We start from the raw sequence: 230,686 nt of genomic DNA, 5'->3' as shown, positions 1-230,686 counted from the left end.
TCGGAAGGCTCCCCGAATTCCAGCTGCTGCTGCGCCCGACCGCCAACCCGGAGTGTGGGAGAGCGCCGCCCGCGTCGCGGTGGGCGAGGGCCCGGACCCGGGCCCGGTCGCCGCCGCGTTCCTGGCCGTCCTCGACCCCGCCGAGAGCGAGCGCGCGGTCCTGACCCGGCGCGACCTCCTCTGACGCCGAGCCGGCTCATCGGGGTCTGGGTGCGCCGGCAGGCCGGCGCCTGAGCCGGGGCGCCGGGCGTTCGTGCGTTTGGGGGGCACAGCGCGTGGCGTGTCCTGGAAGCGCCTTGACCGTGCGTCTTACTGGGGAGCGGCTGCTGGGACCGGCGGCCTCTGGACCGCCGCCCCCTGTAGAGGAGAGCACAGTGGCGCAGAGCAAGGCAGCCCTCGATCTCATTCCTTCGTGGAGCCGCGTTCCGAGGGTTGACGTCGTCCCGGACCGGGATCCGGAGGCGGTGCGGGATCCGGAGGCGGTGGGGCTGCCGGTGGTCCAAGGGGCGGTGGCGGTGCCGGCGTGGATCGGGCTGGGCCCGGGGGCCGTGGAGGCCGCCGGTATGACGGGGGCGGCGGGCCGGGTGCTGCTGGTGCCCCGGGAGGACGGGCCGGACGTCGTGCTCTATGGGACGGGGCCGGAGGGTGCGGCAGGTCCGGATGTGCTGAGGGACGCCGGGGCGGCCGTGGCGCTCGCGGTGCCGGGCCGTTCGCGGCTGGCCGTCGTGGTGCCGTCCGGGGCGGGTGCGACGCCGGCGGAGGCGGCGCAGGCGTTGGTGGAGGGGGTGCTGCTGGCCCGTTACGGCTTCGATCCGCTCAAGCGCGAGCCGTCCGGCACGGCGCTGGAGGCCGTCACGGTCGTGGCGGGTTCGGGTTCGGACTCGGGTTCGGGCTCGCGCGAGGCCGTCGAGCGGGGCGTCGAACGCGGGGTGTGGCTGGCCCGCGCGACGATGCTGGCCCGGGACCTGGCCAGCGCGCCGCCCAGCCTGCTGACCGCGCCGGACCTGGCCGAGGTCGCGGTGCGGCTCGGTGCGCAGTGCGGTCTGAAGGTGGAGGTGTTCGGGCAGCGGGAGCTGGAGGAGTTGGGCTGCGGCGGCCTGCTGGGCGTGAACCGGGGCGGCGTGGACGAAGCCCGCATGATCAAGATCACCTACCTGCCCTCCGGCGCCGGTGACGGGACGCCCCGGCTGGCCCTGGTGGGCAAGGGCATCACGTACGACTCCGGCGGCATCAGCCTCAAGCCCGCCGACGCCGTGCACGCGACGATGAAGAACGACATGTCCGGTGCCGGCGCGATCCTGGCGGCCCTGTGCGTCCTGGCCGGGCTCGGCTGCCGGACGGCCGTGACGGGCTACCTGATGTGCACGGACAACATGCCCTCGGGTTCGGCGCTCAAGCTGGGCGACGTGCTGTGGATGCGCGGCGGTACGAGCGTGGAGGTGGTCAACGCCGACGCGGAGGGCCGCCTGGTCATGGCGGACGCGCTGGTCCTGGCCGGCGAGGAGCCGGGGGACGCGATCGTGGACATCGCCACCCTGACCGGCGCGTGTCTGCGGGCGCTCGGCGCCGAGACCGCGGGCGTGTTCGGCAACGCCCAGCCGCTGGTCGACCAGGTCCTGGACGCCGCCGCCCGCACCGGCGAGCCGGCCTGGCAGCTGCCGCTGTCGCGGCGTTACCGGCCGGAGCTGGACTCGGACGTGGCGGACCTGAAGAACATGGGCGGCCCCAACGGCGGGGCGATCCATGCCGCGCTGTTCCTGGAGGAGTTCGTCGCCGGCCGCCCCTGGGCGCACATCGACATCGCCGGGCCGGCCCAGAACGACAAGCCGAGCGGCTGGCGCACCAAGGGCTGCACCGGTTTCGGCGCACGCCTGCTCGCCGAGCTCGCGCTGGCCTTCACCCCTCCGTCGACGGCCGCGCGCACCGACTCCACCCGCTCGATCAGTGAGGAGGCCGGCCGGTGAACGCCCTCGCCCACGCCCAGGCCGACGGCCCGCAGGACAAGAGCGCCACCGCCTCCGGGAACGGAAAGTCCGGCGGCGGGTCGGGGCGCGTCCTGGACGCCATCGAGAAGATCGGGAACAAGGTCCCGCACCCGGCCATCATCTTCCTGCTGCTGTGCGTCCTGGTGATCGTGCTCTCGGCGATCCTGTCCGCGTTCGACGTCCACGTCACCAGCGAGACGGTCAAGTCCGTTCCCTACCCGGCCACGCAGGTCCACGAGGGCGGCACCGAGTACCCGGGCACCCACCTGCCGCCGGAGTCGGCGTACACCCACCGCTACGAGACCGTCATCGAGACGACGAAGGTCGAGAGCCTGCTGTCCGGCGACGGCGTCCGGTTCCTGTTCACCTCCGCGGCGCACAACTTCAACGACTTCGGCGTCGTCGCGGTCATCCTCGTCATCATGGTCGGCGTCGGGCTCGCGGAGGAGGCCGGACTGATCGCGGCCCTGATCCGACGCCTGGTCAGGATCTCGCCACCGGAGACCCTCACCGCGATCATCGTCTTCGCCGGCATCCTGTCCAGCATCGCCTCCGACGCCGGATACCTCGTCCTCATCCCGCTGGGAGCGGTCGCCTTCATCAGCGCCGGGCGCCACCCGCTCGCCGGGATCGCCGCGGCCTTCGGCGGGGTCAGCGCGGCCTTCAGCGTCAACCTGCTCATCGCCCCGATCGACGGCATCATGACGGAGATCACCAACCAGGCGATCAGGCTCGTCAACCCCGGCCAGTCCCTCAACCTGACCGCGAACTACTACTTCGCGATCGGCTCCACCCTGTTCCTCACCATCGTCATCACCTTCATCACCGAACGCATCATCGAACCCCGCCTGGGCCCTTGGCAGCCGCAGGACACCGACGCCGTCGCGGACGGCGAGGAGCCCTCCGTCGACGCGGCGGCGGAGGCCCGGGGGCTGCGCTACGCCGGCCTCTCGCTGATCGCGCTCGTGGTGGCCGTCACGCTGCTCGCGTTCATCCCCGGCGCGCCGCTGCGCAACCCGGAGACGGGGAGCCTGTTCGAGGACTCGCCGTTCATGGACGGCCTGATCGTCATCATCATGATCGCGTTCCTGGTGATGGGCCTGGCCTTCGGCGCGGGCGCGAAGACCCTGCGCGGCAGCGCCGCCGCGATGGACGCGATCACCAAGACCTTCGCCGGGCTCGGCGGCCTGATCTTCCTGCTGCTGATCATCGCCCAGTTCATCTCGTACTTCAATTACAGCAACATCGCCACGGTGGTCGCCGTGCAGCTCGCCGACCAGCTGGAGAGCGCGAACATCGGCGCGATCTGGCTCCTGATCGCCTTCATCCTGCTGACCTACGTCATCAATCTGATCATCCCCGGGATCATCCCCAAGTGGGCGATCTTCGCGCCGATCTTCGTTCCCCTGTTCATCCGCCTCGGCGTCGCGCCGCAGACCGTGCTGGCCGCCTACCGGGTCGGCGACTCCCCGACGAACGTCGTCACCCCGCTGATGGTCTACCTGCCGTTCATCGTCCTGCAGTGCCAGAGGTACCGGAAGCAGGCGGGTGTCGGCACCGTCATCTCGCTGATGACCCCCTACACGGTCATCGTGGCGGTGGCCTGGCTGCTGTTCTTCGTCGCGTGGTACGCCATCGGCATCCCGATGGGGCCGGGCGCACCCGTCAGCCAGTGAACCGGCGCCCGCCCCTCCCACCAGCGGGGTGAGACGGTGAGCGACGCCGTCCTCTGCCTGCTCGTGCTGGCCGTGGTCATCGCCCTGTTCGTGTGGAACCGGTTGCCCGTCGAGCTCGTCGCGCTCGGCTCCGCCCTGCTGCTGCCGGCCGTCGGGCTGCTGCCCGCCGACCGGGTCTTCGCCGGGTTCGGCGATCCGGTGGTCGCCCTCATCGCCGCCCTCTTCGTGGTCAGCACCGCCCTGCAGGCCACGGGCGTCACGACCTGGGCAGGCCGGGCACTGGCGGCGCTCGCCGGCACCGGCGAGCGCCGCCTGCTCGTCCTCACCATGCTCGCGTCCGCCCTGCTCACGGCCCTGATCACGGTCAACGGAGCCGTCGCGGCCCTGCTGCCGATGACCGTGCTGCTCGCCGTCCGCCACCGTCTGCCCGTCTCCAGGCTCGCGATGCCGCTGGCCTTCGCCGCACACGCCGGCTCGCTGCTGCTCCTCATCGGGTCACCCATCAACGTGATCGTCTCCGAGAGCGCGGCAGCGGCCGGCGCCCGGCCCTTCGGGTTCTTCGAGTTCGCGGTGGTGGGACTCCCGGTGCTGGCCGGCACCGTCGCCATCTGCGCGCTCCTCGGACGGGCCCTGCTGCCCGCCCGCACACCCGACGCCCTCCCGGCCGACCTGAGCCGGCACGCCCGCACCTTGATCGACCACTACGCGCTGACCCGCGACTCGGCCGCCCGGCAGGTCCCGCAGGGCTCGGACGCGATCGGCGCGTCGGTCGAGCAGCTCGCCGCCACGGCCCAGGACGGGGTGCTGGTGCTCGGAGCCATGACCGCCGACGGCCATGACCCACGGGGCACCGGGCCCCTCTCCGCCGGGGACATCGTCATCCTCCGGGGCACCCCGGCCGCCATCGACGGTTTCAGCGACCGCCACCGGCTGGAACCCCTGCCCCCGCCGCTGGACGACCACCTCGCGAGCGTCCTCCTGGACCAGCACACGGGCCTGCTCGAACTCGTCGTCAGCCCGCGTTCCTCCTTCGCGGGCATGACCGCCTTCGCCGGTATGACCGACAGCACCGGCGACCTGGCCGTCCTCGCCGTGCACCGCCAGGACCGACCCGTAGGACCCCAGCCCCTGACGCTCGCTCCGGGCGACCACCTGCTGCTCCGCGGCCGGTGGGACGAACTCGAGCGTGCCGGCGCCCGCCCCGGTGTGCTGGCCGTCGACCAGCCCTCCGGCATCCGCGGCCAGGCCGCCCCGCCAGGGGGCGCCGCCGTGCGCGCCCTCGCCGTGCTCGGCGGCATGATCGCTCTGCTCGCCTCCGGCGCCACACCGCCGGCCGTCGCCGCGACCCTCTCGGCGCTGCTCCTGGTCGCCCTGGGCGTGGTGCGCGTCGACCAGGCCTACGGCGGCATCTCCTGGACCGCCCTGGTCATCGTCGGAGGCATGTTCCCGCTCTCCGAGGCCATGAAATCCTCCGGAGCGGCGGAGAAGGTCGCCCACCTCGTCGTCACCGCGGCCTCCGGCAACGGCCGGCTGCTGCTGCTCGCGGTGTTCGTCCTCACCGCCGTACTGGGCCAGTTCATCAGCAACATGGCGACCGCGCTGATCGTCGCCCCGATCGCCGTCAACGCCGCCCGCGACGCCGGGGTCTCCGTCCTGCCCGTCCTGATGTGCGTCGCGGTCCCCGCCGCGGCGGCCCTGCTCACGCCGGTGGCCACCGCCGCGAACCTCATGGTCATGAGCCCCGGCGGCTACCGGTTCGGTGACTACTGGCGGCTCGGCCTGCCGGTCCTGGTCTGGTACCTCGTCGTCGCCACGACCGTCGTTCCCCTGGTCTGGCCGCTGTGAACGGAGCCGGCCGCCGTGATCGGGCTTGTGGACGGTTACTCGGCCGAGGTGTCGCTCCGGTCTGTGGACGGCCTGCGGACCAGGCCCGCGGGGTCGACGAAGCGCACCGTCGTCCGGGCCTGGAGGCCGGCGGCGCAGTCGGCCAGCAGCCTGCGGGCGATCGGGCGCACGGCGGTGACGTGGGAGAGGTCGACCGTGACCAGCGGCCGGGGCTGGTCGCGGGCCAGGCGGCGGACGCAGTGGACGATCTCCTCGGCGGCCGCGAAACCGAGGTCGCCCAGCAGCTCCAGGTGGTGCGCGCCGTGGTCGGTGCGCACCGCCTGGAGCGGTGAGCGGGCACGCTCGGTGTGCCGCAGGACGTGCAGGCCCAGCTCGGCGGACAGCTCGCGCAGGACGGCGCTCGCGCGGACGCTGTTGCCCTGAGGGTCCAGCGGGGGGCTGAACACGCCGACGCCGAACTGGCCGGGGCTCACGGCGCAGACCCCTCCGCCGACACCGCTCTTGGCCGGCAGGCCGACCCTCAGCATCCATTCGCCGCTGTGGTCGTACATGCCGCAGGTGGCCATGACCGACAGCGTGGCGCCCGCCGCGTCGGCGTCCACGACGCGGCGCCCGGTCACCGGGTTGCGCCCGCCGTTGGCCAGGGTGGCGCCCATGACGGCCAGGTCGACGGCGGTGACCTCGATCGCGCACTGGCGGAAGTACACGTCGCAGGCCTGCTGGGCCGGGCGCTCCAGCACGCCCTGGGAGAGCGTGAGGTAGGCCAGCGCCCGGTTGCGGTCCCCGGTGGCGGCCTCGGACCGGTAGACGTCCTCGTCGACCGTCAGCCGGCGGCCGGCGAAGCCCGACAGGGTGTCGCGGATCCGTTCGAACGCGGCCTCGCCGTCGCCGCCGATCAGCGCGGTCGTCACGATCGCCCCGGCGTTGATCAGCGGGTTCGCCGGGCGCCCGGTGCCCGCCTCCAGGCTGATCGCGTTGAACGGCTCCCCGCTCGGCTCGAACCCGACCCTCCTGGCCACCTCCGTCAGGCCCAGCTCCGACAGTGCCAGCGAGTACACGAACGGCTTCGAGACCGACTGGATGGTGAAGGCGGCCGACGCGTCACCGGCCTGGTAGGCGTGGCCCTGGACGCTGACCATGGCGAGGCCGAAGGCGTGCGGGTCGGCGCGGGCGAGTTCGGGGATGTAGCGGGCGACGTCACCGGCGGTATCGGCGCGGTGCCGTTCGACGAGTTCGGCGAGCACCGCCGTCACGGGCTCCATCAGTGGACCACGGCGGCGCGGCGCGCGGGCCCGGTCGGGCCCTGCCCCCGTGCGGGGGCCGCCCGGCGGAGGGGATTCACGGGGTGAGGAAGCGTTGCTTGGCCGCCGTGAACTCGTCGTCGGTCAGCATCCCGCTCTGCCGCAGTTCGACGAGGCGTTCGAGCTGGGCGAGCGTCTGGTCGTTCGGCGCGGCGGCCGGTGCGGCCTGAGGTGCGGGTGCGGGTGCGGGTGCGGGTGCGGGCGCTGGCGGAGGCTCCGGCGGTGGCGCGGTGGCCTGCTGGTGCCGGGCGGCGACCCTGCTCGACACGGACGTGGCGGTCCCGGCGATGACGGCGGTGCGGGCGGCGGTGCCGATGAGCCCCGGGCGCCCGCCGCGCGACAGACGGCGGCCGATCATGACAGCCTCCTTCTCGGAGTCCGGCTCCCCTTTGGGAGTCCGATCTTTCAGAGTCCGATCGCGGCGAGGTCGGCCGCCACCACGGTGTGCGGCACGTGCTCGCGCGTGACGAGGATCCCGTCCGCGTCGTCGAGTGCCCGTAGCAGCGGCGCGGCCCAGCGGTGCTCCCAGACGATGATCGCCGCGGAGCACCCCGCCGGGATCTCGTCACAGATGCTGGCCAGGTCCTCGTCGCTCAGCAGGCCCATGATCTCGCCGTCCAGCTCGGCGAACACGGCCGCCTCGTCGCTGTCCAGGGCATCGAGTTCGAGGACGCGGACCGCGCCCTGCTCGTCCCTCTTGATGAAGGTGAGGTCGAGGATGCGGATGATCCCCTCGGAGGTCAGGCGCTTGAGCTCCGGCAGGATCGCCCCCCGGAACCGGTTGCCCGGGAAGGCCATGACGGCGTACTCGACCGGCCCGACGTCCATGGCGTCACGCCCCTTCCGCATCGCGTCCCGCCCCTGCCTTCATCCTCCGCCGAGCCCGGCGCCGCCGCGACCGCATGGACGGCTCACCCGTACTGATGACGTACTGAGGGCGTGCTGTTGACGAGTGGAACCGGATCGCCGGGGGCCGCGCCACCGCCCCCGGCGATCCGCCGCACCGCCGGGACCTGCGGAAAGCCGCTGCGGACGGGTGAGCGCAGGCGGCCCGCCGAGGCGTGTGCGAGGAGCGGAAACGGGCGCCCGGCCGCGACGGGGAGCGGTACCGTCGGGCGGGTGACCCGACCGGCCGAAGAACCCTGCGACCGGACCTGCCGCGCACCCGCCGCGGCCGTGTGAGGAGGAGTCCTGTGTCATCGCCTTGTGACCCCCGATACGCCGCCGTCGGCGATGTGAGCACCGCGCTCATGATGATCGACTCCCGGCTCAAGGCCGTCTACGACGGTAAGACCGGGACGGACCCCGAACAGCAGCGGCTGGTCGACGAGTTCGCCGCATCCGTGGGCCCCGACGAGTTCAACGCGCTGCTGGACGGCGCGTGCACGCTCATCTACCTGTTCATGAACTGGCTGCGGTCGGCCTGCGAGGAGCACGACAAGGACGTCATCGAGCACGTGGTGCCCACCCTCGTGGCCACGATGCGCATGATGCCCAGGACCTTCCGCCCCGAGGTCATCCCCACCATGGCCGGCCTGGTGATCGCCGCGGGCAGCGGTCTGAGCCCCAACCTGTGGCGCGCGCAGTACGGACCCTGGACCGGCGCCGAGATGAACCCCCTGGAAGCCACGGCCACCCTGCTCGCGGAGCACGTCAACCGGGTCTCCGGCGACGACCACGACTTCGCCACCCGCCTGATCACCGACGCCCTGTCCAAGCTGGACCAGGGCTGAGGCGCGGCGCGCTGCGCCACCGCGTGCCCTCGACCGCGGGGTCGAGGGCCGGTCATCCGGTGATCGCGGAGAGCCTCCGTCGCGGTGTCACGACTGTTCCCCCGCCCGCAGTTCGGTGGCGATCTGGCGCCGGCCGGTGACCAGCGTCTCCAGCACCACCCCGAGGCCGACCAGCAGGGCCAGGCCCGCGGTGGGCAGCAGCACCGGCATCAGCGCGGGGGCGACGAGCTCCCCGACCCTGGCGCCGACCAGGGTCGAGATATCGAACGCGCCGCCCAGCAGGGCGACCGCCGCCACCGCGACCAGCCCGCCGCCGACGGCGGCCGCCAGGGTCTGCGGCAGCGCCTCGGCGACGATCAGCGCCAGCCCCTGGCGGGGCCGCAGGCCCATGGTGCGCAGCCGGGCGAGCACGGCCGTGCGGTCGGGCGCGGCCCGGAAGAGCGTCAGCAGCACGGCGAGCAGGGCGAACCCGGCGCCGGCGGCACCCGAGTACCAGAACAGCCGCCCGGCGGCGTGCTGCAGCGGGTCGCCGCCGAGCGCGGCGGCGGTCTCCCGGCTGCTGTGCACCGTGTACCCCGCGGGCAGGCCGCCGACGGCCTTGCCGACGGCCGCGGCGTCGTCCGCGATCATCTTGGCCAGGCCGGTCGGCTGGACCCCGCCGTTGTCCCGCAGCGCCGCCCTGACCGCTTCGGGGTCGACCTCGCCGACGGCGAACCACTCGTTCACCCGCTTGGCGTCCGGCAGCCGCTCCCAGGCGGGGCCGGCGGGAACGACGGCGAACGGCTTGCCCGGGTCCGGCAGGGCGGGGGTGGCGCCGACGGTCCCGGCGACGGCGAGGCGCAGGTCGTTGCCGTTGGGCGTGCGCACCTGGGACGACCCTGCGGCCAGGCGCTCGGCCAGGTCGCGGCTGACCAGCGCGGGCACCGGGGTGTCCCGGCCGCCCGCCGCCCCGGCCAGCTTCGCCGGGTCGAACCCGCCGACCCCGAGGGTCCGGGCGATCTCGGCGTACGCCGCCGGATCGACCACCATCACCAGGTAGGCCTCGGTGTAGCGCTGGTCGGCGCCGACGATGCGGGCGTTGGGCTCGACCCAGGCCGCGGTCGAGGCCCGGACGCCGGGCAGGGCGTCGGCGGCCTTGGTGAACGACTCGGACAGGGTGGCGTAGCCCGGGAGGGAGACGCCGATGTCCCCGCCCGTGGCGATGCGCGCGGCGCGGGTCCGCGAGTGATCGACGGTGTCGAGCACGGTGGCGCCGAAGCCGGTCGTGGTGACGGCGATCACCAGGGCGAGCAGTGGCAGCGCGGAGGGCCGGCGGCGGCCCGAGCTGTCGCGGGCGGCGCGGGCCAGGCCGAGGAAGCCGATCAGGCCGCGGCCCCGGCCGGCGAGGGCGGCGAGCCAGCCGACCAGCACCGGCTCGACCCTGGCCAGCAGCAGCCCGCCGGTGACGGCGAGCAGGAGCGGGGCGGCGACCAGCAGCGGATCCAGTCCGGCGCCGGTGCCGACGCCCCGGCGTCGGACCTCCGCCACGGCCACGGCGGTGACCGCCAGGACGGCGAGTTCGCCGACCAGTCGGCGTCGGCCGCCGACCGCCCGCCGGCGTGCCCGCCGCAGGGCCGCACGGGCCGGGAAGGCCAGCAGCGCGATCAGGGTCGCGGCCAGGGCTGCCAGCACCGAGCGGTCCCACCGGGGGGTGGGCAGCAGCACCAGGGCGAGGGCCGTTGCGAGCACGGCGGCCGGCAGGACGGTGACCGCACCCTCGCCGACCAGCCGTCGCAGCACCCCGGCACGGGAGCCGCCGCGGGCCTGGAGCAGCCCGATCTCGGCGGTGCGCCGGTCGGTGGTGAGGGCGGCGGCCAGGAACAGCACCACGGTGGCGACGCCCGCCACGCCGGCCGGGCCGATCGCGCTGAGCGGCAGCGAGGCCTGGTAGCGGTCGTCCGCCCGGCTGAGGATGCCGGGAAGGCCCGAGGTGGTGTGCAGGTCGGGACGCCGGGTCGCGTCGGCCAGGGCGGTGGCGTCGTGCCCGGTCAGGAGGGAGCTGAGGATGCCGCGGGTGCGGTCGAACCGGTCGGCGTGCAGTGAGGCGGTGTCGACGGGCAGCCGCCAGAAGTTCTCGGCGTTCGAACCCCAGCGGGCCATCGCGGGCAGGCTGTCGCCGTCGACGAATCCGCTGGTCATCCAGTGCTCGTGCTCGGGGTCGGTCCTCAGACAGGCGCGGGCCGGGCAGCCGAGGTCCTCCCAGAACGGGTCCTGGGGGTCGTTGACCTGGTAGAGGCCGACCACCACGGTGGTCCGCTTGGCGCCCGAACCGTCGGCGCCGTTGTCGATGACGTCACCGAGCTTGATGTGGATGCTCTCGGCGGCCTTCTTGCTGACCACGATCGGCAGCGGACCGCCGGCGGCGGCGGGGGTCGGCCAGGTGCCGTCGGTGAGGGTGGCCCGGGCGGCCAGGTCGTGCAGGTAGAGCAGGCCGAGGACCGGGTCGGTCCTCTTCTCCGCGAACCGGACGTACTCCGGATTGCCCATGCCGCGGTCGCCCAGGGCGCGGGCGCCGTAGGCCTGGCCCGACTGGGTCAGCGTCAGCTGCCGACCGACCATCTCGGTGAGCTGCTGCTGCACCCGGTCGAGTGTGGCGGCCTTGTCGTCGTCCCGCGTCTTGGACGTGGTCTGCAGGCTGGTCTGGTTGAGGCCCTTCTGACTGACGAAGTCCTGGAGCGCGGTGTCCGCGCCCCGGTCCGCGATGCGGGGGAAGGCCGCCGCCAGGAAGACGGCGACGAACGCCAGGGCCGCCATGAGCAGCGCGGCCAGCGGGTTCGCCCGCAGCCTGGTGCGGACCCATCGCGCGGGGCGGTGGGCGGTGCCGGGCGCGGGCGAAGGGGTGGGCACGGTGGTGCCGGTCTGGGCGGTCACATCTCCTCCACGTGGCGCAGCCGGGTGGCCACGTCCCGACGGCGGCGTCCGGTGGGGAAGGCCGACAGCAGCGGGGCGGCAGCCGCCAGCGGCCGTCGCCCGCGCGGTCGGCGTACGACGAAGCCGAGCATCACGTTCTCCCCCCGGTCGCGTTCCGGCCCCACCCATTGCTCCGATCCAGGCACATCTCGGCCATGGACGGACACCTCGCGGGCGTGCCGGCGCAGTGATCACCGACATGCGGTCGCCGGATAGCGGACGATGCTGTCAGATTCGCTCCGGGAACGGAAGGGATTTGCGCGAATCAAGTAAGCAAGGAACAAATGCCATGCACACTTCACAATTCCGGTATCGCCGCACCCCTTTGACCAGGGGAAATCCCTTTCCCGAATTTTCCGCTCGGGATTGTGAACCGGCGAGCCGCTGCATCCGTTGGCCTAGGCCGTCGCCGGCCCGGTGGTGGCCGTGGCCGAACTCGTTCCGGAGGAGATTCGATAACGATGTTCTGCCGCATTGTCCGAGAAATCCGGGGTTTCGGTCGGAAAGCGCGGACATTCGAGATCACCGGCCACCACCGGCGGACAGGGGCCTATAAGACGAGGGGGTCCGGATCCTTGGCCGCCGGATGCTCCTCCGGGGCCGTGGTGCTCAGCGCGCGGGCCTCGCGGTCGAGGGCCAGGTGGAGGCCGACGGCCAGCATGGGGATCGCGGCCAGCACGAACGCCCACTGTATGTCCCAGCCGACCAGCAGGCCCATGGCCGCGATGGAGAGCGGTTCCAGCGTGGCCCGGGGCAGTTCCATCACGCTGCTGACCCGGCCCAGCACGTCCGTCGGGGTCCTGGTCTGGATGAACGTCGGCAGCGCGACGTCGCTGGAGTACGCGACGCCGATCCCCAGCAGGGTGAGCACCACCGCCGCGCTCCACACGCTGGGAAGGAAGCCCAGCAGCACGAAGGCGGTCCCCTCGCAGAGCGTCATCCCGATGATGAGCAGTCCCCAGCGGCGCGGCAGCCCGGTGAAGACCGCGCCGATGGTGCCGATCAGCTGCCCCAGCCCCCAGGCGGACAGCAGGACGCCCAGCGCGAGTGAGCCCTGGGGGAAGGTCTTGGCCAGCGCGGGCAGCCCCACGCTGAAGAGGCCGCTGTAGCTGAGGGCCGCCGCGCCGATCAGCAGGAGGACGGTGCGGATCTCCCGGCTGCGTCCGGCGTAGCGGAGCCCTTCGACGATCTCCCGGCGGATCGCCGTGAACGACTTGGCGCCCTCGTCGGCCTCGCCCGCCTGGTCGGAGGACTGGTCGGAAGTCTGGTCGCCCGCCTGGTCGGCCGGTTGTCTGCGGGGCGCGCCGAAGACCGTCAGGGCGGCGAAGAAGAAGGTGAAGGCGTTGAGCAGGATGGTGGTCGACGTCCCCACCGCGGCCACGAGGGCGCCGCCCAGGATCGGCCCCAGCAGCCGGGCCCCCTGCTCTCCGAAGCCGACGAGCGCGTTGCCCCGGGCGAGGTGCTCGGGCGGCAGGAGGGAGGGGATGATGCTGCCGGCCGCCGGCCAGAAGAACGCTTCGGCGACGCCGGTGAGCGCGCCGAGGGCATAGAGGTGCCACGTGCTCACGTGGTCGGTCAGGGCGATCAGCCCCAGCGTGGCGACGGCGAGCCCCCGGAGCGTGTGGGAGCAGAACATGACGGCGCGCGGGGAGAGCCGGTCGGTCACCGCGCCGCCCACCAGCATCAGCACGCCCCGGGGGACGGCCTGGACGAGCAGGATCGTGGCCAGCGTGGTCGTCGATCCGGTCTCGTTCAGGATCAGCCAGATGAAGGCGACCTCGAAGCTGTAGTCCCCCACCAGGGAGACGGTCTCGCCCAGCCACACCCGCCGGAAGGGCCGGTGTTTCAGTGGCTGTCGCACCTTGTCGAGCATCGACTACCTCTCTGCTGTTCCACTTTTCCACGATGAAGGACTGCGGGACACTGCGGGGCACGCGCTCTTCGACGCTCTCGGCGGGGCGCGCGCGGTCGGCCTGTGGTGGGGAACGTTCTCTTCACTGGGGTGCGAACTCCAGGTGGAATCTGTCATGGACGGATGTGATGAGCCGGAGCAGCTCGTCATGGGTGGCGACGGTGCCCCGGACGAACGCCAGGCGCTGTGCGGGGTGGCGCCAGTCGACGGGCTGCCCCGGGGCCGTCGCCACGTCGACCTCGCCGACGCCGGGGAGGGCCCGTACGGCGTCGGCGCCGTCGATCGCCCGGACGGTGCCGACCGTGCGCGGTGGCACGATGAAGTACTCGAAGGTCACCGCCGCCGGCCGGGGGGCCGTGACGGGCTCGACGGTGCGTTCCAGGGCCAACTCGAAGGCGAGGGCGAGCAGATCGATGCCCAGCGCCCGGTCCAGCAGGCCCACGGCGCGCCCGCCGACGCGTCCGTTGACCTCGATGACGCGGGGGCCGTCCGGGGTGAGCTTCACCTCCGTGTGGGTCACCCCGGTCGTCACGCCGAGGGCCCGGACCGCGGCCGCGGCGAGTTCGGCGGCGTCCTTCTCCACGGCGGGCGTGAGGGTGGCGGGCAGGAACAGCCCGGTCTCCCGGAGCGGGTCCGCCAGGGCGAACTTGCCGGTGACGCAGAGGGTCGTGACCTCCGCGTGCTGCACGATGGCCTCGACGGAGACGTAGTCCCCCCAGTCCGGTCCGGCCACCGCAGGGTCCCCGGGCAGGTACTTCTCCACGACGAAGTCACGCGGGGCGCTGTCCGGGCCCGCCCGCCCGTCACCGGGGCCGAGGCCGGGGGCGAGGCCGAGGTCGGACAGGGCGCGCCGCTGCTGCTCGCGGTCCGCCAGCCGTACGGTGTCCTGGCTGCCCGCCCCGGTACGGGGTTTGAGCACCACGGGGTAGCCCAGGCGGGCCACGGCGGCGTCGACCTCGGCGGCGGAGCGCACCACGACGCTCGGGGTGTGGTCGACCCCCGCCGCAGCGAACGCCGCGCGCTGGTCGGCCTTGTCGGTGAGCAGCCGGACGGTGCCGGGCCGGTGGTAGGGCAGGCCGAGGGCCTCGGCGAGCCGCGCGGTGCCGGCGAGGCAGTACTCGCTGAAGGTGACGATGCCCACCGGGCCGTGCCCGCGCAGCAGTTCGGCGGCGGCGGGGGTGTCGTGCCCGCTGATCTCGCAGACCCGGGCCCGCCGGCGCATCCCCGCGAGCAGCGGCGCCACGCCCGGTACCGCCGGGTCGCAGACGAAGACCACGTCGCACAGGCCGCGGGCGGCGCCGAGGATCTCGGCGGGCCCCGCCGACCCCCTGCCGTAGACGACGGCGACCGTGGGAAGCGTGTCGGTCACGGGGACCCCGGGGAGCCGGCCGGGCCCGCGGGGACCGGTGCGGCGGGGGCCGCCTGGCTCCGGGCGGACTTCGGGGTCATGTCGTCCCACTCCTCCTCGATCCTGTGCAGGCAGTCCTCGCGGGACGCCGGCTCGCCCACCGTCCGCCACCCCTGGGGGACGTCGTGGTAGGTGGGCCAGATCGAGTACTGCTCCTCGTGGTTGACGACGACGTGGTACTGGTCCTCGGTCACGGCGCGTCGTTCTCCTTTGCCTTCGGGGCGAGCTCGGGCAGGCCGTGACGTTCCACAGCGGTCACGTACAACTCGCGCAGGAGCGGGTCGCGTACGCGGCCCCGTTCGTAGTGGGCGCGGAAGTTCTGATCGTAAATCTTGAACCAGGCGCGGTGCTTGTACAAGAAGAGCACATCGTGGGGCGCCATCCGGCGGATCGCGAACAGGCCGACGGGGGCCACGGAGACGGGGAAGAGCGGGTTGCGCACGGCCCGTTCGTCGCAGTGCGGATGGAACTGACCGACCATCAGCCCGTGGGCGACCGCGCTGTTCTTCAGGCCCTCGTACGCCTCGTCGAGGACCCGCCAGCCCTCCGGCCCGGTGGCCGGCAGCACCACGATGCGGCAGTCGAGGGAGGCTCCGGTGTGGGTGCGGCTGCGCTCGGTGCCGAGGGCGAACGTGGACATCTCCGCCTCCAGGGCCTCGCGCAGCTGCCGCTCGTCCTCCCCGGTGATGTCGTAGCGGAAGCTGAACTGGGCGTCCTTGCCGCTGAGGGCGGGCGGGATGAAGGGGCAGACCGGCCCGGTGCGGCCGATCTCGTCGTGGGGCCGGCTGATGTACTGGCGCAGCCAGGTGTGGACCTGGGCGAAGTCCCGGGCGTGCCGGGCGGGTGACTGGGGTTCGATCACCCGGATCCACAGGCCGTCCATTCTGGCCAGATCATTGTCCTGATCCTGCATCACCTGCGTCATGCGGCGGCCTCCTGTGCTCGGTCGCCGGGGAGTGTCGGGGTGGCGCTCGGGGCGGTCAGCCGGCACAGATCGGCGTACGTGGGAGCGGCGTAGAGCTGGGCGAAGTCGAGGGTCGGTCCGAGCTGGGTGCGCACCTGCTCGACCAGGCGCATCAGCCCCAGGGAGGTGCCGCCGTCGGCGAAGAAGTCGGAGTCGGGCAGCGGGCGGTGCCCCGTCTGGGACTCCCAGGCCGCGGCGAGTGCGGGGTGGCCCGGGGCGGCGGTGCCGGGCGCGTCGTGCGTCCGGGCGTCCGCGTCGTCCGCGTCGTCCGCGAGACGGGCGAGGGCGGCGCGGTCCACCTTTCCGGTGGGCCCCAGCGGAAGGGCGTCGACCGCGATGATCCGCTCGGCCACCAGATGGCGCGGGGCCCGCTGCCACGCGCCCCGGCGCACCGCGTCGGTGTCGACGGACGCCGGGGTGAGGAAGGCGGTCAGGACGGCGCCGTCGGGCCCGGTGCCGGCGATGACCACGGCGTCGTCGACGGCGGGGTCGGCGGCGAGGACCGCCGCCGCCTCCGCCGGATCGGTGCGGAAGCCCCTGACCTTCACCTCGTCGTCGGCGCGCCCGAGGAAGTCCAGGGCGCCGTCGGGGAGGTGGCGTACGCGGTCACCGGTGCGGTACATGCGAGCACCGGGCCGGGCGGAGAAGGGGTCGGGCACGAACCGCGCGGCGGTCGCGGCGGGGTCGTGCAGGTAGCCGCGGGCGAGCCGGGGGCCGCCGAGGTAGAGCTCGCCCTCCGCGCCCGGGGCGACGGGCCGCAGCCGTTCGTCGAGGACGTGGCACGTCGTTCCCGCGATGGCGGCGCCGATGGGGAACGCGGCGGACTGCTCGCGGTCCCACGCGGCGGCGTCCCCCAGGGTGCTGAAGGTGGTGTTCTCGGTCGGGCCGTAGCCGTTGACCAGCCGGGTGGCGGGGTGGACGGCGGTGAAGGAGCGCGCGGCGCCGGCCGGGACGGTGTCACCGCCGGTGACGAGGGTGCGCAGGGTGCCCAGCGCCGGGCCGTGGTGGGTGGCCATGAGGCGGAAGAGCGGGGCCGTCAGCCAGGCCGTGGTGATCTGCGGCCGGGCCAGCAGGGCGGCCAGTTCGTGGAGCGCGAGGGGGTGGTGGTCCGCGGCCGTGATCCGGGCCCCGGCCAGCAGCGGGGACCAGATCTCGAACGTGGACGCGTCGAAGGCGAGGGTGGAGTGCAGGAGCACGCCGTCGCCGGGGCCCAGCCGCAGGGACTCCGCCCCGAGCGCCAGCCCGGTGATCCCCCGGTGGGTGACGCCCACGGCCTTGGGGGCTCCCGTGGTGCCGGAGGTGAACATGATGCAGGCCAGGTCGTCGGGGCCGGCCGGTGCGGACGGCACCGCTGTGGTGGTCCGCTCCGTGAGGAGGGAGGGGATGTCGTGCACGGGGATGCCCAGGTCCGCCACCGGTGGGCGGTCGGCGTGCAGGGCCAGGGCCGCCCGGGCCGTGCCGGCCATGAGCCGGACGCGGTCCGCCGGGTACCGGGGGTCCACCGGGACGTAGCAGCCGCCCGCCATCAGGACGGCCAGCATGGCGAGGACGGTCCGCTGGTCGCCGTGCCCGACGATCAGCACGGCGGCACCGGAGTCGACGCCCTTCGCCCGGAGCGACGCCGCCGCGGCGCGCGCCCGCGTCAGGAGTTCCCCGTAGCGGATCTCGCCGTACCGGTCGGCCAGCGCCACGCGCTCGGGGAACGCCTCGGCGACGGCGGTGAAGCACTGCTCGATCCGGGCGTGCGGCGCGGTCGTCATCGTGCCCCCGAGGGGTGCTTGCGGGCGTTGCCGAGGCCGGTGGTTGCGGTGCCGGTTCCGGGGCCGGGGTACGGGCCGGGGTCGGGGTGCGGGGTGAACACGGCGCGCGGGCTGGGGTCCGGGGTCAGGGCGATGGCCGGTCGCAGCCCGGTCGCGGCCCGGTCGCCCAGCAGGGTGAACCGGCCGTGCGCGAGGATCGTCGCCGTGGCGAGCTGCGCCTCCAGCAGTGAGAACTGCCGCCCCAGGCACTGGTGGGGGCCCGCCCCGAAGGGGAAGTACTGCTGGACGGGCGGGCGCCGGCCCAGGAAGCGCTCCGGACGGAACTCCTCGGGCGCCTCCCACAGGGCCGGGGCGCGGTGGATGGCGTAGGTGCTGGCCAGGACGAGGTCGCCGGGCTCCAGCCGAACGCCGGCCGCCTCGACGGGGGTGTCGATGCGGCGGAACAGCGCCCACGCGGGCGGGTGCAGCCGCAGCGATTCCTCGACCACCGCCAGGGTGTACGGCAAGGTTCCCTGGGGGATCGACGGCGCGGCGCGCAGGGAGCGGAGGTCGGTGGAGCGGACCTCGTCGAGGGTGCGGGCCAGGGCCGGGGGAGAGCCGGCCAGGTTGTGGAAGGTCCAGGTGAGCAGGGTGCCCATGGTCTCCACGCCAGCCACGAAGATCGACATCAGTTCCTCGCGCAGCACGTCCTCGGGGCGGTCGCCGAGCGCGTCCCCCCGCTGGTGCAGGGCGGCGACGAGCGACGGCAGGACCCCGTCGGCCGTGGCCGCCGCGGGCGCCCGGGCGGCCCGGTGCGCGATGAACTCCTCCAGCACCGCCCTGTCCCGGGCGAACGCCTCGCCGTCCGCGTCGGTGACGGTCTCCGGGGCGAACAGCCGCCGGTCCAGGTAGTGGACGGCCGTGTCCACCGTCGAGGCCAGGGAGGTCAGTTCGGCGCCGGTCAGCTCCGGGTCCACGAGCCGGAGGATGATCTCGATGCTCAGCTGCTGGAGGGTGTGTCCGAGGTCGAACTCGCGGCCCGCCCCGGGCAGCAGCCGACGGCGGACGAAGTCCTCCGCGCTCTCCAGCACCAGGGTGTGCAACTCGGCCACGGCCCGGGCCGAGAACATCGGGCGCAGCAGGGCGCGGCGGTGGCGCCACTGCTCCCCGGAGGCGACCACGAACAGTCCGCTGCCCACCAGTTCGCGCAGCAGCCCGCGGTGGTTGCGGGTGCCGTGGGCGAGGGCCGCGGCGGCGACGGCGGGCTCCGCCGCGACGATCAGCCGCGTGCCGTCGTCCAGCGGGACGGCGCTGACCGTCCCCTCGTCGCGCAGCCGTGTCATCAGCCCCAGGGGGTCGCTGCCGAGCTCCTGGTCGAACTCCTCGTAGCCGACCGAACTCACGGTGATGCTCGCCATGGCTAACCCCGCCCCTCGGCGGACTCTTCCGCGTCTTCCGCGAGCGTGATGATCTGCTGGGAGTGGTCGTTCATCGTCCAGCCCTCGGCGGTGCGCACGGAGGTGCGCTGCTGCTCCGTGTAGCCCCTGCCCCGGTCGTGGAAGTGCCAGGCGAACGGCGGGCGGAGCAGCCGGCGTTCGACCGGGGTCCACTCCTCGCCCGGGAGGTCCTCGGGCACGGGCGCGGGAGCGGTGTGCTGCACCATGCCCGCGGTGTAGCGGCAGAAGACGACCCGGCGTTCGAAGTCGGCGGCCCAGGGCCAGCTGCCGTGGGTGGCGGTGTCCGCGAAGAGGACCACCGAGCCGGCCCTGACCGGGACGCGGGAGACCCAGTCGCCGACCTTCTGCCAGGTCTGGAAGTCCTCCGGGATCTCGAAGGCCGACTTGTGGCTGCCGGGGACCACCGCGAAGCCGCCTTGGTCGGCGAGGGCGTCGGTGAGGCAGAACGCGACGATCAGGTGTCCGCCGTAGATCCGGCCGTCGCGGACCTGGTAGGTCAGCGGCGGGTACTCCCACGGGGTGTTGCCGTTGTGCAGGATCAGCGCTCCGGCGCCCTTGCGGGCGTAGAGCACCTGGCCCTCGTCGTAGCGCAGGTCGGCGCCGAGTACCTCCTCCAGGTGCGGCAGCACCTTCTCGTGGCTGATCAGGTCGCGCACCGGGCGCGGGGTGGTGTGGAGCGGGCCGGCGTTGGCGATGAACGGGTTGTACCGCTTGAGCAGCGGGTATCCGAGCTTGTTCTCGCCCTCCCACAGGCCGTGGCCGTCGAGGGCGGCGTTGACGGCGGCGAGTTCCCGCGCGGAGAGGACGTCCTCCAGGACCAGGTAGCCGCGCAGGTCGAACAGGTACTTCTGCTCTTCGTCCATGACTTTTCCCCTTGTGTCGGATGTGTCGGATGTGCCGGAGAGCGGGCGGTCGGGGCACGGGCGCGACGGGCGCACCGCGCGGGAGGTGCGGCTGGGGCGTAGCTCAGCTCTGGTCGGGTTCGAGCTCCGCCAGGGCCCGGGCGAGGTGCCCGCGCAGTTCGGCCTGCGGGAAGAGGTCGACGGCTCCGGTCAGGAGCACCGAACACCCTCCCGAGCGGGCCGGTTGCACGTGGAGGACGAGGTCGAGGTCCGCCCAGTGCTCGGGCACGGTGTCGTGGGGCAGGTCGTCCGGCACCACGGCCGGGTTCTCCTCCGGCCCGTGGACGACCAGCCCGGCCGCGCAGACCGGCGGCCGGACCGCGGGGTCGACCGGATCGGCGAGCTCGGCGATGTGCAGCAGCGGCAGGTCGGCGTGGTCCAGGGCCGACAGCAGCGCCCGGTGGGCGTGGCCGGCCCCGGTGGCGCCGAGCACCACCGGCAGCAGGTCGACGGCGCGGCCGACGAGCGATTCCTCGGTGGCCGCCGAGCGGTGGGAGACCGGCATGCCGATCACCGTGGACGTGCCGCCCGACATCCGGGAGACGATCCGGCCGAGCAGGTCGAGGAAGGCGGCCGTGGTGGTCGTCCCCGCCGTCCGGCCCGCCTGCTGGAGGCGTGCGTACGCGTCGGCGGGGAGGACCTTCCGCACCCCGTGGTTGCGGAAGGTCCTCGGGCCGGTGCGGCGCTCGGCGAACGGGTCCGGGGGGACCGGGCCCAGGCTGGTGCGCCAGTACCGTTCCAGCTCGGCGCGCCGGGCCGTGCGGCGGACGGCCCTGGCGCGGGCGTAGTCGCTGTAGCGCGGGGCCGGTCGGGGCAGGTCGCGGCCGGCGAGCAGGGCGAGGAGCTCGTCGGCGAGGATGCCCACGGAGGCGCCGTCGCCCCGGTGGCGGGCCAGCCTCAGCAGCAGGTGCCGGACGGTGCCGTCCTCCCCGGCCAGCAGGACGACCTCCAGCCCCGGTGATCCTGCGGGCAGCGGCCGCTCGACCAGTGCGGTGTCCCAGTGGACCTGGGCGGGCCGGTCCGGCAGCGGGGCCACGGGGCAGGGCCGCCACGCGTCGTGCTGTCCCGTTCCGGCGGCCTCCGGTGTCGCCTCCGGGGCTGTCGGCCGCAGGGCCTCGTGCCGGGCGACCAGTGCGCGGACCGCCCGCTCCACGTCCTGCGGATCCACGGGGGCATCGAGCCTGAGCAGCAGTGGAATCGGGGGAGCGGGGTGTCCGAGGGCCCGTTCCTGCTGGGCCACCAGGAGCTGTTCGGGCGTCTGGGACGCGTCGGCTCCGGCGCCGTCGGCGGGAAGCGGCCGCGCGGCGGCGAGCAACGTCCTGACCTCGGTGGCGAGTTCGGCGGCCAGCGGATGCGTCAGGACGGCGCGCACGGGGACCTCCACCCCGAGGCGCCGGCTCAGCACGGAGGCGATCCGGGCCGCCCCCAGCGACGCCCCGCCGAGGTCGTAGAGATGGTCGTCCAGGGTGGCCGACGGCCGGTCGAGCGCCGCCGCGAACGCCTCCACCACGGCGGCGGCCACCCGGTCGTGGGCGGCGGCGGGGCCGGCCGCCGTGCGCGCGGAGCGCACCATGGCCAGCAGCGCGCGGCGGTCCGCCTTGCCGTTGGCGGTCACCGGCAGCCGCGGGAGCACCCGGATCTCGCCGGGCACCATGTACGGCGGGAGGGTACGGGCCAGATGGGCGCGCACCGCCGCCGGGTCCGGGGCGGGCTCGCCGGTGACGAAGCCCACCAGGCGGCTGACGCGTTCCCCGACGACGACGGTCGCCGCCTCCCGCACCCCCGGCGCGTCCACGACGTGCCGGTCCACCTCCTCCAGCTCCACCCGGTGGCCGCGCACCTTGACCTGGTTGTCGCTGCGGCCGACGAACTGCACGCTCCCGTCGGCGTTCCACCGCACCCGGTCCCCGGTGCGGTACATCCGCGAGCCCGGGGGACCGGCCGGGTCGGGCAGGAATCGGGCCGCCGTTTCGGCCGGACGGTCCCGGTAGCCGCGCGCCACCCCGGTGCCGCCGATGTACAGCTCGCCGGTGACCCCGATCGGCACCGGACGCAGCGCGCCGTCGAGGATGTGCAGGCGCACGCCGGAGACGGGGTGGCCCACGGGGGCGGTGCCGCCCTCGGCCCCCGCCGTGCACCGGTACGAGGTGGCGTCGATGCAGGTCTCGGACGGCCCGTACTGGTTGCGCAGTTCACCGTGGCCGACGCGCAGGTAACGGTCGGCCTGCGCCGAGGGCAGCGCTTCCCCGCCGCAGAAGACGACCCGGGCCGGCAGCCGGCGCAGATCCTCGTCGTCCAGGGCCGCGAGCAGCGATGGGACGACGTCGACCACGGTCGCGGAGTGCTCAAGGGCGGCCTCCACGAGGGCGGCCGGATGTGCCCCGAGGTCGACGCCGGGGAAGACCACGCCGGCCCCGGCGACCAGCGGTCCGAAGCACTGCCACAGCGACGGGTCGAAGACCAGGGGAATGGTCTGGAGCACCCGGTCGGGGGCGGCGAGGCCGATCGCCTCGCGGCGCCAGGCGAGTTCGTTGGCCAGCGCCCCCAGCGGCACCGGGACGCACTTGGGCGTACCGGTCGTGCCGGAGGTGAACACCGCGTAGGCCAGGTCCTGCGGGCCCGTGCGGGCCATGGGCGGCACCGCCGTGCCGGTGGCCGGGAGCTCCCGCGCGCCCCCTCGGGGGAGCCGGATCGTCCGCAGGGCCCTCCCCGGCGGGCCGCCGTCGGCGTCGTGCCCGGTGGCACGGTCCTCGGTGGCGTGGTCCCCATCGGTACGGCCCTCGTTGGCATCGGGGCCGTCGGCGTCGTGCCCGGGGGCGTCGGCCGTGCGGACGAGGAAGTCCGCCCGGGCGCTGCGCAGCAGGGCGCGGCGGCGTTCCGCGGGGTCGTCGGGGCGTAGCGCGATGATCCAGCCGCCGAGCCGCCAGACCGCCAGGGCCAGCGTCGGATAGTCGGCGCCCGCCGGCACGTCCAGGGCCACCGCCGAGCCGGGGCCGACCCCGGCCAGGGCGAGGTGGGCCGCCGCGCGCTCGGTGCGCTCGTGCAGCGCCCGGTAGGTGAGGTGGCCGTCGGCGGCATCCCGGACGGCGAACGCCTCGGGGGTGCGCCGCGCCCAGTCCGCGAAGGCCTCGTAGGGCAGGCGGGCCCCGGCCGCGGGCGGCGCCGTCGAGGCGGCCGCGATGGTCGCGCGCTCGGCCGGGTCGCGTGCGTCCAGCGCGGCCAGCGGCGCGTCGGGGGCGGCGAGTACGGAGGCGAGGCAGCGTCGGTAGGCCCGCCCGAGCCGGGCGAGGGCCGCGTCGGTGTAGTGCTGCGGGGAGCCGGTCAGCCGGACGACGGCGGTGTCGGCGTGTTCCGTGAGCTGCACGGTCAGCGCGCCCTGGTCGCCCTGGACGCGCACCGGCAGGGGGGTGACCGTGAGGGGGCCGGCCGGGCGCGGCCGGTTGTCCTCGTGGGTCAGGACGAAGGCGGCGGCGGGTACGGGCACGGCGGTGTCGTCGGAGGTCAGGGGGAGGGTCGGGTGCTGCGAGCCGGTCAGGAGCTGCTCGCCGGTCCGCCGGGCCAGCGCGGCGAAGCCCAGCGCGGGCGGCAGGGACAGGGCGAGGGGCATCGCGGAGACGAAGGCGCCCACGGTGAGGTCGTAGCGCTCCGCCGCCCGGTTGGCGGTGGGAACGCTCACGGAGGCCGTCCGGGTGCCGGTGACCGCGCTCCAGGTGGCCGCGAACGCGGCGAGCCACACCGCGTGCGCCGTGCAGGCGTGCCGCCGGGCGAACGCGTGGACCTGCCGGGTGAGGTCCGGGGGCAGCGCCAGCTCGGCGTGCGGCATCCGGGCGGCCTGCTGCGCGGTGGCGTGCTGCGCGGTGGCCTGCTGCGTGGCGGCCTGCTCCGTGCTGGCCGGGTCGACGGCGAAGGGGAGTTCGGCCCCGTCGTCGGCGCGGCCGCTGGAGCGGGCCCAGTGGGCGGCGTGGGCGGCCAGCGCGGCCCGCCCGTCCGGTGACTGCTCCCAGCGGACGTAGTCGAGGTGCTGGGCGGCCGGCGCGGGACGGGTGGAACCGGGGCCGTCCCCGGCGGCGTACGCGTCCAGCAGGTCGTCGATCAGCACCCCCAACGACCATCCGTCGCAGACGGCGTGGTGGAAGGTCAGGAGGAGGGTGTGCTGCTGCGGCCCCTGGGTCAGCAGGACGGCGCGGACGTACGGGGGCCGGTCCAGGCGGAACGGGCGCGCCGCCTCGGCGTCGAGTGCCTGGTCCCGCTCCGGCGCTCCCGCGGGCAGTTCCCGTATCTCCAGCGGGATGCGGGCGGGCAGGTCGAAGCGCTGCCGGGGCACCCCGTTCTCCTGGCCGAAACGGGTTCGCAGGGCCAGATGGCGGGCGGCGAGGGCGTCCAGGCACGTGCGGAGCCGGTCGATGTCCGGCGGGCCCGCGAGCTGGAGGGCCAGGGGCACGGTGTAGGCCGCCGACGCGGTGGGGGACGCCTGTTCGGCGAGCCACATCCGGTACTGGGTGACGGAGAGGGGGTGGCTGCCGGCCACGGCCTCCGGGCGGTACGGGAACGCCGGTTCCGAAGGCGCCAGTGCCGGTACGGAAGCCGCCGGTGGCGCGGCCGCGGGGCTGCGCCCCTGGAGCCGGGCGGCCAGTTCGGCGCGCTGCCCGGGGGTGAGCCGGTCGAGGGGCGAGGCGGTCATCCGAGCTCCTCCCCGGCCTCGGAAAGGATCTGCTGGGCGATCAACCGCTCGACCAGCGCGTACTGGAGCCCGATGGACCGGGCCCGCAACAGCTCGCCGACGGGGACGTCGACGCCGAACCGGCGGCTCATCCCGCGCGCCAGCCGGGCCACGGTGAGCGAGTCACCGCCCAGCTGGAAGAAGTCGGCCGTGTCGGGCACGTCGGTCACCCCCAGCTGTTCGGCCCACAGGGCGCGGAGGATCGCGACGGGGGTGTCCGCGACGGGCTCGACCGCGTCGGCGACGGCCGCCCGGGCGGGTGGTCCTGGCGGTGCTCCGGGTGCCGGGGCGGCCGGCACCGGGTGGCGCGGGCCGTGGAACGGATAGGTCGGCAGGGGGACGGAGCGCCCGGGCGCCTGGAGCGGGGAGAGGTCCAGGGGGAGGCCGGAGCACCACAGCCGGCCGATCGCCGTTAGTACCGGGCGGGCGGTGGAAGCCGCCGGGGCGTGTGCCGGTGGCGAGGAGCCCAGCAGCGGGATCGCGGGCAGCCCGGCGGCTTCCGCGAAGCCGCTCAGCACCCGGCCGGGCCCCACCTCGACCGCGACGGCGTCGGGGAACTTCGCCCGGGCCGTCGCCAGCGCGTCCGCGAAGCGCACCGGCCGGCGGGCGGCCCGGGCGAAGTGGCCGGGGTCGGTGAGCGAGCCTTCGGGCAGCAGCTGCCCCTCCGTGTTCTCGATCCACGGCAGGACGGCGGGGCGCACCTCGGCGGCCGTCGGTGTGCCCTGCAGTGCGTCGGCCGCCGGTTCGATCAGCGGGGAGTGGAAGGCGCGGGACGACCGCAGCACCTTGGCCGCGTACCGGTCGCCGATCCGCTCCCGGAAGGCCGCCACCGCCTCGGGGGGCCCGGCGAGTACGGTGCTCGTGGCGGCGTTGACCGCCGCGACGCCCAGCTCGGTGCCGGTCTCGGCCAGCAGGGCCCGGGCCTCGGCCTCGCCGCAGGCCAGGGAGACCATCGCGCCCGGGGCGCAGTCCTGCATCAGCTGGGCCCGGCGTGCCACCAGGCGGGCCGCGGTGTCGAGGGCGAGGGCGCCGGCCAGGGTCGCCGCCGTGATCTCCCCCAGGCTGTGCCCGAGCAGCGCGCAGGGCACCAGGCCCAGGGCGAGCAGCGCCGTCCCGGCGGCGTACTCGACGGCGAAGAGCGCGGGCTGGGCGAGCGCCGTCCGGGCGAGCCGTTCGGCGGGGAAGGCGGCGTCGTGCAGCGCCTCGTCGACCTCGCGGGCGAGCCCGGGGGAGAAGGCGGCCAGGCAGGCGTCCAGCGCGGCGGCGAACGGGGGCAGGGCGGCGGCGAAGGGCGCCGCCATGCCGGGGAACTGCGTCCCCTGCCCCGGGAAGAGCAGCAGCGCCGGGGCGGGGTGCGCCGCGGGCTCCGGTGTCGCCTCGGCCGGGGCCCGCAGCGCCGCCGCGACCTCGGCCACGTTCGCGCCCACCGCCGAGGAGCGGTACGGGAGTTCCGCCCGCCGGGTGAGGGTCCGGCCGACGTCCGCCAGCGAGGGGGCGGCTTCGGCGTCCGCCAGGTGCGCGGCGAGCCGCTCCCGCATGCGGGCGAGGGCCCGCGGGTCCTTCGCGGAGAGCACCACCAGCCGTTCCCGCCCGGGCGGCGGGGCGGGCGGTGCGGCGGCCGGCTCCGGCGGCTGCTCCACCAGCATGTGCACGTTGGTCCCGCCCACGCCGAACGAGCTCACCGCGGCCCGGCGCGGCTGCGGGCCCCGCCACGGCCCGGCCTCGGTGGGCAGGGACAGCGGCGAGTCCTCCCGTTCCAGCAGCGGATTGGCCCGGCTCAGCCCGGGAAGCGCGGGCACGTACCCGTGCCGGAGCACCAGCAGCGCCTTCACCAGCCCGGCGAGTCCGGCGGCGGCGTCGAGGTGGCCGATGGTCGCCTTGAGCGCGCCGACCGGGATGCTGCCGGGAGCGGCACCCAGCGATCGGTACACCGCCGAGGCGGCGGACCACTCGATGGGGTCGCCGACGCGGGTGCCGGTGCCGTGGCTCTCCAGGTAGCCGACGGACGCGGCGTCGACGTCGGCGGCGGCGAGCGCGGCGCGGATCGCCTGCTCCTGGCCCGCCGCCGACGGCGCGAGGAAGCCCGCTTTGGCGGTGCCGTCGTTGTTGACGGCGGAGCCCAGCAGCACTCCGTGCAGGGGGAGCGGACCGTCCGCCACGTCCTCGTGGCGGCGCAGGACGACGCCCAGCGCGCCCGAGCCGCCGAGGGTGCCGTCCGCCGAGGCGTCGAAGGGGCGGCAGTGCCCGCTGAGCGACATCACTCCGCCGGCCATGGGCAGGTGCCCCGCCTGGGGGGCGTTGGCCGACGCGGCGAGCACCAGGGCCTGGTCGCACTCCCCGTTGTTCAGCGCCTGGACGGCCAGGTGGGCCGCGACGAGCGAGGAGGAGCAGGCCGTGAGGACAGTGAGCGCGGGCCCGGTCAGCCCCAGTTTGTAGGCGATGCGCGTCGCGAGGAAGTCGCGTTCGTTGACCAGGAGCGCCTCCTCGAACTCCGGGGGCGCCAGCGAGCCGGAGGCCAGGAGGGCCCGCAGATGACCGCTGCCGCTGGCGGCCGCGTACACCGCCGTCCGCAGCCCGTCGCCGGCCGTGACGCTGTGGCCGGCGTCCTCCAGGGCGGCCCAGGCGCACTCCAGCAGCAGCCGGTGCTGCGGGTCCGTCAGCCCGGCCTCGCGGGGGCTGACGCCGAAGAACTCGTGGTCGAAGCGGTCGGCATCGTCGAGCGGCCCGTGGACGGGGACGTAGGCCGGATCGTCGGCGAGGGACGCGGGGACGCCACGGGCCGACAGCTCCTCCCGGCTCAGGCGCCGGGTCAGCACCCGCCCGTCGCGCAGGGCCTGCCACAGCTGTGCCAGATCGGCCGCTCCGGGGAAGCGCCCCGTCATGCCGGTGACGGCGATGTCGAGGGAACGGTCGCGGTTCATCGGTCGGCCTCCTGGGCGCGGCGGTCGCGGAGCGTACGGGCCGCGTCGCCGCGTCGGCGACGGGACGATCCGGCTGAGGGCGGTGGTTCCGCCCCGGGGGCGGGCGGCGCGGCCGTCGTGCTGCGCGCCAGCCGGGCCGCGAGGTCGGCGACGGTGCTGTGGCGGAAGAGGTCGAGGATCGGCAGCCGGACGCCGGTGTGCCGGTGCAAGGCCTCCTGGAGCGCCGGCACCAGCAGCGAATGCCCCCCGAGGTCGAAGAAGTTGACGTCGCCGGGAACGTCGACGACGCCCAGGACCTCCCGCCACGCCGCGGTGACCGCCGCGTGCCCGGGCGACACGTCCCCGGCGGGCCGGGCGAGCGCCGAGGCCCGGCGCCGGTCCGCCTCCTGCTCCAGGGCCCGCCGGTCGACCTTGCCGTTGGGGGTGACGGGCAGCCGCTCCAGCCCGTGGACGACGGCGGGGACCATGAACTCCGGCAGCAGCTCGGCGACTTCGCGCCGTACGGCTTCCGGCCGCCCGCCGCCGGTGACGAAGCCGACGAGGCGCGCGCCGCCGTCGGCGACCACGGCCGCCTCCCGGACGCCCTCGGCGCCGCGCAGCGCCGCCTCCACCTCGGCGGGCTGCACCCGGTGGCCCCGGACCTTGATCTGGTGGTCCAGCCGGCCGACGAAGGCGAGCGCCTCCGGCGCCCGCCACCGCACCCGGTCGCCGGTGCGGTACATCCGGGCCCCCGGCTCGCCGCTGAACGGGTCGGGCAGGAAGGCGTCGGCCGTCTCGGCGGGCCGGCCGACGTACCCCCGGCCCACGCCCGCGCCGCCGACGTACAGTTCGCCGTCGACCCCCGGGGGGACGGGGCGCAGGGCGTGGTCCAGGACGTAGAGGCGGTAGCCCGGTACCGGGCCGCCGATGTCGACGGCCTCCGGCCCGTGGTAGCGGCGGTAGCTCGCCCAGACGGTGGCCTCGGTGGGCCCGTACTCGTTGATCAGCGCCACCCGGGGCAGGACGGCGAAGTGGCGCCGCAGCAGCTCGTCCGGGAGCGGCTCCCCGGCCGTGACGACCTCGCGCAGGCTGCGCACCGCGTCGGGGCCGGCCCGGTCGGCGGCGGTGAGCAGCAGGGCGTGGAGCGAGGGCACGCACAGCAGCCGGGTGACCTGGTGCCGGGCGATCAGGGCGACCAGGGCCTCGGGGTCGCGGACCTCGTCGTCGCTCGCGACGACCAGGCGGCCACCGGCCGACAGCGTCCCCCAGATGCCGGCCGCGGCCGAGTCGAACGCCGCGGGCGAGAGCAGCAGGAAGACCGGCCGCCCCGGATAGACGGTGCGGCGGGCGGCCGTGGAGGAGGCCAGCGTGCCGTGCTCGATCACCACGCCCTTCGGCCGCCCGGTCGTGCCGGAGGTGTAGATGACGTACGCGGGATCGTGCGGTCCGGGCGGGAGGGGGACGGCGGGCGCGGGACTTCGGTCGGCGCCCGGATCGGCCGTCGAGGGCAGTGGGACCAGTGGGACCAGGGGGACCAGCGGCAGCCCGAACGTGGCCGCCCGCCCGGCCATGGCCGCGTCGGTGACGACGGCGGAGGCCCCGCAGTCGGCCAGGCACGCCGCCATGCGGGAGTCGGGGTGCCGGGGATCGAGCGGGACGTACGCGGCACCGGCGAAGTGCACGCCGAGCAGCGCGGTCATCAGGCCCGCGGACCGCTCGGTCAGCACCGCCACCTGGGCGCCCCGGCCCGCGCCCCGGCCCGCGCCCTGGGCGGCCAGCCGGGCCGTCAGCCGGGCGGCGAGGTCCAGGGCGTCGGCCCGCAGCCGCCCGTACGTGAGCTGCTCGCCCCCGGCGACCACGGCGGTCCGCTCCGGTGCCTCCCGGGCGATCCGGGCGACGAGCTCGCTCACCGGGACCACCGGCGCGAACGGTTCCGGGCCCCGCCCCCACTCCAGGGGGAGGCGCCCCGGGTCCAGTGCCACGGGGAGCGCGGCCGGCGCGGAGGGCTCGGCGGCCAGCGCGAGCAGCGCCCCGCGGATCCGCTCGGCCAGCTGCCAGGCCTGGTCCGTCGTCCACCGGTCGGTGCGGTGGAGCACGTCCAGCCGGGCGCCGTCAGGGGTCTCCCGGAGCAGGATCTCGACGTCGTACTTCGCGATGGCCGCCGGGATCTCCACCGGGCGGGCGCGGACGCCGGGCGGCGTGGCCGTCGCCGTGGCCGGCTGCTCATGGTCGACCAGCACCTGGAACAGGGGGGCCTGCCCCGGACCGGCCCGCAGACCGAGCTCCCGGACGAGTTCGTCGAAGGGGTGCGCGCGGTGCGCGTGCGCCCGTAGGAGGGCCGCGTGCGCCTGGGCGACCGCCTCGCCGGCGGTGCCGCCGGGGCGGGGGCGCAGCCGTACCGGGACGGGGTTGACGAAGAGGCCGACGGCCTCGCTGAAGCCGGGCGGTCGGACGTCCATGGTGGTACCGACCAGGACGTCGCCCGCCGCGCCGTACCGGTCGGCCGTGACCGCGAACGCCGACAGGACGAGGACGAGGGCCGTGGTGCGGTGCGTCCGCGCCGCCTCCGTCACGCGCCGCCACTGCGCCGCGTCCAGCGGGACGCCGACCGTCGCCGCGGTGCGCCGGTGCGGGCCCGGCCGGGGCCCGCCGAGGGCGACCGGCGAGTGGGCGCAGACGCCGGCGAGCTCCTCGGCCCAGAACCGGCGCAGCCGTTCGGCCTCGGCGGGCGACGGCCCGGGGACGGCGCCCGCCGGGGCGGGCGGGAGCGCCGGGCCGCCGGCCAGCCGGCTCAGCAACTGCTCGGTGATCAGCTCCGTGGAGCGGCGGTCGAGCACGAGGTGATGGCCGACGAAGACCAGTACGTGGTCCTCGGGGCCGGTCCTGAGCACCCGCAGCTCGACCAAGGGCTCCTCGAACAGGTCGAAGGGCCGGTGGGCCACGCGCCGCAGGTGCTCCGCCAGGGCGTGCCCGGGCACGTCCCGCACGCTCACGGTGAACGCCGTGAGGGGCCACTGCCCGCGCCCGGGGGCCACGTCGTCGTCGATGACCCGCAGCCGCGTCTCGGGGTGGGCGGTCAGCACGTCGCGCCAGGCCGACTGCAGGCGCGCGGGATCCAGCGGACCGCTCAGCCGCAGCGCCCAGTACACGGTGAACTCGTGGCTGTCCGGCTCCGCCCGGTGCAGCAGCCACAGCCGCCGCTGGGCGGCCGACAGACCGGCGGGCGCAGCCGTGGACGGGCCCTCGCCGCCGGCGGGCGCGGCCCGCGCGATCAGGTGCCGCAGCCCTTCCGGTGTGGGGTCGCCGAAGAACGAGGCGAGGTCGACGCGCACCCCGCACTCCTGGTTGACCTCGGCGACGAGCCGGGCCGCGTCGAGTGAACTCCCGCCGCAGGAGAAGAAGTTGTCCCCGTTCGAGGCGGGCGGGCGGCCGAGCGTCAGCGCCCAGAGCCGGACGACGGGGTCCGCGCCGCCGTCCGGCGGCCGCACGGGCGCGGGCACGGGCAGGGCGCGTTCGTCGACCTTGCCGCTGAGCGTGAGCGGGAACGCGTCGACGACCTCGATGTGCGCGGGCACCGCGGCGGGCGCCAGCCGCCGGGCCGCGAGGCCGCGCAGCTCCCCCGGCACCGGAACCGGCCCCGGGCGGCGGGGGGTGACCCAGGCGAGGAGCCCCGCCGTCCCGGTCGGGCCCCGGCGGGCCACGTAGGCGTCCTGGACGCCCGGCGCGGCGCGCAGCACCTCCTCCACCTCGTACGGGTCGACCCGCTGGCCGCGCACCTTCAGCTGGTGGTCGGTCCGGCCGTGGTAGATCAGGTGTCCGTCGGCGCCGAGGGTGACGCGGTCCCCCGTGCGGTACATCCGGGCGCCGGGTGCCGGGGCGAAGGGGTCCGGGAGGTAGCGCTCGGCCGTGAGCGCGGGGGCGTTGAGGTAGCCGCGGGTGACCAGCGGCCCCGCGAGGTACAGCTCGCCGCGGGAACCGACCGGCACGGGGCGGAGGTCGGCGCCCAGGACGTAGGCCGAGGTGCCGTCGAGGGGCCGGCCGATGCTGGGGCTCCCGTACTCGTCGAAACCGCACCACGTGGTCTGGATCGTGACCTCGGTCGGACCGTAGCCGTTGGACCCCCTGACACCCAGCTCGCGCAGCCTGCGCCAGGTCGTGGCGTCGACCGCCTCGCCCCCGAAGTCCAGCTCCAGGCCCGTGCGTTGGAACATCTCCTCGACTCCGAAGGGGCGCATGGCGGCGAACATCGACGGCGAGGTGCTGAGCAGGCGCACGTCGTTGCGTTCGACCCACTCCACCAGCGCCTGCGGATCGCGGTACGTGGCCTGGTCGGCCACCACCAGGCAGCTGCCCCGGAAGAGGTAGAGGAGCTGCTGGAAGAAGACGTCGAAGGAGACGGCGGCGGTGACGCCGACCCGGGCGGCCCCGGCTCCGGCCGGCTGCGCGTCGACGAGGACGGCGAGGCCCCGGTGCTCGACCATGACGCCCTTGGGGCGGCCGGTGGTGCCCGAGGTGTGCAGGACGTACGCCAGATCGTGGGGGCGGGCGTCGCGGGCGTCTTCGGGGTGTGCGTTCTCGGCGTCGGGGGCCTCGGCGTGCGCGTCCTTGGTGCCCGGGGCCTCGTCGACGATCGTGAGCGACGCGTCGAGCCGGTGGCGCGACGCGGGGTCGCACAGCACGACGCGGGTGCCGGTGTCCGCCACGACGTAGGCGAGACGGGAGTCGGGCTGGGAGGGGTCGAGGGCGACGACATGGGCCCGCACCCGCCACGCCGCCAGCACGGACGCGACCAGGGCGACGCCCCGCTCGCGCAGGACGCCCACCGCGGTGCCCGGGCCCGCGCCGTGGCGGCGCAGGGCGGCGGCGAGCCGGGTGACCTCGCGGTCCAGGCCGGCGAAGGTGAGGAGGTCGTCGCCGCACCGCACCGCGGGTCGCTGAGGTTGTGTGCGCACCCAGGCGTCGAACCGCTCCATGAGGGGCTGTGCGTGCTCCGACGGATCGGTCGGCGCGACGATCAGGGACGGCGTCGCCGCGCTCGTCGAGCGGGGCAGCGGTGCCCCGGGGTCGCGGGCGAGGGCGAGCAGGACCCGGCGGTAGACGGCGAGCAGTTCGGCGGCGGCCGCGTTGGTCGTGCCGCCGCGCATCCGGCGCGTCACCGTCACCGAGGCGTCGTCCGCCCGTAAGCAGAGGTCGAATTCGAGGTCGAAACGCGTGAGGCCGATCGTCGCGCCGGGGTGCTCGGCGGGGGGAGCGGCTCCGGGAGCTTCGAGGGCATCGGGGACTTCAGGGGTCCCTGGGGGTTCAGTCGCTTCAGTCGCTCCGGGCGCCTCCGGTGTGTCTGCGACGGGTGCCGCCGCCGGCTCACGCACCGCTTCCATCGCGCGGACGGCGAGCCCGCCGAGTGCCGGCCCCGGGAGGGGGTCGCGCAGCTGGAAACTGACGGTGAGTCCGGGCGCTGCGGCGTCGAAGAGGTCCGCGCTCTCGTGGATCGGCTCGTGCGCGTGGGACAGCGCCTCGGCGACGGTCCGCCGCACACCGTCGCAGAGCTCGGCGCCGGAGGCTCCCGAGGGCCACCGCTGGCGCAGCGGGACCATCCGCGCGAAGCAGCCGACCAGCGGCACGGTGGCCGGTGTCCGGGAGGCGAAGGGTGTGGCGACCATGACGTCGGGGGCGTTGCCCTGCGTGGCGAACGCCGCGTAGAGGGCGGCGAGTCCCATGAGGTACGGGGTGACGCGCAGGCGGCGGGCCGCCGCGCGTACCGCGTCGGCCTCGTCCGGGGGCAGCGGGAGCACCAGGACGTCGGCGTCGGCCGTCCGGGGGCCCGGGGTGCGCGGCAGGGCCTCCGGCCACTGGGCGTCCGCCAGTTCGAGGGGCCAGAAGCGGGAGGGCTCCGCCGGCGCGGGCGGGTCAGGTGCCGTGGGCGGGGCCGCTGCCGCGGGCGGTGCCGGTGCCGGTTCCGGTGTGAAGGGGGGCCCGCCGGTGGTGCGGGCGTTGTACGCGGCGCCGATGTCCGCCAGCAGGTTCTCCAGCGACGCCCCGTCGCACGCGATGTGGTGCACCAGGAGGGAGAGCACATGGTGGTCCGGTCGGTGCCGGAACAGGTCGACGCGGACGGGGCAGTCGCGTCTCAGGTCGAACCGGTGGCGCCCGACGGGAGCCCAGGGTGCGGCGTCGGCCGTCGCGGCCGTGTCCACCGAGGCCGTGTCCACGGCGGCCGTGTCCACCGCGGTCCATCGCGGCTGCGGCGCGCCGGGAACCCAGGAGGGCACGCCGTCCTCGTCGACGAGCCGGCGGGCGAACACGGGGTGCCGGGCGACGGTCTCCTCGACGGCGCCCTTCAGGGCCTGCTCGTCGAGCTGCCCGCGCAGTTCCCAGACGCGGTGGATGTTGAAGGACTCCGGCTGGTCCCGACAGGTGAGCCAGATGCCGAACTCCGGGGCCGAGAGCGGGAATGCGAATTCGGCATCCGATGCCGGACCCGAATCCGAAACCAGGTCGCTCCTGTTCACTTCGGTTGCCCCTTCCGTACGTGCTGGCGACACTCGGCCGGTGGTCCGAGCGCGGGGTGTGCGAGAGGAGGAATGTCGCTGTGCGGCCATCCGGGCATGGGGCTCTGAAAACTCGAAGAGTTCGCCCGTGAGCGGGCCGATGCCGGTGACGGCGAATTGAGCGGGGAACCGGGGGCGCGTACGTGAAGGTGCGGTCGGCGCCATCGGGGATCGGTGCCCCGGGTCGGACCTCCGGCCTGCCGGGGTCCGTTCACGAAACGAGTCTGTATGTGCCCTGGGAATTTTTCAAGAACGACCAAACGGAATGTCTTATTCTCGCAGGTGCGGGGAGGGCGACTTTCTGGACATAGGGCTGCGTCCGCCTCTCCCGACACCGGATCCGGCGCTTCCGCCGGCGCTGCTGCCGCCTCGGGGCCGGTGCCAGGGTGCACTTTGGGGCGAATCGCACCGTTGATTTGGGTGAAACCTGTGGACCTTGCGAAGGTTGGTTAAAGGATGTTATATGGCTCGGTAAACCAGCCCCGGGCCAGGATTGGCGTACTTCTCGAAGGCTTGACCCCTGTGGTACGTTCCAGGCGAAGGTGCACCGGATCCGCGTCATCGAGTGCGTGCGACGAGCGGACACCCCTTATTTCGACACGGTTCGAAAGGGTCCGACAGGAGCGGGAAATCCTGTGGATCACGGACCTGAAGTCGGTATTCAGCTGGCTCTCGCCAATTCATCGACCACCTGCCCGGCGGGCGGCCGTGCCTTGCAGGCAATATCTCGACAGGGAGGCCTCATGGGTCTGCAATTCGGCTTCTGTTTCGGTACCTCGTTACGCCATGACGTGAAGCGGGACCACTTGTGGAAATTGCTCGACGCGGTGGAGCAGTACGGATTCGATTCGTTCTGGTTCTACAACAACAACGGGGACGACATGCCCCCGCCGCTTGAGCTGGCACGGGAAGTGGCCCACCGGACATCCGCGCTGGTCTTCGGTCCGCACGTCCTGGTCGCCGCTGGCCTGGAACCCTCCGCCGTGGTCCGCGAACTGACCGACCTGTACCGGCGGTCCAACGGCCGGTTCGTCGCCCAGCTCGGCATCGGCGGCCCCCGCGAGGCCCTCATCCGGGACCCCGCCGAAGCGGCCGCCGCCCTGGAGGACATCCTGCGCCGCCTGCGCCGCCTCGTCGGGGAGTCCGCCGGGGAAGCCAGCGGCAGCGGCCCGACCGGGGTGCCGCCCGTCTGGCTGGGTGGAGGCCGGGAGCGGACCGTACGGCGCGTCGCCGCCCTCGCGGACGGCTGGGTCCCCGCGTTCATCACCCCCGCCGAGTACCGCCGGCGCCTGAAGGTCCTGGACGAGGAGCAGCAGCACCTCGGCCGCACCGAGCACATCACCCGCGCGGTGCAGCTCGTCTACGTGCCGCCCGCCATCGACACCCCCGAGCTCCGGCGCGAGCTGGACGCCGAGGTCTCGGCCCACAAGCAGGGCTGCACCAGCCGCGATGTCTATGCCGTCGGCGGCGACCGGGCGTTGCGCGAGCGCCTGGCCGAGTTCGCGGACGTCGGCGTCGAACACGTCATCCTGGTCCCCGCCCGCGCGGTCCCCGACTGGGAAGCCGAGATCGCCCGGCTCCACCACACCGTCACCACGTCGTTCGGCTAGCACGTCCGCGGCTGCGCGGCTCCCGGTTCTCCCTCGCCGAAGCGGCGCTTCACCGGTGGCGGGCCCTGTCGCGGGTCCGCCATCACGTCCGCAGTCGGAGTCGTCGGCCGGTTCGACGTCCTTCTTGGTTTGTCGGGAAGTGCCCCCGCAATGAACGATAGTTGAGCAACCGGGCGGCGCCGTCCGGCGGAGAAGGTGCCCACCCTGACCCGCTGCTCCACTGAAAGCTGGCCGACTCCCCATGGACCTGGCACACGAGGCGATCGACGGCCTCCTCACGGACTACCTGTATGGGGACGACCGCGCCCTCGACGGCCTGCTGGCAACGGGGCCGGCGAGTCTTCGTCGGCTCCTCGCCATTCGGGCGGGCCGGGCCGAGCCGGGCTGGGACATGGCGGAGATCGTGCGCCGCGACCGGGACGACTACTGGCGCCCCTTGGAAGCGCAGATACACCTTGCCCGTGCCTTCCCGGACACCTTCTTCGACGAGGTTGCGGAGGACCCTGCGCAGGAATCGGCACTCATGGAGACGCTGGAGTACATCAAGGATCCGCGAGCCCTGCCGTTCCTGGAACGCCAACTGCGCACCCGTAGCCCGGAGTACCGCCGTCGAGCGCTGCGGGGTCTGGCCGAGAACGGTTCGGCCGATCACACCGAGGCCGTCGCCGCGTGCCTGGCGGATCCCGAGACGCGGTCCGAAGCGGTGGACACGCTGGCGCGGCTGGGCGACGTCCGTGCGGTCGGGCCGTTGCTGCGCGAGCACCTGGCGGACGACTCCTCGTTCGCCAGGTGCGCCGGAGCAGCCCTCGACCAGGTCGAGCAGCGCATCGGCGGGCCGCTGGTACCGCCGGCCTGGCGCGAACTGGGGCCGGCGGTGTTCACCGCGCAGGCCGTGATGGGCGTGCCGTGGTGCGTGGCCGAGGTTCTGGTGGAGCCCGGTCAGACGGTCCGGGGCGGCGAACTCATGGCCGTCCTGGAGAACGACGCGATCTGCCAGGAGCTGATCGCGGACTGGCCCGGCACGGTCACGGAGGTCCGGATCGCGGTGGACGACGAAGTTCCTGAGGGGGCCGTCCTGCTCGTTGTCCAGTCCCGTCGCCGGATCGGCTAGCCCCGCACTTCGCACTTGGGCTTTTAGGTCTGCAGCCAGCGGGGGCGGGTTTCGTCGATGCCGAGGAGTTCGAGCAGGTGTGCTTGGACTCCTCGGCTGATCAGGATGGTGGGCGGGTCGGTGGCGGTGCCGGGCCGGATCTTGAGGCTGGCGAGGTGGTAGAAGATCAGGCGGCCGGTGGGGCGGACGGCCCGGCTGTCGGGGTAGAGGCCGCGCATGGTCTGCTCGGGGCCCAGGGCTTGGCGGACCTGGCGTTCGATCAGGCAGAAGACCAGTAGAGCCAGGCAGATCACGGTGATCAGGGCCGCGATGCGTCGGTTGTGCTGCAGGAAGATCGGGGCGACCGCGAGTGGGGTTCGATCCCGAAGACCTCGTCCACCGCCCACTCGGCGGCCCAGTTGCCCACCCGCACCAGCGGCGCGGGCGCGGACAGCCGGTTGGCTACCAGTACCTTGATGACCTGGCCGTGCGTCAGGTGCGCGACATCGCGCACCGGGCACAGCCCGTCGATGATCCCGGCCACGTCCAGCCGGCGCAGAAACTCGGCAGAGGCGGGCAGAGCACCCAGACGCCTCTCCATCACGGGCGCGATCTCCACAGCGAAGCGTGGACGGTGCACCCGGGACCGCGGCGAACGAGATATCGACGACACACCTCATCCAACGACCCGCACACCACCGAGGTACCGGCCACATCATCAGTTCATCCAAACCACGCACGTGCGAAGGACGGGACTAGCACTCCCGCGGCCTGGGGCCGAGGCCACCAACGATGTAACCCACGGCTGAATGCCGAGAAGGTCAGCGGCTGGGTGATCGCGGCCGCTGTCGCTTGAATCTGGTTGCGGGGCACCTCATCGGCTTCGGGAGTGCGCTCCTGCCCTTTGTCGCTGCTGGCGAAAGCCTGTGGGCTCCCGAACGCCTCACCGCCGCCTGCGTCCCCTTCCCGCCCACCGCTTGGTCCCGGCCGGTCCTGCGGCGGTGGGGTCGCTCCGTTTCCTCACCGCCGCAGGGCCACCGATCTCACGGCTGGACGGCGCGGTAGGTGAAGAGGCCACCGGGCTGGAGGCTGGCGAAGAGGTCAAGGAGGGGAGCCGCGGAGTCGGCGACCGCGACGATGCGGGCCATGGTTCCGCCGGGGGTTCCCTGCTGCCAACGGGGGCGGTCGCCGACGGCGTACGGGAGCTCCGCCTCTGCGACACCAGGAAGTACGAGGAGGGCCTCGACGGTCGGGGCGGCGGTGAGGACGGTGTCGTGGTGCGGGGCCTGGGGCAGGAGGAAGGCCGTGCTGCGCGTGGGCGGAGAGAAGTCGGGAAGCTCTCCGCCGGTGGCGATGGCGGCGCAGGCCAGCACCGAGTCGAAGGAGCAGCAGTGGTGGAGCATCTCGGTGACCCCGCCGCCGATGCGGCTGTTGACCTCGATGACCCGGGGACCCTCCCGGGTGAACATGATCTCGGTGTGGACGCCGGAGTCGGTGATGCCCAGGGCACGGATCGCCTGGGACGCGCAGTCCAGCAGCGGGGCGAGGACGGTGTCCGGCAGCACCGAGGGCATGATGCCGCCGTTCTCCCGGAAGCCGGGGGAGAGCGGGAACTTGTCGGTGACCGCCAGGTGCCGGACCGTGCCGCGCCGGACGAGTGACTCGACGCTCGCGTAGGTGCCGTAGCAGGGGTCGTTGTGCGGGCCGATGCCGACCAGGAACTCCTCCAGGACGAAGTCCGGTACGGGGCCACCGCGGGGGTCGGCGGCGTAGTCGGCGCAGGCGGCGGACCAGAGTTCGGCCAGGTCGGTCGTGCTGTCCACCTGGAAGGTCGCCAGGCTTCCGACGCCGGCCTTGGGCTTGAGAACCGCGGGTAGGCCCACGGTCCGGGCGGCGGCGCGGAGTTCGTCGAGGTCGCGGACGGACGCGAAGCGCGGGGTGGGAATGCCCGCCTCGGCCAGCAGCCGGCGCTGCTCGTGCTTGTTGCGGATGGCCGCGAGCGACCTCGGCGCGTTGGCCGGCAGCCCGAGGCGGGCGGCCGCGGTGTGCACCGGTTCGAGGGCCATTTCACCGAAGCCGAGGATGCCGACGGGCTGCCAGGCCTTCGCGACGTCGGTCAGTTCGTCGGCCGCCGTGTCCTGGCCCAGCACGGTCGCATGGGTGCACCACTCGTCGAACAGGGCGGCGCGGGCGCGGTTCAGGTCGGGGTCGGGACCCGGGATCCAGAGGATGTGCAGCGCGTAGGCCGAGCACAGCCGGGGGAGGTACCAAGCGGGCCGGGGGCCCGTCGGCACGTCGAGCAGGAGGAGCCGGGGCAGGGGAACGGTCGACACGGGCGCCGCCTTCGGTCGCGGTCAACGGGGGGAGTCGGACGCCGGTCCTGGCGCCGGTGGAACGGGTTCCGTCAGCAGGGCGCCGAGGTCGGCCGGGTGCACGTCGCCGGGATGCCGAGCCACCGGGCCGACGCCGACCGGAGCGACGGCGGGTGGTCCCGGCGGCTCGACTCTCGCAGACCAGCTCCGTCCCTGGCAGCACGGTCTGGTCGTCGTGATCACGAATGTCGCAAACAGGAGACCCGTGCCCTCCGGGGGCAGCGCCACGGGCGTGCGCCGTCGTCTTTACGCCTGGCGCAAGTCCGCCGGTGCCCGGCCCGCCGATCCCCTTCCCCCGCCTGCACAATGAGCTGCGTCGTCACGGTCCGTGTCGGCCCGTCGCACTGTGCGGACGGGGTGGGAAGCATGACGGAGGGGGTGGACCCATGCTGTCCGGGAAGAGCCCGGCCGTTGAGCCGGGGCAGCCGTCGGCGTCGCAGTTCGCGGTCTTCTTCGGCGGCCAGGTGTTCTCGCTCCTGGGTGACGGCCTGGCGTTCCTCGCCGTGCCCCTCGTCGTCCTCGAGCTGAGCGGGGACCCGTTCGCCGCGGCTCTGGCCGCCGCGCCGCGGACCGTCGGCTACCTGCTGGTGGGCCTGTTCGCGGGCGCGTTGGTCGACCGGCTCAACCCCCGGGCGACCATGTTGGCGACGGACGCCGTCCGCTTCTCGGCGTTCCTGACGCTGGCACTGCTCGCGAGCACGGGGAACCTGCGGGTCTGGATGGCCCTGGTGCTGGCGTTTCTGGCCTCGGGGGCCGGCGTCTTCTTCGAGACGGCCCTGACGGTGGCGGTCCGCGACCTGGTCCAGGGCCGACGGCTGGTGCGCGCCAACTCCTGGCTGGAGGCGACGAACCAGGCCTCGCTCGTGGTGGGCCCCGGCCTGTTCGGCGCGCTCAGCGCCCTCTTCGGGCTGAACACGGCTCTGTTCGGCAACGCGGCCACCTACCTGCTGTCGCTGGCGACGATCTTCACGATCGGACGGTTCGGCGGGACGCCCGCCCGGGCCGGGACGACGACCCGGGGCGCGCTCCGCAGGCTCCGCGCGGACGTGGCCGACGGCCTGCGCTTCCTGCGGGACACCCGGCTGATCCTGCTGCTGACCGGCCTCCAGGCCACCGCCAACCTGTTCATCGCCGTGGAGACACTGACCCCGTTCTACCTACGGAACCAGCTCGGTTTCGGAGATTCGGCCCTGGGCGTGGTGGTCGGCCTGGGCGGCCTGGGCGGCGTGCTGGGTGCGGCGGGCGCATCCCGGCTGGCCACGCCCGGGCGGCGGCTCGCCGTGGTGGCCCTGAGCGCGGGCTGCCTGGGGGTGGCTCTCGCCCTGATGGGGCTGGTCGACAGCCTCGCCCCGTTGGCCGCGCTCAACCTGTTGGTCAGCGGTTCCGCGGTGCTGGCCGTCGTGGTGATCCGCAGCGTTCGGCAGGAGTTGGTGCCGCGGGAGGTCCTCGGCCGGGTGACTGCCACCGCCCGGATGGCCGCGCTCGCCGCGAGCCCGCTCGGAGCGATGGCCGCCGGGTTCCTGACCGGGCTGAACCACTCCGATCCGCGGCCGGTGTTCGTCGGGTTCGGCCTGCTCGCCACGGTCACGGCGGCGTTCGTCTGGTTCGCCGGGCTGCGTGATCACGCCCCGGGCGGCGCGCGGGCTCAGGCACCGGACACCGTGTGACCGGTGCGGTCGGCCCGCTCCGGTTACGGGCACGTCGACGCGTCCACGTGCCGATGTGCCGACCTGTCCCGCATCGCCCCGGCGGGTCACCAAGTCGTCAAGTCAACGAGTCAACGGAGGGAAGAGAACGTCATGACGCATCTGTTGGTGATCAGCGTGGGCACTGAGGTGTACCGCCGGTACATCCTGGAGGACCTGCGTGCGGCGGGAATCCGGGTGACCGCGGTGCAGGCCGCGCCCCAGCGGCCGTGGGCCGCCCCGCTCGTCGACGTCACGTACGAGGTGGACCTGCGGGATCGGACCCAGGTGGTGGGACTGACGGAGAAGCTGCACGCCGCGGAGCCCTTCGACGGGGTCCTGACCTACGACGAGGCGCACGTCGAGCTCGCGGCGGAGGTGGCGCATGCGCTGGGCCTGCCCGGGCTGTCGCGGGAGGCGGCGGCCAGGAGCCGGGACAAGCGGCTGATGCGGGAGGCGTTCCGGGTGGCCGGCGTCCCTTCGGCCCAGAGCGTTCTCGCCATGACGGCGGACCGGGCGGCCGAGGCCGCCGAGCTCATCGGCTACCCGGTCGTCCTCAAGCCCCGCAACCTCGGGGGCAGTTACGGGGTCGTCCGGGTCGACGACGAGGAGCGGCTCCGCGAGCTGTTCCAGGTGGCGGTCGGTGCTCGGATCGACCGGATCGACACCGTCCCCGGAGTCCTGGTGGAGGAGTACCTGGAGGGCCCGGAACTCAGTGTGGAGTCCGTCGTCCAGGACGGGCAGGTCCACATCTGCGGGTTGACCGAGAAGGAGGTGGGGTTCGCCCCCTACTTCGAGGAGCTCGGCCACGTCTGCCGGAAGCCGTCGACGTACCCGGGGTACGCGGAGATCGAGCGGGTCGTGGTGGCGGCCCACCACGCGCTGGGGATCACCTACGGGGCGACGCACTCGGAGTTGCGGATCACGGCGCGGGGGCCCCGCATGATCGAGACGGCGGCCCGGCTGGGCGGGGAGAAGATCCCGTACGCGACCCGGCTGGCCACCGGGGTGGACCAGGTGGCGCTCACGGTGGCCGCGCTGACCGGGGGGCGGGTCGAAGTGCGCCCTGAGCGCGAACTGTTCGCCGGCGTCCGCATGGTCTACCCGTCGCACGACGGGCGGGTCCGCACCCTGGGGCACCGGGCAGGCGCGGAGGAGCTGTGGCACGAGCTGGTCTGGCACGCGACGCCCGGGCAGGACATGGCGCTGCCGCCCCGGGGGTTCATGACGAGGCTCGGCCACATCGTCGTCGTCGAGTCCTCCAACGAGGCCCTGACCGCGCGCCTGCGGGACTCCGTCGCGGCCCTGACGATTGAGCTGGATCCTCTGCCGGCGCAGTCCGCCTGATCCGGCGGTCGGCCGAAGTCCCCGGCGCCGAACGCGGGTGCCCCGTTTCCGGATTGCGTCAGTCGTGATTGTGACGCCCGATCATCCTGTCCGGGGCCGACGGGGCGTGGGAAGCTGAAACCGGTCGCACTCGGTCGCGGATGCGACCGGGCTCCGGCCGCGCGCCACCGGTCTTCCCCTATCCGGTTCGAGCTGCGAGGTCCGCCGGTGCCGTAAGCGCCGGAAGGCGCCGATCGTGCCGAGCCCGGTGAAAGCGCCGAACGTGCCGAGCCCGGCGAAAGCGCCGAACGTGCCGAGCCCGGCGAAAGCGCCGAACGTGCCGAACATCCCGATGGGCCGAGGCGGCCGGATGTCACCGCCCACCATTCTTCTCCGACCATTCCCGACCCGAGAGGGAGAACCATGCCAACTTCGGTTCTACGACTTGAGCTGACCGATTCCGAGGCGCTGCAGGTCCGGAAGCTGCTCGACGATGTCCTGCTCGATCCCCGGATCCTCGATCAGCACTACTTCCTCGAACAGGCACACGTCATCGCGCACGAACTGCCCCGCCGCATCCGGGAGACGTTCTACTCCTTCAAGCGCAACGAGCGGGAGGTCGCACTCCACATGGTGGGCTCCCCGGCCACGCGGGGCGCCCTCAGTCCCACGCCGACCCGCTACGTGGAGACCGAGCCCGGCTACGAGATCAACGAGAGCCAGGTTCTGCACGGGCTCTACGGAAGCCTGCTCGGGGAGCCGATCGGGTACGTCTCGCAGCGCGCGGGCAGCCTCTTCAACTCGATCATCCCGATCCCGGGCCTGGCCGGCGTCGCGAATTCCAGCTCCGGTTCCAACCACGACTTCGGCTTCCACATCGAGGACGCCTTCCACCCGACCCGGCCCGACTTCCTCGGTCTGGTCTGCCTGCGGAACGACGAGGGCGCGGGTACGACCCTGTCGAGCATCGAGGGCATCGACACGCTGACCCCGCAGGAGTGGGAGGTCCTCTGGGAGCCGCGGTTCCGGATCGGCCACAACCCCATCCACGAGACCTCGGGCGTGATCGACGAGGAGCAGCAGTCCATCTTCTTCGGGAACCGCGAGAACCCGTACTTCCGGGTGAACTTCGCCGCCCTGCGGATCGACGAGTTGACCGGGATCGAGCGGACCGCGTTGGAGAAGCTCCACGAGTTCCTGCAGCGGAACAAGGTGACCCTGGTCCTGCGGGGCGGCGAGTTCGTCTACGTGGACAACTACCGCTGCGCGCACGCCCGTGACGCCTACACGCCGCTGCCCGAGGGCCGTTCGCGGTGGCTGTCGCGGCTCTGCGTGACCAACGACCTGCGCAAGTCCAGCATGCTGCGCGCGGACACGATGAGCCGCGCCATCGCGGCCTGAGAACCATGCCGCGGGTCCTGTCGGCCCGACCGGGCCGACAGGACCCGCAGGGCGGGACGGGACGGCCGCGCGGCGGCTGGTAGGACGTCGGACCTCGGGAGGAGGAACAGGGGTGATCGAGTTCGAGCGGGTGTCGACCGGTCCGTACGGCGGGGCGTCCGGCCCCGGGGCCCGGCCGGGGCCGGACGCCCAGATCGGCATCTTCGACTCCGGGTTCGGCGGACTGACGGTGGCCCGGGCCGTCCTCGACCGGCTGCCGTGGGAGTCGATCGTCTACCTGGCGGACAGCGCCCGCTCCCCCTACGGACCGCGGAGCATCGCCGAGGTGCGCTCGTATGCCCTGGAGTGCCTCGACCAACTGGTGGCCCTGGGCGTCAAGATGCTGGTCATCGCCTGCAACTCGGCGAGTTCGGCGATGCTGCGCGACGCCCGCGAGCGCTACGACGTGCCGGTTATCGAGGTGATCTGCCCGAGCGTGCGGGAGGCAGCGGCCGTGACGCGGAGCGGGCGGGTCGGTGTGATCTGCACCGCGGCCACGAAGACGTCCATGTCGTACGAGGACGCCTTCGCGGCCGCGCCGCACGTCCGGCTGACGGTGCAGTCCTGCCCCCGGTTCGTCGACTTCGTGGAACGCGGAGTCGTCGCGGGCCCGGGCCTGGCCGCCGCCGCCCGCGAGTACCTGGCGGTGCCGAAGGCGGCCGGGGTCGACACCCTTGTCCTCGGGTGCACCCACTACCCACTGCTGGCGGAGGTGATCGCGGACGAGATGGGCGAGGGGGTGTCGCTCATCTCCAGCGCGGAGGAGTCCGCCAAGGACGTCGCCTGGCAGCTCGGGAAGCTGGGCCTGGCCCGTGCGCGGTCCGCGCCGCGGCACGTCTTCATGACGACCGGAGACCCCCGCCAGTTCCAGCGGATCGGACGTCGCTTCCTGGGCCCGGTACTGACGGACGTGGCCGCAGCAGTGCGCTGACGAGGCGCTGCCGGTCCTCCGGGTGGTCGGCCAGCCAGGCCCCGAGCCGGTGGTCGGCCCCCGCGAGGCGCAGCTCGGAGAAGTCGGCCTTCGCGGCCAGCGACGTGCGGACCAGGTCGGTGACGCCGGGCGGGATGACGGCGTCCTGCTCCGGGACCACCAGCAGGGCCCGGCCGTTGAACCGCGCGAAGGTGCCGGGCGCGGAGCTGGTCCGCCAGCTGCCGGGCCTGCGGATCAGTTCGGTGAACCCGGAGCCGAAGGGCACGTCCCAGGCCTCCGCGCCGTAGATTCCGGGGGCGCAGGCGGCGAGCGCCGCCACCCGGCCGCCGTACAGCGCTACCAGGTCGGCGAGGGTCTGACCGCTCATGCTGAAGCCGACCAGGGCGAGCGGCAGGTCGGCGCCGAAGACCTCCTCGATCACGGCCGCGGCCTGGTGCCGGCGCCGGCGGAGGCTGAGGTCGCGCAGTTCGCCGGTGCTCTCCCCGTGGCCGGAGAAGTCCAGGGCGACGGCCGGGTACCCGAGTGCGGCGAAGTCCTCGGCGAGCGGCAGGTTGCGCTCCTTGCTGCCGTTGCCCGCGCCGTGCATGACGACAACGCCGATGCGGTCTGCGACGGTGCCGGGCCCCGGGTCCACCGTGTACACGCTCAGCTGCTCGCCGTCGATCGGGTGAACGGTCTTGCGTACGACGCCCATGACGCCCCTTCGGACAGGGAGTTGACTTTTGGTCAGCAGAAAAATGTCACACTGCAATCGTGCGCCACCAGTATACTGACCGGACGTACGGGGGTTCGTGGCACGGCTGTTGACGAAAGGGCCGGAGCAAACCGGGCACGGGGAGGAAGGCAGCCGGCCGGTGGCGGGGGTTTGTTGCACGTGACCCGTGTTCCCGCTCCGGGCCCGCCGGAGCCGTCCGGCCCGTTCCGCTCCGCTCCCCTTCGATCCGTCGTGTCCTCCCACCCCCGGCCTCGACTCGACGGAAGGTGAGGGGATGGATTCCTTACTCAGGGAACGCACCCGGCCCGGTCTCCGACCGGTGCAGTTGACGCTGACGGAGCTGGCTTCGTACCGGCGCATCGTGAACGACGGGCCCATGCGCCCGGAGGAGCTGTCCTCCGGGGAGGGCCGGGCGGCATCTGCCTCCACGGTGGAGCGACTCGTCAAGGCGGGCCTGGTCCGTCGGCTGGCGGCCGGCCGACTGGCCGCCGTCGACCCGGCGCACGTCTCCGACCGGCTCCTCGAGGGCTGGGAGGAGCGTCTGCAGGGCGCCCAATCGGACCTGATGGTCGCCCGGGAGCAGCTCGCCGAACTGGGCCTCATCTACGCGGCCCGGCAGAGCGGCTTCCAGGGGCCTCAGTTCGAGCGGATCGAATCGGCGGACAAGGCGCTCCGCACGGTGGAGCGGTACGCGGGCGAGAGCCGCCACGAGGTCCTGGCCGCGCTGCCCGGAGGGCCCCGCCCGGCCGCCGAACTGCCCGGATCCCGCAACTGGGAGGGCGAGTTACTCCACCGCGGCGTGCGGCTGCGGACCCTCTACCAGCACGCGGCCCGATTCCACCCCCCGACGGTGGCCTACGCCGAGGAGGTCGCCGGAATGGGCGCGGAGGTCAGGACGGTGACCGGGAGCCTGGCCTGGTTCCTGGTCTTCGACCGGAAGGCGTTCCTGGTGCCGCTGCGCGAGGTGCCCGGCGGTGCCCTGATCGTGCGCAACGAGGACCTCGTGGCCTTGGCGGTGGAGATGTTCAACCGCTTCTGGACGGCGGGCGAGCCCATCGGGAAGCCCCGGGAGAAGGCCTTCATCCAGGGCCTGACCAACCAGACGCAGCGCTCCATCCTGCAACACCTCGTCGACGGCGCCGACGACCGTGCCACGGCCCGGGCCCTGGGTATCTCGGTGCGGACGTGCCAGCGGCACGTCTCGGAGATCATGCGGGAGCTCGGGGCCACCAGCCGCCTCCAGCTGGGCTACCTGCTGCGGAAGAACAGCCTGCTGGAGAGCGGGGACGAGGGTTGAGGGGCTCCTCCGGCGGCGCGCCCGGACCAGGCCGGGTGCCACCGGAGGTCCGCTGCGCCGTCGCCGGATCGGCTGGCCGAGGTTCCGGCCTCCCGTCAGCATGCTTATTCCTGACGGGAGATGAGCAAGAGACCCCCTGTTATGGTGCGCTTATGTCATTGATCAAGAAGTTTCAAGTCACCTTCGACTGCGCGGAACCCCGGCGCGTCGCCCGCTTCTGGTGCGAGGTGCTGGGGTACGAATCGCCGTCGCCGAAGGGGTTCGCCACCTGGGACGAGTACGACCGCTCCCAGCCTGCTGAGGACCGGGGTTCGTGGTCAGCCTGCATCGACCCCTCAGGGGTGGGCCCGCGACTGTTCTTCCAGCGCGTTCCCGAGGGCAAGGTCGTCAAGAACCGGGTGCACCTCGACGTGCGGGTCGGCACCGGGCTCGTGGGCGAAGAGCGCCTCGCCACGCTCGAAGCCGAGTGCACCCGGCTGCTCGCGCTCGGCGCGGTACGCGTGCGACTGCTCTATGACGGCCACGATTCGTGCATCGTGATGCAGGACATCGAGGGCAACGAGTTCTGCGTCGACTGAGCCAGCCTCCTCCGACCCGGCGGGCCGGGCCGATGCGCGGCGGCGGTGGCACGGGGCTGGCGGAGTGGAATTCCGGGACGCGTGGTGGGAATGCGTACGACCCTCCCGGGCGGGGCGGCACGCTTCCTGGTGACCCACAGCAGGGCTGTGGCCGAGCACTCAGGAGGAACCCGCCCATGAGCAGTCACGGACACCCGGACGGGGTGCGAGGCACCTCTCCCGCGGCGAAGGCGTCGGCGAGCCGTCACGTCGTCGCGTTCTACCAGACCGGCACGACCACGGGCGACCCCGGCAGCCAGTACGTCTCCCCGGTGCCCCTGATCGGTCACGCGGACGTGGTGGAGGTGGCCGCGTTCCACCTCAACGATCCCGCCCAGTACCCGATCCTCACCCTGAACGACGACCCGCCCTCCGCGGCCAAGTACGTCCCGATGTGGCGTGACATCGCCTCGGTGCAGGCGAAGGGCGTCAAGGTCACCGCGCTCCTCGGCGGCGCCGCGCAGGGGACGTACGGGCTGCTCGACAAGGACTTCGGCACGTACTACCCGCCCGTCCGCGACGCCCTCAGGACGTACCGGCTGGACGGCATCGACCTCGACGTCGAGGAGGCGTTCCACGAGGCGACCGCCGAGAGGCTCATCCGTCAGCTGCGCTCCGACTTCGGGCCGGACTTCCTGATCACCCTTGCCCCGGGGCCCGGCGAGCTCACCATGCCCGAGGGCGGCAACCTCCCCTTCCTCGACTACCGCACGCTCGAGAAGCAGGTCGGCCCCCTGATCCGCTGGTACAACACCCAGTTCTACTGCGGCAACGGCAGCCTCGCCGACACCGCCGACTACGACGCGGTCATCCGGAACCAGTTCCCCGCGTCCAAGGTCGTCGCCGCCGGCATCACCAACGACAACCTGGACTGCGAGGGCTACGTCGACATGCCGGTCCTCCAGCGGACGCTGCGCGCTCTCGCCGACAAGTACCCGGACTTCGCCGGTGCCGCGGGCTGGGAATACGCGCTCTCCCGCAACGTCGACGGCCCCAACTGCCCCACCGGCCCTGCCAGCTGGTACTGCGCCGTCCGTCAGGCGCTCGCCGCTCCGGCGGCCAAGGCCTGACGGTGTAGCTCCGCGGAGGTCTCCGGCTTGGTGGCATCCGACCGCGGAGCCTCCACGCCGGCCAGCAGGGCCGTCGTGCATTCCTCGGTGAGGTCTTCCGCGTGCGGTGGCAGCGGTTGCCCGGCGCGCAGATGGCGGCGGACCACGGACAGCGGCAGGTCGATCAGGGCCAGGGTGATGCGCTCGTGGTCCTGGGGGCCCGCCGCGCCGAGGGTTTCGGCGAGGGAGCCGATGGAGTCGAGCACGCGTTGGTTGCCGAGGTCCGCGCGCTCCTTGTGTTCCTCGGACCAGCCGGCGCGGCCGAACTCCTCGGCGCCGTAGAGGAGGAGCGAGGCTTCCTGCGGGTGGGCGCGGCTCCAGGAGATGACGTGCCGGGCGACCGCGCGGGCGGCCGGGTGGGGGTCGGGGGCGCTGCCGAGTGCGGCGAAGTGCCCCTCCTGGAAGCGCTCCACGGTCCGCAGCCACACCTCGGCGAGCAGGGCCGTACGGCCGGGGAAGCGGTGGTACATGGACCCGCTCGGCGCGCCGATCGCCTGGGCGACGGCGGACATGGTCACGCCGGCCGGCCCGGCGGAGGCGGCCAGCCGGACGGCGGCGTCGAGGATCTGGTCGGTGTCGAATCGGGGTGGTCTCGCCATGAATCAGAGGGTACCCTCCAGATTATTAGAGGCTGGTCTCTAATAATCTGAAGGGGAGGACGCATGGGCGTCTACAACGTGCACGAGCGCCTGCTGGCCGCCAAGGCGAGCGAGGTGGGCGCGCTCGTCGACAGCCTGTCGGGCGGCTCGGCGGACCGACTCTGGGCGCACGCGAACTGGCCCGCGATGGAGTTCGACCGCCCACTGGCGGTCGGCGCGACCGGCGGCCACGGCCCGGTCCGCTACACGGTCACCGCGTACGTGCCCGGGGTCTGGATCCGCTTCACCTTCAGCGGGCCGCGCGGATTCCACGGCTTCCACGAGTTCACGGTGCTGCCCGTCGACGAAGAGCGCACCGTGCTGCGGCACACCCTCGCGATGAAGGCCGGCGGCCTGGAGCGCCTGACCTGGCCGGCGGCCTGGCGCCCGATGCACGACGCCTGCCTGGAGGACGGCCTGGACCGCGCCGAGCTCGCCTGCACGGGCACGGTGGCCCGCCCGGCCCGCTGGACCCCGTACGTACGCCTGCTCCGCGCGTTCGCACACAGGTGAACAACGACACGGGGCCGCCTGCCGGCGGTTTCGAGCGCGGCCCTCCGGCCGATGATCTCGCCTGATCTCGCCGTCCTCGTCCGGCAGGCGTACGTGCCCCGGAACAGCTGGTCAGCGGCTGCTGTCCGGGCGGTGGACGCTGAGGTTGCCGTAGGCCGGCAGAACGCCGGCCAGGTCGCCGGGCTTGTCCCGCAACGTGCCGTCCAGGAAGGCGAGGGTGGCCGCGGCGACGACGCGCGGGCTCTCGGCGCGGCCCAGGGAGCCGACGATCGAGGGCACGGGCGGCAGATACAGGGGGCCGTCCATGAACGTGAGATGTGCGGCGCCGGGGATGGTGAGCCGATAGCTCGTCGCGGTGCTGGACTTGAGCGCCTCGGTGAGGCGGGGCAGGTAGCGCGGGTCGGTTGCCGGGGTGACGACCTGGGTGAGCGCGAGCGTCGGCTGGTCGAGGGCGGGGGAGGTGGGGCCGTGGGGGAAGCCGTCCAGATCGATGACGGCGTGGAAGCGGCGGTCCTGCCGGGCTGCCTGGAGGGCGGCGGCACCACCCATGGAGTGTCCGGCCACCGCGACCCGGCCGGTGTCCAGGTGTCCGCTCAGCGGGTCGGCGGTCTCACCCCGGTCCAGACCGTCCAGCTGGGTGAGGACGAAGCCGAGGTCGGCGGCCCGAATCGCTGTCCAGTCGGCCGCCAGTTTCTCGTCCTGGTCCGGGTCGCCGGTGGAGGTGGTCTCGGTGGTGATCGTCCGGCCGTCGGAGAGGACGACGGCGGCGGAGTCGTACGGGTGGTCGAGGGCGGCGACCACGTAGCCGTGGCTGGCCAGTTCCTCCGCCCAGGCGGTGTTCTGGGTGCGGACTCCGCCCGACCCGGGGGAGAACAGGACGACGGGGAACCGCCCCCGCCCGCCGTCCACCGGGGCGTCGAAGACCGCGTGGGTGTGGGCACGCGGAACACCGTCGACCAGGAAACCCGGCAGGCCGACCTGGCGGGCGAGGGCGTCGGAGACGGTGCGGGCCTCGTGCTCCGTGCGTCCGAGGTACTGGGCCCGCTGCGCGCCGGCGGGGCTCTTCTGCGCGGGGTACCAGAGCTGGACCACGACCGTGCGCCGGTCGTCCGGATCGGCGGTGAAGGTCTCGGGGCGGCGCGGGTCGGTCCACTGGACCACGCGGGTGCCGACCGCGAACTCGCCTGTCGGGGTGGGGAATTCGGGTACAGGAAGGGCCCACGCGGCCGCCGGGCCCGCGGCGATCAGGCCGACGCAGGCCATCGATCCCGGCAGCGCCAGCCACCAGCGGGCCCGCCACGCGGGTCGGCCGGGACGGCGCCGGAGCGGCCGCAGCAGGGGGGAGAAGGCGAACGGCAACGCGAAGGCAGCGCCCGCCAGGACCGGCAGCATCTGCCAGCGGATCCCCGCCACACTCAGCAGGATCGCGGACAGCACGAGAATCGCCCCCGCCGCGATCGTGACGCGTGGGCGGACGGAGGGGGGAAGCCAGCGCGCCACCACCAGTGCGACGGCGCCCAGCAGGACAAGGATTTCCAGGGGGGACATGTACAGCCCCGTGATGATCTCGGTCACCAGGCCATATTCGGCGCCGGGTATGCGCTGCCACATCGATCCCGGGTCGCCGTCGTGTGCCACCGGGGTCGCAATCCGTGGCACGTCCCGGTGCGACCGGAGTGGCAATCGAGCACGCCGGATCGGCGGCCGCCCTACGACCACGGGAGGTAGCGGGACTCCTCCTGCGGTCGTACCTCGGCACGGTGCCATCAGACGGTGGACGCATGTGCTCCCTGGGGCCCGCGCCCTACCGTGACAGGGCCGCCTGCACGCGGTGGCGGCCCCGGTCGGGGCCACCATGACGCCGAATCGACAGGGACGTGTGATGACCGAGGCGGCCGCGGAACCCGGCGATGCCTACCGGGATCGGGTGCGGGCGTTGACGCGGGTGCGGTGGGCGAGGACGGCCTCACGGCTGACGAGGTACGCCGACCTGGCTTCCGCACGAGCGGCGCGACTGGTGACAGCCGCCGGGCGCCGGTGCTCCCGGCTGCCGCCCATGGTGTGGGACGCGCTGCTGCCGACGCTTCTCCTGCTCAACATCATCACCACCCACGCGCCGCACGAGCTGCCGGTGGCCGTCGCCCTCACCGCCGCCCTCGCGCTGCCCCTGCTGTGGCGGCGCCGGGCCCCGCTCACGGTGTTCGGCGCCGTGGCAGCCGCGGCCTTCGTCCAGTGGCTGACGGACGTCCAACTGCCGGCGGACATCTGCCTGTTGGTGGCCCTCTACACGGCAGCCGCGCACTCGGGCCGGCGCGGCACGCTCGTCGCCGGTGCCGTCGTGGAGGCAGGGGCCCTGCTGGCCTGCCTGCGCTGGGCGACGGAAGGCGCATTCCTGACCCCCTTCGTCGCGGTCACCGCGATGGTCGTCGCCGCCGCCGTCCTGGGTGTGAACGTGCGGACCACGCGCGCCTACCTCGCGGCCGTGGAGGAACGGGCCGCACGCCTGGAGCAACAACAGGACCAGCAGGCGCGACTGGCCGTCGCCGAGGAGAGGACACGTATCACCCGGGAGATGCACGACATCGTCACCCACAACCTGTCCGTCATGGTCGCGCTCACCGACGCCGCCGTCTACGCGCAGCACCGGTCGCCCGACAAGGCCACCGCCGCGATGCTCCAGATCTCCGAGACGGGCCGGCAGGCCCTGACCGACATGCGGCGCTCGCTGGGCATCCTGCGGACCGACGAACCGGACGCGGAACGCCACCCGCTACCCGGCATCGCCCAACTGGGGGCCCTCGCCGACCAGATGTGCGCCGCCGGGCTGCCGACCCGCATCGAGGTCCAGGGCGGCCACACCCACATACCCGCCACCGCGCAACTGACCGTCTACCGCCTGGTACAGGAAGCCTTGACCAACACCCTCAAGCACACACCCACCGGCACACGTGCGAAGGTCCGGATACGGTGCTCGACCGGGACCGTCACCGTGGACGTCACCGACAGCGGCCCCCGCCCGCCGCTTCCCGGCGCCACACCGTCCGGCCACGGCATCCCCGGCATGCGCGAGCGCTCGGCCGCCTACGGGGGGACATTGCGGGCCGGACCGCTTCCGGGCGGCGGCTGGGGAGTTCACACCCGCCTCCTCCTCGACAGCAGCGGAGCGGCGTCCGCATGACGATCCGCATCCTGATCGCCGACGACGAAGCGCTGCTCCGGATGGCCTTCAGCACGGTCCTGGAGGCCCAGCCCGACATGGCACCGGTCGGCGAAGCCGCGGACGGCGCCCAGGCCATACGCCTCGCCCGGGAGCTGCGCCCAGATGTCGTCCTCATGGACGTCCGGATGCCCGGGATCGACGGGATCGAGGCGACCCGGCAGGTCATCCGGATCTCCCCGCAGAGCAGAGTGCTGATCCTCACCACCTTCGACCTGGACGAATACGCCTTCGCCGGACTCAGCGCCGGAGCCTCGGGCTTCCTGCTGAAGAACACCAGGCCCGAGGAACTGCTCACCGCGATACGCAGCGTCGCCGCGGGCGACGCGGTGGTGTCCCCGCGGGTCACCCGCCGCCTGCTGGAGCACCTGCGCCCGCACATCCCCGACGGCAGCAGCGCCGACCCCGACGACCGGCTGGGCCGACTCAGCGCCCGTGAACGCGAGGTGCTCGTCCAGGTGGGCTGCGGCCTGTCCAACACCGAGATCGCGGCCGCCCTGTACCTCGCGGAGGCGACCGTGAAGTCCCACCTGGGGCGAATCCTGCACAAGCTCGAACTCCGCGACCGGATACAGGCGGTGGTCTTCGCCTACGAGAGCCGCCTCATCCACCCCGCATGACGCCGCCGAGCGCCTCGCCGCCGCCCGCCCCGGGTCCGGTGTCGGGACGGGAACCGTGACGTCGTCATCGGCGTCCCCGTTCAAACCAAGTCGTCTACGACCAGGGCCCGCGGCTCCCCGAGTTGCGAGCAGGTCCCGGGCCGGCCGGCGCGCGGCCGAAGCTCCACCCATGCGGAAGAAAGACAGTGATGACGCAGCAAGATCACCAGGCCCTGTCCGCACCCGGGCCGGACGCTCCCGGTCAGGCCCCGGGACCCCCGGCCGGAGAGGGCCCGTCGCGGTCGATACGGCCGTGGCTGCCGGCCTTGCTGTGCGCCTTGGGGTTCGCGGCGGTCTACCTGCTCGCCGTCTGGACCCCGTTCGGGCAGCGGGGGGAGAACTCCCTGATGAACGGGAACGGCGGCGAACCGGCGTGGATCTACGACTGGTCGGGGTCGACCTTCGACTCGGCGGCCATGCCCCCACTGGAGTTCACCGCCCTGCCCACCCTGGTCGTGGGGATGGCCGTGATCGTGGTCGTCGCCCTGGCGCGGCGGTGCTGGTGGCAGGGCTGCGCGGCGATCGGGGTCGTCCTGGGCACGTTCGGGGGCACCGAGGTGTGCAGCAAGATGGTCCTGCCCCGCCCCGACCTGGTGAACGCGCCCGACATGCTCACCGAGGTGAGCTTCCCCAGCGGGCACGCGGCCGTCCCCATCGGGCTGGTCCTCGGCGCCGCCCTCGTCGCCTCCCCGCGCCTGCGCCCCTACGTCACCGCGGTCGGCATGCTGTGGCTCACCGTCACCGCCGGCGCCGTGCAGGCGCTCTACCACCACCGGCCCAGCGACGTGCTGGGGGCCGCGCTGCTGGGCTGCGCCTGTTACGGTCTCGCGCTCTGGCTGCTGCCGGCCTCCGCCGCACCGGGCGTCGCGCGCAGCCCCCGGGCTCTGCCGGCCGTCGCCCTCGTCCTGTCGGCGGCCGCCGCGCTCGCCGCCGGCGCGCGGGATGACTCCGTCACGGGACCGCTGATCTTCGCGGCGGCGGCCTTCCTGTGCGCGGTCCTGGTCTGGTGCACCGTGGTGGCGGGACCTGCCCGCGTCGCGCGTCGAACACGGCCGGCGGTGGGCTGACCGCCCGGCGCGTTGTCCGGCCGAAGGCCGAGGCCGTTGGCCTCGGCCTTCGGCATTTGATCGGTGTGATCCGCCGTACGTGACCGAACCCAACAGGGCGGAGTGAATCCGGTCAGGTGCGCCCCGGACGTGCATCGCGCCATGACGACACGCCCCCCATGCACTGTATCTCTGCAGGCCATTGGGGGGACATTCCTCTTGCGGCGAGGAAATCCGGATTCCGTGAGGACTTCGACCCGTCCATGAGTGAGAAATGCTTCTTTTCCGTCCTTCCAGGAGGAGAAAGATGACTACGCACGTCAGTGGTCAGGACAGCAGCGCGGTGTCCGCCACCAACACCGTGGACCTGTACTGCAGTGTGAAGATGGGGGCGTTCAACTCCTCCGGCAACGGCTCGATGACGGTGACCTGCGGGAACTTCGGGCCCGACGACGCCACCGGGGACGTGTCGTTCAAGTTCATCACGCCGTTCTTCGTCAATGTCCCCGCTCTGCCCACCGTGGCCGGGGGAACCGCGAGTTGGCTGTACGAGAACACCGACGTGAACGTGCCCTCGATCATCAAGGTCGAGTTCCCCGGGTTCATGGCCGGCGCGAGCATCGACATCACGGTGCCGCTGACCCTGGACCCCAACGCCCCCAACGCGCCCTCGGCCGGGCGGGCGATCTTCACGACCGACGCGGACAACACGGCCGACATGGACTCCGACCTCACCCGCAACATGTGGCCCGTCTACACCGTCCGGCAGAGCGCGAACAGCCCGACGGCGGGTTCCGTGAACCTGTACTACACCCACCACGAGCTCCCGCTCACCATCGGCGGGGACGCCCGGGAGATTCCGTTCCAGTTCTACAACGGGGCGGGAAGCCTGCTCCACGGGACGGTCAGCAGCTCGCTGTTCACGTTCTCCACCCCGTTCTACACGAGGGTGCCGTCCTTCGGCCGCCCGTCGAACCTCACGGCCCTGTACGAGAACGACGACCCGGCCGTCCCCTCGATCTACCAGCTCCTGGTGCCCCCCGGGGTCGGGGCCCTCGGCGCCGGCGTCGCCACGGTCTACGACATCCCGTTCCAGGCCCAGTCGGGGGCGCCCTTCGGACACCTCGGCGGCGCGGGGTGCTACTTCCCAACCGGCGCGGACTCCCAGGGCGACTACTCCGACACCCACCACCGGATCGCGTTCATGATGGTCGTCAACGGCGCACTCTGACCGGGCACTTCCCCGGCACTTCCCCGGCGCGGAACAGGCGTGGGACAGGCGTGGGACAGTCACGGAACAGGTACGGAACAGGCCGACCCGCCGGTGGCGCCGGCGGGTCGGCCTGTTGCAGGGGTGTGCGTCGGGTTACCGCCGGCTGGTCCGTGCCCGTCGGCGGCGGGCCACGAGGGTGGCCGTGGCGCGCAGGGCCAGGCCGATCACCGGTGCGAGGAGCAGGGTGCACCAGGTGCGGGTGGTGGCATCGGCGGTGAGGCGGTCGGCGAGCAGGTAGGCGGCGAGGAAGGACGGGGCGAGCCAGGCCCCGTTGGTCGCGGCGAGGCGCAGCGGGCTCGCCCGGCGCGCTGCCGGTTCCTCCGCCGACTCCGCCGAATTCTCCGACTCCGTGGATGTCACACGAACCTCCTGACCACGCCGATCACCTTGTCGACGATCCGCTGGGAGACGCCGCGGTCGAAGACGAACCCCGCGAGGCAGCCGGCGACGGCCCAGACGATGCGCTGCTTCCAGCCGCCGCTCCCGAACAGTACACCGGCGCAGGCGCCGCCGGCGCAGTTGCCGATGTGGAGCGCCCAGGGTGCCAGGAAGGGGATCCAGGCGGCCACGGCCGCGGTGACGGACAGTTGGACGGCGCGGGAGACGGCGGCCTTGAGCGCGGCCTTCAGCCAGCCGGGCATCCGGCCGTTGAGGTCGGTGCAGTTGACCGGGTCGGCGTTGCAGTAGTCGTAGGCGTTGGCGCTGGCTCCCTGGACCGGGTCGGGGGAGAGGAAGCGGCCGGTGGCCGGGTTGTAGAGGCGCGCTCCCATGAGGGTGAGGGCGCTCGGGGTCTCGTCGGAACGCTGCTTGTCGCCGAGCCAGGCGTAGCGGGTGCCGGGCTGGCCGGTGCGCGGCTGGCCGTACTCGTCGTAGTCGAGGACGGTGGGTGCGACGGCGGTGTCCAGGGGCAGCCGCAGGGTGATGTCGCCGTGCAGGTTGGCGAGTTGCAGGATGGTGCCGCCGGTCTTCGCGGTGGTGGCGGCGAGGGTGCCGGCGGGGCCGGTGACGTTGCGGGTCAGGGTGCCCGCGGTGTCCTCGGTGATCCAGCGGGGGCTGTCGGTGTCGGAGCCGTAGTGGTTGGTCCGCAGTCCGGTCTGGGCCCAGGTGCCGGTGGTGTTGGTCTCGGTGGTCCAGGCGCGGAAGCGCTGGGCCGAGTCGAGGGTCCAGCTCTGCCGGTTGGTGCCGCTGGTCTGCTGCTGCACCAGGTCGGTGGTGTAGTACGCGAGGGTGCTGCCGGGCAGTGCGGTGGTGCGGCCGAACGCGTCGTAGGTGTAGCCGGGGTTCACCAGGCGGTCGGCGGTGTCGTAGGTGCTGGTCTGGGTGGTGCCCGCGGTGGTGGTGCAGGTCTGGCCGCGGGCGGCGTCGGCGGTGGCCAGCGCGGTGCGGTTGGTGTTGCGGTCGAAGGTGTAGGTGCGGGTGGTGCAGACGGCGTCGGTCGAGGTGTCCTGGACCTGGAGGAGCCGGCCGGCCCGGTCGTAGGCGTAGGTCTGGGCCGCGGTGACGCCGGGGGTGCCGGTGTGGGTGGCCCGCTGGCCGTGGATGGTCTCGGTGATGCCGTCGGAGACCAGCACGAGGCCGTCGCTGTCACGGGTGTAGGTGCGGCTGGTGGTGGTGCCGGCCGGGTCCTTGTCGTCGGTCCGGGTGTAGCCGCCGGGCAGGCCCTGGGTGAGCGGCGTGCCGTCGGCGTCGTAGCGGGCGGTGAGGGTGCCGGCGACGGAGTCCGTCACCGAGGTCGCCAGGCCGCGCGGGTCGACGGCGGTGTCGTAGGTGTAGGTGGTGGTGGAGGGGGAGGTGTCGGTGACCTTGGTGGGGCGGTTGAGGGCGTCGTACTCCGTGGTGGTGACGGCGCCGTCGGCGTCGGTGTAGGAGGTCAGGCGGCCGAGTTCGTCGTAGCCCTTGGTGATGGTGCCGCCGGTGGCGGAGGTCTGGCGGGTGACGGCGCCGGTGCCCGGGTGGTAGGTGGTGGTGGCGGCGGGGGCCGGGGTGCCGAGGCCGTCGGTGACGGTGACGGTGGTGGGGCGCCCCGCCGTGTCGGTGTCGGTCACGGTGGTGCGGGTGACGCCGTTGGCCGTTTCGGTGGTGCGGGTGGCCTGGCCGAACTGCCCGTACTGGGTTGTCCTGGTGGGCAGTTGTGCGGGGTTGGCGCCGCCGCCGGTGATGGCCGCGGCGGGCCCGGTCTGGCAGACGAGGTCGGCCCACTCGGGGCGGTTGCCGCAGGTGCCGGTGCCGCCGGCGGTGTAGTAGGTGGTCCAGCCGGCTGCGGCGTCGGTGCCGGTGGAGGCCGGCTGCTGGGTCGAGACGACCCGGCCCTGGCCGTCGTAGCCGGTGGTGGTGGTCAGGGCGAGGCCGCCGCTGTCCTTGATCTGCGCGGTGGGCACGCCGAGCGCCCAGTTGTACGTGGTCCGGTCCTGGCGGGCGTCGACCAGCAGGTCGGGCCAGGCGCGGAGCCGGGCGCCGGTGGTGGTGAGGGTGATCTGGTTCTTGATCTTGGCGGTGCCGTCGGTCGGCCGGCCCTCGTCGTAGGTCTTCACGGTGTGCTGGCGGGCGGGCAGTTGGGTGCCGGCCTTCGCCAGGACCGTCGCACCGGAGGTGGCGTCGGCCGCGAGGGTGATGCGGTGGAGCGGGTCGTAGACGTCGGTCTCCTGCTGGCCGTCCGCGCTGTAGGCGCTGCTGCTCGACAGGAGCCGGGCGCGTTCGGCGGAGGGCAGGGTGTCGATGCCGAGGTCGGCCAGCTGGGCCTTGGCCGCGGGGGTGGCCCCGAGGGCGAGCTCGCGGTTGCCCGCGGTCAGGCTGCGGACCTGGTGGCCCTGGTTGTCGTACTCGGTGGTGGTGACGTGGTGGCCCGGGGTGGCCTGGTTGACCTGGCGGCCGGAGGCGTTCAGGTAGGTGACGTTCGCCCTGGTGTAGTCGCCGGCGCCGAGGTCGGTGCCGTTGTTGGAGGCGGGGGCCTGGTCCGGCGGGAACACCGCGGTGGCGTCGGTCGGCAGGTCGCTCTGGCCCCACGCGGAGGCGGCGGACGCGGAGAGGTCCTCCGGTGCCTTCGCGCCGGAGAGCGGGACGCCGTAGACGACGGTGGTGGTGGCGGTGCCGTTCACGGTGCCCGTGGTGCCGGGGGCGAGGGTGTCGTGCCAGGTCTTCGTCAGCATGCCCGGGCCCGCGGCCGGGTTGGCGGTGACGGTGCCGTACGCCAGCGAGGTGGCGCGGGTGCCGCTGAGCTGGACGGAGGAGAGCAGGCCGTCGTCGGCGCCCTGGGTGTAGTAGGCGTACTGGTTCTGGCTGCTCTGGCCGAGCCGCGGGTCCCAGGTCTGGCGCAGCCGCCCGGCCGAGTCGTAGCGGTAGACGGCGACGTCGGTGGCGGTGGCCGCGGCGGCCCCGGGCGCGGTGCTCCAGAGCCTGATCGCGCTGACCTGCCCGGCGACGTCACCGAACTCGGTGTCGGTGGTGGTGCCGGTGGCGGTGGTCGCGGTGGCGTAGACGAACTGCAGGACGCGGCAGCCCTTGGCGGCGACGTTGGCCGCGCACACGGCCGGGGTGGCCGCGGAGGTCGGCGCGATGACGAGCTTCGGCCGGGCCAGCGTCTTGCCGCCGACCACGGTCGTCTCCGACACCACGCTGGTGGTGGTGTTGGCCAGCCCGCCCTGGAGCGTGGAGGTCACCGTCCAGGTGGCGGCGGCCGGATCGGCCTTGGCGAAGGTGGTGACGGTGCCTTCGGTGCCGGAGAGCGTGAAGTCGGCGCCGAAGGAGCCGCTCAGGGTGAGGTCCTCGCTGCCCGGTTCGGGCGTCCAGCCGTTGCCGGCCGCGTTCGAGGTGAAGGAGACGGCGGAGCCGTCGGCGGACATCACGCTGAGCGAGGTGCTGGAGGTCCTGCGGATCTCCGTGTACTCCGAGGCGGACAGGCTCGACGACACGCTGGACACCCAGTTGGGGCCGAAGACCGCCGCCTGGCCGTCCTGGCCGGCGGCGGCCCGCGGGTCACGCGAGGAGTGCGTGCGGCCGACCGTCATGCCGAACAGCGACACGTCGGTGGCCGGGACCCTGAGGTCGCCGGTGAGCAGGTTCAGTGCACCCGGGCCGACGTTCTCCGTCGCCGCGCCGTCGGCCTTGCGGTCGACGACGACCCGCACCGGCTCGGAGGAGACGGCGGCGGCGCCCGGCCCGGTGAAGTCCGCGCGGAGCTGGACGGTGCCGTCCGGGGTCACCGTGGAGGTGGCGTTCCAGGTGAGCGCCGGGCTCTTGCCCGCGGCGAGGGGCACGGGCCAGGCCGCCAGTGCGGCACCGCCGTTGGTGATGTCGCCGGCGGGGATCCGCGTCCAGGCGTCGGCGTCGGAGCGCCGCCAGGAGAAGGCCACCTGGTCGTAGCGGGCGGCGTCGGCCTCGGCGGTGAGCGGCAGGCGCGCCGCGGTGCGGGTGCCGTCGTTCGGCGAGGTGACACCGCCCGCGCCGACCTGGAAGGTGTGGGTACGGGCCTCGGACTTGTTCTCCGCCCGGTCCACCGCCCGCACCTGAAGGGTGTTGGTGCCGGCCTTGGCCGGGGTCACGGTGAAGGTCACCGGCGCGGCGGAGCCGTTCGTCGCGACCTTGGTCCAGGTCGCGCCGTCGAGCGTCCACTCCAGGGCGTTCTGGTCACCGGCCGGCGGGGTCGCGGTGAAGGAACCGGCCTGGCCGGGGCCCTTGACCCACTGGCCCGACGGGTAGTCGGCGGAGGAGAGCGCGGCGGGCGCCGAGGGGGCGGAGGTGTCGACCGTGAAGGTGGCCCACGCCGACCAGTTGTTGTTGTAGTGCAGCCCGTCGTACGGGGAGGTGCGGAACTTGTACGTCCTGCCGTTGGCCAGCACACCGGCCGGGACCTTGACGGAGGCCGGGGCCCCGCTCGGCACGTACGGGGAGACCAGGACGTTGCCCACCTGGGTGTCGGTGGCGGTGTCGAAGATCTGGAAGGTGCCGTCGACCTTGTCGTTGTTCGGGTCGACGAAGGTGTCGCGCAGCGTCGGGGTGGTGGAGTTGACCCACCAGGTGCCGGCGGTGTCCTTGTAGAACGGCGAGCCGGCCTGCTGGTCCGTCCCGGTCCGGGGGCGGTAGTTGTACGTCGCCGTCAGCTTCGGGACGTTGGTCGCGGCGTTGGCGGAGTTCACCTCCTTCCAGTACTTGGTGTTGGCCTCGTCCGGGGCGCGCAGCCCCATGCCCGAGGTGGTGTTCTTCGCCGACGTCCAGGTCTGCACCAGGTTGGTGACGTCCGCGGTGATCCAGCCGTCGCCTCCGCAGGCGTCCCGGCCCTTGGTCTCGGTGCCGGTGGCCTTCTTGGCGTTCCAGGAGGGCTGCGCCGTCCAGCGCGAGGCGGTCGAGGCGAGGCCGGTGTCCCAGATGTCCCACGCGTAGGGCTGGCAGTCGCTGTTGCCGGAGTGGAAGTTGTACAGCGACAGGCTGGCGTTGGTGATCAGCGCGTCCGCGATCGGCGCGGTGTTCCAGTTGATGAACGACCGGGCCTGGCGGGAGGAGCCGTCCGCGTTCTTGGTGCCGGAGTTGCCCCAGTAGATCTCGGTGTCGGCCGACCAGTCGACCGTCTCGCCCTGCTGCACCCGGGTGTCGAAGACGTTGCCGAGGGCCGTGGTGGAGGGGTCGACCGTCACCGGGTACTGCGTCTTCGGGTCCGCGAGGAACGCGGCGTCCGGCGTGAACACCAGGTCGATGCCGTCGCCGCGCTGAACGACCTTCAGACCGACCTTCGCCTGCCGGGCGTGCTCACCGGAGCCCTCGGCGGCGGCCGTCGCGTCCCACATCACCGGCGCCGGGAGCACGGCCCGCCGCTCGCCGGTGCGCCTGTCGGTGAACAGCACGCCGCCGTCCGGCTGGACCTCGGCCTTCAGACCGTCGGCCTTCAGCGGCATCGTGTACGAGAACCCGGCGGCGCTCGGGCGCTGCTTGAGCACCGTGTACTGCTCGAAGCCGGTCCGGGTGGCCTCCACGACCAGGTCGGCCGCGCCGTCCGCGATCGCGTCCCGGTAGGTGGCCTTCGTGCCGTCCAGGGCGGGCTTGGGCAGGCCGCCCCGCCACTGGAGCTCGACCTGCTGGTCGCCCTGCCCGAGGGTCACCAGGGTGCGGGCGTCGTCCGGGGCCGCGGCCTGCGCGTGGAGCAGCGACTTCGCCCGGGTGCCGCCGGCACCGGCGAGCCGCAGCGCGTTCGGGTGGGCCTTCGGCGCCACCGACCCGTCCGCGCCGGCCTGGAGGCCGAGGTCGACGTCCACCCACTGGCCGTCACGCTGGAAGCGGATCGGGCCCGCGAACAGCTCGGTGGTGAGCGAACCGTCCTTGTTCACCCACGTCGTCGACGTCTCCGTACGCTCGGAGAGCGCCTCCACCCGCTGCCCGGACAGCCGGGCCGCGACCCTCGCCGACGGCACGTCGGCGGCGGACGTGGCCCACTGCCCGGCGCCCTTGCCCGCCTTCGCCGCCGCCGCGCTCGGGGACGCGCTCGGCGATGCGGCGAGGGCCGTCTCGGACCCGGCCAGCAGCGACACCGCCACGGCGAGGGCCAGCGACCCGCTCACCGCCCGCATGCCAACAGGCCTGCCGAGTCTGCGTCGTGTGGTTATCCGTCTGTTCATATCGACTCCTTGAAACACCGTCGCTCGACGGCGCTCTCGGAGCATAGGAGTGGGCGGCAAGATCAAAGATGGGGTCAAATGACGCCAAAGGATCATCAAATAATGATCTTGTTTCGACAAGGTTCACATGATCGTGATCATGACGTAGGCAACCGCACCCGCCCCCTGCGCGTTACGTCAGCGGCGCCGACCGCACCGGCCACTTACCGGCCGCCAGCGCAGGTAGGGCCGCTTCGGGTGGTGGACTCGATGCTTCCCGTCCTCAGGGGCGGGGTGTCCAGCCGGGTGGGGTGAGACGGGTGTCGGTGAGGATCTGCTCGACGGTCTCGTCGAGGGTGCTGTGCTGCGGAACGACGTGTTCGAGGCCGCCGGGCAGGAGGTCGTGGGGCTGGTACCAGCCGGCCATGTCCTCGGGGGAGAACTCGCCGGCCTGGGGGCGGGTGGCGTGGCGGCGCACGGTCTCGTCGAAGTCGGCGTCGAGGTAGTACAGGTGGCTGCGGCCGCGGTGGTCGGCGGCGAGCCGGGCGAGCATCGGACCGTAGCGCTCGGCGGCGAGGATGCCCTCGACGACGGTGTGGAAGCCGTGGTCCAGGGCGTGCCGGGCGACCAGGTCGATGAGGCCGATGTTCGCCCCGCCCGGGAGGTCGCGCTCGCGCAGGACGGCGCGTCGGAGCACGTCCTGCGCGACGACGGCCACACCCCGCCCGTACGCGGCGCGCAGCCGCGCGGCGACGCTCGACTTGCCCGCCCCGCTCGGCCCGCGGACCACCACCAGCACCGTGTCCTGAGTTCCCGTCACGCCGGTACCGTACCGGCCGCGTACGGGGCCCTCCCGCGTACGCTGTGAGGCGCGGCTACGCTTCCGGCGGCACGCTGTAGCGGCTCAGGACGTGGTCCGCCGTGGACTTGTCCAGCAGACGCAGTTCCCAAGGCCCGGAGTTGACGTCGAAGTCCTTGCCGAAGCCGACCCACTTGCCGGCCATGCGGCGGCCGGTCGGGTCGACCAGCAACTGAATAGCGCCGTGATACCTGGCCTCCTGGTAGTAGCCATCCTGCGCGGTCTGCTCCACCCAGGAACCCGTAACGATGTTCCGATCAACAGTGAGATCGAATGACAGCGGCGAGTCGGGATTGGACGACGCACCGGGGAGGGATCGCCCCGTGATCCGGTTGCCGTTCTGGGACAGCACGACGTGATGCAGACCGGTGAACGTGTTCTCCCGACTGCTGCTGTAGAACTCGTAGTGGCTGACCCATACCCCCGAGTAGTCCTCACCCGTAGGAGCGGGCGCAGTCTGCACGGGCACGCCCGGTTCATCACTGGTCACGTCGTGCCCTCCCGTACTGTCCACGCTGACCCTTGGCGGCAACTGTGGCGAGTCGAAGCCGAGGCGGTCAACGGGAATCTTGGTGACAGTCTCAAGGGCTCGAACGTACACCGGGCGGGGAGACCTCACCTCCCCTGACTCCCAACGTTGCACCAGGCGCTTGCTGGCGTCGTTCGGCTCCCCTTGGTCCTCCCCGGCCGCCCGCAGCCGCTTCGCGAACTCGTCCTGGCTGAGACGGAGTCCGAGGCGTACGGCCCGAAGGGTCTCGTTCGGCGTAGTCATGGCTAGAAGATAGGCCCAAACATCCTCTGAAGACGTCGAAATGACGTCTTGCCAGGATGCCGAAGTGACGCCTCCACGCCGTCGCAATGGTTCGCCGGGTTGGGGCACGATCGGTCTCCAACCCGCCACCAGAAGCAGGTAGGAGGTACCGCCCATGCACGTCGAGATCATCGTGTCCAAGCACAAGGGGGAGCCGAAGGACCCGCCGAAGCACCGGGGCAACCCGGCGCCGGAGCAGCCGCAGCCCGCCCCGCAGCCCAAGTAGTCACCTGACACACCGGGACCCCTGCCGACTGTGCACACGGCGGGGGCCCCGTTCACTCGGAGGAGTGCCCGTGGTTGACCCGAACCGGTTCCATATCGCCTACGCCATGCGGCAGTTCGCCGACGAGACGTGGACCAGTCGCGCCGAACGGTGGACGGCTTCGTTCTATGTTCCGGCCGAGAACATCGGCACAGCCGAGATCACCCGCGTGGTCCCCGGCTTGACGCCGAACCCCCGTGCCGCTCTGGACGCCGACCCGGGCCTGCTCGACCGCATCCCCCGCGTGGTCTTCACCGAGGACGGCGCCCTGACCCCCGCCGTGGCCAAGACGAATCCGACGCTGCTGCTCCTGCTGGAGTCCGTGCACGTCACCGACGCGTGGCGAGGCAAGGGGGTGGGCATGCGACTGGCCGTCGCCGCGCTCCGCCGGCTCGCCGTCCCCGGGGCGCTGGCCGTCTGCTATCCGGCCCCGATCCACGACCACGGGCCGGACGAACCGTGTTCCTACGCCTCCGACGACCCGGAGATCCGACGGCCGGACGAGGAGGCGATGACGAAGCTGCGCCGAGCCTGGGAACGGCACGGCTTCACGCACCTCGATCAGGGCGTGTACGCGATGGCGCTGAGCAGCCCATGAACGCCCCTGGGAACACCGAGGCCCCCGGACCCCTCGACGGAGCGTAACCCGGGGCCCGGTAGCCGGAATGGGCCGAGCAGCTCGGGCCGTTGCTCGCCGGGTGGGCCGGGCCCGGCACCTCCCGCCGCCCCGGGATGCCGGGGCGGCGGGAGGACCGGTGGCGGGGTCGGTCCCGTAGCGGTGTCAGGCGCCGAAGGAGACCTGGTCGACCGTCCAGAAGGCGCTGTTGGTGCCCGTGTAGCGGAACTGCAGGCGCGCGGTGGTGGCGCCGGCCGGTACGGTGACGGGCAGGTGCTCGACGGTGTTCAGGTCGGCGCGGTAGGACTTCACCAGCTGCGGGGCGCCGTCGTCGAAGACCACGTACACGTCGCCGGTCTGCGGGCCGTCGACCTTGTAGTTCGTCGCGAAGGACAGCGTGGCCCGGCCGAGACCGGCGACCGGGTAGGCCGGGCTGACCAGGGTGGAGTCGAACTGGCCGGCGCCGTGCGCCTTGTCGTCCCACTCGTCGGAGTCGGCGACCGCGAAGACGTTGCGGGCCCGCACGTTGGTCTCCCGGCCCTGTCCGAGCTGGGTGGCGCTCCAGAACTCGTCGGTGGCGAAGGCCCAGCCGCGCCACTCCGTCACCCCGCCGCTGGGCATCCGGGAGTTGTCGATGCTCCAGCCGCTGGGCGGCGTGTGCGTCCAGCCCCGGACCGTGGCCGGGATGCCCGTCTCGTCCACCCGGCCCTGGAGGGCGGGGCGCAGCGCGTCGAAGGCGTCCGGGGCGATCTCGTCGATCGGCTGCCCGTCCAGGCGCCAGGCGGGGTCGATCGGCGCGCCCTCGTGCTTGAGGACGGTCGGCGCGATGTCCACGGGCTTGACGTCGTAGCGCCGGGAGCCGGCCGGGAAGCCGGCGCCGTCGGCGATCACGAAGGTCTGCCGCTCGTTGGCGCTGTTGCCGCCGTGCCCGCCGGCGTCGGTGTGTCCGTGGTCGGTGGTGACGACGATCAGCCAGTCCTCCGAGCCGTACGCGGGGCGGGACTTGACGGCCTGCACGACCTGGCCGACGAGCGCGTCGACGGTGTGGATGGCGGCCGCGTACTGGGCGCTGGCGCCGCCGGAGGCGTGCCCGGCCTCGTCGATCCCGTCGAAGTGCAGGAAGGCGGTGTCCGGGTTGCCGTGGGCGAGGTAGTCGGCGGCGTCGGAGGCGGTCTTGGCGTCGTCCTCGTTCTCGGCGATCCGCAGGTCCGCCTTGCCGTTGAAGACGTTGCCGGTGATCGGGTTCCACGAGCCGATCACCAGCGTGGAGGCGGCCGGGGCGGCGGCCTCCAGGCGGCTGGCGAAGTCCGGGTATTGGTCGAACCGGGCGCCGGTGAACGCGTTGTCCTTGACCTGGTGCTTGTCGGGCCACACGCCGGTGGCGATGGTCGACCAGCCCGGTCCGGACAGGGTCGGCGCCAGCGGGTTGGCGTACAGGTTGCTGGTGGCGGTCATGCCGCCGGCCATCAGCGCTTTGAGGTTGGGCGCGTCGGCGGCCGCCAGCTTGTCGTAGCGGGTGCCGTCGACGCCGATGACCAGGGTCTTGGCCTGCTTGGTGCCGTCCGGCAGGCCCTTGTAGGCGGGGGCGGCGGGGGCGGCTGTGATGGAGGAGGCGGCTGCGGCGGAAGAGGCGGGGGAGGCGCCGGCGGGCGCCGACGGCAGCAGCACGGTGGCCGCGGCGGCTACGGCGGTGGCCACGGTGACGGTCCGGGTGGAGCGGGGAATGCGCACGGGGGCTCCCAACTGGGGGGCGACGCGGTGCGGTTGCACCGGCACCGAGGATGGGGCGCCCGTGCGAGGACGAGCCCTCCCCGGATCCACGGTTGTATGAACAACCGCCGAAATTCAGTCCAGACCGGTTACCATTCCGTGATCTAGGGGGCGCTGAACCGCCGCTCGATGGTGCTGAACCGCCACTCGATGGCGCCGGACCGCCGCTCGATAAGGTGGCGCGGTGAACCACGGCACCCCCCGGCCCCCCGTCGCCCCCGCCCGCTCCGGCGTCCCCGACCACGGCCGGGTGCCCAAGTACTACCTGGTCAAAGCCCAACTCGAAGACCTCATCGCCGAATTGGGCCCCGGCGGGCGCCTGCCCACCGAAGCCGACCTCGCCGAACGCCACCACGTCGCCCGCGCCACCGTCCGTCAGGCCCTGCGCGACCTCCTCCTCGAAGGCCGTCTGCGCCGCCAGGGCCGCGGCACCGTCGTCGCCGGCCCCAAGATCGAACAGCCGCTCTCGCTCGCCAGCTACACCGAAGGCGTCACCCGCCAGGGCCTGCGCCCCGGCCGCACCCTCATCACCCTCGACCGCCTCCCCGCCGACCCGCCCATGGCCCAGCGCCTCGCCGTCCCCGAAGGCGAACCCCTCTGGCACCTGGAACGCGTCCTGCGCGCCGACGAGGAACGCGTCGGCCTGGAGTCCACCTACGTCCCCGTCGCCCGAGTCCCGCACCTGGAGCGGGAGTTCGACCCCGAAGGCTCCTTCTACGGCTACCTGCGCGAGTGCGGCGTGCGGCTCGGCGGCGCCGACGAACGCATCGAGACGGTCCTCGCCACCCCCCGCGAAGCCCTGCTCATCGGCACCCCGCCCGCCCTGCCCATGCTGCTGCTCCACCGCCGCAGCCGCGACGCCGAGGGCCACCCCCTCGAACAGGTCCGCACCCTCTACCGCGGCGACCGCTTCAGCTTCACCCTCGCCCTGCACGCCCCCGACCGGGACTGAAGCCGGTACTGCGCTCCTCGCGGCAGGTGCGCGTACCGGCGCCGGTTCTCGTCCCATGCTGCGCGCGTCCGGTTCTCGTCCCATGCTGGAAGGGAGAGGGGGTACGGCGGCAGAGGAAGTGGTGGGGATGCGGACCGTTGTCGACCTCACGCGTTGCCAGGGCTACGCACAGTGCGTGTTCCTCGCGCCGAGGGTGTTCCAGCTGCACGGCGAGGAGGGACTGCTGTACGCCCCGGCCGTCCCCGACGACCAGGTCGAGCGCGTGCGCCAGGCCGCGGCGGCCTGCCCGGTCCAGGCCATCCTCCTCGGCGAGGAGGTGAGCGCTGATGGCCGGTGACCAGGGAGCCGGTGACCAGAGGGCCGGTTACCAGACAGAGGGCCGGATCGTCATCGTCGGCGCGTCGCTGGCCGGGTTGCGAGCTGCGGAGGCGCTGCGGGAGGAGGGCTTCACCGGCTCACTGACCGTGGTCGGCGACGAGCCTCATCCGCCCTACGACCGGCCGCCGCTGTCCAAGCAGGTGCTGCTGGGCCACGCTGCGGCGGACTCCACCGGGCTGCCGATGCGCCGGGATCCGGACGCCGAGTGGCGGCTGGGCGTACGTGCCACCGGCCTGGACCCCCTGGGGAAGCGGGTAATGCTGGCCGATGGCGAGTCGCTGCCGTACGACCGGTTGCTGATCGCCACCGGGACCCGGGCGCGTCCCTGGCCCCATCCGCAGGAGGCTGCCCTGGACGGGGTGTTCACGCTGCGTACCCGCGAGGACGCCGGCGGTTTGGCCGAGCGGTTGGCCGCCGGGCCACGGCGGGTGCTGGTGATCGGCGGCGGCTTCACCGGCTCGGAGATCGCCTCGGCCTGCCGGGAGCGCGGACTGGACGTCACCGTCGCCGAACGCGGCCCCGCACCTCTGGTGGGCGCGCTGGGCGGCACCCTGGCGAAACTCGCGGCCGCCATGCAGCGCAACCACGGTGTGGACCTGCGCACCGGCGTGACGGTCACCGCCCTGCGCGGGGACGACGGCGGCCGCTTCACCGGCGCGGAGCTGTCCGACGGCAGCCGCGTCGAGGCGGACGTGTGCGTCGTGGCGCTGGGGGCGGTCCGCAACGTCGAGTGGTTGGCGGACTCCGGCCTGGCGGCGGGCCCGCGCGGAATCGCCTGCGACGCCGGGTGCCGCGCCTTCAACATGTACGGAATCGTCACTGACGACGTCTTCGTCGCCGGCGACGTCTCCCGCTTCCCCCACCCGCTGTTCGGTTACCAGATGCTCTCCCTCGAACACTGGGGGAACGCGGTCGAACAGGCCGGGGTGGCGGCCCACAACATGGTCAGCCCAGGGCCCCTGCGGCGCCCGCACCTCGCCCTCCCGACGTTCTGGTCGACCCAGTTCGGGCTCAACATCAAGTCGGTGGGCGTGCCCACCTTCTCCGACCACGTGGTCATCGCCCAGGGTTCTCTGGAGGCGCGCCGACTGGCGATGGTCTACGGCTACCAGGGGCGGATCACCGCGGCGGTCACCGTCGACATGGCCAAGTCGATCGACTACTACCGGCACCTGATCGAGACGGCTGCGCCGTTCCCGCCCCCGCCCGGCGCGGCGGACCGCGCGCTCGCGGCGGACATCCCGATTCCGTCCGACGTGCCGGATCCGAAGGGGCTGTCCCACGGCCCCACCGTGGCGCTCACCGGATACCTGCCCGACCGTCGACTGACCGTGGTGCAGCCCCGCGGCTGACCCACGTCCCGCCCAACGACGAGGAGCCACCATGGACTCCGACACCCTGCTGGCACGGATCACCGACTACGCGAACCGCCCCGACCCCTACCCGCTGTACGCGGAACTGCGCGAGGCCGGTCCCGTCGTCCGGCAGGCAGACGGCAGCTACCTGATCGGCACCTACCACGAGGTCGCCGCCCTGCTCCACGATCCACGGATGAGTGTCGATCCCCGCACCTGCGGCGAGACGACGCACAAGCCGCCGTTCCTGCGGCTCGACGACCCGGAGCACCACCGACTGCGCACCTTGGCCATGCGGCCGTTCGGCCCCCCGCACAGCCCGGGCCGGGTCGATGCCATGCGCGGCGAGATCGTCCAGCTCACCGGGGAACTGATGGAGCCGTTCCAGGCGGGCGGCCGGATCGACATCGTCGACGACCTCGCCTACCCGCTGCCCGTCACGGTGATCTGCCGCCTGCTCGGCGTGCCGCGTGAGGACGAGCCGCTCTTCAGGGCGTGGTCCGACGCGCTCGTCGCGTCCGCCGACGTCCGGCCCGAGGCGGACTCCTCCGGGCGGGACGAGGCGGGCGCTGAGGCGGGCGAGCAGGCGCGGGGCGAGATGGGCCGGTACCTGGCGGGCCTCGCCGAGAAGCGCCGTGGCAATCCGAGCGACGACCTGCTCTCCGCCTTCGTCAACGAACCGGACCCGGCCCTGCGGCTCACCCAGGAAGAACTCGCGGAAACCGCCGTGCTGCTGCTCATCGCCGGACACGAGACCACGGTGAACCTGATCGCCAACGGGGTGCTCACCCTGCTGCGCCAGCCCGAGCAGCTGGACCAGCTGCGTCGCGAACCGGACCTGCTGCCGCGAGCGGTGGAGGAACTGCTGCGCTACGAACCCCCGGTCCACATGCGCCAGCGCATCCCCCTCGCCGACATCGACGTCGGCGGCACCACCCTCCCCGCAGGCGCCTCCGTCGTGCTCGCGCTGGCCTCGGGCAACCGCGACCCCAAGCGGTTCCACGCGCCGGACCGGTTCGACCCCACCCGCCCGGACAACCAGCACCTCGGCTTCGGCAGCGGTATCCACCTGTGCTACGGCGCACCACTCGCCCGCATCGAGGCCGAGGCCGCGCTCGGTGCGCTGATCCCCCGCCTCGGCGCGGCGCGCCTGGTCCAGGATCCGCCCCCCTACCGGCAGAACGCCATGCTCCGCGGACCCCGCCACCTGCCCGTCCACCTCTGAGGCCGCTCAGTTCAGTGCAACGCAGGTCAGCCGCGGGGCAGCACGCCCAGGAGTGTTGCGGTCAGGGCCAGCTTCAAGTAGTCCGCCAGCTCCAGGTGGAAGCGGGCCAGGTCGGGCTCGGCCTGGTAGGCCGCCCGCAGGCTGGGCGGGGGTGTGCTGTACGCCGACAGCGCGCCGGCCATGACCATGGTCTGCAGGCTGAACAGTGTTGCGTTTTCGCCCAGCTCCGGCAGGTACTTCAGGATCAGGGCGGTCATGGTTGTCAGGCGGTCCAGGGAGGCGCGCTTGTAGCGGGCTACGACCTCGACGGAGACGTTGTGTTCCAGGACGCTGCCCTGTGCGCCGAAGAGGTCGCACAGCACGGCCCGGCTGGAGAGCGAGCGGCTGAGGATGTCGGCCACCCCCGCCGCTCGCTCGGCCATGGGTAGGTCTTCGTCGATGCCGGCCGCCAACTCGCCTGCCAGTTCCGTCAGCCACTCCTGCAGGAAGCGGTCCAGCAGTTCCAGCAGCACCGCCTCGCGGGACTCGAAGTAGCGCAGCACGTTCGGCTTCGCCAGGCCCACCCGGCGGCTGAGCTCGTTCAGGGTGACTGCGGCCACGGGCATCTCGTCGAGCATCGCCGACGCTGTGTCGAGGATCGCCCGTCGACGCATCTCCCGCTGCTCTTCGGTTCGCGCCCGCTGGAAAGTCATGATCACCAGACTAACTTAGGTACCTGCGGTACGTTGACAACGTACCGAAAGTACTTTAACGTCGTGCACAAGATACCTTCGGTACGTTAGTTAGTCGGGAGCCTGGCATGAGCGAGAAGTGGACGACGGCGAACATTCCGGACCAGCGCGGGCGGGTGGCCGTGGTGACCGGGGCCAACACCGGACTGGGGTACGAGACCGCCAAGGCGCTCGCCGAGCGCGGGGCGTCCGTGGTGCTCGCCGTGCGCAACGTGGAGAAGGGCCAGCAGGCCGCGGCCCGCATGACCGGCGACGTGACCGTGCAGGCGCTGGACCTGACCTCGCTCGACTCCGTCCGGACCGCGGCAGCGGCGCTGCGGTCCCGGCTCGACCGGATCGACCTGCTGATCAACAACGCCGGCGTGATGTACACCCCGAAGCAGACCACCCGGGACGGCTTCGAGATGCAGTTCGGCACCAACCACCTCGGCCACTTCGCGCTCACCGGGCTGCTGCTGGACCTGATGCTGCCGGTGCCCGGCTCGCGCGTGGTGACGGTCAGCAGCACCGGCCACCGCATCCGGGCCGCGATCCACTTCGACGACCTGCAGTGGGAGCGGTCGTACAGCCGGGCCGCCGCCTATGGCCAGTCCAAGCTGGCCAACCTGATGTTCACGTACGAGCTGCAGCGTCGGCTCGCCACGCACGGCACCACCGTCGCGGTGGCCGCGCACCCCGACGTGTCCAGCACCGAGCTCGCCCGCAACCTCCCCGCGGCCTTCCGGCTTCCGCTCACCTGGCTCGCGCCGCTGATCACCCAGAAGCCGGCGATGGGCGCGCTGCCGACCCTTCGGGCCGCCGCCGACCCCGCCGCGCTCGGCGGCCAGTACTACGGTCCCGGCGGACGCGGCGAGTTCATGGGCCACCCCCGGCTGGTCACCTCCAGCCCGGAGTCGTACGAGGTGGTCGTCCAGCAGCGGCTGTGGGCCGTCTCCGAAGACCTCACCGGGGTGAAGTTCCCCGTCGTTCAGTCCGGGCGGAACTCGTTTCCCTCCGGATCGACCAGCACGGTGTAGCGCGTCGTCCGGGAACGCCTGACACGGATCCGGGCCGGGCGTCGGTGACCGACTCCGGCGAGTAGACACCCGGCTGCGGAGCGGGACACCTCGGCTTGCCGTCCGGTCCGCGGCCTTGTTGCCCACGGGCATGCGTCCGCGCGGGCCGGGGCGGCGTCCTATGGCCAGTCGCGTCCTATGCGGGGCCGGTGTCGTCCTGTGCGAGCCCGATCGCGTCCGCCGCGGTGGGCCCCGCAGCCGCCGCCGGCGTGCGGAGCACGGCCTTGAGGACCATCGGTACAGCCGTTAGCGCTAAGCACTTGATCTTGACCGGCTAGCACACGTGATCGGCTTCGCGTGGACCGGCCAGCCCATGGGTGAGGACAACATCTGGCTCGCCGGACGCCGGCAGGAACAGGACGCCCTGGGCCGCATCATCCTCAAACTCGAAGCCACCCGGCTCGCCGACGAACCCCAGGCCATCCGCGGGGCCGGCGTCGGCGCCCGCACCGACCCCATCACCCGCAGCCAGGAACGGAGCTGACCCTATGCGCGGCAACCCCGATAACCTCCGCCAGGCCGCCGCCCGCAAGAGCGCCGCCGCCCAGGCCCGAGCCGAACAGGGCCTGCGCGAGATGATCCGTGACCGGCAGCCCATCACCTTCCGGGGCCTGGCCCAGACGGCCGACGTCTCACTCGACTTCCTCTACCGGTGCACCGAGATCCGCCAGCGCGTCGAACAGCTCCGTGCCCAGCAGCAGAACAACCCGCCCCGCCCGGCCGCGCAGCCACCCGACGACTCTCCCAGCAGCGTCGTCCGCACCCTCACCGCCCAGTTGGCCGACCTCAAGCAGCGGCACCGCGACGAAGTCCACGCCCTGCGGCAAGCCCTCGAAACCGCGCAGAGCGAGAACCTTGAACTGCGACGCCGTCTCGGCGCCCGGCCGACTGCAGGTCCCGAGACCGCCTGATGTCCGATCTCATAGGGGGTCTGGCCTCAGCGGGGCGTCGGAGCCGCGGTGCTTAGGGCCCGCTCGATCTCGGAGGCCGGAAACGGCGTCCGCTTGCTCTCCGCGAGAAGACGGCTGTGAAACGCGTCCAGGACGACGGCAGTCCGAGCGTGTCGTTCGATGATCGCGGCGACCTCCGGCGTGACGCCATCGGGCTTTCGGCCCGCGATCCATTCATGGAGGAACGCCTCGTGGTCCGTGTCGACGCGTATACCGTCGGGCAAGTGGTGGCGGAGCAGGTGGCTCGGGGCGTAGCAGCGGTCGTAGGCGAGATGCTGGGAGAGGAACTCGACCTCAGTTGCTGCAAGTTGGAAGCTGGAGCTCAGGGCGAGCCCGAAGTCCGCGAAGTAGAGCAGTCGTCCGTCGGTCAGGATGTTGCGGAAGTGGGCGTCGAAGTGGACGAGCCCGTGAGAGCTCATGAAGGCGGTCCCGCGTGCCAGAGCTTTCTCCACCCATGGGTAGGGCGAGCCGTCCCCGCTCTGCGGGCCGGCTTCTCGCTGGTCGGCCAGCCACGTGGCGAGCGTCTGTGGCACGTGTTCCAGGAAGAGAACCAGGCTGCAGGAGGACCGGCCGATGGCCTCCAGCCGCTCGCGCACGGCCGGTGAGTCCTCCCAGTGCGCGACCGCTCCGTCGATGCCCCCGAACTCGTCGGCGAACCCCTCGGGAGGGGAGTCGGGCAGGACCCGCCAGTGGTACATCAGCGGAAAGCCCTCGTACTCGTTTTCGAGGACCCAATTGGTGGTCATGGTGTGCACGGCTAGCTCGCGCCAGGCTCCGAACCCGGCCGACCCCACTCCGTACTGGTAGAACATCGGCAGCCCGAAGAGATTCGCCGTCGACCGCACGTTCTCCGGCCGCAACTCGATGTCCGTCAAGGGGACCCGCTTGACGAAGACCCGCGTCCCGTCGATGTCCAGCTCCGCCGACCTGCCTCCGATGCCGGACCCGAGCGGTGCGACGGCGGCCACGACCTCGCCGAGCCGGTGGTCGCTCAGAAGGGACAGGTGTGTGGCGATGGTCCCGTAAGTGGCGAGGCGCGCGGCATAGCACGGGTCTGGGTGGTGCATCGACGGCTCCTCAGTACCCCGAACCAGGGCGTCGGTGATCTCACGAACGTGATCGACCCTATCGGCCGAGACGGCCCCTGCATGCCCTCAAAGCCGTCCGGAGGGAGAACTCCGATGCCGCATCGACCCCTGGCGCACCGGCTGCCACGAGACGTCCTGGGGTCGATCTCTTACGGACGCGACCGCAAGCGTTCTACCTGCACGAACACCAGCCGCTCACCCGTTTGCCCCGGATACGCTCTGGACGACCAGGTACATCGACGCCGCGGTCGCCCAGCTCCGTGCCGAGGGCCACGACATCAAGGACGAGGACGTGGCCCGGCTCTCCCCGCTCAAGCACAAGAATCTGAACGTCCTGGGCCGTTACAACTTCACCGCCTCCACCCCGGCCGCCGGCGCCCTGCGCCCGCTGCGCGACCCGGACGCACCCGGGCTGGACGAGGACGACGACGGCGTGCAGGACTGACGCGGCGGTGCGCCGGCCTTCCTTTCAGCGACTGGTGGCAGGTGAACGCGGCCGTCTGGACGGCTGCCGGATGTGTCGATGCGGATCATCGGCTCCGGTCGCGGTGGGCGGCGACGCGGACGCGGGTTCCGCAGCGGGTCGAGCAGTAGCGCTGCGGGGTGCGGCGGCCCGTGTCGATGAAGTAGCGGCCGCATCCAGGGGCGGCGCAGCGGCCCCATGCGCAGTAGCCGCGTTCGCTGAGCCAGAGGGCCAGGGCGAGGGCGGCGGTGGACAGCAGCCAGCGGGCTGGCTGTGCGTCGTGGGGGGCCGTGGCGCGGAGGGACCACCGGCGTTCGGGAACGCGCTCCAGGCGGGGTCGGGCGGGGTACTGGTCGAGCAGGGCGTTGATCGCTTCGGCGGCGCCGTCCTCGTCGTCGAGGTCCAGGATTCCGGCGATGGCCGCCGCGGCCTCCCGCATCTCCCCTGCGGTGGTCTCCGTCAGCTGCAGCGGCGGGCCCCCGTGCGCCTCCACGACGGCCTCCAGCCCCGCCGGCGTGGCGCCGGTCCCGTCCTGCACGGCGTTGACCAGGTCGGCCAGGAGGTACAGGCCGCGCGGATTGTCATCGGTGAACCGCTGGTCCATGGCTCGCCCCCCGTGTCACTTGACAGCACCACTCCATCATCACCCCTCCATGGTAACGTCTACATTTAGATTAGTCGTTACTGAGGTGGTCATACCCACTCGAAGGAGCCCCCATGACCGAATCGCACACGCCCGTACTGGTCGTCGGGGGCGGACCCGTCGGGCTGGCCCTGTCCTGCTTGCTCTCGGATCAGGGCGTGGACCACGTGCTGATCGAGTCCCACCCCGGCACCTCCCGCCACCCCAAGGCCCGGGGCGTCTCGGCCCGGTCCATGGAGATCTTCCGGCGGCTCGGGCTGGAGACGGAGGTCCGCGCGGCGGGGCTGCCGGCCGAGCAGGTCCACTTCTACCGAGGCTGCGACCTCGTCGACCCCGACTACACCCGCAACGGTCTCGCCCAGGAGCCCGGCGAGGGCCCTGAGCACACGCCGTCGCCCGGCCTCATCTGCTCCCAGGACGCCCTGGAGCCGCTCCTGCTGCGCCGCGCCATGGAACTGGCCGGCTCCCGTATCCGGTTCGCCGCCCGTCTGGTCTCCTTCGAGGACGACGGCCTCGGCGTACGGGCCGTCGTCGAAGACCGGGCCACGGGCCGTCTGGACCACCTGCGGGCGGATTGGCTCGTCGGCTGCGACGGCGCCGCGAGCACCGTCCGCACCGGAGCCGGGATCGCGATGGAGGGCCCCGTAGGCCTGGGGCGCTATCTCAGTGTCCGTTTCGAGGCTCCCCTGGGAGAGGTCGTCGCCGACCGCGCCAGCGCCTCGTACTTTCTCACCGTCCCCGGCCGGGGCGGGTTCATGGCCGTCGACAACGACCGCCACTGGATCTACCAGTACCCCCTGGGACCCGACGCCGAGACGGACCCGACGGACAACGAGCTCCTGGCCGACCTCGTCCGCACGGCCGCGGGCATCCCTGACCTGGACGTGACCGTCCACGACACGATGACCTGGCGCATGGACGCACAGCTCGCCTCCGCCTACCGCCACTCCCGCGTCCTGCTGGCAGGCGACGCCGCCCACGTCGTCCCGCCGACCGGCGGCCACGGCATGAACACCGGCATCGGCGACGCCGACAACCTCGCCTGGAAACTCGCCGCCGTCACCGCCGGATACGCCGGCGAAGCCCTCCTGGACACCTACGAGGCCGAGCGGCGCCCCCTCGCCCGCCAGGTCATCGACATCTCCACGGCCAACGCCACCAACCGCGCCGGCTACCGCATCGACGACGAACTCCTCCTGACCGCCACCTACCGCTCCGCCGCCGTCATCCCCGACCCGGAGCACACCGGCGAGCACGGGGTTCTGGACCCGTCCGGGTGCACGCCCGGCTGCCGGCCGGGAGAACGCGTACCCCACGCACGCCTCACCCCGGGGCCCGCAGGCGTCACCTCCACCCTCGACCTCGTCGGCCCGGGCCTCACCCTGCTCACAGCCGACGAAGACCCCCGGTGGCAGGCGCAGGCCGAAGCCGTACGGCAAGCCGGGGTCCCCCTCGCCCTCCAGGCCGTACGCACCGCCGGCCAGCAGGAAGCCGACCCCGGTCAGTGGGCACACCTCCTCGGCGCCGACCACGCGGACACCGCGCTCCTGGTACGCCCCGACGGACACATCGCCTGGCGCGGCACCATCCCAGCAAACCCGACAACCCTTCCGGCCCTCGTACGGCGCGTACTCGCGGACCGGTGACTCCCGCCGAAACGGCTCAGTCGACTGATCTGTCGGCAAACGATCGGATGACGACAGGCCCGGCAGGCGTCCAATGAACCCGTGCAATCCGGGGGTTCACTGTGGCTCGAATCCAATCGGATCCGATGGTGATTGCTGACAGGGTTTGACGACAGATAGGGTCCATTCCTCCGCATGGAAGGGGCCTCTCGATGGCGAACCTGGTCTACAAGCGGGTCTCGACCGACCAGCAGTCGACCGCCCGGCAGGACCTCGTCCTGGACGAGGCCGGCATCGAGGACCCGGTCGTCTTCGAGGAGGCCCCGGGCACCTCCAGCCGCCTCCATCCGCTCCAGCGCCCGAAGTTCCGCGAACTGCTCACCTACGCGCGGCCGGGCGACACCGTGCACATCTCCGAGATGTTCCGCCTGGTGCGTGGCACCGGGCACATCCTCGACGTGCTCGACATCCTGCACCGCGATCGTCTCGCTCTGCGCATCCACGACAGCGCGTTCTCCGCGATGGACCTCACAGCCCGCCACCCACGCACCGGAGAGCTGCTGTCCACGGTGAAGTTCATGGTCCAGACCCTCGCGGCCGCCGGCGAACTCCAGCGCGACCTGCAACGGGAGCTGACGTACGACGGACTACGGGCCGCCGAAGCGAAGGGCAACAAGGGCGGCCGGCGGCCAGCCGTCACGGCCGGGAAGACCGACGAGGTGCGTGCCGCGTACCTGGAGGGCCGGTCCATCGCTGCTCTCGCCCGCGAGCACCACGTCAGCCGCGGCGCCATCCGCACCGCCGTCGCGGACCTCCTACCCGAGTATGCGGCCTACGCCCCGGGAGCCCCAGCCCCAGAACTGCCGGTCGTTCTCGACATGCCGGGCAAGGTCGCCGACTTCCTCCGCACCGCCGAGCTGGCGCCCGCCGAGCGCGCCGCACTAGGGCGTGTTTCATAATTCCCGCCGGGCGCGCGACGCCGGGCATCCCGCCTGACCGCACCGGCGAAACGTCCAAGTACGGCCCAGTACGAGGACGCTTCGCCGGCACGCCCAGCCGGGCGCGTAATGGGGGTACCTCCCGGCCGAAGGCTGGGGGAGCCGCGCGCTGATCCGACGCGAATTATGAAACACGCCCTAGACCTGGGCGTGACCGTACGGCGAGGCCAGGGTTATACCTTGCGCGTCACTGCCGTCGCCGCGATCCACCGGCGGCTCCTGGACCTCTGCCAGCCCCTCGACGCCACTGCGGCTGTCCCCGCCCAGCGCAAGGCCCGCCGTGAGTACGCGAACCGCGTCAGCACCCACGAAGCCCCGGCCTGACCAGGATCAGCGGCTTAGCGCTAATGGCTGTACCGATGGTCCCCAAGGCCGGAGCACCCGCCGGACGGCGTCGCGGAGCCAGCGGTGGGCCCCGTCGGCCGTGTGCCGGGGGTGCCAGGCCATGCCGATGGTCAGTGGCGGCAGTGTCAGGGGGATGTCGAGGAGGTGCAGTCCGAGGGCGCCGGCGTCGTGGGTGAGGGGCGAGGGGGCGGCGCCGGGGAGTGCGGCGGGTACCAGGCAGACGAGGTCGCTGCGGGTGGCGAGGGTCATCGCGGCCAGGTGGCTGGGCAGGACGACGCTGACCCGACGGTGGAGGTCCTGCTCGGCCAGCGCGGTGTCGAGGGGGCCGGTGAACCGGCCGCGGCGGCTGACCGCGATGTGGTGGGCGGCAGCGAGCCGGGCCGGGGTCAGCGGCCCTTCGGTGAGCGGATGGCCGGCCCGGACGGCCGCGACCATGCGGAGGCTGACCAGTTCCTCGACCCGGGTTTCGGGGTCCACGTGGTCGATGGATCCGACCTCCAGGTCGATCCGGCCGTCGCGCAGGGCGGGCCCGGCCTCCAGCTCTTCGGCCCCGATCCGGAACGAGACCCCCGGCGCCTCCCGCCGGGCCAGTTGCAGCAGCCCGTGGGCCAGTGCCGCGCCGACCAGGTCGGCGGCCTGGAGGGTGAAGGTGTTGCGGAGGCCGGCGGGGTCGACGCTCGTACCGGGGCTGAGCAGGGCTCCGAGGCTGCGCACCACGGTGGCGGCCTCCTCGCGCAGGGCCTCGGCGCGCGGGGTGGGAACCATGGCCTGCCCGGCCCGGACCAGGAGGGGGTCCTGGAGGACGCGGCGCAGCCGGGCCAGGGTGCGGCTCATGGCGGCGGGCGAGGTGTGCAGTCGCGCGGCGGCGCGGGTCACGCTGTGCTCGGTCAGCAGAGCATCCAGCGCGATGGCGAGATTGGCGTCGATGACCGGATCAGGGCTGCTCACCAGCATTATTCCATTTCAGTCAATGATTCCGTGCTGAAGTTCCCATTGTGGCAGCACGGCGGATCTCAGCAGGATGAGGGCATACCGAAACCAGCACGAGCCACGAGGTTTTCATGATCGTCATCACTGGTCCCACCGGGAACATCGGCCGCCACCTGCTCTCCCAGCTCCTGGAGTCCGCCCCCGCCGCGGGCGAGGAACTGCGCGTCATCGTGCGCGATCCCGCCCGGCTCCCGGACGCGGCGCACGGACGCGTCGACGTGGTCACCGGCTCCCACGCGGACGCCGAGGTCCTCGACCGGGCCTTCGAGGGCGCGGACGCGGTCTTCTGGCTCGTCCCCCCGGACTCCTCCCTGACCCCATACGACGCCTACAGCGGCTTCACCCGCGCCGCCGTCGAGGCGCTCGTCGCCCACGGCGTCGGCCACGTCGTCGGCGTCTCCGCGCTCGGCCGTGGCACCCCGCTCGCCGACCGGGCCGGCCTCGTCACCGCCTCCCTCGCGATGGACGACCTCATCGCCGGCACCGGCGTCGCCTACCGGGCCCTGGCCAACCCGTCCTTCTTCGAGAACCTCCTGGAGGAGGCCGACTCGATCCGCGAGAAGGGCGTCTTCACCGACTCCGTCGACGCCGACCGCAAGGCCCCCTTCGTCGCCGTCGCCGACATCGCGGCCGCCGCCGCCGACCTGCTGCTGGACCGCTCGTGGACCGGCACCGGCAGCGTCCCGGTCCTCGGGCCGCAGGACCTGTCCCCGAACGACCTGGCCCGCCTCATGACCGAGCAGTTCGGCCGCCCCGTCCGCTACGAACGCCAGTCGCTCGACGAGCTGTACACCACCCTCGTCGACTACGGCCTCAACGAGGCGTTCGCCCAGGGCGTGGTCGACATGAAGCGGGCCAAGGACGAGGGCCTCGACGCCGGCGTCGCCCGCACCCCGGACACCGCCTCCCCCACCGGCTTCGAGCAGTGGTGCGCCCGGACCCTCAAGCCCGCGGTCCTCTCCTGAAGTCCAGCACCCCGTGCCGGGCGCACCACAGAGCCTGGAGACCCCTACCACCTGCCGCTTGGGAGGCACCCCGATGTCCGCTGAAATGTCCGAACCGCCGGTCACGGCGTTCATGCTGGTCAAGACCACGCCCGAATGGCTCGCCCTGACCGTCCAGGAACGCGTGGACGCCTTCACCACCCAGGTCCTGCCAGCCATCAAGGCCAAGACCACCGGCGTCCGGTCACGCTTCTACGACACGGAGTTCTACTCCGCTCGCGTCACCGACGTCTGGGTGTGGGAGGCCGACGACCACCACGCCTACCAGCTCCTCGTCGACGCACTGCGCGAAACCCCCTTCTGGGACCGCTACTTCGAGGTCGTCGACCTCCTCGTCGGCACCGAGAACGGCTACGCCCGGACCTACGGCCTCGAACCCGTCGCGACCATCGCCACCTGACACACCGCCCGCCCGCGCAAGAGCGCAGGAACGCAAGAGCACCGATGCCCTCTGGCCGCACCCGGTCGGAGGGCATCGGCCCGGAAGGACCAGAGGTACCGGCTGTTCGGAGAGCTGAGACGGCCCTACGGCTTGAGAAGTGTTGGGTCATTGATCAGCTGCGTGGCGTGATGTACGGGTGGTGACCTTCGCGGTCGAGGTGTCCGCGAGGATCGCCGCCATGCGTGCCTGTTCGTGCACGCCTTCTGATGATTCGTCTTTGACGGATGCTCAGTGGGCGAAATGAACCCCTCTATCCTGCTTCGTGCGAACCCGGCTCGACGATGCCGTGCCGGCGGTGTTTCCGTACGGACCCGGTCGTTCGCCGGGACGATGGCCCTTCACCCGGCCGAGGACCCCGGGGCTGCCTTCCCCGCCTGGCCGGCCTCGTGGTCCGTGCGCCTGACGGCCTCGGCGTCCGGTGTGGGGGTCAGGGGCACCTTGGTGTCCACGAAGACGACCTCGCTGTCGATGCGGTCGCTCGGCTTCAGTTTCTTGGCCAGCTGTTCCTGGAGTCCGACGGGCAGGCCGTGGTGCAGGCCCTGCGGGAAGGGCGGTGCACCTGCCGGGCCTGGCCGGCGCGGCCCGGGCTCCCCGGCTGTCGCGCACCCGGTCGCTCGCGTCCGGCGGATTGCCGCTCGCCGGCGTCCGCTGGTACCCGAGGGCCCGGGGCGCGCCTCGGCCTCACCGCAAGGCGCGGAAGAACGTCCTGATGTCGCCGGTCAGGGCGGCGGGTTCCTCCATGGCGGCGAAATGGCCGCCGCGTTCGAACTCGGTCCATTGCGTGATGGTGGCCGTGGGTTCGGCTTTGGACTTGCAGGCTGCTTCCGTGACGATCGTGGAGCGCTTGGTGCCGGACGAGTTGTGGGAGCTGTTCCAGTTGGTGGTGCCGGCGGCGCCGAACCGCCCACAGGGCGATGGCCGGGCGCCGCTACGGCGACCGGGAGGTGCTGGTGGCGATCGTGTTCGTCGCGACGTCCGGGTGCACCTGGGCCCAGCTTCCGCCCTGCTTCGGCCCGTCCGGGCAGACCGCCCGCCGGCGATTCACCGAATGGAGCAGGGCCCGGGTGTGGGCCAAGCTCCACCGGGTCGTCCTGGACGAGCTAGGGGCTCTCTTTCGGATCACGCCGGGCGCGCGACGCCGGAGCACGTACCTCGCCGCGTTGTCGTCGGTCGCCGATACTCCGCATGGACTCCCTCCTCCGCCTTGCGATGCACGCACTCCGACGCCGCGCGCTGATCCGACGTGATCCGAAAGAGAGCCCCTAGGCGCGCGGCAAGCTGGACTGGTCGAGGTGCGCGGTCGACTCGGTGAACGGGACGGTCACCCGGGTCGAGCGGCTCACCGAACTGCCTGAGCACCCCTGATCCGGCGTGCGGCGGCTGGTGCGCGCCGCCTTGAGCTGCGGGTCGCACCGGTTGTCGCGAAGTCTTGACACTGCGTCACAGGCCGCTAACCCTGGTGCTGTATTCCAGGGACGTGAGGGACACGGCATGCCATGGGTTGACGAGAGCGGGCGCCACCAGGGTTTCCTGGTGGCGGTGTTGGCGGACGGCAGCGAGCCGGCGCCGTTGCCGGATGGGCGCACCACCTGGTGGCTCTACAACGGAGCGGATGGTCCTCGGGCCGTTGCGGTGCGCGGTGGTTGCAGCTGCGGCTGGCGGGGTGAGCGGGTGCATCTGTTGGACTTCGGCGACGACCAGGCGACCGAGGCGGTGGGCGAGGCCACCGGGCCGTTCGCGGACTGGGAGTGGCACGTCGACCTGGCCGAGGGTGTGGTGCCACGAGAGGTCGAGGAGCTGGTCGCGGCGCTGGTGGACCGGATCTGCGATCTGACGGAGAGCAGGCCGTACGCCGCTGCCCGTGCGGCCGCCCGGTTCGAGCGCGCCGCCGGGTCGACCGCCCTGCTGGCCGGCCGCAAGGCCCGCAGCAATCTGATGACCTGGGAGTACATCGGCCGCGCCTTCGGTTGCGGGCCGGAGGAGGCGCTGGAGCGGTTCGGTGAGACGCTGCACGACGTCGACCAGGGTGATGAGGGCGAGCTCTGAGGTTGTCAGTGCCCCTGGTGGGGTTGGGCCCGCGGGTAACTCGTCGGTGCGGCCGGCGGGTGGCAGGGTGGATCAGGCGCGAACCCTCAGGGTTTCCGCGAGGACGGCGAACGGCCTGGGGCGGCGGGCCGGTAGGTCCCTTGAGGCGGTCCGAGTGGTCCGTACGGTCGGCGCTTCGGGTCAGGCTGGCCGAGATCGGCTTTCTGGGTGAGAAGGTGGTGAACTCGGCCATATCGGTGGCCGGATATCGCTTTAAGGAGCGACTTGATCACGGGGCGTGACAAGATCGTGCCCCTGTCAGGTGGGCAGGTGTATGACGATGGTCGATGTCTGCTGCTCGTTGCCTGGCGTGGTGAGTCCTGGCCTGTTCCGTCGAGGGTCGGGTGCTTCGAAGTGGCGTCACTCGTGTCGGGACGAGGGGATTTCTCATGTCGATGTTCGTTGCGGATCTCTCACCGGCTTCCGGCATCGGGGGAGGACCTTGTTCCGCGCCTGCATCCGATCGAACTCCCTGAGCTGTATGAGCTGTTGAGGCCCTGCGCGGGGCCGGTGTACGGCGAGCCGTCTCTTCGGCTCGGCTGACCACGGCCGTCGGAGGCCGTCGGAGGCCGACGTCGGCTGCCGGATCGCCGGGCTGGCGACAGCGCGTCGCTGGACCCGCGAGGAGGCCGGTGAGCCGATCCTTCCCAGGTCACACAAGACCGGAGTAGCCGCACAAGCCGAGGAGGCTGGACAGTGGCCGAGCGTATGAAGCTGTTACTCAAAGGACGCGGTGGCTATCCCTTCGCGGATGAGCTGGTCAACCGCAAACCGGGCGACCTCGACCAGGTGCAGCCGGTCGGGGGGATCAAGCTGGCACGCCATCACGTGATCCCTTTCGAAACGCTCATCAAATCATGGAACGCGGCCATCGAAAACGCGTACAACGTCAAGGGGTCCAGTCTCAGGGCGGGGCTGGAGGAGTTCGCCGACACGGTGGTCCGGAAATTTGAGACCCTGGACTATACGGACCAGGAGAAGCTCAATTTCCCTCGCATAAAGGAGTTCGTGGAGACGTTCAAAGACCCCGACTCCAGCTATGACCCTGACGGCATCACCCTGGATGGTCTGGATGACATCCACAACATCCTCACCTGGCTTCCGGGAAACCTGTTCGTCGGTCCGGACAATCAGAACCGAACCGACGATCCGGGCCCGAAAGTCGAAAGCGGCAGCGCACGGATCATCGGCCAGGAGGCGCTCACCAAGCGGACTGCGGCCTTCGCCAGCCTGGACCGGTTCAGCAAGAAGCCAAAGGGCGGGGGGATGGAAAAAGATGGCGTGCAGGGTTTCAAGGGCCTCATCGAGGCATTCACCCCGAACCGGGTATGGCCGCTGAAAGGCGCCGACTGGGAGCCGGACGGCGCCAAGTACCGTATCCGGCCCGTCGGATCCCTGTCCGGCACGGCGGCGGAGCCGCTGACCTGCGCACCGGCACTGGGCATGCCACAGGGGGTTGATTTCGTCATCATCGGCGGCACCCGGCTGGATCTGGACACCTGGTCCGATGAGAGCGGCTACCTGTTTCGCGGGGCGACTGCGGAAAACGTTCGGATGGCCGACCTCTTCGATTGGCTCGGTGAGAACTGGGGAGTGGCCGGTGAAATCCCGGAGGGCCTGCGGAGTTTCGACCTGCAGTACCTGACGATCGAGGTGCTGACGAGCCCTGGAGGCCCGGAGGAATGGGAGTTCACCGCAGCCACCGAGGCCCGCCTCGGTGACACGGTGATGGACCTGCTCGTCTGCTTCCGGCATTCGACCCCGGCCGCCGGCGGGGCCTCGACGTTCTCGCTGTCCGCGGACGCAGGCTTCACTGCCGCCGTCGAAGGCGCGGAGACCCGGCTGTGGTTCAGCGGCGCAATCGCCAAGACGGGTTCAGGGGCCTGGGAACTGAGCGCCTCCCTGGAGAGCGACGGCCAAGCGCTGACGCTGGCTCACCTGGCCGCGGCCGTCGGAATCGATGTCCCGGCGGACCTGGATCCTTTCGTTCCATCGCTCGGCTCGGCGTCGTTCGCCTACCGTCTTCCCGTGGGGACCGCCGCGGCGGGGTCGCTGGTGGTGTCGGCGGTCGTCGGCCGGGTGGGGGTGGTGGTGGCGTCGGTGCCCGAGGGCACCGGGCCGGCGGTCGCTCGGCTGGTGGCGGTCCGAGGGGTGGTGGGGGCCCGGGCATCCGATCTGCCGCTGGTGGGGGAGAGCATCCCGGCGGATCGCGATGTGGTCGTGACAGGAGTGCAGTTCTGCTACGCGGATCGCGCCTGGCCCCTCGCCCAGGTCCGGGCGCTGAACGCCGCGGTCGCGGGCCTGCCCGGGGCCGCACAGGGGCTGCTGCCCGTGCTGTTGGACGAAGCGCTGCAACGCGGCCTGCTCATCTGGGGGCTGCTGACGATGGGTGGCCGGGCGCTGGCGCCACTGGTCTGGCGGCCGAACAGCACTGGCGCCGCTGCCCTGTCGCAGGGTGGGAGCGGTGACTTGGTGCCGCTGGACACGTCCGAGGGCGCGGTCGTGCTGGGGCGTGAACGTGCCGCCGTTGCGGGGCAGCAGCGCAGCGATTCAGCCCAGGAGCTGGATCAGGTCTTCGGGCCGGTGCGGATCCGCCGGGTGAGCCTGGGCTACGCGAAGGGCCGGCTGTTCGTCGCCTTCGACGCCACCCTGACGCTCGGGCCGGTGGCGCTGGACATGATCGGCCTGGGCCTGGCGGTCGACCAGGACTTCACCGTCACTCCGGTGCTGGCCGGGTCGGGGGTGCGGATCGCAATTCCGCCGTTGAAGGTCACCGGCGTGCTGGAGGTGCGCCAGGATCCGGCGTACGAGGTGTACATCGCGGGCCTGGTGGCGGTGGAGGCCGGGTTCTTCGCGATGCAGGCGGCCGGCAGCTACGCCCGCAGCAGGGGCGGTTGGGCGTCGGTGTTCCTGTTCGGCGAGGTGGCGGCGAAGGGCGGGGTGGCGTTGTTCGGGCCACCGGCCTTCACCGTGACCGGGCTGTCGGGTGGCTTCGGCGTCAACAGCTCGGTGCGGGTGCCGAGGATCGAGGAACTGCCGGAGTTCCCGCTGATCGCCCGTCTCGACGGGCGCCCGGAGGCTACCCCGCAGGAGATCCTCAACGCGCTGACGGACTGGGTGCGTCCGGCGGACGGCCAGTACTGGGGTGCGATCGGCGTCCAGTTCACCACGTTCAAGTTCATCGACACCAAGGCGCTGGCCCTGGTGGAGTTCGGCCGCGAGCTGAACGTCATGCTGCTGGGCCGTACCTCCATCACCTTCCCGCGCAACGCGGCCCCGGGCAAGAAGGTCCACGCCCGCCTGGATCTGGACCTCAAGCTCGCCTACCAGCAGTCCCAGGGGCTGCTGTCGCTGGACGTGGCGGTCGGCGCGGGCTCGTTCATCTTCGACCCGGCCTGTCGGCTGACCGGCGGGATCGCGGTGTACGTGTGGACCGCCGGGTCCAGGGCCGGGGACTTCGTGCTCAGCGTGGGCGGCTACCACCCGCGGTTCAAGGTGCCCGCGCACTACCCCAGGCCCGCCCGGCTGGGCTTCACCTGGTCGCCGGACAGCAAGATCATGGTCAAGGCGGAGGGCTACACCGCGCTCACCCCCGGCGCGTTCATGATCGGCGGCCGGCTCGCCGCGACCTACACCTCCGGTCTGCTGTCCGCGTGGTTCACCGCGTACCTGGACGTGCTGATCCAGTGGAAGCCGTTCTACCTGGACATGGCGCTGGGGATCAGCATCGGCGTCGCGTTCACCATCAAGGTGTGGTTCGTCAAGGTCCGGGTCTCGATCTCGGTCGGCATCAACCTGGCGCTGTGGACGCCTCCGTTCGGCGGCCGGGTCACCGTCAAGGTCTGGTTCATCTCCTTCAGCTTCGACATCGGCTCCAAGCGCGAGCCGCTGCCCGCCGCCGAATGGTCCGAAGTGCGCGCGCAGTTGCCCGCGCCGCTGGCCATCACACCGGAGAAGGGCCTGCTGGCGGACGTGGACGCGGGCGAACTCGCCGCCCGCCGCGCCGTCGAGGCACCCCTGCTGGTCTCCCGCGACGGGTTCGTCTTCACCACCGAGTCCGCCCTGCCGGCCACCCACGTCTACCTCAACGACGATCTCGTGGGATCGGCGGACCCAGCCATCGCGATCCGGCCGATGCGCAAGACCGCGGTGACCTCCGAACACCGCGTCACCCTCTGGCGCAACAACGGGGACAAGCCGTTCGACCCGGTGAACTGGACCATCACCGTGCTGCGCAAGGACGCCGCCCGCGCCCTGTGGGGCGCGCCGCTGAACAAGCCCGGCGACGCGCTGGACGAGGACACGCTGCTGCCCAGGCGGCTCAGCGGGCTGCGCTTCGAGATCCCGGGCCCGAAGCTCGACCCCAAGGCCGCGACCGGTCCGATCACCTCCCGGGCCCTGGGCACCGAGAAGGTCAACCCGGACAGCAAGCTGACCGGCCGGCCCGGCCAGAGCGCCGGACCCGCGCCGGTCTCCGGGTCCGGCAGCATCGACACCATCGCCCGCACGATCGCCGGCAAGCAGCCCAGGCGCGACGCCGCCTACGCCGCGATGGCCCGACTGGGCGTGGCGCCCGGCGCCAACGGCCCCCGTGCGAAGTACGCCGCGATCGCCGCCGACACCCTGGTCTCGTCGCCACTGCTCACCGCGGCCAACTGACCACCCATCACCGTTGGCCACCGTCTGAGGGGACCCTCGTGCCGACCCTGCCCGAGCTGGACATCACCTTCTACGACCACCTGCTGCTCGCCATCACCGCCGGCACCTACCGCGCGGATGTCCGCCACGTCCTCAAGGACGCCCACGGCGACATCGACGCGCCCGACAAACTCCCGGCCACCAGTGAGGAGTTCGAGGTCCGGGCGGTCCAGTTCGTGCTGGACCCCTCCTCCGTGCACGCCGTCTTCCCCGCCCCCGGCGCCTCCGGTGACTACGCCCTGGTGCTGCCGCACATCACCCTCAACCGCTCGATCCTGCCGTGGGAGCGCGAACCGAAGTGGTCCCGGGTGGAGGCCCGGGCGCCGTGGCTGGCCCTGATGGTCTTCCGGGAGGGCGAACTGCCCGAGGACCCCGACGCCATGGGGCTCGCTGCCTCGCGCACGGTCGCCCAGCTCTGCCGCCCGGCCGAATCCGGCGTCTTGGGACCGGCGATCAGCGGCCTGCCCGCGGAAACGGAGGCGAGCACCTGCCGCACCATCGACGTGCCCGTCCCCCTGTTCCGACGGCTGATCCCCACCGAGGGCGAGCTGTCCTACCTCGCGCACGTCCGCCGGGTCGAACAGGCCAAGCGCCGCTTCGAGGGCGAAGTCCTCACCGAGGGTGACTACGCGGTGCTGACCGCCAACCGCTTCCCGCGCACCGGCGGCGCCTACACCGTCCACCTGGTTTCGCTGGAGGGCCACGACAAGCCGCTGGCCGGCACCATCCCCGGCGACAAGACCCACCTGCGCCTGTGCACCCTGTGGACCTGGTCGTTCACCAGCGACGAGAACGCGCGCTTCGACGCCGTCGGCCTGCTCAGGAACCTGGTCGCCCCCGGCAACAGCACCGACCCCGAGCGACTCACCCTGCGCCTGGAACCCCAGACCGCCGCCGGCTCCGACCCCGAAGACACTTACGTCACCGAGCGGTTGAAGCTCGGCTACGCGCCCGTCCCGCACCGCGTCCTGTCCGGCGAACTCGGCTACGCCTGGTACCGCGGCCCCTGCACCCCCGTCACGGCCCGGGAACTGCCGCCCACCCCCGGCGACCACACCACCGCCGACCACCTGCTCATCTACGAGGAAGAACACGGCCTCTTCGACGTCAGCTACGCCTCCGCGTGGACCCTGGGCCGCGCGATCGGCCTGGCCGACCCCGACTACGCCGCCGACGTCACCCGCGCCCGGCGCGAACTCGCCAACCAGGCCGCCGCCATGATGAAGCTGGCCGCCGACCCGGCCCGCTCCGCCCGCGCCGCCCAGGCCGGCGACCCGGTGCCGCAGCGCGGTCTGGACTGGCTGCGCACCCTCGCCGAAACCCCGCTCGCCGAGGCACTCGCCGCGCCCAACGTCGACCCACTCGACGTCCCGCGCCGCGCACCACGCATCGCACTCACCCGCGCCGAAGCCCGCGCCGCCCTGTCCACCACAGCCGTCCAGAGCGCGCTGCGCGCCACCGCCGACGCACGCACCGCCTCCATGCCCAGCTGGCTGGACCGCCTGAGGCTGCTGCGCGGCGTGCCCTTCCACTACCTCGTCCCGCACCCCGACATGCTCCCCGACGAGTCCCTGCGCGTCTTCGCCATCGACCAGCAGTGGATCGACGCGCTCATCGACGGCGCCGCCGGCGTCGGCATCCACACCTCCATGGACCAGCGCCTCGACGACACCCTGCGCGCGGCCACCACCGCCCAGAGCCTCGGCGCCAGGCCCAAGGCCGGACTCCTGCTGCGCTCCCAACTCGTCCCCGCCTGGCCCGACATCATCCTCATCGCCCGCCGCGCCGGGGCCGAGCTGGCCGAACTGCGCCGCGCCCACCTCGCCCCCGACACCCTGCTCGTCCTCTTCGACGACATCCCGGACGCCCTGACGATCCGCGAACCCGGCCAGGGCATCCACTTCGGCATCGACGACGGCGGCCTGCTCGGCCTGCGCCAGCTCACCCCGAACACCACCCCGCCGCTCGGCGCCTCGCTGGGCCGCGACTTCCCCAGCGAGGGGACGGTCTTCGGCCGCTTCCTGCGCCCGGGGAGCGAGGACGTGCTGAACCTGCTCGGCAGCGGAGCCCTGGTGCCCGAGCTCGCCCGGGCCCTGGGCAAGCAGACGCTGCGCCCGAGCGAGTTCGCGGTCCAACTGGTCAACGCCCCGCTCGAACAACTGCTGCTGCCCCGGCCGTAAGGAGCCCCAGATGAGTGACCTGATCGTGCCGGTACGCGTGCGGACCCTCCAAGTCAACGACAAGGTCAGGGCCGGCGACCTGTTCACCCGCTGGTACCCGAACCTCGGCGGGATGGTCGAGGACAACGCCCCGGCCGAACCCGGCCCCGGGCAGAGCGACCAGGGGATCAGCGAAGGCGACGACGGACTGCACGTCCAGTGGGAACTGCCCGAGGCGCTCACCCGCGGCCACTACGACCCCGCCACCGGTGAGACCACCTTCCCGCTGGTGCCCAACCGCTGGCTCGTCGTGCGCTACCACCGCTCCCCGCTCGGCGTGCGCAAGGCCACCGGCTGGGTCGTGCACTCCGACTACCTGGAGGACAGCGACTACCAGGCCAGGCTCGGCTACGGCACCAGCCGCTTCGCCACCACCCGCAGCCCCGGTGGGGGCGAGAGCGACCCGCACACCGACTGGATCGGCCGCCACCACAAGCTCGCCGACGGGCCGTGGACCGAACCCGAGGACGCACCCCGCGAGCTGTTCCTGACCGCGGTCGGCCCCGGCCTTCCGGCCTTCGCCGCCTTCGCGATCTACCACAAGGACGTCTTCCTCCTCCACGACACCCTCCAGGACATCAAGCACGAGGACGACCCCGACGAGGTCAACCTCTACCCGCCGGACACCGAACTCAGCTACCAGGTGATCGGCTGGTACTCCGACCCCGCCTCGGACATCCTCACCAAGGCCGCCGAGATCCCCGGACTGCTACCCGAGGGCGTCAGCGGCGTGCGCGAGATCCTCGCCGCCCTGGGCTGGTCCGCCCCCGCCGACGCGCCCGACCCGCAGCGCACCCTGTACGCCGGGCACAGCCTCGGCATCCCCTGGCGGCAGCTCAACTTCTACCCCCAGCCGGACGCCCGCCCGCGGCCCCTGCACCAGACCGTCGCCATCGGCCACAGCACCGCCGACGCCGCAGCCGCGCTCGTGACCCGGCAGACCCGCTCGCCGCGCACCGGCGACCTCGTACGTGCACTGTTCGAGGGCACCATCGACACCTACGGCACCGTCGAGGGCGAAACCGACCTGGACGAGGCCACCCGCCGCGCCTGGTACTCCGGCAGCGACGGCGGCAACGCCTGGCAGATCGTCCCCCGCCCCAGCGACGAACCCGTCGACCTGCCGCCGGTGCCCGCCTGGCTGGACGAACTCAACGAAGCCCAGGCCCGGTACGACGCCCTCGCGCCCCTGCTGCGCGACGCCCGGCAACGCCTGTGGACGCTGTGGTGGCTGCGCAACCAGCCCGGCGAGCACCCGGACGGTTTCGATGCCGCTGCGGACACCCAGCTCAGCCCCGCCGTCGGCGGCAGTCTCGCCACGCAGGCCCAGACCCTCCTCACACAGACCGCCACTCTGCTGGCCGCCCTGCCGCACGGCCTCACCCCCGAGGCGCAGCAGGCCGCCATCGACGCCGAGGCCCACCGACGAGGCCTCCCCGAGACGCTGGAACTCAAGCGCATCGCCCGCGAGCCGTTCTACCGCCCCGCCGACCCCGTCGTCGTCATCGAAGGCACCGGCGCCGGCGAACCGCTCAGCCGCGACGAGGACGACCCGCTGCCCTGCCGCATCCCCAGCGGACTGCTGAGCTCGATCGTCATCAACGACGCCACCGTCCCCGTGCCCACCACCCCGCTGGTGCCCGACCTGACGAACCTGCCGACCGCCTGCCGTGCGCTGCTCGCCGAATGCGACCTCCTCGACCAGGCCTACCGCACGACCTCGGGCACCAGCAACGCCCTGGAGGTCGCCCTCAAGGACCCCGCGGGCAAGCTGCGCGGCACCCTCGCCGAGTACACCGCGCTCTGGCAGCAGCCCTGGGCCCCGATGTACCTCCAGTGGGAACTGCACTACTGCCCCATCCCGTACCACAGCGACAACCGCGACAACTGGACCTTCAAGACCACCGGCAAAGGCACCGACTACCACTGGGACGGCACCGGCGCCCAGCGCAGCGGCGAGGACTCCACCGGCGACGACCAGATGCGCTGGCTGACCTTCGCCGACCGTTGCTACCTCGCCCCCACCGTCTCCTACGTGCTGCGCCGCCAGATCGAGCGCTACCTCGACAGCTACCCCGCGTCGGAGACCGTCGGCCTGCGGGCCCTGCGCGAGGACTACGAGCAGCTCGACCTGCTCTCCCAGACCCTGGACGGCTTCAACGACTGGCTGCTGCAACAGGACGGCGCCGCGCGGATGTTGCCGTCGCCGGAGAACGGGTGGCGGTTCGGCGACCCGCAGTCCGTCCCCGCCGCAGGCGCCTTCGGCACGACCCCACCGGACCGCTTCCAGCCCGTGCGCGCCGGCCAGTTCTACTTCCGCGACCTGCGGATCATCGACCGCTTCGGCCGCTCCTGCGACGCCACCAACCTCCAGCAGCAGAACTACCTGAAGCTCCCCACCGCCCACGCCGACAGCGTGAAACCCGACAAGCCGCTCTTCGAGGGCGTCGCCGCACCCGACCGGTTCTTCCAACTGCCTCCCCGTCTGCTCCAGGACACCCGGATGCGCTTCGACGCACTCCGCTCGCGTGACAACGCCCGCTACACCGCTCTTTCCCCTGACCCGGCCGCCGTCGGCGAGACCCCGGTGGCGGGCTGGCTGCTCCTCAACTACCTCGACGAGACCTTGCTGGTCTACGCACCCGACGGCGCACCGCTGGGCGAGCTGCGCGTGGTCGGCGACGACACCCGCACCGCCTTCAACCCGCTGCCGCACGCTCCCTACGCCGGGCCGGCCGACTTCGCCGACGTCTTCCCGGATCTGGCCGGCCTGATCCTCGAACTGACCGATCGCCGGCCACCCGCCGCCTTCCGGCACCTGATGGCCACCATCGACGCCACCCTGGACACCATCACCGACCCCAGCGCCCAGGAGGACCGCACCCCGGCCCGCCTCGCCGGACGTCCCGTCGCCCTCATCCGGGCCGCACTCGGCATCGAACTCCAGGGCCCGCCGCTGACCAGCTCCGGCTGGGACGCCCTCCAACCGCCGCCCGAGGACTACTACCCCAGCTACCAGTGGCCGATCAAGCTCGGCGACCCCGAGCGCCTCACCGACGGCCTGATCGGCTACTACGCCAGCACCACCGGCCCCGGCGGTGCCACCGACTACACCCGGCTCAACGCGGTCGCCCCCGCGCCCGGCAACAGCGATTACGTCCAGCCCATCGGGCACGGCCACGACCTCGCGCTGCCCGCCCGCCCCGGCAGTGAACTGATCACCCATCGCCTCACGCTGCTCGCCGACCCGCACACGCCGGTGCACGCCACCACCGGCATCCTGCCCGTCGCCGCCCTCGGCCTGGACGCCGACCTCGTCCACCAGGCGCTCGCCCGCATCCGCGCCTCCTTCCGCCTCGACCCGCTGCTCGCCCCCACCCGGCTTGGTGAGCAGGAGGCCGGCTCCCCGCTCGGCGCCGCCGACGGCTTCCCACTGGCCAACCTGCTGGACGGCGACCTCAGCACGTACTGGCTCAGCACCGAGCAGGCCGGCTCGGGTAGTTGGGTTCTTGTGGACCTCGGCGAACAGCGCAACGTCGACCGCGTCGACCTCTATCCGGGCGACCTCACCGGCGGGCACACCACGCCGGCCGGCGTCCTGGAACACTCCGCCGACGCCGAAGCCTGGACCGTGCTTGCCGACTGCCCCGCCGCTGCCGAGATCCACCTCGACACCGCGCTCTCCACCCGCTACCTGCGGCTGCGGTTCACCGGCGCCCTGGCCGCCCCGGTGGCAGTCCGCTCCTTCGTGGTCAGCACCGATGCGCCCGGCAGCGGCCTGCTCATGCCCCGTCCCGCCGCCTGGCACGGCGACTGGACCTGGGCCGAGCCCTACGCGACCGCAGGCCCGGTACCCGAGTGGGGTGAGCTGCCGATCCTCCAGGCTGACAGCGCCGCTCACCCCGACGACCCGATCCCCACCGCGCGGGCCGGCTACCTCCAGCTCCGTCCCGCCCCAGGTGCCTGACCCCCGGACAGATGAGGACCGCGTGACCATCTACACCAGCTCCACCGACGGACTGCTCAGCTACGCCCTCGCGACAAGTCCGACGGATCCGCTGAACGCGAGTACCGACAAGGACCCCGTCATCGGGCGGCTGAACATCACGGTCGGCCGGGACATGACGACGGCCGCGTACTGCCGGAAGATCGTTGTGAAGATCCCGGTCGGCGCGGGCGCCGCGGAGTTGACTGCCGTCAATACCGACGACATCAAGCAGTCGGTCACCGGAGGCACCACGCCGGAGCAGGGCGGCGGCTGGACCGCGACCGCCGTCGCCGAGGGCAACCACCGGGTCTTCACCTTCACCCCGGGCCGGCCGCCGCAGTTCACCGGGCAGTGGGCGGTCACCCTGGTCATCTCGCAGATCCCGATCAACAAGGTGGTCGGCAAGCCGGTCATCGAAGTCATCGAGGAAAGCTCGCCCACCAACGGTGACTTCACTCAGAAGACCACCACAATCATTGTGGACAAGGCCCCGCCCGGCTTCCTGTTCCGCAACCTGCGCCCGAGCAAGATCATGGTGGACAACGGTTGCCCCGTCACCCTCACCTGGGAAGTCCAGAACGCCCGCTGCACCATGTACTGGGACGACCAGCCCGGCGCGGACGTCAGCAAGGAACCCAAGTGGACCTCGCCCGCGCTGCACAACACCACCGCCTTCATGCTGCAGGCCGTCTCGGCCGAAGACGCCAGCTTCATCCACACCCTCACCACGGCCGTCACTGTGGACAAGCCGGATATCGAAATCGGAGACCTCACCGTCTACGGGAAGGCCAGGATCCTGCGTCGCCACCCTCCGGTCGCGATGGAGGACAGCAGTGACTGGCGGGCGACCACCGACGGCATCGTGACCGTGACCTTCAAGCGAACCGGCTCCAGCGCCAGGAACATTGAGCTATGGATCCGAGCAGACGGCAGCGACTATCACGACCGGATCGCCACGTTCAGCGCAGATGTCGGCGCCGGGGATGAGGAGAAGACCCTCTCCGTGCCTTTGCACCAAGGAGAGTGCATGTACACCCGCCACTATTGGCGTGATATCGAGGCCACTCTGCACTGGTGCTCCTTCGGCGACGGTGAGCTGGAGTTCCTGGGAACCATCCCGCACTGAGTCCTGCGGGCGATTCCGCCGCCCCACCGCGCCAACTCCCTCCGCCGTAGGCGCCCGACTCCAGGACAAGGACGACAGCATGGCCATTCACGCCACCTCCGCCGACGCGCTGCTCAGCTACTCCCTCGCCACGAGTCCGACGGATCCGTTGAACGCGAGCACCGACAAGGACCCCGTCATCGGCCGGCTCGACATCACGGTCGGCCGGAACATGACGACGGCCGCGTACTGCCGGAAGATCATCGTCAAGATCCCGATCGGCGCGGGCGCTGCGCATCTGACCACGGTGAACACCAACGACATCAAGCAGTCGGTCACCGGTGGCTCCGATCCGGGGCACGGCAACGGCTGGACTGCCACGGCCGCCGCGGAAGGGGACAAGCGGGTGTTCACCTTCACCCCGGGCCGGGCGCCGGAGTTCACCGGGCAGTGGGCGGTCACCCTGGTCATCTCGCAGATCCCGATCAACAAGGTGGTCGGCAAGCCCGTGATCGAGGTCATCGAGGAGACGTCGCCGACCAACGGCAACTTCACCCCGAAGGAGCCGGTCCGGATCACGGTGGACAAGGCCCCGCCCGGCTTCCTGTTCCGCAACCTGCGTCCCAGCAAGATCATGGTCGAGAACGGCGAGAAGGTCACCCTCACCTGGGAGATCCAGAACGGCACCTGCGTCATGTACTGGGACGACAAGTCCGACCCGAACGTCAACTCCGAACCCAAGTGGACCTCGCCCGCGCTGCACAACACCACCGGCTTCATGCTCCAAGCCACCTCGGCCGAGGACGCCAGCTTCGTCCACACCCTCACCACCGCCGTCACCGTCGCCAAACCCGACCTCGACACCGGCCACCTCAACGTCTACGGCAATGCCACCGCCCATAACGGCCTGGTCGTACGCGGAGACCTAGTCGCCCGCGACATCCTCGTGGTCGAGGGGAAGACCTACACTCTCGACGAGCTGCAGGCGAAAGGGATCACTATTGGCACCGACCTAGGCAAGGGCCACCTCGACATCCACGGGAACACCACCGCCCACGACGGACTCAGCATCAAGGGTGCCGCAAATATCATGGACGGAGACCTGATCCATCGACTCACTGTCACGATGAAAGAGGCGAAGACCTTCAGGTTCAGTACGGATGGAATGATCTTCGGGAACGCCGATGGAGGCCACGCGCTGGAGTTCACTATTCAGCGTTCAAGTGGGAGCTGCACGCTGAATATCGCAAGGAGCAGCAATTTCTGCTTTCCGGCCCCTCGGGATGCTGCCGTCGTTGCGAAAACCGTACCTATGGGTGGAAGTGGGCCCTACCCCAGCACCACGTTCTTCTTCGTCCCCTTCGGATCCGGTGGCCCGATCTAGTCGGAGTGGACGGAGAAGGGAAGGCTTCTGGCGCGTTCTGTCGCCGCCCATAATGCCTGGGTGCTGGGAGCTGCTGCCTGTCGCTACCTCGGCTCGGAACTCGCCTCGTATCCTGACGCCGGATTATGATCGGCCATCGATTCACCACTCCAGCGGACGCGGCTGAGTGCCGACTGGGAATTGCTGTCGGCTCCACACCTGGCCAGTCCTGGTGGATCTCGGAAGCACTGAGTTCACGCGTTCTTCGGCTGTCGAACTCGGGGAAGCCAGCCGACTCTGCGAATGGTGTGACTGATTTCCGGAAAGCCTCACTTGGCCCAGCCTCGCTGGGTAATCTGAGGGTGGTTCGGGCCGATCCCGGAGTACCGTGTTCGAAGGGTCGAAAGGGAGATCATGGCATCACTTGCAGCAGTTTCCGAGATGGTGGTCATCAAAACCGACGGGACTCAGACCACCCCCATGCGCCAGCCGCAAGCCGAGTCCTACCTGGTGAACGTCCTCAATGAAGCAGGAATGGGCAACAGGTTGGCGAACCTGAAGCAGTCCCTCAATCAGGCGTTCAACGGGCAGGGAAAGCCCACGGGGTCCTACCAGTTCCGCGGGAAGCCGGTTCTGCACGCGAGCTCGGGCAACGGGCAGCAGAGTGTCACCCTCTTCTTCTATGCGGACGGCAGCAAGCTGATGCTGTTCGCTATGGGGGAGCACGTGTCGAGCACGCAGTACAGGATCAGCATCTACGGGCAGCAAGGCGATCCTAATTTCGCGAAGGGCAGGGTCATCTCCATCTGATTCCGTGACCTGCGGCCGCGGTGGATCGAGGCGGCGGGCAGCTACCAAGAGTGACTGAAGGGCAGCGGCCTCCGGCCTTGCCAGGGTGGGCTGCTGGCTGCGGAAGCTCGAATGCTGGGGTGGCTGCACGAGCCTTGCTCGGCGCTTCAGTTCGCTGGGGGCTGGGCGACGATGCATGCTTCGTCGCCCAGCCCCCGGGCTTGCGAAGCCCCCTCGGGGCACGGATTCAGCACGCATGAGGACGGGAAACGACCGCTGGCGACACGAGGCACCGAGAGTGACCTTCGCAGGTCAGGCGGCATGTCGGCTGCGTTCCTGCGGGTCGGAGGCTTGCCCGGGGAAAGCCTAAAAAGCAGTGATCGATGCGATACTGGCCGCATGACCGCTACGACGACCCCTCCGTCCGGCAACGGCAACGGCAGCCGGCCCGGTGGCCGCTCCGCGAAGGTCCGAGCGGCTGTCCACCGGGCCGTCCAGGAAGTGGTGGCCGAAGGCTCCCCCGACGTGCTGACGATCCCGGTGGTGGCCGCCCGCGCGGGCGTGCACGCCACCACCGTCTACCGCCGGTGGCGATCCGTCGGCGAACTGCTCGCCGACGTCGCGACCAGCCGCTTCACCGGGGACATCGTCGTGCCGGACACCGGGAGCCTGCGCGGGGACCTGGAGCGCTACGCGTTCGACCTCGCCAAGGACCTCGGCGACCCGGACACCCTCGCCCTGGTGCGCGCCACCATCGGCACGGGCGGAGAACAGGGTGCCGCGGCGTGCCGCGGAGAGCGCGCGCAAGGGCTCGAAGCCATCCTCGGGCGGGAACGGGCCCGGGGCGAACAGCCCCCGACCCTCGAACACACCGCGGACGCCGTACTCGCGCCCCTCTACTACCGTGCCGTCTTCACCGACCTGCCGCTGACCGCCGAATGGACCCGCACCCTCGTGTCGCGCCTGCTGTCGCCCGGTCCGGTCCAGCAGCAGGCCTCCTGAGGTTCGCAGGAGGCCCGAAGAACCTGTTCGGTCGGTGGATGCGAGTTGCGGTACTTCCGTGGTCGGGGAGTCGGCCGGGACGCGTCGGCGGGCACCGGTGCCGCTCGGCCGTGGGGCCAGGGCCTTAGGGCTCTCGCTCGGCATCACCGGATCGGCGGATGCTTGAACCACCGGAGCTCCCCGCCGAGAACAGGGAGTGATCAACCATGACCACCGAAACCGCCCTCACCACTGCGGATCTGCACCTGTTGGCCGAAGCCGGAGGCCTGGCGCCCTCGCTGCACAACAGCCAGCCCTGGCGCTTCCGTCCCACGCCCGACCTGCTCGGCCTGGAGGTCCGCGCCGAGCTGAGCCGGGCCGTTCCGGCCGCCGACCCGGCCGGCAGGGCGCTGCACATCTCGATCGGCGCCGCCCTGTTCAACCTGCGTGTGGCCGCCGCCCACCTCGGCCGCGAGGCCGCCGTCCGGCTGCTGCCGGCCGGCGAAGGCGCGCAGCCGTGTGCCGTGCTCGACCTGTCCGCGCAGGCCCGCACACCGCTGCCCTTCGGTGCCGACCTCTACCCGGCCATTGCCGGGCGTCACTCCAGCCGGCAGCCGTTCACCAACCGGGACGTCCCCGAGGCACTGGTCGCCGAGCTCATCTCGGCGGGCCGGGACGAAGGCGTCACGCTCACCGTGCTGGAGGAGGACGGGGTGTGCCGCGTGCTCGCCCTCACCTCCGAGGCCGAGGCCCGGATCGCCGCCGACGTCACCCGCGAGGCCGAGACCCGCCGCTGGCTACGGCTGGAGCCCTCCTACGACGGCATCCCGCTCGCCGCCCTCGGCTCGCACGACCGCGACGCCCGCGTCCCGATGCGAGGCTTCGCCGGACACCCGCCGCACCACAGCACCCCGGCCGAACGCTTCGAGGCGCTGCCGCAACTGGCCACCCTCACCACCCACCTCGACAGCCGGGCAGAATGGCTGCGCACCGGACAGGCCATGGAACGGGTCTGGCTGCTCGCCACCGACCACGGCCTGCGTGCCTCCGTCCTGCACCAGGCCGTCGAGATCCCCGACACCCGCTGGCGCCTGCGCGACCCGCACGAGGGACCCGGGCACGTCCAGCTCGTGCTGCGCCTCGGCTACGGTCCGTCCGGTGCGGCCAGCCCGCGTCGCCGGGTCGAGGACGTCCTCGACCCGGCGACGTCGGCGTCGTAGAGCAAGCCGGTGGGGCCCTGGGCCGCGGCTTTCTGCGGGATCGCGATCTGGCGCTCTTCTCCGGCGGCCAGGGCCGGGAGGGTGCACGGGACCTCCTCGGGCACGGCGGAAATGCGAGCCTTCCCTGGCTTACGTCAAGCATGTTGACCTACGCTGCCGGTATGAGCGAACGGGTAGTCCCCGAGCCCCGGCGGCAGCGTCGGCGGCCCACCAAGCAAGGCGTCATCCTGTCCAGGGAACTGATCGTTGATACCGCGTTGCGGCTCATCGAGCAGCACGGCGCGGACGCGCTCACCGTACGGCGGCTCGGTACCGCGCTCGGCGCCGATCCCAGCGCCGTCTACCGCTACTTCCGCAGCACCGACGACCTGCTGCTCGCCGTCGCCGACGAGCTCATCGGCCGCGCCCAGTACGGTTGGCAGGCCACTGGTGACTGGCGCGCCGACCTGCGCGCCATCGGCCTGCGAATCCACGCCGCCTACCAGGCCCACCCCCAGGCCGCGCTGCTCGCCGCCCACCGCACCACCGGCCGAACCTACGAGATCGCCGCCGTCGAGGCCATCCTCGGCGTCCTGCGCGGGGCGGGCTTCCCCGACCGCGAGGCCGTCCGGATCTACCACGCCTTCGTCGACCAGAGCCTCGGCTTCGCCGCGCTCGACGCCGCCGCCCTCGCCCTGCCCGCCGCGGCCCAGGCCGCCGACCTGGAGGTCTGGCAGGCCTCCTACGCCCGGCTCGACGCCACCACGCACCCGCACATCGCCGCCACCGCCCGCCTCCTCACCAGTGACATGCGCCGCAGCGGTTATCCCTACGCCCTCGACCTCCTCCTCGATGCCGCCGAGGCCCGTCTCCCGGCGACGGGCTGAGCGCGGGCGACGGGCCGAGCGCTGCCGGATCCGAATCGGCCCTCGGAACCGGGCCGATCGCTCCCGGCTGCGTCGGCGACCGTCACGGTGCCGACGCAGCCCTGGCGCCTACGCGTTCCTGGGTACGTTTCATCACTTCGTGCGGGGGATGCCGGTAGTGCCCTGAGACGCCGGGGCGCCGACTCACCCCCGGGTGGGTCAGTCCGCCGCGTGGACGAGCCGGCCGCCGACGTAGGTGCGCAGGACGCGGGCGTCGGCGATCTCCTCGGCGGGGGCGGTGAAGAGGTCGCGGTCCAGGACGACGAGGTCGGCGAGGTGGCCCGCCGTGAGGGTGCCGGCGTCGTCATGGCCGTTGACGTGCGCGGTTCCGGCCGTGTACGCCGCGAGGGCGGAGGCCAGGTCGAGGCGCTGCTCGGGGAGGAAGACCCGGCCGTCGGCGGCCCCCGGCTCCCTCCGGTTGACGGCCACGTGAACGCCGGCGAGCGGGTCCGGGCTGCTCACCGGCCAGTCGCTGCCCGCCGCCAGGGTGGCGCCCGCGCGCTGGAGGGCGCCGAAGGGGTACTGCCAGGCGGCGCGCTCCGGGCCGAGGAACGGGATCGTCAACTCGTCCATCTGAGGCTCGTGCGCGGCCCAGAGCGGCTGGATGTTGGCGATCGCGCCGAGCCGGGCGAAACGGTCGAGGTCATCCGGGTGAACCACCTGGAGGTGGGCGAGGTGATGGCGGGTGCCGCGTCGCCCGTTGGCGGCGAGGGCGGCCTCGACCGCGTCCAGCGCCTCGCGGACGGCCCGGTCGCCGAGGGCGTGGAAGTGCACCTGGAAGCCGAGCGCATCCAGCTCGGTGACGTACCCGCGCAGGGCGGCCGGGTCGACGAAGCTGAGGCCGGAGTTGGCGGTGGCGCAGCCGCAGCCGTCCAGGTAGGGGCTGGTCATAGCAGCGGTGAAGTTCTCGGCGATGCCGTCCTGCATGATCTTCACCGAGCCGGCCCGGAACCGCCCCTGGCTCAACCCTGCACGCCGCTCGACCAGTTCGGGGATCTGCTCGGCCCCTCGGTCGCGGTCCCACCAGAGCGCGCCGGTCACCCGGGCGGTCAGCGCGCCGGAGCGCGCGGCGGCCAGGTAGGCGTCGGACGGATCCGGCTGGCCGTTGAACTCGCCGAGCAGCGCGTCCTGCCAGCCGGTGATGCCGAGCGAGTGCAGCAGCCGTTGGGCGCGCAGCAGCCCGTCCAGCCGGTCGGCGGCGGTGGAGGGCGGGATCAGCCGGGCGACCAGGCCGGTGGCGCCCTCCTGGAGCGTGCCGCCCGGAGTGCCGTCCGGCTCGCGCTCGATCCGGCCGTCCGCCGGATCGGGGGTGTCCCGGGTGAGGCCGGCGAGCTCCAGCGCCCGGGTGTTGGCCCAGGCGCCGTGGTGGTCGCGGTTGGTCAGGTACACCGGGCGGTCCGGGACGACGGAGTCCAGCAGTTGCCGGGTCGGCAGCCCGCCCTCGAAGCTCTCCATCGACCAGCCGCTGCCGGTGATCCACGCCTGGCCGGGATTGGCGTCGGCGTACGCGCGGATCCGCTCCAGGTAGTCGGCGACGCCGACCGTGCCGGTGAGGTCGCAGACCGCCAACTCGGTGCCGCCGAAGACCGCGTGGATGTGCGCGTCCTGGAATCCGGGCAGCAGCAGCTTGCCGGTGAGGTCCACGACCTCCGTCCCGGGCCCGATCAGCTCCCGGACCTCGTCGTGGCCGACGGCGGTGATCCGCTCGCCGGTCACGGCCAGGCTGGTCGCCCGGGTGCGGGCTGCGTCACCGGTGTGGACCGGGCCGCGGGTGAAGACCAGATCGGCCTCGGGCATGGGGGGTGCTCCGTTCTCTCGTGGCTTCCGTGGATCGTCAGTCGGTGTCGGGCAGGAAGTAGGGCGAGCGCCGCCGCCAGCGGGCCCAGGCGGCCGCCGGTAGTCCGGTGACGATCATCATCACCGTCACGGTCAGCTCGAACCACCCGTTGTCGGCGGCTAGTTCGAAGTGGTCGGCGGAGTCGTAGAACGACCAGGCGAGATAGCCGCCGACGGCGAGCAGGGTCGCCGCGCCCAGCAGCGGGCCGACCACCGCGCGCAGCCCCTCCAGTAGGTTGCTGCGCAGCAGGTGCCGGAACCGGACGGCCGCCGCGACGGCCGTCAGCGCGTAGTACAGCGCGACGATGATGCCGATCGCGTTGACGGAGGCGGAGATCAGGTCGTTGACGGTGGGGATGACGATCGAGGCCAGCGCGAGGGCCATCGCGATGCCGGTGATCAGGAGCGTGCCGACGGCGGGCGTCGCGTGCTTCGGGTGCAGCCGGGTCCAGACCGGGCCGAGCACGCCGTCGCGCCCCATCGCGTACATTCCGCGCGCCGTCGGGATCACGGACGATTGCAGGGAGGCCACCGCGGAGAACATGAGCGCGATCAACGGCAGGGCGGCCAACGGCTGGTGGGCGAGCGTCGTGCCGAAGTAGGCGAGCCCGTGTGCGCCGTTGTCGGCCAACTCGTCGAGCGGCAGCACCCGTTGGAAGGCCGTACCGGCGAGCAGGAAGAGCAGCAGCATCACCACCAGGGCGAGCATGCCGCCCCGCGAGGCGTCCCGGGGGCTGCGCACCTCCTCGCCGACGCTGAACACCGACTCGAAGCCCCAGTAGCAGAACACCGCCAGCACCATGCCCTGGGCGAGCGCGTCGAAGGACGGGATGTCGAACGGGTTGAACCACTGCAGTGAGAACGGCTGGTCGCCGGCGAACAGTCCGTACCCGCAGAAGCCGAGCAGCACCGCGTACTCGAACACCAGCAGCGCCTTCTGCAGCCGGGCGGCCAGGTCCAGGCCGCGCACCGCCACCAGCGCCGCGCCGGCCAGGACCACCAGGCCGAGCAGGGTGCACTGGACGGTCGAGTCGGCGTCGAGGCGGAGGCCCGCGACGCTGCGCACGTGGGCCAGGTCGAGGAGCTGGATGATGGAGGACCCGGTGACCGTGGTGGTGTAGGCCATGAAGACCACGGTGCCGACGGTGTTCACCCAGCCGGTGAGGAAGCCCAGCCAGGGGTTGAGTATTCGGCCCACCCAGCGGTAGCTGCTGCCGGCGTCCGGCTCAACGGCGTTCAGTCGCCCGTACCCGCCCGCGATGGCGAGCACGGGCAGGAAGGCCAACAGCATGATCGCGGGCAGGTGCAGGCCGACGACTCCGGCCATCAGGCCCAGGCCGATGCCGATGCTGCTGGTGGCCGCCGTACTGGAGGCGGCGATCGTCGCCCCGTCCAGCAGGCCGATGGACTTGTGCATGGTGACGTGGGGGCTGCTCGTGTCCGGTCTCGGAGCGTCGCCCGTGGCCTTCACCGTCGGTGTCAACGGATCACCGCCTTGCTCGTGTGGGGGAGGGGTGCGAGATATGAAACCGGTGGCGTCCCTACACGTCAATGCTGTTGTCATAAGAGCTGGCGCGCAGGAGAGCGCGCGCAAGGGCTCGAAGCCGTCCTCGGGCGGGAACGGGCCCGGGGCGAACAGCCCCCGACCCTCGAACACACCGCGGACGCCGTACTCGCGCCCCTCTACTACCGTGCCGTCTTCACCGACCTGCCGCTGACCGCCGAATGGACCCGCACCCTCGTGTCGCGGCTGCTGTCGCCCGGTCCGGTCCAGCAGCAGGCCTCCTGAGGTTCGCAGGAGGCCCGAAGAACCTGTTCGGTTTTTTGGGCGAGGACCGGATGGAGCTCGATCATCGCAGGTCGGGGGGCGCGGCTTCGGCCCCGTTGCTTCAAGTGTTGAGCAGGCGGTTGAAGAACGAGCGGTAGCGCTGGAGCGCGACGCGCAGTTCTTCGGTCGGCACCTCGTCGCCGCGGTGCCACTGGCCTTCGAGGTCCTGCTTGTGCGCGGAGAAGGTGGTGGCGAGTGCCTGCATCGCCTCGGCGACCAAGTTGTCGGCCGCGGACACGGCGTTGCGCGGGTCGTCGACGAATTCGCCCTGGATCTTCTGCCACCGGGAGCGGAACTCCTCCTGCTGCCCGCCCAGCAGGGGTTCGTTCTCGGCGGATTCCGAGCCCTCGGTGCGCTCGGACGGCTCGGCTGCCTGGGTGTAGCCCGTTTCCTGGTGCTCTTCCTGCCCACTTTCCTGCTCGCGGTCGCGGCCTTCGAGCGTGAACTCCTGCTCGCCGCTCCGCTGTTCGGTGGTGGCTTCCCCGGGGAACGCCGGTGGCGAATCCGCCCCGGAGGTGTCGTTCTGTTCGTCGGTGTCCTGTCGGGCGCCGGCCAGGTCCTCCGTGGACAGGCCGCCCTCGACCGGTTCGGATGTTGCTCGGCTGTGCATCTCTTCACTTCCCTTTCGGCAGTTCCGGTCGGCGGCCGTCGCCGGTCTCGCCCCGTCGGCTCAACTCGCCGGTCCGGGGCTCACGCACGGCTGCCCTGCGGACGGTCGCCGTTGTGGAGCAGTTCCTCGAACAGGGTGCGGTAGTGCACCATGGCGCCCCGCAGTTCTTCCGTGGTCGCCTGGTGGCGGCTGCTGCGGTCGTTGACCTCGTGAGCGGACCGGAAGTGCGTCAGCACGTTCCCGTGTTCGACGGAGAGGTCCTTGAGCTGCTGCTCGTACCCCTCGGTCGGGTATCCGCGCTCGCTCATGAGCGTGGTGACGAGCCGGTCCGCCTCGTGCACCGTGTCGTCGGGCCGGTCGACGAACTGTTCCTGCACCCGTGCCCAGTCCTTGGCGTAGCGGTCACGGGCACCTGGTGACAGCGGTTTGATGTTCAGCGAGTCGTGGCGCGACTCGCGCTTGCGCAGCTCCCGGTCGGCGGCGAAACGGCCGTCCTTCGCCTCGGCGGTCCGGTCGTACTCCGGGCCGAACCGTTCCTGCAGGTGGCGGCGGCGGATGGCGAACGTCGCCACCAGCGCGGCCACGACCAGAAGGGCGAAGACGATGACGAGGACTGCGATGAGGGTCCCTGTTGACATTTGGGTCCTCCGTTTGTAGCTCCGGACCTCCCTGACCGGCGCGTGCCCTGCGGCCCGGAGCCAAAACGCGGACGAACCGAAGAAGTCGAACGACGTGCCACGGCGGACGTGCCCGATCACGTTGAGTGGCCCACGGCGACCCGGGGAGCGTCCGACGGCGTGCCCGGAGATGCTGACGGACGGTAGCCTTGGCTGCCCGTGGAGTGACCCGGGCGGACCCGAGGGGGCAAGGGTGGCGGAGGACGGGCGGGTTCCGGGGCTGGTCGGGCGGCAACGGGAGACGGAGTTGCTGACCGCGGCGCTGGTCCAGGCCGTGGACGGTGCGAGCGGTTCCACGGTGCTGCTGCGCGGTGAGGCCGGGGTCGGCAGGAGCACACTGCTGGCCTGGGTGGAACGGGCGGCGCGGGAGCGGGGGTTCACCGTCCTGCGGGCGCTCGGTGCGGAGGCGGAGACGGATCTCGCGTTCGGCGCCCTCCACCAGGCCTTCCGCTCGCTGCTCCAGCACACCGACGCCCTGTCCGCGCACCAGCGGGAGGCCCTGGAGAGCGCGCTCGGCGTCCGGGCCGGCACCCCGAGCGGGTTCGCCGTCGGCGCCGCCGCGCTGGCCCTGCTGGAGGAGGCGGTGCGGACCGCCCCGGTGCTGCTGCTCCTGGACGACCTGCACTGGATCGACTCCTCCAGCGCGAGCGTGTTCGCCTTCCTGAACCGCCGCTGCGCCGAGCTGCCGGTGGTGATCGTCGCCGCCACCCGACCGGGCGGACCGGCCGCCCGGACGTGGTCGGCCGAGACCGTCGACGTGCGGGCCCTGCCCCGGGCGGACGCGGCGCTACTGCTGGGCGCCCGCTACCCCGACCTCGCCGCGCCCGCCCGGGACCGGGTCCTCGCGGAGGCGGCCGGGAACCCGCTGGCACTGGTGGAGCTGCCGCGCCAACTGGCGGCCGCCCAGCAGCTGGGGGCCGCCCCGCTGCCCGAACGGCTGCCACTGGGACGGAAGTTGGAGCGGATGTTCGCCGACCGCCTGGGCGCCGTGACGCCCGAGGTCGGCCGCCTGCTGCTGCTGGGCGCCCTGGCCACCGGTACGGAGTCCGCCACCGGGGCGTGGCTGCGCGCCGTCGCGGACGAGAACGCGCGGGAGATCCTGGAACGGATCGAGGCGGACGGGCTGGTCCGGCTCGACCGGGCCGGACAGCTCGTGTTCCGGCACCCCCTGGTCCGTACCGCCGTCGTCTCCACCGCCTCCGACAGTGCCCGCCGGGAAGCGCACCGGGCCCTGTCCGCCGCCCTCGCGCCGGACGATCCCAGGCGGCTGGCCCACGAGGCGTCGGCCGCGCTGTTGCCCGACGAGGCACTCGCGCAGCGGCTGCAGGAGGCGGGGCGCGACCTCGCGCGTCGAGGGGGCGACGCGGAGGGCGCGCTGCTACTCGAACGCGCCGCCGCCCTCAGCCCCGGCTCCTGCGACCAGACCCGCCGGCTCACCTGGGCCGCGGTGATGGCGGCGCGCGGCGGGCAGCTGCGCCACGCCGTGGACCTGGTGGAGGAGTTGAAGTCCAGTACGGTGCCGCAGGACGTCGCCCCGCTGTTCGCGTACGCGGTGGTCTACGCGGACCAGAGCCACCACGTCGACTTCGAGTCCTCCGCCGCCCTGCTGCCCGCGGCCCTCGACGCGCTGACCGCCCCGGGCGCGGACACCTTCGGCGGGCTGGTCGACCAGGTGTACTTCAAGCTGCTGCTGGCCGCCAGCTACACCGACGACCCGTGGGTGTGGCACGCCCTGGAACGGCACCGGGAGAACGTCTCCGAGGTGGGGCGGCTGTGCCTGCGGGCCTGGACCGCCCCCGGCCCGGAGGTCGCCGAAGCGTTGCGGACGGTGGCCGGGGCCATGACCGAGGAGCAGGAGGCCGGTGCGGCCTGGCTCCTGCTGTGGACCGCCTCGGCGCTCGACTGCCCCGAGGGCGACCTGTGGCGGCGCTTCACCGGCTTCCACGGCTACGCCACCCAGGGCTCGGTGGCGAAGGCCAAGTGCCACCAGGACTTCCTGCTCGGGCACTGGGACCGGGCGGCCGCCTGCCTGCGCGAGGCCGAGGTCGCGGACGAACTCGGCTATCACACCAACGCCCTGATGTTCCGCCAGTACTACGCCCACTTCCTGGCCGGCCGAGGGGACGAGGACGGCCTGCGGGAGATCGAGCAGGCCGTCCGTCCGGTCGCCACCCGGGCCCGGATGCGGTACGTGCTGGACCGCCTGACCCACCTGCGCGGCCTGGCGGCGCTCGCCCACGGACGCGACGAGGAGGCGTACGCGCACTTCTGCGAGCTCACCCCGCCCGGGCGGCTGCCCAACGGGTCGCCGTGGCGCCACGCGCTGGTCCTCGACCTGGTGACGGCCGCCGTGCACACCGGCCGGCACGAGGAGGCCCGGGACCACCTCGCGGCCGGAGCCGCGGCGCGCTCGGCGGAGATCTCCGGTCGCCACGCCTTCCTCTTCGCGGCCGCCACCGCCCTGGCAGCCACCGCCCTGGCAGCCACCGCCCCGGCCGCCTCCGACGACGAGGCCGACGCCGCCTACCGCGCCGCGTACGCCGTACCGGGCGCCGAGCGGTGGGCGTTCGACCTCGCCCGGCTGCGGCTCGCCCACGGCTCGTGGCTGCGCCGGCGCCACCGGCCCGGGGCCCGGGAGGCGCTGCGCGCGGCCCACCATGTGTTCCGCCGCCTCGAAGCCACCCCCTGGGCCCGGCAGTGCGAGGCGGAACTCCGGGCGGCCGGCGACTCCGTGGCGCTGCCGCCGGGCGGACCGGTCGCGGAGCCGGCCGGCCTCAGCGGTCACGAGCTGCGCATCGCCCGGCTGGCCGCGACCGGGCTGACCAACAAGGAGATCGGCCGGCAGCTCCAGCTGTCGCCCCGCACCGTCGGGGCCCACCTCTACCGGATCTTCCCGAAGCTCGGCATCACCACCCGGGCCGCGCTCGCCCACGCCCTGGACGGCGGCTGACCTGCCGGAACGGCTCCTCGAACCGCCCTTCCCGGCGCGGCAGTCAGATGACCTAACGGCACGTCGTGCGCGCGGTCCACGCTGGACCGCGCAGGGCTTCGACGGAAGGGCGGTCAGATGGGCGTGCGGGTGACGACGGCGTCGGTCGCGGATGAGGAGAAGGCGGCGTTCTGGAGCGCGATGGTGTCGCGGACGCTGGTGCCGGTGGAGGTGCACCCGCTCACCGGGCGGCCGTTCGACGGACTCCTGGAGTCGCACCGGCTCGGCTACGTACGGATCTCCACCCTGGAGGCGGACGCCGCCCGCCTCTCCCGTACGGCCGACCTGATCGCCCGGGCCCCGCGCACCGAGCCGCAGGTCGGGGTCGGGGTGCAGGTGTCGGGCCGGGCCGTGCTGGAGCAGGACGGGCGCCGGGCGGAGGCGCTGCCGGGCGGGCTCATGCTGTACGACACCGAGCGGCCCTACGCCGTCGACTTCCCGGAGCGCTTCCGCACCCATCTGGTCCACCTGCCGAGCCGGCTGCTCGGTGCGGCGGAGCGCGACCTGCGGCACGCGGCGGGCACCGCCGTCGGCCCCGCGGACGGCTGCGGGCCGGTGCTGGCGCCCTTCCTCGGCGCCTTGGCCGCGTCCGCCCGGTCGCTCCCCGCACCGGTCGGTGACCTGCTGGCCGGACGCGTCGCCGACCTGGTGAGCGCGCTCGTCGCCCACCTGGTGGCCGGCCGGGCCACGGACGAGCTGGACGGCCCCGACGGGCACCTGGTCCGGCGGGTGCGGGAGTACATCGACCACCGGCTGGGCGATCCGGAGCTGACACCCGAGCGGATCGCGCGGGCCCACCACATCTCCGTGCGGTACCTGCACCGGCTCTTCGAGAACGAGGGAGTGACGGTGAGCCGCCTCGTCCAGCAGCGCCGCCTGGAAGCCTGTGCCCGCGAGCTGGGCCGCCGCGGTCGTACGGCCCCGACCGTGTCAGCTGTCGCCCAGCGCTGGGGCTTCGTCAACCCGGCGCACTTCAGCCGGGCCTTCCGCGCCGCGTACGGGGTCCCGCCGCGCGAGTGGCGCTCGCTCCGGAACGACGAGGCCGGCTGACCGGGCCGCCGAGCCGTCTGCCGAACCGTCCGCCGAAGCGCACGATCGGGCCACCGTCCAGGCGGCCGACACCGTGCGCGTCGTCCTGCACAGCCGTTCCTGGTGGGCCCCGATCGGCCGGCCCCCCGAAGAGGAGTACAGATGTCCGTCGTCCTCGACACCACAGGGATACCGTCCGGCGACCGCGCCGAGTACTGGCACGAGGCCGTCTCCCGTACCTTCATCCCGCTCGACGTCGCCCTGCGAGAGGACGCGCCCGCGCCCGCGGCGATCACCAGCCACCGGCTGGGCGCCGTGCAGGTCTCCCTGGTCCAGGCCGGACCGCAGCGGGTCGAGCGCAGCGCGGGCCTGATCGCCCGCGGCGGGGAGGACCACCTCACCCTGGCGCTCCACCACCGCGGCACCGCCCGGCTGGTCCAGGACGGCCGCCAGGTGGAGCTGCGCCCGGGCGCCTTCGCGATCTCGGACGCCGGGAGGCCGTTCGTCAAGGAGCTGCCGGAACCGTTCGTCTTCACGGCGTTCCACTGGCCGCGCTCGGCGGTGGGCGTCACCGAGGAGGACCTGCGGGTGCTGACCGCGACGGCCTTCGACACCCGCGACGACACCGCCCGCCTGGTGGCCGCCTACCTGGAGTGCCTCTCCCGGTCGGCCGGTTCGATGGAGCCACAGGTGGCCCGCTGGCTCGCCGCCACGGCGCTCGACCTGCTCGCGGTGCTCGCCCACGAACGGCGCGGCAGGGCCGCCCCGGAGGCGCCCGAGGCGGCCCTGGCCACCCTGGCCCGGGTGAAGGACCACATCCTGCGCCACCTGGGGGACCGGGATCTCTCACCGGAGCGGATCGCCGGGGCCCATCACGTGTCGGTGCGGTACCTGCACAAGCTCTTCCGCTTCGAGGGGGTGACGGTGGCCCGCTGGATCCAGCGCCAGCGGCTGGACATGTCCCGCCGGGACCTGGGGCGTCCGAACGCGGACCGGGCGACCGTGGCGGCGGTCGCCGGCCGGTGGGGCTTCGTGAGCGCCAGTCACTTCAGCCGGGCCTTCCGGGCCGCCTACGGGGTCTCGCCGCGCGAGTGGCAGGCGTGCGCACTGGCGGGCCTGGCCCAGGGGAGCGTGGTGCGGTCGGCCGGGCAGCCGGTTCCGGCCGCCCGGCCGGCGGGGTACGGCGTCGCGGTGTGATCGCCCCTGCCGCTCACCGGTCGTTGTGCAGCTCCGCGACGTAGCCGCCGGGGAACCGCACCATCGCGGTGTCCCGGCCGCCCGCCCGGACCGGGCCCGACAGCACCGAGGCGCCGGCGGCCTTCGCCCGCTCCAGGGTGGCGCCGAGGTCCGCCACGCCGTAGCCGGTGAGCTCCCGGCCGAACGGGTACGGCAGGTGGCCGTCCGTCACGGCGACCGTCGTGGTGCCGAAGCCGGAGGTGAGGCGGACGAGCCGGTAGGCGGTGCCGGGCAGTCCGATCGCGGCGCCGTCGGCCCGGCGGTCGTCGGAGACGATCCGGCCCTGGGTGAAGGCGAGGAAGCTGTGCAGGAAGGCGCCCACCGCGTCCGGTGACAGGTAGAGCCGGTTCTCCGGCACGCTGGCCAACTCGGGGTAGGACGGCGGCGTGGTGTGCACGTAGAGCTGGGCATTGACGCCGCCGGGGAACTGGACGACGGCGTCCCGGCCGATCGGGTCGGCGAACGGCGCCACGGTGACGGCGGCTCCGTCGGTGCGGGCGGCGCGGACCGCCTGGTCGAGGTCGGTGACCAGCCAGCCGGTGCGCTCGGTGCCGAACGGGTACGGGACGGGCGTGGTGTAGTCGAACACCGACAGCGTGCCGACCGGGGAGACCACCAGCTCGGAGAGCGTCCGGCTGGGCGTGGGCGTCACCTGGGTGGCGTTCGGGCCGATCGTGCTGCCGCCGAAGGTGGCCACCCAACTGGCCGCGAACGCCTGTTCGGTGCCCGGTTCGACGTACACGTGGGTGGAGTCGTACTGCGGGCCGACGGCGAAGGTGTGGCGGCTGGCCGGTGCGGGCTGGGCCGCCGAGGCGGCGGGCAGGGCCGTCAGCACGGCGATCGCCGCGGCGAGCGGGACGAGGCGTCGGGCGAAGCGTCGCATCATGGGGAAGCTCCTGATGTTCTGACGTTGTGACGGTGCGGTGGGTTGCTCAGACTGTCGGCGCGGCCCAGGGGGCGTCGGGGCCGTCGGCGGCCGAGAGCCGGTGGGCGGCCAGCGCCGTGCCGAGGAGCAGCAGGGCGGCCAGGGCGAGGGCCGCGGCGGGCCGCCCGTGCAGGACCAGCGCCGCGCCGGCGAGGCCGCCGAGCAGCATCGCCAGGGCGGAGAGGATCCGACGGCCCGGGCGCGGCGCCGTGCCGCCGGCCGCCGTCGAGTCGGCGGCGAGGCCGGTCAGGGTGAGGGTGAGGACGGTGGTGGTCAGGTCGGGTACGGCGAGCCGCCGGGCGACCGCGTTCTGCAGGCCCATGCCCAGGCCCAGCAGGACGATCAGGACGTAGTCGGCGCCGCCGGCCGCGGCGGTGGCGGCCGCCGCGGCCGTCAGGGCCGTCTGGACGCCGACGGCCAAGGCCAGCAGGCGTCCGCGGTGGGCGGCCGACCGGCTGGCGAGCCGCCCGCCTACGAGTGCGCCGGCCAGGAAGGAGGCCAGCGAGACGAGTGAAGCGGTGGCCGACAGGCCCGGGGCTCCGGCCAGGGCGAAGCCGAGGAAGACCACGTTGCCGGTCATGTTGGCGACGAAGACGTGCCCGAGGCCGAGGTAGCTCACGGCGTCGACCACCCCGGTCGCCACCGTCAGCAGCAGCATCAGCGGGGGGAGGGGCCCGTGCCGGTCGGTGCGCGGCGGGGCGAGGGTGCGCAGGGCGTCAGTCAGCAGGGCGCGCAACGGCGGCCGCCTCCTCGGGTGCGGGCGGGTGGTGCAGGATCACCCGGGTGAGCAGCCCGCTCGCCGGGCCGAGCACGGCGGCCGCGACCGACAGCCAGAGCGGCCAGGCGGTCAGGCCGACGGTGTGGTCCACGGACCACCGGCCCGGGCCGGTGAGGGCGAGGGATCCCGCGACGACGACCAGCACCAGCGGGTACTCGTAGCCGTCGTCCTGCACCCAGAGCCCGTGCGGCAGCTTGACGGTCATCGCCACCGTCATCACGCCCATGGCGACCATGGCCGCCGGCGGGGTGAGCGCGCCCAGGGCCAGGAACAGGCCCGAACCGACCTGCCCGGCGCCCGCGGCGAGAGCGGTGAGCGTCCCGCCGCGGAAGCCGTCGTGCCGGAACTCCTCCGTCCCGCCGGCGAGGCCGTTGCCCCCGAGGCGGTGGCTCACCTTCTGTACCCCGTGCCCGGCGATGAGCAGGCCCACCACCACGCGGAGGATCAGCAGTCCGGTATCCATCGTGTCCTGTCCCTGGTCCCTGTTCTGACGGAGCGTCGGTGGTGGGTGTCAGCCGGCGGCGTGCTCGCCGATGACGGCCTGGGCGTAGACGATCCCGAGGCCGTACGCGCCGCCGTGCTCCTTGACGATCTCCGTGACCACGCCGTACGTCTCCGTCCGGGCCCAGTCGCGCTGGAGCTCCAGCAGCACCTGGACCCAGGTGACCGGCACCGCGCCGGCCTGCGTCATCCGCTGGATCGCGTGCTCGTGGGCCTGCGGGGAGACGCCGCCGGAGGCATCGGTGACGACGTAGACCTCGTAGCCCTGGTCGATCATGGACAGCACCGGCAGGACCAGGCAGACCTCGGTCCACAGGCCGGCGATGACGACCTTGCCGCGCCCGGTGGCCTTGACCGCCTCGACGACCGCCGCGTCCTCCCAGGCGTTCATCGAGGTGCGGTCGAGGACCTCGGCCTTGGGGAACACCGCCGCCAGCGGCGGCAGCAGCGGGCCGGAGAAGGACTCGGCGGCGACGGTGGTCAGGACGGTCGGCACCTCGAAGGCCCGGGCGGCCTTGGCGAGGCCGACGGTGGCGTTGACGATCGCGGTGCGGTCGCCGCTGCCGGTGCCGAAGAACATCTGCGGCTGGTGGTCCACGAACAGCACCACGGCGTTGTCGGGGGTCAGCAGGTCGGGGCTCGGGGTGGGGCTGACCTGGGTGAGGTCGACCATGAGGGGGTTCCCTTCGGTGTGTCTCGGCAGGGCCCCAGCGCGGTGCTCCGCGCGGGGGCGGGGGAGGTGGATCAGGGGCCGGGGGAGGTGGATCAGGGGCCGGGGGAGGTGGATCAGAGGAGGAAGCAGGGGTCGAACGGCTGGTGGTGCTCGTCCACCAGGCCGCGCTCGACCCGCCAGCGGTGGTGCAGTTGTGACTCGGTGACGACCTCGCCGAGCAGCTCCGCCTGGCGGGCGCCCGCGCCGGAGGCGCGACCGGAGGCCTGGTAGCCGCCGAAGTGGGCGACCGGGCTCCAGCCGGGGCTGACCGGCGGGAGCTCCTCGTCCATGCCCTCGTACTCGGCCGCCGCGTGGACGATCCGGCCGCCGACGACCGTCAGCAGGGACTCGATGGACGGGATCTCCGGCTCCGGCACGGTGAAGTAGTCCTCGGACAGGACGGCCAGGTCGCCGTAGCAGCCGGTCCGCAGCACGCCCTTGACGTCCTGCTCGCCGGTGAGGGCGGAGCCCGCCGTGGTGTACATCGCGAGCGCGGTCGCCCGGTCCACCCGGTTCTGCGGCGGCCGGATCGCCGACCCGCCGACCGTGCGCCCGGAGACCAGCCAGTGCAGGGCGACCCAGGGGTTGTACGAGGACACCCGGGTGGCGTCCGTACCGGCGGCCACCGTCAGGCCGCGCTCCAGCATCGCGCGGATCGGCGGGGCCTCGGCGGCGGCGCCGAGGCCGTAGCGGCGGGTGAACACCTCGCCCTGGAAGGACAGCCGGTTCTGCACCGACAGCGAGCCGCCGAGGGCCGCGATCCGGTCCAGGCTGTCCCGGGAGACGGTCTCCGCGTGGTCGAAGAGCCACCGGTTCCCGGCCGGGAAGAGCCCCTCGGCGGCGAGCTTCTCGAACACCGCGAGGTCGCGCCGGATCGTCTCGTCGTAGGTCGCGTGCAGCCGAAAGCCCCAGCCGTGCTCTGTCAGTAGGCGGACGGCCTTCTCGAACTCGCCCTCGTAGGGGCCGAGTTCGGGGCGTGGCTCGGCGAAGTTCTCGAAGTCGGCGGCGGCCCAGGTGAGGTTCTCGCCGGCGCCGTTCAGCCGCAGCCAGGCGTCGCCGTCCCCGGGGCGGACCGTCTCGATCCAGCGGGTGAGGTCGTCGAGCTCCTGGCCGGGGGTCTGCGGGAACAGGTGGTAGGCGATGCGGAGCGTGAGCAGGCCCTCGCGGGCGAGTTCGGTCACCGTGGCGTAGTTCTCGGGGAAGCTCTGGAAGCCGCCGGCGGCGTCGATCGCGGAGGTCAGCCCGAAGCGGTTCAGCTCGCGCAGGAAGTGCCGGGTGGAGGTCGCACGGTCCTCGCCCTCCAGCACCGGGGCCTTGGCCAGCGTGGAGTAGAGGACCAGGGCGCTCGGCGCCGCCAACAGCATGCCGTTCGGCTCGCCGCCGCGGCCCCGGACGATCTGGCCGCCCTTCGGGTCCGGGGTGTCGCGGGTGTAGCCGACGGCGCGCAGGGCGGCGCGGTTGAGGATCGCCGACTGGTAGAGGTGGAGGACGAACACCGGGGTGTCCGGCGCCGCCTCGTTCAGCTCGGCGGGCGTCGGGAGCCGCCGCTCGGCGAACTGCTCGGCCGACCAGCCGCCGACGACCCGCACCCACTGGCCCCTGGGGGTGCGGGCGGCCTGCTCCCGCAGCATCGCCAGCGCCCGGCGCAGCGAGGTCACGCCGTCCCAGCGCAGCTCCAGGACGTAGTTGAGGCCGCCCCGGATCACGTGCAGGTGCGCGTCGTTGAGGCCGGGCACCACCCGCCGGCCGAGCGCGTCGACCACGACGGTGGACGGGCCGATGACCGGGGCGACGTCCGGGTCGTCCCCGACGACGGTGATCACGCCGTCGCGGATGGCGAGGGCGCCGGCCTGGGGGCGGCGGGCGTCGCCGGTGTGGATCCGCGCGTTGCGGACGACGACATCGGCGGCGTTCTCGGCGGCGTCCTCGACGGCGCGGGGGACCAGCCCGCCGACGGGTATTGCAGGCACCTCGACGGCCTCCTGTCAGGGGATCGACCCGTCGCCCGGGTGCGGGCGGCGGGTGGAGGCTTCCGAGCGGGCCGGGGCCACAGCCCCGCCCCGTCGGGCTCCTGACGTGACGTTAGGCGCAGGGGTGGTGCCGGACTTGGCCCACAGCGCACCGGCCCCGGTCCGCGAGCGCACCAGCCGCCCGCAGCGGCGATCGTGCGGGGGCGGTCGATGGCGGAAGACGGAGGGGTCCGTGGTGCCGAAAGGGGAAGGTGCCCGGCTGTCGGACACCTTCCCCTGCTGGTCGCCGAGGTGCTCCTGCCGCCCGACCCGGCCCCGCCGCGCGGTCTACAGCGCGGCCTGCTGGGGTCGGGTGGGAACGACGATGACGGTGGGGGTGTCGGCGGTCAGGGCCGCGGTGAACTCCCGCTCCAGGTCCTCGGTGGTCTCCACGTCGACGGCGTGGCACCCGAAGCCGCGGGCCACCGAGGCGACGTCCAGTCCGGGCAGGTCGAGCCCGGGCACCCCGGGGGTGTCCTCCAGCAGGGCGAACGACTTCAGGATCGAGTACTCGTGGTTGCGCATGACCACGTAGACGATCGGGAGGCGGTGCCGGGCCGCCGTGTAGAGGGCCTGCACGGAGTACTGGAAGGAGCCGTCGCCGATCAGGCCGACCACCGGGCGCCGCGTCCCCCGGTCCCGGTCGGCCAGCGCGACGCCGACCGCGGCCGGGACGGCCCAGCCGATGCCCCCGCTGGCCGTGGCGAAGAACGAGCCCGATCGGGTGGTGGGCAGCCATTCGAGCTGCTGCGCCATGGTCGACGTCGACTCGTTGACGATGACCGCGTCCGGCGGGCGGACCCTGCTCAGGGCGGCGTAGACCTCCGGCGGGGTGAGCGGCCGGTCCGGGGCGGACGGCAGCACGCGGGGCCGCGGCATCGGCTCCGGAGCGGTCCGCGCCGAACCTTCCTCGACCAGGTCGAGGAGCAGCTCGATCGCCCGCCGGGGATCGCCGAGCAGGCTGTCGCCGACCCGCGCGGCCGCGGCCGCCTCCGGGTCGCCGGTGATCTGGAGCAGCCCGGTGCCCGGGGGGAGGTAGTCGCCGGGCACGTACGGGTAGTAGCGGAACACCTCCGCGCCGATCACCACCACCAGGTCGTGCCCGGCCAGCCGGTCGCTGATGGTCTTCACCGACATGCCCAGCGGGCCGGCGAAGAGCGGGTGGTCCTCGGGGAAGGAGACGCGGTCCCCCAGCGGGGCGCCGTAGACGGCGGCGCGCAGCCTCTCCGCCAGGGCGACGGCCGCGTCCCAGCCGCCGCTGCGGTCGACCTCCGGCCCGAAGACGAGTGCGGGCCGGCGGCTGGCGGTGATGCGCTCGGCGAAGGCCCGCAGCCGCCCGGGGTCGGGGGCCACCCGCTCGCTCACCGTCCGCACCCGGGTGAAGCCGGACAGCGGCCGCTTCCAGTCGTCCATCGGGATCGACAGGTAGACCGGGCCGGCGGGCGGCTGGAGCGCCTGCGCGTAGGCGCGCATGAAGGCCTCGGGGACGTCCTCGGCGCAGGCCGGCTCGTAGGACCACTTCACCCAGGGCTTCGGCAGCTGGGTGGCCTCGCGGTTGCCGAGGTACGGCTCGCCGATCACCAGCTCCCGGTGCTGCTGGCCGGCGGTGACGATCAGGGGCGTGTTCCCGTGGTGGGCCGCCACCAGGTTGCCCAGCGCGTTGCCGGTGCCGGCCGAGGAGTGCAGGTTGACCAGCGCGGGGCGGCCGGTGACCTGCGCGAAGGCGTCGGCCATCGCGAGGGCGGACGCCTCCTGGAGCGCCAGGACGTAGCCGAAGTCCGCGGGGAAGTCCTGGAGGAACGGTTCCTCGGTGGAGCCCGGATTCCCGAAGACCGTGGTGAGTCCGAGCGTGCGCAGCAGGTCGTACGTCACGGTGCGGACGGTGGAGTGCTCAGCCATGGGTGCCAACGCTTTCACCCGGGGCGTCAGGGCCTCAGGGCTTGCAGGGACGGGTCTCGGTCCGGCCGGCCGGCAGCCTCCTGGGGCGGGACGGCGACGGGGGACGGCACATCGGTTCCGATCGTCACGCCGGCCGGCTCTTGCAGGAGAGCATCGGCACTGAGGGCCCCGCAACCGGACGAACGGCCGGACGAACGGGTGCCGGGCCCCGGGGCAGGGCGGGTCGGCGGCAGCCTCGGCCGGTGCGCGGGCTAGGTTCGGGTCCGTGACCGGCAACGACGCGGTCCTGGCGCTGATGGTCGCCACGGCGCTGGGCTTCGACTTCACCAACGGCTTCCACGACACCGGCAACGCGATGGCGACCTCGATCGTCACCGGCGCCCTGCCGCCGCGCGTCGCGGTCGCGGTGTCGGCGGTGCTGAACCTGGTGGGCGCGTTCCTGTCGACCGCCGTGGCGGCGACCATCGCCAACGGCCTGGTCGCCACGGGGGAGGTGACCTTGACGGTGGTGTGCGCCGGTCTGGTCGGCAGCATCCTGTGGAACCTGGCCACCTGGTACCTCGGGATCCCCTCCAGTTCCTCGCACGCGCTGATCGGCGGGGTGGTCGGGGCGACGGTGGCGGCTGCCGGGGCCTCGGCCGTCAAGTGGCAGGGGCTGGTCTCCAAGGTGGTCGTGCCCGCGGCGCTGTCGCCGTTCATCGCCGGTGGGGTGGCCGTGGTCGGCACCCTCCTGGTCTACCGCCTCACCCGCGACGTGCCCGAAGGACCGCGCGGGCGCGGCTTCCGGCTCGGCCAGATCGGCTCGGCCTCCATGGTCTCGCTCGCCCACGGCACCAACGACGCGCAGAAGACCATGGGCGCCATCACCCTCGCCCTGATCGCCAACGGCACCCTGCCCGCCGGGGCGAAGGCACCGGACTGGGTGATCCTCTCCTGTGCGCTGGCGATCGCCCTGGGCACCTACATCGGCGGCTGGCGGGTGATCCGAGCCCTGGGCAAGGGGCTGGTGGAGATCGAACCGCCGCAGGGGATGGCCGCCGAGTCGGCCTCGGCCGCCGTGATCCTCTGCTCCACCGACTTCGGCTACTCGCTCTCCACCACGCACGTGGCCACCGGATCGATCCTGGGCTCGGGGGTCGGCAGGAGCGGCGCAGTGGTGCGCTGGCAGCTCGCCCGCCGGATGGTGACGGCCTGGCTGCTCACCCTGCCGGCTTCCGCGCTGGCCGGCGCGGTGGCCTACTGGGCCGCGAACGGGATCGGCGGGACGGTCGGCGTGGTGGTGATCGTCGGCGCGCTGGTGGTGGTGTCGGTCGCCTTCTTCGCCGCCTCCCGCCATCCGGCCGTGACACCGGAGAACGTCAACGCCGCGTGGACCGGTTCGGTGACGCCGGAGCCGGTCAAGGCCAAGGACGAGGTGAGCCCGTGAACTCCTGGATCAACCTGGACGCGCTGTGGAAGATCGTCGTGGTGGGCCTGCTCACCGGCGCCGGCCTGCCCGCGCTGTTCGCCCTCGGCCTGCGCCTGCTCAACCCGACCGGCGCGGCCGGCGAGCCCTCCGCCGTCCGGCCCTCCGCCGGGCCGGTCGGCTCCACCCTGGCGGGACTGATCTTCGCGGTGGTGCTCGCGGCGATCGGCTGGGGCATCTCCGTCATCGTCGGCCACCGCTGACCGCCCGCCGTCCAGGCCGTCTCGGCGAATGCCGATCCCGCTCGTCACTGCGGGTGCTGTCGTGCTTCGTCCGTCCCCTGCCGTCCGTCCCCTGCCGTCCGTCCCCGCCGTCCGCCCGGAGCGCACCACCAAGCTGCCGCGGTAACGCACCTCGGAACTCGGGGAACATCCAGGGCGCATCGTGATCCGATGGGCGTCCGGACTCCGGCCGCATGCCTGACCTGCCGCCGGCGTCTTCACCATGTCGGCGGTCAATCCCGCCTGCCGATCATCCGACAGGGCGAGGAGCGCATCATGCCGGTGGACGAGGGCTTGACCAGGCGGGAGAACCAGCCGGGGGCGGGCGAACGGGTCCGTACGGGCCGACGCAATCGGGTGCGGCCGGACGGCGAGCTCGTGGCCGACCCGGGGCGGGGGCTGTTCTGGGGGAACCGGGGCTCGCTGCTCGGCGCTGGCGGCCAGCCGACGCGCAAGCCGTCGACGCGGGCCTGGGTCTGCTGCGTGCTGGAGTTCAAGGACTGGTGGCGGGTTCAGTGGCAGCCGGGCCGGCTGACGGAGCTGTACTTCCTCGACGAGGCCACGGCCCTCGCCGCCGGGCACCGGCCGTGCGGGCTGTGCCGCGTCCCGGACTACCGGCGGTTCCAGCGCAGTTGGGCCGACACCCTGGGAGACGGCCTTCCCGGCGCGCCGGAGATGGACAGCAGGCTGCAGGCGGACCGGAGAACGCCCGACGGGCGCCAGCGCACCTTCCGGGCGGCGGCCGGCGACCTGCCGGACGGCGCGTTCGTCCGCCTGGACGGCGAGGCCGGGCTGATGCGGCAGGGGTACTGGCGGCCCTGGTCGATGGCCGGGTACGGCGCGGCGCGGGCGGTCGCCCCGGACCTTCGGGTGGAGGTGCTCACCCCCGCGGTGACAGTGCAGGTGCTGGTCGGCGGGTACGCGCCCGTCCTGCACCCGTCCGCCGGATGAACGGGAGTGGCTGCGGCTGAGGCCCGCGCCGGGCACGTTCCCACCGGGTGAAACTCGGATCTCACGTTCTCGGCACCCGCACCGTCTTCCAGGTGAGACAGCAGGTGCAGAAGGCGGCCGGGCACGGTGACGACCCGAAGAAACCGGGCGGAGGCCGCCGGACTTGGAGGAGGGCAGTGCCGGCCGCGACCGGCCGGCTGTTTCGGGAGCTCGAACACATCGGTTCGGATTCAAGGTCTACGGCAGGGCGAGGATGAGGGAACCGTTCGAGAAGGCGGTCGAGCAGCACGGCGCGACCGTGCTGCGGGTGTGCCGGGCGCTGCTGGGGACACACGACGCAGACGACGCCTGGTCGGAGACGTTCCTGGCGGCGATGCGGGCTTGGCCGGGGCTGCCGGAGACGGCGAACGTGGAGGCGTGGCTGGTGACGATCGCCCGGCGCAAGGCGATCGACGCGCTGCGCGCCGCCGGACGCCGGCCGCTGCCGGCCGAGGAGTTGCCGGAGGCGCCCAGTTCGCTGGGCGTTCCGGGCGCTGACGACGGGGAGCTGTGGGAGATGGTGGGGCGTCTTCCCGGCAAGCAGCGGCAGGCGGTCACGTTCCGCTATCTGGCCGGGATGTCGTACGACGAGATCGCGGCGGTCCTGGGCGGGAACACCGCGGCGGCGCGCCGGGCGGCGGCGGACGGTCTGAAGAATCTACGAAAACACTATCCGGGCGCGACTTCGAGAGGAGCATCTACATGAGCGGCATCCGATCCCACGATGACGTCCTGAGCGTGCTGTCGGCTCCCGTCGACGCCGGGACCCTGGCCCGGCTGCACCGCCGGCTGGAGGCCGAGGCCCAGGCCGCCGCCCTGGTCGACATCGCCTACACCGTCGTCGACTCCCCGGTCGGCCCCCTGCTGCTGGCCGCCACCGACCGGGGCCTGGTCCGTGTCGCCTTCGCGGTCGAAGGCCACGACCAGGTCCTTCAGGCCCTGGCCGACAAGGTCAGCCCGCGCATCCTGCGCGCCCCCGGCCGGCTGGACACCGCCGCCCGGGAGATCGACGAGTACTTCGACCACCGCCGTCGCGCGTTCGACCTGCCGCTGGACCTGTCCCTGTCCAAGGGCTTCCGGCAACTGGTCCAGCAGCACCTGCCGGAGATCGGCTACGGCCAGACCCGCAGCTACCGCCAAGTCGCCGAACTGGTCGGCAGCCCCAAGGCGGTGCGGGCGGTCGGCACGGCCTGCGCGACCAACCCGCTGCCGGTGGTCGTCCCCTGCCACCGGGTGCTGCGCACCGACGGCACCCTCGGCGGCTACATCGGCGGCCTGGAGGCCAAGACCGCACTACTGGAACTGGAGGCCGCGGCATGACCGCCACCGCTGCGAGGGCGAACACGAGGGTGACGGCTCCCGGCGCGGACGCCGCCACCGGATCCGGGCCGTGGGCCGGCCGGGCCGAGAGCGCCGACTGGGACGCGGTGGCCGCCGAACTCGACGCGCTCGGAGGCGCGTTGCTGCCGCAACTGCTCACCCCGGACGAGGCCGGCCGACTCCGGGACCTGTACGGGCGGCCCGAGCTGTTCCGTTCCACCGTCGACATGGCCCGGTACCGGTTCGGGGCCGGCGAGTACAAGTACCTCCACGCCCCCTACCCCGAGCCGGTCGAGCAGCTCAAGCAGGCCCTGTACCCGCGGCTGCTGCCCATCGCCCGCACCTGGTGGGAACGGCTCGGCCGCACCGCGCCGTGGCCGGACACCCTGGACGAGTGGCTGCAGATGTGCCACGCGGCCGGGCAGTCCAAGTCCACCGCGATCCTGCTGCGCTACGGCGCCGGGGACTGGAACGCGCTGCACCGTGACCTGTACGGCGACCTGGTGTTCCCGTTGCAGGTCGTGATCAACCTGGACCGGCCCGGCACCGACCACACCGGTGGGGAGTTCCTGCTGGTCGAGCAGCGCCCCCGCGCCCAGTCCCGCGGCACCGCCACCCTGCTCCCGCAGGGCCACGGCTACGTGTTCACCACCCGCGACCGGCCCGTGCGCTCCGCGCGCGGCTGGTCCGCCGCCCCCGTCCGGCACGGCGTCTCGGCGCTCCGCTCCGGGCACCGGCACACCCTGGCCCTGGTCTTCCACGACGCCGCCTAGCATCCCCGGCGGCCGCCGTCGGTCTGTCCGCATTCACCGCGTCCGCCCGCCTGCCCGCTCCTGCCGGCCGGGCGCGGTGCGCCACCTGGACCTCTGCCGGTCATCGAAGAGCGCTGACGAAGAAGGCACCCCATGAATCCCCTGACCAGCCCCCTGCTGACCGACCCCCCACCGCCGGGCCCCGACCTGGCAGTCACCGACACCGAAGTCACCGTGCTGGTCGCGCTGGCCCAGGCGCGCGGCGCCCGGAGCATCGCCGTCGGCTCCGGCCGGACCCCGGCCGCGCTGGCAGGCGCCGACGCGATCACCCGGGCCTGGCAGGCCGCCGGCGGCGTCGTGGCCGCCACGACCACCTGGCCGGAGACCGCAGCCTCCTGGCTGTGCCAGGCCCGCCACTTCGCCGACGCGCCGGCCGACGTGTGGGTGATGACCGGCCCGGAGGTCGGCTGGGCCCAGGTGGCCCGGCGGCTGCTGTGGTCCACGTCCTGGCGGCCCGACCGCACCCTGGCCACCGCCGCCATCGGCCGCCCCGCCACGCTGGCCCTGGTCGGCGCCCGGCAGCTGCGCGGCCTGACCGGAGCCGACGCGAACGGCGCCACCTGGATCGTCACCGACGACGGCGACCTCACGGTCACCGGCCCCGGCCCCGGCATATCACGGTGACGGCGCTGTCCGACCTGCCGGAGGTGCCGCGCGATGCGGTCGGCCCCGCCCCCTGGGGCACTCCTGTTGCCCCAGGACCCCCGCACTCCTCGTGATCCCGCGTATCCACGCGCCTTTCGGGAATCCTGCCCGGCCGCTCCGCCGTCCTGCCCGGCCGACTGCTGCCGGAACGCGTCTCACGTTTCGGTGCGCCCGCGCGTCTTCACCACAGACAGCAGGCGCAGAGAGGAGATCGACATGGACGTCCGGCACGCCTACGTGGACAGCCCGGTGGGACGGCTCCTGGTCGTCGCCGGCGACAACGCCTTGATCGGGCTCTACTTCCCGGGCTACCGGTACACGCCCCGGCCCTCGGCGTGGGGCCGGCGAGCCGACACCTCGGCCGACCCGGTGCTCGCCCAGGCCCGCAGCGAACTCGACGAGTACTTCGCCGGAAAGCGGCAGGTGTTCGACGTCGCGGCGGCGACGAACGGCGACGAGTTCCAGGAACAGGTCTGGGCGCAGCTGCGCCAGATCCCGTACGGCGCGCGGATCACCTACGGCGACATCGCGGTCGAGCTGGGCAGCAAGGGGTTCGCGCAGTCCGTGGGCCAATCCGTGGGGCGCAACCCGGTGAGCATCGTCATCCCCTGCCACCGGGTGGTGGGCGCGGGCGGCAAACTCACCGGATTCGGCGGCGGACTGGAGCGCAAGCAGCTCCTGCTGGACCTGGAGGAGCCGGTCGAGACCCGGGCCGGACGACTGTTCTAGCCGCGCCCCGGCCGGGCGGCCCGACCGCGAACGCCCGGCACCCCCTGCCCCTTTGAAGAACAGCGAGGAACCCTTCCCCGATGGCCAGCGACACCGTCCCCGCCCTCGCCCCCGAACACCCCGTCGACCCCGGGGTGGTGATCGGCGAGGACGGGCTCGCCCGCCCCGCGTGGGCCGGCACCGATCCGCTGCTCCGCGAGTACTACGACACCGAGTGGGGCATGCCCGTGCGCGACGAGCGCGGCCTGTACGAACGCATCAGCCTGGAAGCCTTCCAGGCCGGGCTGTCGTGGGCGACGATCCTGCGCAAGCGCCCGGCGTTCCGCGCCGCGTTCGACGACTTCGACCCCGACCGGGTCGCCGGCTACGGCGACACCGACGTCGAACGCCTCATGGCCGACGCCGGGATCGTCCGCAACCGCGCGAAGATCCTCGCGGCCGTGGCCAACGCCCGGGCGACCATCCGGCTGCGCGAACACGGCGGCCTGACCGACTTCGTGTGGGGGTTCAAGCCACTCGACACCCCCAGACCGCGCACGTTCGCCGAGATCCCCACCACCTCCCCCGAATCGCAGGCCCTGTCCAAGGCCCTGCGCGCGCAGGGGTTCGCGTTCGTCGGCCCGACCACCATGCACGCCCTGATGGAAGCCATCGGCATCATCGACACCCACCTGCTGGACTCCCACCGCCGCGGTTCCTCCGGAATCTGGCCGGCATGACCGCCTCACCACCCAGCACCCCTGCTCGCTGGGGCCGTTCGGCCACCACACGGCCCGCCACGTCCCCCGTGTGGCGGGCCGTGTCCGTCGAGCCGCCGCCTGGAGGCGACGGGCGATGGGACGTTCGCCGTCATCATCACGCTGCTCGTGTTCCCGATCCACCGCACCCGGGAGGGCCGGTGCGGTGATCCTGGTCCCGAGTGGGTGTCACATGACGCGCTTCATGACGATCATGTGGCGTTTGAAGGGGGCGGTGTCGCTGCCCCAGGAGAGGACGGCGAAGACCTCGCCGCCGGGGAAGCCGTGGATCTCGGGTGCGGCGTCGGAGGGGGAGGGGCCGCCGGTACTGTGGGACCAGCCGGACCAGGTGTTGCCGCCGTCGGTGGAGCGGTTGAGGTAGAGCTGGTGGTCGTTGGGGCTGATGCAGCCGATGGCCATGTTCTGCTGGGCGGCGTAGCCCGGGTCGAAGGGACTGGTCGCGAGGTGTCCTGGGTCGCCGCCGCGGCCGATCGCGAGCGACTCGCACCGGCCGCCGCCGGGCAGTTCGGTGTACCGGGCGTTCCTGCCGTCGCCCGGGCGGGTACGGGCGATGCGGACCGAGTTGGTCAGGCCCCGTGAGACGTAGAACTCCTGCTCTCCGGCGGTGAAGGTGAAGTTGCTGGTGATGCGCACGGCCCGGGCGTTGCCCGGCATCAGCTGCCAGGCGCCGTTCCCGTGCCGCCACCAGATCCGGTCATCCTCGCCGCGGGCGGCCTCGTACGTCTCGTTGTCGTGCCACAGGGCGGTCATGGCCGACGGGGAGCGTGCGGGGCCGCCCTCGTTGATCCAGTTGCCCTCGGTCGTCGCCGCCGCGGCGGGCGAGGCCGTGAGCCCCACCGCCAGGCTGAGCCCGGCCAGCACCGCCACTGCCACGCGCGGTGCGCGGGCGACAACGGCACGGCGGCCGCGCATGCGTTCCGATCCCATCGGACCATCTCCCTCCTCCGGGCGCCTCGACGTGGTGCACGCCGGGGCGCGCCGCAATCCGAGGCGGAACTTCCGCCCGGAGCCCGGACATTAGCGCCGGCGGGAGCCGGTGACGGTGCCGTCAGCGGGGGCTTGCCCGCCGGTGCACGCGAAGACCGGCCAGCTGCCCGGGGCGTGGTTACGCGGCCGCAACGAGGTGGGTGCCGAAGAAGCCGGCCAGCCTCGCGACGGCGGGGGTGACGAACTCGTCCTTGTCGTAGAGGTCGACGTGCGACGCGCCGTCGATCCAGTGGAGTTCCTTCGGTCCAGTCGAGCGCTGGAAGGCCCGCACGCTCATCCAGGCGGTCACCGCCTCGCGGCCGGCGACCATGAGCAGCGGGCGCGGGGCGAGCAGGGGCAGGGCGGCGAAGGTGTCGAAGGCCGCGATGCGGTCGATGCTGGACCAGGTCAGGGCCTTGGCCGCCCGGGGGTGTTCGGCGCGGGGCGTGCAGTAGTACTCCCAGCCGTCGTGGACGTGCGGGCCGCCGCGGTGGGCCTCCTCCTCGGTCGCGGGGAAGATCGGGAAGGTCCGGACGCCCCCGTCCCGGGCCTCGGCGGTGCGGGCCGCCGCAGCGGCTTCGAGCATGGCCCGGAAGACGGCCGGATCCTGGGTGCCGTTGGCGCCGTCGCGGAACTGACGGGCCATGTCGGTGGCGCTGACGGTGGCGACGGCCCTGATCCGCTGGTCGGTCGAGGCGGCGGCCAGGGCGTAGCCGCCGGAGGCGCAGATGCCCAGCGCCCCGATCCGGCCCGGGTCGGCCTCGGCGCGGGTGGTGAGGAAGGAGACGGCGGCCTTGAGGTCCTCGATCCGGTGCGCCGGGTCCTCCAGGCCGCGCGGCTCGCCCTCGCTCGCGCCCTGGAAGGCGGCATCGAAGGCGAGGGTGACGAAGCCGCGCTCGGCCAGGCGCCGGGCGTACAGGCCAGCGGCCTGCTCCTTCACCCCGCCGCCGGGGTGGCCGACGACGATCGCCGGGCGGGGGCTGCCGGTGCCGCCGTCGTCGGGGGTGTACAGGTGGCCGGCGAGGTCCAGGCCGGCGCTGGGGAAGGTCACATCGGTGATCACGGTGCTGCTCCGGTCGTCGTGCGACGGGCGGGTCGGCGCGGGGCCGGCTCCGGGGCCCTCTTCGGTGGCCGCTCCTCCACCGTGGCGCCGGGGTGTGCGGGGGTGCCAGGGAGGACGCTGCCTATGCACGCCGGTACCAGGTACGAGGCCGCTCCCGTGCCGGACACTGGAACCATGACCGTCCGTGACCAGCCCTCCCGCGACAACGAGCTGGGGGACTTCCTGCGCGCCCGCCGCGCCGCCCTCGACCCCCACGGGGCCGGCTTCCCCGACGACGGACGGCTGCGCCGGGTGCCGGGCCTGCGCCGCGAGGAACTGGCGCAGCTCGCCCACGTGAGCGTCGACTACATCGTCCGCCTGGAGCAGGGACGTACCCGGCGCGTCTCCCGGTCGGTCCTCGACGCGCTCGCCGACGCGCTGCGCCTGGCGCCGGACGAACGCGCCTACCTCTTCGCGTTGGTCGACGCGGCCCCGGCACCCGCCGCCCCACCGTCCGGCCGCCCGCCCGTGGACCCGCAACTGCGGCAGCTCCTGGCGACCATGCACGACGTTCCCGCCATGGTCCTCAACCGGCGCCTGGACGTCCTGGCCTGGAACCACGCGGCCACTGCCCTGCTCACCGACTTCGGCGCACTCGCCCCCGGGGAGCGCAACCTGATCCGCCTCACCTTCCTCGACGACGCCTACCGCGCGCTGTACGCGGACTGGCCCCGCGCCGCGCGCGACTGCGTCGCCACGCTGCGCATGGAAGCCGGCCGCCGCCCGGAGGACCGTGAACTCACTTCACTGATCGGTGAGTTGACAGCCTGCGACGCGAACTTCCGGGCCTGGTGGGCCGACCACCGAGTGCGCGGCCCCCGGCAGCTCACCAAGACCTACGCCCACCCGCTGGCCGGCCCCCTGACCCTCGACGTCCAGCAGTTCACCGTCGACACCCGGCCCGACCAGCAACTCATCGCCTACACCGCCCCTCCCGGCTCCCCGGCCCACGAGGGACTGCGATTCCTCCTCCAGTGGGTACCTGCTCCGCGCGGGTGACGCTCGTGTGCGGAGCCTGCACGGAACCGTCGTTGGACGGGCGTTCGCCGACCTGTGGCGGCGCAGCAGCGAGGGCATGCCCCTGCGGTGGCGCCATCGCCCCGCCGAGCACTGGCGCCGGTACCGCCAGGGGTACGTCACCGAGGCGGAACACCGGCGCCGAGGGGCCGTGCCCACGGTCGAGGAGCACCTGCGGCTGCGCGGGAGACGATCGGCGCCCATCGGACGGTGGACCTGGCCGAACCGATCGGCCACATCGAGGTTCCGGAACCAGCCCACATGGAACGGCTGTTGACGGACACGCGGCAGATCGCGCAGCGCGACGCCCCGGCACGGGCTCTGACAGGCCCATGCCGGGGCGGGGGTGGACTGCTTGCGGTCGAATCTCCCGGTCACACGTACTTGTAGCCCGAGACAGTCCCGGTCAGGTTGGCGATACCCTCGCCGGGCCCAACTGTCGCGACGAGGTTGGAGCCGAAGCAGTTGCCGTCGTACAGGCTGATCGTGTAGCGGGTGTTATTCCACACGCTGAGCGGATGGTTGTAGTTGCCCCCGTAGGAGTCCGCGTCGTGGCATCCGAACGACGGCGGCTCGAAGTCCCACCAGTCGCCGCCGTAGTCGGCGCCTTTGTAGAAGCAGATCTTGTTGGCGCGGCAGTTGCTGGACGCGGCCTTGGTGGACGCATGTTCGGTGCTGGCGTGTACCGCTGGAGCTGTGGCGATGAGCCCGGCCGCCAAGGACAGAGTGGCGGCCAGAGTGGCCAGTCGGCGCATGGATGCGCTCCCTTCTTCGCCAATAGATTGCTGGCAAACCTGCGGTTTCCACGGCTGAAGCGCCTGGGGGTCGCTCAGTCGGACTAACCAATTCGCATAGGCGTGCCCTTGCGTACGCCGCCCCGCACGGTTCGTCCCTGCGCTACCACCTCTTGACAGCCCGGAGGTGCGCGCCGTGCCACATGAGCCCCGCGCGCCACGCCCGGCGCCGGGCCGGCTGTCACTGGACAGCACGTCGCCCCGGCGCGGGACGTGAGAGCAACGATCACAGCGCCGTGATCAGCAGCGCCGACAGCCACAGGCGCAGGATGTGCCACGCCTGGACGACCTGGAACCGGCGCTCTGATCGCGGAGTCGGGGAGCAACTCCGTGAAGTTCTCCCGCCGTTCAACATGGCGGTACTCGGCGAGGGATAGCATCTGCGACATCTAGATGTGTAGATGTCCTGTCGGGGCCTCGGTGGGACCTGCGCGGCTTCCTGGTGAAGTAGGCCCACTCGAACCATGGGCGCCCGCACACCTTCTGACCAGTAGTCACGAGAATGGGAAGGGACCCCCGATGACCCCCACGAAGACCGCCGGCGTCGCAGCCGCGGCCTGCCTCGCCCTCACCACTGCACTGGCCCTGGCCAACCCGGCCCAGGCGTCCCCGATCCAGGGCGCCTATGTCGCCCTGGGCGACTCCTACACCGCCGTCGGAACACTGACCGCCCCCGCCCCCGGCACACCGTCCGCCTGCCGCCAGGGCGTCGACAACTACCCCCACGTCGTGGCCCGGAACCTCGGGCTGCAACTCGCCGACGTCAGCTGCTCCGGCGCGCAGGCCCGAGACATGACGCTCGCCCAGTCGCCGGACTCACCGCCGCAGTTCGACGCGCTGACCCCGTCCACATCGGTGGTCACCCTGGGCATAGGAGGAAACGACAACAACACCTTCAGCACTGCCGTCCGCGGCTGCGAGGTCATCGACGCGCTCAACGTGTTCGACATCGGTTCGCCGTGCGCGGACTTCTACAAATCGACCTTCGCCGACGCCATCGCCTCGGACGAGGCGAACATCGCCGGGGCCCTCCAGCAGATCCACCGACTCTCGCCGCAGGCCAAGGTCTTCGTTGTTGGCTACCCGGACATCCTGCCGCAGAGCGGCAACTGCCGGCCGCAACTGACCCTCACCACCAAGGACACCGCCTACCTCGACGGCATCGAACTGGCCCTCAACTCCATGCTGCGGCACGCCGCCCAGGGCAACGACGCCACCTACGTCGACACCTACACCCCGAGCGTCGGGCACGACGCCTGCCAGAGCGCGTCCACCCGCTGGATCGAGCCGCTCGTCCCCGCCGGCGCCTACGCGCCGTTCCACCCGAACGCGGTCGGTCAGCAACACGCCGCTGCGGCCGTCGAAGCCGCGCTGCGGGCCGCCGGCGTCAGCTGAGGGCCGAGGCCGCAGACCGCAACGGGTCGATGGCCCGGCGGCCTCACCGAGGCTGCCGGGCCACCGGGCCCTCGCCCCCGACGTCCCGGTTGTTCCGGTCAGGCCTGGTCACACCTGGTCGCACCTGGTCGCAGCCTCAAATGCGGCCCGGATCACTTGCGACGGGAGGGAGGTGGCGGGAGGGAGGTGGAAGTCCCCGCGCAACGAGGCGCGCCTCAGCCGCTGGTATCCGCGCCGCCCGAGTCCTGGTCCGCCTGGCGCCACTCGCGGTAGCGCATCACGAAGCTGGCGTTCTCGCCGTAGATCCGCCGGCGTACGTAGAGGATCGGCCGTCCGTCCGGTGCGCAGCTGACCCCCTCGCGCAGGAGCAGCGGACTGCCGGCCGCGACGTCGAGCCGCTGCGCGTCGGCGATGTCGGCGGCGATCGCGCTGAACGAGCGCCAGTCGTATTCAAGTTCGATACCGATCGCCTCGGCCACCGCCACCGTGGTGTTCCGCGACTCCGTCGACTCCGCGAAGCCTGTGGGCAGCAGGTGCGTGGCCACCCAGTAGCTGTTCACTGCCCAGGGCTGGGCGGAGATCACGATCACGGTGTCGATGCGGGTCAGTGCGCTCGTGGGCAGCCGCAGGTGCTCGGCCGCCTGCCGGTCGGGCGCCGTGTCCGAGCCGACCGACACCTCCACGGCCCGTTCCTCGGTGCCCTTCAGGCCGCGCACGGGCACGGGCACGCTCTGGCTGCCGACATCGAGGCGGGCGCTGTTCGGGTCGACATCGATCGTGGCCCGCACGACCGGCCGGCGTACGAAGGTGCCGACCCCCCGCCGGATCTCGATCGCGCCCGCGCGGTCGAGCTCGGCGATCGCCTGGCGGACGGTCAATCGGTTGGCGCCGAATTGCCCGCACAGCTCCGGCTCGCTCGGCAGTCGGGAGCCCGGGGGGTACTCGCCGGTGTCGATGCGCTCCTGGATGGCGCGGGCGAACTGGAGGTACAACGGACCGTTGTTTCGTGGTGTCGGCACGTGGCGAATCCTACGGATCCGGCGCCCTGGGTCCAGTCCGGGTTCGCATCCGTGAAGTTCTCCTGCTGTTCAACCGGGTGCGGCTCGGCGAGGGATAGCATCTTCGACATCTAGACGGCTAGACATCTAGATGCCTGGCCGGAGCCCCCAGCAGGCCCTGCACAGCCGCCTGGTGAAGAGCCCCGCCCCCCGGCACCCCCATCGAATGAATCGCAACACCACGACAACCCCGACGGGCAGGCCGACACCATGCACCACCAGCACGATCCGCACGCCTGGATCACCACACCCATCACCGCGAACCTCCTGCGCGGAGCCCTCGACCTGGAGCAGACCGAGCGCGGCCTGCTGCCGCACCGACTGCCCGCCTGGGCCCGCGCCCAGTGCGCCGACCCGCAGCTGGCCAGGGCAGAGTCCCAGCCCTCCGGAGTACGGCTGGCCTTCCGCACCCGGGCCACCGCCGTCGAACTGGACACCCTGCCCACCAAGACCGCCTACGTGGGTGCCCCGGCGCGCCCGGACGGCGTCTACGACCTGCTCGTCGACGGCCGCCTGGCCGGTCAGGCCGTCGTGACCGGCGGCGACACGCTGACCATCGACATCACCACCAGGACCGCCGAGCGCCGCCCGGGCACCGCCGGCACCCTCCGCTTCAGCGACCTGCCCGACCGGGCCAAGGACGTCGAGATCTGGCTGCCGTACAACGAGACCACCGAACTCGTCGCACTGCGGACCGACGCCCCCATCCAGCCCGTGCCGGACCGAGGCCGCAAGGTGTGGCTGCACCACGGAAGTTCCATCAGCCACGGCTCCGACGCCGCCAGCCCCACCAGCACCTGGCCCGCCCTGGCCGCTGCCCTCGGCGACGTGGAACTGATCAACCTGGGCCTGGGCGGCAGCGCCCTGCTCGACCCCTTCACCGCGCGCACCATGCGGGACACCCCCGCCGACCTGATCAGCGTCAAGATCGGCATCAACGTGGTCAACCACGACCTGATGCGCCTGCGTGCTTTCACCCCCGCCGTCCACGGCTTCCTCGACACCATCCGCGACGGCCACCCCCGAACGCCCCTGCTCGTCGTCTCGCCCATCCTGTGCCCCATGGTCGAGGACACACCCGGCCCCAGCACGATCGACCTCACCGCTCTCAGCACCGGACAACTCCGCTTCCGGGCAACGGGCGACCCCGCGGAGCGCGCGAGCGGAAAGCTGACGCTGGGCGTCATCCGGGACGAGCTGGCCCGCATCGTCGAACAGCGGGCAGCCGACGACCCGAACCTCCACTTCCTCGACGGCCGCGACCTCTACGGACCGGCCGACGCCGCCGGCCTCCCGCTGCCCGACCAACTCCACCCGGACGCCGCCACCCACCAGCACATGGCCCAACGCTTCGCCACCCTCACCTTCACCACCCCGGGCCCCTTCAGCCACTGGCCGGAGCGGTGCCGTTCGGCCGGTTCGGCCGTGCGGTGTGGATGTAGTTGAGGAGTATGCCGGTGAAGGGCTCGGGGACTGGGGTGGGTGGATCGCCGAGCCGGAGTGCGACCTGATCGGCTTCGTACTGGACCTCGCGGATGGGTGAGCCGGACCAGCCGCCGGATGGGCTGGGCATAGCGCAGGATCAGTGCGGTGGCGACCCCCTCCATGGGCGGGAGCTCGTCGCTGATCACGACCTTGCGGATCAGGGCGATGCGCCGGTGCCGGCTGACCGGGCCTGGGGCGGATTCTCGGAGAAGCCGGGAAGCCGAGCAGCGTCCTCGTTCCCGCGCGAGGTTCAGCGCGAGCCGGCACAACCAGGTGCGGTAACAGCCGACTTGTCGGTATTCGACCGGCCCTGACGGGAGCTACGCGGCCGTCGAACCATCCCCCTGCGAGGCCGGGTTGAGGGCGGCGTAGTGTGCGCAGTGTGAAAGAACTGATCTTCCGGGGAAAAGACAGATTCCGCCCAGACTGGTCCGATCTCGGGCCGGTGCTCATCGTCGTCACGGTCGAACTCGTCGCCGGCCACCTGAAGTTCCACCTCGGCCTCGGCCCCATGCTCCTACTCGTCGGCGGGACCGTGGTACTGGCCGCCGCGAGCCGCCTCATCTCCATGCGGTACTGGAGCAGGGTCGGCACCGACGGAGTCACCATCTGCTGGGGGTTCGGCCGTGGCCGCACCTACTCCTGGCAACAGATCTCCTGGATCGACGTGTCGGAGTTCCAAGGCCGCGGCGCGCCCACACGTGTGGCCCGGATCCACACCACCGATGGCCGGCGCCACTGGATGTCCACTGTGATGGCCAGCGACCTCCACCCGTCGGAGGACTTCGACGCCGACTTCCGGCGGGTCGTCGACTGGTGGAAGCACAACACCAGTCCGAGCCAGCGCGTCCTGCCGGAGAAGCGGTTCCGGGACCGGCTGACGCCCGTGAGGGTCGCGGTGCTGTGCACCATCGCCCTCGCCGTCGTCCTCTTCGTCTTCACCGTAGTGCTGGCCCAGTAGCCACCTGAACGCGTCGGCCCGGCTCCCCGGCGGGCGTTGGGCCGTGGCGCTGCCATGGGGAGATCGGTCGGTCCTGTCAGCGAGCCGGTGGGGTGAGGGCGGTGCGGTCGAACGGGCCGCCGTGTGAGGCGGCGTACGTGACGGCGTCGTTGACGGCGCTGAGGCCGAACGACCGGACCCGTTCGGGGGCGAGGTCCAGGGTGCCCGAGGCGAGGAGCCGGATGAGGCCGACGTTCGCCGTACGCGGGTACATCCACTGGCCGCGCACGGTGACCGAGTTGCGCATGATCCACGGGTACGGGAGCGCGAGGTCGTCGCCGCCGAGCATGCCGACGCCGCCCATGAGAACGACGCGGCCGTACTCGCGCACGGTCATGGCTGCCGTGCGCGCCGCCGAGTTGGGTGCGCTCGGCGGCAGCAGGTCGATCACCATGTCGATCGGGCCGCCGCCCGCCGCGGACATCGCCGCGCGGTCGCCGGCCTCGTCCCCGCTCAGCGGGACCGGGCGCACCCGCGGACCGAACCGGTCGGCGAGGAGGTCGAGCGCGGCCCGGTTGCGGCCGGGGGCGACCACGCGGCCCGCCCCCATGGCGAGCGCGACCGCGACCGCACTGCTGCCGAGGTTGCCGGTGGCCCCGCTGACGAGCAGCGTCTCACCGGCTGCGAGCCCGCCGGCCAGCAGCCCGCCGTAAGGGATGACGTGCACGCCGAGCGCGGCCCAGCGCGCCGGGTCGTCCCCCGCCGCCGCGGGCAGCGGGAAGACGTTCTCCGTCGGGACCCGCATGAGTTCGGCGAACGACCCGTCGTGCAGGTGCCGGGCGAGCCGCGCGCCGCCCTCGCCGCGGGAGCTCCAGCCCTGGAGCGTGATGTCGGGCGTCAGGGCGTCGTCCCGCGAGCGCACCGTGCAGTCGCACCACACCAGGTCGCCGGGGCGCAGCCGGGTGGCGTCCGGGCCCACGTGGACGACCCGTCCCACCCCGCCGATCCCGGGTACGACGGGAGGGGCCAGGGGGTAGTTCCGCTCGCCGCTGAAGACCTCGGCCGCGTACGGGGCCACGCAGGTGGCGAGTACCTCGACCACCACCTCGCCGCCGCCGGCCTCGGGGTCGGGCACCTCCCGCACCGTGAGCGGGGCGCCGAACTGCGTCAGGACTGCTGCTCGCACGTGATGACCTCCGTGTTCGTCCGTGTTCATCGTGTTCGTCGTGTTCGACAGTAGGAGCCCGGGGGGAATGCGGGAAGCGACGAACAGGCATCCGTGATATGCGTATGCCGCATGGACATCTCCAGCACGGGCCTGCGGGTCCTGCAACAGATCGCCGAGTCCGGCAGCTTCACCGCCGCAGCCGCCCGGCTCGGCTACACCCAGTCGGCGGTCTCACGCCAGGCCGCCTCCCTCGAACGAAGCGCGGGCGCCACCCTGTTCGAACGCCGCCCCGCTGGGGTGCGGCTCACCCCAGCGGGCCTGACCCTGCTACGCCACGCCCGCACGATCCTGGACTGCCTGACGGCGGCCGAGCGCGACCTCACCGGCGCCGCCCCGCGGACCGAACTGGTGCGGCTGGGACTGTTCCTGAGCGCGGGCGCGGCCATCCTGCCTCCCGTACTCGCCCGCCTCACGGCAACCGACCCGCAGATCACGGTCACGACGACCGAGGGCACCACCCCCACCCTGGTCCGGGCACTGCGCGCGGGCTCGATCGACCTCGCCGTCCTGACGTCCCGCCCGCCCCACCGGCCCTTGGACGGCGAGTCGCCGCGCCTGCACGTCGAGACCGTCGCGGACACCGAACTGGTCGTGGCGGCGCCTTCGACCGGAGCGTTCGCCGGCCGCACCGCGGTGCACGTCGACGAACTGGCCGACGCCCCGTGGATTGCCGCCCCGGCCTCGAACTCCGAGCCACTGCTCGGCGTCTGGCCCGGCCTGCCCGCACGGCCGCACATCGTCCACAGCGCGCGCGACTGGCTGACGAAGCTCCAACTGGTCGCCGGCGGCTTCGGGGTGACAACGGTGCCCTCCCGGCTCTCCCCGGTGCTGCCGCCCGGGGTGAGCCTGCTGCACGTCGAAGGCGCACCTCCCGAGCTCCGCCGGGTCCTCGTGGCGCGACTCCCCGGCCGCCCGACCCCGCCGATCACGGCCGTCACCCGAGCTATCACCCGAGCCATCACCTCGACCGCCTGATACGTGCCGCCAGGGCCCCCGGCCCCGGTGCCGAGACCACCGACTCGCCGTGCACCAACTGTCGGCGCCCGTGTGCAACCTTCTCGGTGGTGCGGCGGTGAGTAGGGCAGAGCGATGGCCCGGTCGGGTCGTCGCGCGGACGCGAAGAGGAATCGGATGACCGTGAGCGTATTGCACATCCCAGTGGAGGACCCGCCCCCGTCCGTCACGGCACCGGCTTCCGCGGGCGGCCCCGGCCTGCGGGAGCTTGACTTCGAGGGGTTCGCCGCCGCGCGCTGGCGGCAGTTGGTGCGCACCGCCTACCTGCTCACCGGCGACTACCACGAGGCCGAGGACGTGGTGCAGGCGACGTTCGCGAAGGTCTTCAGGAACTGGTCCCGGATCAGCCGCCTGGAGGAGCCGGACGCCTATATCCGCCGGGCCCTGGTGAACAACAACCTGAGCCGTCACCGGCGGCGCCGGGTCAGGCAACTGCTCATGCCCGTCCTGCCCGATCGGGCGCACACCGCGGGCGGTGGCCACCACGACGTCGAGGAACGCTCGGTGCTGCTCCAGGCGCTGGCGGAACTGCCGCAGCGCCAGCGGGCCGTGGTCGTCCTGCGCTACTGGGAGGACATGAGCGAGTACCAGGTCGCCGAAGCGCTCGGCTGCTCGCTGGGCAATGTCAAGAGCCAGGCCAGCCGAGGCCTGGCGAAACTGCGCGGACACCCGGCGTTGGCCCCGTATGCGGCGGACACCGGTTCAACGAGCGACGGCACGAACGGAGACAACAGGTGATGGACACCGAGAACATGATGCGCGGCGCTCTGCGAGATGAAGCGGCCCGGGTCGCGGTGGCGGACTGGTCTGCCGGACCCGTGCACGTCCAGGTGCGCAAGCAGCAGCGGGGGCGCCGGGTGGCGATGGGCGCGTCGGCTGTGGTGGCCGCGCTCGCGGTGGTGGCCGGCACGGGCGCGGTACTGTCCGCGCAGCGCGCGGTCCAGACCGTCGGGCCGGCCTCGCAGGCCCTGGCCGTACCGGAGGGGCCGGCTCCCGAGGCCGTGGTGGTGGAGCCCGGCCAACAGCTGTCGTTGGGCCGCCAGGACTGGTGGATGCAACTGAACGACCAGGAGATCTGCATCCACGACGCCCCCGCCTACCGCAGCGGTCCGGGGTGCGGCGGGCACTCCTGGGCGGGCGGAGCGACCGAGATCGTCATGCAGTACTACGGGAACCCCCCGCAGTACCAGGAGGGTCTGTACAACCTCATCTACCACGGGCCCGGGCGGGTGGCCCGGATGACCATCGAGATAGACGGCCAGGTGTCCTGGTCCACCGTTGCCTCACTTCCCGGCAACCCGGGCTACGCCACCGGCTATGTCTGGGGGCCGCCCAGCCGCAAGACCCCCAACGGTTCGACGGCATACCCGTTCGAAGGCGTCAAGCTCGCCGCGTACGACGCTCAGGGGAAGGTGCTGGCGAGCAAGACGCTGACCTCCTGAATCAGACCGCCGCCGCGATCCCGGCGGTGCCCGGCCGGTCGGCCTGGTCCTCAACAGCACGCTCGGCTGGTGGTGGGCCGACCCCGCCAGCGGGTTCGTGATCGCCTTCTACGCGGTGCGCGAGGTCCGGGAGATCTTCTTCGGCGACCACTGACCTCCACCGGCCGCGCCGGTCGATACTTCAAGGGCGGGGGCCGCGCGTCGACGAGTAGTGGGTGTGGGTCCTGCGTCAACGCCTTCACCACCACGGTGGTGAAGGCGTTCTTCGCGCTCCGGGTCGTCTTCGTCGTGGACTCCGAAGGGGTCCAGCCAAGGTGAGCCCATGGGGTCGCGTCTCACCTCTCGGTGTCGCTGTCTCAGGTTCCGTTGCCGGATCCGCCGGTGGCCGACAACGAAACCTGAGACAGCCTGGCCACCGTCTGCTACGTGGCTTCGTTCACTTCAAGCGCCAGGCCGTGACGGTGAAGGCCTTCGGGGCGGATGCCGACCGGAGCACGAACGCGGCCCTGCACCTACGAGATGACCTCGGTAACGGCTCCATTCGCCACGATTCCTGGGCCGTGCTGGAACGAGAAGCGCAGGCCCTTCACCAAGACAATCTCGCGGTCCAGAGTGGCAGTCAGGTCGGTGCTCTCGCCGGGCGTTGCCCTGTCAATCCCGTCCGGCAGCTTGATGGATCCGTCGATGATGTCTTCGCGAATGACGAACTTGGGCCGATATCCCGTGGTGATGGAGACGTCGCGGCCGCCTTCGTCCGCGCTCAGCACGTAGACGTTGGCCTTGAAGGTGGTGCGTGCGGTGAAGCTGCCCGGCTTGGCCAGGACCTGGCCCGGTTCGATGTCCTTGGCGGCCACGTCACGCAGCAGCACGGCCACGGCCTTCCCGTCCTGTTCTCCGTTGGCCGTACGGTCCACCTCGACCCCTGCACATTTGGCCACGAGGGACTTGCCACCGCCGACGATCTCGACTTCGTCCCCCGCCTTGACGCTGCCGAGTTCGATGCGGCCCCGTACAACGCTTCCGCCCCCCGAGGGAGAGTGGACGTCCACGACGGACATCAGGAACGGCTCGTCGGCTGCCGCCTCGGCTGTCTCCTCTGACATAGGTGACTTCTCCTCGTGTGGGTGGTCTGTGTGGACTGCCGGTGGAATGGGCGGCAGCACCTGGTCGCAGGAGCTGCGGAACGCATGCTTGCCCCCGCCTCTTCTGGCGGTCCGTCAGATTGTGCAAATCCTTCCCCACAGTAGTCTCTTGCGGCGGACCAGACCGACCGGCACGACGACCAACAACCGTGTGCGCAGACACAGGCCAGCGGCAACCGAACCCGAGAAACTCGGCGGCAAACCCGCCTGAGCGACAACGGGATGTGAGACCAGTCAGCTTGCCTGCTCTCACATCCCGTTGCATCAGCCCAGTTCAGGCGCCATCCCACCGACAAAGATCAATTGAGGCAGGACATCCGATAACATCGTCATGTGACGATGACAACTCCCTCTCCGACTGTCGACCGGGTGGAGCTCGCGCCGGCGGCGGCCCTGTTCCGCTCGCTCGGCGATCCGGCCCGCCTGGCGATCTTGCGCCACCTCGCGGTGAGCGAGGCCCGCGTGGTCGACCTGGTCGAGCAGCTCGGCCTGGCCCAGTCCACGGTCTCCAAGCACCTGGCGTGCCTGCGCGAGTGCGGACTCGTCGACTCCCGCCCGGTCGGCCGGGCCTCGGTCTTCACACTGACCCAGCCGTCCCTGGCCGACCTGCTCGCGGCGGCCGAAACCGTGCTGGCCGCGACCGGCGACGCGGTCGCCCTCTGCCCCACCTACGGCACCCCGGACGGAGCAGGCGAATGAGCGCCCCCGAGACCAGCGCCGAGGAGCTGACCATCGCCGAGGAACCCGGCGGCTGCCACTGCGAGCCCAGCTGCACCGACGCCTGCTGCCGCCCGCCCATCGACCGGGACGACGCCTGGCACGCCGCCGCCCGCAAGGCCAAGCTGCTGTCCTGGCTGTCCCTGGCCTACATGGCCGCCGAGGGCGCGGTCGCCATCGTCGCCGCAGTGCTGGCCTCCTCCGTCGCGCTGCTCGGCTTCGGCCTGGACTCCGTGATCGAGGGCTTGGCCTCGGTGATCATCGTCTGGCGGTTCAGCGGCTCCCGGACCCTGTCCGAGGACGCTGAGGGCAAGGCCCAGAAGGCCGTGGCGGTCACCTTCTTCCTGCTCGCCCCCTACATCGCCTACGACGCGATCTCCACCCTGATCGCGGGCGAGAAGCCGTCGACCAGCTGGCTCGGCATCGCGCTGTCGGCGTCCTCGCTGATCGTGATGCCGCTGCTGGGCCGGGCCAAGCGCCGCCTGGGCAAGATCCTCGACTCCGGCGCCACCTCCGGCGAGGGCACCCAGAACCTGCTGTGCGCCTACCTGGCCGCCGCCGTCCTGGTCGGCCTGCTCGCCAACACGCTGTTCGGCCTGTGGTGGCTCGACCCCGTCGTCGGCCTCCTGGTGGCCGGCCTCGCGGTGCGCGAGGGCATCGAGGCCTGGCGCGGCGAGGAGTGCGGCTGCTGAACCACCAGCACCAACAACGCCCGAAGGGCGGTCCCAGCCACCCGGCCGGGGCCGCCCTTCGGGCGTTGGCGGGGACGTCAGCCAGCCACCGGCGCTTCCTCGGCCACTCGCTGCCCGATCACGGGGCTCCGGGCTCCGACCGGCCCGGAACCCGGCCTGGCGGGTCCACATCGGATCGTGGCGACCCTGGGACCCGAGGAACGCCGTGAAATCCCACGACCTGCCCCTGCTTCTCCAACAGCTGGCCCGCGAATTCGACGGCGTGACCGGGATGTCGGTGGCGCTGTCCGGCTCCCTCGCCCGCGGCGACCACCGCACCGGGCGCAGCGGACACATCACCTCAGACCTCGACCTGATCCCCGTCGTCGCCACTCCGGCTGACGTGTCGGCTGCCCGGACCGCGGTGGAGTCGATCCTGCGGCGCCTCGCCGACGCCTTCCAGATCGAGGCGACGGCCGCCATCACCACGCTCCCGGCGTTCCGGTCGGCCGGCCACGTCCCCTACCGCACCAGCATGCGGCCCGAGTGGCTGTGCGACGGCCTCAACCTCGGCCCGGGCGCCTTCGGGCCGCCCGGCCCCGACGACGGCGACCCGCACACGGCGCTGGCTTGGGCGATCCAGCCCGTCACCTACTACCTGGCCAAGGCCACCGCCCAGAACCTGCCGACCAACCTACTCAAGGCCCGGTCCGCGGCGGTAGGGCTGGCCAACACCTTCGGCCTGAGGGAGGTGCGCGACAGCCTGGACAACCTCCCCGGTGCCCTGCGCAACCTGATCGCCGAACGCCGCATCGCCCCGCTCGACTCCACCGCCCGCTACCTCGACGCCCCCACCCACCCCGTCATCGCGCAGGCTGTCCGCGACGCCGTCTTCGTCGAGAACCAGGGCCTGCCGTTCGCTCTCTCGGCTGTCGCCGTGCTGCCGTCCATCCCGAACTGACCGACACGGCCAAGATCCTTTTCAGTGGCAGCGAGGGTTGTCCCGTCTCTTGTGTCCTGAACATGAAAGGGAGTTGGTTGTAGGACAGCTTCCAGGAATGGTGCTGTGCGGATGATGAAGGTTTTGGCCCTTCGGAGTCGCCCTGCGGGGGGAGGATCCAAACCACCTCATGCTGCGTTGGCTGAAGACCGTCGTGGTGAGCGATGAGGAAAAGGTGTCGTAAGAGGCGTCAGGTGGGGACCGGGAAGACGAACGCAAGTGAATCGCTGCTGACGTGTCGAAAGACAGACAGATGACATCAGAACCGGGGTGTGAGACGAACTCCGGGATGAGCCTGGCGGGTGTTCGCCTATTGGCCAGGTGGTGTCCGGTATGTAGGCGACATGAGTCCGGTCTGCGGCTTCCGCATGGAACAGGAGAAGGCAGGTCCGATACTGCCCGCCGCACAGCGGTGGGCGAGAGGGAGTGCCCCAAGCAGCGGACACTGCGAGGGGTCGAGTACCGACGCGGGTCCTGCTGGCGGACCGGCCCGTAGTAGCGGTGAAGCCCCTGTAACGGGGGTGGAGCGAAGGGGCCGGGTCGTTCGTGACTGTGTTGATCGCATCAACCGGATGTTCTCCGGGAGGAGTTCGATGGGCCAGTTGAAGTCTCAGGTCAAGCCGTTTGATATTTCGAAGTGGGAAGTCAAGGGGGCGTGGGAGGAAGTCAGGGCGAACAAGGGCGCTCCTGGGGTGGACGGGCAGAGCATCGCCGACTTCGAGAAGGACCTTCAGAACAATCTGTACAAGGTCTGGAACCGGATGTCGTCGGGCTCCTGCTTTCCGCCTCCGGTGCGCGCGGCGGTCATTCCCAAGTCGCACGGTGGAGGCCGTCTGGTTCGAACGCTATGCGGACGACGCGGTGCTGCACTGCGTCACCGAGCGCCAGGCCCGTGAGGTGCTGGCCGCGCTCACGGACAGGATGGTCGAGGTCGGGCTGCGTCTGCACCCGGACAGGACCCGGATCGTGTACTGCAAGAACGGATCCGCCAAGGCTCCTACGAGCACGAGGCGTTCACGTTCCTCGGGTACACGTTCCGCGCCAGGCGAAACCGGGCTCGGCACGGCAGGCTCTTCCTGTCGTTCGAGCCGGCGGTCAGCCAGGACGCTCTGGCGAGGATCGGCCGGGAGGTGCGCTCCTGGCAGCTGCACACCCGCTCCGATCTTTCCGTCAATGAGCTCGCCCGATGGGTCAACCCCATGGTGGCGGGCTGGATCAACTACTTCGGCCGCTTCCGGCCGTGGGAGCTGCATCCCTTCTTGATGCGCATCAACGCCTACCTGGTGCGCTGGATCCGCCAGAAGTACAAGCGGCTCAAGGCCAAGCGGAAGGCCATCGCGAAACTGCGGGAGATCGCCCAGCGATATCCCTGCATGTTCGCGCACTGGCGCCTCACCGTGGACGCCTCGTCGGCGTACACCTGAATGTGCACAGGCGAGTACAGCCGAACGTGCACAGCGGTGGTGCCCGAGTTCCGTTGGTGGTTCGGCTTTGCCGGTCAGTTCTGCTCGGGGGCGAGGCGTGCCGCGCGGGTTGTGAGGTGGCGCCGTTCCGGTGTGCTGGTGGCGCGTCGGGCTGCCTCGCGATAGGTGTGGGCCGCTGCGTCGAGGTCGCCGAGCTGTTCCAGGAAGTGGGCGCGGGCGGCGAGCAGGCGGTGGTGGCGGGCCGTCCGTTTGTCGGATTCCAGTGCCGCCAGCAGGTCGAGCCCGGCAGCGGGTCCGTGCACCATGGCGACGGCTACCGCGCGGTTGAGGGTGACCATCGGGTTCGGTGCGAGGTGCTCCAGCAGGTCGTAGAGGGTGAGGATCTGCGGCCAGTCGGTGGCGTCGACGTGCTCGGCCTCGTCGTGGACGGCGGCGATGGCCGCCTGCAGCTGGTACGGGCCCACCTGTCCGCGGGGCAAGGTGCGGCTGATCAGGTCGAGGCCCTCCGCGACAAGTCGGCGGTTCCAACGGGTGCGGTCCTGCTCGGCCAGCGGCACCAGGTCGCCGTCGGGTCCGGTGCGGGCGGGGCGGCGCGCGTCGGTGAGCAGCATCAGGGCAAGCAGCCCGGCCGTTTCGGTGTGGTCGGGCAGCAGGCGGTGCAGCAGGTGGGTGAGCCGGATCGCCTCGGCCGACAGGGCCGGCGCGGTCAGGTCGGCGCCGTCGGTGGCGGTGTAGCCCTCGTTGAAGATCAGGTACAGCACGTGGAGCACCGCCTCCAGCCGTTCGGCCCGGTCGGCTGCCCTCGGCATGCACAGCGGGGTGGCGGAGGTCTTGACGGTTTGTTTGGCGCGGCTGATGCGCTGGGCCATGGTCGCCTCGGGGACGAGGAAGGCCGCGGCGATCTGGGCGGTGGTCAGGCCGCCGATCGCGCGCAGTGTCAGGGCGATCCGGCTGGGCTCGGACAGTGCCGGGTGGCAGCACAGGAACAGTAGCGCCAGGGAGTCGTCCCGGTCCGTGTCCGGTTCGGCGTCGGCGGCGCGGCTCAGCAGCTCGGCCTGCGGAGTGGCCAGGGCGATCCGGTCCTCGCGGCGCCGGCGCGCCTGCTCACTGCGGACCTGGTCGACCAGCCGGCGGGAAGCGACGGTGACCAGCCATCCCCGGGGATTGTCCGGCGTTCCCTCGGCGGGCCACTGGAGGGCGGCGGCCAGCAGCGCCTCCTGGACGGCGTCCTCGCATGTGTCGAAGACGCCGTACCGGCGGATGAGCGCGCCGAGGACCTGCGGCGCCAGTTCGCGCAGCAGGTCCTCGACGCCGGGCCTCTCGGTCACAGGTCCGTCGCGGCGTCGTGCAGCACCGGCCACAGCTCGACCGGCTCGATGTCCGCGAAGGGCATGTCGGCGGCGATCTCCTGCGCGCGCTCCAGGGACTCGCAGTCCAGCATGTAGAAGCTGGCGATGTACTCCTTGGTCTCCAGGTACGGCCCGTCGGTGACCGCCGGGACGCCGTCCTTTCGGCGCACCAGCTGCGCGTTGGCCGCGTCCGCCAGGCCGTAGGCGCCCAGCAGTTCACCGCTGTCGCGGTACTTCCTGTTGAACGCGTCCTGCTTGGCGATCGCCTCGGGCCAGGCATCGGCCGGGAAGGAGTCCCACTTGGCCTGGTTGCCGTAGATCATCGCAACGTACTTCATCAGGTGTCCCCTTGTGTCCCGCGCGCCCACTCGGCGCGCTTGTACCCCTCAGTCGGAGCCGGGCACAGGTCCTCGACATCCGGCACGAAACAATTCCGTCGGCTGTTCTTCCGAACCGTGGTGGCGGGCTGAACCGCCCGAACGGGACAAACGATCAACCTACCCGGCGCCCTCCGTCCAGGGACAGCCACCCGCACCGGTGCACGTTCGCGCGTACCCGACTGTGCAGATTGACCCGTACGCCGGCTACTGGGGCAACTACCACGCCGGGATCGTTGCCGGGCTATCTGGTGATACCTCCATCGTGCGGCATCGCCTCGACCAGGTCCTGGCCGAGGATGCCTTCGCGCCTTGGACGGTCCAAGCTCAGGACTGCGCCCGGCAACTCCACGGACTGGCAGGAGACTCCGAAACCTTCCGGGACTGGGCGACGGCAGCCACCACCTCCTGCAGGCAGCGACTCAAGCTCCAGACGTGGGAGGCAGCAGCGATCAGCGGCAGCTACTGGAGCTGACTCGCGCGCCGAAGCTGCCGCGCTCGGTGAGAATCCCACCGCTTGCCGGGCTCGACCAGTGCCCCGTGTCCATCGATCCGGTCCCTGTCTCAGGTGATCCGGTCCGATTCGTCCGTCATCTCGGATGATCCGGTCTGGGCCGACCGCGCCTGTTCCCGAGGCCGAGCCTGGTCGCCTCGCTGGATCCGTCGCGGCGCCCCGGACAACGGCCGGGGACCGGCCGGGGCGAGACTGCTCTCATGAGAGTCAGATGCCTGCAGATCATCCACCCCGCGGCCGACGTTCCGGTCGCGGAGTTCGACGGGATCCGGGTGGGCGGTGTCTACCCGGTTGCGGAGATGGTCGCATACGACATCGATTGCCAGATTCGCGTGCTCGGCCCCGAGGTGCCCGATCCCGGACTGCTCTGGGACCCCGCCCACTTCGAGACAGTGGACACCCGAATACCACCTGGCTGGACCCTGGTCATCGACGGCGGCAGTACCCGCCTCGCGGACGCCCGTTGGCAGCGCCCCGGCTTCTGGAGCGACTACGACCACGGCGACCCGCGGGCCCGGGCCGACTACGAGTACGTGAAGCGTGAACTCCTCGCCGCCGCCCCACCATCTGAGAACTGACCCCTGCGCCGGGGTGGGGGAGAGCGCGGCGGCGGTCGACCCCGACCATCGGGCCCTGTTGGACGAGGCCTTCGGTGCGCTCAGACGGGCGCTACTGCTGTCGTAGCGCCATCGCTGTCGTAGCGCCGCCGTGGGCGCGAACGCGAACGCGGACGGCGGGTGGCCAACAGGGCGAAGTGGCCTGCGGTCGCCCTCCGTTCAAAATCCCCGCGACTACTCGACGACGAGCGAGACCGGGATGTTGCCCTGGGTGGGTGTCGCAGGCGCCTTGGCCGGCCCCCCAATAGCCGCTGGCCGGGTTGTTCGACGGAAGGACATTCCACTCCAGGGACGTACCCGGGGAACGGGACATGGCCGCTCCGAGATCCGCCGGATCAAGGTCGCCACTGTCAACAGCCTGCTTTTCCCCGGCGCCTGCCAGGCGGTCCAGGTCAAGCGCCGCCGCACCGACCGCAAGACCGGCAAGACCGCCATCGCGACCATCTGCGCGGTCACCAGCCTGACCGCCGAACAGGCCACTCCCGCCCAGCTCGCGCAACTGATCCGGAACCACTGGAAGATCGAGGCCCTGCACCACGTCCGCGACACGACCTTCGCCGAGGACGTCTCCCAACTGCGGACCGGGAATGTCCCCCGCGCCATGGCGACCTGGCGCAATCTCGCTGTTGGAGTCCTATGGCTGAGCGGCGTCAGGAACATTGCGGCCGGCCTCCGCCGCAACGCGCGCGACGCACGCCGCCCCCTCGCGCTCCTCGGCCTTGCGTGATCAGCTCTGGGCCAAACCCGGTGACACGCGTGTGCCGTACAGGGAGACTGGCGATTCACATATACGAGCAGTCGAAGGCCGAAGGGCAAAGAGTGGCACTGGCGAAGAAAGGGTCCCGCCGCATTGTCGTCGACGGCGTCGAGTACCGCTGGCGAGTGAGCAGGAAACCGTGCTGCGACTACGACGGCATCACCTTGGGTTACATGGTGGAGGACGCGGCCTGTCCCGGAACGACGCTCGTCGTGGAGACCGGTCGGCCGGCCGTGCTCGAACCGAACATGCTGCCGGCTGAGGTCGTCCTGCCGCGCGAAGTCGCCGCAGGTATTCGGGCCGGGCGGTCGAACGGCTGGACGCCCAGCTCCAACGGTTCGCCGTTCAAGCTGCACCTCTCCGCTGTCTGACCGGGACGTACCGAAAGAGGCGCGGCAGCGCGGGTGGGAAACCGGTTTCCCACGGGATCCGAGCGTGGCGGAGCCTGGCCACGTGCTACGACGAGACGCCCGACAACTACATGGTGAGGCTCCAGCCGGGCCGCCCGGCTCGGTCGGCTTGCTCTCGTTGCCGCAGATCGGACGGTGTGGACAGCGGCGTCGTCGCTGTCCAACTGGCCGGTTCTGTGTCCGAGTTGCCCGCGTTTCGGCCGCGGGGGCCGGAGTGGCTGCGTTCGGGTCTGCGGTCAGCTCTCGACCCTGAAGGAGCGCGGGTGCGAGTTGAACCTGACCGAACGGCCGGCCGACACGCTGAACAGCGATCCGCCGGTGCAGTCCTCGCCCCAGTAGAAGCGGACCGTGCTGTCCGTCGCGTTGTTCACGCCTGACAGGGGCCCGTGCGCCTGCCTCGGGACGTCGTAGCAGCCGGGGGCCGGGTCGACGTACGGTACGCCCGGGCCGCTGCCCGACCCGTCGGGGAAGATCACGTTGTAGAACGTCAGGGTGCCCGTGGCGGCCTGGGCGGACGTGGGGACGGCCACGGCCAGCGTCCCCGCGGCGATGAGGGTACCGATCGTCGTGACGAGGCGTCGCATGATGGGACCTCCGGTACGCCGGGTCGCCGGGTGCGGCCCGTGATCGCAGCCAACGGTAAGGCTGCGTACGCGAATCGTCACCGGCGTGAAGGGGTGCGAACGGGGCGCGAAGGCCTTGCCCCTGCCAGGTGACAGCCTGGCAGGGGCGTCGTCCGTCGCTTCCGCCGACGGCGCGCCCTGGACGCCGGCCCGTCCGCGGCCGGAACGGAAGGGAACGGAAGGGGCCCCTGGGGCGGGAGTGGGGCTCCCGGCCCGGGGGCCCGTGGTGCGTCCGGCTGGTCAGGACGCTGTGGCAGCGTCGATCAGCGGTCGGTGGCAGGCCACCGTGCGGCCTGGTGCCACCTCCCGCAGCTGCGGTTCCTCGGTGGCGCAGCGGGTGTTGGCCAGGGGGCAGCGGGTGCGGAAGCGGCAGCCGCTGGGCGGGGCGAGGGGGGAGGGCGGGTCGGTGGGGAGGAGGCCGGTGTCGCGCAGCGGGCGGCCGGGTTCGGGGACGGCGGCGAGCAGGGCGGCGGTGTAGGGGTGGGCCGGGGCGGCGAGGACGGCTTCGGTGGGGCCGCGTTCGCAGATGCGGCCGAGTTGGAGCACGGCTACCTCGTCGCTCACCGCGCGGACCACGCCGAGGTCGTGGGAGATGAAGAGGCCGGCCAGTCCGCGTTCCTCGGTGAGCCCGCGCAGCAGGTTGAGCACGGTGGCCTGGGCCGAGACGTCGAGGGCGGAGACCGCCTCGTCGGCGATCAGGACGTGCGGTCCGGCGGCCAGGGCCCGGGCGATGGCGACGCGTTGGGCCTGCCCGCCGGAGAGCTGGTGGGGGCGGCGGTCGCCGAACAGGGCGGGCGGCAGGCCGACGGCCGACAGCTGCTCGGTGACGACCTGCTCGCGGTCGCGGGCCGGGTCGGGATGGGCGTCGAGGGGTTCGGCGACCAGGTCGCGGACCCGGCGGTGCGGGTTGAGGGAGGAGAGCGGGTCCTGGAACACCATCTGGAGGCGGGGCCGGACGGCCCGCAGGGCGCGCGGGGAGAGGGTGGCGAGGTCGGTGCCGTCGAGGGTGACGGTGCCGGTGGTGGGCGGGGGCAGCCGCAGCAGGGCCTTGGCGATGCTGCTCTTGCCGGAGCCGGACTCGCCGACCAGGGCGAGGGTGCGGCGCGGGTGGAGGGCCAGGTCGACGCCGCTGACGGCGTGCAGCGGGCCGGAGCGGGTGCGGTGGACGACGCTGAGGCCGGTGGCCTCCAGGACGGCCGTTCCGGGGGCGGTGGCTTCGGGGGTGACGGCTGCGTGGGCAGCGGCGTCGGGGGCGGTGGTCACGCCGCGGGCTCCAGTTCGTCGGGCGAGGAATCGGGCGAGGAATCGGGCGAGGACGAGGGCGAGGGCGAAGGCGCGTCAGACGGCGCGGTGAGCGGGAAGTGGCAGGCGGCGGTGTGGCCGTCCGCCGCGGTGTGGGTGGGGGGCGCGGTCGTGGTGCAGAGGTCCGTCGCCAGTTCGCAGCGCGGGGCGAAGGGGCAGCCGGGGGTGGGCCGGGTGAGGTCGGGCGGCGAGCCGGGGATCGCGGGCAGGGTGCGGCGCAGCGGGCCGGTGACCCGCGGTACGGAGCGCAGCAGGGCCGCGGTGTAGGGGTGCCGGGGGTGGCGGGTGACGGCCTCGGTGGGGCCGGTCTCCACGATCCGGCCGCCGTACATGACGGCGATCCGGCGGGCCCGCCCGTACAGCAGGCCGATGTCGTGGGTGATCAGCAGGGTGGCGAGGCCGCGGCTGCGCCGGTGCTGGTCGAGCAGGTCGAGGACGGTGCGCTGGACGGTGACGTCGAGGGCGGTGGTGGGTTCGTCGGCGAGCAGCAGGGCGGGTTCGCCGGCCAGGGCGGCGGCGATGCCGACGCGCTGGCGCAGGCCGCCGGAGAGCTCGTGCGGGTGGGCGCGGGCCCGCCGGGCGGGGTCGGGGACGTCGACGGCGGCGAGCAACTCGGTGGCGGTGCGCAGTCGTTCGCGCCGGGAGAGCCGGCGCCGGTTGGTGAGGGACTCGGTGACCTGGTCGGCGATCCGGACCACCGGGTTGAGCGAGGTCATCGGGTCCTGGTGGACCATGGCGATGCCGGTGCCGAGCAGTTCGGCGCGGCGGGTGCGGGAGGCGGCGAGCAGGTCCTCGCCGTTCAGCCGGATCTCGCCGGTGGCGACGGCCTTGGTGGTGCGGGACTCGACGCCGAGGACGGCGCGGGCGAGCACGGACTTGCCGGAGCCGGACTCGCCGACCACGCCGAGGCACTCGCCGGCCGCGATGGTGAGGCTGACGCCGTGCAGGACGTGCAGGGCGCGGCCGTCGGGGGTGTGCAGGACGGTGTCCAGCGAGCGGACGTCGAGCACCGGGACGTCGAGGGCAGGTTCGTCGAGCGCCGGGACGGCAAGGGCAGGGGAGTCGAGGTCGGGGGCGGAGGTCATCCGCGCGCTCCCTTCGGGCCGGCGGGGCCACCCGAACGCAGGTGCTCCCCGAGGTAGTTGAGGGCGAGGACGGTCAGGCAGAGCACGGCCGCGGGTGCCAGCGAGATCCACGGCGCGGTGCCGAGGGCCGTGCGCCCCTCGGCGATGATGCCGCCCCAGGAGGGCTCCGGCGGGCGCAGTCCGAAGCCGAGGAAGCTGAGCGAGCCCTCGGCGACGATGGCGACGGTGGTGGCGGTGAAGGCGAAGGTGAGGGCGGCCGGCACGACGTGCGGGACGATGTCGCGGCGCAGGATGCGCAGCGGGGCGGTGCCGAGCATGCGGGCCGCCTGGACGAAGCCGCGCTCGCTGAGCGAGAGCACGACGGCGCGCACCACCCGGGTGAAGTGCGGGACGGTGAACAGCCCGATCAGCGTGCCGATCACGGTGAGGCTGGGGCCGCGCAGCGAGACCACGATCATCACCAGGATCAGGCTGGGCACGGACATCAGCAGGTCGGTCGCGAAGCCGATCGCCTTGTCGAGCGGGCCGCGGAACCAGCCGGCGGCGAGGCCGAGCGTTCCGCCGCCGAGCAGGCCGACCAGGATGGTGAGGGCGGCGACGGTGAAGGAGGCGCGGGCGCCGGCGACGGTGCGCTGCAGGACGTCCCGTCCGGCGCTGTCGGTGCCCAGCCAGTGGCCGGGGCCGGGGGCGGCGGCGGGGTGGGCGAAGTCGCCGTGCAGCGGGTCGAAGCCGGGCAGCAGGGGCAGCAGCAGGGCGGCGAGGGCGACCACGGCCAGCCAGACCCCGGCGGCGAGCACGCCGGTGGGGGGCCGGCGGCGGGTGGTGCGCGCCGGGGCCGTCTCGACGGTCACGGCGGTCACGGCGGTGGTCTCAGCGGTGCTCATGGGCGATCCTCGGGTCGATCGTGCGGTACAGCAGGTCGACCGCGAAGGTGGCCGCGACCACGCCGACGGCGCTGACCACCACCACGGCCTGGACGACGGGGAAGTCCCGGCCGGAGATGGCCCCGGCGGCCAGGCTGCCGACGCCGGGCACCGCGAACAGCGACTCGACCAGCACCGAGCCGCCCAGCGAGGTGCCGATGCCGATGCCGACCAGGGTGACCAGCGGCAGGCTGGAGGGACGCAGGGCGCGGCGCAGCAGCAACCGGGTGGTGCCCATGCCGCGGCTGCGGGCGGCGGCGATGTACGGCTGGTCGAGGGTGTCGAGCAGTTGTCCGCGCAGGGTGCGGGTGAACACGGCGGCCTCGGTGAGGCCGAGGGTGAGGGCGGGCAGCACCAGGTGGCGCAGGTTTTCGGCCGGGTCCTCGGTGAACGGGGTCCAGCCGGTGGCGGGCAGGACGCGCAGTTGGACGGCGGCGATCCAGATGAGCAGCAGGCCGAGGGCGAAGCCGGGGACGGCGAGCCAGCCGAAGGTGCCGGCGGTGGCGATCCGGTCGAAGGTGCCGCCGGGGCGCCAGGCGGAGAGCAGGGCGACGGGCACGGCGAGGGCGAGTGCCACCAGCTGGGCGGCGAGGAAGAGTTCGAGGGTGACGGGGATGCGGTCGGCGAGTTCGGTGGTGACGGCGGCTCCGGTGGACAGCGAGTGGCCGAGGTCGCCGTGCAGGGCGTCGGCGATCCACTGCCAGGTGGCGGCGAGCAGGTTGCGGTCCAGGCCTAGCCCGGCCTCGTAGGCGGAGATCTGCTCGGGGGTGGCGGTGGGGCCGAGGGCGGCGACGGCGGGGGAGCCCGGCATCAGGTGGGGCAGGTACAGGGCGGCGACGGTGACCAGCAGCAGCACGGCGGCGGCGCGGCCGAGTCGCCCGCCGTGGCGCAGCGCGGTGCGGGTGCGGGGGGTCATCGCTTCACCCACAGGGGGGCGGGGGAGACGTTGAGGACGGTGCGCTTGGACAGGTCGGGCAGTCCGCCGATCTTGGCGGAGCCGAGGAATCCGACGGTGTTCTCGGTGAGGAAGGCCATCGGCACCTCGCTGACGACCCGCCGGGCGGCCTGCTGGTAGGCGGCCGCACGCTTGGCGGTGTCGGTCGAGGCGCGGCCCTCGGCGATCGTCTTCGAGGTCTCCGGGTCGGACCAACTCATGAAGTTGTACGGCGAGTTGGGCAGGTAGAGGCTGGTGAGCGCGGTGTCGGTGTCGCCGAACATGCTGGTGGGGAAGTCGATCACCTGGAACTTGCGCTGGAGCATCGCGGTGCCCAGGCCAGTGGCGTCGAGCGGCTTGATGGTCACCTTGATCCCGGCCTCGCCGAGCATCTGCTGGAGCACGGTGGCGCGCTGCTGGCCCTCGGGGCGGCTGTCGACGAGGTAGTCGAAGGTGAGGTCGGGGTGGCCGGACTCGGCGAGCAGGGCCCGGGCCTTGGCCACGTCGTGGGCCGGGTACTCGGCGGCGGTGCGGTACGGGGAGCGGGAGCCGATCGGGCCGTCCGAGACGGCGCCCTGGTCGAGGGAGACGACCTTCTCCAGGGCCTCGCGGTCGATCGCGTACTGCACGGCTCGGCGGACCCGTACGTCGTCGAAGGGCGCCGACGTGGTGTTGAAGACGATGGTGGTGGTGCCGCCGGGCCCGGTGGCGCTGCGCAGCCCGTCGGCGGAGGCCTGCTTGAGCTGGCCGGGCGTCTCGGTCCAGATCAGGTCGGTGTCGCCGGAGCGCAGCGACTGGTAGCGGCTGTCGGTGTCGGTGAGCACCCGGTAGACGAGCTTGTCGGCGTGGCCCTTGGCGCCCCAGTACGCGGGGTTGCGGGCGAGGGTGACGGAGACTCCGGGCTGCACGGTCTCCACGGTGTACGGGCCGGAGCCGACGGCGGGGGAGTCGCCGGCCGGGGCCTCGGAGACGTAGCCGAGGGAGCGGGTGAACAGGTTGGGGAAGGCGGCGTCGGGCGCCTTGAGGGTGAAGGTGAGGGTGGTCGGGCCGGAGACGGTGGTGGCGCCGATGGTGGCTGCGTCGATGGCGCAGGCGCACTTGCTCTCCGGCTTGGCGAGCCGGGTGACGTGGTCGGCGACGGCCTGGGCGTCCAGCGGCTTGCCGTCGCTGAACTTCACGCCCTCGTGCAGGTCGAGGGTCCAGACCGTGGCGTCCGCGTTGGGGGTGAAGGACTTGGCGAGGTAGGGCTGGACGGCGCCGTTGTCGCCGTTGACCATCAGCGGGTCGTACAGGGCGTTGGCGAGGACCATCATCGGCATCGAGGTCAGGGTGCCGTCGGCCGGGTCGAGCTTGGCGAACGGCCGGTCCAGGCCGATCTTGAGCGTGCCGCCGTCCACGGCCGGCCCGTCGTTCGCCGCGCCGGTGTTTCCGGCGCCGGCGCCGGAGAGCGCGTCGTCGGAGGCGGAGCAGGCGGTGAGGGTGAGCGCGGCCGTGCAGGCTGCCGCTACCAGGAGGTGGGTGTGCCGCTTCATGGTTCCTCGGTTCGGGGGAGGGGGGGAGGGGAGCGGGGGCGGCCTGGGGGAGTGCGGCCGCCGACGCCCCACACCATTCCGGAAGTGGCAGTACTGCCAAAAGGCAGTTGTGCAAATTTCAGATGACGAGACCCGGAAGAGTCGGCACTCGCCTTGAGCGAGCACGGTCGGACGTGATTCGGTACTGACAGCCGCCCCCTCGGCGGCCCCATCCACACTCAACTCACCGAGAGGAAACGGAAGAACCATGCAGGGGACGGACACCGCGGCGGAGCAGGGCATGCGCGACCGCAAGAAGGCGCGTACCCGCGACAGCATCCGCACCGCGGCGCTCGACCTCTTCGAGGAGCAGGGCTTCGAGCGCACCACCGTGGACCAGATCTGCCGCCGCGCCGACATCGCCCACCGCACGTTCTTCCGCTACTACCCGGCCAAGGAGGCGCTGCTGTTCGGCTGGGACTTCGGCCAGGCCATCCTCGACGCCTTCGCCGCCGCCCCCGCCGAACTCCCGCTCTGGGCCGCGCTCGACCACGCGCTGACCGCCACCGGCGGCCGGCTCGAAGAGCCCGTCGAGCACACCGAGCGCCGCCGCCGGCTGCGCCGGAGCCTGATCGAGGTGCAGGGTTCCGTGCACAACTACGCCGTGGTCGTGATCGACGGCTTCACCGAACGCACCGTCACCATCGCGGCCGAGCGGCTCGGCGTCGACCCGGCCACCGACCTGCGCCCGACCGCGCTCGGCGCGCAGTTCGGCGGCATGGTGCGCCACCACGTCCTGATCGCGTCCGAGACCGGCACGGTGGCCGAATGGCGCCAGGCCTACCGGGACGTGCTCGACACCGCCGGCTGACCCGAGCCGACAGCCTTACACCCCTACACCCCTACACCCCGTCACCGCGACACCCCTGGGCGATGCCGCCGGCCGTCCGGACGGCACCGCGCGCCCTTTTCCACCCCCCTGCGCGGCCCGCCGCGCACCTTCACCACCTGCTTCGCACTTCCCGAAAGGCCCCCGCATGTCCCTGGTCAACTTCCGCGACCCCGCAGCGCTCGCCGACCCCGCCGGCCGGTGGATCCGCCCCGGCACCCTGTTCCGCTCCGCCCAGCCCTTCCCCGCCGCCGACGAGGCCGTCGTCGCCCAGCTGCGCGAGCACGGCATCACCACCGTCGTCGACCTGCGGGGCGAGCCCGAGAGCCGCCCCGAGGACTGGGCCGTCGCCGAGGCCGCCGGCATCGCCGTCGTCCCCGCCCGGATCGAGCCGACCAACGACGAACTGGCGCAGGCCATGCGGGCCATGACCACCGCGGAGGACCTCGGCGCCTTCTACCTGCTGATGGCCGAGTCCGCACCGCAGGGGCTGGCCGCCGCCGTCGAGGCCGCCGTCCGCCCGGGCGGCGTGCTGGTGCACTGCGCGGCCGGCAAGGACCGCACCGGGCTGCTCACCGCGCTGCTGCTGGAGCTGCTCGGGGTGCCCGCCGAGGAGATCGTCGCCGACTACGCCCGCACCAACGAGGCGATCGAGCAGATCTGGGCCGGCCTCGCCGACCGCAACCGGGCCGCTCTCAACGAGGTCGAGGCCGGCCGGATGGTCGTCCCCGCCCCGCTGCTGGAGGCCCCCGCCGGGGCGATGAGTACCTTCCTCGACCTGGTCCGCGCCAAGCACGGCGGCGCCGAGGGCTTCCTGACCGCCTGCGGGGTCGGCGCCGAGACCCTGGACGCCTTCCGCGCCAAGGTCGCCGCCCGCACCGCTGCCCGTACCGAGGCCGGTACCGCCGCCGGTACCGCTGCCCGTACCGAGGCCGGTACCGCCGCCCGTACCGCCGCGTCGAACACCGCCGAGGTGACGGCATGCTGACCCTGCTGCGGCACACCGACGGCACGCCCTTCCGCGACCTCAACCACAACGGCACCATGGAGCCCTACGAGGACCCGCGGCTGCCCGTCGAGGAGCGGGTCGAGGACCTCCTCACCCGGATGACCTTGCAGGAGAAGGCCGCGCTGATGCTGCACGGCCGGATGCTCCCCGGCGACCAGGGCCCGTTCCCCTCCGGCGCCCGCCTGATCACCGAGCGCGGCCTCACCCACTTCGCCATGATGGCCGTCCCCGACCCGCGCGCGATGGCCGAGTGGAACAACCACGTCCAGGACCTCGCCGCGGCCGGCCGGCTGGGCATCCCCGTCACCCTCTCCTCCGACCCCCGGCACGGCTTCACCGCCAACCCGGCCACCGCCCACACCGGCGGCGGCTTCAGCACCGGCCCCGAGCCGATCGGCCTCGCCGCCACCGACGACCCCGACCTGGTGCGCCGCTACGCCGACCTGATCCGCCGCGAGCTGTGCGCCGTCGGCATCCGGGTCGCCATCCACCCGATGGCCGACCTCGCCACCGAGCCCCGCTGGGCCCGGATCAGCGGCACCTTCGGGGAGGACCCGGAGCGCGCCTCGCGGATGATCACCGCCTACATCGAGGGCCTCCAGGGCGGGCCGATCGGCCCGGACAGCGTCGCCTGCATGACCAAGCACTTCCCCGGCGGCGGCCCGCAGGCCGGCGGTGAGGACTCGCACTTCGCCGCCGGACGCCGACTGGTCTACCCCGGTGGCGAGTTCGAGACCCACCAGCGCCCCTTCGAGGCGGCCTTCGCCGCGGGCACCGCGCAGATCATGCCCGCCTACGCGATCCCCTCCGGCAGCGGCCTCGCCGAGGTCGGCGCCAACTTCAACCGGGACGTCATCACCGGCCTGCTGCGCGGGCGCTACGGCTTCGACGGCGTGGTCTGCACCGACTTCAACGCCATCACCGGCATGGACGTCCCCGGAGTGGTCACGCTGCCCCCGCGGCACTGGGGCGTCGAGGAGCTGTCCGTCGCCGAGCAGGTCGTGCTCACCCTGGACGCGGGCGCCGACCAGCTCGGCGGCGAGACGGACCCGGAGCTGATCCTGGCCGCCGTCCGCTCCGGCGCGGTCACCGAGGCCCGGCTCGACGAGTCGGTCCGCCGCATCCTGCGCGACAAGTTCCGCCTCGGCCTCTTCGCCGACCCGTACGTCGACCCGGAGGCCGCCGCCGACCTGGTCGGCGCCCCGGAGGGCCGGGCGCTCGGCCGCGAGGTCCAGCGCCGTTCGGTGGTCCACCTGGCCGGCGAGCCGCGCACCGCCACCCGGCTGTACGTCGAGGGCATCGACCCCGCCGTCGCCGCCGGGTACGGCACCCTCGTCGAGGACCCGGAGCGGGCCGAGCTGGCCGTGATCCGCCTCGCCACCCCGTACGAGCGGCGCGAAGGGATGCTGGAGCAGCACTTCCACAGCGGCTCGCTGGAGTTCGAGCCGGCCGAGGTCGACCGCCTCACCGCGCTGGCCGCCGCCGTGCCCACGGTGTTCGCCGCCCAGCTGGAGCGGCCCGCCGTGCTCACCCCGCTCGCCCCGCACGCGGCGCTGCTGATCGGCGAGTTCGGCGCCGCGGACGAGGTCGTGCTGGACGCCGCGCTCGGCCGGGCCCCGATGACCGCGACGCTCCCGTTCGACCTCCCCCGCTCGGACGCCGCCGTCGCCGCCTGCCGCGAGGACGTGCCCTTCGACACCCGCGCCCCGCTCTTCCGGCACGGGCACCGGGCCACCGGGGAGATCTGAGGCACCCTGGCCGGGGCCGCCGGGGCCTGCCATCACCAGTGGCAGGCCCCGGTGCGGGTGGATCCGAGCCGCTGATCAGACCGGATGAATTACCGGCGCTCTCGCCCCTCCACCGGTGTGTGCGGCCGCGCGATCGGGTACCGGTGCATTCCGTCCGCCTCCCCCATCCGGCCCGCGCGGCCCAGACCTGGAGGTCCGCATGTCCACCGACTCCAGCGCACGGAACTGCCCGTTCGACTTCGCCGAGACCCTAGAGTTCGACCCGACGCTCCGGCAGCTCATGAACGACGCACCGGTCAGCCGCATCCGCCTCCCCTACGGCGAGGGGGAGGCCTGGCTCGTCACGGGGTACGACGACGTGCGCACGGTCACCACCGACCGGCGGTTCAGCCGCCACGCCATCGTCGGCCGGGACTTCCCGCGCATGACCCCGGAGCCGATCGTCCAGGCCGAGGCGATCAACGTCATGGACCCGCCCGCCAGCGCCCGCCTGCGCAGCCTGGTGTCCAAGGGCTTCACCCCCGACCACATCGAGCGGATGCGGGAGCGTACCCAGCACGTGGTGAACGGGCTGCTGGACCGCATGCGGGACCAGGGCCCCCCGGCCGACCTCATGGAGCACCTGGCCCATCCGCTCCCGCTGATCACGATCTGCGAGGTCCTGGAGATCCCCGAGGCCGACAGCGCCCAGCTGCGCGCCAACGCCCGGACGATGATGGACGTGAGCCTGGCCAACAAGCCGAACGCGGTACGCGCCAAGGCCGACCTGCGGGCGTACTTCGCCGAGCTGACCGCCGAACGGCGCAGGAACCCCGGCGACGACCTGATCAGCGTGCTGGCCACAGCCCGCGACGGCGACGAAGTCCTCGACGAGAAGGAACTCACCGTGATGGCCATGGTCCTGCTGATCACGGGCCAGGACACCACGACGTACGAGCTCGGCAACCTCTCGTACACCATCCTCAGCCGGCCCGACGTGCTCGCCGCACTGCGCGAGCGGCCCGAGACGCTCGCCCGGACGCTCCAGGAGCTGCTGCGCTTCATCCCCTTCCGCAAGGGCGTCGGCATCCCCCGGGTGGCCCTTGAGGACGTGGAGCTGAGCGGGGTGACGATCCCGGCGGGGGACATCGTGCACGTCTCCTACCTGACGGCCAACCGGGACGGCCGCAGGTTCGACCGGCCCGACGAGCTGGACCTGGAGCGGACCAGCCCCTCCCACATGACCTTCGGCTGGGGTGCGCACCACTGCCTCGGCGCGCCGCTGGCCGTCACCGAACTCGAAGTCGCCCTCGGGACGCTGCTGGAGCGCTTCCCCAGGATCGCGCTGGCGAAGCCGGCCGCGGAGCTGGCGTGGAACACCACGTCCATCTGGCGCTATCCGCTGGCGCTGCCGGTCACCTGGTGACGGTGCCCCCACGCTCCGGCGGCCGCCCGCAGCCACCCGCTGCCGGAAACACCGCGTACATCGGCCCGCACACCCCGGGGTGTGCGGGCCGACATGCGGGACGGGCCCGCCTTCCGTAAATTGGGCTAGGTGGCCTGAACCAACTTGCGGCCAGTACGACCGTCCGCACCGCGATCAACCGATCCTCGCTCGGTCGGCTCGTCGGCCGCTGAGTTGGGTCCCGCCCGGTGCGTCCCGCCGCCCGCGCCCTCCGCGCGTCCGGCTCGCAGCGGCTGCCGTCGAGTGGTGAAATCCCGCCCCGCCAGGGTCGCACCGGGAACACCGCTCGTCTGGAGGAAGTGCCGTGGCAGTTCTGTGCAAACCGGCGATAGACGTACCCGAGCACGTCATCACCAACGAGGAGACCATCGAGCTGGCGCGCAGGCTCCACCCCGACCATCCACAGCTCGAACTGGCGCTGCGTCTCATCAAGAACACCGGAGTGCGCAAGCGGCACCTGATCCAACCCATCGAGGTGGTGCTGAAGCACCCGGGGTGGGACGAGCGCAGTGCCGTCTTCGCGGCGGAGTCGAAGGCCCGCGTCCCGGCGGTGGTGATCAGGGCCCTCGAACAGGCCCAAGTGGAGGCGTCCCAGATCGACTTGATCGTCTATGTGTCGTGCACCGGTTTCATGATGCCGTCGCTCACGGCGTGGCTGATCAACAGGCTGGGCTTCCGGCCGGAGACCCGGCAGCTGCCGATCGCCCAACTGGGGTGTGCGGGCGGCGGTGCGGCGGTGAACCGGGCTCATGACTTCTGTTCGGCCTACCCGGGCGCCAACGTGCTGATCGTGGCCTGCGAGTTCTGCTCGCTGTGCTACCAGCCCACGGACCTGGGCGTGGGCTCGCTGCTGTCCAACGGCCTGTTCGGCGACGGGATCGCCGCCGCCGTGGTCCGGGGCGAGGGCGGGACCGGAATGCGGTTGGAACGCAACGGCTCGTACCTCATCCCGGACACCGAGGAGTGGATCTCCTACGCGGTCCGCCCCACCGGATTCCACTTCCAGCTGGACAAGAGGGTGCCGGGGACGATGGAGCCGCTCAGCCCGGCCCTGCGCGCGGTGGCGGAGCAGCACCAGTGGGACGTGGGCACGCTGGACTTCTACATCGTCCACGCCGGCGGTCCACGGATCCTGGACGACCTCAGCCGCTTCCTGGAGGTGCCGCCCGAGGCGTTCCGCTTCAGCCGGGCCACCCTCACCCAGTACGGCAACATCGCCAGTGCGGTCGTGCTCGACGCCCTGGCCCGGATGTTCGACGAGGAGTCGGCCCTCGACGGGCACCAGGGGCTGCTGGCCGGGTTCGGTCCGGGGATCACCGCCGAGATGTCCCTGGGCACCTGGGCGTCGCCGGAATCCTGAACGGCGGCCGGGCCGGGCACCAGGTGCCCGGCCCCGCGTCCGTCGTTCAGGGGGCAGGGGGCAGGGGGCAGGGGGCAGGGGGCCGGGCGCTGGGTCAGGGCCCGTGCAGGTGCGGTCGCGCTGCGGAGCGCGCGAAGCTCGCCGATACTGAGCCAACGGGCAGTGACGGAACGTCGCGTCGGCGCTACGGTCCGACACGCCCGGCCCGCGCCGGCGTGTGCGCGGCGGCCACCGAGCAGGGCCGCCGGAAGCCACGACCGGCGACCACTGGCCCGGCGGCGTACCGACCGCCCGGCCCTGGACGGAAAGACCGGGAATGCTGAACCGACGAGACCTCTTGAAAGCCGCCGCGATAGGCGGCCCGGCGGTCCTCTTCCCCTGGGACCGCGCACCGGGCGGGGCCCGGGTCTCGTCCCTGGCGTTGTCGGCCGCGCCGGCCACGCAAGCCGCTCCGGCCGCGCACGCCGCGCCGCCCAGGTCGGAGGCCAAGCGGTCGGCCGCCCGGATCACCCCCTTCGAGCACGCCATGCCGGTGCCCCCCGTGCTGAACCCGGTGTCGCGGACGGACTCCTCGGACCTGTACCGGCTGCGGATGGCCGATACCCAGGCGGAGATCGTCAAGGGGCTGCTGACCACCGTCCGGACCTTCGGCGGCTGCTTCCCCGGTCCGACCATCCGGGCGGTCAGAGGGCGGGAGGTGGTGGTCCAGCAGACCAACGACCTGCGCGTGCACACCTCCGTCCACCTGCACGGCGGCCAAGTGCACTCACGCTACGACGGCCTGCCGATGGACCTCGTCAAGCCCGGCGAGACCCGCGAGTACCGCTACCCCAACGAGCAGGTGGCCGCCTCGCTCTGGTACCACGACCACGCGCACGAGCTGGAGGCCGAGAACGTCTACCGCGGCCTGGCCGGCGCCTACCTGCTCAGCGACCCGCACGAGAGCGGCCTGCCGCTGCCGAACGGCGAGTTCGACATCCCGCTGCTGATCCGGGACGCCCGGATCGAGACCGACGGCAGGCTGGTCTACACCGACCCGTACGCGTGCCCGCACATGCTGGTCAACGGCAAGGAGCGGCCTTACTTCCAGGTGGCCGCGCGCAAGTACCGGCTGCGGGTCTTCAACGTCTCGCCCAACCGGCATGTGTCGCTGCGCCTCGCCGACGGCCAGCCGTTCACCCAGATCGCCTCCGACGGCGGACTGCTCGCCGCGCCGGTGACGCTGCACGAGCTGACCCTGACCGGCGCGGAGCGCGCCGAGATCGTGGTCGACTTCGCCCGCTACCCGGTCGGCGGATCGGTGGTGCTGGAGAACACGGCCGCGCTGGAGAGCGAGCGGACCGAGGTGCTGCGCTTCGACATCACCCGGACGGCCGAGGACCGGAGCCGGATTCCGGACGTCCTCGCCACCCTGCCGCCGATCCCGAAGGCGACGGTGCACCGGGAGTTCGCGCTGACGACCTTCCCGGACGCCAGGATCAACGGGCGCAAGTACGACCCGAAACGGACCGACGTGCGGACCACCGTCGGCAGCAGCGAGATCTGGACGATCCGCAACCACCTCACCCGCCCGCCGGCCGGGGTCTTCCACGCCCCCCACTCCTTCCACACCCACCTGGTGCAGTTCCGCGTGCTGGACCGTGACGGGGTGCCGGTCGGCCCGGCCGAGGCCGGGCTGAAGGACACCATCACGGTCCACCCGGGGGAGAGCGTCCGGATCGCCATGACCTGGGGCGAATATCCGGGCGAGTACGTCTACCACTGCCACCACATGGTGCACTCCTCGCACGGCCAGATGGGCCGGATCGACGTGCTGCCCGCGGGATCGAAGGACTCCGGTCGGGAGTCGGAGGACGCCTTCGCCGACTCGTCCCGGTCCACTGGAGCGTCGGCGTCCGGGGCCTCGGCGGCCGGAGCCGGTCGACGGCGGTGGCGACGGCGCAACCGGCACCACCACCACGCGGGCCGCCACCGCCGGCACCGGGGACTGCGGTGAATCCGGAACCGAACGGCAGGCCGGTCCGGACGAGGAGTTGAGCCCGACGGACGGCTCCGTGACGGCCCCGGGACGGCCCCGGGCGGCGGTCCGCGCTCGCCGTCCCGACGGTTGGCGACGTACCGATGCTGAACCGGCGGCGTCCCAGAAGTCCGGGATACCGCCGGCCACCGCCGTCCAGGATCAGTACGGACGATCCCTCCGGCGCGCCGCACTTCGCCGAGATGCTCCGCCGCGCGGGCCTGCACCCAGACACCCGCGACCCGGTGGCCGGCGCCCGCGAACTCGTCGAGTCCGGCGTCTTCCTCTACGCCTTCGGGAACGTAAGTAGCTCGCCAGTTACGCGCTCGCCGCATGAGCTAGGAAGCCCCAGTTTGAGCGGGGGTTCAGTCAGGGCATCGTCTTCCGCCCCGGCATGCTGATAGGCATCCACGGCCAGGGGGCGGGGCGCAGCCCGGTTGCTTCGTCAAGCGGGCGGACGCGATACCCGGCCTTGATCATCTGGGCCTGGAGCCAGTTGGAATCGCACCCGTAAACCGTCGCGAGCCTTCTGACGCCGACGCCGGAGTCGTACCGGAGGGCGATTGCCGGCAGCGCGGCGATCACGAGTGCCCTGAGCATGGCCTGCCGGTCTTGTTCAGTGGTGGCCCACATAGCTACTCCTGAGGAGGGCGGAGGCGGGCCCGCCGTTGGGGGTTGAGGGCGGCGGGGGTGCGAGATGGTCAGGGCTCGCCGGTCAGTCCGCGGATGCCAAGACGCTGGGACCCGAGAACTCCGAGGCCAACGCGTCCATGATCAGCTCGTCGCACACCGCGCCGCGCCAGTACCCGGCCTGGCGCATCGCGCCGACGTGCTTGAAGCCGGCCTTCGCGTAGACCTGGACTGCGGCCTTGTTGGGCGCGAGCACCTTGAGCCAGATGGACCGGACGTTGGCGACGTGGAACCCGAAGTCCAGCGTCAGCCGGGTGGCTCGGGTGGCGAGGCCCTTGCCGCGTGCCTCGGGCGCGATGACGAGGATGTATTCGGCGGTGCGGACGTAGTTGTCGGGTTGAAGCGTGGTCATGCCGCTGGGCACCGGGTTCTCGGCGTCCGTGAGGTCGTAGACGGTGAACCTGATGTTCCTGCCGGCGAGCTGCTGCTGAAGTCCCTGGGTCCGGCTTTGCAGCGACTCGGGAACCGGGCGGCCGAACCCGATCAGGGAACTCGGGGCCTCCTCCCAGCGCCAGTACTGCTCTGCCAGGTCGGACCGAAGGGGGCCGAGCCCGCAGATGCCATCGGAAAGCCAGATCATCTGTTCAACGGACATGGTGTGCTCCGGGGACGCTAAGAATCGCTGTGAACAACCCAACTGACGTGGACTCGGCGACGGGCGTGCCGTCAACGGTCTCGATCCAGGCGTGCAACCGTATCGGGTCAGGCGCGACGCCATGACGCCAAACTGCGGCCTTACCCGTCAGCTGGAGCAGCAGCATCGCGGCAGCCGACTCCTCCAGGCAGTTGGTTCGTCCGGGCGAGTACCAGCCCGCGCTACGCACCGCGTGGACGGCCTGTTCGGCTTCGGTGGGCGTCGCAGGCCTTCTCCGCCCCGTCGTGCTGGCGGAGTGAACCAGCTTGAGAACACGGCCCATCGCCTCATGCTCCGGGCCTGCGGCCTTCACAGCGTGGACCACCGAGAGGGCGGCAGCCGCCGCCAGTGTCCGGGTGCGCGGGACGGGCACGGGAGGAGTCAACCCGGCCCGGAACTCGTCGCCGCCCCAGCTTGCCCTCGGCGCCTCCACCTCGCGGACGCTCCGCCACGGCCGAGGCCGGTCAGCCACGACCAGTAAGCCCGCCGCCAGCAGCGACTTCAACAGCGGCTCCGGGAGGTGCCGGGCGTTGCCGAACTCCGCCGCGTGACGGAGAGCCGCGCCGGCCGACGCGGGGAGCGTGCTGACCTGGCCGTTGTAGTAGTTCACCAGAACAACGGCGTGCCCAAAGTCCAGACCACGGACATGGCGGGGCATGCTCACGAACGAAGGCGAGTCAGTCACGGTCGCCCGCTCCCTCAATCCATTGCGGCTCCGACTCGCGGTCAAGCGCCAGAAGCCAAGCCTCGACGGCGAGCGTCCGGTCCAGAATCCCCATCGGCACGGGCATGCCCATCGCGGCCTGCTTCAGCACGCGGCGAAGGGCTCGGGGATCGACCAGACCGAGGGCGGAGAGGAATCCGTTCGCCAGGCCGAGCAGGGCATCCAGGTTCTCCCGCCGACCGGTGTAGAAGTCGGCGTTGAACGAGCCCTTGGTACTGCGGGCGGAGAGTGGGGCCGGCAGCAGATCACTCATCGCCCGCACCAGTTGCGGCTTGTAGGCGTACACGGGTGGGCGGGCTTCGAGCGGGACGCGCAGCAGGGAGTTGACCACGCTGGCGTCCAGGAACGGGTTGCGAAGTCGGATACCGACTTCCTCCGCCAGCGCGGCATCCGCCTGGGCCGTCCGGGCTATCTCACGAATCTCGTCTATGACCGTGCGGACCCCGGCATCGAGTCCCACAAGCGGGTCCGGGGTGGCGGCCACCCGCTCAATCTCACCCCGCAGTTGCGGCAGGGTCTCGACACCTGCCCAGGCGGGGAGCTGCACGGGCGGGAACCAGTGAACGGTGCCGGCCGCCGGGGGCGAGGCTTGAACGATCTGTGCGGCGAGTACGGACAGCGCGTCTGCCCGGGAGAGTCGAGCCGACGCGACTGCCTGCCAGAGAATGTTCGAGAGCGGAAGATGCCGGAGCCGGGCCCAGCCCGCGGCCTGGTGGAAGGCGGCCCGGAGCTGTCGGTGTCGAACCAGATCCGCGATGTGGACCGGCGGCTGCGAGCAGACGCTGTCCCCGCCATCACCGGTCAGATGAAGCGTGGTGTCGAATCGCTCGGCCATCCACTCCAACTGCCGAAGCAGCCCAGCCCAGGCCATTGTGGACGGGGCCGGTTCATCAGCGGCGGGCACGTCGGTGATCCCGGTGTAGGGCAGATGCTCGCGTTGCGTCGGTAGTAGGTGATGCTTGATCCTGCCGGGCATCGAGTTCGCCACAAGCCGAGCGAATCGGAGGTCAGCCCCCGACTCGTCCCCTTCAGGGTGAACCGTGACGGCGGTGACGCATACGCTGTCGGGTGCTTGGCGAGCCGCCAGGAGGGTGATGGACGATGAGTCGAGTCCGCCCGACAGGTCAGTGCTGAACGGGCCGTCGCCCAGTCCTAGGCCCACCGCTTTCTCAAGCTCGGCCCGGAAGCGCCCGGCTGGCTCGGGTCCGATGTCCGGCTGCGGCAGCCATAGGTTCGTGATCTGGGGTGCTGTGCCCGGAGCGAGCCGGATACGCGCGCCCGGCGGCAACTGCTCGACCCCGGAGAAGTACGACCGGCCCGCAACGAGAGCGGGGAGCAGCGGCGCGAACACCGCTGTCACGAGCCGCCGCGTATCGACAGGAGCCCTGTTGAGCCCCGCGAGCAGCCGCGCCGACGACGACCAGGCCCACCCCGAACCGAAGCGGGAGACATAGACCGGCTGCGCGGCAGCCGGGTCGGTGAAGATCACGGTTTCGTGTCCGGCCTCGCTCACCACCGCGTAGGCCCCCGGCCAGCGCCACGCCAGATCGGCGGGCAGAGGCCCAGCGCCCAACGCCTTCAGATCCGCCAGCCGCGCACCGCTCGGCCCGAGGACGAACAGCCGGCGGGCCGGGCCACCCTCCGTGCGGTAGAGCTGAGCCGGCGTCATGCCGGTCATCCATACGCTCGACTGCGGATGCAGCCGTGTCGCTCCCAACGGGTGTGGCGTGCTCGTTGCGGAGCTGCTGAAGCCCCCGAAAGCCATGGTGGCCCTCTCCTTGGCGAATCAATGGCGGAAAGCGGGAGCGGTGCGGCCCCGAAGGGCCGCACCGCAGAAGGAGGATCAGCCGGCGTACTGGTACACGTGCCGCTTGCCCTCGCCGCCGTCGGAGGTGCCGCCCATGGTGAGGGCCGCCGCGTCGCCGATCACGGTGACGGTCATCTCGTCCTCGTCGGCGGTGACGATGGGCTCGTACACGTTCATCTCTCGGTTCCTTCCTGCCAGGTGGTGCAACGTTCCACCGGGGATTCCCGGTGGAGCCCAGCCCAGAGGACTTCCTCATCCAACTGGGCTGGGAGCTTTAGGGATCAGCGGCTTCGAGGCCGCCGACCGAGGTGCAGATCCGCGTAAACCGTCTTGCCGCGAGCAGTGAGACCGTGTAGGCGACAGCGACCGTCACGGGGGTCGGGTCCCCATGAGCGCACTGCCTGGCTGTGTCCCGGCAGTCGTCCTGGCCATCATCGACGGGGGTTCTCCTCGTCTCGACACGGGACCTACGCCGGGTGCTTGTCGAGCGCGGCCCGCAACGCGGCACGGCGGTGGGGCGTCCGGGCGCGGATGATGCAGTCGCTACAGATCGCGTGGCAGGTGCTTTGGGCGTCACCGGGGGCCTGGAGCGAGGTGCCCGCGCAGACCAGCGTCTCCCGGCGGCAGACCCAGCAGGTCCCCTCGCGGTAGCCGTCGGGCCGGTCCACGACGTACCCATCGCCCGTGAGCCAACCGGTCGGCGGGGTGCTCAATCCGCGGACTCCAAGTCGCGTAGGAGGACCATCTCCGGGTACGGGTCGGCGGAGCTGTCCCGGTTCACCCAGGCGTGGTTGGCCAGCCTGCTCGGGGTCCCCGCGACGGTGCCCGTCCAACCGTCCGTGCGGTGCCGGACCGGGTCGCCCTGGATCACACTGACTTTCACAGTTGCACTTCTCCGTTGGGGAGTTGGATGGGGGTGTCTAGCCACGCGTCACACGTGCGTCGTCAGAGCCTGGCTCGCACGGACTTCCTGTACGCCACGCAGTCCTTGCAGGAGCACGTGGACTTCACGGCAGCGATCTGAAGCATGTCGCCCGGGGAGCGGCCCCTGTCGAGGACCTGAGCCGCCCTGTAGTCGTCCAGCGGGTTCCACCCCGCCGGGGGGCTGGCCTTCTCGACCTTCGTGGGTCCCGTCACGACTTCGCGGTACACCCGAGGGGTGGTGCGTCTGGCCATCGGTCTGTCCTCCTTCGTCGAGGCCGCAGGGGAAGGGGTTACTTTGCGGTCATGCCTGCCGAGCCGTTCATCAACGACGACGACCACGACGCCTGCTGGATCTGTCCTAGCCTTCGGCTCCGCGCTGGGGCGTTCGATGTGCTCGAACGCCCCAGTGCGGATTACCCGTTCAACCCGGCCGACGGCTTCCGGTACGGCCGGGAAGGAGCCCCGGCCTGTGCGCACGGAGACTGCATCGGGCTGCCTCCCGATCGGTACGCGAGTACCGGCGAGGCGTTGCCCGAGGGCTGGAAGGTGATCGCTTGCTTACTGACTGCAATCATTCAACGGCGGATGACCAAGATCAGTTAACACAAAACTTGCACAACGACCCTTGCGGAACCTGATGTGCCATCATCTAGTCGTCGAACTGGGATGATTGAGCGCATGGGGAACACAGCGCCGTCAGCTGGTGAGAACATCGCGGTACTCCGGAAAGCGCGCGGCCTGAGTCAGGCCAAACTTGCCCGGGAAGCCGGCATCACGCTTTCTTACCTTTCCAAGATCGAAACTGGGCTCAGGCCTGCGACCCCTCCGGTGGTGGCTGCCGTCGCTCGGGTTCTCCATGTCACCACCGCCCGCGTCTACGGGAATCCCTTCGTCGGCCCGGCCGAGCAGATGGACCTGCTCAACGAGCTTCGGAACACTGTTCGTCGCCACACTCTTCCGCGAGAGAGTCCACTCTCCCCAGCTGAGACCACTGGGGCCGTTCAGACCGCCGCTGACCTGAGGGCCAGCACTCAGTACCTGGAATTGCTGCGGATGCTGCCCGCACTACTCGGCCAAACGACCGCCTCCGCTCTCGACTCCCGAGGCGAGGCGACGGCATGGGGCTACGTCGCGGATGTGTACAGCTGCGCGTACACGGTTGCACACCGACTCGCACAGCCCGATCTTGCCGACATGATCGTCTCTCGCCAGATGTGGGCCGCACAGCAGACCTGGAACCCGTCTGCCGAGGCAGCAGCAGCGTGGAATGAGGCGGGCACGTACCAGTCTGCTGGCCAGTATGAGGACGGGTTGGCCATCATCGAGAGGGCTATCAGCCGCTACGAGGCCGTACCCGCGAGTGGCCCCTTTCGGACCATCCACCTCGGCTCTCTCCATCTGCGCGGCGTCGTGCTGGCGTCGAGAGCCAAGGACGCCAACGCCACCCGTGACCACCTGCGGCACGCATGGACCCTGGCCGAGACGCTTCCGGACGGCAGGGACCTGGTGCAGCACCATCTGACGTTCGGCCGGGGAAACACCGCACTGTACGAGCTGGCGTCCCACGTCGAACTCGACGCCCCCGACCGCGCTGTCCAGATGTCCGGTTCACTGATCGCATCCCCACCCGCGGGGTTGAAGCCAAACCGCCTAGGCCGCTTGTACATCGACGTTGCACGCGCCCGGTTGGCCGTGCGCGACTACGCCGGTGCCGAGGAAGCTCTCAACGCCGCCCATGCCGTCGCTCCGCAGATGGCACAGATACACCCGATGGGTCGCGAAGTGCTGCGGGTGCTGATCGTCATGCACCAACGCTCCAAGCCCGGTCTGCTCGCTATGGCGAAGCGGGCAGGGCTGGCGTCTTAAGGCTTGCATGGCGAGGGCCGCGCTCAGGAGGGGATGGGGCCTGGTGCCATCGGCCGGCGGGGCCGGTCGCGCACGGTCCGTTCAGGTCGAATCCCGCCCGAACGCTCCCCGTCGAAGAGCCCCGGGGCGCAGGCTGGTTCCGTGACCGCGTCAGCACGGACGCGGCGCGAGCGGAAGGACGAACATGACGAGCACGCGCGGCCGCGTCGCCGCCCTGCTGGGCGCCGTCGCGGTGGTCGCCGGCACCACCCTGGCCACCCCCGCAGTCGGCTTCGCCGCCACGGCCGGACCGGCCCGCGTCGGCGGGATCACCGGCCAGGCGCCCTGCCCGGACGCACCCGAGTTCAGCTGCGGGACCCTCACCGTCCCGTTCGACCACAGCGGCGCCACCCCCGGCACCCTCGACCTTGAGGTGGCCGTCACCGGCAACACCACGGCGCCCAAGGGCGACCTGCTGTTCCTCACCGGCGGCCCCGGCCAGCCCGGCGTCCCGGCGATCAAGCGGATGGCGGGCAAGCTGGAGCCCGTCCTCAAGGACTACCGCCTGGTGATGTACGACCAGCGCGGCACCGGCCGGGGCGCGCTCCAGTGCCCGGGCCTCCAGGAGGACATGGGCTCCTCCGACCTCGCCCTGCCGCGCAAGCAGTCGATCGCCGACTGCGCCGCCGCCCTCGGCCCCAACGCCCGCCACTACAGCACGGCGGACACCGTCGCCGACATCGACCTGCTGCGCCGCGCCCTCGGCGACCGGCGCCTCACCCTGGACGGCGTCTCGTACGGCAGCTTCGTCGCCGAGCGGTACGCGCTCGCCCACCCGGCGCACGTGGCCCGGCTGGTGCTCGACTCGGTGGTGCCGCAACAGGGTTTCGACCCCCTCGACCTGGCCGCGCTGCCCGCGAGCGCCCGGGTCCTGCGGGCCGCCTGCCAGGCCACCGGCTGCACCACCGACCCGGCCGCCGACCTCGCCGCCACGGTTCGGCGGTACGGCAACGGGGCGCAGATCCTGAGTGCGCTCACCGGCTATGAGTTCATCGACCCGAACTACGGTGGGGTCCCGGAGATCCTGCACGAGGCCGCCGCCGGGCAGCCCGCGAAGCTCCAGGACTTCTTCGGCCTGGTCCGCCGGCAGGTCGACGCGGCCTCGGCCGAGGAGCTCAGCCAGGGGCTGCACTCCGCCGCCCTGTGCGCCGACTCGCGCTTCCCGTGGGGCACCACCGACACCCCGGTCGCGGGCCGTGCGGCGGCGCTGGAGCGCACCCGGCAGCGGCTGACCGCCGAGCAGACCTGGCCGTACGACGCGGCGACCGCGACCGGGCTCGGCAGCCTCCTGGTCTGCCTCGACTGGCCGCGCGAGCAGGTCCCGCCGGCGCCGTCGGACCACCGCAAGCTGCCGGACGTGCCGGTGCTGCTGCTCGGCGGCGACCGGGACCTGTCCACGCCGTACGAAGTGCTCTACCAGCAGGCCGAGTTGGTGCACGATCCGCAGATCGTGATCGTGCCCGGGGCGGCGCACTCGGTGCAGAACCGGGCGGCGAACCCGGCCGGACGGCAGGCGGTGTACGACTTCCTGCTGAAGTAGCGGGAGCCGTCGGCGGGCCGTCCCGCACGGGGGACGGAACGGCCCGGCGCCGCGGCCCGTCCGGCCTGTCGCGCCGGCCCGCCTGTCGCGCCGGCCCGTCCGCCCTCCTCCGCTGGGATGCCCGGCCCTCCTCCGCTGGGATGCCCGGCCCTCCTCCGCTGGGATGCCTTGCGCCCTTCCCCGTCCTCCCCTGAGGGGATGTCAACTACTGCGCCCGCGAACTAGCGTCGCCGGCATGACCAGAATCCGTCGTGCTGCCCTGGCCGCCGTGCTCACGCTCGTCCTGCCGCTGCCGATCATCGGAGCGGGTACGGCGTTCGCCGCGCCCGGGCCCTCCGCCACAGCTCCCTCCGCGGCCCCCGCCACGGCCTCGGACAGCTCCGGCGTCCAGCTGGAGCTTCCCCGCCCGACGGGTCCGCACGCGATCGGACGCAGCACCCTGCACCTCGTCGACCAGCACCGCCGGGATCCCTGGGTGCCGGCCGCGGGTGCCCGGGAACTGATGGTGTCGACGTACTACCCGGCCCGGCCCGGGACCGGCGGACCGGCCCCCTACATGACCACCGAGGAGGCCCGGCTGCTGCTGCAGCAGGCGGCTCAGGGCGGCGCCGTCCCGGCCGAAGCACTCGGCGGCACCCGCACCTACGCGCACGCCGACGCACGGCCGGAGCGCGGCAGGTTCCCCCTGCTGGTGCTCTCGCCCGGCCTCGGGCTGCCGCGCGCCACCCTCACCGGCCTCGCCGAGGACCTGGCCAGTCGCGGGTACGTCGTCGCGCTGGTCGACCACACCTACGAGTCCACCGGTGTGACCTTCCCCGACGGACGGACCCGCACCTGCGCCGTCTGCGACCAGACCCCCACCCTCGACGCTCTGGAGGCGATAGCCCGGAGCCGGGCCACGGATCTCTCCTTCGTCGTCGATCAGTTGACTGACCGTCACTCACCGTGGCGGTACGCCGGCATGATCGACCCGCGGCGGATCGGCATGGCCGGGCACTCCATCGGCGGTAACGCCGCCGCCGCGACCATGGCTGTTGACGACCGGGTACGAGCCGGGGTGAACATGGACGGAACCTTCCTCGCGCCGGTCCCCGCCACCGGCCTCCAGGGCCGCCCCTTCCTCATGTTCGGTACCCTGGCCAACCACAGCCCGGGCGGCGCGGACACCAGCTGGGACCGCGACTGGGCGCGCCTGGACGGCTGGAAGCGGTGGCTGACCATCGCCGGCTCCGACCACTCGAGCTTCACCGACCTGCCCGTCCTCGCCGCACAGCTGGGCGTGGCCGGCCCCGCCGTGCCGATCCCGGCGCAGCGCGCGGAGGAGATCACCCGCGCCTACGTCGGGGCCTTCTTCGACCTGCACCTGCGTGGCATCCCGCAGCCACTGCTCGACGGCCCGTCACCGGCCGACCCGGAGGTCGCCTTCCAGCACCCCTGATCCCGCCGTCTGATCCCACCGTCGCCCCGCGCACGCCCCGCGCGGGGCAACGCCCGCCCGGCCCGTTGCCGGGCGGGCCGGCAGGGCTGTTCAGGGCCTGCGGTCGTGGAAGGTGCGGCCGGGTCGGCGAGCGGGTCGATCACCTTCGACCAGTACCAGAACGTCCACGGCCAGCCGTGGGTGAGGATCAACGGGATCGGGCGGGGGCCGCGGCCGGGCTTGCGCAGGAAGTGCACCGGGACGCCGCCGACGCTCACCTGGTAGTGCTCGTGGGCGTTGATGGCGGCCTCGGCCTTGCGCCAGTCGTACCCGTTCCGCCAGTAGGCGACCAGTTCACGGAGGTAGCTGTCCGGGACGCCGTAGGACCAGTCCTCGTTCCCCTCGTCCAGCGGCGGACGAGTCAGTGCGAGACGGGTGCGCAGATCGTCGAGGACCTCGTCGGGCACATGGATCGGGGTGGGCTGCAGGGGGAAGGCGTGCGGGGCGGACATGGCGTGGTCCCTTTCCGAGGCGGAGGAAACGGTGCCGCCGGCGTGTCGGGCATCAAGCAGCCCGGCGGATACGGCTACCCGTCCTGCCCGGCCACGGTGGCGAGTCCGTCGAGCAGCGTGGTGACGGCGGCGTCGGTCAACCGGTAGCCGTCGGCAGTCTCGACGATCTGACCGGAAGTGATACGGGAGTCCCACCAGTCTTCGAGGAAGCCGGGGGCGTATCCGCCGGTGCGGAAGCCGTACTGCTCGGACTCGAGGCCGAAGGCGATCATGAGCTCGTAGTCCGGCAGCGCGTAGGAAGGCTCGTCCTGCGCAGGCGTCCTGAGGTACCGCTCGAAGGAGTCGACCCGGTTGAAGCTGCTGAACAGCCAGAACAGGTAGTCGTACATGAGCGTGGAGCGCGCGTCGGCGTGCAGGGCGAAGAACCCCTTGTCGTGCACGAGGGCCTCGGCGAGCTCCCGCATTCGCCGGTCCGCGTCGGGCAGAACGTCCGCGACCTCGCGGAAGGCGCGCAGCAGGACGGGGGAGAAGCTGCCGTCGCGCACCGCGGCCAGGTCGGCGAGCCGGTCCTGCTCCGAGGTGTCGTAGACGGACTCGTCGACCAGGCCCGTGACGAACGCCTCGAAGTTCTCCGCGACCAAGGTGATCGCGAAGTCGGCCTCCTGGCTGACGTGCACCACGGTCGGCTCGCCGTGCCTGCCGCACGCGCGGTAGTCGAGGGCGAGCATGTCGTGGCCGCCCGAGGGCATGGCGGCGAAGTAGACACCGATGTCGGGGTACTCCCACCTGTCGATCCAGAACCGGCTGCCGAACTCGCCGCCGAGCGACTGCGGACGAGTCCGCCCGACGCCCCGGATTCCGGTGATCTCGATGTAGTCGTCGGCCCAGGACGTCGCCTCGGGCATGGGGAAGCAGGTCCGGGCCGGGGTGCCGCCGTTGTGCGCGGTCATCAGCGCGATGTAGGAGTCGGGCAGACGGTATCCGCTGAGCTCCTCCTCCAACGACGCGACCAACTCCGGCGAGAGTGGGGCCTCCTCCACGTACTGCTCCAGCGCGTACGCCGAATCGTCCCAGAACCCGGTGACGTCGAAGCCCTCGAAGTGTCCCACTGCGCCCTCCCGCACCTACTCGTCCGGCGATTGTACGTTCGATGCCCGGCCGACGGCGGCTTCGGAGAAGGGCAGAGTCAGGCGGCACTGACGCATCGCCGTACTGAGCCGTACTGATGGGCGGCGAGGTGGTCGGCCCAACGAGACATCAACCCGGCTCCGGGCGAAGCAGGACACCGTGCAGTCCCCGTGCCGGTCACGGCCGCTTCGCCCACGAAGCCCGGACTCCTCGCCGTCCGCCGCAGCCTCCCGTTGGGCTGTGGAGCGGACGTCGGGTCGGGCCCGGCCCTGTGGGGTCGGCCCCGGGTGTCCTGCGATCAGGCGGCTGTGGCGAGGTTCTTCTCGAACGCGGCGAGGTAGTTGCGCAGGTGGTGGTCCTTGATGCCGTCGGTCTCGGGGGCGAACATGTCCTGGCGGTAGCCCTTCGCCCGGTCCTTCAGCCCGGCGATGAGCGGCATGGCCTCGTGGAGCTCTCCGTCGGCGTCGAAGTAGCGGAGTGCGTTGACGTGGGTGAAGGCCGGCTCGGGCGGGAGCTGGGGGACGATGTCGTTGTTGTTGACGAAGCGGTAGCAGCGGTCCCTGAAAGCCGTGTTGTGGGCGGCGGCGAGAAGGCGTTCACAGGTGCGGGGCTGGCCGAAGGTGTAGACGCCGTCGGGGAGTTGGCGAGGCTCCTCGAAGTACCAGCAGGCGCCGGCCAGCATGGCGAGGGCGCCGCCGAGGCTGTGGCCGGTGAACCAGACGCTCTGCCCGTTGGTGCGCAGTCCCCGGATGGTGTCGCGGATCTCGGGGTAGACGGACCGCAGGGCCTGGTGGAAGCCGTAGTGGACGAAGCCCTTGTTCGCCGGTCCGGGAACGGGCGGGGTGCTGACGTCGGTGAGCCAGTCGTAGATCTTCAGGACCTCGGTGCCCCGGAAGCCGGTGACGATCATGCGGTCGCTGGCCATGGTGTAGGCCTGGGTGTCCTCGATCGGGAACGGCATCTGGTGCGTCGACTCGAAGTGCCGCACCTCGTCGAAGCCCCAGGCGTGGGCCTTGTTCTCGATGCCGACCCGGTCCAGCACGGCCAGTCCGGCGGCCTGCGCCATCCAGTAGGCGTGGGGGAGGGAATAGCGGGTCGTCGAGTGGTCCAGAGCGGGGATGGCCATTGGTGTCCTCCGGGAAGCGGGCCAGCGGGTCGCCCAGCAACCTAGTGCCGTATGCGAACGGAGGGGAGCCGGAAGCGCTGAAGGCCACCCGTACGGGCGCAACCGCGGCGGAACCCGGATCCCGGCGGGCTGTGCGGGAACCGCCGCAGGACGCGGGATCCGCGGCGTTCGCAACACCGCCCATGGGCTCGACGGCCGTGGTCCCCGATGATCGGCGTGGCGTCGGCGAAGTCGAAGTAGCAGCGCTGCCAGCCGCGTTGAGGACTACCGCGATCTCGCGGAGCCGATGGTGTCGAGTTCGGCGACGGCGTCGGCGGGCAGGACGAGGTCGGCCGCGGCGGTGTTCTCGCGCAGGTGGGCGATGGAGGAGGTGCCGGGGATCAGGACGGTGGTTGCCGAGCGCTGCAACAGCCAGGCCAGTGCGACCTGTTGCGGGGAGGCGTCGAGACGGGCGGCGACATCGTTGAGCACCTGGGACTGGAACGGGCTGAAGCCGCCCAGGGGGAAGAACGAGGCGAAGGCGATGTTCTGGTCCGCGCAGCGGTCCACGAGTGAGTCGTCCTGCCGGTTGGCCAGGTTGTAGAGGTTCTGCACGGTGACGACCGGGGCGATGGCCTGCGCCTCGGTGAGCTGGGCGTCGGAGACGCCGCTGATGCCCAGGTGGCGGATCAGCCCCTGACGGCGCAGGTCGGCCAAGGCGCCGAACTGCTCGGCGATGGGCGCATCGGAGATGTTCTCCACCGAGTCCAGGCGCAGGTTGACGACGTCCAGGGCCTCCAGGCCGAGGTGCCGGAGGTTGTCGTGGACCTGGGCCTTGAGGTCCGCGGGTTCCTGCGAGGGGATCCAGTCGCCGGTCTCGTTGCGGCGGGCACCGACCTTGGTGACGATGTGCAGTCCGGCCGGGTAGGGGTGCAGGGCTTCCTTGATGAGTTCGTTGACGACGAACGGCCCGTAGTAGTCGCTGGTGTCGATGTGGGTGATGCCCAGCTCGACGGCTTCGCGCAGGACCGCCAGGGCCTGGTCGCGGTCCCTGGGGGGACCGAAGACGCCGGGGCCGGCCAGCTGCATGGCGCCGTAGCCCATCCGGCTGAGGGCGAGGTCGGGGGCCAGGGTGAGTGTGCCGCCGGGAGCGCTGGTGGTCATGTCATGCCTTTCGCCGGTTCCGCCGAGGCCGGGGCCGACGAATCGGATGCTCGTGGACCGCCCGGCGCGATTCCCAACTCTGGGGGAGCGGGGGTGGGCGGGGCAGCACCCCGGTGATCCTGGGCGTGGCAGGGACACCCCGGCTGATCGGCATCCTCGCCGAGTACAGCCCCGCAGGGGTGGACACGCCATGCCTGGCCTACTACAGCCCGCTGATGCTCGGCGCCATCGACTTCGACAACCTTCAGAGATCACGGTGCCGGCGCCGGCACCGCCTCGCTGGCTGGGGCGATGGCTATCCGACGTGGTCCTGTCCGATCGCGCGGAGGACGTCGGCGAGCCAGACCAGGTGGTAGCCCACGATCCGGTCCGGGTCGGCGAGTAGGTGCTCAAGGTGGTGCCAGGACTCGGAGAGCTGCCCGATGGTGATCGTCCTCGGTTCGTTGGGGACGTCGTAGAGTTCGTCGCCGGGGACGGACCAGAAGTAGTCAGGTTCGACGGCCACTGTGCTGCCGGCTGAGGCTTCGATGTGGTGCAGTGCCAGCTCGAAGGCGCGTCGGAGCTGATCGAGCGGGATCTGTAGAGGTTCGCTGTCCATGCGCTCATCTTTGTCGATCAGGGGCCGTGTCGGGTCCGGACCCATGGCGTCCGACCCTTGAGCGCCGTCGACGGAAGCGGCCGTCGGCCCCGAGGCTCACTCCTCGCCAACTGCCCCCAAGCGGGAGCGATGCAGGCCACGCCCTTCCGGGCGTGGCCTGCATCGTTTAGTCCGAGGCCCCGGGCCTGCTCTGGGGCTCAGCGCAGGCCGGTGAACAGGTCCTTCTCGGGCAGCGCCGCGCCGGTGGTGTCGAGGACCCGGACGAACGTCTCCACGCCCATCAGTTCGGTGAACCGCTCCCGGCCCATCTTCAGGAAGAAGATGTTCTCGCCCTGGCTGGCGTGCGCGAGCAGCGCGTCGTACTTCTGCCCGCCGAAGGCGGTGGCGTCCACCCAGGTGGTGATCTCCTCGTCGGGCAGCCCGATCGGGGGCAGCTCCATGGCCTCCCCGGTGGGCTCCGGGTTGTCCCCGTCAGCCCTGTCAGCGCCGTTGTCCCCGTCGGTGCCGAACTCGCGCATGAGCTCGCCGAAGCGCTGCATCATCGAGTGCGGCGCCGTGGTCCAGTACACCTTGGGCGTCAGGGCGGCCTGGGTGAGGGCGGCCATGGTGATGCGGTTGGCCTGGATGTGGTCGGGGTGGCCGTAGAAGCCGTTCTCGTCGTAGGTCACGACGACGTCGGGCCGGTAGCGGAGCATCAGGTCGGCGAGCCGGGCGGCGCCGTCGGCGACGGGGGTGCTCCAGAACGATCCAGGAGCGTCGTTGGCGGGCCAGCCCATCATCCCGGAGTCGCCGTAGCCGAGCAGTTCGAGGTGGTCGACCCCGAGGATCCGGCAGCTGGCTTCGAGTTCCTGGCGGCGCAGTTCGGCGATGGCGGCGGGGTCGTGGCCCTCCTCGCCCGGCTTGGCGCCGCCGGGGCCGTCGCCGCAGGCGCCGTCGGTACAGGTGACGAGGACGGTGCGGATGCCCTCGGCGGCGTAGCGGGCGAGGACGCCGCCGGTCGAGGTGGCCTCGTCGTCGGGGTGGGCGTGGACTGCCATCAGCGTCAGGGGCCGGTCGGCCATGGGTGTCGTCCTCCGGTCGGTCGGTCGGGTGTTCGTCTCCCAGTCTGCGCCAGCGCCTCGGGCGGCTCGGGCCCGGGGGTGGTCGAGGCCGCCGGGCATCCCGGTGGGGGGCGGTGTGCTCGGCCTCCCGGCCGCCACGCGGGGCTTCCGGGCGTGGCCGCCGGCGGTCAGCCCCCGGCGCAGCCGCCGTTGCGGCAGTCGCGCCAGGGGCCCCAGGCACCGCCCGGGGCCTGCTCGGAGATCTCGGCGGACAATGAGGGGCCGTTCCACATGTGCGCGAGCACCGTCAGCCTCCCGTCGGCCGCCTCGGTGACGGAGGAGGGGGTGGCCACCGCCTCCGACAGCGGACCGGTGCCCAGGTTGGTCCAGGAGCCCCAGATGCCGGGGGAGCTCTGCTCGTTGACGTACAACTGCGGGCTGCTCGAACCCTGGTAGACCTCGAAGAAGGCCAGCGCGCCGTCCGCCCGCTGGAAGGCCACCGGCACCCCGAAGAACCTCGGCACCAGCCCCCCGGCGGGGCCGAAGGGCTCGGGCGCCGACCACGGCCCGTCCGGGCCCGCCTGGTGCATCCGTACCAGGACCGACGACTGGTACCCGATGGTGAACACCTCCAGGGCGCCGTCGGCGTCCGCGGCGGCGGTGAGCACCTGGTTCCGGTAGCTGAGGCTCATGCCGTTGACCTGGCTCCAGGCGCCGAACGGGCCACCGGAGGACGACTGCGTCTGGTACCAGATGGTCCCGCCGGTGCCGTCGGCGGTCGAGAAGACCGCGAACCGCGCCTGGGTGCCGTCGGGACGGGTGACCGTGGTGGACTGCCCCTCGGTGCCCGGGGGCGTGGTGGTGTCCCGGGGCCGGTCCGCCGTCGACGACACGGTCGCCGGTGCCTGTACGGAGGTCGGGGCCTGGGCCTGGGCCTGGGCGGATGGTGCGAGGAGGCCGACTGCGCCGATGAGTGCGGCGCAGACGGTCGCCGCCACGGTGCATCGCCGTGCGCTCGTGGGCATGGCTGGTCCCTGCCTTCCGATCGGTCTGCGGGGCCCGGCCGGGCAGCGGCGCGGGCCGTCGGCCATCCTGCCCACCGGGGCGGCCGGTACGGGCGCCTACGCCCGGAAATGGCCGGAACACACGGGCGGGCCGCCGGGCCTGCGCGAGGCGGCCCGCAGCTCCTGGTGACGGCGCGCTGCAGCAGGGACCGACCTGAACGGCCGTCAGGAGAGCGGGATCGGATCCCGCCAGATGTCCAGCGGAACGGCGCGGACCGCGCGTCCGTCCCCGTCGAGGATCCGGCCCATCCGCTTCACGGTGCGCAGCGACACGCGGCGCTCGGCCACCCGCAGGTCGGGGAACCTGCGGGCGAGAGCGGTTTCCAGCCGCTGGACGTCGGCGAGGGAGCGCTGCCAGACGGAGAGCAGGAGGTTGTGCGGGCCGGTGACGGACACGCACAGCCGGACCTCGGGGAGTCTGGCGAGCTGGGGGCCGACCTCGTCGAGCCGCTCCGGGGGGAGGTCGGCCCGGAAGGTCGCCAGGACCGGCCGGCCGGCGTCGCGGGCGGCGATCTCGCAGCGGAAGCGGATCGCGTCGGAGGCGGCCAGCCGGTCGAGGCGCCGGCGCAGCGTGGACGGGCTGAGCCCGGTGGCGGCGGCCAGCTCGGCTTGGCCGAGGCGGCCGTCGACGCCCAGTCTGATGAGCAACTCCCGGTCTTCTTCCCGGACTTCGGCTCGCACGCCGGACGGCGTCCCGTAGCCCGCCAGGTGATCGTCGTGCAGTTCCACCCGCTGGGCCTGGTCCAGCGAGTCCAGTCGCCAGCGGATCCCCTCGGCGTAGAAGCCGGTTGCCAGGTGGACGCGGACGGCGTTGACCCCGGGGAGTGGGCCGAGCCGTTCGGCGGTGTACCGGGAGACCGTCGCCAGGTCGGTGAAGGCCACGGTGACGACCAGGTCGCAGCCCTGGGCGACGTGTTCGATGCTCATCACGTGCGGGTCCTCGGCCAGCTCGTCGGCGATCTGCCGGAGCCGGCCGGGAGCACAGTCGAGGTCGAGATAGGCGACGCACCCGCGGTCCTCGGGGTGCGGCAGACCGTAGGCGGTCACCCAGGCGATCCCGGCCTGCGAGAGTCGGTGCCAGCGGCGGGCGGCGGTGACCGGGCTGATCCCGAGGGCCTGGCCGAGCAGCGACCAGGGTGCGCGGGGCCGCAGCTGCAGCGCGTTCACCAGGGCGAGGTCCAGCTCGTCCACCGTCACCTCGGCGCCGGTCACCTCGGCGCCGGTCGTCGCGGTGCTGGTCGTGGGGGCGCCGGTCACCGTCGGCTGCCGGTGGATTCGTGCATCGAAGGGCCTCCTGGTGGCGTGATCCTGCGAAATCGCGGGCAGATCCCGCCGCGAGATCCAGAATCACGGAACAAGATCGCTCTGCACAAGTTCCCGCCACGCGCGGGATCGACGGAGGTGCCCGTGTCCCTGCACGACGACGCTCTCGCTCTGGCCCCGGACCTGGTCCGGCTGCGCCACGACCTGCACCGGTTCCCCGAGTTGGGCCTGGCCCTGCCGCGCACCCAGGAGCGGGTGCTGCGGGCCCTGGACGGCCTGCCGCTGGAGGTGAGCCAGGGCTCGGCGCTGAGTTCGGTCACCGCGGTGCTGCGCGGCGGCCGCCCGGGGCCGGCGGTGCTGCTGCGCGGCGACATGGACGGCCTGCCGGTCGCCGAGAAGGCCCCGCTGCCGTTCGCCGCCGACAACGGGGCCATGCACGCCTGCGGACACGATCTGCACACCACCATGCTCGCGGGTGCCGCACACCTGCTGGCCGCACGGCGGGAACAGCTCCACGGCGACGTGGTCTTCATGTTCCAACCGGGCGAGGAGGGGTGGGACGGAGCCGGAGCCATGCTGGCCGAGGGCGTCCTCGACGCGGCAGGCAGGCGCCCCGTCGCCGCCTACGCCCTGCACGTGTCGTCGGCCATGCGGCACGGGGAGTTCGGCTCCCGGCGCGGGCCGATCATGGCCGCTTCCGCCGCGCTGAACGTCACCGTCCATGGCGCGGGCGGCCACGGCTCGGTGCCGCACCGGGCCAAGGACCCCATCCCGGCGGCCTGCGAGATGGTCACCGCCCTGCAGACCATGGTGACCCGCCGCTTCGACGTGTTCGATCCGGTGGTGGTCACCGTCGGGCTGATCCAGGCCGGCACCCAGCGCAACATCATCCCCGAGACCGCCTACTTCGAGGCGACCATGCGCACCTTCTCCGCCGAGGCGCAGTCCAAGGTCGCCGACACCACGGTCGAGCTGGTCAGGGCCATCGCGGCCGCCCACGGCCTGCGGGCCGAGGTCGAGTTCCTTCCCCAGTACCCGGTGACCGTGACCGACGGGGCCGAGACCGACTTCCTGGCGGACACCGTCCGGGAGGTCTTCGGCGAGGAGCGCTTCCAGTCGATGCCGAACCCGATGACCGGGTCGGAGGACTTCTCCCGGGTCCTGGACGCCGTGCCGGGATCGCTCGTGTGGCTCGGCGCCGCCCCGAAGGGGACCGACCCCGACGACCTGCCGGTCAACCACTCGCCCTACGCGGAGTTCGACGACGCGGTGCTCCCCGACGGGGCCGCGCTCTACGCCGAACTCGCCACCCGCCGTCTCGCGGCCTGAGCCCGGCCGAACCCGTAGCACGCAGCCCTGCTGAACCCGCAACCCGTAACCCGTACACCGAGGAAGAAACGATCAACCACATGACCGAACCGCGCGACGTGGTCGAGCAGCAGCTCGCCGCCTACAACAGCCACGACATCGACGCCTTCGTCGCCACCTACGCCGAGGACATCACGATCCACCGGGCCGACGGCACCCGACTCCAGGGCCGGCAGGCGCTGCGCGACAGGTACGCCGGACAGTTCGCCAAGGGCCGCTGCCGGGCGGAGATCGTGGGGCGGCTCAGCGAAGGCGACTGGGTGGTCGACCACGAAGTCGCCCACGGCCTGGCCGACGAGCCGGTCCGCGTCCTGGTGGCCTACCGGGTGCGCGAAGGCCTCATCGACCGCGTCGACTTTCTGAGCTGAACCAGCGCAACAGCGCAGGCCCGTACGGCGGCCGTCGTCGTCGCCGTCGTACGGCCGGCCCGCGCCCCTCCGGTGAACGGCCGTCAGAGGCCGGGGACGGCGTCCTTCGCAACGGTGTGCCAGTTGGTGACGATCGGCTTGTCGACCGGCGTGGTGCCGACGGCGATGCTGGCCGGGTTGGGGTCGGCGTTGCCGATGCCCACGATGACGTCGGTGAACTGGATCGCCTGGTTGGTGTTGGTGGTCTTCGTCATGATGCCCGCGTACGCGACCTTGGCGCCGCTCAGGGTGATCGGTTCGCCGGTGGACTGTTCGGCGTTGGCGGCCTCGATGCCGCGCGAGCCGAACGCGATGGTGGGGTGGGTCGCGGGGAGCGTGCAGGTGATGCCCGGCTTGGCTTTGGCCGTGATCAGGAGGTAGCCGCCGGCCTGGGATTCGGACTTCGCGCTGAGGGCGAGGTCGTTGGCGCCGCAGGCCTGGCCGTAGCCGGTCTTGTCGGCGGCGGGGGCGGAGGGCGCGTCGGGCGACTTCGGTGTGGAGGGCGTCGTGGGCGCGGCGGCGGCCTTCGTCGGCGAGGCCCCGGCGGGTGCGGCCCCGGTGGGTGCGGTCGCGGCCCCGTTGGTCGCGGCGGCGGTGGCCGCGGGGCTGGCGGCGGTGGAGCCCGTGTCGCTGTTGTCCGGCCCGCAGGCCGTCGCGGTGGCGGCGAGCGCCGCGACGGCGGCGGCGGTGAGGGCGAGGCGGCGCGTGCGCATGAGGTCTCCCGATGTCGTTCGACCGGTGAGGTTCACCGGGTGTGATCACCGTAGGCGAGGGTCGTTCACAGGCAGGTGCGGGAAGTATCCCGATCCTGTCCCAGAAACCGATGGGCCTTGTCCGCCGGACAGTTGACGAGGTGTGCCCGGCCGAAGCCGGAGAGCGCTGCGTGCGGGCCGCAGCCTCAGACGCCGTCCTTGTGCCCGTTCGCGACGAGCAGCTGCTCCATGCTCTTGTGGGCGGGGGCGGCCTCGGTGTTGCTGTCGTCGTGGAACATCCTGAGGTACTGGACGAGGGCGCTCACGCACGTGTCCCGCCCGTCGTACTCCGCGTTGTCGACGAGTCGGCAGTCCTTCGAGATCTCCCTCATCTGCCCGCCGGGAGCGGTGTACACGGGGTGCCAGATCAGTTTCACGTCCGGGTTCAGCCGCTGGACCAGCCGTAGTTCCGGGACTTCCAGCCTGATCAGGATGCTCTCCGGAGCGTAGGCCCGTACGAAGATGTGCACGGGGCCGGTCGCGCGGGACACGAAGGCCTTGGACAGGACGCTCCACATCGGCCCCGTCAGCTTCCAGTCCGGGTGCAGCTCCAGGACGTTGAGCACGCCGCCGATCCGGGTCCGCCCCAGCGGCGTGTGGCCCTTTCGGTACGCGTAGTCGCTGGTCTCGATGCCGCCCGCCCACAGGGCCATGGTGGGCGTCTCGATCTCCAGGTGCTCGGCGATGAGCTTGACGAACTCCTGGTACCAGGTGTTCGACGCCCGGAGCTCGCGCTGCTCCTGCCGGTCCTTCGTCTTCGCCACGGCCTCGTCGTTCAGCGCGCCCTGCGAGTCGACCCCGCCGAGCAGCAGTTGCCAGGCGGCGTCGGCCTGGGGCTGCGGAATGCCCGCGGCCTTCGTCAGCTCCTGGTACGGCCCCCACTCGGGGTGCTCGGTGGGCCTCGTGGCGTAGTGCTCGTTCAGGCCGCCCTTCTGGCGCTGCACCTGGCGTGTCACCGCGGCGTTCCCCACCTGCCGCTGGAGCGCGGCCAGGCCCGTGAGGCGTGCCCCGCGCCCGGCGGCGGCCGGCGCCGCCGTCTGCCGCTCCGCGGCTCTCCGTGTCTCGCGCACGCCCTCCCCGCCCTTCCGGCCGCCCCCGCCGAGTCTACGGGCGGCGGGGTGGCGGGGCGAGGGCCGAAAGGGCAGACCCGGGGCCGTGCGCACCCCCTCCGTGCTGTCGGTGGCCGCCGGTGCCGCGCGCCTGGACGACGCCGGGCCGCGTCATAACCCGGTCAGGGAGGTGGTTACTCCCGATAATCGGTGAGGCGCAACCGGGCGCCCACGCAGGGCGCAGCCCCCGGGCGGGGGAGTTCCAGAGGAGGTCAGTCCATGAGCAGGACGAAGAGGACCGGGACGAAGGCGTGGGGCGGCCGGGCCGCCGTGATCGGTGCGCTGGGTCTGGCCTCGGTGGCCCTGGCCGCCGGGCCGGCGTTCGCCAAGGGCGACGTGGAGGTCACGGCTCCGCACACGGCGCGGGTCGGCACGACCTTCACGGTCACGGGGCACGGGGACGACGACGGTGCCGCCTACGTGCAGGTGTGCCTGGAGGGCCGCAGCAGCGGGTCGACGTGGGAGCGGATGACCTGCGGCGCCGTGGTCGAGACGGGCACCGAGGCGGAGGTCGTCGCGCAGGTCAAGGCCGCACACAGTGGCGTCCTGGAGTACCGCGCGGCGCTGTTCGGCCTGACCGGGCCGGACGACCGCCACCCCGTTCGCGAACGGACCTCCGCGCCGGTGACGGTGGAGGTCCGCTGAGTCCGGCGGCGCGGCCGCTGACGGCCGGCTGCCGGGCGACACCTGGGCCGCACCTGGGCCAAGACCGCCCAACTGCCCTGCCCCGGCGCGGAAGCGGCCGAGGCGAAGTGCGGCCGCCGCATGGGGAATCGGTCTGGACACAGGCGAACAGCACGGGTTGGCGGGCGGCCGGTCAGTTCCGGAAGGACACGGGGAGGTTGGCGTAGCCGCGGAAGGTGAGGCGGTCGCGGCGCACTGCCGTGCCGGCGCGCCGTATGACGGGCAGGCGCTCCAGCAGCAGCGGGAGTGCCAGTCGCGCCTCCGTACGGGCCAGCGCGGAGCCGAGGCAGTAGTGTGCGCCGGCGCCGAAGGAGAGCGACGGCGGGGAGTCCCGGAACGGGTCCAACCGGTCCGGGGCGGCGAAGTGCGCCGGATCGTGGTTTCCCGCCCCGAGGAGCACCAGGACGTGGCTGCCCTTCTCGATGCTGCCGATGCCGTCGATCTCGATCGGCTCGGGTGCCCACCGGCTGGTGAGTTGCAGGGGCGCGTCGAAGCGTGACACCTCTTCGACGTACCGGTCGGTCAGGCCCGGGTCCGTCCGCAGCCGCGCGGCGAGGTCGGGGTGGTCCAGGAGGGCTCCCAGGCTGTTGCCGAGGAGGTTGGCGGAGGTCTCGAATCCCGCCAGTAGCAGGAACACCAGGTTCACGACGAGTTCGCGGGTGGACAGCTCGCTGCCGTCGCGGTCGTGCGCCAGTACCAGTGCGGTGATCAGGTCCTCGCCGGGTTCGGTACGCCGGAGCCGGGTCAGCTCGGTGACGTACGCTTCCAGCTCGAGGGCCGCGCGGTCGGCCGCGGTGGCGGGGCCGTCGGGCCGGAACGGCTCCAGGACGGCGGTCGTCTCCTGGGCGCGCTCGCGCAACCACTGGTGCTCGCCGGCCGGGACACCGAGCAGTGTGCCGATGATCCGGATCGTCAGCGGGTAGGCGAACTCGTCCATGAGGTCCACGGCCTCGCCGTCGCGGCCGATCTGGGCCAGGTGGTCGGCGAGGGCGGTCGCCCGTGCGGTGACGACCTCCTTCAGCCGGTCCGTCCCACGGGGTGAGAAGGCGTCTGCGGCGAGCCGCCGGACGCGGGCGTGGTCGGGGCCGTTGGCCTTCATCATGGAGTCCGCGATCAGGCGTGCGGCGGCACCGTCCGGCCAGCCCCGGACTTCCAGTCGCGGGTCGCGCAGCAGTGCGTTGACGGCGTCGTACCCGGTCGCCGCGTAGAACCCCGGTCGCAGGCGTACCACCGGTCCGTGGGACCGGAGGGCGGCGTACGCGGGATAGGGGTTCTGGCGGCCGGTGGGTGACGCCAGGTACTGGAATGCCTCGCCGGGCAGCATGCCGGGATTCCTCACGTAGGGATCGGGTTTCTGGGTCGAGCGAGTGCCGTGAACGCCGTGGGCTCAGGAGTACTGGATCAGCTGGAGCCGTGGCGGCATCGTCCAGTCGTGGGGTTCGAAGGCGATGCGGGTGAGCGGCGCGGTGGCGGCGGCATCGGTCATGATCCCTTCCAGGGCGTCCTGTTGGCCTGGTTCGAGGAACCCCCAGAACAGGCTGTGCCAGACCACCGTGCGCACCGACGGATCGGCCGGCGTCGCCAGCTCGCGCCGCAGCCACCCGACCGCATCCGCCTGGTCCACCCGGACCGGGGTGCGGGCGGCGAGGTCGAGCGCGTCGTCGAGGGCGGCTCGCAGGAACGTGTGCTCGAAGGGCAGGTAGCTCCGTACGGTCTGCACGTCGGCCGGATCGGCGGGGTCGCGGGGACGCAGGTCGCAGCCCGCGCGCGCCACGATCCGGATGTTTCCGGGGTTCGGACCGTGGGCGGGCAGCCGGACCGGTGAGGCGGGGTCGCCCCACTCCCAGCCGGGCCCGAACCACCGGTAGCGGTCGATCAGCAGGTTGAGTCCGGCGCAGGCGCCGAGTTCGAGCAGTCGGATCCGCGGGGCCCGCACCAGTGCGAGCCCGTGCAGCAGTGTCGCGGCCCGGACGGGCTCGTGCTGCTGCACCGGGTTGTCCAGCGCGGTGGCGATCTCGGCGGGGTGGTCGGCGATCGCCGTGACGAAGAGGTCCCACGACCGGTCGGTGCCGCGCGGTTCGATTCCGTCCGCCGCACTCGACTCGGCCAGGTGTGCGGTCAGTCGGGGAAGCCGCCCGGCGGTCAGCAGGCCCTGGACCCCGGCCATGGCGCGGATGGTGAACAGGGGTGCGCCGGCCTGTGGGTGCCGTCCGATCAGGCGGGTCACCGGCCCGCCGTGCTCGACGTCGTCGGCGAGCCTGGCGAGCAGCCCCGATGCGAAGGGCGCGGCCCCGGCGGACCGTGCGGCCATCGACCGCAGCAGCTCCGGTCGGTCGATCAACTCGCGCACGGGGAGACTCCGTTCGGCACTGTTCGGGCGGAGGTGTGGACCAGGCCGTGCAGCAGCTCCCGGTACGGGCCGTCCGGAGCGAGTCGGTCGAGCACCGCGCAGCAGTGCTGCCGCAGTGACTCGACCCGGCGTTCGTAGCCGTCGAGGACGGACGGATCCCGCAGCGCGGTCCGCAGCTCCCCACGGGCGCCCGGGTCGGTGCCGGCCCGGGCATGCAGGTCCAGCAGGTGCTCCCGGTGCGCGGGGGCGGCGACTGCGAGTGCGTGGGCCAGCAGGAGGGTGCGAGTGCCGTTGGCCAGATCCTCGAACTCCTGCGCCGCGCTGGGAGCTCCGTCGTTGCCGAGCTGTCGCAGGACGCCGAAGAGTTCGCCGAAGGTCCGCCAGGAGCGCAGCGTTTCGGGCCGGTCCGTGGCGAGCCTGGCTGCCATCACCGCGTCGCGGCCGTAGGCGGCGCCGCTCTTGCCCCGGTAGCAGGCCATGACGGACCGCCACGTCACGGGGTCGTCCGCCGGCTCGGTGGTGTCGGCCAACTGGCCCTCCAGCGCGTCCAGCGCGGTGCGGACCAGTTCCTGCTCCCAGGAGAGGCGGATGTCCGGGGCTGCCGAGTACCGGTCGGCCACCCGGTGGGGCAGTGTGCTCCCGCAGGCCACGGCTGCCAGGGTGGTGCGGGCCAGTTCGGACCTGCCCCGGGGTGCGGCCGGGCCCTGGCCGTCGGCGAGGTCGTCGAGGGCTTCGGCCCCCGCCCACCACAGCCGGGAGACCGCACACACCGCGGCCGCCGGCCGGGGCTCGCCGGTGATCGTCCCGAGGACGGCCATGCCCAGGAGGCGGAAGGGGCTTCGGCCGCCGCCGTCCGCCGCCAGCAGGCCGGTGACCGCGTCCGCCAGGCTCGGGTGGTCACGGCGCAGATCCTCCAGCACCATGGCGATCTCCGTGCCCACGGCCGCGAACCAGCCGGGGGGAACCGTCAGCGGACCGGCAGTCTCGGTGGGATTCATCGGTGTGTCCTTGTGGTCGGGCCCGCCGGCACTCCGGAGGCCGTTGCGGCGCGGGGGAGGACCCGCACTCGCCCGAGGGGGCGCCGGGCGAGTGCGGGCAGGGCACCGATCAGCAGTAGGTGTAGAACCCGCCACCCATCACGGCGGCGATCCGCTGGTCCGCGCAGGACGACGGCGTGCTCGGCTCCGCGGGCTGCTCACCCTCCAGCAGGCGCTCCGCCGCCTCGATGACGGCGAGGGTGTCTTCGTCAAGTATGTTCTGCGACAACGCAGTTCTCCTCTTCAGGTAGTGGGCCGCTGGCCTGCCGCTTGCTGCGGGTGCACCAAGGGCCGGGACTGGCTGTGACACTACGGAGGCGGGAGCCGGAGCGGTTGTACGTCAGTGCACGGGAAATGTCCCAGGAGAGAATCGGAACTGACGATCTGTCAGTATCGGTGCTTCGCTGATGTACCCCGGCTCGATGCCCTCGCGGCGACGTTCTCGTGCTCCCGTGCCGCGCGACCCCCTGCTCATCGCGGTTCGGCGATGAGCAGCGGGCCGCGCGGGCGGATGGTGGCGGCGGTGGCGCTCTCCCGGAGGGGGGTGGCGGTGGCGGGCCTGAGCCGTAGGCGGGCGAGGACGGCTGCGGCGACGACGAGCATCTCGGCCCAGGCGAAGGACTCGCCGACGCACTTGTGGTGGCCCGCGCCGAAGGGGATGAACAGTCTGGGTGGGGCGTGGCCCGCAGGACGGCGCCAGCGGTCGGGATCGAATCGCAAGGGGTCGGGGTGGAGCCGCGGGGAGCGGTGCAGCGCGGTCGGGCTGAAGAGGATCTCGGCCCCCGGGGGCAGGAGGATGCCGCCGTACCGGAGCGGTGCCACTGCCCGGCGCATCAGGATCCAGTTGGGGGTGTGGAGGCGGAGGGTCTCGCTGAGCGCGTGCCCCGTGCGCTCCAGACGTGGTAGGTCGCCAGGGGGCACGGCGCCGTCGGTGGCGACGGCGCGCACCTCCTCGCTCAGCTCGTTCTGCAGGTCCTGGTGCCGGGCGAGTTCGTGGAAGAACCAGGCGAGTGTGGTGCCGGTCGTCTCGGTGCCGGCCAGGAGCAGCGAGACCGCTTCGTCCCGGACCTGGGCCGGTGCCATGGCGAGGCCGGTCTCCTTGTCGCGGGTGGTCAGCAGCAGGGACAGCAGCGTGTCGTCCGGGCCCTGGTGCGGGGCGGCGGCCTGGGCGATGATCTCGTCGACGACGGTGCGCAGGTCCCGGACCGCTGTGTCGAAGCGCCGGTTGGCCGGTACGGGCAGCTTCTCCAGCAGCGGTGACGGGTAGAGCGCCCGCTGGACGAATCCGGTGAGGACCACGGGCACGGCCCGGTCGATCCGGGCCTTCTGGGCGTGGCCCAGGCGGGTGGCGAACAGTGCCTCGACCACGATGTCCCGGGCGAGTCGGTGCATCCGCGGCTCGATCGGCGCGGCTCGCCCGGGCTCCCAGCGGGTCACCGCCGCCGCTGCCACGCGTGCGGTCAGGGCGGCGTACCGGTGGATGCTGTCGCGGTGGAAGGCCGGTTGGACCAGGCGTCGCTGGCGGAGGTGGAACGCGCCCTCGGAGGTGAACAGGCCGTTGCCCAGCAGGCCGCGGGCCTTGTCGAAGACGAAGCCCTTCTCGGTCTTCGCGGCGTCCCGAACGAGCAGCCGGTGGACCAGCTCGGGATCGGTGAGGACGTGAACCGGTCTGCGCCACAGGTGGATCCGCACCACCGGGCCGTGGTCGGCCAGCGACTGGAGGAAGGGTACGGGGCGGGTCAGCAGCGGGAGCAGGTGCCCGAGCAGCGGCAGGTGGCCCGGCGCGCACGGCACGGTGCCGGGCGGGGTGTCCTCCTCGCGCATCAGTGCCCCGCCGCGGGGGCCGGCACGTCGAACCGGGAGGTGTGGCGGGACCAGTCGATGTGCCCGCGCAGCCACAGCCCGAGGCTGCGGGCGTAGGCCGAGGCCGCGTCGCTGCCGTCCGTGCGGATGGTTCGGCTCAGCTCGATGAACGCGCGCATCTCGGCGTCGCGCATGGCGACGGCGGACCGTCGGGCTTCGGCCGGGGAGCAGTGGTGGTGGCGGGCGAGGACCTCGACCAGGTTGTGGCGGCCCTGGCCGCCCGCGGTCTCCTTGGCGTGGGAGTACAGGTCGTTGTCCCAGCTCACCAGGTTCGCCGTGAGGTCCCTGAGCCTGCGAAGCGAAGGCCCGTCCGCCTCCGCGGCCGGGACTTCGTAGCCGGCGGCGATGTCGACCAGGGCGAGGCAGGTGTACGTCGCCCCGGCGTGCCTGCGCATGGCGGCGTACTCGGACGGGCCCGGTATGGTGCCCGCCTCGCGGTTGGCGGCCTCCCACACCTGGGCGGAGAGGTAGTCGCGGACCGTGCACTCCCACCGGAACAGCTGTGACGGCGAGGCCTGTGCGGCGACCCGGTCCCGGATCTCCCGCAGGGCCACCGCGTAGGCGCCGGCCGGTCCGGGCGCCTCGTCGCCGGGTGGCTCGGGGTCGATCACCCGGGCGAGGAGAGCGGTCGTGCGGGCCAACGGCCCGGGGCGGTCGCCGCGTTCGCGGTCCTCGCAGTACCCGTCGTCGAAGGCGAAGAGCCAGACGTACCAGTCGGACAGCAGGCGCAGCATCTCGGCGGAGACCTCGGGGTTGGTCCGGGCGGCCAGGTGGCCGCTGCGCTGGCGCCCGATCCGGTCGGACTGCCGGAGCCGACCGTCCAGCAGCCGGTGGCGCGCCAGCCAGTCCAGGCTCTGCCGGTCGGCCTGTTCGGCGTGGGGGTTCGTCAGGGAGGGGAAGGGGCACCACAAGGCGTCCGGGGCGCTGTGTGGTTGCTCATCGCGGAGATCGGTCATCGTTGTGCCGGCCTTCGTCTGGTGTGGGGTCGCAGTCGGGCTCCGTGCCCGGTGACGATCGCGTGGGGTCGCCCGGCCTGCCTGGGAGGCCGAAACTAGCCCTGCGCGGGGCAGGGGGATGGACTGCGCGCGCATCCGTCCTTGCCTCCCGGCGCACGGCTGGCCGTCTCGCCTCCTCAACAGCGGTGATGCGCTGACCGCTTGAGCTCGCCATCGTTTGCCGACGGCGGCGGCCCGCACGATCACGGCTCCACGGGCCCCTCCAGCACTGGGGTGGCGGCGTGCGAATTCCAGCTTCGAATCAGGCCGGTCGATCGGAGGTGTAGCGGGCGAACATGGTCTCTACGGCCTGCTCGACGGCGTAGCGGATGTCAGAGGCTGAGGGGTTCCAGTCGGTCAGCAGCATGCGGGGCCACAGGACGTAGTTGGCGATCATCCCGAGGAACTGGTTGGCGGCGCTCTCGGCGTCCGGGACGTCGGCGTTGCCGGCCTCGTGCTCCGACTCCAGGTAGTGCTGGACCGAGGTGAAGTAGGGCAGCTTGCCGAGTTGGAACTGCATCTGCCCCAGTTCGGGGAAGCGGGGCAGCTCGGCGATGACGATGCGGAACAGGGCTGTCATGCCGGGCCGGCCGATCAGGTCGGCGTAGCGGTGGCCGATGGAGGTCAGGCCGGAGCGCAGGTCTCCGGCCTGAGGGCGCGCGACAGTGTCCGCGGTGTCACGCTGCCAGGACTCGGTGACGATGGCCTCGAAGAGGGCTGCCTTGGTGGGGAACTGCTTGAACAGGGTGGACTTCGAGACGGCCGCCCCTTCGGCGATGCGGGCGAGGGAGGTTCCGTCGTAGCCGCGGTTCAGGAAGAGGTCCGTGGCTGCGGAGATGATCGCCTCGCGCTTCTGCTGGGCGAGACGGCGGTGGTGTGCGGAGAGCTCTGCTGCCATGCGTGCAGTATGCCCCAGATCCGAGGCGAGTCACTTGACTCGCCTCTTTTGCTGTGCCTACGCTGCAATGGAAAGGCGAGTCAACCGACTCGCATCTGATGGCGGTGCCCGATGTCTCTCTGGTGCCGTGCGATGAGGGAGCAGCTGATGACAGCCGACAGGATCGCTTTGGTGACCGGTGCGAACCGTGGCCTGGGCCGGAGTACGGCTCTTGCCCTGGCGGCGCGCGGGGTGCGGGTCGTGGTCACTCATCGCGGTGATGTGGCCGGGGTCGAGGAGACTGCGCGGCAAGTGCACGCTGCGGGTGGGGCTGCCGCTGTCGTGCGTCTCGACATCAGCGACGTCTCCTCTTTCGGAGCCTTCACTTCCGAGCTGAGCGGACTGCTTGAGCGCTGGGGGGCTTCGCGGCTCGATATCGTGGTCAACAACGCGGGGGTTGGCGTTTTCGGTCCGCTGGAAGCTGTCACGGCCGACGACTTCGACACGGTGTTCGGCACGAACGTGCGGGGCACGTTCTTCCTCATCCAGTCGCTTGTGCCGCTGCTGGCGCAGGGCGCCCACGTCATCAACGTCTCGTCGTCGTTGACTCGCCACACCAGTCCCGCGACCTCGGTCTACTCCGCCTCGAAGGCCGCCGTCGAGGCGCTGAGCCGCACTCTGGCCGCAGAGCTCGGCCCCCGAGGTATCCGGGTCAACTCCATTGCCCCGGGGCCGACCGCCACCGACTTCAACGGCGGTGCCATGCGGGATGACGCCGGTATGCGCCAGGGTCTGGCCGGGCAGACCGCGCTCGGCCGTGTCGGCGAACCCGAGGAGATCGGCGACGCCATCGCCACGCTGGCCTCCGAGGGCCTGCGCTGGGTGACCGCCGAGCGCATCGAGGTCTCCGGCGGCGCCCTCCTCTGACCAACCGGGCGAGCCTGTCTCGGGTCGCAGGCAACGCCTCGGCCGACACCGCTGGGTGATCGAGCGCACTGTTGCCTGGCTCGGCGGCTTCCGCCGGCTCCACCGCCGCTACGAACGCAAGGCCGACCACTTCGCCGCCTTCGCCGGCACCGCCGCAGCCCCCATCTGCACCCGCCGACTCTCCACATGAGATGTCTTCTACGGGCGGTTGTGAGCGGACGGTCGCTGCGGCGGATCCCGCATGTCGTCCGGGCGCGGCGCGTTCTGCTCGCGGGCGGCCCGCAGGATCGCGCGGCGGATGGGTTCGTAGCCGGTGCACCGGCAGAGGTTGGAGCCGACCAGGGCGTCGACCTTCTCGGGGGAGTCCGTGAGGCCGGGGTCGGCCGCCAAGGCGCCGGCGGCGACCATGAGGAACCCCGGGGTGCAGAAGCCGCACTGCAGGGCGTGTTCGGCGGAGAACGCGCGCTGAAGGGGGTGGGGCTCGCCGCCCGGCCCGGCGAGGCCCTCGACGGTGCCCACCGAACTCCCGTCGCACTGCACGGCGAACACGAGGCAGGAGCGGACCGCCTCGCCGTCCACCAGCACCGTGCACGCCCCGCAGACGCCGTGCTCGCAGCCCAGGTGGGTGCCGGTCAACCGGCACTCCTCCCGCAGCACGTCGGCGAGGATGCGGCGGGGCTCCACGTCGAGGCGGTGCGTCTCGCCGTTGACGGTCAGGGTGATCCTCATGCGCGGTCTCCGTTCGGCCCGGTGCGGCGGGATCGCAGGTCCCGTGCCGCCTGGTGCAGCGTCCTGGCGACCAGCACCGCGACGGCGTGCCGCTTGTACTCGGCGTCGGCGTACGGCTCCGGCACGGGTACGGCGTCCTGCTGCGCCGCGATCCCGCCGGCCCGGACGAACGGGTGCCCGTCGGGCAGCCGGTGTCCGCCGACGGGTGCCCAGGCCTCGGCGCCGATCAGCGCCTGCTCGGCCGCGCGGGCCCGCACCGGCCGGTCGGCGTAGTTGGCCAGCCCGATCCGGGCCTCGGAGACCACCCCGTCCCGCACCGTCAGGGTGGCGGCGACCGCGACCTGGGCGAAGCAGAAGTGCGTACGGCGGTGCTCGGTGAAGCCGACCCCGGTGTCCTCGCCGAGCAGCGGGAAGGTCACCGCGGTGAGCAGCTCGTCCGGTCGGCGCGCGGTCAGGTGTGCCCCCTGGAAGTAGTCCCGGGCCGTGACGGTGCGCGTGCCCCGCGGGCCGGACAGCTCGACGTCGGCGTCCAGGGCGGCGCCCACGGCGCACCACTCGGAGGCGGGGTGCGCCCAGGCGAAGCTGCCCGCCATCGTGCCGCGCGAGCGGATGGGAGGGTGGGCGATGTGGACCGCCGCGCGGGCGAACAGCGCACCGAGCGGGCCGGGGACGGCCCGTGCCGATTCGAACGCGCGGTGCCGCACCAGGGCGCCGACCCGCAGCGTGCCGCCGTCCGGGTCGATCCGGTCGAGTCCCGGGACGCGGTTGATGTCGACCACCAGCCCGGGGCGGACGCGGTGCAGGCGCATGTCGAGGATCAGGCTCTGCCCGCCGGCGAGCACCTGGGCCGTCCCGTCCGCGGAGCCGAGCGCCTCGACGGCCTCGGGTACCGTGCGCGGTACGGCGTAGTCGAAGGCGGCCGGCTTCACCGAGCCGCCTCCACAAGCTTCGGGGCACGGGCCGCCCGCCAGACCGCGTCCGGGGTGAGCGGCATCTGCAACAGGTCGGGGTCGGCGATCCGCAGCGCGTCGACCACGGCGTTGACGACCGCGGCCGGAGTGCCGATGCAGCCCGACTCGCCCGCGCCCTTGGCGCCCAGCGGCGTGCCCGGGCCCGGCGTGCAGGTGTCCCTGACCTCGATGGCCGGCGCTTCGGTGAAGGTCGGCAGCAGGTAGTCCAGCAGCCCGGAGGCCAACAGCGGTACGCCGTCGTCCCGGTAGGGGATCCCTTCGTACAGGGCCTGGCCGATGCCCTGCACCGCCGACCCGAAGGCCTGCCCGCGCACGATCACCGGGTCGAGCTGCACGCCGCAGTCGTCCACGGCCACCACCCGCAGCAGCCGTACGGTGCCCAGCTCGGGATCGACCTCGGCCACCGCCGCGTGGGCGCCGAAGGGGAAGGCCATGCCCGCCTCGAACCGGTCGTCCACCCGCAGCGGCCCGGTCGCCCGCACCAGCTCGGCCAGTCCGATCGCCGGCGAGCCGCCACGGGCGAGGCGCGCGGCGCCGTCGGACCACTCCACGGCCTCGGCGGGAACGCTCCACAGCCGCGCGGCCCGCTCGCGTGCCTCGTCGAGCAGCAACTGCGCGGCGTGCCGCAGCATCGCGCCGGCCACCTGGGCGGAGCGGCTGCCGAAGGAGCCCATTCCCTCGGGCTGCTCGTCGGTGTCCCCCTCGACCAGCCGGACCCGGCCCGGGTCCACGCCCAGGGCTTCGGCCACCAGCGCGGGGAAGACCGTCTCGTGCCCCTGGCCGGCGGGGGCCGCGCCGCACCGGACGAGGACCGTGCCGTCCGCTGCGGCCTCGACGCCGCCGAACTCGTGGAGCCCGCCCGGCTCCCCGCCGGAGCGTTCCACGTAGCAGGACAGGCCGATGCCCAGCGGCAGGGCGTCAGGGTCCGTTCGGCGCCGGGCCTGCTCGGCCCGCCAGCCGCGGTAGTCCAGGGTCTCCAGCGCCAGGTCCAGCGCGGCGGCGTAGTTCCCGCTGTCGTAGCACCGGCCGGTGGGCGTCCGGTACGGGAAGTGGTGCGGCGGGATGAAGTTTCGCCGTCTCAATTCGGCTGGTTCAATGGCGAGTTCACGAGCCATCTGGTCCATGGCCCGCTCCAGCGCGATCGCCGCCTCCGGTCGGCCGGCACCGCGGTACGGGTACGTCACCATGGTGTTGGTCAGCACCGAGCGGACAGTCGCGTGCACCTGCGGGGTCACGTACGGGCCGGTGGCCATCCGGGCGGTCTGCATCGGCAGCCCGGCCCCGAGGTGGGGGTAGGCGCCCACGTCGGCTTCGACCTCCAACTCGTAGGCGAGCAACCGTCCTTCGGCGTCTGCGGCGAGCCGCACCCGCTGGTCCTGCCCCCGGCCCCGGGGCGCTGCCGTCATCGACTCCAGCCGGTCCTCGATCCACCGCACCGGCCGGCCCAGCCGCACCGCCAGGTGGGCGACCACGACGAACTCCGGCCACGCCGCGCTCTTCGACCCGAACGCCCCGCCGGTGTCCGGGACCACCACGCGCACCCGGTCGACCGGCCACCCCAGCAGCGCCGCCAGTTCGCGCCGCAGCCGGTGCGGCATCTGGTGCCCCGACCAGACCGTCAGCCGACCCCCTTCGGGCACGGCGAGGATCGTCCGGCACTCCATCGGGGAGGGCAGCAGGAGCTGCTGGCGGTAGCGGCCCTCCACCACCACCGCGGCCCGCCGCCACACCGAATCGTCGATCGGCCGCCCGGCCTCCCCGCGGAAGACGGTGTTGCTCAGACCGTCGAACAACTGGACCGAGTCCGTCGCCGCCGCGTTCGCGGTGACCACCGCGGGCAGCGGGTCGACCCGGACGGACACCGCCGCCGCCCCGTCCTCGGCCCGGTAACGGTCCTCACCCAGCACCACCGCCACCGCCTCGCCCACATACCGCACCCGGTCCCTCGCCAGCGCCGGCCACTCCCGGCCGGCCACGGCCTCCTCCGTGGACAGCCCGGCCAACAACGTGTAGGGCACCGCCGGAAGCCCCTGGAAGCCGGAGGCCGCCGTCCCGGGCGGGCCCGGCTCCGACAGATCCGCGCCGGACCAGGCCCCCACCACCCCCGGCACCTCCCGGGCGGCCGCGCAGTCCACCCCGCGCAGCACACCGTGGGCCACGCCGCTGCGCACGAACGCCGCGTCCAGACAGCCCGGCACCTCGATGTCGGCGACGAAGCGGCCCCGGCCGGTGAGCAGCCGCTCGTCCTCGCGCCTGGTCCACTGCTCCACGACTGCACCTCCGCGACTCGTACCGCTCACAGGGGAGTTGGCCGCCGCGCCCCGGTGTGCGGGCGCCAACGGCCGTACCCGCTCGGGTGTACGTGGGGAGCCCCACCGTACGGGCCGCCCACCCTGGTGCGCGGGCAACACGCGGACCGGTCCCTACCCGCATCCGGTCGACGGGAACCCCACGGCCCTGTCCACAGGCGCGTTCGGTTCCGGGGCCGTGTCCACGGCGGGCAACTCAGAGGGCCGGCGGGGCGAAGTCGCTCAGTGCACGGTCAGCAGGATGCAGCCGTCGCCGCCCCGGGCGCCGGCGTACCCGTGCCCTCCCCAGCTGCCACCGCCACCGCCGCCGCCACCTGCCCCGATGAAGAACAGCTCGTGATCGCGGGTGCCGGGAGGCAGGACGCAGCCGTAGTCGCCCGGCGTGTGGTACGCGGTGGTCCCCTTGGCGCAGTACGTCACCGACGGCTGCGCGGCGGCGTCCGAGGCCGCCACGCCGGCCATGACGAGCGCGAGAACAGAACCGCAGATCACGGCTGCCCGATGAATCCTGATCACGAGATGAACCCTTCTCTCCTTCTTCGTGCGAACCCGGCTCGACGATGCCGTGCCGGCGGTGTTTCCGTACGGACCCGGTCATTCGCCGGGACGATGGCCCTTCACCCGGCCGAGGGCGCCGGGGCTGCCTTCCCCGCCTGGCCGGCCTCCTGGTCCGTGCGCCTGACGGCCTCGGCGTCCGGTGTGGGGGTCAGGGGCACCTTGGTGTCCACGAAGACGACCTCGCTGTCGATGCGGTCGCCCGGCTTGCGTTTCTTGGCCAGCTGTTCCTGGAGTTCGGCGGGCAGGCCGTGGTGCAGGCCCTGCGGGACGAGGGACATGGTGGCCGGGGCGACGGGCACGCCGAGCACGGTTCCGTTGTGGAAGAACGTGAACTCGTCGTAGTCCGCGTTGCGGTGGTAGGGCGGGAAGGGTTCCGAGTCGGGAGCCGATTCGAAGGGGCGGGGCAGGAAGTTGCCCACCATGAAGGTGGATGTGGCGAAGACGGCGTAGGCGGACGGCATGACGTGGATGCGGTCGCTCATCACCGGCCGGTAGTCGCGGATGTTCATCTTGAACGGGAACAGGTCGCCCGACCATCCTTCGACGTCGATCGGGTCGGAGTCGAAGACGATGGTGGCGCGTTCGCCGCGGAGCTTGACCCGGACCGGCCACTGCCCGTCCTCGTCGCGCCCGTCGCCCAGCTCGTCCAGGGCCGGGGAGGGCACGTACAGCAGCCCGGGGTCGAAGGGGGCGCGGCGGCCGAACGCGCCGGTGTCGGCGAAGCCCAGTTCCTCGGTCGACTCGATGACGAGGAAGTAGTTCTCCGGTCCGGCCGGGCGGATGCGGTAGGTGACGCCCTTGGGCACCAGGACGTAGTCGCCGGGCTCGTAGGGGATGGGTCCGAACTCGGTGTAGAAGGTGCCGGTGCCCTCGTGTACGAAGTACAGCTCGTCCCCGTCGGTGTTGCGCACCGAGTAGGGCATGTTCGCGCTGCGCCGGCTGACGTGGAGGGACAGGTGGGGGTTGTGGAACAGCCGCAGCGGGACTCCGCCGGCACTGCCGTGGTCGGTGGGCTCCAGCAACCGCCCGTCGTAGTTGCGGTTTCCCGCGCTCGCCTCCGCGTGCCTCCAGGCGGTCGGCTCGCTGCGCCGGTACAGGTAGGCGTCGCGTCCTTCGAAGCCCTGCCGCGTGAGCATGTCCTCGTACAGGCCGCCCAGTTCGCGCCGTCCGGTCACGGCCTGGCGCAGTACCCTTCCCCGGCTGTGGTGAATCCAGGATCGCATCGGCCTGATGTCCATCTGCCGTTTCCCTTCCGCTCCGTCGGACTTGCTTCCCCGACGATGCGCGATGACGTCCCGTACAGGAACGCCGTGGGGATACCCGTACCGGCAGGGAGACGTTGCGGTTCATCCGGCGCCGAGGAGGGAGGCGAAGGCCGCGGCGGTCTCCTCGTCGCCCGGCAGCCACAACTGCAGCCAGTGGTTGGCCTCGCCGACGAACAGGACCTCCACGCGCATGTTGAGGTCTCCGGCCTCGGGGTGCCGGACGCGATTGCTGATGGGCCGCCGGGCGGCGACCGTGTGGGCCGCCCAACGGGCCGCGAACTCGGGAACGGCACGCACGTCGTCGACCAGGTCCTTGAACGCGCAGTCGGAGCCCCAGTCGGGCTCGGCGGCCCGCAGCCAGCCGACCGCCCCGTCCGCCGTCGCCGCCCAGGCCGCCTCATCAAGGATCCGGCGCGCCATGGGGTGCAGGAAGTGGTAGCGGATGAGATTGGGCGGGGTCTTGTCCAGCACACCCATCGGCGTCGCCATCACCTCCCACGACCGGTTCCAGGCCACGACGTCGTAGACCGGCCCGAGCAGGCACGCCGGGTTCGGGTCCAGACGGTCCAAGAGGTCGCGCACGCCGGGGCGCGGATCCTCACCCACCGGCGGGGGAGCGGGAAGGAGCGGGGCGCTGTGCTGCCGCATCGCCAGCATCGCCAGGTGCTGCTTCTCCTCGACGGACAGGCGCAACGCGTCGGCGAGCGCCGCGAGCACCGCACCGGACGGATTGGTGTCCCGGCCCTGCTCAAGGCGTTCGAGGTACTCGACGCTCAATCCGGCGAGCGTGGCCAGCTCCCCGCGGCGCAGCCCCGGCGTGCGCCGCCGGCCATGAGAGGCCAGGCCCACCTGCTCCGGCTTGAGCCGCTCCCGGCGTGAACGCAGAAACGCGGCCAAACTGCTCTCGTCGGTTGTCATACGAGCGAAACTCCTCTGAATCCGGCCCGCCGGGAGCGGGGGAGCCCCACAGCGCGGCGGGCTGTCTGGAAGGACAGTGGAAACGCCTCAGGGGCCGCTGGAGAGCCCACCCGCGCCGGTGGACACCTGTGCCTGACCGGGAAGCCCGAAGGCCCGAACCCTCACCCTTCAACGAGGTGCGCCGTCAGTCGGTGTCCGGGGCGCGGTCCTGGTTCTACCGCAGGGCGCGGAGTGGATCGAGGTGGTCCGCATCGACCCTGCCCCACATACACGCTTGCACCTACGTCCTGAAGCAGGACCTCGCTGTTCAACTGTCACTCGGACGACGGTTCACAGCCGAACATCGCGTCCGGCACGTTCACCGCGAACGGCGCCGGAACGGGCGACTGCAACGGGACCGTGACGGGGGCCGGCACCGCCGTGATCACCTGGCTGGGCGCGAACGGTAACACCCTGGGCACCTCCAACATCGGCACCAACGGCATGTAGGAGGGCCAGAGCGACGCGAAGGACAACGCGGTCACGTCCCACGCTTCGGCTTCGTCGCGCACCGCCTGGTCACACCAGCCGGGAGAGCCGCCCGGCGTCCCCGTCCCTACTTGTTCGGGACGCCATCCCGGTCCGCGCCGTCCACACCCTGAGCCCGGCACGGCAGCCGTCCGCTGGTTCAGCCACCGCGATCCGGGAGCCGGCCGCGCTGCCGGCGCTTCGTGTGGCCGGGCGTGGCCGGGGTGGCTACCAGGTGATCAGGATGTAGCCGTTGCCTCCGGGGTCTGCGGAGGCGTTCTGGGCGTTGGCGCCGCCGTTGCCGGGCTGGTCGTCGGGGCCGGGTGGGTTCTGGCCGCCGTCGCCGCCTCTGCCACCGCTGCCACCGCCGGTGCCGTTGGTGCCGGCGCCGCCCTGTCCGGTGTCGGCGGGCGGGGTGACGCCGGTGGGCAGGGTGATCGTCGCGGGGGTCCCGCCCGTGCCGCCGCTGCCGCCCGTGCCGCCGAGCGATCCTGCTCCGCCGCCGCCCGGGCCGCCGATGGGGACCGCGTTGGCGCCGCGGCCGCCGTTGCCGGCATCGGCGCTGGCCGTACCGCCCAGGCCGGATCCGCTGGAGTGGCCGGCGGTTTCGACGAACGGGGCTCCGCGTCCGCAGCCGGTCGACTGCGGACGGCCGCCCGCGACCGAGACCCCGCCGGTCCCGCCCGCGGCGCCGCTCCCACCCGCGCCGCCCGCTCCGCCGAGCGATCCGGTGGAGGCTTCTCCGCCGGTGCCTCCGCTTCCGCCCCGGCCCGCGCCGCCGACCACCCCGGCGTCACCGCCGTTGGCGTTCGCCTTGATCTTCGCCCCGGAAAGACTGATGAGGGCGGTGTACTCACCGACGGATGGCCTCGTGGCGGCGGTGCCCGCGCTGCCGGCGGCGCCGGGCCTGGCCGGCTTGAGGGTGGCACCGGCTGCACCGCCTCCGCCGCCGGTGCCGCCCACGCCCTGGTCCCGCGGGGCGCCGCCCGCGCCGACGCGGATCAGGAACTGCTCGCCCGGGGTGACCGGAACGGCGGTGCACACCAGGGACGCTCCGCCTCCTCCGCCGCTGCCCCCGCCTCCTCCTCCGCCGCCGGCCCCGCCTCCGCCGCCCCCGCCGGTGGCGTCGCCGAGGAAGGTCCAGTTCCCGCCCCCGCCGCCGCCTCCGCCGCCGCCACCTCCCCCGCCGGGCGCGCCGCCGCCGCCCGCGCCGAGCAGGTACAGGTCCAGCGAGGTGACACCTGCGGGCACCCTGAAGCTGTTGAGGCCCGTCCGGGTGAATTCCTGCCGGCCGTGGGGCTGGTCGGTCAGCGCGAGGGGCCCGCCTGCGCTGGGGGCGGGGTGAGCGGGGGCGCCGGCGCCGAGCAGGCAGCACAGCGCCACGGGCACACCGAGCAGCGCACGCCGACAGCGCGGCGCGGACACCGGCAGAGCGGCCGGGACGACGGGAAGCGGTGAACGAGTGGCACCGCAGACGGGTCCACGCGGAGCGTTGGATCTCATGGCAAGATCGTGTGCGATCTTCGGGTGCGGCGCCAGCGCGCCACCTCCGAACGGCCCAGGACGACGCAGCACGCGAACCACCCCGCAGCTCAGGCGCCCCGGCCACCGCCGAGGACTTCCTCAGAACCGAGCCGAGCAGCCCCGGCGACATCGGTGAAGCCCAGGTCGGCGATCGCCAGGTCGACATGGGCGGCACGGATCGGACGATGAGTCAGGGCGTGACGGGTTCAACTCGGTTGGGACGGAGCGCTTCCACCGCACTCAGGTGTTCCCCCCTCAAGATCTGACCACCGCCGCCTCACCTGTATGACCCATGTGCCACCCTGTCACCCTGGGCAGTGATGAACGACATCGGATCGAGGCGGCCGCGAAGGCCGGTCAGAAGTCCGAGATCACCCCACACCCCTCTTGTAAGGCATCTCGACTGAACCTCTACCACGCCACCCTGGCCGGGATGCCCGCCCACCCCAGGACGGCGAAGGAGAGTGCCAGGCTGGCTCCGGCGACGGCAAGGGGCAGCAGGGCGGCCGTCAGGCTGCGGATGAAGAGCAGCAGTAGGATGAACAAAGCCGGGAAGAGCCAGAGTTCGGCGCGTGAGGTCCTCGTCCACGGCGTGGTCGAGGTCGGACTGGACCGGGGCCCAGGTCGGGGCCGCAGCACGGGCCGTGGTAGCTCGGCCAGGAGGTCTTCGAACCGGGTGGCGTGCGGCAACCAGCCGGCGTTGGGCTGGACGGCGCTCGACTTCGCCGACGCGAGGGCCGCCTGGCCGCCGTGGCTGGCCCTGCTACTCGGTACAGGAGAGGCCGGTGACCAGGTCGCTGGAGACGGCCTCCCCGGCGACGCCGGCGACCGGGACGCAGGTGAGGGTGACCTGGTCGGAGCGGCGGACGATGGTGAAGGTGGTGCTGATCGTCCCGGAACTGGGAGCGCCGCCGGACGGGACGCAGTTGAGCACCCCCTCGCCCAGGGGGCCGACAGTGGTCACGTCGTCGCAGGCGTAGGAGGGCGTGGCGGCGTAGGCGGGAGCGGCGGCGAGGGAGAGCATGGCGGCGCCTGCCGCAGCGGCGGCCACGGTGACGGCGGCGGCCCGCCGTACTCGGCGGTGGACAGAGAAGGAGAACAACGTTGGCCTCCTGGCCTGTAGGTCCGTGAGGACGATGATGATGACGAGGGCCCGGCCGAGATGACAGCGGGTCGTCGCTCACAGGATCACCGCTGCGCTCATCGCGCGCCACTGTGCCGGGGCCCTCCACCACGGCGGCTGCTCCGTTGGGCGGTTGGGGGATCGATGCGGCGATCCCGGTGGTGCGGAGGCGGCCCGGGGCCGTGGTAGGCGGCGGTCGTGGCAGTCCGGGGTGCGGGGTGCCCGCAGGGCGCATGCGGGGCCGCGTCGCTGTCCGCGCTGCGGCGCGCCGTCGTTGTGCGCTCCCTCCGCGCCGACGTTCCGTGTCATCGTAAGTGCACAAAGCAGATTGAGGTTCCCTCGTCCGGAGGTTCGATGAACGCCGTTCCGTCCCGATTCGCGCTCTCCCGTCTCGTCGGCCTGGCCGGGGCCATGACGCTGGCCTGTGGGCTCCTGCTGGCCCCGGCCGGCGCACCGGCTCACGCTCAAGGGCTGCTGGACGTGCAGTGCGAGGGCACGTTCACCAGCGAGTACACCCCCGTGCTGACCGACCGGCCGCAGGACGTCAGCATCGCCAACCAGAACTCCTACGCGACGTGCGAGGCGGGTCTTCCCGGGACGAGCGCGACCACGAGCGCTGAGCCGGGCGAGACCTGTGTCAACCTGCTCCACGCTCTGGCCCCGTTCGACGAGACCATCACCTGGAGCGACCAGAGCACCAGCGCCGTGCATTGGACCTCCGTGGAGGACACCGGCGGCGCCGCCACCTTGACCGGCACCGTCACCGCCGGTCGCTACACGGGCGACACCGCAGAGAAGATCCTGGAAGCCACCGACATCACCGGCACCAACCCCGAACTGTGCCCGCTCGGGGACGGCACCATCTCGGGGGCCAGCGGCCTCGTCACTCTCACCCTGACCTCACTGTGACGAAGCCGAGCCCAGCCCGGACCTGAGATCGAGAAGCCGTTGCGCCTCCGGCGCGGCTCGTGGTGACGAATCCGTCGGAACGTCAGGACACGGGAGGCCGGGGGCGCGATGGTTCGATGCCGGCGAGCCGCGCTTCGACGACTGCCTCCAGGGCGCAGGCGTAGCCGTCGTGTTCGGTCTCGATCCGGAAATCGGCTGTGACCGTGCCCATCGCGGCCGTCCCAATCCTGGCGGTTCCGGCGCCGCGCGGCGCCGGAACCGGCGCCTCCCTTTGGTTCGGGTGACGGTGGTGGTGCGTCTGCCCGGGGCGCACGTGCTCACCGTGTCGGGCACAGCGATGGCGAGTCGTGTGGTGGTGGATCAGGTGATCCATCGACGGATGTGTGCCTTCGGGTGCCGTTCGCTTCGTCCCGGAGAGAGATGGAGGGTGTCATGGCAGGGTCGGCAGAGGGTGCCGCGAGGCTGCGGTGGGTTGTCGCGGGTGTTCCCCTCGCGTTGGGGTGCCTGGTGGGCGGCGGTGTGCCTCCCGCTGTGGCGGCCCCGGTCGAGGGGGCTTCCGCGGTTGCGGTCCGAGCGTCGGGGCAGGGGCAGCAGGAGTACACCACGCCCGGGCGGTACCGCTTCCGGGTGCCGGCGGGGGTGACCGCTGTGACCACGTACGTGGTCGCCGGGGGCGGTGCCGGCGGCGTCGGCGGCGGTGGGGGAGCCGGTGGTGGTGGGGGCGGCGGGGGGAGCTACGTCCTGGGTCCTGCCGGCGGTGGCGGTGGCGGTGGGGGAGGGGGAGCCGGTGGAGGTGGAGGTGCCGGTGGTGGCGGCGGTGGCGGGGGTTCGTTCGTGTCCTGCACGCTCGCTGTCCAGGCCGGAGAGCAACTCGTGGTCCTCGTCGGAAGCCCTGGGACGCTGCTGCGCCAGGGTACGGGCGGTGCCGGAGGGTCCGGGGGAAGGGCCGATTCCCTCTTCTCTCCCGGTACGAGCGGCACCGCGGGCACGGCGGGCACCAGTACGTTCTCCGGCAACTACCCGGGCGGACCGTCCTTCGTCTCCGCCCTGACCAGCAAGGGACGCGCCGCGGCGCTCGGCGGCCAGCCGGGCGAAACGGGTGGCAGCGGCGGGGGTGGCGGCGGCGGTGGCCGGGGCGAGCGGGCAGGCGGCTCCGCCGGTGGCGTCGGCGGGCTGGGCGGTGCCGGAGTCCCGGGCGGCAGTGGCGGCGCCGGAGCAGCGGGCGGCAGGGTCAATGCCTGCACGGGTTCCAGCCCCGTCCTGGCCAATGGCGGCGGCGGTGCTTATGGCCGGGGCGGCCAGTCCAGTTCGGCCGCGCGAGCCGGTGGCACCGGCAGCGCCGGCCGCGTGGGGAGCGGCGGCTCATCCACGGGTGGCGGGAGCGGCGGTACCGGTGGTCAGGGCGGTGCGCCCGGCCAGTCCTCCGTGGCCCTGCCCATCACCCTTCCCGCCGGTGTCGGTCAGGGCGGTTCCGGCCTTGACGGCGCGAGCGGCGGAGCCGGAGGCGTTGGAGGACACGGAGGCGGCCCCGATCCCAGTCCCGGAAGCCAGGCCGGTCAGAGCGGCACCGCCGGAGGGGCCCCGGCCACCAGTGGCCACAACGGCGGACCCGGCTACGTCCTGCTCACCTGGTAACAGCTGTCACCCCCGAACGTGGTCCCGCTTCGGGTGCGGACCGCGGGCCGGGCGGGGTCTGCCCGGGGTCGGCTGAGGTCAGGTCAGCCTGGAGACAGCGGCGCGGTCTGCGGTGCCTGTCGCCACAAGGTGTGGTTCGTCCACAGGGAACCATTCGGGCAGTGGCAGTGGCAGTGGCAGTGGCAGTGGCAGCGGCTGCCCGGCGGTCGGCCGCGATCGCGATGGCGAGGTGGCCGGCCCAGGGTACTGCGGATGCCCCGTCAACGGTGGCGGTGTGGTGGGCGGCGGTCGATGCTCAAAGTGGGGCCGGTGCCAGGGCCGTGGCGGCGTGGGTCGTCCCCTTTTGCGCGTTTCCGCGTCAACGGACCCGAAAGGCAGGACGACGTCATGGTCGGACGGAGTGGAGAGCCCTCTCGTTTGCGGCGGGCGGCGGTGGGCGCACTGGCGTTGGTGGGTGGCCTGGTGATGATGGCCGGTGTGTTTCCGGCCTCGGCGGTCGCCGCCGGAGGGACGCTCCCGCGCGTAGCGCAGCCCTCCGGGCAGAAGGAGTACACCCGACCGGGAGACTTCGCCTTCTATGTCCCGGCGGGGGTCACGTCGCTGACCGTCTATGTGATGGCGGGCGGTGGCCCCGGCGGTGTTGCCGGTGGGGGCGGTGGAGGTGGTGGCGGCGGCGGTGGCGGGAGCTACACGTTGGGGCCTGCCGCTGGTGGTGGCGGTGGTGGTGGTGCCGGTGGGGGTGGCGGTGGGGGTGGTGGTGGCGGTGGCGGCGGGTCCTTCGTGTCGTGCACGCTCGCCGTGAAACCGGGAGAGGAGATCTATGGCACCGTCGGACGGCCGGGGAGCATCGTCAGCGGGGCAAGGGGTGGCGGCGCGGGGTCGGGCGGTAGGGCGGACTCCCTGTTCTCGCCCGGGCAGGACGGTACCCGGGGTGGGGCAGGAAGCACCGCCTACACCGGGAACATCAAGGGCGGGCAGTCGGTGGTCTACGCCGTGGTGAGCAGGGGACTCGCGGAGGCGTTCGGCGGCGAGGTGGGCGGAGCCGGCTCCGGAGGCGGGGGCGGGGGCGAGGGCCTCCGCGGTGAGCGGGCCGCCGGCAGCAGGGGCGGCGTCGGAGGGCTTGGCGGCAGCCTCTCGGCGGGCGGCAGCAGCGGCGGCGGGGCAGCCGGCGGCAGGGCCAACCGCTGTACCGGGACCGGGGCCGTCCTGGTGGGAGGCAACGGGGGCAGTTCCGGTCAGGCCGGGACATCCAGCTATGCGGCGCGGGCGGGCGGCACCGGGATCGCAGGTTCGGTAGGCAGTGGCGGCGCGGCAAGTCAGGGCGGTGACGGGGGCTCCGGTGGGTCGGGCGGCGCGGCGGCGCAGCCTCCCGCTTCCCTGCCGATCACTCTGCCTCCGGGCGTCGGCCAGGGCGGCACCGGGGCTCCCGGCGGCGCGGGCGGCGCGGGCGGCAATGGCGGCCATGGCGGAGGGCCGAACCCCAGCCCCGGAAGCCAGGCCGGCACCGACGGCACGGCAGGCCTGTCCCCAGCCGCCAGCGGCGGCAACGGCGGACCCGGCTACGTCCTGATCACCTGGTAGGTAGCCGAGGGTCCCGTCATGCGGCGCGGGTCGGCCTGGACCGTGCGCGCAGCCGTCCCTGACGCGATCCTCCCGAAAGCGCCCGATGGCGCACCCGGCACCACGAGTTCACCCCGGTTCGCACCGTGCCGCCGACAATCCGCTCTCCGAAAGGGTCCCTCGACATGCCTGCACCGCTTCTACCCACGGCTTCCCGTGCTCCCCTGCACAGCGCGCCGGAGTCCCCGATCACGCACCGGTCGCCGGTACGAGGTCCGGTGGGGTCGCGTCGCCGATCGCGTCTACGGGTGTCCGTCGGCCTCGGCGCCATGCTGCTGGGGGCGGTGGTGTCCCCGTCCGCGGCGGCGTCTGCGGCGACAGCTTCCGCGGCGGCGCCGGCTGCGGTCGGGCGACAGGAGTACACCGAGCCCGGAGCCTACTACTTCACCGTTCCTGCCGGGGTGACGTCGATGACCATCTACCTGGTCGGCGCCGGCGGCCCCGGCGGGGTGGGCGCCGGTGGTGGTGGCGGCGGAGGTGGTGGCGGCGGCGGGAGCTACTTCATCGGGCCCGCTGACGGGGGTGGGGGTGGCGGCGGCGCCGGCGGCGCAGGGGGCGGCGGTGGCGGTGGCGGCGGAGGTGGGGCGTTCGTGTCGTGTGTGGTGCCCGTCGACCCGGGCGAGCGGCTGCTCGTCGCGGTCGTTGCCGGAGCGGATCCCACGGGCGTGGGCACCGGAGGGAGCGGCGGTTCCGGCGGGCGGGCCGATGCCACGTTCACCCCGGGCACGGCCGGTGGAGGCGGGGGCACCGGCACAAACGGCTCGCAGGGCTCCACCAACAGCGGCGCGACCTCGGTCGGGGGACGCCACGTCCGTGCGGATGCACTGTCCGGAACGTTCGGCGGGGCGGGCGGTCCCGGAGGCGGGGGCGGCGGCGGGAAGCCCGGCGAACGCGCCGGCGGGACCCGGGGCGGAGTCGGCGGTCTGGGCGGAACCGGGGCACGGGGTGGGGCGGGCGGCGCGGGAGCCGCGGGCGGCCCCGCCGTCACGGGTAAGCCCGGCAGCGTCCTGTTCCCACCGAGGAACACGTGCAGGGGGACCGATGCCGTCGGCTCCCCCGGCGCCCCCGGAACAGCCGGCGGGAGCGCCGGATCCACCTCCGATGCCCGCGCCGGCGGAACAGGCCTTCAGGGCAGTGAGGGTGACGGGGGTCCCGCATCGCAGGGGAGCTCCGGCGGACGCGGCGGAACCGGTGGCGCACCCGGGCAGGCGACCGTGCCCCTGCCCGCCGGCACCGGCCGGGGCGGTAACGGCCTGAGCGGCGCGGACGGGGGTGCGGGCGGCGTGGGCGGCGACGGCGGCGGCGTCTATCCCAGCTCCGAGGACACACCCGGCCAGGCCGGCGCCAGCGGCCGGAATCCGGCCGGCACCGGCAACGAGGGCGGCCCCGGCTACATCCTCCTCACCTGGTAACCCACCCACCCACGCACGACCGACTCGGCGGCGGCGCCTGCCAAGGTCCGGCTCAGACAACCTTGATGCCGAGTCGGAAACCTTGCTGGGCCGTCGGCCGAGGAGCCCGGCGCCGGCGCCGGCTACGTCACCGGCGCCACGTTCGACATCAACGGTGGGACACACATGCGCTGACGGGCGGCTTGCAGCGGCACTGTGCGGTGCCGTGAGTCACAGGGTGGAGACGTTCACGGGTTTGCGGGCGCGGCAGTTCGGGGGTCTGGTACGGGTGGCGCGTGAGCGCGGCGGCAACGGGCCCGCGCACGGCTGCGGAGGATGCGCAGCGGCTTCACGCGTGCGAAGCTTCGCTTCGCCGGTGCCCGGTTCGGCGCCCGTCCGACTACCGCGCAGGAGCAGTGCCCGCATGCCACCGTCGACACCGAACGACAGTCCTCGACCCGCGACGGACACCTGGGAGCAGGTCCACGCCGAACGGGCAGCCCTGGCCGCCGACCTGGCGGGACTGGACGAGGGGCAGTGGGCCACCCGGTCCCTCTGCGACCGGTTCACCGTCCGCGAGGTGCTCGCGCACATGACCGCCGGGGCGAGCCTCGGCCCGGTGCGGTGGATGGCGGGTGTGGTCCGCTGTCGCTTCGACTTCGACCGGCAGGTTGCCCTGCGGCTGGCCGAGCACATGGGCGCCGCTCCGGCCGAGACGCTCGCGCGGTTCCGCCAGGTGATCACCAGCACGACCAAGCCGCCCCTGCCGAGAGTGGCGATGCTCGGGGAGACCGTCGTGCATGCGGAGGACATCCGCCGACCGCTCGGTATCGAGCGCGACTACCCGGTTGACGTCCTGACCGCCCTGGCCGCCTACTACCAGGGCTCCGACCTGCCCGTCCTCTCCAAGAAGCGTGCCGCAGGCCTGCGGCTGGCGGCCACCGACGGCCCCTTCGTCGCCGGTGACGGCCCACGGGTGTCCGGCACCACCCTGGCCCTGGTCATGGCGATGGCCGGCCGCGCGCCCTACTGCGACCAACTCGACGGCGAAGGGGCCGTCGTCCTGCGCGAGCGCCAGGCGACAGCCTGAGGCCGCACCTTTTGCCGTCACGGCGTGTTCCGTGATCAATCAGTGTTCGGACGTCCAGCGTTTCACCCGCTCGATCACACCGTCCGGGTCGGAGACGGTCGAGTGGACGGTGAACTCGGCGTACCCGGGATCGTCGATCGGCAGCGCGGGCAACGGATGCTCGCGCAGCCGCGCGACGAGGTACCCCGCAGCCGGCAGGTCACGGGACTTCTCCTCGTCGACATCGGCCTTGTCCGCGTGCCAGTAGGACCCGTCGTACTCCACGGCGAGCTTCCGGCCGCCGGAGAGTTCGACCGTGATGTCGACGTGCCAGACGCTGCGCCGGACGAACGCGGCATGGCGTACGGCCTGACCGGACGATGCTCTGCCGAACGCGCGTTCGGCGGCCGCGTGGTGGTCGAGCTCGATCCGGGACTTGCCGTGTTCCCTGCACTCGGGGCACCCGCTGCCGGCCGCGCGGGAGGCTAGGGGTGTCTGCCACACGTGCGCGGGGTCGGCGGTGCAGACCCATGTCGGGACGAAGGCCGTCTGACCGCTGGGGCGCACGTGCCAGGCCGAGAGCGGGTTCACGGACGACCACTCGGCGGCGAGTTCCGGGAAGTGGAACGCGAGCGAGTCGAGGATCGTGCGGCATTCGGGGCAGCGCAGGCGCTGCCCCTTGTCCCGCTGCTCCGGCGTGTCCTGCCACTCGTGGTCGCAGCAGGGGTCCTGCCCTGCCACCACACCGTTCTGCGTGACCCGGGGGAGAGCTTGGCCAGGCTGATGCGGCCGTTGCGGGTCGGGTGCCACTGGGAAGCGATCTCCGGACCGATCCTGAACGGGGCGGGTTCGACGGCGACGGCTTCCAGGGTTTCCAGCCGGGCGGTGCGGCTCTCCTGGCTCCGGCAGGAGGGGCAGCCCGAGTGCAGGTAGGTGTACGGGGATATTCGCGGGTGGTGCCCCTGCGGACAACGGAGGGGTCGTTGCAACAGTGCTGGTCGCAGCCATCAACGAATGGCTGGGACCAGCACTTTCGAAACGCGCCCCAGCAGTGATCACAGCGCAGGACTGTGTGACGAGCTCTCAGGTCTCCGTTCCCCGGGCTACTACGCCAAGAGCCCTGCTCCGCCTTCGTCTTCTGCCTCCTCGCCGGCTACGGGATGATGACGCCTGCGTTGGCGGTGGAGGGCAGCAGGCCGGCGGTGCCGGCGAAGGCGGCGGTGTAGCCGTCGTTGGCGAGGATCAGCGGGAAGGTGATCGCCTCGGAAAGCTGGGCGGTGCCTTCGGCGTTGGTGATGGCGGTGCCCAGGGTCCGGTTGCCGGTGCTGAAGGTGATGGTCTGGCCGGGCACCGGCAGTCCGGTGACGAGGTCGACCAGGGTGGCGTTGAGGAACGGGTAGAACACTTGCGGCGGGAACAGCTTGGCCAGCGCCGGGGTCGCGGTCAGCGAGGTGGCGTCGGCCAAGTAGGTGAAGCCGTTGACCAGACTGGCGGTGCCACTGGGGGTGGCGACGGTGACGGTGGCCGGTCCGGCCGCCCCGGGCGGGGTGGTGGCGGTGATCTGCGTGCCCGCGGCATTGACGATGACGTTGGTGGCGGGGTTGCCGCCGATGGTGACGCTGGCGCCGGTCAGGTTGGTACCGGTGATGGTCACCACGGTGCCGCCGGTGGTGGATCCGTGGTTGGGACTGATGCCGCTCAGCGTGGGCGCGCCCTGAAAGACGCTAACGCTGTTCGACCCGAAGTTGGCGACATAGACCTTGCTGTTGGGGGCGACCGCCACGTCGATCGGCTCGGTGCCGACGGGGATGGCGGCGCCCACCACGGTGTTGGTGCTGGTGTCGATCACCGTCACGTTGTTGGCCCCGAGGTTGGCCGTGTAGACGATGCCGTTGGTGGCGGCCGCGATTCCCCAAGGGCTGGAGCCGACGGGGATGCTGGGGACCAGGACGGTGTTGGTGGTGGTGTCGATGACCGTCACGTTGCTGGATGCGATGTTGGCGACGTAGGCGTTGCCGTTGGGGGCGATCGCGATGAAGTTCGGCTGGGTGCCGACGGGGATGGCGGCGCCCACCACGGTGTTGGTGCTGGTGTCGATCACCGTGACGTTGTTCGACCCTCGGTTGGCGACATAGGCGTTGCCGTTGGGTGCGACGGCCATTCCGACCGGGTTGGAGCCGACGGCGATGGGCCCGCCCGTAACGGTGTTGGTGGTGGTGTTGATCAGGGACACGCTGTTCGCGAAGAACTGGCTGACATAGACGTTGCCGCTGGGAACGACCACCGCCGCGGCCGGACCGCCGGACAGCGGGATCGGGGCGCCCACGAGCGTGTTGGTGGCGGTGTTCAGCACCGACACGTTGGCCGAGCCGTTGTTGGGGATGTAGGCGTTGCCGTTGGGGGCGACCGTCAGCCAGCTCGGGGTGGTGCCGCCTTCGGGGATGCTCGCGATGGTGACGGTGTCGGTGCTGGTGTCGATCAGCGTCACAGTGTTCGAGCCGCTGTTGGTGACGTAGAGGTCACCGCTGGGGGTGAACGCCAGCCCGACAGGACTGGTGCCGACAGCGATCGTAGGGTCTTCGGGGCCTGCCGCCGCCACCTGGCCGGTGGGGGCGTGGCCAACAGGGCTGGGGATCGGCAGCAGTTCCTGCGCTGCTATCTGAACGTCCGTACTCATGCGGACCCCTTCGGTGGGGGCTGCCCTCGTCCCGTCGAGCCGTCGTGTAGAAATCGTCCAGGACCGCAGATCCCGCCCTGGGGCACATCGACGACTGACCGCACACTGGGCATAGCCACGGGCCGCTCACCCTGAGGAGGGATAGGCAGCCCGGCGGTTGAATTAACCCTTTCATCCCCGCAACGCCGTTGGGTGAAACGCCACTTCGTACCGAAAGCGCGGCATTCTCACAGAAACCATCGGCCCGATCCTCGCCTTGACCGTCACCGCTGCGAGCCGGCCCGAGAGCGTCCGTTCGAGTTCATTTGTGATCGAACTTCACAGGGAACTGGAGGTGGCCTATGGCGAACTTCTCGCCCAGCGAGGGCGTTCTGCGAACCTTTGTCGGATTTCAGCTTGAGTTGGGGGCAGGTGGCGCCACTGGCAGCCGGTACGGGCCTGGTAAAGGATCGCCCGGGTAGGCCCTGCCCTCGCCCATGCCCACAGCAGGCCGCATCCCCGATGGACGTCAACCCTCGTAAGCATAAGGCGAGTTCGAAACAACGGATGAAACAATCAGACTTTCACAGGACTCCCTCTCGGCGGCAACCACTGAACTCCGGCGCGGTCATGAGCCAGGACACGGTAGTTGGAACCAGTAGGACCAGGCGAGCTGGCGTCTTCTGATCAGCGGGACGTGATTGTTGGCACCGGGTGGTCACGCTTCTTGCGACCAGTCGTGAGATGTGTCCGCTCCGCCGGCCGCGCGTAGCCGTACCCGGTGACGCTGGAGGTCGACCTCGGCTACGTTCACCGTGATCAGCTCGCCTTCATCGACAAGCAGATCCGGAGTCTCGACCGGTTCGCCGGTCAGCTCAGAGAGATGAGGGAATCCCACAACGTCGGGATCAAGCTGCGCGAACACGCCAAAGGGAATGATCTCGGCTTTCTCCCCTTCGGCATCTACGAGCTGCACGAGGACATCCGCTCCGTCGAACCCGGTGACCTTCACCGTTCTCATGGCCCCCGGCCGGAGCTGGTTGATCAAGGACTGCATACGAGGGGCAGGGGCCGGCTCGGACATGGAGGTGAGCTTAGTCGGCGCCGGCCGCACCGGTTTCAACTCTCGTGAGCAGACCCCACTCAACGCGTCGCTGGCTCAGGCGACTCAGCGTGGCGAGACCAGGGCGCCGCCACCTGTCGGTTCCAACCGCCAGGTACCGGTTCCAGTCACACGAGCCCGGCAACGGTGACGGTACGGGGGTCCTCGTCGTTGGCTGGAGGTCTGTCGCGCGCGGTTCGGGTTGGTCTGGCACCGGCAACCGAACGCGATGTCCCCCCAGCCGTTCGGCGGCGAGGCGGCTGCAGTACCTGCACCGGACGTGGTGGGGGTCGTCGGAGTAGGACGGGTCGGTCAGCGCTGCCAGGTGGTCGTAGCCGTGCTTCTCCGCGTACTCCCTCGCCTCCGACACGGAAACCGGCGTCAGGTCCGCGTACGCGCCGTGGCGCCGTCGTTTGCCGCCAACCGGCAGCGCGGTGACGGGTGGGCGCTCGGACGGCGGGTCGGAAGCGGGCCGTCCCGTTCAGCCCGGCAGCCGCAGGCGGAACAGCGCCCCGCCGCCGGGGGCGGCCTCGGCGGTGAGGGTGGCGCCGTGCGCGTGGGCGATCTGGCGCGCCATGGCGAGCCCGAGCCCGGAGCCGGGCAGGGCGCGGGCGGCGGAGGCCCGGTAGAAGCGGTCGAAGACGTACGGCAGGTCCTCGGGCGCGATGCCGGGGCCGTGGTCGCGGACGGTCAGTTCCAGTCCGGCGGTGAGCCGGACCTCGACCGTGGCGCCCGGCGGGCTGAACTTGGCCGCGTTGTCGAGGAGGTTGGAGACCAGTCGGGCCAGCCGGGCCGGTGCGCCGGGGACGGTGCGCTCGGCGGCGCCGTGGCCCGGGGCGCCGTCCGCGTCGTCGTCCAGGGTGAAGGCGATCGCCGGCCAGTGGCCGCGCGCGGTGTCGACGCAGTGCCCGACGAGCCGGCCGACCGCGACCTGTTCGAGCAGCGGCTGCGGCTCCTCGTCGCGGGCCAGCTCGATGAGGTCGTTCACCAGTCCGGTCACCTCGCGTAGCTGGCGGTGCAGCGCGGCCGCCGCCCGCTCCCGCTGGCCCTCGGTCAACCGGTCGGCACGGGCCAGCAGTTCGGCGTTGGTGCGCAGCGCCGTCAGCGGGGTGCGCAGCTCGTGCGAGGCGTCGGCGACGAGCCTGCGCTGGGCGGCCACGGACTGCTCCAGTTCGCCCAGCATGGTGTTGAAGCTGCCGGCCAGCCTGGTCAGTTCGTCCTCGCGGCGCCCGGGCGGCAGGTCGATCCGCAGCCCCGCGTCCCGGGTGTCGGCGATCCGTTCGGCGGTGCGGGTCAGCCGGGCGACCGGGGCGAGGGCGGTGCGGGCCACGGTGCGCCCGAGGACGGCGGCCAGCAGCAGGCCCGCCGCCGCGACGGCCGCCATCAGCGCGCCGGCCTGCCGCACCCCCTCCTGGACGCTGTCGGCGCGCAGCGCGACCTGGACGGCCTGCCGGGCGCCGGGCGGCGCCGCGATCATCGGGGTGGTGAGCATCCGGGCCGGGTGGCCGCCGATGGTGAGGTCGGTGAAGTAGCCGGCCCGCTGCCGGTTCGCGACCTGGCGGGTGGTCTGCGTGACGGGCAGCAGGTACGGCTCGTTCGGCGGTTTGCCGGGGTCGGCGGAGACGATCTGCGCGCAGGCCGGGGCGGCCAGGAAGTTGCACTCGCCGTAGACGACCTGCGGCCCCTGGTCGCGGTGCTGCTGCTGCACCAGGGTGGCCTGCTGGGTGAGGTGCTGATCGAGCTGGTGGTTGAGCTCGTAGCGGACGATGCTGAACGCGGCCGCGCTGATCCCGAGCGCCACCACGGCGACCGCGGCCGTGCAGGCGAGGGCCAGCCGGGTGCGCAGCGGGCGCCGGCGTCGCCAGCGCGCGTGCGCCCTCAAGCCCGGTCCAGCCGGTAGCCGACCCCGTGCACCGTGTGCACCAGCCGGGGTTCGCCGCCGGCCTCCAGCTTGCGGCGCAGGTAACCGACGTAGACGGCGAGGGAGTTGGAGTCGGGGCCGAAGTCGGCGCCCCACACCCGCTCCATGATCACCTCGCGCGGGAGCACCTGGCCGGGGTGGCGCAGCAGCACCTCCAGCAGTGCGAACTCGGTGCGCGAGAACTCCACCGGCCGCCCGGCCCTGCTCCCGGTCCGGGTGGCCGGGTCGACCTCCAGGTCGGCGAAGCGGTAGCCGGGCTCCTCGGCGGCCGGGGCGCTGCGCCGCAGCAGGGCGCGCAGTCGGGCGGTCAGCTCGTCCAGCGCGAACGGCTTGACCAGGTAGTCGTCGGCCCCCGCGTCGAGGCCGTCGACGCGGTCGCTCACCGAGTCGCGCGCGGTGAGCACCAGGATCGGGAGCCGGTCGCCCAGGGCCCGCAGTCGGCGGCAGACGGCCAGGCCGTCGAGGACGGGCATCATCAGGTCGAGGACCATCGCGTCGGGCTGCCAGCCGGACACCTCGTTCAGCGCCGCCAGCCCGTCGGCGGCGCCGCGCACCTGGTAGCCCTCGACGGCCAGCCCGTCCTCGACGGCGGCCCGTACCTCCGGATCGTCGTCGACGACCAGCACTCTCTGCCCGTTGCTCATGCGGACAACCCTCTCAGAACGACTCTGAGAACTCTCTTAGGCGGCCTCAGCAAGCTCGACGGCATGCGGACAGAACACGGCAACCATGCCAACCACGATCCGGCCCACCCCCTGTCGGTGGTGATCGGCGCCGGCGGCACCGGCGGACACATCTACCCGGGCCTCGCACTGGCCGAGGCGCTGCGCAGAGCCGACCCGCGGGCCGTGATCTCCTTCGTCGGCACCGAACGCGGACTGGAGACCACCCTCATCCCGCAGGCCGGCTACCGGCTGCACACCGTCGACATGATCCCCTTCGACGCCTCCCTCGGCGCGCGCCGCTACCTGCTGCCCGCGGCGCTGCTGCGCTCCGGCCGGGACTGCCGGGAGATCCTGCGGGCCCAGGGCGCGCAGGTCGCGGTCGGCATGGGTGGTTATCCGAGCGCGCCGGTGATCGTCGGCGCCAAGATGGCCGGGCTGCCGAGCGTGGTGCACGAGTCGAACGCGGTGCCCGGGCGGGCCAACCGCTTCGCCGCCCGGCTCACCCCGCACATCGCGCTCGCCTTCGACCGCACCCGCGAGCACCTGCCCGCCGGCCGTTCGGCGCAGACCGTCGGGATGCCGCTGGTCGGCGCCGTCGCCCAGCTCGACCGGGCGGCGCTGCGCGCCGAGGCCCGTCGGCACTTCGCCGTCCCGGACGGCGTCCGGCTGCTGGTCTTCAACGGCGGCAGCCTCGGCGCCGCCCGCCTCACCGCGGCCGCCGTCGAACTGGCCGGACGCTGGCGCCACCGCACCGACCGGCGGTTGCTGATCAAGACCGGCCCGGCCGCGCTGGCACAGGTCCGGGCCGCACTGGACGGCAACCCGGTGGCGCACGCCGTCGCCTACCTGGACCGGATGGACTTCGCCTACGCGGCCGCCGACCTCATGGTGTGCCGCGCCGGCGCGGCCACCGTCGCCGAACTCTCCAGCCTCCGGATGCCCGCCGTGCTGGTGCCCTACCCGCACGCGCCGCACGACCACCAGACCCACAACGCACGCGTCCTCTCCGACGCCGGCGCCGGCCTGCTGCTGCCGGACGGCGAGTGCACCGGCGAACGGCTGGCCGCCCTCGTGGAACCCCTGCTCGCCGACCCGGCCCGGCTCGCCGCGATGGCGCAGGCCGCCGACCCGGGCGACCACGCGCGCGCCGCCGACCTGCTGGCCGCCAAGGTGCTCCGCGTCATCGGCCGGACCCCGGCACCCGCGCCGCCCGCCGTCCCGGCCCCCGTCCCCGGCCCGTACGACCGCTGACCGCTCGACCGCTTGACCACTGACCGCCGACCACCCGCCCCGAACCACCGGAGGACCACCATGAACCGCCCCGCCCACCCCAACACCCCCGCCGCACACCAGGACTGGACCGGCCGGACCGTCCTGGTCACCGGCGCCGAAGGCTTCATCGGCAGCACCCTCGTCGACCTGCTGGTCGCCCGCGGCGCCCGCGTCCGGGCCCTGGTCCACTACAAGCCGTACGCCGAGCGCGGATACCTCGCCCACTACCTGGCCGACCCCGACAGCCCCGTCGAGATGCTCGCCGGCGACGTCCGCGACGCCGGCCGGGTCCTGGACGCCGTCGCCGGCTGCGACACCGTCTTCCACCTCGCCGCGCTCATCGGCATCCCCTACAGCTACCAGGCCCCCGAGGCCTACGTGCAGACCAACGTCGTGGGCACCCAGAACATCGCCGCCGCCTGCCTGCGGCACGGCGCCCGCCTGGTGCACACCTCCACCAGCGAGGTGTACGGGACCGCGATCACCGCACCCATCGACGAGCACCACCCGCTCCAGCCGCAGTCCCCGTACTCCGCCTCGAAGATCGGCGCGGACATGATGGCACTCTCCTACTGGCACGCCTTCGAACTGCCGGTCGCCGTCGTCCGCCCGTTCAACACCTACGGCCCGCGCCAGTCCGCCCGCGCCGTCATCCCCACCATCCTGGCCCAACTCCACTCCGGCGCACGGGAGATCAGGCTCGGCTCGACCACCCCCACCCGGGACTTCACCTACGCCACCGACACCGCGGAAGGCTTCCTGGCCATCGCCCGCGCCGACCGCGCGCTCGGCGAGACCGTCAACCTCGGCACCGGCAGCGAGGTGTCCATCGGCGACCTGGCCAAGGCCCTGATCGTCGCCTCCGGCCGGGACGCCGACATCGTCGTCGACCCGACCCGGCTGCGCCCCGGCGGCAGCGAGGTCGAACGGCTGCTCTCCGACAACCGCAAGGCATGCGACCTGGCCGGCTGGCAGCCCCAGGTCGGCCTGGACGAGGGCCTGCGCCACACCTCCGACTGGGTCGCCGAACACCTGCACCTGCTCGCCCCGGACCGCTACCAGGTCTGACGCCGCCCCTGCGGCCAACTGTCCCATCGGGCAGGGGCCTTGGTGCCGGAGCCGACCACCGGCTCCGGCACGCACCGCCCTCGAAGCCCCCGCATCCGATGACCACCGGCGGAAACGGCTGGCCCGACGCATGGGTGACTGCCAGACTCGCTCCGTGCGAGCGATCATCGAGGAGATGGCCAACCGCCTGGCCGAGGTGCCGGGCGTCGTCGGAGTCATGCTCGGCGGCAGCCGGGCCCGCGGAGAGCACCGGCCGGATTCGGACTGGGATCTCGGCGTCTACTACCGTGGCGGGCTCGATCTCGCCGCGTTGCGCGCGCTGGCCGGCCCCGAGGTGGAGGTGGCCGGCCCGGGCGGCTGGGGGCCGTGGGTGAACGGCGGCGCGTGGCTGCAGGTCGACGGCGTGGCGGTGGACTGGATCCTGCGGGACGTGGACCGGGTCGAGCAGGTGTGGGCGGACTGCCGCGAAGGCCGGTACGAAGTCGGCGTGCAGGCGGGACATCCCCTCGGCTTCTGGTCGCCCTGCTACGCGGGCGAGGTGGCGCTCGGCCAGGTCCTGGCCGACCCGGCCCGCGAACTGACGGACCTTCAGCAGAAGGCCTCGACCTACCCCGAACCGTTGCGAGAGGCCTTGGCGGCGGGAGCCTGGGAGGCGGAATTCCTGGTCGGCGCCGCAGCAAAAGGCGCGGCACGGGCGGACACGTTGTACGTCTCACTCTGCCTGTCCCGGGCCGTCGGCGTGCTGGTGCAAGCGATGTTCGCCGACGGCCGGCGCTGGTGCCTCAACGAGAAGGGCGCGCTGGCCGTCGCCGAGACACTTCCGGCCGCGCCAACCGGCTTCGGCCCACGAGTCCGCCGCCTGTTGGGGGCGCCCGGAGAGAGCGCCGAACTGCTGGCGGCCACAGTGGCCGAGGCACGGGCGCTGGTCGAGGAGACCCTCGCCGCGCTTCGGAGCCGCACCGAGTAGCAGCACACACCTTGAGCCGGGCGCCTTGCCGCTGGCGGCTCGTCGGCTCACCGGTGTTCGACATCGCTGGGGCAGCGCCAAACAGTGCGGAGAACTCACGTCTGCGGGCGCGGCTGCTGCCGTCCCGCCCAGTCGGGAGCGAAGAGCGGAGCCCCCGTGTCCTCCGCTTGCGCTAGTCTCCGGCAAATGTCAAGGATTGATCGATCTTTCGTTCGGAGCAGGCGGGGCACCTCCGCCCTCCGGATCCGGGCGGTTGTGGGCATCGTCCTCGGTGTCGCCGCGTTGACCGGCTGCGACCCGAGTGGTGCCTCCACGACCCCCGCGAAGGGGCCGTCCCAAGCAAGTAGCGCGACCGATGCGGCGCCGACTGCCGCAACTCCCGCCACACCTGCCGCTGCACCAGGCCCGACAGCCACATCACTGTCCTTCAGTTACCACGCGCTGGGCAAACATGAGTACATCGATCAGACGCTGTCCATCGACAACGACGGGCAGGCCAGCGCGGCGCCCACTCTGACGATCACGGCAGTGGACGGCAGCGGTAACGATCTGCCCGACGTGCAGGTCACCACGGCGTACGGGAGTGACCGAGGCAGTCTCGTCATCCAGCCCGGCGGTGGCTACGACGTCCTGGCCTTCCACGGGGCTGACGCCCAACGGGTCGCCAATGTCAGAGTGACCGTCAAAGAACTCGCCGCGGCGGACCTTCCGGCGGACGCGTCCGCGGTCGAGGCCGAGCCGGCGGATTCCGCAGGCCAGCAGCTGACCAAGTTCGACGCATTCGACCAGGTCATCGTGAAGAACCCGAACAACGCGGCCGTATCGGTCCGGATCGTCTACCTGGTCTACAACCAGACACCGGCCGGAACGCCCCAGCAGGCGATTGAAGTGGTCCCGATCGGCGGGCTGATCACCGTTCCTCCCGCAGGCACCGTTTCCGTGGCTGTGTCTGGAGACGCAAGGACGGCCGTTCAGAAATACTCGGGTGGACCGGCCGTGAGCGTCAAGGCCTACTTCTCCCGTTAGCCGATCGCGCGGGGCCATCGGACCCCGGCCCCGCGCCATCGGGCGAGCAGCGAACCGCCGGACGGCGGGAATCAGCTGGTTCGGTCCTTCGGGTTCACCGTGCAGAAGTACACGCGGTTGGTCTGCCTGTCGAAGTAGAAGCTCCCTGTGTACTGGGTCCGCGTGACCGACTTGTCGAAGGCCTCACTGTGGAGCCACGCCATCGTGTCCCCGACCTCGGCGGCTATCTCCTGCGGGACACCGCATCCGATGCCGCCCTCCCGCCACGTCCCGCTGCCCGTGATCGCCGTCAGCGTCGCCGGATCGAGCTGCGCCACCCCGTCCAGGCTCACGTCGGTCGGACCGGGGATCTCCGGCACGGAGTTCTTCGTCAGCACCCGGCCGACCCACTTCGTCGCGGACAGCTCACCCAGCTGCGGGAAGCGGCGCTTCAACGGTTCGACGTCCGTCCGCACCTCCGCCGGGGTCGTCACGACGGCGGTCGGGCGGCGGTCCTCACCTTGCCCGGCGGCGCTGCTCTCCGGTGCGGACGCACAGCCCGAGGCGAGCAGCGTCGCGGCGGGAATCAGCAGCAGAGTCCGAGCGCCGCCCGCTCGCTGCTTCACGTTCACCGGCGTACGTTTCACGGGTTCGTCATCCCTGGCCTTCTCGGTTGAACGTCTCTGCACAAGACTTTCGCCACGTCAGATTCGCGACCGATCAAGGCACCTCCGCCGCACCGGACTTCGCGGCAGAGCCCGAGTGCCCGGAACCTGGCGCCGAGGCGTGGCCGATGGGCATCAGAGCGGGTCGATGCGGGCCTTGAGCAGGCAGAACTCATTGCCTTCGGGGTCGGTCAGGACATGCCACTGCTCCTGCCCGGTCTGGCCGATGTCGGCCGGGCGGGCGCCGAGCGCCAGAAGGCGTTCGAGCTCGGCGTCCTGGTCGCGGTCGGTGGCGTTCACGTCGATGTGCAGCCGGGACTTGCCCGCCTCCGGTTCGTCCCGGCGGCTGAGGAAGATCGTCGGCTGCGCACCGCCGAACCCTTCGCGCGGCCCGATCTCCATCGAGCCGTCGTCCTCGCGACCGAGCACGACGAAGTCCAGGACCTCGCACCAGAACCGCGCCAGCACCTCGGGGTCGCGGCAACCCAGCACCAGCTCACCGATACGACACGCCATGACGAGTACCTGCTCTCAGCCGGGGAACCGCCGGGGAGACCCCACGCGAACGGCGCGGGCTCCCGGCGGCGAAACAACCCCGCGACCGTACCGGACGAGGCGAGCACGGTCGACACGATTTCCGGGCCGACGCGAGGCCGCCCCGGGCCCGACGCGGGGCCGGCGGCATCGGCCCGAAGCCGGTACGGGCTCAGGACAGCATGTTGACCCGGTACTGCATGATCCGGTAGTTCGTCGGGTCGTACCACTGGCTGACGACGATGTGGAAGTTGCCGAACGTCGAGCCGGGGATGACGAAACCGCCGTACGGGCTGGCGACCAGGTTGGCGACCTCCTGGCCCGGGGCGCAGGGGAGGATCATGGCCTGCTCCAGCGTCGTGGTCAGGTCCGAGGTCGGGAGGGCGAAGACCATCGCCCTGATCGACAGCTGGTCCATGTTCAGCCACGTGAGGACGTACTTGCCGTCCATGGCGCGGAAGCACATCTCGCCCCACTTGCGGGTGCCGAAGACGGTCGTCGGGGCGGGCGCGTTCCACCGCCAGCCGCCGTCGGCGTAGCCCCACGGCTCGTAGGCGTCCGGATTGCCGAGGCTCTCCTTCCGTACCCGGTGCAGCAGCATTCCCGATTCCACGTCGCGGTTGAAGACCGTGGACAGGACGTAGCAGTAGCCGTCGTCGGCCACGGCGTACGTCTTCTGCTGGAACTGGCCGCCGTACAGGTCGCCCGGCCACTGGCACAGGTACTGCCAGGTCTCACCGTTGTCGGTGGAGCGCCAGAAGTCGGTGTGGTGGGTGTCGTAGATGACGCCGCGCATGAGGTGCATGTACATCACGCCGTCGACGACGAACACGTCGGACGGGATCGCCGTCGTGGCCTTGTCGCCGACGGGGTTGTGCGGCTCGTCGACCAGGCTGTTGGCGTGGCTGCCGCCGACGCTGCCGTCGATGCGCAGGTTGTTCAGGTCGGCGCTGCTGGAGCGCAGGCCGACCGGGGCACGCCAGTCGGCTGCGCCCACCTGGGCGCCGTCGAAGGTGTCGCCGCAGACGAAGAGCATGGTGCCGTCCGGACACAGCACCGGGATGCCGAGGTCGGTCCACGGCGAGGCGAACGGCCCGGTCTCGACCGGGCCGCTGAGGTTCTTCACCTTGGTCGCGACCGTCGGGCTCGGAGGGTCGTTCGGACCGCCGGCGATCGCTGCGGGGGCACCCGAGCCGATGGCCCCCGCCCCCACGGCGACGCCGATGCCGATCTTGAGGACCCTGCGGCGGGAGGGCCCGCCGGTCGTCGCGTCGTTCCCGCCCGATGAGCCCGATGAGAGTGTCATTTCTGCCGATGGCCTTTCCGAGTCGACGAATTCCCGTGGCACCGAACGGATCGCGCACCTCGGCGGCGACGGGTCGCCACCGAGGCTACGGCGCCCCGTCGCCTTGCCGTCGATCGGTGGGCAAACCTTCACCCAAATTGGCTATGCCACACGGAAGTTCCGCATCCGGATGAGCACGGTGAGCAGCAGGTGGTCTTGGTGTACGGCGGTGCCTTGATCCGCGGCAAACTCGGTGGCGACGGTGCAGGGCCGTGCGATAGGAGTGAGGGTATGGCCAGAAGTGCCCATCACATTCGCCGCACCACTTCCCGCCCTGGACAGGATGCCTCGTGTCCCTGGAGCCCATGGCGGGTGGTTCTGGTGCGTGAGCTTCGCTACAGCTCCGAGCGCCTGCGCTCGGCCGCTCGGGAGGGACAGTGCTCGCTTCCACAGGAAGTGCGGCGATCTGTGGCCGTGTACCCCTTCGCCCGCAGCAATACCCGGGGAAGGGCGGTGGCCGATCTTGTCTCCCTCGAAGAGCGCCGCGCCCGGCAGGTGGCGCGACGTCAGCTGTGGTTGCTTCGGGAGGGGCTGGTGCCGGACATGGAGATCGAGCCCGGGCGGCACAGGCGCAGTGCCCGCTGGTTCGCGTAGACCACAGTTGACTGGCGACAAACAGACCGGGGTCGGCAGCCGAAGACCGACCAGGGCGGCGGCATCGAGGCTGCGGCCCTGTTCTTTCTCGAATGGTCGGGCAAGTAGAGGGTGGGCGCCGACGGCGAGTGGTATGTCGAGGTCACCGACTACATCTCTGCTGTCCCGGGCGACAAGTTTGTACGTGATCCTGCGCGCTGTTGAACTGCCTCAACTTGGCCTCGAAGTCCGTGCACACGTCCCGCATGATCTCTTCGTAGCTGGTCAGCATGGCATCGGTGAAGGCGCGGCGCCGGTACTTCGTGACGAAACCAAGTGGATGTACAGGTTGTAGACGACGTGACGACGAGTGCGCACATCGGGATTTGGATTCCATCGTGGTGATATAAACCAAGCTGCTGGGATGGCCGTCGTGCAGCTTCGGTACGGCTTCCGCCTGTACCCGAGCGCCGGTCAGCGCGCTTCGCTGGCAAGGGCGTTCGGGTGTGCGCGAGTGGTCTTCAACGACGCGCTTCGTGTACGTGAGGACACCCGGGCCGCCGGTCTGCCGTTCGTCACGTCGGCCGAGCTGTCCAAGCGGCTGACGGCCTCGAAGAAGACTCCCGAGCGTGCCTGGCTCGGTGAGGTGTCGTCGGTGATCCTGCAACAGTCGCTGCGGGACCTGGACACCGCATATCGGAATTTCTTCGATGGCATCAAGGGCAAGCGGCCGAAGACGGGGCCACCCCGGTTCAAGTCCCGTAGGGATAACAGGCAGGCGATCCGCTTCACCGCCAATGCCGGGTGGAGCATCACCGGCGGCAGGAAGCTGCGCCTGCCGAAGATCGGTGAGGTTCGGGTGAAGTGGTCGCGGTCGCTGCCGTCAGCGCCGTCCACGGTCACCGTGGTCAAGGACGCCGCCGGGCGGTACTTCGCGTCGTTCGTGGTCGAGACCGATCCCGCCGCCGACCTTGAGCGGATGCCTCGGGCTGACACCACGGTGGGCATCGACCTGGGCCTCACCCACTTCGCCGTACTCTCGGACGGTCGGAAGATCGACAGCCCGAAGTTCCTGCGCCGCGCGGAGAAGAAGCTGAAGCGTGCGCAGCAGGCTCTGAGTCGCAAGGCGAAGGGGTCGAAGAACCGGGACAAGGCCCGTGTTAAGGTCGCTCGCGCTCATGGCCGGGTGGCCGATGCGCGGCGCGAGTTCCACCATCGGCTCTCCATCGAGTTGATCCGCGAGAACCAAGCGGTCGCCGTGGAAGACCTGGCGGTCAAGGGACTTGCCCGCACTCGCATGGCCAAGTCCGTGCACGACGCTGGATGGTCGGCGTTCGTCGCCATGCTGGAATACAAGGCCGCCCGGTACGGGCGGGCCTTTCACCGTATAGGCCGCTTCGAACCGACCTCGCAGGTCTGCTCGAATTGCGGCGTCAAGGACGGCCCCAAGCCCCTCGGCGTCCGCGTATGGACGTGCGGGGCCTGCGGGACCGTCCTCGATCGGGACATCAACGCGGCGGTCAACGTCGCCAGGGCCGCTGGACTGGCGGTGTCAGCCTGTGGAGCGCAGGTAAGACCGGAGCGTGTTCCGGCACAGCGTGGTGAAGCAGGAACCCACCCGAAGTCTCGCTCGACAACGGCGAGTCAGACGGGAATCGCCTTCCACTAGGCGGGCGAGGATGTCAAGCGGACAAGAACTGGGGTGGCAGGAGGCTGCAGTTCAACCTCTTCCACGAGGACAAGCCGGTGTACTTCGCCGACTACGGGTTCCGCGACCAGACCAGTAGCTGGGTCAACACCGCCCGCGGCCTGGAGGTGATCGTGGACAACGACCCGGGCGACGGCCAGTGGCAGATGCTCTGGAAGGAGCCGCCGGAGTCCCTGTCCGCGTCGGTCGGCTTCGACAACGCGGCCGACCGTTTCTGGGCGGTTCGTCAGTAGCCCTACCGGGCACCGGCCGAGGCGGGAGGGGAGATCGTGCCCGCGGTGACCGGCTCCGGCGTGACCGTGATGTAGGTCGGGGCCGGAGCGGTCTCCCGGGCACGGGCCGTGTACCAGCCGGCGCCGAACGCGAGGATTCCGATCAGGAGGCCTGCGAGGGCCATGGTGACGTACTGCTGCTTCATGACCCCAAGGGTAGAGCGCTCGTAGTCAACTCCCGTGCCGCCACGGCACGATGGGCCCCTCTCGCGCCAACCACGCTTGACGCGAGAGGGGCCCATCATTCCGCGGGAGCCTCCGCCGGGGAGGAAGGCCGCTGCCCGAAGGCGGGTGACCGGGCGCTCCGGCGAACCTACGCGGTCAGCGCCGCCGCCTCCGGGGCCGGTTCGCGGTCGCCCGGAGTCCACGAGCGCCGGAACTCCCCGATGCTGGCCCGGAGTACGACTATCAGCGCCAGCAGCATCAGCACGCCGTGGGCCGGCATCGACAGGTACGGCGACACGCTGGGGGCGATGAACTTGAGGTAACTGCCGAAGGACGACAACTGGACCAGGACCGGCACGTACCAGAGCCGCCGGGGCAGTTGGAAGGCGATGATCACGCTGATCACGTCCGCCACGTAGAAGTAGCGCTCGTGCATGGACGGCAGCAGGAACGGCACCGCGATCGCGAAGACGGCGGCCAGCAGCAGGAGCCCCGTGTCGGTGAGCTTGGGCCGCCCCTCCTGTACCGCCGGTGCCTCCCGCCCGTCCCCGTTCTTCAGCGCCGCTGCCCCGCCGGCGCGGCGGATGGCCCAGACCGCCAGCCCGATCAGCACCAGCACCAGCGCGCCCGCGACCAGCACACCTGCGTGCCGTACGGGGTCCTGCTCCTCGTACGGCACCGAGACGAACTGGTAGACCGACGGCGCGTTGAGCGTGAGGTCCTTGTACGTGTCCGGCTGCCGGGCGTACACCGTCAGCAGCTGCCACGGGTCGGAGCCGAGCAGCATGGCGGGGATGTCGAGCGCCACGTACACCGCCGGAAGGGCCAGCAGGCTTCGCCACGGGATCCGTCGCGCCAGCACCAGGACGAGCAGGAGCGGGAACAGGAAGATCGCCTGGAGCTTGAACGCCAGCGCGATCCCGAAGAACGAGCAGGCCCACCAGGGCCGGTCGCGCAGGATGTGGTAGACGCCGCCGACCAGGAAGGTCGTGAAGATCGCGTCGGCCTGGCCCCACCAGCCGCTGTTGGTCACGACGGTGGGGAGGAAGAGGACGATCACCGCCGCGCCGAGGGCCCGCCAGGGCTGCTGCGGTGACCGTAGGGAGACGATGCGGAACGTGTAGTACGCCAGCGCCAGGTCGAACAGGATCGAGATGCACTTGATCCCCGTCAGCGCGGCCACCGGAAGGTAGGTGAGCGCGGCCATCAGGTACAGGTAGGGGACGTTGTAGTCCGAGAAACCGGTGCCGCTGAGAGCGTGGAACCCGCCGTTGTTCGCGATGTACTGGTACCAGGGCCCGAGGAAGTAGTAGAAGTCCGTCGACTCGTTGTCCAGCATCAGGATGCGGACCGAGAGCGCGGCCATCACCGCCGCCATCGCGGCCAGAATCAGGACCGTCGGGTCGGCCGTGCTCTGACGCGGCTCCTCGGCGGTTATCTCGGACATCGGTCTCCATTCGGGTCGGCGGTGCGGTGGGCCGGCCGGGGTGCGTGTCGTGGGTCGGGCGGCGAGGCCGGTACCGCGGCCCTCCGTGGGGGAGCCCCGTCCGCAGGGCGGCAGCCGGACCGGAAAGCCCTCCGTGCCCCACCCCTCGATCCGCCCCCGTGGCCCGTTCCGTGATCCGTTCCCGTGGACCGGCCCCGACGGTGGCATCCGGCGGGTGGTGCGCGAACGGGCGGATCCGCCCCCGGCCGATCATAGGCGCCCGTGTCCACCGGCACTCTGGTGGCCCCGGACCGTCAGGGCACGGAGAAGGGCGGACCCGGGCGGCACGGACGACGCAGGCCCCGGGGGCAACCGCAGGGGTGGGGCAGGCACGGAGCCGGACGGGATCGACGTGGCTGCCGGGGCTGCCGGGGCTCCGTGCGGGTCATCCGCGCGGGTCAGGGGCGGCCGAGGGCGCGGAAGGTCCAGCCGGCCGCGCGCCAGCGAGCGGCGTCGAGGGTGCCGCGGGCGTCGATGACCTGGGGGACGGCGATGTGTCGGGCGAGGTCGGCCGGGTCGGCGTCGGAGTACTGGGGCCAGTCGGTCAGGTGCAGCAGCAGTTCGGCGCCGGTGACGGCCTGGGTGGGGTCGTCGGCGTAGTCGAGCCGGGGGTAGGCCCTGCGGGCGTTGTCCACGGCGGCGGGGTCGTGGACGGTGACCTCGGCGCCGGCCCGCCGGAGGGCGTCGGCGACGGCCAGGGCCGGGGAGTCGCGGATGTCGTCGGTGTGGGCCTTGAACGCGGCGCCCCAGACCGCGATCCGCTTGCCGGTCACGGCGTTGCCGAGGGCTTCGCGGGCGAGTTCGACGGTGTGCTCGCGCCGGCGCCGGTTGATCGCCGCGACCTGGCGGAGCAGGCCGGTGTCGGCGCCGAGTTCTTCGGCGCGGTAGGTGAACCCGGCCAGGTCCTTGGGCAGGCAGCCGCCGCCGAACCCGAGGCCGGGCCGCATGCCCTCGGCGCCGATCCGGTGGTCGTGGCCCAGGGCGAGGACGATCTGCCGGACGTCGGCGCCGGTCAGCTCGCAGAGCTCGGCCATCGCGTTGATGAAGGAGATCTTGGTGGCGAGGAAGGCGTTCGCGGCGCCCTTGATCAGCTCGGCCGTCGCGATGCCGGTGACGATCAGCGGGGAGCCGGCGGCCAGGATGTCGGCGTAGACCCGCCGGAAGGCGGCTTCGCTGCCGGTGTCGCCGTCCTCGACGCCGAGCACGATCCGGGTCGGCTCCAGGGTGTCCAGGAGGGCGAATGACTCGCGCAGGAACTCCGGCGACCAGGCCAGGCCGACGCTCACCCCGGCGCGGAGGTGCTCGTCCAGGGTCTGCCGCAGCCCCGTGACCGTGCCGACCGGGACGGTCGATTTGCCGATGATCACCGCGCCGTCGCCGAGCCTGGGGGCCAGGCTCCGGACGGCGGTGTGGAGGTGGGTGAGGTCGTAGGCGCCGCTGCCGTCCCGCTGCGGGGTGCTGACGCCCAGGAAGTGGACGTCGGCGAAGTCGGCGGCCTCCGCGTAGGAGGCGGTGAAACGGAGCCGTCCGGTGGCGGTGTGCTTGGCGAGCAGGTCGTCCAGGCCGCGCTCGACGAACGGGGCCTGGCCCTTGTTCAGCGCGTCGACCTTGTCGGTGTCGGTGTCCATGCCGAGGACCTGGTGGCCGAGCTCGGCCATCGCGGCGGCGTGGGTCGCGCCGAGGTAGCCGCAGCCGATCACGGTGAGCTTCACGAACGTGTCCTTTCGAAGGGGCGGGCGGCGTCCGCGCCGGCCGGTCCTGCGATTCCGCACATCTGGTTGTCACCCTTGCGCGTGAATCGGTGGTGGCCCTGCCGGTAGGAGGCTTCCCAGGCCCCGGCGGAGGCCCGGAACACCAGGCAACCGCCTGGCAGCCGCTGCGGGCAGGGCTCGCAAGGGGGCTCACAAATCGCGCATCCGATTCACCGTGAGCAACGAATGTCCTACCCTCGGTGATCCGGCCTCAGGTGCCGGGCCTGCGACTTCTCGTGGCCGGTCGCGGACGACTCCCCGCGCCCGTGCGGGGACCGATCGAGGGGGGCGCCGTGGCGTCGACCACCCGCCGGACCAAGCCGCCGAACGACGCGCTGGCCCGGATGATCGACAAGTGCGAGGGCGCCAGCCACAAATCGCTGGCCCGCCGGGTGAACCAGCTCGCCCACGAAGCCGGGCTGACCACGACCTATACGCACACGTCCGTTGCGAACTGGACGGCGCGGGGCATGGTGCCGGACTGGCCCGTGCCGAAGCTGCTGGCCCGGGCGATCGGCGAGCGGCTCGGTCGGCCCGTGGAACTCGGCGAGATCGGTATGGCCGATGCCGGGACGCCGGACGCCGCGATGGGGTGGGATTTCCCGAGGGACCCCGCCGAGGCCGTGCGCACGGCCACTTCGTTCTGGAGCAGCGTGAACCGCCGAGACTTCCTCACCGGTGCGGGCTTCGCCGTCTCCGCGTTCACCACCCCGGTCACCCGCTGGCTGGTCACCCCCGCCGACGACACCGCCGCCCACCGCGGCCGCGGCCGGGTCGGCGCCGCCGACCTCGCCGAACTGCGGGACGCCGCCGACGACGCCCGGCGCTGGGACTCCAGGTACGGCGGCGGGAACTGGAAGGCCGACTCCGTCACCGCCTGCCTCCGGGAACGCGCCGCCCCGCTCCTGAACGGCTCCTTCGACGACGAGGTCGGCCGCCAACTGTTCTCCGCGACGGCCGAGTTGTCCCGCCTGGCGGGCTGGACGGCCTTCGACGCCGGCCGACACGACGTCGCTCAACGGCACTTCATCCAGGCCCTCCGCCTGGCCCGGGCCGGCGGCGACGTCCAGCTCGGCTGCTATGTCCTGACCACGATGGCGATGCAGACCCTGCTGAGGGGATTCGCCGGCGAGGCCGTCGACATGGCCCAGGGCGCCTTCGAGCGGGCCAAGGGCCGGGCGGCCCCCAGGGTGCTCGCGTTCACCAAGCTCATCGAGGCCCGGGCCCACGCCCGGGACGACGACGCCCGGGCCGCCTCCGCCGCGCTCGCCGCCTCCGAGAGCCTGCTCGACCAGGCCCGCGACGGCGCCGAGGAGCCGGCGTGGATCGACTTCTACCACCACGCCCGGCTCTCGGCCGACGCCGCCGAGATCTTCCGCGACCTGAAGAACCCCGAGGCCGCCCTCGCGTGGAACGCGCAGGCCGCCGCCATGCCGCCCGGGGTGTTCACCCGCTCGGTCGGGATGCGGCTGGCCATCGTCGGCACCGCCCACCTCCAGAGCAAGCACCTGGACCAGGGCCTCGCGCTCGGCCACCAGGCCGTCGACATCCTCGCCCGCGTCCAGTCCAGCCGGGCCAAGGACTACGTCCGCGAGTTCAACACCGCGCTCACCCCGTGGCGCCGCGAGCCGCAGGTCGTCGAGTTCCTCCGGCGGACCGGCAAGGAACTCGGCGTCGCGGCATAGGGCGAGAGGCGGCGCGGCCGGGTCAGGTGCCCGGGTGGGAGGCTGCCCAGCCGTGTTCGAGCAAGGCGAAGGCCTCGTCGGCGGCTCGGCGCGGTTCAGGGTGGCGCAGGATGAGGCCGCGGGCCTCAAGGGCGAAACGGGCGAGGGCGGCGCAGCCGACGTCGTCCTCGGGGGCGGCGACGGCCTCGGCGATGGCTCGTGCCAGGGCGGTTTCGTGGCGCGTCCACATGCGGTGGGCGTAGTCGCGCAGCGCGGGGGTCTCCTGCACCATGCGCGTGAAGTCGGCGAACCGCGGGTCCGCGGTGTGGACGGCGAACTGGGTCTGCGCCAGCAGGAGGTGCTCGCGCAGCGCCTGCGGGATCGACGTGCCGGGGGTGCGTTCGTGGACGGCGGCGACGAGTGCTGCTTCGATGTCGTCCTCCTGGTCGAAGACCAGGGCTTCCTTGCCGGAGAAGTGCTTGAACAGGGTGGTCACCGAGACGTCGGCGGCCTCGGCGACGTCCTTGACGCCGACCTGGTCGTAGCCGTGTTCGAGGAAGAGGTCGAGTGCGGCGTCGGCCAGGGACTGGCGGGTCTGGGCCTTCTTGCGCTCGCGGCGCCCGGTCGGTTCGGTCACGTGCCCACCATATCGGCGAAGTGCATCCGCTGCAAAAGTTTAGTCGTTGCGCTTATTTAGCGAGTGTGCTTTCTTGGTGATGTCAGGCCTCCCAGTGGCCCACCCACCTCCCCGAGGGGTACTCCCATGAACTCTGCCCGCGATCCCCGCCGTCTCCGCCGTCCCCGCGATCCCCGCATCGCGATCGTCGGCGCCGGCCTCGGCGGCCTCACCTGCGCCCGGGTCCTGCAGCAGCACGGCCGCTCCGTCACCGTCTTCGAGCGCGAGGCATCCGCCGACGCCCGCCCGCAGGGCGGCACCCTCGACCTGCACGCCGACACCGGCCAGGCCGCCCTGCGCGCGGCGGGGCTCCTCGACCGGTTCCACGCCCTCGCCCGCCCCGAAGGAGACGCATGGCGCGTGCTCGACTTCGCCACCGCCGCGCTCGTGGCGCAGCAGGGGCCTTCCGCCGACGGTGGCCGGCCGGAGATCGACCGCGGCCAACTGCGCGGCCTGCTCCTGGACTCGATCGCCGAGGGCACGGTGCGATGGGACCGCGCCGTCAGCGGGGTCACCCCGCTGACGGACGGCACCTGCCGGCTGCGCTTCGGTGACGGCACCGTCGAGGACTTCGACCTGGTGGTCGGTGCCGACGGCGCCTGGTCGCGCGTCCGCCCGGCCCTGTCGCCCGCCGTACCCGGCTACACCGGTGTCACCTTCGTCGAGACCGGATTCGACCACTGCGACACCCGCCACCCCGACCTGGCGCGGCTGGTCGGCAACGGTTCGATGCTGGTGAAGGGCGCCGGCAGGTCCCTGGTCGCCCAGCGCAACAGCAACGGCCACATCCGCGTCTACATCGCGCTGCGCGTGCCGGAGGACTGGCACACGGCCGCCGGTATCGACCTCGGCGACCAACGGGCCGTGCGGACGCACCTGCTGAGGACGTTCGACGGCTGGGACGAGAGCCTGCGCTACGTCCTGCGCAACAGCGACAGCGGGTTCGTCAGCCGGCCCCTGTTCGTCCTGCCCGCCCCGCACACCTGGCAGCGCGTTCCCGGCGTCACGCTGCTCGGCGATGCCGCGCACCTGATGCCCCCGGTCGGACTGGGCGCCAATCTCGCCATGCTCGACGGCTCCGACCTCGCCCACGCCCTCGCCACCGAACCCGGCGTCGACGACGCCGTCCGCGCCTACGAGAGCATCATGCTGCCGCGCTCGATCGAGGCCGCGACGGGCAGCGCGCAGGGACTCGACCACCTCGTTCCCTCGACGGCCCCCTGAACCGACTCCACTCGGGCTCTGACTGTCTTGGCTCAGGGGCCTGGTGTTCGGGCACTCGCGGCTGGAGTCGTCCAGGGCGGGCCGAGCGACTGTCGGCTTCCACGGTCTGTCCGGTCCCTTCGGTCGCTGCGTATTTACGCAGGTCAGGGCGGTGGCAGGGACTGAAGCGACTGAGGCCGGGGATTGGGTGCACGTTGTCGCCCGGCGCGGAGAGGCCACTGCGGGGAGACCACCGTGGGCGCGGCTTGAACGTGGCGTCAGGCAACGAGCTTTCCGTCGCTGAACAGCTGTCCGGTGGGCCCGTCGGCGCCGAGGGTGGCGGCTCGGACGATGTCGCGGGCGCTTTCGGCGGCCGGGCGGTCGGTTGCGTCGTCGCCGCGTTCGGGGTGGGTGGCGGTGTTGCCGGGGTCGACGGCGTTGACGAGGATCGGGGTGTGCGCCAGGTCCCGGGCGAGCACCGTGGTCAGGGCGTTGAGCATGTACTTGGCCATCGAGTAGGCCGGGGCGCGCAGCGACGCGCCGAGGTCGAGGCCGGTCGCGATCTGCTGGGCGGACAGGCTTGAGACGTTCACGATCCGGGCTGCGGGCGCGGCGGTCAGCAGAGGCAGCATCGCCTGGGTCAGGGCCCACGGGCCGATCACGGTGACTTCCAGTGCGGTGCGCACCGCATCCATGTCGGCTTCCATCGCGGACAGGACCTGGAAGTCGGGCATGGCGCTGGCGTTGTTGACCAGGACGTCGAGGTGGCCGAAGGCCTGGGTGAGGTGGTCGGCCGCTTCGTGGATGCTGGAGTGGTCGGACAGGTCCAGGCGCAGGGCGGTGGCCGCGTGCCCGTCCCGGCGCAGTCGGTCGGCCAGCGGCTCTGCCGTGGAGTGGTCGCGGGCGGTGAGGACGACGTGGTAGCCCTGTTCGGCGAGTTCGCGGGCGACGGCGAAGCCGAGTCCGGCCGGGCGGCTGGTTCCGGTGACGAGTGCGGTCCTGATGGCCATGGCGGGTGTTCCCCTTTCAGGTGGCTTGAACAGTTGCTCGCTTGAGCTTGGACCGCGACGTCGGAGCTGTCACCGGGCACCTGTATGTTGATCACCCGCCGACCCCGTCGGTGTCCCGTCCCAGGGGGTCGACGTGCGGGTTCGGCCTGGGGTGGTGGTCGCTTCGCGGAAATCGGGTCGCTGTCGTCGGGGGATCAGGAGATCCTTTGGCGTCGAGGCTGAACAGCCGCTCATCATCTCAAGTGCTTGAAGGATTT

Annotated in this window: 197 protein-coding genes and 7 pseudogenes; 99 read left to right on the top strand and 105 right to left on the bottom strand. The window is 72.2% G+C overall.

From position 1 onward, the window contains the following. Positions 1-52: 52 nt before the first annotated feature. From A6F73_RS44240 to A6F73_RS33940, 4 genes are all read left to right on the top strand, one after another. Positions 53-184 (top strand): hypothetical protein, encoded by a 132-nt coding sequence (locus A6F73_RS44240; protein ID WP_279634969.1) that lies wholly within the window; start codon positions 53-55, stop codon positions 182-184. Positions 185-374: 190 nt separating this feature from the next. Next, on the top strand, positions 375-1,964 hold the full coding sequence (locus tag A6F73_RS33950; protein ID WP_063352201.1) for a leucyl aminopeptidase: 1,590 nt from the start codon (positions 375-377) through the stop codon (positions 1,962-1,964). Beyond that, positions 1,961-3,661, top strand: a complete 1,701-nt coding sequence (locus A6F73_RS33945; RefSeq protein WP_079136500.1) for an AbgT family transporter — start codon at positions 1,961-1,963, stop codon at positions 3,659-3,661. The genes A6F73_RS33950 and A6F73_RS33945 overlap by 4 nt, the downstream gene beginning before the upstream one ends. Before the next feature lie 36 nt (positions 3,662-3,697). Then, positions 3,698-5,506, top strand: coding sequence for an SLC13 family permease (locus A6F73_RS33940; RefSeq protein WP_063352200.1), 1,809 nt, complete (start codon positions 3,698-3,700; stop codon positions 5,504-5,506). A 35-nt stretch (positions 5,507-5,541) separates the two neighbouring features. On the opposite strand, the gene glsA is transcribed toward A6F73_RS33940, so the two are convergent. The 3 genes from glsA to A6F73_RS33925 all read right to left on the bottom strand — a co-directional run bounded on the left by glsA (position 5,542) and on the right by A6F73_RS33925 (position 7,635). Beyond that, positions 5,542-6,768, bottom strand: a complete 1,227-nt coding sequence (glsA, locus tag A6F73_RS33935) for a glutaminase A (protein ID WP_063352199.1) — start codon at positions 6,766-6,768, stop codon at positions 5,542-5,544. Between the two features lie 76 nt (positions 6,769-6,844). Next, positions 6,845-7,165: an SHOCT domain-containing protein gene (locus A6F73_RS33930; RefSeq protein WP_208869240.1), complete on the bottom strand. Its 321-nt coding sequence runs from the start codon at positions 7,163-7,165 to the stop codon at positions 6,845-6,847. A 47-nt stretch (positions 7,166-7,212) separates the two neighbouring features. After that, on the bottom strand, positions 7,213-7,635 hold the full coding sequence (locus tag A6F73_RS33925) for a DUF6325 family protein (protein WP_063352198.1): 423 nt from the start codon (positions 7,633-7,635) through the stop codon (positions 7,213-7,215). Between the two features lie 365 nt (positions 7,636-8,000). On the opposite strand from A6F73_RS33925, the gene A6F73_RS33920 reads away from it, so the two are divergent. Continuing rightward, on the top strand, positions 8,001-8,540 hold the full coding sequence (locus tag A6F73_RS33920) for a hypothetical protein (protein ID WP_063352197.1): 540 nt from the start codon (positions 8,001-8,003) through the stop codon (positions 8,538-8,540). 87 nt (positions 8,541-8,627) lie between these two features. Here A6F73_RS33920 and A6F73_RS33915 read toward each other — a convergent pair whose 3' ends face one another. The 12 genes from A6F73_RS33915 to A6F73_RS33865 all read right to left on the bottom strand — a co-directional run bounded on the left by A6F73_RS33915 (position 8,628) and on the right by A6F73_RS33865 (position 34,000). Continuing rightward, positions 8,628-11,450 carry a hypothetical protein gene (locus A6F73_RS33915; protein WP_063352196.1) on the bottom strand — a complete coding sequence of 941 codons (2,823 nt, stop codon included), beginning with the start codon at positions 11,448-11,450 and terminating at the stop codon, positions 8,628-8,630. Further along, positions 11,447-11,614, bottom strand: a complete 168-nt coding sequence (locus A6F73_RS41935) for a hypothetical protein (protein WP_159398684.1) — start codon at positions 11,612-11,614, stop codon at positions 11,447-11,449. The genes A6F73_RS33915 and A6F73_RS41935 overlap by 4 nt, the downstream gene beginning before the upstream one ends. 425 nt (positions 11,615-12,039) lie before the next feature. Next, positions 12,040-13,350, bottom strand: a complete 1,311-nt coding sequence (locus tag A6F73_RS33910) for an MFS transporter (RefSeq protein WP_208869239.1) — start codon at positions 13,348-13,350, stop codon at positions 12,040-12,042. 133 nt (positions 13,351-13,483) lie between these two features. Beyond that, positions 13,484-14,770, bottom strand: a complete 1,287-nt coding sequence (locus A6F73_RS33905) for an ATP-grasp domain-containing protein (protein WP_063352194.1) — start codon at positions 14,768-14,770, stop codon at positions 13,484-13,486. Beyond that, positions 14,767-15,003: an MbtH family protein gene (locus A6F73_RS33900; RefSeq protein ID WP_063352193.1), complete on the bottom strand. Its 237-nt coding sequence runs from the start codon at positions 15,001-15,003 to the stop codon at positions 14,767-14,769. The genes A6F73_RS33905 and A6F73_RS33900 overlap by 4 nt, the downstream gene beginning before the upstream one ends. After that, entirely contained in the window at positions 15,000-15,734 is a 735-nt protein-coding gene (locus A6F73_RS33895; RefSeq protein WP_063352192.1) for a DUF6875 domain-containing protein, read from the bottom strand. Before A6F73_RS33895 ends, A6F73_RS33900 begins: the two co-directional genes overlap by 4 nt. Beyond that, the gene (locus tag A6F73_RS33890) at positions 15,731-17,533 is read right to left on the bottom strand and encodes a non-ribosomal peptide synthetase (RefSeq protein ID WP_063352191.1); all 1,803 of its coding nucleotides are present in this window, start codon (positions 17,531-17,533) and stop codon (positions 15,731-15,733) included. Before A6F73_RS33890 ends, A6F73_RS33895 begins: the two co-directional genes overlap by 4 nt. Next, positions 17,530-18,930, bottom strand: coding sequence for a cytochrome P450 (locus A6F73_RS33885; protein WP_063352190.1), 1,401 nt, complete (start codon positions 18,928-18,930; stop codon positions 17,530-17,532). The genes A6F73_RS33890 and A6F73_RS33885 overlap by 4 nt, the downstream gene beginning before the upstream one ends. A 2-nt stretch (positions 18,931-18,932) precedes the next feature. Beyond that, positions 18,933-19,832 (bottom strand): phytanoyl-CoA dioxygenase family protein, encoded by a 900-nt coding sequence (locus A6F73_RS33880; RefSeq protein ID WP_063352189.1) that lies wholly within the window; start codon positions 19,830-19,832, stop codon positions 18,933-18,935. Between the two features lie 103 nt (positions 19,833-19,935). Continuing rightward, complete coding sequence (locus A6F73_RS33875; RefSeq protein WP_063352188.1) at positions 19,936-24,552, bottom strand: non-ribosomal peptide synthetase; 4,617 nt, start codon at positions 24,550-24,552, stop codon at positions 19,936-19,938. Continuing rightward, complete coding sequence (locus tag A6F73_RS33870; protein WP_063352187.1) at positions 24,549-27,512, bottom strand: type I polyketide synthase; 2,964 nt, start codon at positions 27,510-27,512, stop codon at positions 24,549-24,551. Before A6F73_RS33870 ends, A6F73_RS33875 begins: the two co-directional genes overlap by 4 nt. Beyond that, positions 27,509-34,000 (bottom strand): non-ribosomal peptide synthetase, encoded by a 6,492-nt coding sequence (locus tag A6F73_RS33865; RefSeq protein WP_063352186.1) that lies wholly within the window; start codon positions 33,998-34,000, stop codon positions 27,509-27,511. Before A6F73_RS33865 ends, A6F73_RS33870 begins: the two co-directional genes overlap by 4 nt. A 782-nt stretch (positions 34,001-34,782) precedes the next feature. Between A6F73_RS33865 and A6F73_RS33860 the strand changes: the two genes are divergently transcribed. Both A6F73_RS33860 and A6F73_RS33855 read left to right on the top strand, forming a co-directional pair. After that, positions 34,783-35,649, top strand: coding sequence for an LLM class flavin-dependent oxidoreductase (locus A6F73_RS33860; RefSeq protein WP_079136498.1), 867 nt, complete (start codon positions 34,783-34,785; stop codon positions 35,647-35,649). A 241-nt stretch (positions 35,650-35,890) separates the two neighbouring features. Beyond that, complete coding sequence (locus tag A6F73_RS33855; RefSeq protein ID WP_063352184.1) at positions 35,891-36,760, top strand: HEAT repeat domain-containing protein; 870 nt, start codon at positions 35,891-35,893, stop codon at positions 36,758-36,760. Positions 36,761-36,783: 23 nt separating this feature from the next. On the opposite strand, the gene A6F73_RS33850 is transcribed toward A6F73_RS33855, so the two are convergent. From A6F73_RS33850 to A6F73_RS33840, 3 genes are all read right to left on the bottom strand, one after another. After that, positions 36,784-37,053, bottom strand: coding sequence for a hypothetical protein (locus A6F73_RS33850; RefSeq protein WP_244293804.1), 270 nt, complete (start codon positions 37,051-37,053; stop codon positions 36,784-36,786). Positions 37,054-37,058: 5 nt separating this feature from the next. Beyond that, positions 37,059-37,358: a DUF4277 domain-containing protein gene (locus A6F73_RS33845; protein WP_159398682.1), complete on the bottom strand. Its 300-nt coding sequence runs from the start codon at positions 37,356-37,358 to the stop codon at positions 37,059-37,061. Between the two features lie 424 nt (positions 37,359-37,782). Continuing rightward, positions 37,783-39,072, bottom strand: a complete 1,290-nt coding sequence (locus tag A6F73_RS33840; RefSeq protein WP_063352183.1) for an ATP-grasp domain-containing protein — start codon at positions 39,070-39,072, stop codon at positions 37,783-37,785. Positions 39,073-39,497: 425 nt separating this feature from the next. On the opposite strand from A6F73_RS33840, the gene A6F73_RS33835 reads away from it, so the two are divergent. The 4 genes from A6F73_RS33835 to murI all read left to right on the top strand — a co-directional run bounded on the left by A6F73_RS33835 (position 39,498) and on the right by murI (position 44,493). Beyond that, on the top strand, positions 39,498-40,778 hold the full coding sequence (locus A6F73_RS33835) for an MFS transporter (RefSeq protein ID WP_063352182.1): 1,281 nt from the start codon (positions 39,498-39,500) through the stop codon (positions 40,776-40,778). A gap of 132 nt (positions 40,779-40,910) precedes the next feature. Beyond that, complete coding sequence (locus A6F73_RS33830; RefSeq protein ID WP_063352181.1) at positions 40,911-42,143, top strand: ATP-grasp domain-containing protein; 1,233 nt, start codon at positions 40,911-40,913, stop codon at positions 42,141-42,143. A gap of 402 nt (positions 42,144-42,545) precedes the next feature. Beyond that, entirely contained in the window at positions 42,546-43,523 is a 978-nt protein-coding gene (locus A6F73_RS33820; protein ID WP_063352179.1) for a TauD/TfdA family dioxygenase, read from the top strand. Between the two features lie 112 nt (positions 43,524-43,635). Continuing rightward, the gene (gene murI / locus A6F73_RS39940; RefSeq protein WP_244293803.1) at positions 43,636-44,493 is read left to right on the top strand and encodes a glutamate racemase; all 858 of its coding nucleotides are present in this window, start codon (positions 43,636-43,638) and stop codon (positions 44,491-44,493) included. Here the strand turns inward: murI and A6F73_RS33810 are convergent. After that, on the bottom strand, positions 44,402-45,187 hold the full coding sequence (locus A6F73_RS33810) for an alpha/beta fold hydrolase (protein ID WP_063352177.1): 786 nt from the start codon (positions 45,185-45,187) through the stop codon (positions 44,402-44,404). The two genes, murI and A6F73_RS33810, sit on opposite strands and share 92 nt — an antisense overlap. 295 nt (positions 45,188-45,482) lie before the next feature. Between A6F73_RS33810 and A6F73_RS33805 the strand changes: the two genes are divergently transcribed. The 3 genes from A6F73_RS33805 to A6F73_RS33795 all read left to right on the top strand — a co-directional run bounded on the left by A6F73_RS33805 (position 45,483) and on the right by A6F73_RS33795 (position 48,192). Further along, positions 45,483-46,505, top strand: a complete 1,023-nt coding sequence (locus A6F73_RS33805; RefSeq protein ID WP_107453141.1) for a LuxR family transcriptional regulator — start codon at positions 45,483-45,485, stop codon at positions 46,503-46,505. Positions 46,506-46,657: 152 nt separating this feature from the next. Next, on the top strand, positions 46,658-47,083 hold the full coding sequence (locus A6F73_RS33800; protein WP_063352175.1) for a VOC family protein: 426 nt from the start codon (positions 46,658-46,660) through the stop codon (positions 47,081-47,083). 176 nt (positions 47,084-47,259) lie between these two features. Continuing rightward, positions 47,260-48,192 (top strand): glycosyl hydrolase family 18 protein, encoded by a 933-nt coding sequence (locus tag A6F73_RS33795; protein ID WP_063352174.1) that lies wholly within the window; start codon positions 47,260-47,262, stop codon positions 48,190-48,192. On the opposite strand, the gene A6F73_RS33790 is transcribed toward A6F73_RS33795, so the two are convergent. Beyond that, positions 48,159-48,830 (bottom strand): TetR/AcrR family transcriptional regulator, encoded by a 672-nt coding sequence (locus A6F73_RS33790; RefSeq protein WP_063352173.1) that lies wholly within the window; start codon positions 48,828-48,830, stop codon positions 48,159-48,161. The two genes, A6F73_RS33795 and A6F73_RS33790, sit on opposite strands and share 34 nt — an antisense overlap. A 63-nt stretch (positions 48,831-48,893) precedes the next feature. On the opposite strand from A6F73_RS33790, the gene A6F73_RS33785 reads away from it, so the two are divergent. Further along, a complete protein-coding gene (locus A6F73_RS33785) occupies positions 48,894-49,382 on the top strand; it encodes a hypothetical protein (RefSeq protein ID WP_063352172.1) in 489 nt (162 codons plus the stop codon). A gap of 111 nt (positions 49,383-49,493) precedes the next feature. Here the strand turns inward: A6F73_RS33785 and A6F73_RS33780 are convergent, their stop codons facing one another. After that, positions 49,494-50,993 carry an alpha/beta fold hydrolase gene (locus tag A6F73_RS33780; protein ID WP_063352740.1) on the bottom strand — a complete coding sequence of 500 codons (1,500 nt, stop codon included), beginning with the start codon at positions 50,991-50,993 and terminating at the stop codon, positions 49,494-49,496. Between the two features lie 445 nt (positions 50,994-51,438). On the opposite strand from A6F73_RS33780, the gene A6F73_RS33775 reads away from it, so the two are divergent. From A6F73_RS33775 to A6F73_RS33760, 4 genes are all read left to right on the top strand, one after another. Next, on the top strand, positions 51,439-52,560 hold the full coding sequence (locus A6F73_RS33775; protein ID WP_063352171.1) for a histidine kinase: 1,122 nt from the start codon (positions 51,439-51,441) through the stop codon (positions 52,558-52,560). Continuing rightward, positions 52,557-53,219 carry a response regulator transcription factor gene (locus tag A6F73_RS33770; protein WP_063352170.1) on the top strand — a complete coding sequence of 221 codons (663 nt, stop codon included), beginning with the start codon at positions 52,557-52,559 and terminating at the stop codon, positions 53,217-53,219. The genes A6F73_RS33775 and A6F73_RS33770 overlap by 4 nt, the downstream gene beginning before the upstream one ends. 317 nt (positions 53,220-53,536) lie before the next feature. Then, on the top strand, positions 53,537-54,325 hold the full coding sequence (locus tag A6F73_RS33765) for a phosphatase PAP2 family protein (RefSeq protein WP_244293801.1): 789 nt from the start codon (positions 53,537-53,539) through the stop codon (positions 54,323-54,325). 286 nt (positions 54,326-54,611) lie between these two features. Further along, positions 54,612-55,535, top strand: coding sequence for a hypothetical protein (locus tag A6F73_RS33760; protein ID WP_159398681.1), 924 nt, complete (start codon positions 54,612-54,614; stop codon positions 55,533-55,535). Between the two features lie 135 nt (positions 55,536-55,670). On the opposite strand, the gene A6F73_RS33755 is transcribed toward A6F73_RS33760, so the two are convergent. The 4 genes from A6F73_RS33755 to A6F73_RS33740 all read right to left on the bottom strand — a co-directional run bounded on the left by A6F73_RS33755 (position 55,671) and on the right by A6F73_RS33740 (position 63,789). Beyond that, positions 55,671-55,937, bottom strand: coding sequence for a hypothetical protein (locus A6F73_RS33755; protein ID WP_063352167.1), 267 nt, complete (start codon positions 55,935-55,937; stop codon positions 55,671-55,673). Further along, entirely contained in the window at positions 55,934-62,131 is a 6,198-nt protein-coding gene (locus A6F73_RS33750) for a DNRLRE domain-containing protein (protein WP_063352166.1), read from the bottom strand. Before A6F73_RS33750 ends, A6F73_RS33755 begins: the two co-directional genes overlap by 4 nt. Before the next feature lie 310 nt (positions 62,132-62,441). Next, complete coding sequence (locus tag A6F73_RS33745) at positions 62,442-62,978, bottom strand: kinase (RefSeq protein WP_063352165.1); 537 nt, start codon at positions 62,976-62,978, stop codon at positions 62,442-62,444. A gap of 55 nt (positions 62,979-63,033) precedes the next feature. Continuing rightward, positions 63,034-63,789, bottom strand: coding sequence for a transcriptional regulator (locus A6F73_RS33740; RefSeq protein ID WP_063352164.1), 756 nt, complete (start codon positions 63,787-63,789; stop codon positions 63,034-63,036). Between the two features lie 335 nt (positions 63,790-64,124). Here A6F73_RS33740 and A6F73_RS33735 point away from each other — a divergent pair, with 335 nt between their 5' ends. Then, positions 64,125-64,691: a hypothetical protein gene (locus tag A6F73_RS33735; RefSeq protein ID WP_063352163.1), complete on the top strand. Its 567-nt coding sequence runs from the start codon at positions 64,125-64,127 to the stop codon at positions 64,689-64,691. Positions 64,692-64,874: 183 nt separating this feature from the next. Here A6F73_RS33735 and A6F73_RS33730 read toward each other — a convergent pair whose 3' ends face one another. After that, complete coding sequence (locus A6F73_RS33730; RefSeq protein WP_079136495.1) at positions 64,875-66,440, bottom strand: alkaline phosphatase family protein; 1,566 nt, start codon at positions 66,438-66,440, stop codon at positions 64,875-64,877. A 223-nt stretch (positions 66,441-66,663) separates the two neighbouring features. On the opposite strand from A6F73_RS33730, the gene A6F73_RS33725 reads away from it, so the two are divergent. From A6F73_RS33725 to A6F73_RS33710, 4 genes are all read left to right on the top strand, one after another. Continuing rightward, a complete protein-coding gene (locus A6F73_RS33725; protein ID WP_063352162.1) occupies positions 66,664-67,431 on the top strand; it encodes a GntR family transcriptional regulator in 768 nt (255 codons plus the stop codon). Between the two features lie 127 nt (positions 67,432-67,558). Continuing rightward, a complete protein-coding gene (locus A6F73_RS33720) occupies positions 67,559-67,768 on the top strand; it encodes a ferredoxin (protein ID WP_063352161.1) in 210 nt (69 codons plus the stop codon). Then, positions 67,758-69,161 (top strand): FAD-dependent oxidoreductase, encoded by a 1,404-nt coding sequence (locus tag A6F73_RS33715; RefSeq protein ID WP_063352160.1) that lies wholly within the window; start codon positions 67,758-67,760, stop codon positions 69,159-69,161. The genes A6F73_RS33720 and A6F73_RS33715 overlap by 11 nt, the downstream gene beginning before the upstream one ends. 31 nt (positions 69,162-69,192) lie before the next feature. Further along, positions 69,193-70,389 (top strand): cytochrome P450, encoded by a 1,197-nt coding sequence (locus A6F73_RS33710; protein ID WP_063352159.1) that lies wholly within the window; start codon positions 69,193-69,195, stop codon positions 70,387-70,389. Between the two features lie 26 nt (positions 70,390-70,415). On the opposite strand, the gene A6F73_RS33705 is transcribed toward A6F73_RS33710, so the two are convergent. Then, positions 70,416-71,081, bottom strand: a complete 666-nt coding sequence (locus A6F73_RS33705) for a TetR/AcrR family transcriptional regulator (RefSeq protein WP_063352738.1) — start codon at positions 71,079-71,081, stop codon at positions 70,416-70,418. Between the two features lie 107 nt (positions 71,082-71,188). On the opposite strand from A6F73_RS33705, the gene A6F73_RS33700 reads away from it, so the two are divergent. From A6F73_RS33700 to A6F73_RS33690, 3 genes are all read left to right on the top strand, one after another. After that, positions 71,189-72,136, top strand: coding sequence for an SDR family NAD(P)-dependent oxidoreductase (locus A6F73_RS33700; RefSeq protein WP_063352158.1), 948 nt, complete (start codon positions 71,189-71,191; stop codon positions 72,134-72,136). Positions 72,137-72,488: 352 nt separating this feature from the next. After that, positions 72,489-72,659, top strand: a complete 171-nt coding sequence (locus tag A6F73_RS33695) for a hypothetical protein (RefSeq protein WP_159398680.1) — start codon at positions 72,489-72,491, stop codon at positions 72,657-72,659. A 4-nt stretch (positions 72,660-72,663) separates the two neighbouring features. Beyond that, positions 72,664-73,086, top strand: a complete 423-nt coding sequence (locus A6F73_RS33690; RefSeq protein WP_063352156.1) for a DUF6262 family protein — start codon at positions 72,664-72,666, stop codon at positions 73,084-73,086. A gap of 26 nt (positions 73,087-73,112) precedes the next feature. Here A6F73_RS33690 and A6F73_RS33685 read toward each other — a convergent pair whose 3' ends face one another. Continuing rightward, positions 73,113-74,192 (bottom strand): hypothetical protein, encoded by a 1,080-nt coding sequence (locus tag A6F73_RS33685; RefSeq protein WP_063352155.1) that lies wholly within the window; start codon positions 74,190-74,192, stop codon positions 73,113-73,115. 238 nt (positions 74,193-74,430) lie between these two features. On the opposite strand from A6F73_RS33685, the pseudogene A6F73_RS44235 reads away from it, so the two are divergent. Then, positions 74,431-74,658: pseudogene (locus A6F73_RS44235) on the top strand (Tn3 family transposase); the annotation flags it as partial. An 85-nt stretch (positions 74,659-74,743) separates the two neighbouring features. Here the strand turns inward: A6F73_RS44235 and A6F73_RS33680 are convergent. Further along, entirely contained in the window at positions 74,744-75,280 is a 537-nt protein-coding gene (locus A6F73_RS33680; protein ID WP_063352154.1) for a CGNR zinc finger domain-containing protein, read from the bottom strand. Positions 75,281-75,393: 113 nt separating this feature from the next. On the opposite strand from A6F73_RS33680, the gene A6F73_RS33675 reads away from it, so the two are divergent. From A6F73_RS33675 to A6F73_RS33665, 3 genes are all read left to right on the top strand, one after another. Next, positions 75,394-76,965 (top strand): FAD-dependent monooxygenase, encoded by a 1,572-nt coding sequence (locus tag A6F73_RS33675; protein ID WP_063352153.1) that lies wholly within the window; start codon positions 75,394-75,396, stop codon positions 76,963-76,965. Between the two features lie 191 nt (positions 76,966-77,156). After that, complete coding sequence (locus A6F73_RS33670; protein ID WP_079136494.1) at positions 77,157-77,903, top strand: recombinase family protein; 747 nt, start codon at positions 77,157-77,159, stop codon at positions 77,901-77,903. 219 nt (positions 77,904-78,122) lie between these two features. Further along, positions 78,123-78,266, top strand: coding sequence for a hypothetical protein (locus A6F73_RS33665; RefSeq protein ID WP_208869238.1), 144 nt, complete (start codon positions 78,123-78,125; stop codon positions 78,264-78,266). Positions 78,267-78,272: 6 nt separating this feature from the next. Here the strand turns inward: A6F73_RS33665 and A6F73_RS33660 are convergent, their stop codons facing one another. Continuing rightward, complete coding sequence (locus tag A6F73_RS33660; protein WP_208869237.1) at positions 78,273-79,241, bottom strand: LysR family transcriptional regulator; 969 nt, start codon at positions 79,239-79,241, stop codon at positions 78,273-78,275. A 107-nt stretch (positions 79,242-79,348) separates the two neighbouring features. Between A6F73_RS33660 and A6F73_RS33655 the strand changes: the two genes are divergently transcribed. Beyond that, entirely contained in the window at positions 79,349-80,242 is an 894-nt protein-coding gene (locus tag A6F73_RS33655; protein ID WP_063352150.1) for an NAD(P)H-binding protein, read from the top strand. Between the two features lie 73 nt (positions 80,243-80,315). Then, positions 80,316-80,681 (top strand): darcynin family protein, encoded by a 366-nt coding sequence (locus A6F73_RS33650; protein ID WP_063352149.1) that lies wholly within the window; start codon positions 80,316-80,318, stop codon positions 80,679-80,681. A 723-nt stretch (positions 80,682-81,404) separates the two neighbouring features. Here A6F73_RS33650 and A6F73_RS43665 read toward each other — a convergent pair. Beyond that, a pseudogene (locus A6F73_RS43665) lies at positions 81,405-81,527 on the bottom strand (epoxide hydrolase); the annotation flags it as partial. Between A6F73_RS43665 and A6F73_RS39930 the strand changes: the two are divergent. The 11 genes and pseudogenes from A6F73_RS39930 to A6F73_RS33600 form a co-directional block, all read left to right on the top strand. After that, positions 81,508-81,832 (top strand): annotated as a pseudogene (locus A6F73_RS39930) (transposase); the annotation flags it as partial. The pseudogenes A6F73_RS43665 and A6F73_RS39930 sit on opposite strands and share 20 nt — an antisense overlap. 382 nt (positions 81,833-82,214) lie before the next feature. Next, positions 82,215-82,769 carry a hypothetical protein gene (locus tag A6F73_RS33645; RefSeq protein ID WP_159398679.1) on the top strand — a complete coding sequence of 185 codons (555 nt, stop codon included), beginning with the start codon at positions 82,215-82,217 and terminating at the stop codon, positions 82,767-82,769. Positions 82,770-83,504: 735 nt separating this feature from the next. Next, entirely contained in the window at positions 83,505-87,467 is a 3,963-nt protein-coding gene (locus A6F73_RS41930) for a DUF6603 domain-containing protein (protein ID WP_159398678.1), read from the top strand. 38 nt (positions 87,468-87,505) lie between these two features. Further along, entirely contained in the window at positions 87,506-89,686 is a 2,181-nt protein-coding gene (locus A6F73_RS33635) for a hypothetical protein (RefSeq protein ID WP_063352147.1), read from the top strand. Between the two features lie 10 nt (positions 89,687-89,696). Further along, complete coding sequence (locus A6F73_RS33630; RefSeq protein WP_063352146.1) at positions 89,697-93,692, top strand: discoidin domain-containing protein; 3,996 nt, start codon at positions 89,697-89,699, stop codon at positions 93,690-93,692. Between the two features lie 22 nt (positions 93,693-93,714). Further along, entirely contained in the window at positions 93,715-94,839 is a 1,125-nt protein-coding gene (locus A6F73_RS33625; protein ID WP_063352145.1) for a hypothetical protein, read from the top strand. A 79-nt stretch (positions 94,840-94,918) separates the two neighbouring features. Beyond that, positions 94,919-96,202, top strand: coding sequence for a hypothetical protein (locus A6F73_RS33620; RefSeq protein ID WP_063352144.1), 1,284 nt, complete (start codon positions 94,919-94,921; stop codon positions 96,200-96,202). A gap of 393 nt (positions 96,203-96,595) precedes the next feature. Continuing rightward, positions 96,596-96,991 carry a hypothetical protein gene (locus tag A6F73_RS33615; protein WP_063352143.1) on the top strand — a complete coding sequence of 132 codons (396 nt, stop codon included), beginning with the start codon at positions 96,596-96,598 and terminating at the stop codon, positions 96,989-96,991. Positions 96,992-97,369: 378 nt separating this feature from the next. Continuing rightward, positions 97,370-97,972: a TetR-like C-terminal domain-containing protein gene (locus tag A6F73_RS33610; protein WP_063352142.1), complete on the top strand. Its 603-nt coding sequence runs from the start codon at positions 97,370-97,372 to the stop codon at positions 97,970-97,972. Between the two features lie 206 nt (positions 97,973-98,178). Next, complete coding sequence (locus A6F73_RS33605; protein ID WP_063352141.1) at positions 98,179-99,171, top strand: nitroreductase family protein; 993 nt, start codon at positions 98,179-98,181, stop codon at positions 99,169-99,171. A 161-nt stretch (positions 99,172-99,332) separates the two neighbouring features. After that, positions 99,333-100,037 carry a TetR/AcrR family transcriptional regulator gene (locus A6F73_RS33600; protein ID WP_063352140.1) on the top strand — a complete coding sequence of 235 codons (705 nt, stop codon included), beginning with the start codon at positions 99,333-99,335 and terminating at the stop codon, positions 100,035-100,037. Positions 100,038-100,235: 198 nt separating this feature from the next. On the opposite strand, the gene A6F73_RS33595 is transcribed toward A6F73_RS33600, so the two are convergent. Both A6F73_RS33595 and A6F73_RS33590 read right to left on the bottom strand, forming a co-directional pair. Continuing rightward, positions 100,236-101,873 carry an amidohydrolase gene (locus A6F73_RS33595; RefSeq protein WP_063352139.1) on the bottom strand — a complete coding sequence of 546 codons (1,638 nt, stop codon included), beginning with the start codon at positions 101,871-101,873 and terminating at the stop codon, positions 100,236-100,238. 37 nt (positions 101,874-101,910) lie between these two features. Continuing rightward, positions 101,911-103,329 (bottom strand): APC family permease, encoded by a 1,419-nt coding sequence (locus A6F73_RS33590; protein ID WP_063352138.1) that lies wholly within the window; start codon positions 103,327-103,329, stop codon positions 101,911-101,913. On the opposite strand from A6F73_RS33590, the gene A6F73_RS44460 reads away from it, so the two are divergent. Further along, positions 103,216-103,701: a TetR-like C-terminal domain-containing protein gene (locus tag A6F73_RS44460; RefSeq protein WP_107453179.1), complete on the top strand. Its 486-nt coding sequence runs from the start codon at positions 103,216-103,218 to the stop codon at positions 103,699-103,701. The two genes, A6F73_RS33590 and A6F73_RS44460, sit on opposite strands and share 114 nt — an antisense overlap. A gap of 100 nt (positions 103,702-103,801) precedes the next feature. Here A6F73_RS44460 and A6F73_RS33585 read toward each other — a convergent pair whose 3' ends face one another. Then, positions 103,802-104,350 (bottom strand): hypothetical protein, encoded by a 549-nt coding sequence (locus tag A6F73_RS33585; RefSeq protein ID WP_063352137.1) that lies wholly within the window; start codon positions 104,348-104,350, stop codon positions 103,802-103,804. A gap of 80 nt (positions 104,351-104,430) precedes the next feature. After that, positions 104,431-104,988, bottom strand: coding sequence for a hypothetical protein (locus tag A6F73_RS33580; RefSeq protein ID WP_063352136.1), 558 nt, complete (start codon positions 104,986-104,988; stop codon positions 104,431-104,433). Between the two features lie 232 nt (positions 104,989-105,220). Between A6F73_RS33580 and A6F73_RS33575 the strand changes: the two genes are divergently transcribed. From A6F73_RS33575 to A6F73_RS33565, 3 genes are all read left to right on the top strand, one after another. Next, the gene (locus tag A6F73_RS33575) at positions 105,221-107,977 is read left to right on the top strand and encodes a LuxR family transcriptional regulator (protein WP_244293798.1); all 2,757 of its coding nucleotides are present in this window, start codon (positions 105,221-105,223) and stop codon (positions 107,975-107,977) included. 117 nt (positions 107,978-108,094) lie between these two features. After that, positions 108,095-109,066, top strand: coding sequence for a helix-turn-helix domain-containing protein (locus tag A6F73_RS33570; protein WP_063352135.1), 972 nt, complete (start codon positions 108,095-108,097; stop codon positions 109,064-109,066). Between the two features lie 141 nt (positions 109,067-109,207). Next, positions 109,208-110,242 carry a helix-turn-helix domain-containing protein gene (locus A6F73_RS33565; protein WP_063352134.1) on the top strand — a complete coding sequence of 345 codons (1,035 nt, stop codon included), beginning with the start codon at positions 109,208-109,210 and terminating at the stop codon, positions 110,240-110,242. Between the two features lie 13 nt (positions 110,243-110,255). Here A6F73_RS33565 and A6F73_RS33560 read toward each other — a convergent pair whose 3' ends face one another. The 6 genes from A6F73_RS33560 to mdlC form a co-directional block, all read right to left on the bottom strand. Continuing rightward, the gene (locus tag A6F73_RS33560) at positions 110,256-111,167 is read right to left on the bottom strand and encodes a hypothetical protein (protein WP_063352133.1); all 912 of its coding nucleotides are present in this window, start codon (positions 111,165-111,167) and stop codon (positions 110,256-110,258) included. 46 nt (positions 111,168-111,213) lie between these two features. After that, positions 111,214-111,942 (bottom strand): YoaK family protein, encoded by a 729-nt coding sequence (locus A6F73_RS33555; RefSeq protein WP_063352132.1) that lies wholly within the window; start codon positions 111,940-111,942, stop codon positions 111,214-111,216. Then, complete coding sequence (locus A6F73_RS33550) at positions 111,923-112,447, bottom strand: DoxX family protein (protein WP_063352735.1); 525 nt, start codon at positions 112,445-112,447, stop codon at positions 111,923-111,925. The genes A6F73_RS33555 and A6F73_RS33550 overlap by 20 nt, the downstream gene beginning before the upstream one ends. Before the next feature lie 48 nt (positions 112,448-112,495). Further along, complete coding sequence (locus A6F73_RS33545; RefSeq protein WP_063352131.1) at positions 112,496-113,158, bottom strand: hydrolase; 663 nt, start codon at positions 113,156-113,158, stop codon at positions 112,496-112,498. A gap of 113 nt (positions 113,159-113,271) precedes the next feature. Then, complete coding sequence (locus A6F73_RS33540) at positions 113,272-115,167, bottom strand: amidohydrolase (protein ID WP_063352130.1); 1,896 nt, start codon at positions 115,165-115,167, stop codon at positions 113,272-113,274. A 327-nt stretch (positions 115,168-115,494) separates the two neighbouring features. Next, complete coding sequence (gene mdlC, locus A6F73_RS33535; protein ID WP_063352129.1) at positions 115,495-117,105, bottom strand: benzoylformate decarboxylase; 1,611 nt, start codon at positions 117,103-117,105, stop codon at positions 115,495-115,497. 265 nt (positions 117,106-117,370) lie between these two features. On the opposite strand from mdlC, the gene A6F73_RS33530 reads away from it, so the two are divergent. The 9 genes from A6F73_RS33530 to A6F73_RS33490 all read left to right on the top strand — a co-directional run bounded on the left by A6F73_RS33530 (position 117,371) and on the right by A6F73_RS33490 (position 124,006). Next, the gene (locus tag A6F73_RS33530) at positions 117,371-118,531 is read left to right on the top strand and encodes an inorganic phosphate transporter (RefSeq protein WP_244293797.1); all 1,161 of its coding nucleotides are present in this window, start codon (positions 117,371-117,373) and stop codon (positions 118,529-118,531) included. Next, positions 118,528-118,773, top strand: a complete 246-nt coding sequence (locus A6F73_RS33525; protein ID WP_063352128.1) for a hypothetical protein — start codon at positions 118,528-118,530, stop codon at positions 118,771-118,773. The genes A6F73_RS33530 and A6F73_RS33525 overlap by 4 nt, the downstream gene beginning before the upstream one ends. Positions 118,774-119,067: 294 nt before the next feature. After that, entirely contained in the window at positions 119,068-119,742 is a 675-nt protein-coding gene (locus A6F73_RS33520; protein WP_208869236.1) for a hypothetical protein, read from the top strand. Positions 119,743-119,995: 253 nt separating this feature from the next. Further along, complete coding sequence (locus A6F73_RS33515; RefSeq protein WP_063352127.1) at positions 119,996-120,487, top strand: RNA polymerase sigma factor; 492 nt, start codon at positions 119,996-119,998, stop codon at positions 120,485-120,487. Next, entirely contained in the window at positions 120,484-121,101 is a 618-nt protein-coding gene (locus A6F73_RS33510) for a methylated-DNA--[protein]-cysteine S-methyltransferase (protein ID WP_063352126.1), read from the top strand. Before A6F73_RS33515 ends, A6F73_RS33510 begins: the two co-directional genes overlap by 4 nt. Then, on the top strand, positions 121,098-121,874 hold the full coding sequence (locus A6F73_RS33505) for a 2OG-Fe(II) oxygenase (protein WP_079136489.1): 777 nt from the start codon (positions 121,098-121,100) through the stop codon (positions 121,872-121,874). Before A6F73_RS33510 ends, A6F73_RS33505 begins: the two co-directional genes overlap by 4 nt. Positions 121,875-122,006: 132 nt before the next feature. Continuing rightward, positions 122,007-122,537: a hypothetical protein gene (locus A6F73_RS33500; protein WP_063352125.1), complete on the top strand. Its 531-nt coding sequence runs from the start codon at positions 122,007-122,009 to the stop codon at positions 122,535-122,537. Positions 122,538-122,774: 237 nt separating this feature from the next. Beyond that, positions 122,775-123,287, top strand: coding sequence for a methylated-DNA--[protein]-cysteine S-methyltransferase (locus A6F73_RS33495; protein WP_063352124.1), 513 nt, complete (start codon positions 122,775-122,777; stop codon positions 123,285-123,287). Positions 123,288-123,367: 80 nt separating this feature from the next. Beyond that, the gene (locus tag A6F73_RS33490; protein ID WP_063352123.1) at positions 123,368-124,006 is read left to right on the top strand and encodes a DNA-3-methyladenine glycosylase I; all 639 of its coding nucleotides are present in this window, start codon (positions 123,368-123,370) and stop codon (positions 124,004-124,006) included. A gap of 207 nt (positions 124,007-124,213) precedes the next feature. On the opposite strand, the gene A6F73_RS33485 is transcribed toward A6F73_RS33490, so the two are convergent. Continuing rightward, positions 124,214-124,972: a hypothetical protein gene (locus A6F73_RS33485; RefSeq protein ID WP_063352122.1), complete on the bottom strand. Its 759-nt coding sequence runs from the start codon at positions 124,970-124,972 to the stop codon at positions 124,214-124,216. A 178-nt stretch (positions 124,973-125,150) separates the two neighbouring features. Next, on the bottom strand, positions 125,151-126,074 hold the full coding sequence (locus A6F73_RS33480) for an alpha/beta hydrolase (protein ID WP_063352121.1): 924 nt from the start codon (positions 126,072-126,074) through the stop codon (positions 125,151-125,153). A 174-nt stretch (positions 126,075-126,248) separates the two neighbouring features. Here A6F73_RS33480 and A6F73_RS33475 point away from each other — a divergent pair, with 174 nt between their 5' ends. Beyond that, positions 126,249-127,112 carry a helix-turn-helix transcriptional regulator gene (locus tag A6F73_RS33475; protein WP_063352120.1) on the top strand — a complete coding sequence of 288 codons (864 nt, stop codon included), beginning with the start codon at positions 126,249-126,251 and terminating at the stop codon, positions 127,110-127,112. 392 nt (positions 127,113-127,504) lie between these two features. Here A6F73_RS33475 and A6F73_RS33470 read toward each other — a convergent pair whose 3' ends face one another. Further along, positions 127,505-127,885, bottom strand: a complete 381-nt coding sequence (locus tag A6F73_RS33470) for a peptidase inhibitor family I36 protein (protein ID WP_063352119.1) — start codon at positions 127,883-127,885, stop codon at positions 127,505-127,507. A 558-nt stretch (positions 127,886-128,443) separates the two neighbouring features. Here A6F73_RS33470 and A6F73_RS33465 point away from each other — a divergent pair. Further along, positions 128,444-129,319, top strand: a complete 876-nt coding sequence (locus A6F73_RS33465) for an SGNH/GDSL hydrolase family protein (protein ID WP_063352118.1) — start codon at positions 128,444-128,446, stop codon at positions 129,317-129,319. 215 nt (positions 129,320-129,534) lie between these two features. Here the strand turns inward: A6F73_RS33465 and A6F73_RS33460 are convergent, their stop codons facing one another. Continuing rightward, complete coding sequence (locus A6F73_RS33460) at positions 129,535-130,338, bottom strand: GntR family transcriptional regulator (RefSeq protein ID WP_079136488.1); 804 nt, start codon at positions 130,336-130,338, stop codon at positions 129,535-129,537. Between the two features lie 249 nt (positions 130,339-130,587). On the opposite strand from A6F73_RS33460, the gene A6F73_RS33455 reads away from it, so the two are divergent. Both A6F73_RS33455 and A6F73_RS33450 read left to right on the top strand, forming a co-directional pair. Next, positions 130,588-131,823, top strand: coding sequence for a GDSL-type esterase/lipase family protein (locus A6F73_RS33455; RefSeq protein WP_063352116.1), 1,236 nt, complete (start codon positions 130,588-130,590; stop codon positions 131,821-131,823). 484 nt (positions 131,824-132,307) lie between these two features. Beyond that, positions 132,308-132,823 (top strand): PH domain-containing protein, encoded by a 516-nt coding sequence (locus A6F73_RS33450; protein ID WP_063352115.1) that lies wholly within the window; start codon positions 132,308-132,310, stop codon positions 132,821-132,823. A gap of 76 nt (positions 132,824-132,899) precedes the next feature. On the opposite strand, the gene A6F73_RS33445 is transcribed toward A6F73_RS33450, so the two are convergent. Then, positions 132,900-133,988 carry a zinc-binding alcohol dehydrogenase family protein gene (locus A6F73_RS33445; RefSeq protein ID WP_208869235.1) on the bottom strand — a complete coding sequence of 363 codons (1,089 nt, stop codon included), beginning with the start codon at positions 133,986-133,988 and terminating at the stop codon, positions 132,900-132,902. A gap of 111 nt (positions 133,989-134,099) precedes the next feature. Between A6F73_RS33445 and A6F73_RS33440 the strand changes: the two genes are divergently transcribed. From A6F73_RS33440 to A6F73_RS33430, 3 genes are all read left to right on the top strand, one after another. After that, a complete protein-coding gene (locus A6F73_RS33440; protein ID WP_063352114.1) occupies positions 134,100-135,005 on the top strand; it encodes a LysR family transcriptional regulator in 906 nt (301 codons plus the stop codon). A 237-nt stretch (positions 135,006-135,242) separates the two neighbouring features. Further along, a complete protein-coding gene (locus tag A6F73_RS33435) occupies positions 135,243-135,782 on the top strand; it encodes a SigE family RNA polymerase sigma factor (RefSeq protein WP_063352730.1) in 540 nt (179 codons plus the stop codon). Further along, complete coding sequence (locus A6F73_RS33430; RefSeq protein ID WP_159398677.1) at positions 135,782-136,486, top strand: hypothetical protein; 705 nt, start codon at positions 135,782-135,784, stop codon at positions 136,484-136,486. The genes A6F73_RS33435 and A6F73_RS33430 overlap by 1 nt, the downstream gene beginning before the upstream one ends. Before the next feature lie 512 nt (positions 136,487-136,998). On the opposite strand, the gene A6F73_RS33425 is transcribed toward A6F73_RS33430, so the two are convergent. Continuing rightward, positions 136,999-137,589 carry an EF-Tu/IF-2/RF-3 family GTPase gene (locus A6F73_RS33425; RefSeq protein ID WP_063352112.1) on the bottom strand — a complete coding sequence of 197 codons (591 nt, stop codon included), beginning with the start codon at positions 137,587-137,589 and terminating at the stop codon, positions 136,999-137,001. 378 nt (positions 137,590-137,967) lie between these two features. Here A6F73_RS33425 and A6F73_RS33420 point away from each other — a divergent pair, with 378 nt between their 5' ends. From A6F73_RS33420 to A6F73_RS43650, 5 genes are all read left to right on the top strand, one after another. Then, on the top strand, positions 137,968-138,327 hold the full coding sequence (locus A6F73_RS33420) for a metalloregulator ArsR/SmtB family transcription factor (RefSeq protein ID WP_063352111.1): 360 nt from the start codon (positions 137,968-137,970) through the stop codon (positions 138,325-138,327). Continuing rightward, positions 138,324-139,037 (top strand): cation transporter, encoded by a 714-nt coding sequence (locus A6F73_RS33415; protein ID WP_107453140.1) that lies wholly within the window; start codon positions 138,324-138,326, stop codon positions 139,035-139,037. The genes A6F73_RS33420 and A6F73_RS33415 overlap by 4 nt, the downstream gene beginning before the upstream one ends. 205 nt (positions 139,038-139,242) lie before the next feature. After that, positions 139,243-139,977, top strand: coding sequence for a hypothetical protein (locus A6F73_RS33410; RefSeq protein ID WP_063352110.1), 735 nt, complete (start codon positions 139,243-139,245; stop codon positions 139,975-139,977). Positions 139,978-140,609: 632 nt separating this feature from the next. Further along, positions 140,610-140,912, top strand: coding sequence for a hypothetical protein (locus A6F73_RS43655; protein WP_244293796.1), 303 nt, complete (start codon positions 140,610-140,612; stop codon positions 140,910-140,912). 75 nt (positions 140,913-140,987) lie between these two features. Further along, positions 140,988-141,440, top strand: a complete 453-nt coding sequence (locus A6F73_RS43650) for a group II intron maturase-specific domain-containing protein (RefSeq protein WP_347878572.1) — start codon at positions 140,988-140,990, stop codon at positions 141,438-141,440. Between the two features lie 74 nt (positions 141,441-141,514). Here A6F73_RS43650 and A6F73_RS33400 read toward each other — a convergent pair whose 3' ends face one another. Together A6F73_RS33400 and A6F73_RS33395 are read right to left on the bottom strand one after the other, a co-directional pair. Next, positions 141,515-142,768, bottom strand: a complete 1,254-nt coding sequence (locus A6F73_RS33400) for a sigma-70 family RNA polymerase sigma factor (protein ID WP_063352109.1) — start codon at positions 142,766-142,768, stop codon at positions 141,515-141,517. Beyond that, positions 142,765-143,127, bottom strand: coding sequence for a YciI family protein (locus tag A6F73_RS33395; protein WP_063352108.1), 363 nt, complete (start codon positions 143,125-143,127; stop codon positions 142,765-142,767). The genes A6F73_RS33400 and A6F73_RS33395 overlap by 4 nt, the downstream gene beginning before the upstream one ends. A gap of 223 nt (positions 143,128-143,350) precedes the next feature. Here A6F73_RS33395 and A6F73_RS33390 point away from each other — a divergent pair, with 223 nt between their 5' ends. The 4 genes from A6F73_RS33390 (at position 143,351) to A6F73_RS33375 (ending at position 145,425) form a co-directional block, all read left to right on the top strand. Next, on the top strand, positions 143,351-143,641 hold the full coding sequence (locus A6F73_RS33390; protein WP_159398676.1) for a hypothetical protein: 291 nt from the start codon (positions 143,351-143,353) through the stop codon (positions 143,639-143,641). Positions 143,642-143,880: 239 nt separating this feature from the next. Next, on the top strand, positions 143,881-144,258 hold the full coding sequence (locus tag A6F73_RS33385; protein WP_063352106.1) for a hypothetical protein: 378 nt from the start codon (positions 143,881-143,883) through the stop codon (positions 144,256-144,258). Between the two features lie 250 nt (positions 144,259-144,508). Then, positions 144,509-145,024: a transposase gene (locus A6F73_RS33380; protein ID WP_244293794.1), complete on the top strand. Its 516-nt coding sequence runs from the start codon at positions 144,509-144,511 to the stop codon at positions 145,022-145,024. 92 nt (positions 145,025-145,116) lie between these two features. Beyond that, positions 145,117-145,425, top strand: coding sequence for a hypothetical protein (locus tag A6F73_RS33375; protein WP_063352105.1), 309 nt, complete (start codon positions 145,117-145,119; stop codon positions 145,423-145,425). A 275-nt stretch (positions 145,426-145,700) separates the two neighbouring features. On the opposite strand, the gene A6F73_RS33370 is transcribed toward A6F73_RS33375, so the two are convergent. The 6 genes from A6F73_RS33370 to A6F73_RS33345 form a co-directional block, all read right to left on the bottom strand. Continuing rightward, positions 145,701-146,048: a hypothetical protein gene (locus A6F73_RS33370; RefSeq protein ID WP_063352104.1), complete on the bottom strand. Its 348-nt coding sequence runs from the start codon at positions 146,046-146,048 to the stop codon at positions 145,701-145,703. Between the two features lie 279 nt (positions 146,049-146,327). Beyond that, entirely contained in the window at positions 146,328-147,350 is a 1,023-nt protein-coding gene (locus A6F73_RS33365) for an ABC transporter ATP-binding protein (RefSeq protein ID WP_079136486.1), read from the bottom strand. Continuing rightward, entirely contained in the window at positions 147,347-148,474 is a 1,128-nt protein-coding gene (locus A6F73_RS33360; RefSeq protein ID WP_079136485.1) for an ABC transporter ATP-binding protein, read from the bottom strand. Before A6F73_RS33360 ends, A6F73_RS33365 begins: the two co-directional genes overlap by 4 nt. Then, the gene (locus A6F73_RS44230; RefSeq protein WP_063352103.1) at positions 148,471-149,358 is read right to left on the bottom strand and encodes an ABC transporter permease; all 888 of its coding nucleotides are present in this window, start codon (positions 149,356-149,358) and stop codon (positions 148,471-148,473) included. The genes A6F73_RS33360 and A6F73_RS44230 overlap by 4 nt, the downstream gene beginning before the upstream one ends. Next, positions 149,345-150,313, bottom strand: a complete 969-nt coding sequence (locus A6F73_RS33350; RefSeq protein ID WP_063352102.1) for an ABC transporter permease — start codon at positions 150,311-150,313, stop codon at positions 149,345-149,347. The genes A6F73_RS44230 and A6F73_RS33350 overlap by 14 nt, the downstream gene beginning before the upstream one ends. Continuing rightward, a complete protein-coding gene (locus A6F73_RS33345; RefSeq protein WP_063352101.1) occupies positions 150,310-151,863 on the bottom strand; it encodes an ABC transporter substrate-binding protein in 1,554 nt (517 codons plus the stop codon). The genes A6F73_RS33350 and A6F73_RS33345 overlap by 4 nt, the downstream gene beginning before the upstream one ends. A gap of 247 nt (positions 151,864-152,110) precedes the next feature. Here A6F73_RS33345 and A6F73_RS33340 point away from each other — a divergent pair, with 247 nt between their 5' ends. The 6 genes and pseudogenes from A6F73_RS33340 to A6F73_RS33315 all read left to right on the top strand — a co-directional run bounded on the left by A6F73_RS33340 (position 152,111) and on the right by A6F73_RS33315 (position 160,288). After that, the gene (locus tag A6F73_RS33340; RefSeq protein ID WP_063352100.1) at positions 152,111-152,713 is read left to right on the top strand and encodes a TetR family transcriptional regulator; all 603 of its coding nucleotides are present in this window, start codon (positions 152,111-152,113) and stop codon (positions 152,711-152,713) included. Between the two features lie 166 nt (positions 152,714-152,879). Next, entirely contained in the window at positions 152,880-153,719 is an 840-nt protein-coding gene (locus A6F73_RS33335; RefSeq protein ID WP_063352099.1) for a tyrosine-protein phosphatase, read from the top strand. Beyond that, positions 153,713-155,488: a glycoside hydrolase family 3 N-terminal domain-containing protein gene (locus A6F73_RS33330; RefSeq protein ID WP_063352098.1), complete on the top strand. Its 1,776-nt coding sequence runs from the start codon at positions 153,713-153,715 to the stop codon at positions 155,486-155,488. The genes A6F73_RS33335 and A6F73_RS33330 overlap by 7 nt, the downstream gene beginning before the upstream one ends. A gap of 199 nt (positions 155,489-155,687) precedes the next feature. After that, positions 155,688-156,893, top strand: coding sequence for a cytochrome P450 (locus A6F73_RS33325; protein WP_063352097.1), 1,206 nt, complete (start codon positions 155,688-155,690; stop codon positions 156,891-156,893). 334 nt (positions 156,894-157,227) lie between these two features. Next, positions 157,228-158,292: pseudogene (locus A6F73_RS33320) on the top strand (type III polyketide synthase); the annotation flags it as partial. A 316-nt stretch (positions 158,293-158,608) separates the two neighbouring features. Then, positions 158,609-160,288 (top strand): multicopper oxidase family protein, encoded by a 1,680-nt coding sequence (locus A6F73_RS33315; protein WP_063352095.1) that lies wholly within the window; start codon positions 158,609-158,611, stop codon positions 160,286-160,288. Positions 160,289-160,678: 390 nt separating this feature from the next. On the opposite strand, the gene A6F73_RS33310 is transcribed toward A6F73_RS33315, so the two are convergent. The 7 genes from A6F73_RS33310 to A6F73_RS41920 all read right to left on the bottom strand — a co-directional run bounded on the left by A6F73_RS33310 (position 160,679) and on the right by A6F73_RS41920 (position 165,047). After that, positions 160,679-160,942 carry a hypothetical protein gene (locus A6F73_RS33310; RefSeq protein WP_063352094.1) on the bottom strand — a complete coding sequence of 88 codons (264 nt, stop codon included), beginning with the start codon at positions 160,940-160,942 and terminating at the stop codon, positions 160,679-160,681. An 82-nt stretch (positions 160,943-161,024) separates the two neighbouring features. Then, positions 161,025-161,594, bottom strand: coding sequence for a GNAT family protein (locus A6F73_RS33305; protein ID WP_079136483.1), 570 nt, complete (start codon positions 161,592-161,594; stop codon positions 161,025-161,027). Then, entirely contained in the window at positions 161,584-162,318 is a 735-nt protein-coding gene (locus tag A6F73_RS33300) for a lasso peptide biosynthesis B2 protein (RefSeq protein WP_063352093.1), read from the bottom strand. Before A6F73_RS33300 ends, A6F73_RS33305 begins: the two co-directional genes overlap by 11 nt. After that, complete coding sequence (locus A6F73_RS33295; RefSeq protein ID WP_063352092.1) at positions 162,311-164,122, bottom strand: albusnodin/ikarugamycin family macrolactam cyclase; 1,812 nt, start codon at positions 164,120-164,122, stop codon at positions 162,311-162,313. Before A6F73_RS33295 ends, A6F73_RS33300 begins: the two co-directional genes overlap by 8 nt. 78 nt (positions 164,123-164,200) lie before the next feature. Beyond that, positions 164,201-164,341 carry an albusnodin family lasso peptide gene (locus A6F73_RS41925; RefSeq protein WP_159398675.1) on the bottom strand — a complete coding sequence of 47 codons (141 nt, stop codon included), beginning with the start codon at positions 164,339-164,341 and terminating at the stop codon, positions 164,201-164,203. Between the two features lie 290 nt (positions 164,342-164,631). Beyond that, the gene (locus A6F73_RS33290; protein ID WP_063352091.1) at positions 164,632-164,877 is read right to left on the bottom strand and encodes a hypothetical protein; all 246 of its coding nucleotides are present in this window, start codon (positions 164,875-164,877) and stop codon (positions 164,632-164,634) included. Further along, positions 164,874-165,047, bottom strand: coding sequence for a hypothetical protein (locus A6F73_RS41920; RefSeq protein WP_159398674.1), 174 nt, complete (start codon positions 165,045-165,047; stop codon positions 164,874-164,876). The genes A6F73_RS33290 and A6F73_RS41920 overlap by 4 nt, the downstream gene beginning before the upstream one ends. A gap of 344 nt (positions 165,048-165,391) precedes the next feature. On the opposite strand from A6F73_RS41920, the gene A6F73_RS33280 reads away from it, so the two are divergent. From A6F73_RS33280 to A6F73_RS33265, 4 genes are all read left to right on the top strand, one after another. Then, positions 165,392-165,691: a hypothetical protein gene (locus A6F73_RS33280; RefSeq protein ID WP_063352089.1), complete on the top strand. Its 300-nt coding sequence runs from the start codon at positions 165,392-165,394 to the stop codon at positions 165,689-165,691. 75 nt (positions 165,692-165,766) lie between these two features. Further along, positions 165,767-166,954 carry a helix-turn-helix transcriptional regulator gene (locus A6F73_RS33275; RefSeq protein ID WP_159398673.1) on the top strand — a complete coding sequence of 396 codons (1,188 nt, stop codon included), beginning with the start codon at positions 165,767-165,769 and terminating at the stop codon, positions 166,952-166,954. A gap of 184 nt (positions 166,955-167,138) precedes the next feature. Next, positions 167,139-168,533: an alpha/beta fold hydrolase gene (locus tag A6F73_RS33270; RefSeq protein WP_208869234.1), complete on the top strand. Its 1,395-nt coding sequence runs from the start codon at positions 167,139-167,141 to the stop codon at positions 168,531-168,533. A gap of 235 nt (positions 168,534-168,768) precedes the next feature. Beyond that, positions 168,769-169,971: an acetylhydrolase gene (locus A6F73_RS33265; protein WP_063352087.1), complete on the top strand. Its 1,203-nt coding sequence runs from the start codon at positions 168,769-168,771 to the stop codon at positions 169,969-169,971. Between the two features lie 113 nt (positions 169,972-170,084). Here A6F73_RS33265 and A6F73_RS44455 read toward each other — a convergent pair. From A6F73_RS44455 to A6F73_RS33225, 8 genes and pseudogenes are all read right to left on the bottom strand, one after another. Further along, positions 170,085-170,462: pseudogene (locus A6F73_RS44455) on the bottom strand (epoxide hydrolase N-terminal domain-containing protein); the annotation flags it as partial. A 74-nt stretch (positions 170,463-170,536) separates the two neighbouring features. Beyond that, a complete protein-coding gene (locus A6F73_RS33255) occupies positions 170,537-171,571 on the bottom strand; it encodes an SMI1/KNR4 family protein (RefSeq protein WP_063352085.1) in 1,035 nt (344 codons plus the stop codon). Positions 171,572-171,888: 317 nt separating this feature from the next. Then, positions 171,889-172,716 (bottom strand): lipase family protein, encoded by an 828-nt coding sequence (locus A6F73_RS33250; RefSeq protein WP_063352084.1) that lies wholly within the window; start codon positions 172,714-172,716, stop codon positions 171,889-171,891. A 264-nt stretch (positions 172,717-172,980) separates the two neighbouring features. Continuing rightward, complete coding sequence (locus A6F73_RS33245; protein ID WP_063352083.1) at positions 172,981-173,859, bottom strand: oxidoreductase; 879 nt, start codon at positions 173,857-173,859, stop codon at positions 172,981-172,983. 295 nt (positions 173,860-174,154) lie between these two features. Then, the gene (locus A6F73_RS33240) at positions 174,155-174,457 is read right to left on the bottom strand and encodes a hypothetical protein (RefSeq protein WP_063352082.1); all 303 of its coding nucleotides are present in this window, start codon (positions 174,455-174,457) and stop codon (positions 174,155-174,157) included. 197 nt (positions 174,458-174,654) lie between these two features. Next, a complete protein-coding gene (locus A6F73_RS33235; RefSeq protein WP_063352081.1) occupies positions 174,655-175,518 on the bottom strand; it encodes a PIG-L family deacetylase in 864 nt (287 codons plus the stop codon). A 167-nt stretch (positions 175,519-175,685) separates the two neighbouring features. Beyond that, positions 175,686-176,522 (bottom strand): hypothetical protein, encoded by an 837-nt coding sequence (locus A6F73_RS33230; RefSeq protein WP_159398672.1) that lies wholly within the window; start codon positions 176,520-176,522, stop codon positions 175,686-175,688. A 204-nt stretch (positions 176,523-176,726) separates the two neighbouring features. Then, entirely contained in the window at positions 176,727-177,818 is a 1,092-nt protein-coding gene (locus A6F73_RS33225) for an Lrp/AsnC family transcriptional regulator (RefSeq protein ID WP_244293793.1), read from the bottom strand. A 150-nt stretch (positions 177,819-177,968) separates the two neighbouring features. Between A6F73_RS33225 and A6F73_RS33220 the strand changes: the two genes are divergently transcribed. Both A6F73_RS33220 and A6F73_RS33215 read left to right on the top strand, forming a co-directional pair. Further along, the gene (locus tag A6F73_RS33220; RefSeq protein WP_063352079.1) at positions 177,969-179,153 is read left to right on the top strand and encodes a M20 family metallopeptidase; all 1,185 of its coding nucleotides are present in this window, start codon (positions 177,969-177,971) and stop codon (positions 179,151-179,153) included. A gap of 80 nt (positions 179,154-179,233) precedes the next feature. Next, the gene (locus tag A6F73_RS33215) at positions 179,234-179,560 is read left to right on the top strand and encodes a nuclear transport factor 2 family protein (protein WP_063352078.1); all 327 of its coding nucleotides are present in this window, start codon (positions 179,234-179,236) and stop codon (positions 179,558-179,560) included. A gap of 83 nt (positions 179,561-179,643) precedes the next feature. On the opposite strand, the gene A6F73_RS33210 is transcribed toward A6F73_RS33215, so the two are convergent. Further along, entirely contained in the window at positions 179,644-180,312 is a 669-nt protein-coding gene (locus A6F73_RS33210) for a hypothetical protein (protein ID WP_063352077.1), read from the bottom strand. A gap of 185 nt (positions 180,313-180,497) precedes the next feature. Beyond that, complete coding sequence (locus tag A6F73_RS33205) at positions 180,498-181,307, bottom strand: hypothetical protein (protein WP_159398671.1); 810 nt, start codon at positions 181,305-181,307, stop codon at positions 180,498-180,500. Between the two features lie 372 nt (positions 181,308-181,679). Here A6F73_RS33205 and A6F73_RS33200 point away from each other — a divergent pair, with 372 nt between their 5' ends. Continuing rightward, entirely contained in the window at positions 181,680-182,105 is a 426-nt protein-coding gene (locus A6F73_RS33200; RefSeq protein ID WP_063352075.1) for a hypothetical protein, read from the top strand. A gap of 172 nt (positions 182,106-182,277) precedes the next feature. On the opposite strand, the gene A6F73_RS33195 is transcribed toward A6F73_RS33200, so the two are convergent. From A6F73_RS33195 to A6F73_RS33170, 7 genes are all read right to left on the bottom strand, one after another. Continuing rightward, positions 182,278-183,468 (bottom strand): cytochrome P450, encoded by a 1,191-nt coding sequence (locus tag A6F73_RS33195; RefSeq protein ID WP_063352074.1) that lies wholly within the window; start codon positions 183,466-183,468, stop codon positions 182,278-182,280. Positions 183,469-183,531: 63 nt separating this feature from the next. Beyond that, a complete protein-coding gene (locus A6F73_RS33190; protein ID WP_063352073.1) occupies positions 183,532-184,494 on the bottom strand; it encodes a DUF2332 domain-containing protein in 963 nt (320 codons plus the stop codon). Continuing rightward, positions 184,482-185,492, bottom strand: coding sequence for a polyprenyl synthetase family protein (locus tag A6F73_RS33185; RefSeq protein ID WP_063352072.1), 1,011 nt, complete (start codon positions 185,490-185,492; stop codon positions 184,482-184,484). The genes A6F73_RS33190 and A6F73_RS33185 overlap by 13 nt, the downstream gene beginning before the upstream one ends. Positions 185,493-185,601: 109 nt before the next feature. Next, entirely contained in the window at positions 185,602-185,760 is a 159-nt protein-coding gene (locus tag A6F73_RS41915) for a hypothetical protein (protein WP_159398670.1), read from the bottom strand. Between the two features lie 242 nt (positions 185,761-186,002). After that, positions 186,003-187,355, bottom strand: a complete 1,353-nt coding sequence (locus tag A6F73_RS33180; RefSeq protein WP_063352071.1) for a cytochrome P450 — start codon at positions 187,353-187,355, stop codon at positions 186,003-186,005. Next, the gene (locus A6F73_RS33175; RefSeq protein ID WP_159398669.1) at positions 187,355-188,350 is read right to left on the bottom strand and encodes a hypothetical protein; all 996 of its coding nucleotides are present in this window, start codon (positions 188,348-188,350) and stop codon (positions 187,355-187,357) included. The genes A6F73_RS33180 and A6F73_RS33175 overlap by 1 nt, the downstream gene beginning before the upstream one ends. A gap of 301 nt (positions 188,351-188,651) precedes the next feature. Beyond that, positions 188,652-189,287 (bottom strand): TetR/AcrR family transcriptional regulator, encoded by a 636-nt coding sequence (locus tag A6F73_RS33170; protein WP_063352069.1) that lies wholly within the window; start codon positions 189,285-189,287, stop codon positions 188,652-188,654. 147 nt (positions 189,288-189,434) lie between these two features. Between A6F73_RS33170 and A6F73_RS33165 the strand changes: the two genes are divergently transcribed. Both A6F73_RS33165 and A6F73_RS33160 read left to right on the top strand, forming a co-directional pair. Next, on the top strand, positions 189,435-190,193 hold the full coding sequence (locus tag A6F73_RS33165; protein WP_063352722.1) for an SDR family oxidoreductase: 759 nt from the start codon (positions 189,435-189,437) through the stop codon (positions 190,191-190,193). Between the two features lie 31 nt (positions 190,194-190,224). After that, a pseudogene (locus A6F73_RS33160) lies at positions 190,225-190,383 on the top strand (transposase); the annotation flags it as partial. A gap of 8 nt (positions 190,384-190,391) precedes the next feature. Here A6F73_RS33160 and A6F73_RS33155 read toward each other — a convergent pair. From A6F73_RS33155 to A6F73_RS33115, 10 genes are all read right to left on the bottom strand, one after another. Continuing rightward, complete coding sequence (locus A6F73_RS33155) at positions 190,392-190,922, bottom strand: (2Fe-2S)-binding protein (protein ID WP_063352068.1); 531 nt, start codon at positions 190,920-190,922, stop codon at positions 190,392-190,394. After that, the gene (locus A6F73_RS33150) at positions 190,919-191,851 is read right to left on the bottom strand and encodes an FAD binding domain-containing protein (RefSeq protein WP_063352067.1); all 933 of its coding nucleotides are present in this window, start codon (positions 191,849-191,851) and stop codon (positions 190,919-190,921) included. Before A6F73_RS33150 ends, A6F73_RS33155 begins: the two co-directional genes overlap by 4 nt. Then, positions 191,848-194,163: a xanthine dehydrogenase family protein molybdopterin-binding subunit gene (locus A6F73_RS33145; protein WP_079136480.1), complete on the bottom strand. Its 2,316-nt coding sequence runs from the start codon at positions 194,161-194,163 to the stop codon at positions 191,848-191,850. Before A6F73_RS33145 ends, A6F73_RS33150 begins: the two co-directional genes overlap by 4 nt. A gap of 261 nt (positions 194,164-194,424) precedes the next feature. Beyond that, on the bottom strand, positions 194,425-194,718 hold the full coding sequence (locus tag A6F73_RS33140) for a hypothetical protein (RefSeq protein ID WP_159398668.1): 294 nt from the start codon (positions 194,716-194,718) through the stop codon (positions 194,425-194,427). A gap of 101 nt (positions 194,719-194,819) precedes the next feature. After that, a complete protein-coding gene (locus A6F73_RS33135) occupies positions 194,820-195,983 on the bottom strand; it encodes a homogentisate 1,2-dioxygenase (protein ID WP_063352720.1) in 1,164 nt (387 codons plus the stop codon). Between the two features lie 123 nt (positions 195,984-196,106). Then, positions 196,107-196,943: a helix-turn-helix transcriptional regulator gene (locus A6F73_RS33130; RefSeq protein ID WP_063352065.1), complete on the bottom strand. Its 837-nt coding sequence runs from the start codon at positions 196,941-196,943 to the stop codon at positions 196,107-196,109. 314 nt (positions 196,944-197,257) lie between these two features. Further along, entirely contained in the window at positions 197,258-197,494 is a 237-nt protein-coding gene (locus A6F73_RS33125) for a hypothetical protein (protein WP_063352064.1), read from the bottom strand. A gap of 184 nt (positions 197,495-197,678) precedes the next feature. Continuing rightward, entirely contained in the window at positions 197,679-198,839 is a 1,161-nt protein-coding gene (locus tag A6F73_RS33120) for a hypothetical protein (protein ID WP_063352063.1), read from the bottom strand. A 546-nt stretch (positions 198,840-199,385) separates the two neighbouring features. Next, positions 199,386-199,520 carry an MMPL family transporter gene (locus tag A6F73_RS41910; protein WP_159398667.1) on the bottom strand — a complete coding sequence of 45 codons (135 nt, stop codon included), beginning with the start codon at positions 199,518-199,520 and terminating at the stop codon, positions 199,386-199,388. A gap of 217 nt (positions 199,521-199,737) precedes the next feature. Beyond that, positions 199,738-200,076, bottom strand: a complete 339-nt coding sequence (locus A6F73_RS33115; RefSeq protein WP_063352062.1) for a hypothetical protein — start codon at positions 200,074-200,076, stop codon at positions 199,738-199,740. Between the two features lie 375 nt (positions 200,077-200,451). Here A6F73_RS33115 and A6F73_RS33110 point away from each other — a divergent pair, with 375 nt between their 5' ends. Further along, a complete protein-coding gene (locus tag A6F73_RS33110; protein WP_063352061.1) occupies positions 200,452-201,006 on the top strand; it encodes a hypothetical protein in 555 nt (184 codons plus the stop codon). Positions 201,007-201,088: 82 nt separating this feature from the next. On the opposite strand, the gene A6F73_RS41905 is transcribed toward A6F73_RS33110, so the two are convergent. Together A6F73_RS41905 and A6F73_RS41900 are read right to left on the bottom strand one after the other, a co-directional pair. Next, the gene (locus A6F73_RS41905) at positions 201,089-201,379 is read right to left on the bottom strand and encodes a hypothetical protein (RefSeq protein ID WP_159398666.1); all 291 of its coding nucleotides are present in this window, start codon (positions 201,377-201,379) and stop codon (positions 201,089-201,091) included. A 989-nt stretch (positions 201,380-202,368) separates the two neighbouring features. Next, positions 202,369-202,524: a hypothetical protein gene (locus tag A6F73_RS41900; RefSeq protein WP_159398665.1), complete on the bottom strand. Its 156-nt coding sequence runs from the start codon at positions 202,522-202,524 to the stop codon at positions 202,369-202,371. A gap of 2,951 nt (positions 202,525-205,475) precedes the next feature. Between A6F73_RS41900 and A6F73_RS39890 the strand changes: the two genes are divergently transcribed. Further along, the gene (locus A6F73_RS39890; RefSeq protein ID WP_079136478.1) at positions 205,476-205,673 is read left to right on the top strand and encodes a hypothetical protein; all 198 of its coding nucleotides are present in this window, start codon (positions 205,476-205,478) and stop codon (positions 205,671-205,673) included. 403 nt (positions 205,674-206,076) lie between these two features. Continuing rightward, positions 206,077-206,742: a maleylpyruvate isomerase family mycothiol-dependent enzyme gene (locus tag A6F73_RS33100; RefSeq protein ID WP_063352060.1), complete on the top strand. Its 666-nt coding sequence runs from the start codon at positions 206,077-206,079 to the stop codon at positions 206,740-206,742. Between the two features lie 39 nt (positions 206,743-206,781). Here the strand turns inward: A6F73_RS33100 and A6F73_RS42370 are convergent, their stop codons facing one another. From A6F73_RS42370 to A6F73_RS33075, 5 genes are all read right to left on the bottom strand, one after another. Continuing rightward, positions 206,782-207,462, bottom strand: coding sequence for a zinc-ribbon domain-containing protein (locus A6F73_RS42370; RefSeq protein ID WP_063352059.1), 681 nt, complete (start codon positions 207,460-207,462; stop codon positions 206,782-206,784). Between the two features lie 412 nt (positions 207,463-207,874). Beyond that, positions 207,875-209,398: a YncE family protein gene (locus tag A6F73_RS33090; RefSeq protein WP_063352058.1), complete on the bottom strand. Its 1,524-nt coding sequence runs from the start codon at positions 209,396-209,398 to the stop codon at positions 207,875-207,877. A 697-nt stretch (positions 209,399-210,095) separates the two neighbouring features. Then, positions 210,096-210,434, bottom strand: a complete 339-nt coding sequence (locus A6F73_RS33085) for a S1 RNA-binding domain-containing protein (protein WP_244293848.1) — start codon at positions 210,432-210,434, stop codon at positions 210,096-210,098. A 526-nt stretch (positions 210,435-210,960) separates the two neighbouring features. Continuing rightward, on the bottom strand, positions 210,961-212,361 hold the full coding sequence (locus tag A6F73_RS33080; RefSeq protein WP_063352056.1) for a HAMP domain-containing sensor histidine kinase: 1,401 nt from the start codon (positions 212,359-212,361) through the stop codon (positions 210,961-210,963). After that, entirely contained in the window at positions 212,358-213,044 is a 687-nt protein-coding gene (locus A6F73_RS33075) for a response regulator transcription factor (RefSeq protein ID WP_063352055.1), read from the bottom strand. The genes A6F73_RS33080 and A6F73_RS33075 overlap by 4 nt, the downstream gene beginning before the upstream one ends. A 63-nt stretch (positions 213,045-213,107) precedes the next feature. On the opposite strand from A6F73_RS33075, the gene A6F73_RS33070 reads away from it, so the two are divergent. From A6F73_RS33070 to A6F73_RS41895, 4 genes are all read left to right on the top strand, one after another. Beyond that, complete coding sequence (locus A6F73_RS33070; RefSeq protein WP_063352054.1) at positions 213,108-214,316, top strand: UDP-N-acetylglucosamine--N-acetylmuramyl-(pentapeptide) pyrophosphoryl-undecaprenol N-acetylglucosamine transferase; 1,209 nt, start codon at positions 213,108-213,110, stop codon at positions 214,314-214,316. Between the two features lie 60 nt (positions 214,317-214,376). Further along, positions 214,377-215,405, top strand: a complete 1,029-nt coding sequence (locus A6F73_RS33065) for an SDR family NAD(P)-dependent oxidoreductase (RefSeq protein WP_063352053.1) — start codon at positions 214,377-214,379, stop codon at positions 215,403-215,405. 175 nt (positions 215,406-215,580) lie between these two features. Continuing rightward, positions 215,581-216,372, top strand: a complete 792-nt coding sequence (locus A6F73_RS33060; RefSeq protein ID WP_208869265.1) for a nucleotidyltransferase domain-containing protein — start codon at positions 215,581-215,583, stop codon at positions 216,370-216,372. Between the two features lie 255 nt (positions 216,373-216,627). Continuing rightward, a complete protein-coding gene (locus A6F73_RS41895; protein ID WP_159398664.1) occupies positions 216,628-217,398 on the top strand; it encodes a hypothetical protein in 771 nt (256 codons plus the stop codon). A gap of 71 nt (positions 217,399-217,469) precedes the next feature. Here A6F73_RS41895 and A6F73_RS33050 read toward each other — a convergent pair whose 3' ends face one another. From A6F73_RS33050 to A6F73_RS39875, 4 genes and pseudogenes are all read right to left on the bottom strand, one after another. After that, on the bottom strand, positions 217,470-218,003 hold the full coding sequence (locus A6F73_RS33050) for a hypothetical protein (protein ID WP_159398663.1): 534 nt from the start codon (positions 218,001-218,003) through the stop codon (positions 217,470-217,472). A 174-nt stretch (positions 218,004-218,177) separates the two neighbouring features. Continuing rightward, on the bottom strand, positions 218,178-218,558 hold the full coding sequence (locus A6F73_RS33045) for a VOC family protein (RefSeq protein WP_063352049.1): 381 nt from the start codon (positions 218,556-218,558) through the stop codon (positions 218,178-218,180). A gap of 190 nt (positions 218,559-218,748) precedes the next feature. Then, a complete protein-coding gene (locus A6F73_RS33040; RefSeq protein WP_063352048.1) occupies positions 218,749-219,882 on the bottom strand; it encodes a DUF4185 domain-containing protein in 1,134 nt (377 codons plus the stop codon). Positions 219,883-220,696: 814 nt separating this feature from the next. Beyond that, positions 220,697-220,872, bottom strand: a pseudogene (locus A6F73_RS39875) (transposase); the annotation flags it as partial. 55 nt (positions 220,873-220,927) lie between these two features. Here A6F73_RS39875 and A6F73_RS33030 point away from each other — a divergent pair. Together A6F73_RS33030 and A6F73_RS33025 are read left to right on the top strand one after the other, a co-directional pair. Next, on the top strand, positions 220,928-222,163 hold the full coding sequence (locus tag A6F73_RS33030) for an RNA-guided endonuclease TnpB family protein (protein WP_063352718.1): 1,236 nt from the start codon (positions 220,928-220,930) through the stop codon (positions 222,161-222,163). A 77-nt stretch (positions 222,164-222,240) separates the two neighbouring features. Beyond that, entirely contained in the window at positions 222,241-222,435 is a 195-nt protein-coding gene (locus tag A6F73_RS33025) for a hypothetical protein (RefSeq protein WP_063352046.1), read from the top strand. A gap of 2 nt (positions 222,436-222,437) precedes the next feature. On the opposite strand, the gene A6F73_RS33020 is transcribed toward A6F73_RS33025, so the two are convergent. The 3 genes from A6F73_RS33020 to A6F73_RS33010 form a co-directional block, all read right to left on the bottom strand. Further along, positions 222,438-222,620 (bottom strand): hypothetical protein, encoded by a 183-nt coding sequence (locus tag A6F73_RS33020; protein ID WP_063352045.1) that lies wholly within the window; start codon positions 222,618-222,620, stop codon positions 222,438-222,440. A gap of 167 nt (positions 222,621-222,787) precedes the next feature. After that, complete coding sequence (locus A6F73_RS33015) at positions 222,788-224,086, bottom strand: glycosyltransferase 87 family protein (RefSeq protein WP_063352044.1); 1,299 nt, start codon at positions 224,084-224,086, stop codon at positions 222,788-222,790. A 437-nt stretch (positions 224,087-224,523) separates the two neighbouring features. After that, positions 224,524-225,837 carry a UDP-glucose/GDP-mannose dehydrogenase family protein gene (locus A6F73_RS33010; RefSeq protein ID WP_063352043.1) on the bottom strand — a complete coding sequence of 438 codons (1,314 nt, stop codon included), beginning with the start codon at positions 225,835-225,837 and terminating at the stop codon, positions 224,524-224,526. Positions 225,838-226,169: 332 nt separating this feature from the next. Here A6F73_RS33010 and A6F73_RS33005 point away from each other — a divergent pair, with 332 nt between their 5' ends. After that, positions 226,170-227,561 (top strand): sporulation protein, encoded by a 1,392-nt coding sequence (locus tag A6F73_RS33005; RefSeq protein ID WP_107453136.1) that lies wholly within the window; start codon positions 226,170-226,172, stop codon positions 227,559-227,561. A gap of 22 nt (positions 227,562-227,583) precedes the next feature. Here A6F73_RS33005 and A6F73_RS33000 read toward each other — a convergent pair whose 3' ends face one another. Continuing rightward, entirely contained in the window at positions 227,584-228,177 is a 594-nt protein-coding gene (locus tag A6F73_RS33000) for a TetR/AcrR family transcriptional regulator (protein WP_063352042.1), read from the bottom strand. Between the two features lie 126 nt (positions 228,178-228,303). Between A6F73_RS33000 and A6F73_RS32995 the strand changes: the two genes are divergently transcribed. Next, the gene (locus A6F73_RS32995) at positions 228,304-229,440 is read left to right on the top strand and encodes an NAD(P)/FAD-dependent oxidoreductase (RefSeq protein WP_063352041.1); all 1,137 of its coding nucleotides are present in this window, start codon (positions 228,304-228,306) and stop codon (positions 229,438-229,440) included. Between the two features lie 257 nt (positions 229,441-229,697). Here A6F73_RS32995 and A6F73_RS32990 read toward each other — a convergent pair whose 3' ends face one another. Beyond that, positions 229,698-230,429, bottom strand: a complete 732-nt coding sequence (locus A6F73_RS32990; protein ID WP_063352040.1) for an SDR family NAD(P)-dependent oxidoreductase — start codon at positions 230,427-230,429, stop codon at positions 229,698-229,700. Positions 230,430-230,686: the final 257 nt, after the last annotated feature.

This window comes from Streptomyces sp. MJM8645 (assembly GCF_001625365.1).
Classification (GTDB): domain Bacteria; phylum Actinomycetota; class Actinomycetes; order Streptomycetales; family Streptomycetaceae; genus Kitasatospora.
The sequence above is the reverse complement of the archived record's forward strand: the minus strand, read 5'-3'. Positions and strand labels throughout refer to the sequence as shown.

Bases quoted from the DNA above. Each gene is read 5' to 3' on its own strand.
- A6F73_RS33810 (WP_063352177.1), bottom strand. From the start codon at position 45,187: ATGGGCGTCGTACGCAAGACCGTTCACCCGATCGACGGCGAGCAGCTG.
- A6F73_RS33620 (WP_063352144.1), top strand. From the start codon at position 94,919: ATGGCCATTCACGCCACCTCCGCCGACGCGCTGCTCAGCTACTCCCTC.
- A6F73_RS33370 (WP_063352104.1), bottom strand. From the start codon at position 146,048: ATGCGACGCCTCGTCACGACGATCGGTACCCTCATCGCCGCGGGGACG.
- A6F73_RS32990 (WP_063352040.1), bottom strand. From the start codon at position 230,429: ATGGCCATCAGGACCGCACTCGTCACCGGAACCAGCCGCCCGGCCGGA.
- A6F73_RS33930 (WP_208869240.1), bottom strand. From the start codon at position 7,165: ATGATCGGCCGCCGTCTGTCGCGCGGCGGGCGCCCGGGGCTCATCGGC.
- A6F73_RS33800 (WP_063352175.1), top strand. From the start codon at position 46,658: ATGTCATTGATCAAGAAGTTTCAAGTCACCTTCGACTGCGCGGAACCC.
- A6F73_RS33020 (WP_063352045.1), bottom strand. From the start codon at position 222,620: ATGAAGCAGCAGTACGTCACCATGGCCCTCGCAGGCCTCCTGATCGGA.
- A6F73_RS33585 (WP_063352137.1), bottom strand. From the start codon at position 104,350: ATGCACAGCCGAGCAACATCCGAACCGGTCGAGGGCGGCCTGTCCACG.
- A6F73_RS33245 (WP_063352083.1), bottom strand. From the start codon at position 173,859: ATGACCACCAGCGCTCCCGGCGGCACACTCACCCTGGCCCCCGACCTC.
- A6F73_RS33440 (WP_063352114.1), top strand. From the start codon at position 134,100: ATGGACATCTCCAGCACGGGCCTGCGGGTCCTGCAACAGATCGCCGAG.
- A6F73_RS33500 (WP_063352125.1), top strand. From the start codon at position 122,007: ATGAATCCCCTGACCAGCCCCCTGCTGACCGACCCCCCACCGCCGGGC.
- A6F73_RS33750 (WP_063352166.1), bottom strand. From the start codon at position 62,131: ATGCGGGCGGTGAGCGGGTCGCTGGCCCTCGCCGTGGCGGTGTCGCTG.
- A6F73_RS33670 (WP_079136494.1), top strand. From the start codon at position 77,157: ATGGCGAACCTGGTCTACAAGCGGGTCTCGACCGACCAGCAGTCGACC.
- A6F73_RS33855 (WP_063352184.1), top strand. From the start codon at position 35,891: ATGGACCTGGCACACGAGGCGATCGACGGCCTCCTCACGGACTACCTG.
- A6F73_RS33675 (WP_063352153.1), top strand. From the start codon at position 75,394: ATGACCGAATCGCACACGCCCGTACTGGTCGTCGGGGGCGGACCCGTC.
- A6F73_RS33040 (WP_063352048.1), bottom strand. From the start codon at position 219,882: ATGACACTCTCATCGGGCTCATCGGGCGGGAACGACGCGACGACCGGC.
- A6F73_RS33655 (WP_063352150.1), top strand. From the start codon at position 79,349: ATGATCGTCATCACTGGTCCCACCGGGAACATCGGCCGCCACCTGCTC.
- A6F73_RS33265 (WP_063352087.1), top strand. From the start codon at position 168,769: ATGACCAGAATCCGTCGTGCTGCCCTGGCCGCCGTGCTCACGCTCGTC.
- A6F73_RS33075 (WP_063352055.1), bottom strand. From the start codon at position 213,044: ATGAGCAACGGGCAGAGAGTGCTGGTCGTCGACGACGATCCGGAGGTA.
- A6F73_RS33790 (WP_063352173.1), bottom strand. From the start codon at position 48,830: ATGGCGAGACCACCCCGATTCGACACCGACCAGATCCTCGACGCCGCC.
- A6F73_RS33330 (WP_063352098.1), top strand. From the start codon at position 153,713: ATGCTGACCCTGCTGCGGCACACCGACGGCACGCCCTTCCGCGACCTC.
- A6F73_RS33165 (WP_063352722.1), top strand. From the start codon at position 189,435: ATGACAGCCGACAGGATCGCTTTGGTGACCGGTGCGAACCGTGGCCTG.
- A6F73_RS33310 (WP_063352094.1), bottom strand. From the start codon at position 160,942: ATGTGGGCCACCACTGAACAAGACCGGCAGGCCATGCTCAGGGCACTC.
- A6F73_RS33590 (WP_063352138.1), bottom strand. From the start codon at position 103,329: ATGCACAAGTCCATCGGCCTGCTGGACGGGGCGACGATCGCCGCCTCC.
- A6F73_RS33045 (WP_063352049.1), bottom strand. From the start codon at position 218,558: ATGGCGTGTCGTATCGGTGAGCTGGTGCTGGGTTGCCGCGACCCCGAG.
- A6F73_RS33875 (WP_063352188.1), bottom strand. From the start codon at position 24,552: ATGACCGCCTCGCCCCTCGACCGGCTCACCCCCGGGCAGCGCGCCGAA.
- A6F73_RS33175 (WP_159398669.1), bottom strand. From the start codon at position 188,350: ATGACCGATCTCCGCGATGAGCAACCACACAGCGCCCCGGACGCCTTG.
- A6F73_RS33895 (WP_063352192.1), bottom strand. From the start codon at position 15,734: ATGACGCAGGTGATGCAGGATCAGGACAATGATCTGGCCAGAATGGAC.
- A6F73_RS33070 (WP_063352054.1), top strand. From the start codon at position 213,108: ATGCGGACAGAACACGGCAACCATGCCAACCACGATCCGGCCCACCCC.
- A6F73_RS33455 (WP_063352116.1), top strand. From the start codon at position 130,588: ATGCACCACCAGCACGATCCGCACGCCTGGATCACCACACCCATCACC.
- A6F73_RS33570 (WP_063352135.1), top strand. From the start codon at position 108,095: ATGGGCGTGCGGGTGACGACGGCGTCGGTCGCGGATGAGGAGAAGGCG.
- A6F73_RS33890 (WP_063352191.1), bottom strand. From the start codon at position 17,533: ATGACGACCGCGCCGCACGCCCGGATCGAGCAGTGCTTCACCGCCGTC.
- A6F73_RS33685 (WP_063352155.1), bottom strand. From the start codon at position 74,192: ATGCACCACCCAGACCCGTGCTATGCCGCGCGCCTCGCCACTTACGGG.
- A6F73_RS33430 (WP_159398677.1), top strand. From the start codon at position 135,782: ATGGACACCGAGAACATGATGCGCGGCGCTCTGCGAGATGAAGCGGCC.
- A6F73_RS33135 (WP_063352720.1), bottom strand. From the start codon at position 195,983: ATGCGATCCTGGATTCACCACAGCCGGGGAAGGGTACTGCGCCAGGCC.
- A6F73_RS33385 (WP_063352106.1), top strand. From the start codon at position 143,881: ATGAGAGTCAGATGCCTGCAGATCATCCACCCCGCGGCCGACGTTCCG.
- mdlC (WP_063352129.1), bottom strand. From the start codon at position 117,105: ATGGCTGAGCACTCCACCGTCCGCACCGTGACGTACGACCTGCTGCGC.
- A6F73_RS33340 (WP_063352100.1), top strand. From the start codon at position 152,111: ATGCAGGGGACGGACACCGCGGCGGAGCAGGGCATGCGCGACCGCAAG.
- A6F73_RS33345 (WP_063352101.1), bottom strand. From the start codon at position 151,863: ATGAAGCGGCACACCCACCTCCTGGTAGCGGCAGCCTGCACGGCCGCG.
- A6F73_RS33760 (WP_159398681.1), top strand. From the start codon at position 54,612: ATGACTACGCACGTCAGTGGTCAGGACAGCAGCGCGGTGTCCGCCACC.
- A6F73_RS33830 (WP_063352181.1), top strand. From the start codon at position 40,911: ATGACGCATCTGTTGGTGATCAGCGTGGGCACTGAGGTGTACCGCCGG.
- A6F73_RS33870 (WP_063352187.1), bottom strand. From the start codon at position 27,512: ATGAACCGCGACCGTTCCCTCGACATCGCCGTCACCGGCATGACGGGG.
- A6F73_RS33740 (WP_063352164.1), bottom strand. From the start codon at position 63,789: ATGACTACGCCGAACGAGACCCTTCGGGCCGTACGCCTCGGACTCCGT.
- A6F73_RS33560 (WP_063352133.1), bottom strand. From the start codon at position 111,167: ATGATGCGACGCTTCGCCCGACGCCTCGTCCCGCTCGCCGCGGCGATC.
- A6F73_RS33195 (WP_063352074.1), bottom strand. From the start codon at position 183,468: ATGCTGCCCGGCGAGGCATTCCAGTACCTGGCGTCACCCACCGGCCGC.
- A6F73_RS33155 (WP_063352068.1), bottom strand. From the start codon at position 190,922: ATGAGGATCACCCTGACCGTCAACGGCGAGACGCACCGCCTCGACGTG.
- A6F73_RS33780 (WP_063352740.1), bottom strand. From the start codon at position 50,993: ATGTGGCAGCGCATACCCGGCGCCGAATATGGCCTGGTGACCGAGATC.
- A6F73_RS43655 (WP_244293796.1), top strand. From the start codon at position 140,610: ATGGGCCAGTTGAAGTCTCAGGTCAAGCCGTTTGATATTTCGAAGTGG.
- A6F73_RS33580 (WP_063352136.1), bottom strand. From the start codon at position 104,988: ATGTCAACAGGGACCCTCATCGCAGTCCTCGTCATCGTCTTCGCCCTT.
- A6F73_RS32995 (WP_063352041.1), top strand. From the start codon at position 228,304: ATGAACTCTGCCCGCGATCCCCGCCGTCTCCGCCGTCCCCGCGATCCC.
- A6F73_RS33425 (WP_063352112.1), bottom strand. From the start codon at position 137,589: ATGTCAGAGGAGACAGCCGAGGCGGCAGCCGACGAGCCGTTCCTGATG.
- A6F73_RS33315 (WP_063352095.1), top strand. From the start codon at position 158,609: ATGCTGAACCGACGAGACCTCTTGAAAGCCGCCGCGATAGGCGGCCCG.
- A6F73_RS33240 (WP_063352082.1), bottom strand. From the start codon at position 174,457: ATGGACAGCGAACCTCTACAGATCCCGCTCGATCAGCTCCGACGCGCC.
- A6F73_RS33695 (WP_159398680.1), top strand. From the start codon at position 72,489: ATGGGTGAGGACAACATCTGGCTCGCCGGACGCCGGCAGGAACAGGAC.
- A6F73_RS33420 (WP_063352111.1), top strand. From the start codon at position 137,968: ATGACAACTCCCTCTCCGACTGTCGACCGGGTGGAGCTCGCGCCGGCG.
- A6F73_RS33820 (WP_063352179.1), top strand. From the start codon at position 42,546: ATGCCAACTTCGGTTCTACGACTTGAGCTGACCGATTCCGAGGCGCTG.
- A6F73_RS33835 (WP_063352182.1), top strand. From the start codon at position 39,498: ATGCTGTCCGGGAAGAGCCCGGCCGTTGAGCCGGGGCAGCCGTCGGCG.
- A6F73_RS33350 (WP_063352102.1), bottom strand. From the start codon at position 150,313: ATGACCCCCCGCACCCGCACCGCGCTGCGCCACGGCGGGCGACTCGGC.
- A6F73_RS33090 (WP_063352058.1), bottom strand. From the start codon at position 209,398: ATGAGTACGGACGTTCAGATAGCAGCGCAGGAACTGCTGCCGATCCCC.
- A6F73_RS33280 (WP_063352089.1), top strand. From the start codon at position 165,392: ATGCCTGCCGAGCCGTTCATCAACGACGACGACCACGACGCCTGCTGG.
- A6F73_RS33680 (WP_063352154.1), bottom strand. From the start codon at position 75,280: ATGGACCAGCGGTTCACCGATGACAATCCGCGCGGCCTGTACCTCCTG.
- A6F73_RS33770 (WP_063352170.1), top strand. From the start codon at position 52,557: ATGACGATCCGCATCCTGATCGCCGACGACGAAGCGCTGCTCCGGATG.
- A6F73_RS33510 (WP_063352126.1), top strand. From the start codon at position 120,484: ATGAGCGGCATCCGATCCCACGATGACGTCCTGAGCGTGCTGTCGGCT.
- A6F73_RS33885 (WP_063352190.1), bottom strand. From the start codon at position 18,930: ATGGCGAGCATCACCGTGAGTTCGGTCGGCTACGAGGAGTTCGACCAG.
- A6F73_RS33880 (WP_063352189.1), bottom strand. From the start codon at position 19,832: ATGGACGAAGAGCAGAAGTACCTGTTCGACCTGCGCGGCTACCTGGTC.
- A6F73_RS33615 (WP_063352143.1), top strand. From the start codon at position 96,596: ATGGCATCACTTGCAGCAGTTTCCGAGATGGTGGTCATCAAAACCGAC.
- A6F73_RS33595 (WP_063352139.1), bottom strand. From the start codon at position 101,873: ATGCCCGAGGCCGATCTGGTCTTCACCCGCGGCCCGGTCCACACCGGT.
- A6F73_RS33235 (WP_063352081.1), bottom strand. From the start codon at position 175,518: ATGGCCGACCGGCCCCTGACGCTGATGGCAGTCCACGCCCACCCCGAC.
- A6F73_RS33130 (WP_063352065.1), bottom strand. From the start codon at position 196,943: ATGACAACCGACGAGAGCAGTTTGGCCGCGTTTCTGCGTTCACGCCGG.
- A6F73_RS33100 (WP_063352060.1), top strand. From the start codon at position 206,077: ATGCCACCGTCGACACCGAACGACAGTCCTCGACCCGCGACGGACACC.
- A6F73_RS33170 (WP_063352069.1), bottom strand. From the start codon at position 189,287: ATGGCAGCAGAGCTCTCCGCACACCACCGCCGTCTCGCCCAGCAGAAG.
- A6F73_RS33215 (WP_063352078.1), top strand. From the start codon at position 179,234: ATGACCGAACCGCGCGACGTGGTCGAGCAGCAGCTCGCCGCCTACAAC.
- A6F73_RS33110 (WP_063352061.1), top strand. From the start codon at position 200,452: ATGAACGCCGTTCCGTCCCGATTCGCGCTCTCCCGTCTCGTCGGCCTG.
- A6F73_RS44230 (WP_063352103.1), bottom strand. From the start codon at position 149,358: ATGAGCACCGCTGAGACCACCGCCGTGACCGCCGTGACCGTCGAGACG.
- A6F73_RS33925 (WP_063352198.1), bottom strand. From the start codon at position 7,635: ATGGACGTCGGGCCGGTCGAGTACGCCGTCATGGCCTTCCCGGGCAAC.
- A6F73_RS33545 (WP_063352131.1), bottom strand. From the start codon at position 113,158: ATGGTCGACCTCACCCAGGTCAGCCCCACCCCGAGCCCCGACCTGCTG.
- A6F73_RS33270 (WP_208869234.1), top strand. From the start codon at position 167,139: ATGACGAGCACGCGCGGCCGCGTCGCCGCCCTGCTGGGCGCCGTCGCG.
- A6F73_RS33775 (WP_063352171.1), top strand. From the start codon at position 51,439: ATGGTGTGGGACGCGCTGCTGCCGACGCTTCTCCTGCTCAACATCATC.
- A6F73_RS33495 (WP_063352124.1), top strand. From the start codon at position 122,775: ATGGACGTCCGGCACGCCTACGTGGACAGCCCGGTGGGACGGCTCCTG.
- A6F73_RS33230 (WP_159398672.1), bottom strand. From the start codon at position 176,522: ATGCCCACGAGCGCACGGCGATGCACCGTGGCGGCGACCGTCTGCGCC.
- A6F73_RS33295 (WP_063352092.1), bottom strand. From the start codon at position 164,122: ATGGCTTTCGGGGGCTTCAGCAGCTCCGCAACGAGCACGCCACACCCG.
- A6F73_RS33085 (WP_244293848.1), bottom strand. From the start codon at position 210,434: ATGCAGTCCTTGATCAACCAGCTCCGGCCGGGGGCCATGAGAACGGTG.
- A6F73_RS33065 (WP_063352053.1), top strand. From the start codon at position 214,377: ATGAACCGCCCCGCCCACCCCAACACCCCCGCCGCACACCAGGACTGG.
- A6F73_RS33610 (WP_063352142.1), top strand. From the start codon at position 97,370: ATGACCGCTACGACGACCCCTCCGTCCGGCAACGGCAACGGCAGCCGG.
- A6F73_RS33700 (WP_063352158.1), top strand. From the start codon at position 71,189: ATGAGCGAGAAGTGGACGACGGCGAACATTCCGGACCAGCGCGGGCGG.
- A6F73_RS33660 (WP_208869237.1), bottom strand. From the start codon at position 79,241: ATGCTGGTGAGCAGCCCTGATCCGGTCATCGACGCCAATCTCGCCATC.
- A6F73_RS33275 (WP_159398673.1), top strand. From the start codon at position 165,767: ATGGGGAACACAGCGCCGTCAGCTGGTGAGAACATCGCGGTACTCCGG.
- A6F73_RS33015 (WP_063352044.1), bottom strand. From the start codon at position 224,086: ATGTCCGAGATAACCGCCGAGGAGCCGCGTCAGAGCACGGCCGACCCG.
- A6F73_RS33690 (WP_063352156.1), top strand. From the start codon at position 72,664: ATGCGCGGCAACCCCGATAACCTCCGCCAGGCCGCCGCCCGCAAGAGC.
- A6F73_RS33805 (WP_107453141.1), top strand. From the start codon at position 45,483: ATGGATTCCTTACTCAGGGAACGCACCCGGCCCGGTCTCCGACCGGTG.
- A6F73_RS33490 (WP_063352123.1), top strand. From the start codon at position 123,368: ATGGCCAGCGACACCGTCCCCGCCCTCGCCCCCGAACACCCCGTCGAC.
- A6F73_RS33720 (WP_063352161.1), top strand. From the start codon at position 67,559: ATGCGGACCGTTGTCGACCTCACGCGTTGCCAGGGCTACGCACAGTGC.
- A6F73_RS33550 (WP_063352735.1), bottom strand. From the start codon at position 112,447: ATGGATACCGGACTGCTGATCCTCCGCGTGGTGGTGGGCCTGCTCATC.
- A6F73_RS33705 (WP_063352738.1), bottom strand. From the start codon at position 71,081: ATGACTTTCCAGCGGGCGCGAACCGAAGAGCAGCGGGAGATGCGTCGA.
- A6F73_RS33600 (WP_063352140.1), top strand. From the start codon at position 99,333: ATGAGCGAACGGGTAGTCCCCGAGCCCCGGCGGCAGCGTCGGCGGCCC.
- A6F73_RS33415 (WP_107453140.1), top strand. From the start codon at position 138,324: ATGAGCGCCCCCGAGACCAGCGCCGAGGAGCTGACCATCGCCGAGGAA.
- A6F73_RS33485 (WP_063352122.1), bottom strand. From the start codon at position 124,972: ATGGGATCGGAACGCATGCGCGGCCGCCGTGCCGTTGTCGCCCGCGCA.
- A6F73_RS33305 (WP_079136483.1), bottom strand. From the start codon at position 161,594: ATGTCCGTTGAACAGATGATCTGGCTTTCCGATGGCATCTGCGGGCTC.
- A6F73_RS41905 (WP_159398666.1), bottom strand. From the start codon at position 201,379: ATGGATCACCTGATCCACCACCACACGACTCGCCATCGCTGTGCCCGA.
- A6F73_RS33465 (WP_063352118.1), top strand. From the start codon at position 128,444: ATGACCCCCACGAAGACCGCCGGCGTCGCAGCCGCGGCCTGCCTCGCC.
- A6F73_RS33395 (WP_063352108.1), bottom strand. From the start codon at position 143,127: ATGAAGTACGTTGCGATGATCTACGGCAACCAGGCCAAGTGGGACTCC.
- A6F73_RS41925 (WP_159398675.1), bottom strand. From the start codon at position 164,341: ATGAACGTGTACGAGCCCATCGTCACCGCCGACGAGGACGAGATGACC.
- A6F73_RS33360 (WP_079136485.1), bottom strand. From the start codon at position 148,474: ATGACCTCCGCCCCCGACCTCGACTCCCCTGCCCTTGCCGTCCCGGCG.
- A6F73_RS33785 (WP_063352172.1), top strand. From the start codon at position 48,894: ATGGGCGTCTACAACGTGCACGAGCGCCTGCTGGCCGCCAAGGCGAGC.
- A6F73_RS33650 (WP_063352149.1), top strand. From the start codon at position 80,316: ATGTCCGCTGAAATGTCCGAACCGCCGGTCACGGCGTTCATGCTGGTC.
- A6F73_RS33470 (WP_063352119.1), bottom strand. From the start codon at position 127,885: ATGCGCCGACTGGCCACTCTGGCCGCCACTCTGTCCTTGGCGGCCGGG.
- A6F73_RS33200 (WP_063352075.1), top strand. From the start codon at position 181,680: ATGAGCAGGACGAAGAGGACCGGGACGAAGGCGTGGGGCGGCCGGGCC.
- A6F73_RS33185 (WP_063352072.1), bottom strand. From the start codon at position 185,492: ATGAATCCCACCGAGACTGCCGGTCCGCTGACGGTTCCCCCCGGCTGG.
- A6F73_RS33060 (WP_208869265.1), top strand. From the start codon at position 215,581: ATGGCCAACCGCCTGGCCGAGGTGCCGGGCGTCGTCGGAGTCATGCTC.
- glsA (WP_063352199.1), bottom strand. From the start codon at position 6,768: ATGGAGCCCGTGACGGCGGTGCTCGCCGAACTCGTCGAACGGCACCGC.
- A6F73_RS33250 (WP_063352084.1), bottom strand. From the start codon at position 172,716: ATGGCCATCCCCGCTCTGGACCACTCGACGACCCGCTATTCCCTCCCC.
- A6F73_RS33210 (WP_063352077.1), bottom strand. From the start codon at position 180,312: ATGCGCACGCGCCGCCTCGCCCTCACCGCCGCCGCCGTCGCGGCGCTC.
- A6F73_RS33630 (WP_063352146.1), top strand. From the start codon at position 89,697: ATGAGTGACCTGATCGTGCCGGTACGCGTGCGGACCCTCCAAGTCAAC.
- A6F73_RS33475 (WP_063352120.1), top strand. From the start codon at position 126,249: ATGACCGTCCGTGACCAGCCCTCCCGCGACAACGAGCTGGGGGACTTC.
- A6F73_RS33325 (WP_063352097.1), top strand. From the start codon at position 155,688: ATGTCCACCGACTCCAGCGCACGGAACTGCCCGTTCGACTTCGCCGAG.
- A6F73_RS33515 (WP_063352127.1), top strand. From the start codon at position 119,996: ATGAGGGAACCGTTCGAGAAGGCGGTCGAGCAGCACGGCGCGACCGTG.
- A6F73_RS33710 (WP_063352159.1), top strand. From the start codon at position 69,193: ATGGACTCCGACACCCTGCTGGCACGGATCACCGACTACGCGAACCGC.
- A6F73_RS33180 (WP_063352071.1), bottom strand. From the start codon at position 187,355: ATGCGCGAGGAGGACACCCCGCCCGGCACCGTGCCGTGCGCGCCGGGC.
- A6F73_RS33715 (WP_063352160.1), top strand. From the start codon at position 67,758: ATGGCCGGTGACCAGGGAGCCGGTGACCAGAGGGCCGGTTACCAGACA.
- A6F73_RS33860 (WP_079136498.1), top strand. From the start codon at position 34,783: ATGGGTCTGCAATTCGGCTTCTGTTTCGGTACCTCGTTACGCCATGAC.
- A6F73_RS33565 (WP_063352134.1), top strand. From the start codon at position 109,208: ATGTCCGTCGTCCTCGACACCACAGGGATACCGTCCGGCGACCGCGCC.
- A6F73_RS33645 (WP_159398679.1), top strand. From the start codon at position 82,215: ATGCCATGGGTTGACGAGAGCGGGCGCCACCAGGGTTTCCTGGTGGCG.
- A6F73_RS33520 (WP_208869236.1), top strand. From the start codon at position 119,068: ATGCCGGTGGACGAGGGCTTGACCAGGCGGGAGAACCAGCCGGGGGCG.
- A6F73_RS33605 (WP_063352141.1), top strand. From the start codon at position 98,179: ATGACCACCGAAACCGCCCTCACCACTGCGGATCTGCACCTGTTGGCC.
- A6F73_RS33335 (WP_063352099.1), top strand. From the start codon at position 152,880: ATGTCCCTGGTCAACTTCCGCGACCCCGCAGCGCTCGCCGACCCCGCC.
- A6F73_RS33505 (WP_079136489.1), top strand. From the start codon at position 121,098: ATGACCGCCACCGCTGCGAGGGCGAACACGAGGGTGACGGCTCCCGGC.
- A6F73_RS33795 (WP_063352174.1), top strand. From the start codon at position 47,260: ATGAGCAGTCACGGACACCCGGACGGGGTGCGAGGCACCTCTCCCGCG.